The sequence below is a fragment of the Leptotrichia hongkongensis genome, assembly GCF_041538065.1.
Lineage (GTDB): Bacteria > Fusobacteriota > Fusobacteriia > Fusobacteriales > Leptotrichiaceae > Leptotrichia > Leptotrichia hongkongensis.
Genome location: NZ_JBGORW010000004.1, coordinates 1 through 194,578, shown reverse-complemented (window position 1 = coordinate 194,578; position 194,578 = coordinate 1). Strand labels below are relative to the sequence as shown.

Here is a 194,578-nt window from a genome sequence, read left to right as displayed (position 1 = left end):
ATGAAAGGTTTCTCCTTAATGTGGTTTGGTAGATTTACATTATATCAGAAACCTTTCTTTTTTTGTATATGCTTGTCACATATGTATTATCTCACAACATTAGCAGGTATATTGAAATAAAAAATATAATATGTTAGAATGACAAAAGAAAATAAAAATTAGATAAAGGAAAAAAGAAAATGCAGGAAACTAAAAATTTAAATATAGATAATGAAAAAAATTTTTTTTATAAAACTTATGAATACAAAAATACAAAGGCTCTAAAAATATTTTTGGGATTTACAAGGGAAAAAGGAAAAAATTCTTTCAAAATTGCAAAACACTTAAAAAATGATTTTCCAGAACTTAATTTCATGAAGATAACAGAATATAAAGTTATAAAATATACACCCTTTCACATAAAGATAGAAACTGTATCAGAAAATATAAATAAGACATTTAACAGTAACTTTATATCTTATTACAATTATCTAGTCGAAAAAAATGATTTTCGTCTTACGTATAAAACGCTTGATTTATGGCTTAATTTTGAAAAAAATTTTTTTGAAAATGGATATTATCATATGGATTTTAGTTTAGGAAATTTTTTTATAGATAAAGAAAATGGTAAAATTGCCTTTATTGATTTTGACGATATTGTAAGAAAGCCGCCCTTTTTTAGAAAACGTCTCTATTTGACAAAATCTATCAGAAGTTTTGAAGGCTCAATGAAATTCTTTTTATCGGTAAAAAACTTTTCAAAGGAAGAAAATCAAAAGATTATCGATAGACTAGAAGAGATTAAAAAACAGTATGGTGTTGTTTCGAGAAAAAAAGATTTGGAAATGACTAAAAAAATTTTAAATAGATAAATACTAAACCTAGTTTAAAAATGAAAATTATATCTTAACTATTTGAAAATATTAAGTTGGTATCCTTTATTAAAAAAGTTTGTAATAAATTAGTTATTTAAATGGGAAACAGTATGAATCCATAAAATGTAAAAAACTCTAAATCTAACTAACCTATATTAGTTTTTTTTAGAGTTTTTATTTACTTGTTTATTCTAAATTCAATTTATTTTTTAATAAATAATTTACTACAAAAAATAATATAATCGAAAACATTATACTTATAAAAATCAATCCCAGATTGGTATTAAAAATATATTCAAATGTTCTTAAGGTTTCTAAGTCTGTATTATTATAACTATTACTGTAATTCTTAATATCAAATATATATAAAACTGTCAATATCATTCGTTTTATTAAATTTATAACTCCACCAAGAATTATATATGCTCCAACTCCAGTCAAAATTCTGTAAGACTTTACCATATTTGCAATACTTACACAAAGAAATAAAAATAATATTTTTTCAATTGTCATAACTAACAATGAAATAATACCGATAATTAGGGTCGTCCCTACAGAATGACGTAAAAACATCTCTATTTCACGAAAGGCTTCAGGTCGAAATATATTTGCCTTAAATACTTCTTCCAAAGGAATAATGAACCAGAAAGTAAAAAATATTATAATCCCATTTACAACAAACCAGCTAAAAAATGTTAATAATTTTGCCAAAATTATTTCGTATGTTTCAATTGGAAGAGTATTTGTCAAATATCCCTCATTTCCATAAATAGAACGGTAATAACGGATTATTACCGCATAATAAGTCATCAAGATTATCCCAATAATTGCAATCACATAGCCAAAATACGACATAAACTGAAAAACACCTGTAGAAATTCTTACCCTTTCATCAATTTTCTCATTTAATAAAATGAACCAAAACACTCTTATAACAATTCCCATTACTCCCATTCCGATATAAAACGGTATTATCAGCTTGCTCGCATCCATAAAATCATATTTAATTAATTTACCTAAATTTTTCAATATTTAAACACCTCCCTAAAGTATTCATCAACTGTTTTATTATGTTCATTTATTATACTTTTCACATCCTGATAAAGTAAAATTTCACCTTTACTTATGAAAATTGCTTCATCCAGCACCTTTTCCACATCCGCTATTAAATGTGTGGAAATAATAACTGTTGCTTCCCTGTTATAATTTTTTATAACAGTATTTAAAATATAATCCCTTGCTGCAGGATCAACTCCTGCTATTGGCTCATCCAGCAGGTATAGCTTAGCACGTCTACACATAACTAGTATTAACTGAACCTTTTCCTTCATTCCTTTTGAGAGCAACTTAAATCTTCTTGTTATATCAATTCCCAAATCTTTTAACATATTTTGTGCCCTTTCCAAGTCAAAATCATCGTAAAAGTCTGCAAATAGCTGTAAAATCGCCTTTACTGTCTTAGAATTATCCAAATAATTTTTATCAGGCAAATATGCAACAATCTTTTTAGTTTCTACTCCTGGATTTTTTCCATCTATAAAAATTTCTCCTTCGGTAGGTTTCAGAAGTCCATTTAATAGCTTTATAAAAGTTGTTTTTCCACTTCCATTCGGTCCTAATAACCCAATAATTTTACCACTTTCTATTGATAAATTTACATTATTTAATGCGTTATCAAAATCATAAGTTTTGGATAAATTAGTGCATTTTAAAATAACATTACCCATTAAACCATTCCTTTCTTTTTTATTTAGTGTTATATTTATTCATTAACTTTGAAATTATCATATCATCTTTTATATCGTCAATCAAGTTAAATATTTTCTCTCTTGAACTTTTCACAACTTCTTTTTCCTCAGGTGAAAATTTTCCTATCACAAATCCCAATGTTTCTTCCTTTGTTTTCGGCTTTCCAATTCCAAATTTTATTCGCACAAATTCATTTCCAACGTGGGAAATAATGGATTTTATCCCGTTATGTCCACCTGCACTTCCATTTTGCTTAATTTTCAGCTTTCCAAACTGCATATCCATATCGTCATAAATTACAAAAAGCTCCGTTTTCGGATCAATCTTAAAAAATCTGACAGCTTCTCCAACTGCTTCTCCACTCAAATTCATAAATGTAGTTGGTTTCTGATAAAAAACCTTGTCTCCATTGTAAGTAGTCTGTACAAACAATGACTTAAACTTCTCTCTTACATCATTTATATTATTTTCCTTCAAATATTCGTCAATAAATATAAAACCGATATTATGCCTTGTCAATTTATACTGTTCTCCAGGATTTCCAAGTCCCACTATTAATTTCATTAAATTCTTTTCTCCTTTATTTCAATTTATTTAATCTTCTTCATCTTTTTTTGGAATTTTTTTCATTTCTTTTTTCAAAATAACTACCGATACAATAAATGCTACCAAGTCTGCTATTGGAAATGCGAACATAATTCCATCAACTCCCATAAAGTACGGTAAAATTATAAGTAACGGCAATAATGATATAATCTGTCTTACAAGCGATAGAACAGCCCCTTGGAATGCCCTTCCAATTGATGTTAAGAACAATGTAATTGCAGCTTGAATACCGTTTAGGAATATGAAAAATAAAAATACTTTCATATATTTTGTTCCGTATTTAAAGTAAAGTTCGCTTCCACTTCCAAATACAGAAATTATCTGTACAGGAAAAATTTGGAATATCGCAAATGCTACTATTGAAATAACAAAAGCGGCTTTTAATGTCAAATTTAATATTTCACGGACTCTTGTATATTTCCTTGCCCCATAGTTGTATCCTGCAATAGGCTGTGCCCCCTGAGTCAGTCCCAATACAATCGCTATAAATATGACGTTTATTTTCATAACAATTCCAGCAACAGCAATTGGAATTTCACTTCCATAAATGGATTTTGCCCCATATATCTTTAGCAGATTATTTGTTACAATTTGAATAATTAAGGCAGAACATTGAAAAATAAAAGGCGATGTTCCCAATGCAAATAAAATCCCTATTTCCCGTATTCTTATCTTAAAATCCCTTAACTCAAATTTCACGCTTTTAAATCTGAAAAAATACAAAGCTAGCATAACTGCCGACACAAACTGCCCAATTACAGTTGCCCAAGCCGCACCATCCATTCCCATATCAAATCCAAACATAAATAATGGATCTAATATAGTATTTACAAGAGATCCAACAACAATCGCAAGCATAGAATAAAAGGCATTTCCATCAGCTCTTACCAAAGGGTTTGCCCCTATTGAGAATAATAAAAATGGTATTCCTAAAGATGTAATCCGAGTATATTCAATCGCATAGTCAAAAATCTGATTTGTCGCACCGAATGCTGTTAACATAGGCTTTAAAAAGATATTAATCAATATGCATAATATAATCCCGCCTAAAAGAAGCATTGTTACTGCCGTTCCTGCTACACTTTTTGCTCTTTTTGGACGTTTTCTGCCTAATTCCAGATTAAAGTTCGTAGCCGCCCCAACTCCCGTCATAAGTCCAATCGCAAGACAAATTGTCGTAAGCGGAAAAGCCACATTCGTAGCCGCATTTCCCAAAAACCCAATTTTCTGCCCAATAAAAATCTGGTCTACAATATTATAAAGTGCATTTACAAGATTGGCAATAATTGCTGGCACTGCAAGTGATACTAGCAATTTTGGAATTGATTCTGTGCCAAATCTCATTTTTTTATTATCTGCTAAGCTGTTTTTTTCTTTTGTTGTTTTTTCCATTCTTTTTCCTTCCTAAATTTTCAAATATTACAATAAAATTAATCAGAACTGAATTTAAGAATAAAACTCTTCTGTTCAAATTTTAGTACAAACTAATTTTATTAATCCTTCAAAATCGCAATCAAAAGAGAAATATCATTATAAGTAACTCCACTAATTCTGCTAGCCTGTCCAATTGTTTCAGGCTGTCCATATATAAGTCCAGAAATAGCAATATTGCTAAGCCCTTTTACACTTTCGTAGTCAAAATCCTTTGGAATTATCATTTTTTCTAATTTTTTAAATTTCTCAATCTGTGCCTTTTCTCTTTCGATAAACACATTGTATTTCGCATTTATTTCTACTTGTTCCTTCGCTAAATCCGACAATTCCACAGTTTCCACAAATTCACTTAAATTATCATAGTTGATTTCTTTTCTCGCAAGAAATTCAAAGGCTAAAACAGGGCTGTTCATGCTATTTTTACTATTTTTTTCAATTTCCTCACTTTCAGATTGATTTTGTTTTTCTACAATTTCAAGTAATTTTTCATTATTTTCCTTAGTTGGATAAACTGTAATGCTCTTTAGTCTTTCAATTTCATTTTCAATTTCCTGACATGTATTTTCAAGTTCTGTCAATTTTTCAGCATTTAATAACCCAATTTCCTTCGCTTTTCCCAAAAGTCTTATAAAAATGTTGTCTTGACGCAAAGTCAGTCTGTATTCAGCTCTTGAAGGCAGTACACGATAAGGCTCTGGCGTTTTTTTATTTATTATATCATCAATCAAAACCCCAATATATCCTTCACTTCTGTCAATCACAATTTCCTTTTTCCCTAAAATTTTTCTCGCAGCATTTACTCCCGCTACAAATCCTTGACAGGCTGCTTCTTCATATCCACTCGTTCCATTAATAGTTCCTGCTGTGTAAAGTCCATCCAGAACTTTGGTTTCAAGAGTTAATTTTAACTGATACGCAGGTACAAAGTTATATTCCACAGCATATCCGTAACGCACAATTTTAGCATTTTCTAGCCCACTGATTGTTTTTAACATTGCTTCCTGTGCAAATGGTGGCATTGCTGTCGTAAATCCGTTTATGTAGATTTCATCTGATTCTACAGATTCCTGCTCTAGAAATATCTGATGATTTGTTTTTTCTGGAAAGTTCATAATCTTTCTATCAAGTGAAGGACAATGTCGTGGCCCTTTCGTACTTACAATTCCAGTAACAATAGGTGAATATTTAAGCATTTCCTGTCCCACTCTTATTGTTTCAGGTGTTGTGAATGTAAGCCAAGTTGGTAAAGTTGAATTATATTCTTTTTTTGTTTCATAAGAAAAATATCGTGGCTTATCTTCTCCTTTTAATTCTTCCATTTTAGAAAAATCGATTGAAGATTTGGCAATTCTCGGAGGAGTGGCTGTCTGGTATCTATCCAGCTCAAAACCATATTCCACTAGTCTATCAGGCAAATCTACACTTGCAGGCTCTCCTTGCCGCCCTGACGAATATTTTACATCTCCCATCACATATTCTCCGCCTAAAAAAGTTCCAGTACATAGAACAACAGCCTTTGCCCCATATTTTATCCCAAGATTGTCTTCAACTCCCATAACCTTTTTATTTTCCACAATCAAATCTACAACAATTCCCTGCACCAAATCCAGATTTTCCTGCTTTTCGATAATTTCCCTCATCTTAACCCTGTACCAGTATTTATCGGCTTGAGCCCTTGTAATCCGAGAAGCCAGCCCCTTCGTATGATTCAAGTTCTTTAACTGCAAGTTATAATTGTCAATATGTCTTGCCATTTCTCCACCGAGCATTCCAAGTTCCGACACCAGATGGCTTTTTCCAGGACCTCCAACTGACGGATTGCACGACATCATTGCAATATTGTCAAGATATATCGTAAACAAGGCTGTTTTCAGTCCATGTCTTGCCGCAGCAAGTGCTGCTTCCACCCCAGCATGCCCCGCTCCAACAACAATTATGTCATAATTTTTCATTTTTTAACTTTTCCTTTCAATTTATTGTTTTTTTGCTAAACTTATTTAAATTCTAATTCTAAAAGGCTTTTTTATAATCTTAAATTTTTATTTATTAATTTTATTAGTAATTTTTTCCCTTTTATATTTTTTAAATCTTTTTTAACGTAAGGGCATCAGACGCCATGCCCTTTTTCGCAATAACAGTTACTTTAACATATTTAACTGACTACTACTTAGAGATAATAGCGAAATGTTCTACGAATCACCCCGCTTTACACAAAACTTTCTTAATAAAGAAAAAATAAAACTCGATTTTGAATTAAGTTTATTTTAATACAAATAACTTTATATAATTTAAAATTCACTCCAAAATCTCAAACAGTTATTTTTTCTTTAACGAAATTTTGCTTGATATTTATTTTAATTAAATAATCTATTATAGTTAAACTAAAATTGTCGTGATTTTTTTGGAATGAAATTGACTGTCTGAGCTTTTTCAAACTCTTCAAATTTTAATTAGTTTAAAGAGTTGATAATAACTTTTGTTAAAAAGCGAGTTTCAATTTTATTTCAAAAAAATGCTTAGACGAGCCAGGTTTGCAAAGGGGATGGCGACTGTTCCCCTTTGCTTTATAAAAAAAGAAAAAACATAAAAATGAAGTAAAAAATAATTATAAAAAAATATATCTATAATAAAAAATCATTTATAAAAATACTTTGTGATAAACTTTAAATATAAAATATTTTACTTTTTAAAATTATTAAACAAATTTACTTCTTCTTTTTAAAAACATTCCTTACCGGACGAGTAATATCCTTAAAATAAACATAACTTTTGTGTTTTCTAATATAATATCTTAAATATCTAAAAACCAGTTCTTCTCTCTGTTTGCAGTACTTCGCATATTCATTAGCAAAAATTCTGGCTAGTTTTTCATCTTCCATCATTCTTGAAACATTTTTCATTCTTTTATCCAGATTCAATTTCACTCCGAATTTCATTCTATTTAAATCAACCAGATAAAATTCATAATTCTCGCTTTTGTCCTTAATCAACACATTACCCGGCGAATAATCCTCAAATTCCACACCATTTTCGTGCAAGTCAAAAGAAAATTTTGCAAACTGTCTTATGATTTTTTCACGATTTTTTTCTACTTTTGCAAGTATTCTTTCGGTTTCTTCGCTTATCTTGTAGTTTTCTCCCTGCTCAGCCTTGTCCCGCTCAATATCCTCAGGCCAAAAAACTTCCCGACAGGTAAAATCATATTTTAATTCCTCGCTTATATAATAACTGTTCTTTTTATTATTTTCATTTACAAAGTCATCAAAATATGCGATTGGCTCTGGCGTCTTTATTTTATATTCCAATAATTTTTTGGCATATTCATAAGAACGCTTTGCTTTTGAGCCTTTAAACCTGTAGAAAAAGTTTGTAATAAAATCTTTTTGTTTAAATTTTTTTATATTTATCATTTTTTTTGTTTCAAGGTTTTCACTCTTATTATTATGTTTTTCCTTTTTCGAGCTCTCTTTTTCAAAACTATTTTCAATATCTATTTCAAATTTTTTTATTTCATTTCTTCCTGGCTCTACAACATATTCCCCAGTTTTATCAAAATTTTTCAGTACATTTATCAATATTTTCTCATCATATTTTTTGTTAACTTCATAATTTTTTTCTTCCATTTAAAATCCTCATAATTTCTAAATTTTTTCGCTTTTATTTTTTTCAAGCCTTTTCTCATTTTTCCTTTCAAATTTTCTCTTATTTTTCTTTAATCTTTTTTTCAATTCCTTCAAAAACTCTTTGTCTTCTACCAATTTATCCATCTTGACAACATACTCAAGCGCTTCATCATATTTATTCTGCAATTCCAGCACGTATGCTAAATTCATATAATGACGAGAATTTTCAGGTTCTAAAATAATCATCTTATTACAAACTTTTTGTGCATTTTCATAATCTTCCGTTTTCACAAAAAATCTTCCCTGCAAATTTAGCATTTTTATTCTTGAAAGCCCTTTATTCTCATTCGTTGCATTTTCATAATTCAAAAGCAGAAGTTTTATTTCCTCAAACTCCTCCGCTCTGAACAATATCTCAAAATAATCTTCAAATATATAATCTTCCACATTTTCACAATTTATAGCGATATTATAATATTTTACAACTCCTTTTATATCATTTGAATACGCCATTGTGTCGCCCATTCGTGCGTAGAGGGAAAATTCTTCAACTTCGTTAAATTTTGCATTTAAAAGTTTTTTGTATTCAGAAATTGCTTCGTCGTATCTGCCCATCATTGTAAGGCAATCACCTTTTTCCACATATGCTTCTGAACTTTCAGGCTCCATTTCTATCGCCTTGTCAATATTTTCTATCGCCTTTCTATAATACTTTAATAAAGCGTAGGACATTCCCATATTCAGATACACAAAATAATTTTTTTCTATTTCCAGAAATTTTTTATAAAGTGAAATCGCCTTTTTCAATCTTCCAAGCGATTGATAGACAAATCCCAACGTAAAAAGCGTATCCCTGCTATCAGGATACTTTTTCTGCAGTTTTTCCGCATATTCCTTCGCCTGTTCAAACATTCCAAAGTCTGAATAAAGTTTGGAAAGCGTCATCAGTGCCGAATAATTATTTTCATCAATTTCAAGCACTGACTTTAAATATACAAGTGCATCGTCAAACTTGTAATTTTCCATTGATTTATCCGCTTCCTTCAATAACTCTTCTATATACATCTTTTCTCCATCTATATTTTAACTTTTTAAAATCAACTTATAAAAACTAAACAATCGTAAAATCAAATAGTATCAAAATTAATTATTAATCATATTTACCATTTCTATAAATTTAGACGGCTTCTTATCATACGGATTTGGCATAATGTCATCCGTTATCATCAGCCATCCTGCATTTCTTTGTCGAGAAAGCCTCACAATCTCAGCATATTCCTTAGGAGTCGCACTATGCACAATATGCCAGATATGTTTTGCATTTGACTGATTATTTTCAAAATTAGATTTTGGCTTTTCAAATTTGTTAATATACGTATTTGCGCTTACCTCACTTGTCACAAAAATATCTGCATACGGCGAAATTGCATCTGTAATAGATGCTCCAGGATTAGCAATCACAAGGTTATTTTTTGACTTACTTTTTACATATTCAAAAACTTCCTTCATATAGCTTACCTGCTGAGGAGTACTAGTCGCAATTTCATCAAAAAAGAATCCATTTATACTATCCTTTCCATAAAATTCAAAATACTTATCAACTTCCGCCTTTACTTCCTTAATATTTCGCTTCTGATATGTTGTCGGAATATAAGCAATGTTCTTAATTCCAGCCTCTTTATTTTTCTTAATCTGAGCCGCATAATTTACTTCTACCTTTTTTCCTGCACCATTATTTGGATTTATCAGCACATAAGGAACTTTATCTTTCCCAAGTGTCAAGACATCATTCCAAAACGGATTTTTACCATCTGGATACGTATATGTTGTAGCTATCACAGACTGCTTTATTTTCACATTATTTTTATTAATATTTTTTTCTGCAAACCCATTAATTCCCAATAACATTCCAATCATTAAAAATATTTTCTTCATATCCTTTTTACCTTCTTTCAAAATTTTTTATCAAATAGTTAAGATATATTATTTTATCATATTTTTTAGTTTTAATAAACCGACGGAGCTTTTATTTGTTTAACTACGACTGTTTGACGACTAGAAGGAGGAGTTTCGAAGTTGGGCAAATAAAAGTCGGAGTCTAGCCATAGGTGTTGCGTAGCAATCTTACCATACATTTTGATTCTCAGGATAAACTTTTATTGCAAGATAAGGATTTGCGGCAACGAGCAATCCTGTGAAAATAAAAGAAAAAACATAATAAAAATAATAAAAACTGTTATTAAACAAATAATCTAATACTAAATCCAATAAAAAAATAGAAACTATATTGAAAACAAGAAGTTTTAATTCCCTACTAAATAGTGCATAATTCAAAATTTATTAAACATTTATTTTTTAAATGAGTAATAATATTAATCCGAATAAATCATGATATTGAAATATGTTTTAAAAAAATTTTACTATAAAAATCAATATCTCCTATTATTCTCAAGCCTAAATTTCATATCCTTTCTTAATCTTTTCAAAGCCCACTTTCTCTCAATCTTAAAGACTTCCTCATTATCACTCCCAATTTTATAGTCCACATAATTTTTTATAAATTTTTCCACATCTTCCCTCGACTCACTCCGAATTTCAAACTCATAATCTTCATTTAAAGAAATCTCCCTGTTTTTTTCAAGGCAGTAATAAAGCATATCATTGTAAGTCTGCTGTGCCAATATATCTCTTGCTTTATAATATGTAGATTTATCGGTATTTGTCATTCGGACCGCCTGTTTTTCTGAAATATACGGTTTATTTCTTATTAAATCAGCCATTTTCTGAAATTTTCGATTTTTTTCATTCATTCTACACTCAAAGCACATTTTCTCGCTGTTTTCCTGCAAAAATAAAATTTTACAGTTTTCACACTCAATATATCCATTATTCTTTAGGTATTTTTCTCTCTTTTTCAGTTTTATCGCAATTTTTTCCAGCCTTCTGGCAATATCTTCATACTTTTTGTCAATTTTATCAATATTCTCATGAATTTCCTTAACTTCTTCAGGCAAAAGCACAATATCCTTTACTTTTTCTGCAATTTTATTTTCAGAATCAATATTCCTATTTCTTTCTCTAACATTTCCTCTTGGAATTTCCCCAGCCCGAATTGTCCCTCTATTTTCCTCATTTTCAATAAGTTCATCCAGCAAATCACGCTTTATTTTGTAATTTATCTTCGAAAATTCGATACTTTCCAAAAATTTCCCATTCAAAAATGTGTTTATTTTTTCCTTTATATTTTCCGCATACATTATTGTCGTGTGATAAATAACGCCATCATTGATAACCACAACAAGATTTCCATTAAATAGACTTTTCGGATAAGTTTTCTCGCCAATTGGCCCACTCACAATCTGCTTCCAATTTTTCTTGATTTTCCACAAAATATATTTTTCATTTTTCAAAAGCGAACTTCTTTTCTCAATTGCTTCCAGTGCCAAATTCTTTAAATCCTTAATTCCTTCCATTTTTCAACCCCTTTTTACTCATCAATAATCTTCCCCTTTTCCACAATAAATTTTTTCCCCTCTATGCCCAAATCCTCTGTCGAAGTTATAAAACATTGGATTTTTTTATTTTCAAAATAGCTTAAAATACTTTTTTTTCTCACTTCATCAAAATATGAAGCAATATCATCCATCAGAAATATCGGATATTCCTTTTTTTCCTTTATTAAAATATCAATTTCCGAAATTTTTAGCGAGAATATTATAGATTTTTTCTCCCCTTGTGAAGAATATGCCTTTGCATTTTTTCCATTCAGCTCAAAGATAAAATCATCTTTTTGAGGTCCGAGCAAACTGTATCCAAGAAATTTTTCCCTTTCACTTTTCCTTTTACATAGCACTTCAAATTTTTCCTTCAGTTCTTCTCTAGTCTTCTTTTCCACATCCCCAAGAAAACAGTCGTATTTTAATTTCAGCTCTGAATTTTCATCAAATAATTTACGATAATTCAAGTTTAATAAAATTGATATTTTTTTTATAAATTCCTGCCGATTTAAAACAATATTTAGCCCTTCCTCTATAAATTTTTCGTTATATATCTTATAAATTTCCTCGCCAGTCTTTTTTTCCTTTATAAGCTTGTTCCGCACCTTCAATATTTTCTCAAAATTCACAATCGACTGTAAATACTCCTTTTTTGCCTGCGAAATCTCGTAATTAAAAAAGTTTCTCCTAACACCAGGATTCCCAATAATCAGCTCAATATCCTCAGGAATAAATGAAATAATGTTAAGTAACCCCACATAGTTTATATATTTATCTTTTTCCCTATCAATGTAAAAATCTTTCTTATCCTCATTCACATCAATAGCAATAGCATTTTCCGATAAATCCTTATTTTTATATTTCCCAAATACAATCAGCCTGTTCAAATTATACTTGCGAATCTCTTTCACTTTCTTAGTCCTAAAGCTTTTCCCAGTAGCCAAAAAATGAACAGCCTCAATAAGCGATGTCTTCCCCTGTCCATTCTTCCCATATATTAAATTAAAATACCTGTCAAACTTCAACTTCCCATCCGCAAGGCAACGAAAGTTATTAAAACTAATCTGATCCAAATACATCGCTATTTCTTCCCTTTCACACTATAACTATCTGTAACTGACTTTAACTGCTTTTCCCCAAAATTTACATCAATAAATTTCTTCCTAAAAAACTCCTTTACCTCCCTATTAGGCAGTCTCAAGGAATACACATCCTCATAGTCTTCCCCAATTTTTTCATCAATAGTTAAATATCCGCTAAATAAAAGAAGTTCTCAAATTTCCTCTTGTCGCAATAAACTGGATAAATCAACAAACTATTTAATGTCTTGCCCTTACAATAACTTTTTCTCCAGCAAACTCCACAATATCCCCATCATAAATTTTTTTCCCACGTCTAGTTTCCACAGCGTTATTTACCTTTACTTCACCATTCTGAATAAACATTTTTGCTTCCACTCCAGAACCTGTAAAGTTTGCCCACTTCAAAAGCTGATCCAATTTTATAAACTCAGTATTTATAACAACTTCTTCAATTTCATTATCTATATTTTTCATTTATTTCCCTCCATAACTTACTTTTTACCAAATGTATTTTTCATCATATCCATTACCATTATCTACCCAATAACAAAACAGAATTGTAAAATCTTTTTGATTATAGTATGACTTTATTTCATCTCTAATTTTTTCAATTTTTTCTTTCGAAAAATATCCTACATAAATTGATATAATAGGATGAATATTATTAAATTTCATAAATTCATACCAGTCTATCTCCTCAAAATTTCTAGGCTTTGAAAAATATTCCTCTAATTTTTTGCCATACATTTTCAGCCTTTCTACTTTCCCTTCCACTATTTGATTTCCACATTCCTCATCTATTACTGTTAGTACTGTATTTGTTCTTGTCAAACTCTTTTCAGAAATTTTATTATTCCATTCTTTTGGTATTATACCACATACCCATGTTCTTCCAGAAACTCCAACTTGTATTTTTTTATCATATTTTATACCATGTTTTTTTAATATTTTTTCTATCTTTTCAAAGTCATTTCCTTTGGATTTATCGTATATGAGACTGCTCCATAAATACGGCCTTAATCCATAGTAATCAATAATTTCAAGTAATAATCTTGATTTTGTTGTTTTATTAAAAAATGGAATGTCTTTTAAAGCTTCGAATTCAAGAGGCCATATTAACCTATCTCCTCCTTCAAAACGAAATTTTGTTGGAGGAGATTCTACATGTATTACTTCTCTGTTATAAAAGAATTCTGATTTATACTTAGGAATGTTATAGCTGTACAGGACATAGGAGTATGGATTATGTATCAAATCTCCAGCTACAAGCTGTTCTTCCTTTACATAATATGCTCCCTTGTTCATTCTCAAGTTAAATTCTTTTTTGAGCATCTCCATATAGTCATCTAGCATTTTTTCTTCATTCATAGCTGTTACTTCTTCAGGGTCTCTGCAGGAATGAAGACATAGCATGGAAAGTATAATTAATAACATCATCATCATTTTTTTCATCTTACTTCAACACCTTCATACCTAATATTATTATAGCTTAAAATCTATCTATTACTAATTCAACCATTAACCAAATTAATGTTTAATTTTATTGTGGAAAATCCGATTTTTACGTTGAAAACTTTTCCCACAAATATTTCCACATCTTTTCCACAGTTATAATATATTCTTATTTTTAAAGAATTCCTTTGTGAATTTTTTTCCTCCTTAAATTGTGGAATTAATTTTTTCATATGTGGAGAAAATTTATATGTTTTTATTTTTATTATTCTATCACAATTTTTCTTTAATTTAAAATTAATTATTTTTGATTTATCCACAAATGTGGAAAATTTTGTTTATTATTGTGGATATCTAAATTTTAGTTTTACACAATAAAATTTTATTTTTCCACAAAACTTGTTTTAATACAATATTTTTGATTAATTTTTTCCACAATTTTTGTGTATAAATTTTCAACATATAGTGGAAATTAATTTTTGTTTTTACACATTACAATTTTACAATTTATTTTATTAAATATAATTTAATTTTTTTACTAAAATTTTTTTATAAAAACAATCTATGTAGAAAACTTTTTCAACTGTGGATAACTTTTAAAGTGGCTCCTTTATTTTTCCACATCTTTTCAACACTTTCTATAATCCTAAAAATTTACATTTTTTTCAAAATAACTTCCGTATTTTCACCATATCAGACTATCTATTTTTTCCCTATTAATATTTTCTATCTTTTTATAAACTGGCTCTCCTCTTATACAAATACCAAAAAAGTAATAATTTTTACACTTTAAACATTTCAGATATGTGCAAATAGTATAATGTTCTTCTTTTTCGACAGTTTCCATTATTTTTTCTATCGGACAATCAGCGGCATATATTTCCATTTCATTTTGTTCTATTTTCGACACAATGAGTTTACAAACTTCCTTAATCATATTTCCATATTCTTTTTTTGCTTTATATTTTTCAAAAACTAGAATTATTTCTGAACATTTATCACACACTTAATTTCACTTCCTAAAATTAAAATAAGAGTTTTTGTTTAAAAAAACATCTAAGCTCTGAAAATCTTCTTGTTTAAAGCTTCAATTTCTTTTTTAAACGCAACATCTTCCTTCGTTTTCTTATCAATTTTTCTAATACTGCTTATAACCGTGCTGTGATCTTTTCCGCCAAAAAGTCCACCAATTGCTGTCAGGCTTAAATCCAATTCATCATTATTCTTTAACAGATACATTGCAATTTGTCTTGTTTCAACTATTTTTTTCTGACGTTTTTTGGATTTCATGTCGGTTACACTGACACCATACTGTGCAGAAATCATTTCTATTACTTTTTTTGCTGTTACTTTAGACTGTTCTCGTTTTACGTTATGCATAAGCATTTCCTGCACAAGTTCTAACGTTATCTGTTCATCTAGAAGTTTTGCACGGGCATTTAAATTTGTAAGCGTTCCTTCCAGTTCTCTTACGTTTGTATCAAGAGAGTCTGAAATATATTCTAAAATACTGTCGTCTATTTCGATTCCCTGTGCTTTTGCCATGTTTTTTAGAATCATCATACGAGTTTCATATCCTGGACTTTGGATTTCCACTGTTAGGCCTGACAAAAATCTTGATTCTAGACGTTTTGACAGATTTTTTATTTCCTTTGGCGACTTGTCACTTATCATTATTATCTGTTTTCCAAGTTCCTGCAACTTGTTAAATGTGTGGAAAAATTCTTCTTCCACAGTCCCTTCTCCACGTCCAAACACCTTTTCAAAAAATTGTATATCATCTAGAAGAAGTACATCTAAAGCACGGAATGTATCACGAAAATGCTGAATTCGTCCACTGTTCAAAACTTTAAAAAATTCATTTGCAAATTCTTCAGAAGTAGAATAATAAACACGCTTACTTGGGTCATTTTCTAAAATTGCATTTCCTACAGCCTGCATAAGATGGGTTTTTCCAAGCCCTGAACTTCCAAAAATAAAAAGAGGGTTATAAACCGTTGGATTTTTTACAACTGCAAGACAGGCATTATATGCAAGCTTACTGTTTTCCCCAACAACAAAATTATCAAGCCTGTGCTTTGGATTTAGTCCTGTGTGAACAAGTGAAGCTTTTTCCATTGTTTCTTTTGGAAAACTGTGAGTTTCAGGCTTATACGACATCACATCCTGTTTTTTTATCTCAAAGTTTATCGTAACTTCTTCATCTGTCACAATTTCTATAATTTCTTCCATCTGGCTTTTATATTTTTCCATATTTTCCTTTATTAGCTTCGAATTACAAGTAAGAGTAAAGACACTCTCTTCAAGTTTAGTTGCCTCCACATTTTCAAAAAACAGCTCAAATTCCCCTTCATTAACTCTTTTTTTCATAATTTTCTTAATTTTTTCCCACAATTTCACAACATCCATTTATTTTTTCTCTCCTTTTTTAACAGTATTCCTATAAATAAAAATTTTAAATTTCACAATAATTCCAGCCTTTCTATTTGCCTTAACTATAACATATATAAAATAAATAATCAAGATTTTCCACAAAAGTTTTCCACATGCTTTTCCACAAGAAAAAATATTAATTTTTTCAGTATTTACAATGCTTTATAACTTTTGTACAATTTTTTCCACAATAATTATATATAGTGATTTCTATTGCATTCCCACATATTATACACATAGTTTTCATTTTCCCACATAAGCTGTTGACAATCATGTGCGAAACTTTGTTGATAATATTTCTCCACAAAAATCAAATTTTTTTTCCACAGGATATTCTCTTACAACCGCTCTATTTATATATGTTTCCACATTTCCACAGTGCATAATAATAATATATTTAATAATATATATAATATTAAATATTATAGGAGTGTGGATAAAAATAATTAACAAAAACTCTAAAAATCTTTTAATAAGCTAAACTTTAGTATAAAATTTACAAGTAGTTTTTTTTGTTAGCTTTACAGTTAGATATTAAGAGAGTTTTATCATACTTTATGACACAAAGCATTAAACTTGACTTTTTTTTGAATATTGTATATAATGTCTATAAAAGACAATAATTTTTTTAAAATATAATAGAAAGGAAAAAGGATGACTAAAAGAACATATCAACCAAATAAAAGAAAAAGAAAAAAAGATCATGGATTTAGAAAAAGAATGCAAAATAAAAGCGGAAGAAATGTTTTAAAAAGAAGAAGAGCTAAAGGAAGAGCTAAATTATCAGCATAACCCGGTGTTAAATTCAACACTGGGTTTTTAAAAGCATTAATATCTAAACTAGAGAGCTTTTTAAAAGAAAAACGCTCTAAATTTTTTTAGACGTAAATTTATAAGCTCTCACTTATTTTAAATCAAAGAAGAGAAATATGTCTATTAATAAAATTAAGAAAACAAAAGATTTTTCATTAATATATAACAAATCAAAAAAGATGCATACAAAGTATGCTATTATTTTTATAAGTGAAAATAAGAATAACGACCAGCGATTTGGCTTTGTAGCCAGCAAAAAAACTGGAAATGCAGTTCAACGAAATAGAATCAAAAGAATTTTTAAAGAATTTGTAAAAATACATAAGGATAAATTTAGAAAAAATACTGATTATGTATTCGTAGGCAAATCTATTTTGAAAGATAATTTAAAAAATTTAAAGTATGGGGATATCGAAAAGGATATTATCAAGGTGGTAAAATGATGAAAAAAATATTGCTATATTTGTTAAAATTTTATCAAAAGGGCATTTCACCATATTTTGGAAGAAGATGCAGATTTTATCCAACTTGCTCAGAATATTCACGACAGGCAATTACAAAATATGGAGCATTAAAAGGTAGTTATCTGACAATAAAAAGATTACTAAAATGTCATCCTTTTCACAAAGGTGGCTATGATCCGTTAAAATAAAAAAACATAATGGAGGAAAAAATAAATGTTCAGAATAAAAATACTTGAAAATACCGTCGTTTTTCTTTTAGAAAAAATAGCGGATATGGTAGGAAAATTTGGTATAGCAGGTAAGTATGGGATTGCTATAATTATAATAACAATTTTAATGAGAATAATAGTTTTTCCATTAACGTTAAAACAAGAAAAATCAATGAAAAAAATGAGAGAATTACAGCCTGAACTTGAAAAAATAAAAGAAAAATACAAAGATAATCCTGAAGAATATCGACAAAAAACAGCAGAACTTTATCGTGAAAGTGGAGCTAATCCATTAGCAGGATGTCTGCCATTGTTAATTCAGATGCCAGTGTTTGTAGCGCTATATTGGGCTTTTATTGGGAATACAATACCATCAGACGCAAAATTTTTGTGGTTTAATTTAAAAAAACCTGATATGTTTATAAATTTTACAGAAATATTTAAATTAGGGAAGATAATAATACATTTCCCATTAATGAGAAAGCCTATTATAATAAATCCTTTGGCTTTAAATTTATTACCAATCTTAAATGTAGGAGTGACGTATATTCAGCAGAAAATAATGACGAGCGCAACTAGTGGACAGGAAAGCAATCAGCAGATGCAGACAATGCTTTATATGATGCCTCTTATGATGCTGTTCATATTTTATAATATGCCGTCAGGGGTAACCTTGTATTACTTAGTTTCGGGAGCTTTGTCATTAGTTCAGCAGTATTTCATTTTGAAAGGAAGAAGTGATGATGGAAAAGATAGTATTAAAGGCACAAAATGAGGAAGAACTTAAAAATATGGTAAGCCGTTCATTGACTTTAAAAGAAGATGAAACTTATCAGGTAAAAGTTTTGAAACATCCTAAAAAAATATTATTTATCAATATAAAAGGTGAATATGAAATTGAAATTGTTAAAAAATCTGATTTGAAATCAAGTGATGTAAAAACAGAAAAACCAAGAATACAAAATGAAGAGAAAATTTCCAAAAAAGAAAAAAAAGATGTAAAAAATCAAAATAATTATGATTCTAAAAAAAATAACATTAGAAAAAACTATAGAAATGAAAGCCCTGAAAATGAAGAAAAAGTTATTCAAAATAGTCAGGATGATACAAATATAGATAAAATCAGAGGATTTTTCAAGGAATTTATAGTAAATGCAAAATTAGATATAAAGATTATAAATGTAAAAAAAGAAAATAATGGTAAATATCTAGTTATTCTTGATGGAAAAGATATGAGATTTTTAATTGGTGAAAAAGGGAGTGCCTTAAATAACTTGGAATATTTAATCAGTACAACTAAAAAATTTAAAAATCTGAAAATTTCTATAGATTCTAACAATTATAAAGAAAAACGTGAAAAATCATTAAGAGATTTGGCAAGAAAAAAAGGTAAAGCAGTTTTAGCAACTGGAAATGCTGTAAAGCTGAACCCAATGGCTGCGCGTGAACGTAAAATTATTCATGAAGAAATTTCATTTATGGAAGGGCTAAAAACTGAGAGTGTTGGGGAAGAGCCAAAAAGATATTTAGTTATTAGAAAACTTGATGAAAAAAATTAAACTATTGTGTTTAAAATTATAGGTAAAAAATAAAATTGAAAAATGATTTTAGAAAATAGAGGGATAAAATGTTGTTTGATACAATTGCGGCGATTTCCACTCCAAAAGGTGAAGGCGGGATTGCCATAATAAGAATATCCGGCGATAAATCATTTGAAATACTGGACAAAATATTTATTAAAAAAAACCCAAATGCTGATTTGGGTTTTTATAAATTAAATTATGGATTTATCAAGGATGGAGAAAAAATAGTAGATGAAGTAATGGCTGTAAGGCTAAAAGCTCCAAAAAGCTATACCTGTGAAGATATTGTGGAAATAAATTGCCACGGTGGAACACTTGTTTCGGAAAAAGTGCTTGAACTTGTGTTAAGAAATGGAGCAAGACATGCTGAAAGTGGTGAATTTACAAAGCGAGCATTTATGAATGGACGTATAGACTTGTCACAGGCTGAGGCGGTTATGGATATTATTCAGGGAAAAACAGAAAAGAGCGTATCACTGTCGCTCGATCAGTTAAGAGGGGACTTGCGTGATAAAGTTAATGAATTTAAGAAGGCTTTGCTAGATATTACAGCACATGTAAATGTAGTGCTGGATTATCCTGAAGAAGGAATTGACGATCCGTTGCCAGTAGAACTTAGAGATAATCTTGAAAAAGTATATGAAGAAGCAAATCGGTTAATTGATTCATATAATACAGGAAAAAAAATAAAAGAGGGAATAAAGACAGTTATTGTGGGAAAACCAAATGTTGGGAAATCGACATTGCTAAATGCTCTGCTTCATGAAGAGCGTGCCATTGTAACGCATATTGCTGGGACTACGAGAGATGTTATTGAGGAAATAATCAATATAAAAGGAATTCCCTTGGTTCTGGTTGATACAGCAGGAATTAGAAAAACTGATGACATTGTGGAAAATATTGGTGTAGAAAAGTCTAAGCAGTTTATTGAAAAGGCTGATTTGGTGCTTCTTGTACTGGATGCTTCAAAGGAGCTGGAAAATGAGGATATAGAAGTTATAAATCAGATAAAAGAAAATAAAAAGAAAGTTATAGTATTATTGAATAAGATTGATTTAAATAAAAAAATTAATCTTGAAGGGTATAACTTGGAAAATATTGTTGAAATTTCGGCAAAAGACAATATTGGAATTGAAGATATGCAAGAAAAAATCTATTCATATATTGTAGAAGAAGATGTGGAAAACTCATCAGAAAAACTGATAATTACAAATATTCGTCACAAAACAGCACTTGAGAAAACAAAAGACGCAATAAGAAATATTTTTGAAACAATAGATATGGGACTTCCTATGGACTTAATTTCTGTAGATTTGAAAGAAGCTCTGGATTCACTTTCAGAGATTACTGGAGAAATATCGTCCGAAGATATTTTAGATCATGTATTTGGAAATTTTTGTGTTGGAAAATAGATTTTATTATATTTTATAAAAAATATGAAAAGTTTTGGATAAAATGGAGGAAATAAATAATGGATAATAATTATGGAGCAGAGGCGATTACCGTTCTGGAAGGGCTGGAAGCAGTTAGAAAGCGTCCAGGAATGTATATCGGATCAACTTCAGCACGTGGACTTCACCATCTAGTATGGGAAATTGTAGATAACAGTGTAGACGAAGCACTTGCTGGAATTTGTGATAAAATTACTGTAAAGATACTTGAAGGGAATATTATTGAGGTATCTGACAATGGACGTGGAATCCCTGTGGGAATGCATAAAACTGGGAAATCAACATTGGAAGTTGTACTTACTGTGCTTCACGCTGGAGGAAAATTTGACAATGATAATTATAAAGTGTCAGGGGGACTTCACGGAGTTGGTGTATCTGTCGTAAATGCTTTGTCAGAATGGCTTGAGGCAACTGTAACACGTGATGGAAAGATTTTTAGACAGACATATCAGCGTGGTGTGCCAACTTCGCCTGTGGAAGAAATTGGCGTGGCAGATGCTGATGCACACGGAACTGTAATTAGATTTAAGGCTGATGATGAGATATTCGAAACAACAGTTTACGATTATTCTGTACTGGAATCACGTTTAAAGGAATTGGCATATTTGAACAAAGGCTTAAAAATTGAACTGGCTGATGAGAGAAATGCTGAAAATATAAAAGCTGAAGAATTTTTATTTGAAGGTGGAATAAAGGACTTTTTAAATGAAATTATTGATGAGGAAAAAATCGTTGATGATGTGATTTATATGGCTGATACAATGCAAATTGAGGAAGCTAAGGAAGTAGAAACTGAGGATGAAGATGGAAACACGGTGATAAAACAGCGAGGTGCAAAATTTGTGGAAGTGGAAATTGCGATGAATTACACAACTTCACAAAGAGAAACAGTTTATTCATTTGTAAATAATATAAATACTCATGAAGGCGGAACTCATGTCAGCGGATTTAGAACTGCGCTTACAAGAACAATTAATGATATTGCAAAACAGATGAACTTAATCAAGGATAAAAATGGGACATTTCAAGGAACAGATGTAAGAGAAGGTCTTGTCTGTGTAATAAGTGTAAAAATACCCGAACCTCAATTTGAAGGACAGACAAAAACAAAACTTGGAAATAGTGAAGTTACAGGGATTGTATCAAATATTGTTGGAAGCAACTTGAAATTCTATCTAGAAGACCATCCAAAGGCAGCTGAAAAAATTATTGAAAAAATGGCAATGTCAAAAAGAGCAAGAGAAGCAGCGAAAAAAGCAAGAGAGCTTGTACTTAGAAAAAATACATTGGAAGTAGGATCACTGCCTGGTAAACTGGCAGACTGCTCTTCAAAAGACCCAGCTGAATCAGAAATTTTCATAGTCGAAGGAAACTCAGCAGGAGGTTCTGCAAAACAAGGAAGAGACAGAAGATTTCAGGCAATATTGCCACTTCGTGGAAAAATCTTAAACGTAGAAAAATCAGGAGTGCATAAAGCTCTGGAAAATGCAGAAATTAGAGCAATGATTACAGCTTTTGGAGCTGGATTTGGCGAAGAAATGGACTTAAAAAAACTAAGATACCATAAAATCGTAATTATGACAGATGCCGATGTTGACGGAGCTCACATTAGAACATTAATGCTAACTTTCTTCTACAGACATCTGAGAGAATTAATTAACGAAGGCTACATCTACATCGCACAGCCTCCTTTATATAAAATTCAGGCTGGAAAAGCAATCAGATACGCCTATTCAGATGATCAGATGAAACAAGTAACAAGAGTGCTGGAAGGAGAAGGAAGAAAATACACAATCCAGCGTTATAAAGGGCTAGGAGAAATGAACCCGGAACAGCTTTGGGAAACAACACTTGATCCAGAAGTAAGAACATTGTTAAAAGTATCAATGGAAGACGCTTCCTATGCCGATAAGATGTTTAATATTCTGATGGGGGATAAAGTTGAGCCAAGAAGGAAATTTATCGAGGATAATGCAAATTATGTAAGGAATTTGGATATATAAAATTTATGAATTTTAAGAAATATTGGAATTATGGGGGAAAGATGAAAAAAAAAGTTATATCTTTATTTTCAGGTGCTGGTGGAATGGATTTAGGAATTATAAAAGCTGGATTTGAAGTTATTTGGGCTAATGATTTTGAAAAAGATGCAGTTGAAACATACAGAAGAAATATTGGAAATCATATAGTTTTAGGTGATATAACAATGATTTCAAGTAAAGAGATTCCGCTAAAAAAAGGGGAAGTTGACTTGATAATAGGAGGATTTCCATGTCAAGGTTTTTCTATCGCAAATAAAAATCGATCAATGGAAGATAAAAGAAATTTTTTGTATAAAGAAATGTTGAGAATAATAAAAGATAAAAAACCTAAATTTTTTATTGCGGAAAATGTAAAAGGTATCCTTAGCTTACATAACGGGGAAGTTATAAAAATGATTCTAAAAGATTTTGAAGATTTAGGATATAAAGTGGACGTAAAATTATTAAATGCTGCAGATTATGGTGTACCGCAACAAAGAGAAAGAGTTATTATAATGGGTAATCGACTAGGGTTAAAAAATCCTTACCCTAAAAAGACACATGCTGATTTATTTCCTGGCGAAGAGAATTATTTGTTATTCGATGAAAAATTAAAAGGAACAAATTTGAAACCATATATAACGGTAGAGCAGACAATAGGCTTTTTAAGTGAAATTGATGTTCAGAACGACAAATTAAATGACTTTGTTAAAGTTGGTAAAAGAAAAATTTATAATCATATTGCAAACACAAGTGTTAAAGATACATTTTGGGGAAGAAAACATGAAGTTAATCAAGCGGATATATGTGACTACTTGAGGTATTATCGTGACAAATCTGAATGGACAACAAAAAAAATAGATAACTACTTTGGTTACAAACATACGGCAGGACACTGGTTTAGAAAAGATAATAAATCTGGAAGTATACCAAAACCGAGTGACTGGTGGAAGTTGAAAAAAATTTTAAAGTTTGATGATAAATATGACAAAGTTGTTACAGAATTTATAGAAAAGCCCATAAAATTTGAACAATCTTTACGAATAACCAACTGGAACAGGGTTAGCGATACAATAACAGCAACGTCTCCTGAAATTCATGTCAATAAGAAAAGACGGCTATCTGCCAGAGAATGTGCAATGCTTCAAACATTTCCGGACAGTTTCGTATTTTCAGGAAATTTAAGTTCCCAATACAGACAGATAGGAAATGCTGTCCCAGTACTGCTGGCTGAAAAAATTGGTTTAGAAATAATAAAAAAATTAGATGAATATGAAAAAAATTTTGAAAAAGGAAATATTAAATATGAAGAACAAAATATCAGAAAAAGAAATGGAAGAATTGAAGTGGATAGAAGAACTTGAGTTAAAATATCTGAATAAGTACTATTATTTTTTGAAATTTGCTGAAGATGAGATGTTTTTTGGATTCAAAACAAAAGAAAAGATAAAAAAGGATTGGCAGGATTTATACGGAAAAGAAAAAGATAAAAAAGGAAAAAAAATAAGTGATTTTGCTGTAGGTGCCGAAAGGATTGTTTACGCATTATTAAATGGAAAAGGAATAGGACAGCCAAATTCATCGCCTGTTGGTTCAGATTTATTTTTTGAAGTTGAAGATGCCTATATTCATATAGATATGAAAACAGTTCAAAAAAATAATATCAAAGATTTTGATACGAGTATTTTCGTTGGGAAAAATCAGAATAGCTATAAAGGAAAAATAGTAGTGCAAAATAAGGGAGAAAGAAAATATACACCAGCATTACCAACTTTTTATAACAAAGGGAGCGTAAATGAGAAGATATGTCTTTCGTATTTTATAACAATTTTATATGATAGAGACAATTTAGATATTTTAGTTATAACATTAGATTGTATGCCGAATGGTGAATTAGAAAAATATTATAAAAATAGAGTTTTAAAAGCCGGAAAAAATAAAGATATGACAAGATTTAATAGGATAGACGTTAATAAATTTGAATTATTGCCAGATAAACCTTATAGGATTAAAGTAATATATTTTAATGAAAATATGGAACAAGAACTTATAAAAAAATTAGATTTATATAAAAAAATATATATAAGTAGATAAATTAAAAAAATAAAAAAAGAGGTGCAGGATGTCAGACGATTTTAGAGATGACGATGAAAGAGAAGAAGAGATAACAGAAATAGATGAGAACGATGATAGGGAAATCATTGTGGAGGGGTTGCCTAAGGCTACAGATTTATCAAATGAATCTAATGTTTATATTGAGGATGAGATAAAGGCGGCTTATTTGGATTATTCAATGAGTGTAATTGTTAGCCGTGCGTTGCCTGATGTGCGTGATGGATTAAAGCCTGTGCATAGAAGAATTTTGTTTTCCATGAGTGAAATGGGAATGAGCCATAAGACTCCGTTTAAGAAATCGGCAAGAATTGTCGGGGATGTATTGGGGAAATACCATCCGCATGGAGATTCATCAGTTTATGGTGCAATGGTTAGAATGGCACAGGACTTTAATATGAGATACGAACTTATCGACGGACATGGAAACTTTGGTTCGATTGATGGGGATGAAGCGGCGGCAATGCGGTATACAGAAGCTAGAATGGCTAAAATTACTGAAGAGCTGCTTGCGGATATTAACAAGGATACAATAGACTATCGTAAAAACTTTGATGAAAGTTTGGACGAGCCAGTTGTATTGCCTGCTAAACTTCCCAATTTACTACTAAATGGAGCAAATGGTATTGCTGTCGGAATGGCTACAAATATTCCACCACATAATCTAGGAGAGGTCGTTGATGGAATTGTCGCATTGATTGATAATCCTGAAATTTCGATTGATGAACTGATTACGTATATAAAAGGTCCAGATTTTCCAACTGGAGGTATAATTAACGGAAAACAGGGGATTTATGATGCGTATAGAACTGGACGTGGAAAACTTCGAGTTGCAGGACGTGTGGAAGTTGAAACTTCAAAAACTGGAAAAGAGTCGATTATTGTTACAGAATTACCGTATCAGGTAAATAAAGCCAGACTTATTGAAAAAATTGCAGATTTGGTAAGACAGAAGAAAATTACTGGAATATCTGATTTGCGGGATGAAACTGACAGAGATGGTATCAGAATTGTAATTGAGCTGAAAAAAGGTGAGGAAAGTGAATTAATTCTGAACAGCCTTTATAAATTTACTGATTTACAAAATACATTTGGTGTAATTATGCTTGCACTTGTGGATAATGCACCAAGAGTGTTGAATTTGAAGCAGGTTCTTCAGAAATATCTGGAACATAGATTTGAAGTAATTACAAGAAGAACTGAATTTGAGTTGAAAAAGGCTAAAAATAGGGCTCATATTTTGGAAGGATTCAAAATTGCACTTGATAATATTGAGGAAGTAATTAGAATTATACGTGCTTCAAAGGATGCAAATGTTGCACGGACTGAATTAATTGCAAAATTTGGATTTTCAGAAATTCAGGCAAAAGCAATTCTGGATATGAGATTGCAAAGGCTTACTGGACTTGAAAGAGATAAAATTAATCAGGAATATAACGAACTTATGCTATTAATTGAAGAATTAACTGGAATTTTATCTGACGATTCAAAAATATATGGTATAATTAAAGAGGAGGCACTTAAATTAAAAGAAGATTTTGGTGATGAACGTAGAACTGAAATCAGAAATGCAAGAGCCGAAATCAGCATAGAAGACTTAATTAAGGACGAAGAAGTTGTTGTAACACTTACAGAAAAAGGTTACGTAAAACGTGTGGCAATTGACACTTACCGTTCACAAAAACGTGGTGGAATCGGAGTAAATGCTACAAATACAATAGAAGACGATGTTGTAAAAGATATGTACATAGCCAAAACTCTTGATACATTGCTTATTTTCACAACGAAAGGAAAAGTATTCAGCATAAAAGTTTATGAAATTCCTGAAACTGGAAAACAAGCACGTGGAAAACTGATTGGAAACATTATAAATCTGGATGATGATGAAAAAGTCAGCACAATAATAAAAGTTCGTGAATTTGAAAAGGATAAGAATTTATTCTTCGTAACACGAAATGGAGTCGTTAAAAAATCTGAATTGACATTGTTTAGTAATATTATGAAAGCTGGAAAACGAGCGATTAGATTAAATGATGAAGATGAAGTGATGTATATCGGGCTTACAAGCGGAACTGGCGAAGATGAAATCTTTGTTGCTACGAGAAACGGTATTGCCATAAGATTCTCTGAAAAAGATGTAAGAAGTATGGGAACTGGGGCAACCGGAGTAAAAGGTATTACTCTTCGAGATAAGGACAAAATTGTAGGTGCTGCAATTATTAATTCAGAAATGAATAATGATGAAATGAGAATTCTTACAATAACTGAGGAAGGATATGGAAAACGTACAAAACTTTCTGAATATAGATTCCAGTCAAGAGGTGGAAAAGGAATTATCAATGCAAAACTGAATGAAAAAACTGGAAAAATTGTAGATGTGAAAATTGTCAAGGAAAATGATGAAATTATGCTTATTACTTCAGAAGGTACACTAATTAGAACAAGCGTAAATAATATATCTGTAATAGGACGTTCAGCTTCAGGTGTGCGAATAATGAAAGTTAGAAATAATGAAAAAATAGCTTCTGTAGTAAAAATTACAGAAGAGCCTGATTTAACCGAAGAAGAAAAATAAGATAAATATAAATTCTCATATATAAGGAAGTGGTTAAGATGTTACAAAAAAAAGCATTATTTTTAGTTACAGCGGAAAGCGAAATATATCCATTGGTTAGTTTTGCAAAAGTATTTAAGCAAAAATATAACGTTGATGTTGATGTTATCTATATCAAGGATATATTAAAGTATGAAGTATTTCCTGTAAGTATCGAAGGAATGGGACTAAATATTGGAGCAAACTATGCCTTTAAGGAATACAGAGAACTTGAAGAAAAAACTGTAAAAAAATTAAAGGATAAAATAACATCTGATATTTCAAATTTTTACTCAAAAGATGGTGAAACAGCAGAAATTGTTTTAGAAGAACTAAAAAAATACGACTTGCTTGTACTTGTAAAAAATGAAAAAGTAACTCCAGTATTAAAGGAAATATTAAGAAGTATTTTTAAACCATTAATTATATTGCCAAACATAGAAGACTTTAGATTGGACAACTTGATGTTACTTGATGATGGCGCTTATAATGCGAACAAGACATTATTTACTTTCTTCCATATGTTTGGTGAGCAAAAAATAGATGTATTGCGTGTAAATGTTGAAGAAGAAGATGAAAATAGCTTAACAGAAAGATTTGGCGACAATTATAATCTTATTCATAAAAAAGGTGACACTTTCAAGACAATTATGAACGAAGCTCAAAATTATGACTTGGTCTTAATGGGAGATTTGCGATATACAATAATGGTAGAAAGAATTACTGGTAAACTGGGAGTTAGAATACTTGAAAATCTTCAAAAGCCAATCTTTATTGTGTAAATTCTGTATCTTTAATTTTTAAAAATTAAATTAATAATTTAAAATAATTTTCAGATTAAAAAAATAATTATATTACTCAAACAGCTATTATTATGTAACTGTTTGAGTAAATCTGAATTTTATTTTAGAGAAATAACTGTTTCAAGTGTATTTTCAAGATATTATTTATAATATTGAATACAGATTATATTTTAAAAATATACTCGAATTTCTTTAGGTTTAAGTTAATAAATAAAAAATATAGAATTTAATTGATATAATTTAATATTTTAAATCTTTTATAAAAAAATAAGTTTAAAAAAATTTTAATTTTAAATATTTATGTTTTACGAATATAATTATTTTAAATAGATGGATAGATAGAATATAGTGGCATTAATTTACTTTTTAATTTTTATAGAGTTTCAAGATAAAAGAAAATTATAATAAGAATAATATTTTTTATAAATTTTTTTAGATTATAATAAATAATCAAAATTTATTAGTAAAATTAATACTTATTGCATAACACACAAAATTAGTATAAAATTAAAAAATGTGGTATAATATATTTGGGTATTTAAAAAGTTGAATAATAAATTGTTATAAATAGTTATTTTAGATAAAATGTCATAATATTAAAATACAGCTTTAAACTTATAAAGCATAAATAAAATTGTTAGGGAAATGATTATTCGAAGGACTTTATTATTAAATATTTTAGTATGATGCAAAAAGTTTTTCGATGAAGAAATAATAAAGAGCAAAATGGAGAGAGGAGATTTAATGAAAGTATTAATTTGTTCTGACAGTCATGGGAGGCTTGATTATTTTCAGAAGGTAATAGATTTGGAGCAGCCGGAAATCGTAATTTTTGCAGGAGATCATAGCACAGACGCAATTGATATGTCGTTAGTCTATAGAGATGTGCTTTTTGCCATTGTAAAGGGTAATACTGATATGGATGATTATGAGTCTAGAGAAACTAAAATATTTGATTTAATGGGAAAAAAGGTGTTATTAACACATGGACATCTGTATAACGTAAAAACTACACTTGAAGAATTAGAGAAAAAAGTACATTTAGAAAAAGCCGAAATTTGTATTTTTGGACATACACACAAAGAATTTATTTCAGAAAAAGGTGGAGTAATGTATGTAAATCCAGGAGCACTGCAGGATAAAAAATATATGATTTATTATGGTGGTAAAAAATTTGAGCAAAAAATATTAAAATAATTGGAGCCATTGCTGGTACAGTTGGAATAAAGAGGGACATAACTATTGAGTAAAATCAAGGTTGTGTCTTTTTTAATTTATAAATTGCAGTACTAATTGCAAAATAAAGGGAAATAGACTGGTTTTCCTTACTTATATAAAAAGAAAAAACATAGGAATATAAAAAAATATTTACTAATAAAATATTCAAAAAGTAATAAAAGACAATTTAGTTAAACGATTATGAATTAATTGTCAAACAACTAGTTTGTCTTTATTTTTTAATGGGGTTTAGTATAAGCAAAAATATAAATAAATTAATATTATGTACAGATAGATTGAAAGATTTTTTTTAAAAATGTATTGACAATCTAAATTGATGAGGTTATACTAAATTTGTAAAGTAATTATGGAAATTAGAAATTTTAATATTGAAAGGAGAAACTGAGATGATTAACTTAATTGTTGCAACACATGGAAAAATGTCAGAAGAAACTGTTAATCTGACAAAGATGGTTCTAGGAGAAAGCGAACAGCTTGATTTTGTAACATTTGTGCCAGGCGAAGGTCCTGAAGATCTGATTGAAAAATATAATAATATTATTTCAAAATACGATGCCGAAGGAACATTATTTTTAGTAGATCTGTTTGGTGGAAGTCCTTATAATGCAGCCTGCAGAGTTGTTGCCGAAACGAAGAACACCGATGTAATAACAGGTGTTAATGTTCCAATGCTATTGGAAGTTTTAGATGCAAGAGAAGAAACAAGCGATGTTTCTGAATTAGTTCAAGTGGCAAAAAATTCAGGAATCAATGGAATTAAAATTTTTAGTGAATTATTTAGCGCAGATGTTGCTGATGACGATGATGATTCAGATGAACTGGATTTATAAAATAAAATATAGCAGAAAATTTAAAGCTGAAAATACAAAAACATAAACGAAAGGAGAGTTACTGAGAAATTTTTTATATTATACATGAATTTTTTCACAAAATTTTCAGTAGCGGGATAGAATTATGGAATTAGTTTTAACAAGAATAGACTCAAGATTAATACACGGACAGGTGGCAACTTCATGGGTAAAGGCTACAAAGCCTGAAGCAATTTTTGCGGTAAATGACGATGTGGCAGAAGATAAAATAAGAAAATCGCTTTTATTGCAAGTGGCGCCAGAAGGGGTAAAATCATTTGTAATACCTGTTGAAAAAGCAATAGCTGTTTATAAAAACCCAAAATACGATAAAACTAAAGTAATGTTACTTGTTACTTGCCCTGGGGATGTTGTCAGATTGATTGAAGGCGGAGTAGACATTAAAACTGTGAACGTTGGAGGAATGACTTTTAAAGAAGGGGATAAATTAATTTCAAAAGCCGTTGCAATTAATAAAGATGACTTGGAAGCATTTAATAAATTAAGAGCTATGGGTGTAGAGCTTGATATGAGACAATTAGTAACTTCTGCAAAAGAAGACATTAACTCTAAATTAGATTCTATCTCATTTGACTAAAAAAATAAAAATACAGAACAATTAAATATTTAGGAGGACAGAAGCATGAATGTTATTCAGTTAATTTTATTAGCGCTTGTGGCGGCTATAGCCGGAATGGGAAGTGTGCTTGATGAAAGACAGACTCACCGTCCGTTAGTAGCATGTACTTTAGTGGGGTTAGTACTGGGAGATTTAAAAACAGGAATTATATTAGGCGGGTCGCTTGAAATGATAGCACTTGGATGGATGAACGTTGGGGCGGCGATGGCGCCTGATGCAGCGTTAGCAAGTGTAATTTCAGCAATTTTAGTAATTGTAGGTAAACAGTCAATTGCAGAAGGAATAGCAGTTGCAGTACCAATTGCAGCAGCAGGACAAGTTCTTACAATTTTCGTTAGAACAATCACAGTGTTCTTTCAGCATAAAGCAGATGAATATGCAGAACAAGCTAATTTTAGAGGTATTGAAATGTGTCACTTAGCAGGACTGGCTTTGCAGGCGTTAAGAGTAGCAATTCCAGCTGTATTAGTAGGTATGATTGCCGGAACAAGTGCAGTAGAAGGAGCTTTGAACGCAATTCCTGAAGTAATTACAAGAGGGCTTCAAATTGCTGGAGGATTTATAGTAGTTGTTGGGTATGCGATGGTAATAAATATGATGGAAGCAAAAGCATTGATGCCATTCTTCTTCCTAGGATTTGTAATAGCGGCGTTTACAGAATTTAACTTGGTTGGTTTAGGAATATTAGGATTATGTCTTGCAATATTGTATATTCAATTAAATCCCAAATATCACGCATCTATTACTTTACCAAGTGGTGGAAATGGTGGAACCGCGGTTACAGAAGAAGCGGATGATGAACTGGAAGGACTATAGGAGGTAGGAAAAATGGCAGAAAATATAGAAAAAAAATTAACTGACAAAGATTTGAAAAGCATGTACTGGAGATCTACAACTTTACTAGGATCATTCAACTTTGAAAGAATGCAGTCAATGGGATTCTGCGTAACAATGATTCCTGCAATAAAAAGACTATATTCTAAAAAGGAAGATCAGGCAGCGGCTCTTAAAAGACATTTGGAATTTTTTAATACTCAACCATGGATAGGTTCAACTATAATGGGAGTTACAGCCGCAATGGAACAAGAAAAAGCAAATGGTGTAGATATTGACGACGCAACTATAAGCGGAATAAAAGTAGGGCTTATGGGACCACTTGCAGGAGTAGGAGATCCTATTTTCTGGGGAACTTTACGTCCGGTATTGGCAGCACTTGGAGCTTCACTTGCAATAGCTGGAGGAAATCTATTAGGACCGTTTATTTTCTTTTTTGGAATAAATTTGGCAAGAGTGCTTACTAGATGGTATGGATTAAAATATGGATACGAAAAAGGAACTGAAATTGTTGGAGATATGGAAGGTGGAGTAATCCAAAAATTGACTCAGGGAGCTTCTATATTGGGACTTTTCGTAATGGGAGCATTGGTTTCAAAATGGACTTCAATAAATGTGCCGTTGGTATTGTCTAAATACACAGATCAAACTGGAAAAGAAGTTGTAACGACAGTTCAAAGTATATTAGATTCATTATTACCTGGATTACTAGCCTTATTACTTACATTTGCATGTATGTATCTGTTAAAGAGAAAAGTAAATGCTATTTGGATAATTTTTGGATTCTTTATAATAGGAATATTAGGATACTGGTTAGGAATTTTAGCATAGATGTTTAAAAAAATGATTGAAAAAATGGAAAAATATGTGAAAGTTCCACCAAAAGAAGGGTATATAAAAAACAGTTCTATTTTAGTTACAGGACTTATGATTATTGGAATGATTTTATATCCGCTTACTAAAGGATATGGGACGATAATAGCCTTGGCAGCGGCACTAATTGTTATGGTTGGGCAAAAACTATTAATAAAACAGGCTAAAAATGATTTTAAGGATATGTATTATGCCAAGGAAATGTACTTAAAAACTAAAAATACAGAATATCTGGATTTTATTATGGCACGTTCCAAACAGATGATTAACGATGTAAAAGTTTTATCTGATAGAGCAAAAAAAGAAATAGCTGAACTTCAGCAGTTTGCTGAAAAATATAGAAAATAGCTTTGTAATTATTTTGGAAATACAAGTTATAATTCAAAATATTTAAGAGAATACCTTATTGTGGGTATTCTTTTTTTGAATTAGAAATAGAAAATTTAAACTTTTTAATATATTTAAAGTGTGATATAATAAAAACATAAATTTTTATGGTAAAAATAAAGAAAAGTGAAGCAAACAGGAGGAAAAATGTTAGACAAATTGGCACACTTGAAAGAAGAAGTGTTAGCAAAACTTAAAGAGGTGGAAAATCTTGAGGAGCTGAATGACCTGAGAGTTAAGATATTGGGAAAAAAAGGGGAATTTACAGCTATTATGAAGGGAATGGCTGATATTGCGGCTGAAAAGCGGGCTGAATTTGGAAAAGTTACGAATGAAATAAAAAATGTACTGCAAAATAGATTTGAAGAAGTAAATACTGACTTAAAGGAAATTGCAAAACAGCAAAGACTGAAAAACGAAACTATAGATGTGACTTTGCCAGGAAGAAAGGCTAACGTGGGTTCGCTTCATCCGCTTACAAAGACAGTTATGGAAATAAAAGACATTGTTTCTACAATGGGATTTGACATTGTGGATGGACCAGAAGTGGAATATGTGAAATACAATTTTGATGCATTAAACATTCCAAAAACACATCCTTCACGTGAAATTTCAGATACATTTTACATCGAAGAAGAAAATGTTGTGCTAAGAACACAAACTTCTGGTATGCAAATTAGATATATGGAAGATAGAAAACCACCATTTAGAATGATTTCGATTGGGAAAGTTTACCGCCCGGACTACGATGTGTCGCATACGCCAATGTTCCATCAGATGGAAGGGCTTATGGTAGGAGAAGATGTTTCTTTTGCTAATTTTAAGGCGATTTTGGAAAATATCGTGAAAAAAATATTTGGAGAAGACAGAAAAGTAAGATTCCGTCCGCATTTTTTCCCATTCACAGAACCATCGGCTGAAATGGATGTAGAATGTGGAGTTTGTAAAGGAGCTGGATGTAGAGTTTGTAAAGGGACTGGGTGGCTTGAAATTTTAGGAAGCGGAATGGTAAATCCGAAAGTTCTGGAAGGTGTTGGAATCGATCCGAAAAAATATCAAGGTTTTGCATTCGGACTAGGGCTTGAAAGAATTACGATGCTTAAATACGGAATTGATGATTTGAGAGCGTTTTTTGAAAATGATGAGAGGTTTTTGAATCAATTTTAGGATTTAATCAGTGTAATTTAAAAGAAAAATATGAAAATACGTAGATTTCAGAAAAAAGATGCTAAAAAAGTATCTGAATTGATTGTAGAAACATTGCGAAAAACAAATATAAAAGATTATTCTGCTGATTTAATAGAAAATTATGTAAATAATTTCCAGCCTGAAAATGTTCTTAAAAGAGCCTCGTGGACACATTTTTATGTTGCCGAAGAAAAGGACAGTATTATTGGATGTGGAGCAATTGGACCATATTGGGATAAAATTGATGAAAGTTCTTTATTTACTATTTTTATCTCGCCTGAACATCAGGGAAAGGGAATAGGACGAAAAATTATTGAAACATTGGAAAAAGATGAATATTTTTTAAGAGCCAAAAGAATTGAGATACCTGCGTCTATTACAGCTGTTCCGTTTTATAAAAAAATGGGATATAGCTACAAAAATGGAATAAATAAAGCAGATGATGAAGGAATTGTAAGAATGGAAAAATTTAGAAAAGATAAAGAGAGATAATTTTTGAAAATGAAAGAAAAAATATTAGGAAAAACAGTTGGAAAAGCTGGAATTTCACAAGTTTTAATTATAAAAAGCACATTTATTATGGCAATTTGCATTGTTTTGGGATTTTTCCTTGTAATTTCGTCGCTTGTAAACTGGGGAAAAAATTATTTTGAGTTTTTATTCTGGATTGGAATATTCATTATATCACTTGCACCAATTCAGTTTTTATGGCTAAAAATGGAAGAAAGTTCAGTTGGGAAATATATTTTTTATGAAAATGGCTTTGAAGATGTCTTGAAAAAGAAAAAAATATTTTTTGAAGATGTGAAAAATTATTTCTATTTAAATTTGAAAAATGGCTCTGACGATGTAGAATTTCTTGTTATTGAAGTGGAAAATAAAGAAAATTTAATAAATAATAATTTGGAAAAAATTACAATAAATTTGAAATTAAACAGGATGGCTTCAAAATTGTTTGTAAAAAATTATATTGATTTTGTTTTAAAGAATGAATATAATGAAAATCTGAAAAATAAGGATAATTTTGACTTTAAATTCGGAATTATTGAAGAAAATAATTTAATGAAAGACAAAATTTTTAGTTTAAATATGGATAAAAACTTTGAAAAAGTCAATATAAATAAATATATTTTTTTAAATAAAGATGGAATTAGAGTGGAAAATCAAAATAGAAAACTTTTAGAAAATTATTTTTGGAAGGAAATCGGGAAAATTACGGTTTTAGAAAATAAGAACAATAAAAATATACAAATTGAGAAGAAGACTGGAAAAGTAGTTTTTTCAAAAAATATGAAGTATATAGAAAAACCTGAATTATTTATAAAAGTAGTAAAAATATTTTTAAATTTTATAAATAAATAACTATTAATAAATATTTTTTCTATAATTTTATGTTTTTTCTTTTTTATAAAGCAAAGGGGAACAGTCGCTATCCCCTTTTATTTCGCAATATTAGTTATTTCAATTTCTTCAAATTATAACATCTGAAGATTTTGGCGAAAGTGCTACGCACTAATCCCTACTCGTCTAAGCATTTTTTGGAAATAAAATTGAAACTCGCTTTTTAATGAAAGTTATTATAAACTCTCTAAATTTTAGCAATTTAAAAATCTTGAAAAAGCTCAGACAATCAATTTTATTCCAAAAAAATCACGACATTTTAATTCAATTACAATGATTGTTTGATTAAAACAAAAATCAAGCAAAATTTCGTTAAGAGAAAAAGAACTGTTTGAGATTTTTGAATATAATTTAAATTGTAATTATTTAAAGAAATGAAATAATCTTTATTAAAAATCGAGTTTTCTTTTTCTTTTATAAGAAAGTTTTGCGTAAAGCGTAGGTGCAGGGAGATGGCGTTTGATCTCCCTGCTTAGAAAAACTTATGATAAATAAAAAAAATAATTAATAATCAAAAAACTTGGATTACCATTTATTAATAAGATAGATTGTATAATATATTTGAAATAAAAAAAAGAAAAATAAGGAGAAAAAAATGCTGATTTCGTTGAACTGGTTAAAGCAGTATATAGATTTAGATGGAATAGAAATAAATGAAATGGAAAATGCCCTTACTATGATTGGGCAGGAAGTGGAAAAAATCGAGGTGCTGGGGGAAAACTTGGAAAATGTTGTAACAGCACATATTGTTGAAAAGGAGATGCATCCTGATTCGGATCATTTGACGATTTGTAAAGTAGATAATGGGAAGGAAATTTTGCAGGTTGTTTGTGGTGCGTCTAATCATAAGGCTGGAGATAAGGTTGTTTTAGCACAGGTTGGAGCAAAACTAGCTGAAGACTTTGTTATTAAAAAAGGGAAAATAAGAGGTGTGGAATCAAATGGAATGCTTTGTTCAGAAGAAGAACTGAATATTGGTAAGGATTCTGACGGGATTATGATTTTACCTCAAGATACACCTGCTGGAATACCAATGAAGGAATATTTGGGAATTAATGATACTGTGTTCGAGTTGGAAATTACGCCAAATCGTCCTGACTGTTTATCGCATATTGGGATTGCAAGAGAACTGGGGGCTTATTACGGGAAAGAAGTAAAATATCCTAGTTTTGTGATAAATACTGAAAGTAGCGAAAAAACGGCTGACAATATTTCAGTTGAAATTGCAGACAGCAATTTGGCAAAAAGATATGTGGCTAGAATTATTAAAAATGTAACGGTTAAGGAAAGTCCAAAATGGCTTAAGGAAAGAGTAGAATCTATTGGAATTAGAAGTATTAATAATATTGTAGATGCTTCAAATTTTGTTATGATGGAACTTAATCAGCCTAATCATGCTTTTGACCTTGATAAAATTGAAGGTGGAAAGATTGTTGTGAGAGCAGGGCTTGAAAATGAAAAACTGGTTACGCTTGATGAACAGGAAAGAGAATTAAATAGTGATGATATCGTAATTTCGGATGGAGTGAAAGCTGTAGCACTTGGTGGTGTAATGGGCGGAGAAAATTCACAAATTACTGAAAATACAAAAAATATCCTTCTGGAAGTGGCAAACTTTAACTCGCAAAATGTGAGAAAAACTTCAAGAAGATTGACTTTATCAAGTGATTCTTCATATAGATTTGAAAGAAGAGTGGATGAGGAAAATGCGATTAATGTGATAAATAGACTTGCGAATTTGATTCAGGAAGTAGCAGGTGGAGAAATATTGGCTGGAGCTGTTGACAATTATCCTGTTCCTTATGAGAAAAAATCTGCTGAACTTAATTTTGAAAGATTGAACCGTTTCGTTGGGAAAGTAATTCCTCGTGAAACTGTTATTGGAATTTTAACTAGACTTGAAATCGAAGTTGTGGATAATGGAGAAACTTTGACATTGACTGCACCAAGTTACCGTGATGATTTGGAAAATGAGCAGGACTACTTTGAAGAAATTATCAGAATGTATGGTTTTGACAATATCGAAAACATTTTACCAAAACTGGATATTAGTGAACAGCCAGTTATTGACACAACAAAACTTTCTACGCAGGTAAAACTTATTGCGGCAAATGCAGGACTTAAGGAAGTTATCAACTACAGCTTTGTTCCAAAAGATGCGATGGAAAAAATAAAATACACAGTTGCACAGGAAAAACTGATTGACGTGCTAAAACCAATTACAGAGGATTTTGTAACATTGCGTCCGACATTGCTTTACAGCCTTATCAAAAACGCAAAGGACAATATTAACAGAAATGTTTCAAATATCAGATTCTTTGAAGTGAGCAGAACTTTCGAAAAAGCTGAAGAATTAGCGAAGGAAGAAGTGAAATTGGGAATAATTCTGGCTGGAGAAAACGACAAGACATTGTGGAATCCAAAGCCAGTTCCTTACGATTTTTACGATTTGAAGGGAATTGTAGAAGAAATCTTTACACAGCTTAAATTTAATAACTATATGATAAAACGTTCTGAGCAAAGCCAGTTACATCCTGGACGTTCAGTTGATGTATTTGTGGGACGTGAATTAATTGGAAGTTTTGGAGAAATTCATCCAGATGTGCTGGAAAACTTTGACTTAGGGAAAACATCAGTTCTAGTTGGAGAATTTAACATTGACTTGATTCAGAAATATATCGGTAAAGAGGCAAATTATCAAGGTATTGTCAAATATCCAGCTGTTCCAAGAGATTTTGCATTCGTTATGAAGGAAGAAATCCTAGTTGGAGATGTATTAAAAACAATCCAGAAAGTTGACAAGAAAATAGAAAAAGTGGAACTATTCGATATTTATCAGGGTGTCGGAGTACTGCCAGGAATGAAGAGTGTGGCAATCAGCGTAGTTCTAAGAGATAAGAGCAAAACATTGGAAGAAAAAGAAATTGTAGACATTTCCAATAAAATTGTAGCTAAGGTTGAGAAGGATTATGGTGCGGTTTTAAGACAGTAAGAATATAAAAAAGGGGGAAATTGAGGTGTTAAAAATAGTAACATTGCCATTTAATGATAAAATGGAGGAATTTGAGCAGGAAAAACTGGAAAAAGTGTTAAAAGATGTTCAAATTGTGAAATATCAGGCTGAACTGGTGAAAATTGAGGGGAAATATTACTGGACGGCTTTTGTTGAGTGTGAAAAAACAGATAAATTTAATAAAAACTCTGGAAAAGATAATTTTACACAAGATGTAAAAGAATTTAAAGATGCTAACCCAAATTATATGGAGTATTTGACAGAAGATGAAGTGGAACTGTACAAGATATTAAAGGAATGGCGGGCAGGAGAAGCACAGCTGTTGGGCTATCCACCGTATATTATTGCTTCAAACCAGCTTTTGGCGAATATTGCAAAAAACAATCCTAAAAATATGGAAGAACTTTCGCAGTTAAAGGGAATGGGGAAGCGTAAAATCAGGGATTACGGAGAAGAAATTTTACTGATTTTGGAAAATTTTTATGATATAAAAAGTTGAGCTTTTAAGATATTAGAATTTTTTTAATAAAATTGGCTGTTTCATAAAATAAACCTTATGAGACAGCCTTTTTATATAATCAGATTTTTCACTTATAATATAAAATTCAAATATTTTAAATAATATTATACAAAAATTCCTAATTCTTCTAGTGTTTTACTACATAGGCAATAGTATAAATTAAACCTATAACCATCAAAGCTGCAACAACAAGCATAAAAAATCCACTTATTATTATTGAGCAAATATTCATAAAATTACGATTTTTTTGATTTTTTATGCATAAAACAGATAATACAAAAGAACCTAGAATACACAAGGCGTTTACTGCACCAAACATATGTGCTATTACATAATTTACCTTAAATATTGACATAATTTGACTTAAAATAGGTACTAAGCTCATAATTAATGCTATTCTGCTAGCCATTAAATGTTGTTTTTTATCTGCAAAAACATCATCGCTTAATTTTTTTATTAGTTCCATTTTCATAATAACCTTCCTCTCGTCTGTTAATTTTTTTATATTTATTTTATACTCTCCTCCTTTTCTACACTCATATATTATCACATCAACCTTACGATAATATTCTTTCTACTTTACATTTACCTTACTTTTTTGAAAAATAAAAAACTGAAATTAATTTATATGCTATAATTAATTGATAAAATTTTAAATAGCAATAAAAGGAGATTTTGGAATGATTGAAAAATATTTGACAAATAAATGTATTTTAATTGTTGATGATGAGCAGGAAATTTTAGATATGACTATATCAATTTTAGCTGATTACGGGTATAAAAATATACAGACTGCAAAAAGTGTGAAGGAAACTATGAAATGTGTTGAAGAAAAACAGCCTGATTTAGCGATACTGGATGTCATGCTTCCAGATGGAAATGGTTTTGAATTGCTGGAAAAGTTGAGAAAAGCCAGTAATTATCCAATATTATTTCTTACAGCACGTGGAGAAGATGAGGATAAATTCAAGGGCTTTGGTTTAGGGGCGGATGACTACATTGTAAAGCCTTTTTTGCCAAAAGAACTTTTGTTTAGAATTACAGCAATTTTGCGACGAACTTACAAAAAAGAAAGTCCAATTGTAAATTTAAATGGCTGTCAAATTGATTTTTCACGTGGAGAAATTATAAAAGATAATAAAAATATACCGTTAACTGCAAAGGAATATGAATTATTGCAGACTCTTTACCGAAATGCTGGACATATTGTAACCATAGATACATTGTGTGAAGCTGTATGGGGCGAAAATGCCTATGTCTATACAAATTCTCTGATGACACATATAAGACGCATTAGAGAAAAAATTGAAATTAACCCTTCCCATCCTGTGTCATTAATAACAATGAAAGGATTAGGCTACAAACTAATTGTGGAGGGAAAATGATATGAAAAGCATACTAAAACTAATACGGCGTTTTATAATAACCTTAATATTAAGTTTTGTCCTACTTCTATTCTTAAATATTTTTCTATACGGATTATGGATTATTAAATATGTGTCAAAGAATCCTCCCATGAACTATACTTTTAAAGTGGCAAGTATGTTAAAATTTGAAAATGGTAAATACACTTTGCCTAGCGAAATGACTGCTGACTTAAAAAAACAAAATATATGGGCAATCTTGATTGACAACGATTCAAAAAAAGTTATATGGCAAACAGACAATTTACCTAATGATATTCCAAAAGAATACTCAATATCTGATATTGCCATATTTTCACATGCCTATATAAAAAATTATCCTGTTTTCACTTCTAAAGTTGAAAGTAATTTACTTGTGCTAGGCTATCCTAAAAATAGTTATTGGAAATACCCAGTAGCCAGCTGGAAATATGGACTTGTCAAAAAAATTCCAAAATTTTTATTTATACTTTTTTGTCTAAACATAATTTTTATATTTTTGATATACATTATTTCAAACTCTAAACTTCTAAGTTCTGTAAATCCAATAATAAAAGGCATACAAAATTTGGATAAAGATACACCTGTACATGTGAAAGAAAAAGGTGTTTTGTCAGAACTTGCAAAAAGTATAAATAAAACTTCTGAAATTTTGCAAAATCAAAGGGAACAATTGCGAAATAAAGACACAGCACGAGCCAACTGGATTGCAGGAGTTTCTCACGATATTCGTACTCCTCTATCAATGATAATGGGCTATACAAGCCAATTGAAAACATCTTTAAATTTATCAGATGAAACGGATAAAAAGCTTTCCGTCATTTTGAAACAAAGTGAGCGTATAAAAAATTTAATAAATGATTTGAACCTTGCTTCAAAATTAGAATACAATATGCAGCCTTTTGAGCAGAAAAAAGAAAATGTAGTAGCAGTCGTTAGGCAAGTTGTCGTTGATTTTTTGAACATGGATATCGATGAAAAATTTCCGATAGAGTGGAAGACGAAAAATGAACTTGTATCTTGCTTTGCTAATATCGACAGTAATTTGATAAAACGAGCTTTGTCGAACTTAATTCAAAACAGTATTAATCACAACGAAAATGGATGTACAATTTATATATCAGTAAAAGAAGATGAAAAAAATTGCATAATTTGCGTTGAAGACAATGGAACAGGAGTTTCTGACAAAGAGCTGGAAAAACTCAATAATGCCCCACATTATATGGTTTGTGATAAAAATACGACAGAGCAGCGGCACGGTTTGGGACTTCTTATCGTAAAACAAATTATTGATGTCCATAATGGTAAAGTTATGATGAAACATAGTGAATATGGAGGATTTAAAGTTATTTTGAAGATTCCTAAAATTTGAAGGGATTTTTTTATAATCTTGTAAATAATCAGATAAAACAGTATAATAAATATATTGTATGGTAAAACGTATTTAAAACTAAACTCAAAAGCTATGACTATTTTATTCAAACCATAAATTTATATAAATTTAGCAGTTTAATTTAAAATAGGTCTGAGTATATTTCTTGATTTGAAGGGAGAAAAATGGAGAAAAAATATGTGATTTTTTTGAATGGGGAATATAAATATTCGCAGCAATTTATGGATAAACTTGTCTCGGAAAATGCAGTTTGCTTTTGTGCGGATGGGGGAGCGAATTTTGCCTTTAAATATGGGAAAATGCCAGAAGTGATTGTTGGGGATCTGGATTCGATTGAAAAAAAAGTTTTGGAATATTATAAAAGTAAGAATATTTTGATAAAAAAATTCCCAAAAGACAAGGATTTTACAGATTTTGAGTTGATTTTGAAAGAAATTAATAAAATTTCGGAAAATAAGAATTTTGTTGAGAAAATATTTGTTGTTGGTGGACTTGGGAAACGAATTGACATGACTTTGAGCAACCTATTCATAATGGAAAAGTATAAAAATCTTGTTTTTTTGCAGAAAAATGAAGAAATTTTTTATGCAGAAAAATCTTTTGTCCTAAAAAATAAAAAGGAATGTGAATTTTCAATTATTCCAATTAGTGAAAAAGTTGAAAAATTAACCTTGAAAGGCTTTAAGTTTGAAACGAATAAAATTGATGTGAAAAGGGAAAGTTCCAGGCTTGTGAGTAATGTTATTGTTGGAAATGAAGCTAGCGTGGAATTTGAAAATGGGAAACTGATAATTATTTTGAAAAATAATAATAAAAATATTTATTAATAGATTTATTTAGCAACTTATTTTTATTAATAAATATTTTTTCTATAATTAATGTGTTTTTCTTTTTTTTTACAGGATTGCTCATTGCCGCAAATCCTGTACCTATGGCTAGACTCCGACTTTTATTTGCTCAACTCCGAAACTCCTCCTTCCAGTCGTCAAACAGTCGTAGCCGAACAAATAAAAGCTCCGTCGGTTTATTAAAACGATAAATTATATAATAAAATACAACAAATTTAAAATATAAGTTTAAAAAATGGTTTATCGAGATGATTAAAGTAAGAATTAAATATTTTAAAGTTTATTAAAAAAATAAATTTGTAAAAAGGATGTGTATAGATAATGAAAAAATTTAGAATCGAAAAGGAACATCAGAGGATGAAAATCTCGCAGTATTTGCGGGAAGTGCAGAATTATTCGGGGAGAAGTTTGAGAAATGTGGAAGTTTTTTTGAATGGAAAGCAGGTAAGATTGACTAAGAAATTGCCGTCACATGGGAATTTGAGAGTTGTAGAGAAGAAAAAGGGGACGGACATTAAGCCGATTAAACTGCCACTTGATATTATTTTTGAAGATGAGGATATTTTGGTTGTGAATAAAGAGCCATTTTTGCTTACACATCCGACACAGAAAAAAGCTGATTTTACACTTGCAAACGGAATTGTAAATCATTTTTTGGAAAAATATGGTGAAGTTCGAGTGCCACGATTTTACAACAGGCTCGATATGAATACATCTGGGCTGATTATTATTGCCAAAAACAGTTTTGCACAGGCATTTTTACAAAATTTTTCGATTTTTGAGAAAAAATATCTGGCGATTGTGAATGGAATTATTGATGCTAAGGAAATTGCTAGAATCAATGAAGAACTTGCAAAAGATGGGGAAAAACATAAGATTCAGGATTTGGAAAAGGAAAATTTGAAACCTGAAATTGAAAAAGTTAATTTTGGAGAAATGAAAAAATACGATGAAATGGAAAAAATAGAAAACAATTTAACTATTGAAAACGAAGATAGTAAAATTAGCAAAAGTGCAGATTTTGAAAACGAAAGTAAAGAAAATAATTTAAATTTAGAGAATCAAAGTAGTTTTGGAAAGGAAAGTCTGAAAGAAGACGAAACGAAAATAGTTATTGAAAGACGGATTTTTCGGGATGGAGATAATTTGGAAAGAATAATTGATGAGCGAGGGCAATATGCAAAAACGGCTGTAAAAGTCTTGAAAACTTATCCTGAAAAAAATGTGACATTAGTAGAATGTGAACTTTTCACAGGGCGAACTCACCAAATTCGAGTTCACCTAAAATCCATCGGACACACAATCGTAGGAGACGAACTTTACGGAAATGGCTTAAACAAAGAACTTGGAATAAATAGACAATTTTTGCACGCTTATAAGGTAAAATTTATACATCCTGCAAGCAAAAAGGAAGTTGAACTGGAAATACCAATTTTTTCGGATATGAAAGAGTTTTTGGAAAAATAGAAAAATTATATTTTTTACAAAAAATTATTTTTAAAATAAGAATAAAAAACTTACGATTTGAAAAATAAAAAGAAAGGACAGAAAATGAAAAAATTTAATTTTTCGGTTGATTTGATAAATGATAATATTTTGAAGTCGCTTCTGATTTTTTCGATACCGATACTTGTGTCGAATATTTTTCAGCAGCTTTACAATATGGCGGATATTGCTATTGTGGGGCATACTTTGGGAGATAACTCGCTTGCGGCTATTGGGGCTTCGGCGGTTATTTTTGAGCTGATTTTTGGATTTGCGTTAGGAATCGGAAATGGGCTTAGTATGGTTACGGCTAGAAATTATGGGGCGAATAACAAGAATCTTTTGAAAAAGTCTGTGGCTGGCTCGATTGTTATTGGGATTTGGATTACTGTGGGAGTAATGATTTTATCACGATTTATTCTTATGCCACTGCTAAAAATATTGCATACACCTGAAAATATTATAAATGAAGCATTTGAATATATAAACATAATAACAATGTTTATTGGCGTAACTTTTTCCTACAACTTGTCGTCAGGACTTTTACGTGCAATCGGAAACAGCTTTATGTCGCTTGTATTTTTGGTAATCGCCTCAATTTTAAACATTTTCCTTGATATTTATTTCATAACTTCCCTTAAAATGGGAATTGGCGGAGCTGCGATTGCAACAGTTATTGCACAGGCAATTTCAGTTATCTTGAGTATTATCTACATTTATGTAAAAGAGCCGATTTTAATCCCTAGAAAAAAACATTTCAGATTTGATAAAAAATTGTACAAGGAACTGCTTGGACAAGGACTTTCTATGGGGTTTATGATTGCGATTGTACTTATGGGAACGCTTATTTTACAGTATGCGATAAATGGGTTTGGATACTTGATTATCGCTGGACATACTTCGGCAAGAAAACTTATGGGATTTTGCAACATTCCACTAACTACAATAGCACTCGCACTTGCAACTTTCGTTTCCCAAAATAAAGGTGCAAACAAAGTAGACAGAATCCGAAAAGGCGTATTTTACGCAAATATGATGGATATAATTTTCGCAATCGGAATCACAATTTTTGTATATTTATTTTCCAAAAATATGATTCATCTGATGTCAGGCTCCGAATCTGAAATCGTACTTCACAACGGCTCAACCTACCTAAAAATCGCCTCTCCATTTTTCACAATACTAGGAATCCTCTTTAACTTGCGATACGCTTTACAGGCTCTCGGAGAGAAATTGATTCCTCTTGTTTCCAGCGTAATAGAATTTTTTGGTAAAATAATCTTCGTAATTTTTATCGTGCCAAAATTGGGTTATTTTGGAGTAATGATTTGCGAGCCGCTGATTTGGATTGTGATGGTGGGACAATTGGGATGGGCGTTTTATGGGAATTGGTATGTGAAAAATAATAGTAATAAAAAATAATATAATAAGATAGGAGTTATTTATGAAATTAAAAAAATTAATTATAAAAAATTTTAGAAATTTTAAAAATATAGAAATAGAGTTATCTAATAAAAATGTAATTTTTGGAATGAATGATACAGGAAAAACAAATTTACTTTATGCTTTACGATTTTTATTAGATAGAGATATACGAAAAAATGGATTCTTAAATACAGATTTTTATAAAAATGATACTAGTAAAAAAATAGAAATGATACTAGAAATTGATATTAGTGATAGAAATTTAGATGATGAAAATAGTTTTTCAAAAAATTCAAAATTTCTAATTTCTAAAACAAAAGGAGCAAGAAATTCAGATGAAAATCTAGACAGTTTTTTTATAAAATTAGAAGCAAATTATGATGATAACAGTTTATTTGGAAATCCCGATATGTATTGGGGTTCAATTTTAGAAAATTTAGAAAATATACCAAGAATTGGTGAAACATATGAAATTGACAGGATTTTTAAAATAATGTATGTTAATCCAAATACGGAAGATTTACAAAAAATATTTAAAAGAAATCGGAAATTGTTATTTGATGATAAAAATAATAATGAAAATGATGCGAAATTAGAAAAAAAAATTGAAAGAAGTATTTCTGAAATAAACGAAAATGTGAGTCAATTAAGTGTTATAAAAAATATTCAAGATTTATTAACAGAAAATTATAAAAAATATAAGTTAGAAGAGCTGTCAATAGAATTAAAATCAGAAATTGTAGTAAATGGATTTATGGATAACTTAGTACCTTACATAAAATGGAATGATGATGAAAATTATTATCCGACAAGTGGTGATGGAAGAAAAAAAATATTATCGTATGCTTTAAATAAAATAGTAACAGAAAAAAATTATGGAAATCAAATTGTAATTTATTTGATAGAAGAACCTGAAAATAGTTTACATAATTCAATGCAAATGATGCTTTCACAACAATTATTTTTACAGCCTGTTTATAACTATTTTTTTCTTACAACTCATTCTTCAAAAATATTATATGAAATGGATGAAACACAGTTAATTAGAATTACTAATAATTCTAATTCCAAAAGTTTTTCATATTTATATAAAGTACCTAAAGAATATAAAACATTAAAGAAAAAATTGAATAAAGGATTGTCAGAATCACTATTTTATAATGAAGTACTTTTAGTTGAAGGAGCTTCAGAATACGTACTTTTTGAAGCTGTTTTGCTAAAAGTAACTCCTAATTACGAAACATTAGGAAAATTTTTACTACAAACAGATGGAATAAATTTTAAACCTTATGTAGAGTTATATAAAAAATTACAAATAAAATATTTTATAAAAACTGATAATGATTTAAAATCGAAGAAAAATAAACCGTATACGTATGATTTAATAGGATTAAATAGATGTGTTGAATTAATCGATAATGAAAATTTAAATCGCATTGAGAGTATAGAATTTAATGTAGATAAAAAAGACCCCAAATATAAAGAAGAATTAAAAAAGCTAAAAGAAAACATTTACAGAAAATATAATAAATTCGTTAATAAATTCAAAAAAAATAACATATATTTATCAGAAATTGATTTGGAAAATGATTTATATAAAATAATTCCTAAAGAATTAAATGATTATATTAGAAAAATTGAAGGAAAAGAGTATGTTGGAGAAGAAAAAGCAGTAAAATGGCTACAGTCAAGTAAACTATATAATATGATTGAATTCATAAAAAATACCATGAACAAAGATTTAGCAGAAAAAATCAAAGAAAATACCCCAGTATTAAAGGAGTTTGTAGATAATGGAAGATAAAGAGATAAATCCAATTGATAAGGAAGAACGCGATAAAATTATAAAAACAGAAGGAAATATTTGTGTATTAGCAAGTGCAGGTTCTGGAAAAACCTCTATATTAGTAAAAAAATTAGAATTTGATATAGAAAAAGAAAAAGATCACTATAACTTTGTTGCAATAACTTTTACAAATAAAGCAGCTGCAGAATTAAGAGATAAAATAGTGAAAAAAGGAAGAGTATTTATTGGAACAATTGACAGTTTTTTAGAAAAAGAAATAATAGATATTTTTATTAAAAGCATTGAAGATAATATTCCAGAAAAATTTTATTATTCTTACCAAAAAAAAGATAAATTTTATAATTATAACGATGGCCTAAAAAAATTAAAAGAGCACAAAATTTTTGGAACATATGATAATGATATACAAAAATTAGGGAAGAATTTTAAATGTGAATTGGCATTAGAATTACTAAAAAAATCTGTAAGAGTACAAGAATATTTAAAATATAAGTACAAAAAGATTTTTATAGATGAATATCAAGATTCGGATCAAGGAATGCACGAGTTATTTTGCTATTTTGCTAAAGAATTAGGAATAAAATTGTTTATTGTAGGAGATGACAAACAATCAATTTATGGATGGAGAGGAGCTAAGGTTCAAAATTTTAAAAATATAGTAGAAAATAATATAGAAAAAATTAGTTTTAATATTTTTAGATTACATCATAATTTTAGAAGTCATATAAATATTACTTTATTTTCTCAAATATTATCAGAAAAAAATATAGAAAAAATTGAAAAAACAAATGAAAAAGTGATTTTCTATAAAAAAAGTACTGGAAATAAAAAAGAAGATATACAAGATATAATAAAAAGACAAAAGATAGATTTAAAAAAAAGTATATTAGTATTAATAGGAAATAATGAGGATATAAAAAGTATTTCATCTGGATTAATAGAAATAGACAGTGATTTTAAAGTAATAAAAAGAGATATTTTAAATGATTGTCCAAATTTCTTTTTATTGGAACAAATAGCAAAATATTATTTTGATAAAGATTATTCGGAATATGACTTTATGAATACTTTCTTATTTAGAGAATATACCCAAAAAGAAGTTTCAGAAATAGGAGAAAAATTAAGAAAATTATCTGAAAAATTAGATTTACAAATAATTCAAGAGATTTTTGAATATTTTGATATTGAAATACAAACAGTGGAAAACAATAAAAAAATTGTAAAAGAAAATGAAATTTTATTAGAAGTCTTATCAAATGATTCAAATAAAATATTTTATATTAAAGAAGCCAAAAAACCAAAACATATAATGACAACACATTCATCTAAAGGATTAGAATATGATCAAGTTATAATATTTTGTGATTACTATATTAATCGCTATTCTAAAAAGTTAAAAATAGAAGAAAACTATGTTGGCATAACAAGAGCTAAAGAAAAATTATTCTTAATTGGAGAAGATAAAGCTAATACATATAAAAATATAGTAGAAAAAAAAATCCAAGAAAAAGAATATAAATTTGAAGATTTCACAGAATGTTTATAAAAATTTCAAACCTACAAAGAATCTACAATTAAAGCTGAAATCAAAAAAAGAAAGATTTTAGAAGTGCAAATTCAAAAAATAATGGAATTTTTTGAAACTAATAATGAACTTACACGATCGGAATTAGAAAAACTTTTGAATATAAAAGAAAGCCGTGCGAGAGGTTTATTAATATATTTGGTAAAAAATGATATGTTACAAAAAATAGGGGCAACTAGAAATATCAGATATATAAAAACCGTCGGAAAATGATATAAAAAAATTACTTCAAATACTTAAAGATAGCGATTTTTGAGAAAATATTATTAAATTCGATTGGTAAAAAAACGTCGGAAAAAACCAATCGTAAAATCGTCGGAAAAAAATTAAGCAACGAAAATCACTAAAAAATCGTTGCTTAAAAATTATTAATTATTTTTTGTATTTTGATAATTTAATTTGTTATAAGACTGCAAAGTTTCTTGTTATCTGAAATACGATATAAATCCATTTTAGGTCTATTTTTTTTATCAAACGAATAAGATAATTTGTAATTTGAAAAAACTTGTGTTTTGTCATTCAAGTTTGTAAAATAGATAGAATTTTCATCTTCTTTTACTTCATAATCTAATTGTGAAAGTTCAAGGGTAACTTTTCCTGTTTTCAGTGCTGCACGATTATCTAATATACTAATTGAAATAGAAGGTTTACCATCTTCATTTAAAAATTTTACATAGGTAAGTCCTTTAAAGGTTTTATCAACAGAATAAGGACATCTCCAAAGTTCTTTGGATATTATATTGATATCAGAATTAGAAAAACTTAAACTAAAAGTCAGTAAAAACAACGCAAATATAATTTTTTTCATAAAATCACTCCCAAATAATAATTTTTTTATATTTTATAATATTTTTTTATGAAAATCAATAATAAAAACTAATATTTAAAATTTCACATTATTTTTAGAACTAAATGCATTTTGAAAAAATCCATCGGATAAGTCAAATTCAAAAGTTTCACGGCTGATGTAACCGACAGTTTTGTCGCTTTCGTAAAGTTGAATGAGAAAATTTGCCATTTCTTCGGATGTATGATAGTTTGGATAAGATTTATCATAATCAAAATTAGTTTTACCAGTTGCGACATTTCCAAAGTTAGTTTTGGTTGCAGCAGGTGCTAGGACTTTTGCTTTTAATTGTGCGTTATTTTGCTTTAATTCTAGTGCAAGTCCTTCTGTAAAGGCGTTTACGTAAAATTTGGTGGCACAGTAGACAATTGCGTTTGGGACGATTGTGTAGCCTCCTGCTGAGGAGATATTGATTAATTGAGAGCCTTTTTCGTTGTGGTAATCTTGGACGTATAAGGAAGATAACAAAGTTAATGCTTCTACATTGAGATGAAGCATATCTGAAATTTTATTTAAAGGTTGCTCTTTTACATTGCCATACATTCCAAAACCTGCATTGTTTATTAAAGTTTCAATATGATAGTTGTTTAATTTTGAATATAGTTCAGGAATTTTATCAACATCGGTTAAGTCAAAATCTATTACAAGAATGTCCAAATTCGGATTTTTCTTTAAAATTTCGCTTTTTAAGTCTTCTATTAAATTTTTTCGTCGTGCAATCAGAATAAGATTTTTATTTCTTTCTGCGAATTTTAGAGCCACAGCTCTACCTATTCCCGAACTTGCTCCTGTTATAACAGTATATTTTGTTTTCATAGTTATTACCTCCATAAATTTGATAAATAAAGGATAGCAGTTAGAGTATAGTATAAGTCAATAACTTTTTTGAAATATTTTCCAAAATTAAAGTTTTTTAATAATTTTTGCAGGTGTCCCAGCTACAATCACATTATCAGGCACATTTTTTGTAACAGTTGAATTTGCTGCAACGACTGAATTTTCTCCAATAGTTACTCCCGCTAAAACTGTAGATCCAGCTCCAATCCAAGCATTTTTCTTTATAATAATTTCTCCAGTTGTAAGTCCTCTTCTTTTGCTTGGTTCTAAAATATGATTTACAGTGAGCAGTGAAACTTTAGGTCCAATAAGCACATCATCTTCAATTGTAATTCCTCCTAAATCAACAAATATTGCTTCTTTATTCACAAAAATATTTTTTCCAAAAGAAATATGTTTTCCAAAGTCAGTTTGAAATGGTAAAGAAACTGTAACAGATTTATTAATTGATTTACCAGTTATTTTTTCAAGATACTCTAATTTTTCTTCATTTGTTTTATATCCATTATTCATTTCAGCAATCAATTTTTCATTTTCCCCTTTGGCAATATGAATTTCTTTAAAAAGTTCATCATCTTTCAAAATTTCATTTACTTTTTTAATTTTTTCTAATAAAGTTTCCATTTTTTCTTCCAAAATTTTTTCTTTAAGTTGTTTTTATCTTACATATTTAGTATAATATAAAACAATAAAAATATCTAATACTTATAACTAATATTCATCTATTAGTTTTAGTTATAGTAAAAAAGGAGAAAAAATGGAATTAAGAGTTTTAAAATATTTTTTAGTTGTGGCAACAGAAAGAAATATTTCTAATGCGGCTAAAATTCTTTATGTTTCACAGCCAGCACTTTCAAAACAATTAAAAAATTTGGAAGAAGAGTTGGGAGTTATTCTTTTTAAAAGAGGGAATCGGAATATTACTTTAACAGAAGATGGTGTTTATTTTTTAACAAAAACAAAAGAAATTTTAGCATTAGTTGATACGGCAGTTGCCAACTTGACACAAGAAGATATTGTTGGAGGAGAGATAAATATTGGTGCAGGTGAGAGTGCTCAAATGGGACATATTTTTAAGATTATTAATGATATGATGATTGATTATCCAAATATAAAAACAAATGTTACTAGTGGAAATGCAGACGAAATGCTTTTAAAACTGGATAACGGAACTTTAGATTTTGCAATTACATTTGGGTTTGTGGATAAAAGTAAATATGAGCATTTGAGTTTGCCCTGGTGTGATAAATGGGGATTGCTTGTGAGAAAGGATAATTTTCTTGCAAAAAAAGACTATATTTTGTCCAAAGATTTAGAAAATATTCCTTTAATTATTTCAAAACAAACAAATGTGGATAATTTTTTAGCTGGCTGGATAGGAAAAAGTATAGAAAATTTTAATGTTGTAGGTACTTTTAACTTACTTTATAATGCATCATTAATGGCAAAGCAAAATATTGGAAGCGTTCTATGCTTTGATGGAATAATAAATACGAGTGAAAGCAATTTGAAATTTATTCCATTAAAACCAGAGCTTGAAACAGAAATGAGTATTATTTGGAAAAAGAATCAAACTTTATCAAATATTGCGAAAAAATTTTTAGAAAATTTGAAAATATATATTTCTAATTATAACTTAAAATTATAGTTATATATAAATTAGAAATATTTGAAATAGTTAAAAAAATGATATACAATTCACTTGTGAAAAACAAAAGAAATAAAACATCAAAACAAAGGAATGTGATAATAATATTAAGAAAAAGGTTATTAGTAACTGCAATATTAGGAATAATAAGTATAGGAGGAAATATTATGGCAATACCTGCAATTAAACAAGTGAAAGATTCGAGTATAAAATTAGAACAAAAATGGGATAAAATTTTTCCGGAAAGTAACAAAATTGAGCATACGAAAATTATGTTTAAAAATCGTTATGGAATAACTCTGGTTGGGGATTTGTATGTTCCAAAAAATATTGGAAATCAAAAACTATCCGCAATAGCAATTTCAGGTCCATTTGGAGCAGTTAAAGAGCAATCATCAGGACTATATGCTCAGACATTGGCAGAAAGAGGATTTGTAACATTAGCGTTTGATGGTTCATATACTGGGGAAAGTGGAGGACAACCAAGAAATGTTCCATCACCTGAAATTAATACAGAAGATTTTAGTGCGGCAGTTGATTTCTTAGGAACACAATCATTTATTGATAGAGATAAAATCGGAATTTTAGGAATTTGCGGTTGGGGAGGATTTGCTTTAAATGCAGGAATTTCAGATACTCGTATAAAAGCAGTAGCAACTTCTACTATGTACGATATGACAAGAGTTTCTGCAAAAGGTTACAATGATTCGGTTGATGCAGAAGGAAGATATAATTTGAAAAAAGAAATGAATGAAGCTAGATGGAAAGCAGTTGAAGATGGCTATGCTGATTTATTACCGGCAAATAATCTGAGAAAAGAACAAATTACAAAAGATACACCAAAATTTGTTGCAGAATACTCTGATTTCTATACAACAAAAAGAGGATATCATCCTCGTGCAGTAAATTCTAACCCAAATGGTTCTTGGACTACAACTGGAATGTTACCATTAATTAATATGCCTATATTAGAATATGCTTCTGAAATGAGAACACCAACTTTAATAGTTGCTGGTGAAAATGCACATTCAAGATATTTCTCAGAAGATGCCTATAAAGCATTGGGAAATAAAAATAAGGAATTATACATTGTAAAAGGTGCAGTGCATACAGATTTATATGATGGTGGAAAAAATCATGTAATTCCATTTGATAAATTTGAAAGTTTCTTTAAAGATAATTTGAAATAAAATGATAAATTTAGGCTATTGTATTTTGCAGTAGCTTTTTTTTGTTGTATAATAGTTTTATAAATTGATATTGAAAGAGGAAGTAAAAATAATGCAAATAAAGGAGTTTTCAGAAAAAACAGGCTTAACTCCATATACAATAAGGTTTTATGAAAAAAAGGAGCTGTTTCGTGTAAAAAGAGATGAGAAAAATAGAAGAATATACGATGAAACCGATATTGAATGGATAAAAATGTTAAAAAGATTAAAAGATATGGGAATGAAATTGAGTGAAATTAAGAAATATTCAGATTTACGGTATGAAGGGAATGGAACGATAAAAGAAAGAATGAAAATTTTGACAAATCATAAAAAATATGTAAATATAGAAATTGAAAAGTGGCAAAAATATTTACAAAATCTTGACGATAAACTTGAGATTTATGAGAGTTTTTTAAAAAGCATTTCTGAAAAATAAAAGGGTCATAAATATATAGAAATTAAGGAGAAAATATGCTTGCAGATACAAATATAACTTGGGGATTTGTCTTGTTATCCCCTTTTATAATTCCAATATTAATTTTATTAACTTTCTGGTTTTTTGTTTCAAAACGAAAGTTTAATTTTCTTATTGCATTTACAATTTTATCATTATTATTTGTTAGGTATCTTCGTTTTCCTTATGACACAGTTAACCGTAATAGTGAGATTAAAATATCACAAAATTTTTTGATAAAAAGAACTTTGAGTTCGGATTCAGAGCATGAAGTTTATAAACTTGTCGATAAGACAAAGCCTGAAGATTTGATTTTGTATTTAAATGGATTAGCTAAAATTAATAATACTTGGGTTGGTTATATAGAAGAAACAGATTCTTACGAAAGGAAATATGGTGTCAAACCAGAAACATATTTTTTCATTAACGACAATAAAATTGAATATAACTTAGATGAGAAAACTTTAGAAAAAAGATTAGGTTTAAAAGAAATAAAATTACAGGATGCTGAATACTTTGTTGATAAATTTGGGAGTAAAAAAGAAATCTTATATCAATATCAATTAGATAAAACAGGAGATTTAGATGAAAATATTTCTTTAAATTCAGAATTAAGCAAGAAATTGGAAACAAAGTATAAAAAAGATAGAGCATTCTATTTGATGTTTTGGAGTGTAATGTTGCTTATGGAAATTATTTATCTATTTATAAAAAATAGAAAAATTACAAAAAGTAATAAAGATTAGAAGGAGAAAAAAGGATGGAAATAAATGAAAATAAATTTATGTCGAAAGTAAAAAGCTTTTTAGTATAGTTTTATTTACAGTAATTTACTTTTTCTTTCAGAAAACAATATATCCAGCATTGGCATTTTTGTTCTGGCTGGTTTTTGCGATGCCGTTAGCAGGAATTATTATTAATGCTCTGGAATTTTTACATCTTCCGCAAGTGGCAATGACCACTATTGCTGTTGTAATTTCGGGAATTGCTTTAATAACGGTTCTTATGCTTGTGTTTTACTTAGGATATTTGTGCAGTAAATTTTTGAAAAAAATGGATAAAACGATATTAGGCTGTGTAATGACAGCGATTTTAATCTATTTTTTGTATAAAGTTTTTACAGAAACAGATGAAAGTACAGCAATGTTTGCTCCGACAGCACGGGAAATACATATTTTCTGTACAGCATACACAGTTGGAGTATTTTTTAGTGATAAAGTCAAGAAAGTATTAGACAGAATAAAATTTAAAAGAAAAAAATAAAAGAAGGAGAAAAAAGGATGGAAAAAAATGAAAATAAATTTATGTCAAAAGCAAAAAGTTTTTTAGTATTAGTTTTATTTACGATAATTTATATTTTTCTTCAAAAAATTATATCAGCAGCTTTTTTTCTATTTTTAATGGCTTTTATGATTTCTTATGGAAATACAATTGAAATATTGATGATTCCCTTGATAATAGCGCTTGCATTTGTGTGTTATTTTGGATATTTGAGTAAAGATTTTTTTCAAAAAATAAATAAATTATTTATAAGTGGTGTGATGATTATAATTTTACTTTACTTTATATATAAAATTTTTAATAATAATGAATTTGAGGCGGGACAGACAACAGTATATATTTTTTGTACAATCTCACATATCTCATATACAATTGGAGCATTTCATAGCGATAAAGTCAAGAAAATATTAGACAGAATAAAATTTAAAAGAAAATAAAAATTTTTTTACAAATCCAGTTTGCTTATGGCATTTTTATCTGTTATAATTATTTTAATGGGAATAAATAAATTTTTTAGATAAATTTAAAATAGGAGCAGTATTTATGGGAAGAAAACATAGAAATATAATGTTGCTGGGGACAGGTTCTAATGTGGGAAAAAGCATAATCAATGCAGGATTTTGCAGAATATTTTATCAGGACGGATATAGCGTTGTGCCGTTTAAGTCACAGAATATGGCTTTAAATTCGTTTATTACGAAGGATGGAAAAGAGATGGGGAGAGCTCAGGTGGTGCAGGCTGAAGCGGCTAATATCGAGCCTCAGGCATTTATGAATCCAATTTTGCTAAAGCCTACAACAGACAGAAAATCACAGGTTATTGTGAATGGAAAAGTTTACAAAAATATGGATGCAAGGGAATATTTTGCCTATAAGCATAATTTAAAAAAGGACATAATGGCAGCGTACAATCACATAAGGGATAATTTTGATGTTTGCGTGCTGGAAGGGGCAGGAAGCCCTGCGGAAATTAACTTGAAGGAAGACGATATTGTAAATACAGGGATGGCTGAAATGGCTGATTCGCCTGTTATTTTGGTTGCTGATATTGACAGAGGCGGTGTTTTTGCATCAATTTACGGGACAATTATGCTTCTCGAGGAAAGTGAGAAAAAACGTATAAAAGGTGTAATTATAAATAAATTTAGGGGAGATAAGAGCCTTTTGACTCCTGGAATTGAGATGATTGAAGAGTTGACAAATGTGCCTGTTCTGGGAGTAGTGCCGTTTGTGCCACTAGGAATTGAAGAAGAGGACAGTCTGGGAATCGATAAGTATAATGTGAAAAAAGAGGGGAAAATTCGGATTTCGGTTATTAAACTAAAACATATATCGAATTTTACAGATATTGACGCACTTAGCCATTATAACGATGTTTCCTTGAAATACGTTACAAAAAGCTCTGAACTTGGAGATGAGGACATTATTATTATTCCTGGCTCCAAAAATACTGTGGAAGACATGAAGGATTTAATTGATAAAAATATAAGCAGGGAAATTATCAGGCTTGCAAAAAGAGGAACAATAGTATTTGGAATTTGTGGCGGTTTTCAAATAATGGGACAAAAAATAATGGATCCTCAAAATATTGAGTCTAATCTAAAAGAAATTTCAGGCTTAGATTTATTAGACATAGAAACAGTTATGGAAACAGCAAAAACAACAACACAGTATGAAAATAAAATAAAAAATGCAGATGGAATACTAGCTGGAATGGACGGCATTGAAATAAAAGGCTATGAAATACATCAAGGCTACAGTTATCCTGTAAATGAGGAAAAAACCGAAATAAAGTGTATCTTTGACGATGAAAAGCTAAAAGGTGCTGTAAAAGGCAATGTTGTCGGAACTTATATTCACGGAATATTTGACAATTCTGAATTTACAAATCATTTTCTGAACGAAGTAAGAAAACTTAAAGGGCTAGACAAAGTCGATGAAGACTTTAGTTTCAAAGAATATAAAAACAGGGAATACGATAAATTAGCGCAAATTTTGCGAGAAAATGTCGATATTGATAAGGTTTATGAAATAATGGGGATGAAATAAAAGTTCTTATTTGTCAAAATGGAGGAAAAAATGGATTTTCATGGTGGAAATATTTATAAAATATTTAGGGAAAAAAATATAACAGAAATACTGGATTACAGCTCAAATATAAATCCTTACGGAGTGCCTGAGAGCCTAAAGCAGAAGATTGCTGAAAATATTGGGATTCTTGAGAGGTATCCTGACCCTGATTATATAGAATTACGTGAAAAATTGGCTCAACTGAATAAAGTTGAACTGGAAAATATTGTGCTGGGGAATGGTGCAACAGAAGCTATATTTTTGTTCATAAAAGTAATAAAGCCCGAAAAAGTGCTGATTGTATCGCCTACTTTTGGGGAATATGAAAGGGCAGTAAGAGCGTGTAAAAATTCTGAAAGTCAAAAAATTGAAATTGAATATTTTGAATTAGAAGAAAAAGATGAGTTTAGGCTTAATATTGGGAAATTAAAAAAGGAACTTGAGAAAAAATATGATTTGGTAATAATTTGCAATCCGAATAATCCGACTGGAAAATTTTTGAAAATGGCTGAAACAGAGGAAATTTTGAGAGAATGCAATAGATATGATACAAAGTTATTTATTGATGAGGCATTTATCGAATTTTTAGAGGATGGACTAAAGGAAAGCATTGTAAATAGTGGCGAAAATAAAAAAAATTTGTTTGTAACTCGTGCATTTACAAAATTTTTTGCTATTCCAGGACTACGATTGGGATATGGAATTTATTTTGACAAAAATTTGGAAAAAAAAATCGCTGAAAAAAAAGAGCCGTGGAGTGTGAACAATATCGCTGAAATGGCTGGAATAACAGTACTTGATGATACAGAATATATAGAAAAGACATTAAACTGGATAACAGAAGAAAAAAAATACATGTATGAAAGACTGAATGAAATTTCAGGAATAAAGCCTTATAAGACTGAAGTAAACTTTATTTGTGTAAAAATAAAAGATGAAATGATTTCTAAAGGGCTGAATGTGAAAAAATTGCGGGAAAAAATGATGGAAGAAGGAATTTTGATAAGGGATGCCTCCAATTTTAAATTTTTGGATGAAAGATTTTTTAGACTGGCAATTAAGGATAGAAAGAGTAATGATAGGGTTGTTAGGGCTTTGAGAGAAATTTTAGAATAAAAAATTTGAACTTATAGGATTTGATAATGATTCATATAGAAGAAATTCTGGCAACGAGGAAGAATTAGGTATTGATTTTTCGACTAATAAAGTGAAAGTTATAATTGGTGGAAATATGTTTTTTAGTATTTTAAATGGGGATTCTTATGATTTATAAGATATTCCCTATTATTTTATATTAAACGCCATTAAAATAACGAATTTGTTACAAATTTTTCTAATTAAAGGATAAAATTTAATATTTTCAAATGATTAAAACATAATTTTTACTTTTTAAACAAATTTTAGTATTATAGTAAAACTGCTTTAAAACTAAACTCAAAAGGCTATGACTTTTTATTCAAACCCTAAATCTATATAATTTTTAGTAGTTTAATTTTAAATAGATTTGAGTATATTATTATAAATTAAATTGACAAAAAATGGAAAAATTAATAGAATGTAGGTATATAATAATTTATGGAGCATAAGGAGTGAAAAATTTCTGTGAATAATTTGTTTAATCAGAAAATACTGGCTAAAAAGGCTGAAGAAGAAATCGATTTAAGTAAACATAATTTTTCTGAAAGAAGAAAAGCACTAAATAAATGGATAAATAACCTTGAAAATGGTGTTCTGGATAAATCGAAAGAAGAAGAGTTTCAAGGAGAATTTTTATATGATATTTTTACAACTGTGTTGAGAGCTGTGAATAAATCGGATGGAAAAAATGAATGGAATTTGGAAAGAGAAACTAAAACAAAGTTAGATGGTCAGAAGGCTGATGGAGTTTTGGGATTTTTTGATACAGATGGAAAAAAAGATGTCAGGGCTGTAATTGAACTGAAAGGTGCGAAAGTTTCGCTAGATGTAAGGCAGAAAAGAGTTGGAGATACAAGGACTCCTGTAGAGCAGGCTTTTAATTATGCTCCAAAATACGGAAAGAACTGTCAGTGGGTTATAGTTTCAAACTACAAAGAGATAAGACTTTATAGAGCAAATGATATGACAGAATATCAGGTTTTCTTCCTAGAAAAGCTGAAAGATGATTTAGAATTTAAGAAGTTTATTTATATTCTTTCATTTTATGCTTTGGTAGGAACTGAAAAGAAAAAGGCAAAAACAATAGAACTTTCTGAAGAATATCAGAAAAATCAAGCTGAAATCGAGAAGAAATTTTATAACGAGTATAAAAATATTAGATTACATATTTTTGAAAATATGCGAAAAAATAATCCTACAATAAATGAGAATATTATAATTGAAAAAGTCCAAAAATTATTGGATAGATTTCTGTTTATCTGCTTTTGTGAAGACAAGGGCTTGCTTCCAAACGAGATTTTTTACAAGACTTTAGAAAAAGGTAAAAACTTTGGGGATGTTTTTGAAGTTTTTAAAATGCTTTGCAATTGGATAAATTTGGGAAATCCGAGAGAAAATATTTCTCATTTTAATGGAGGTTTATTTAAAAATGACGATGTTTTAGAGAGCCTTTTTGTGGATAATGAAGTTTTTGAAGAAATGAAAAAAATATCTGAATATGATTTTGACTCTGAACTGAATGAAAATATCTTGGGGCATATTTTTGAGCAATCTATAAGCGATATAGAGGATTTAAAAAAAGAATTAAATGGGGAAGAATTTGACAAGAAAAAAGGGAAACGTAAAAAAGACGGTATTTTTTACACACCAAAATATATAACAAAATACATTGTAGAAAATTCGATAAAAAACTGGCTTGATGACAAACGAAAAGAGCTGGGCGAGGATAAACTTCCTGAACTTACAGAAAAAGATTTTGAAATAAAATATAGCAGTAAAAAAAGTAATGAAAGAATTTACAGCAAAAATTATAAAAAACATATAGAATTTTGGACAAAATACAGAGAAGCTGTAAAAAATATAAAAATTGTAGATCCAGCTTGCGGAAGCGGAGCATTCCTAATCAAAGCCTTTGAATATTTATTAAATTACAACGATTATTTAAATGATAAAATTTTTGATTTGACGGGAACAAAAGATTTGTTTTCAGATACGACAAGAGAAATTTTACAAAATAATATTTTTGGAGTGGATTTGAATAAGGAAAGTGTAGAAATTACGAAATTATCATTATGGCTAAAAACAGCCGATAAAAATAAAACACTTGCAACACTTGAAAACAATATAAAATGTGGAAATTCATTGATTGATGATGTTGAGATTGCGGGGGAATTGGCATTTGATTGGGAAAAAGAGTTTCCGCAAGTGTTTAAAAATGGTGGATTTGATGTTGTTGTGGGGAATCCGCCGTATGTTTCTACAAAACAAATACCAGCAAATGACAGAAATTATTACTGGGATAAATACAAAGAAATTTTATTTTCTGAAATGGATTTATATGAAATATTTATATATAAATCAATAAATGAATTGTTGAAAAATAAAGGTTATCTAGGATTTATTACACCTGATTCTTATTTTACAAATACAAGTTTTGAATTATTAAGAAAATATTTACTAGAAAAAACTAAAATTATTGAAATAATTGATTTTCCATATAGATTTTATCCATTTGAAGAAGTTAATACGGAAACAGCTATTCTTATTTTAAATAAAAAAATAGATAAGAATTTTGTAAATTTAAGAGTATCAAATAGAAATGTAAATAATTTATATTTGAAAGAAAGTTTAAAAAATAATATTCAACTCAGTCAAGAAGAGATATTAATGAAGTATAATAATAAAATAATAGTTAATATAAATTCAATTTTAAACAAATTACTAAAAAATAGTTTAAGATTTGGGAATTACCTAGAATTGCATAAGGGATGGATGAGTATTCCTAAAAAAATAAAAATAGGTTTAACAGAAATAGAAAAAGGGATATTTACTAAAGAAGAAGCAATAAAAAATAATATTATTAATAATTGTTCTGAATACTTGGAGGGTAGAGATATTCATAGATATTTTACTGATAAAGTAAATAAATATGTTTATATAAAAAATATTGATAAAACAACGAAAGAGTGGCATTTTTCTCCTAAAATAATACTTCAAAGAATAGTTGGTCAAAATAGAAATAAAATATTTGCAACAATAGACTTGAATCAAAAAATTATATTTCCGAATGCAAATTTAGTTAATTTGAAAAATAAAAAAGATGATGTAAGATTTTATTTAACAATTTTGAATTCTAGATTAATTAGCTATTTTTATAATTTATATTATGGAGAATCAAATACTAATTTAACCAAAATAGCTTTTGAAAATATTCCACTAGTTAATATAGAAAATATAAATCAACAGCCTTTTATCAAAAAAGCTGATAAAATGTTATTTTTAAACAAAAATCTTCAAGAAATTTCACAAAAATTCCAACGAATGATTATGAGAGAACTTGGTTTAGAAAAAATTTCTACTAAATTACAAAATTGGTATTTATTGAATTTTGATGAATTTATAAAAGAGTTATCAAAAGTAAAAGTGAAATTAAGCCTTTCGCAAAAAGCTGATTGGGAGGATTATTTCATTGCAGAAAAATCAAAAGCAGAAACATTAAACAATGAAATTACAAAAACGGATAAAGAGATTGATGGGATGGTTTATGAGCTGTATGGGTTGAGTGAGGAGGAGGTTAGGGTTGTTGAAAGTTAAAAAAGAAGAAAATCTAGTTACAAGAACTATAAATCAATTACATTTTGAAGACTTAGATGCAATAAGATTTGAAGAATTGATACTAGCAATGGCATATAAATGGAGAAGATGGGAATCAATAAATCATTTTGGAAAGTTAGGAAGTGATGATGGAATTGATATAGAAGCAACTGAAAATTTATATGATAGAGAAAGAATGTATATATTTCAATGTAAAAGATACCTAAAAATTTCACAGTCACAATTAAAAAAAATAGTAGATGAGTTTTTATCAAAAAATAATTTGTTACCAGATGTGTATGTTTTAGTAGTAAGTTGCTCAATAAGTAAAAAGAATATTGAATTTATGAGAACTTATTTATCTAGCAAAGGAATAGAAAAATTAATTGTTTGGGACAAATCAATTTTAGAAACAATGTTATATACAGATTATCAAAATTTATTATTTGCATATTTTGGAATTAATTTAATAAAAGAACATAATAATAAAATAAAAACAATTAGACGAAATGTAGCATTGAAAAAAAAGATGCACTTAGATTTTTTGAATAATAATAATATAGGTAATTATAGCGTAACAGAACATCTAAAAAAACCGTTTTTAAAATTTGGATTTACTAAAATGACTATACATTCAATTTATGATAAAAATTATCCTTATGAAAATACGTTGTTAAATAATGATTATACAGGATATTTCAGAGTAGATATATATGATTTTTATTTTAATGGTTTAATAGTAACAGATGGATTTGTTGGAGTAAAATTAACACAATTTAAAAATGGTAAAAAAATGAGCAACAAAATGAAAGCATTACGACTGGGATATATACCTTTTGAAAATATAATAGAATATGATATGGAGGGGGATGAATTTTATGATAATCCTCATCTATATTGTGAATTTATAAATGTATGTGATCCATTTGAAAAAATAGGCTATGCAGTTTTAGTATCAGATGATGAATATCAGATATTTGATGAAAGTGAAATATTAAAAATAGAAGAAATTAAATTTGAGAAAAAGGGGAAATAGGGATGGAAGAATTATATATTTTAGGAAATGGATTTGATTTATATTTGGAATTAGAAACGAGATATGAAGATTATTTTAATTCAAGAAAACTTGATGAAAATTTTTTTAAGAAATTGGAAAATATTTATAAAAAAAATTATCAATATAGAAAAAATAATAAGGGTAAAAAAGTATTAGTAATAGTTGACAATATAGGCTTAAGAACAGAAATAGAAGAACTGTACAATAAATATAAAATTGAGAATTTGTTTTATTTATATTTATCCTTTTTAAAAAAAGAAAATTTGAATTGGAATGAAGTTGAATCCAATATTAAAAAATTTATAATTTATACTAATGAAAGTTTGAAAAAAACAGTTGAAAATATACTTGAAAATGCAGAAATGAATAAATTATATATTTATATTTTAGTTTCTAAAATTATAATTTTAAAAAAAATAGATGAGATAAAGAATGAAAATGAAAATAAAAGAAATGATGAAGAAAAAAGAGAATTTAACTATCTTGATTTTATGATGGAGCAATTAAACTTATTTGAAAAAGATTTTGGGAATTATATAGGAAGTTTAGAATTAAAAGAAGAAAATAAAAATAGACTAATAAATATTTTTAGAACGACTTGTCGGAAAAAAATTATAAATTTTAATTATAGTATATTTTTACAAGATTTAATAGATAAATACAAAGATATAGTTTTTTCAGAAATAGAAATTCTTAGGAGAATAAAGCCAATAGAAAGTATAGTAAATATACATGGTGATTTTAAAAATCCAATTTTTGGAATAGATAGCCATAATTCAGAAGAACAATTTCAAAATTTTACTAAAACATCAAGAATTTTAAATAATGATACAGTAGGAAATTTTGAATTACCAAAGCCTGGAAAGTTAGGAACAATTAATTTTTTTGGACATTCTTTGTCAGAAGCAGATTATTCATATTTTCAAAGTTTATTTGATTATTATGATATTTATTCTTCAAATATAAAATTAAATTTTATGTATTCTGAATACGATAAAAATGATTTAACGAGAGCAAAAAGAGAAACACATAATAATGTTGTAAAATTAATGAAAAATTATGGAGAAAAATTAGAAAATAAAGATAAAGGGAAAAATTTATTACATAAATTATTAATTGAGAATAGAATTAAATTGATAAATGTTGATAAAGAAAATAAAATTATTGATAATTCAAATTATAGTTTTAATTAAAATTTATAAAAATATAAAAAGAAAGGAGTGACCACAAATGAAAATAAAAAATATTCACATAGAAGAATATAACGGACTTGAAAACTTAAATATAAACTTTGAGTCAGAAGGAAAAGTTTTGGATTTGATAGTTCTGGCTGGGATTAATGGGAGTGGAAAAACTAGAGTTTTGGAAAGTATTCGTTATTGGTTTGAAATGTTTAGAAGCAAAGCTGTTAATGTGGAATTATTTTATGAAGAGAATGAAATAGAAGTCTTGGAAAGTCTTATGGATAGTGAAGGATTGACAGAAGTTGAAAAAGAAGCACAAAAAGATATTGAATTTACAGATTGCTTGAGAAATATAAAATTTTATAATTATGATTACAGACACAATAAAACAGAAAATCGAAATTATAATTCAAAAATAATAAGCAGAAGTTTTGAAAAATTAAAAATATTTCCCAAAATAATTTATGTTCCAACTGAAATTAATTTTGAAGAAATTAAGAAAGCTCAAACAAATTTGAAAAAAGAATATAATTTTATTAATATTGTAGATTCATACGAAATAAAGGATATTCCGTCCTATATTGCAACTCAAATTTCAAAGGTTGCAAATGAAGAAGAAAATTTGACAATGGGACAAGTTAGAAAAAAGGTTTTTAAGGAAATTAATGGGATTTTTGAAATTTTGGAGTTGGATGTGAAACTTTCAGAAATATCGAAAGATGAGAATAGTATGCCGATTTTTACTGATTCTAGCGGAAAAAAATTTGGAATAAATGAACTTTCTTCAGGGGAAAAGCAGTTGTTTTTACGGACTTTGGCGATAAAAATGATAGAGCCTGAAAATTCGATAATTATGATTGATGAACCAGAACTTTCATTACATCCAAAATGGCAACAAAAAATTGTTGATGTTTATAAAAAAATTGGTAAAAATAATCAGATAATTTTGGCAACACATTCTCCGCATATTTTAGGAAGTGTTGAGAAAGAAAGTATAATCTTGCTAGTAAAAAATAAGAATGGTGTTGTGGAAGTTAGAACTGGAGAAAATTTTGGAAATTCGTATGGGCAGACTATCGAAAGAATTTTGGAAGATATAATGGGGCTTGAAACAGATAGAAATCCTAGTGTGTACGAACTGCTTAATCAAGTAAAAGAAATGGTTAAAAATGATAATTATGAAAGTTTTGAATTTGAAAGAAAATACAGTAAAATAAAAGATATTTTAGGAGAAGATGATAGAGATTTATTTTTAGTGGATATGGATTTGCAAATAAAAAAGGGGAGAAAAAATGCTGAAAGTAGATAAAAACGATGAGCCAGAGTTTTTTACGGAATTTAAAAAGAAAAGTAATCCGAAAAGCTGGAAAGATTTTGATTTTGAAATAAAGGGCAAACTAAAAGAGTATATGCTTGAAAATGAGCAGAAAATAGATGGAAATTATTTTTGTCCTTATTGTGAAAGACAGATTTCTGTTGAGAAAAGTCAAATTGAGCATATAAAACCTAAAGACAAATTTCCAAGGTTGTTTCATAATTACAGTAATCTTTTGACAGGTTGTCTTGAAAATCAGAGTTGTGGTTCGATAAAAGGAAATAAGTGGGATGATAAATTTATAAATCCAGTTGAAAATAATCCCGAAGATTATTTTGAATACAGCATTAGTACAGGGGAAATAATTCCAAAATATAAAACTGGAATAAAGTATGAAATGGCAATAAGAACAATAGATATATTAAACTTAAATCAGAAAAAATTGTGTGAAAGCAGAAGAATCCTTATTTTAAGAAGTTCTTTTAAAGATAATGGGAAAATCGTTTTGAATACAGAAATTTTAAAATACATAATGAAATTTCCTACACTAAAAAAATTTCTTTTAAAAAATTTATAATTGGAAACTAGAAAATACATTTAAGTTATAAATAAATAAAATAAAAATTGGAGAGAAAAAAATGAAGGAAAATTTAGTAAAAGATTTTTATATTCTAAGTTTTAGTTATAAAAATTTGAGTTTGGAAGAAAGGGAAAAGTTTGTAAAAGAGGGGTACAGACATATTTTAGGGGAGTATTTGGAAAAAAGAATTATAAGGGGGTATGTGGCTGTTGAAACTTGCCTTAGGATAGAGCTTTATTTGGATGTTAGCAAGGAATTTGAAATTGAGAGTTTAAAGAGGGATTTTAGAATTGAGAAGATGAAGGACTATAAAGGGGCTGAAGCTGTGCATTATTTACTGCGGGTAATTTGTGGGCTGGATTCGATAATAAAGGGAGAGGATCAGATTCTTGTACAGCTTAAAAAGGCATATTTTGATGCTCTTGACAAAAATATTACATCTTCATTTTTGAATATAATGTTTAATCAGGCGATAGAAACTGGGAAAAGATTTAGGGCAGAAAGCAAGATAAATGAAAAAAATATTTCACTTGATTCGATAGCCGTAAAATTTATAAGAACAAAATTTGAGAGCCTTGAAAATAAAAAAATATTTGTAATTGGAGTGGGAGATTTGAGCCAGTCAATTCTTGCACTTCTTCACAAAATGAACAATTGCCATTTGACAATGACAAATAGAAGTTTACGACGGTCAATTGAATTGCAGAAAGTGTATCCAGATGTTCAAACTGCAGAATTTAATGAGAAATATAATGTTATAAAAAATATGGACATTGTAATAAGTGCCACTTCTGCACCACATTTGATTCTTGAAACAACAAAAATTCAAAATATTTTGAATGATGGGAAAAAACGATTTTTCCTTGATTTAGCCGTTCCTAGAGATATTGAGGCAAGTATTGGGGAGTTTGAAAATACTTCGCTTTATCATTTAGAGGATATTTGGGATGAATATAATAAAAATGTGGAAAAGCGGGATGAAATTGTAGAAAAATATTCTTACATTATTGAGGAGCAGCTAAAAAAAATAGCGGAAAAACTTGAAAAAAGAAGAAACTATACAAATCAGAAAAATATTGAGATGGGTGAAAATGGATGAAATCAAATAAAATAATTATTGGAACTAGAGGAAGCATTTTGGCACTTGCACAAGCGGAAAAAGTGAAGGAAATGCTTATTAAAAAATATGATAAATTAAGAAGTATGGAGAATTTTTGCGAAATTGAAGGATTTGAGAAAAAAAATCCGTTAGAAATAGAACTGAAAGTTATAGTTACAAAGGGAGATAAGGATTTAAGAGACTTTACAAAAATAAAAGGAACTACGCAAAAGGACTTGTTTGTGAAGGAAATTGAAAAGGAAATGCTGGAAAATAAAATAGATTTGGCAGTGCATTCGTTAAAGGATATGCCACAGAATACTCCAGAAGGGCTTTTGAATGCATGTTTTCCAATGAGAGAAGATAACCGTGATGTGCTTGTTTCAAAAAACGGAAAAAAATTAAAAGAACTTGATGGAAATTCTGTAATTGGAACAGGGAGCATAAGACGGGAAAAGGAGCTTCTAAATTTGCGAAATGATGTAAAAATAAAAGCAATTCGAGGTAATATTCACACAAGGCTCAAAAAACTTGATGATGGGGAATATGATGCGATTGTGCTGGCTGCGGCTGGATTAAAAAGAGTTGGGCTGGAAAACAGAATTACTGAATATTTTGATACAGATTCATTTATACCAGCACCAGGACAAGGGATTTTGTGTATTCAATGCAGGGAAAATGATAATAAAATACGACATCTTCTGAAAATTATAAATGATGATGAAGTTACGATAATGTGTAAAGCTGAAAGAGAATTTTCAAAAATTTTTGATGGAGGATGCCATACTCCAATAGGCTGTTCATCGGTTATTGAAGGAAATACATTAAAATTAAAGGGAATGTTTAATGATAACGGAACCAGAATATTTAAAGAAGTTGAAGGAAATAGGGAAAATCCAAAGGAAACTGCACAAAAATTGGCTGAAGAAATAAAGGAAGAGGAGATGAAAAATGAGAAAAGGTAAAGTTTATATTGCAGGAGCAGGCTGTGGAGATGAGGGACTTATAACTTTAAAATTGAAAAACGTGATAGAAAAAGCGGACTGCATTGTTTACGACAGGCTTGTAAATGAAAATATCTTACAGTATGCAAAGTCTGATGTAGAAATGATTTATATGGGGAAAGAAAATACTGCTGGAGGAAAATTGCAGGCAGAAATAAATAATAAATTAGTGGAAAAAGGTAAAGAAGGACTTGTTGTTCTAAGATTAAAAGGAGGAGATCCTTTTGTATTTGGACGAGGAGGGGAAGAAATAGAGGCTTTAGTTGCTGAAAATATAGATTTTGAGGTAATTCCAGGGATAACTTCTTCAATCGCTGTGCCAGCTTATGCTGGAATTCCTGTTACTCACAGAGGAATTAATACTTCCTTTCATGTATTTACTGGACATACGCAATTTAATGGAATAGAACTTGATTTTCCAGTTATTGCAAAATTGGAAGGAACTTTGGTTTTTTTAATGGGATTAAGCAATCTTGAAAAAATAACAGAAAACTTGATAAATAACGGAAAAAATCCCAAAACCCCTGTCGCAATAATAAAAGATGGAACAACGACAAGACAGAAAACTTACACAGGAACATTGGAAACAATAGTAAATACAGTAAAAGAGCATAATGTAAAATCGCCTGCCATTATTTTGATTGGAGAAGTAGTAAATTTACGGGAAAAAATGAAATGGTTTGAGAATAAGCCGTTATTTGGAAAAAATATTCTTGTTACAAGAAATAGGGAAAAACAACAAAATATATCAAATAAAATAAATGAGCTTGGCGGACAGGCTTTGAGCCTTCCATTTATTAATATAGAGTATGTCGATTTTGAAATGCCTGATTTGAAGGAATATAGTACCCTTCTATTTAACAGCATAAATTCTGTTATTGGATTTATGAGAAAAGTAAAGGATATCCGTGCTTTAGGAAATGTTAAAATAGGTGTAGTAGGAGAAAAAACTGCTGAAGAAATTGAAAAATATAAAATCATTCCAGATTTTTATCCAGAAGAATACACGGTAGAAAGACTGGCAAGTGAAAGTGTGAATTTTACTAAGGAAGAGGAAAAAATACTGTTTATAGTATCTGACATTTCTCCAGTAAATGAAAAAAAATATTCAGATTTATACAACCGAAATTATGAAAAACTTGTAGTTTATAAAACTCAGAAAGTTGAAGTGGAAAAGGAAAAAGCTGAAAAATACGTAAAAGAAAGCGACATTTTAATGTTTTTAAGCTCATCGACCTTTAAAGCCTTTGCTGACAGCATAAACTTGAGTGAAAATGAGGAAATAAAAGAAATTCTGAAAAATAAAGTTATAGCCTCTATTGGTCCTGTTACTACAAAAACTATTGAAAAATATGGATTAAAAGTAGGAATAGAGCCTAAGAAATATACTGAAGAAGGATTGTTTGAAAAAATATTAACAACACTAAAATAAAGATAGTAAAAAAAGTTCTAGTCAATAAAGATTAGAACTTTTTCATTTATAAGGAAAGTAAATTTACCTTTTTTATATTTTTACTTGATAATTATTTTTTTGTTTTTCAATTTTTCTGAGAAATCCAGAATATCATTTACAATTACAGGATTTAACCCTGTTTCTTCAAGTTTTTCTAAACTTTTCACGCCATAGCCTGTTTTTATTAAAACGGGAGTAATCCCTAGTTTTTCTGCTGGAATCAAATCAGTTGGCCTATCGCCTATCATAAAGGAATTTTTAGTATCAATATTAAATTCATTTATCGCCAGTTCAAAATTACCAGTATTCGGCTTTCGGCAATTACATTCAATACCATATTTTCCAGTTCCATTTGGATGGTGTGGGCAAAAATATGATTTTTCAATCTTTATCCCATGTTTTAACAAATCTTTTTCAATAAAATCCTGCAATTTTAAATAATCCTCTTCTGTGTAATAGCCTCTCGCAATTCCAGACTGATTTGTTATAATTGCAAATTTATACCCTAAATCACGTAATTCCTTAAGTCCTTTAATTACATTTTTTTCATATTCAAAATCCTCGATTTTATATAAATATGATTTTTCTACATTTATTACACCATCTCTGTCCAGCAGGATAAATTTATTTTTCATAAAATTATATTCCTTTTTATTAAAGTGTTCACTAATTTACTTTATACTAACCTCCATTTAAATAACAAATTTATTACAAACTTTTCTAATAAAGGGTATAAATTTTTACTGTAAGATAAAGATTTGCAGCAATGAGCAATCCTACGAAAATAAAAAAGTTGAATGATTATGATGAACACCCCTATTATAAAAATTTATTTTCATTTTTAAACTAGGTTTAGTATTAAATTTGTTGAATTTTATTATACAATCTATTTTATAAAATAGGTTATTATTAATTTAATTAAAATAATTACTCAATCAAAATTGTAAGGGCATGTAGTGTGATGCCCTTACGTTAAGTTAATTCATTACAACATCTCTTATAAAGAACTCTCCACCAATTGATACAAATCCTAAATTTTTAACTTTTGGATTTACTAAGTAAAGTTTTTGTTTTTGGAATAAGATTGTAACGGGTTGTTCTTCAGAGATAAGTTTTTCCATTTCTAGCATTGCCGGAACTCTTACTTTTGGATCGGCAGAGCTTTTTACAATTTTAGTTAATTCGTCATATCTTGCGTTTTTAAAATCTCCACGGTTGTTTGCGTTTGTGCTTTCAAATAAATCTAAATATGTGATTGGATCTAGGAAATCTCCAGTCCAGTTCATAAGAGCAACTTGATAATCACGTTTTTTAGTTCTTTCAACACGTTCCTTACCTGTTACAACATCCAATTCGACATTTGCTCCCAAGTTATTTCTCAAGTTTTCTTGAATGTATTCAACAATAGCTTTTCTGCTTCCTGTATCATTAAATAAAATTTCAAATCTTGGAAGTTCTGTTAATCCTTCTTCCCTAAGTCCTTCTGCTAGTAATTTCTTAGCTTCTTCAACATTGAATTTAGGCTGGTCGGTTGTAACTTCCTGTGCAAAATCTTTTGCAATTCCGTTTAGTCCGATTCCAGTTGGAGTGAATGCTTTAGTCGCTTTTTCAGAGCCTTCAAGAACTTTGTTTATAAGTTCATCTCTATTTATTGCCATAGTTATTGCACGTCTTACTTTTGCATTTTTAAATACATTTTCTTTTGTGTTAAATAGCAAGTAGTAAATTCCACCATCATCAGCTTTTACAAGTTCTGGTTTTCCAGCAAATTCTTTTGCTTGTTCAAATGTAACAGATGTTACGTCAACTTCTTTATTTTTGAAGGCATTGACAGCTGAATCTGTAGCGATTATTTTTAATACAACGTTATCTGTTTTTACGTTAGATGCGTCCCAGTAGTTAGGATTTTTCTTGAATTTTAATTCTGAATCGTGAGTCCAGCTTTCCATAGTGTAAGGACCATTTGAAATTGTAAATTCAGCTTCGGAAAAGTATTTATCCTTTACTTCGTTGTAGAATTTTTGGTTTAACGGCATAAATGATTTGAATGTAACTAAATCATCAAAATATGGCGTAGGTGCTTCCAAAGTTACTTGTAATGTTTTATCATCAATAACTTTTATTCCAACTTCATTTTCTGAAGCTTTTTTAGCATTATATTTTTCTCCATTTTTTATTACAAATAACATACTTGCATTACTTCCTGCTGTGTCAGGATTTAATCCACGAAGCCATCCAGCTTTAAAGTCCTTTGCAGTAACAGGATCACCATTGCTCCATTTCACACCATCTCTTAAATGGAACGTCCAAACAAGTCCGTCTTCTGATTTTTCCCATTTTTCAGCAATACCAGCAACAGATTTTCCAGTCTTGTCTTTCCTTAAAAGACCTTCTAAAATTAATTCATCAACAGTTCCACCAGGAACATCTGTTGTTATTTGCGGATCAATTGATGATGGTTCAGTTACTATATTTAATGTAAATGTATTTCCATTACTTCCATTTTTACTTCCGCACGAAAGTACAAACATTAGCAATGTCAATATCAAAAACAGTTTTTTCATTGATTTATTTCCTCCTATTTTTAGATATTTCTGTAAAATTTTAAACTACTAAATAAGGGGTATAACACGATACCCCCTATAATTTAACTTATTTTAATGATAGATTTCCGAAATAGTATTCTCCACTAACTGCGACAAATCCAAGTCCTTGAACTCTTTCATCAACTAAATATTGTTTTTCTCTGTGGAAAAGCACACCAACTGGTAAATCTTCCGCAACCAATCCTTCAAGTTTAACAAGTGCAGGAATTCTGACGTTTTGATCTGCTGTACCTCTGACAGTTTTAACTAAAGCATCATATTGAGGGTTTTTATATGAACCATAGTTAGTTCCACCTGTTGATTCAAATAAATCTAAGTATGTAATTGCATCAGGATAATCTCCAGACCATCCTGCAAGAACTAAGTCAAAGTTTTTTTGTTTCATTCTTGAGAATCTTTCCTGAGCAGTTATTATTTCCAAATTTAATTCAATACCTAAATTTTTTCTTAATTGTTCTTGAATATATTCTGCAATAACTTTATTATTTCCACTTTCATTAATTAGCATTGACATATTAGGGAATTTTGCTGCCCCTGTTTCCTTCAGCCCTTCTGCTAATAATTTTTTAGCTTCCGCAGGATTGTATGCTAATGTTGAAGTAGGAACTTGTTCTGTAAAGTCCTTGCCATTCAATCCTTTTATCCCTATTCCTTTTGGAACAAGAGTTTTTGCAGCTGTTCCATATCCATTTAATACATTTTTTACTAAACCTTCTCTGTCGATTGACATAAGAAGAGCTTTTCTAATTTTTACATTTGCTAGTGTTTTGTTGTTAAAGTTAAATAATAGATACCATACTGATCCATCATTATTTGAAACCATTTTTGGATTATCCTTAAATCCTTTTGCTTGTTCAGCAGTAATTGAAGTTACATCTACTTCCTTGTTATTAAATGCATTTAATGCTGAATTATTATCAGGTATTATTTTATACACAATATTTTCAACTTTTACATTAGGTGCATCCCAATAATTAGGATTTTTTTTGAATACTATTTCTGAGCCATGTGTCCAGCTTTCCATTGTGTAGGCACCTGAAGATATTGTTTTTTCAGATTCTGTAAAATATGAATCTTTTGTTTCATCAAAGAATTTTTGATTTAATGGCATGTAAGTTTTGAATGCCACAAGGCTGTCAAAATATGGAACTGGAGTTCCAAGTTCTACTTCCAAAGTTTTATCGTCGATAACTTTTATTCCAACTTCTTCTGCAGTTCCTTCTTTCTTATTATATTTTTCTGCATTTTTTATTGGATAAAGCATATATGCATATTCAGAAGCTGTTTCAGGTTTTAATGCACGAAGCCATCCATTTTTAAAGTCTTGGGCAGTAATAGGATCACCATTGCTCCATTTTAGATTGTCTCTTAAATGAAATGTCCATTTTAATCCATCAGCTGATTTATCCCAGCTTTTAGCAAGTCCTGGTTCAAATGTTCCATTTTTTCCTTTTCTAGTCAATCCTTCCATTAAAAGATCATTGACAGTTCCTCCACCAATATCTGTTGATATTTGCGGATCAATAGATTTTGGCTCATCCGTCAGATTTAAAGTAAACGTTTTGCTATTTCCGCCACTTTTCCCGCAAGAAATAACGAAAATCAGCATCATTAACATAGCTAATATTTTTTTCATGATAGTTTTCTCCTTCAAAATTTTATATTAAATTTATTGAATAATTTCAAAATTAAACAATTTTATTTATTATTTTATATAAGTATTATCCAAAACGAAGTCTTTTCCTATTGGACTAAATACAATGTTATGAACTCTTGGATTCAATAATTTTGTATTTTGTCTATAGTAAAGTAGTCCCACAGGCATATCTTCTGCAATTATTCTTTCCATTTCAATCATATTCTTAACTCTTTCTTCCTGATTTCCAGAACTTTTAACTTTTTTCACAAGTTCGTCGTAACGAGGATTAGAGTAATCTGAAAAATTATTTCCATCTTTTGTCAAGAATCTATCTAAGTAAGTGATTGCATCGTTATAATCTCCATTGTAACCTGCAAGAGCAATTTCATAGTCTCTGTGTTGCATTTTATCTAGTCTTGATTGGAATGTCATTCCTTCAATTTTAAGGTTTACTCCTAAATTTGTTCTTAAACTTTCTTGAATATATTCAGAAATAACCTTATTATTTCCAGAATCATTGAAAATCATTGTCAAATCAGGCAATTTTTGTAATCCTAGCTCTTTTAATCCTTCTGCTAGCAATTGTTTTGCTTTTTGTGGATTGTAAGCTGGGAAAATTTTTCCTGCTTCTTCAGAGAAATCTTTTGAAATACCGTTGATTCCAACACCTTTTGTTGTATAAGTGTAAGCAGCTTCTCCTGTATTATCAAGTACATCTGTAATTAATTTTTCTCTATCTACAGCAAGTGATAAAGCTTGTCTAATTTTTTTGTTCGCAAGAACTTTATTTTTCATGTTGTATGTCATATACCAGACAGAACCGTCTTTTACAAGCAGTTTACGTTTGTCATTCTTAAATTCCTTAGCCTGCTCAACAGAAATGTTTGTTGAGTCAATTTCTCCATTTTTAAAGGCATTTACGCTGGCATTAGGATCATTTATAAATAATATCTTTATAGATTTTAATTTAATGTTATCTTTATTCCAGTAGTTTTCATTTTTTTCGAATACGATTTCTGAATCTCTTGTCCAAGATTTTATTATATATACACCTGATGAAATTGATGTTTCAGGAGATGTCATATATTTTTCTCCTACTTTATCATAGAATTTTTTGTTTAGAGGAGCATAAGTCTGAATTCTTACAATCGAATCAAAGTAGGTAAGAGGATTGTTCAATGTTACTTCTAGTGTGTAATCATCGATAACCTTTATACCAAGCTGATTTTCATCTTTAATTTTCCCTGCATTAAATTGTTCAGCATTTTTTATGTAAAATAATTTATCTGCATATTCTCCTGCTGTTTCAGGTTTTAATGCTCTAACCCAACCATCTCTAAAGTCTTTTGCCGTAATAGGATCACCATTGCTCCATTTTGCATTTTTTCTCAAGTGGAATGTCCACACTGTTGAATTTTCGTTGTGTTCCCATTTTTCTGCCACACCAGGAATAGATTTTCCATCTTCTGCCTGTCTTGTTAATGTTTCAGCAATAAGTGAATCTACAAATTCTCCCGTTGAATCATTTGCAAGCTGTGGATCATAAGATTTCCCTTCTTCTTTTAAGTTGAGCTTTAATGTTTCAGAATCTCCACCTTTTCCACAGGAAATAACGAAAGCCAGTAATATTGTAAAGATTAGTAATATTTTCTTCATACTTGCACTCACCCTTTCTTTTACTATATTAAATTAGTAAATTAAAATTATTTTGTAATATAAGCACTATAAAAGTCTACAGAATCTCCAACTGAACGTAAAACAACACCTTTTAAGTTAGGATTTATTAAATATACCCCTACTTGATAGTAAAGTGCTGAATATGTAAAGTCGTCTGATAGTAATTTTTCTGCTTTTTTCATCGCATCCATTCTAGTTTTATTATCTTGATTAACTTTAGCCAAGTCAATTAATTTGTCATACTCAGGATTTGAATATTTAGCAAAATTAAGATCTTTTGATTTTGAGTGGAAAATTTCAAGGTAAGTCATAGGATCTGCATAATCAGGTCCCCAACCATATCTTACTATGTCAAATTCTCCAGCTTTTGCACGTGCGATTCTTTCTTTAGTAGTTAGAACTTCCACTTCCACATCAATACCTAATTTTTCTTTCCATTGAGCCTGGTAAAATTCAGCTTCTTTTTTACCAGTTCCTTTTTCGTCAACAGTTAATTTTAACTTAACTTGTGCAGGAGTAATATTTAATTCTTTTAATCCCTCATCAAATAACTGTTTTGGATTAGTGTTTGAGAATTGTGCAAATAAATCTCCAGCTTCTTTTCTAAAGTCACCTTTTTCTCCAGCATTTCCAAGTGCAACAACTCCTGAAGCAGGAAGTCCTACTCCATTTAGAACACTATCAACAAGCTGTTTTCTATCTATTGCAAGAGATAATGCCTGTCTAATTTTTATATTTTTTAATACAGGATTTGAACGATTAAATCCAAAATAGTATACTCTTCCATCAGGAACTGTATGTAATTCAGGTTTTCCTTTGTAACTTGCCATCTTTTCTACAGAAATTCTTGTTAAATCCAACTCTTTATTTTCAAAGAAATTTGTAGCTGCGTCAAAATCTGCTACAATTGTTGCTGTAAGAGTGTCTAATTTTATATTTTGAGCATTCCAGTAATTAGGATTTTTCTTCATTACTATTTTATTGTCGTGTACCCATTCTTTCATAATGAAAGGTCCATTATATATAGATTTATCAGCATCTGAAGCATATCCTTCAGGATTAGCAGCCAATGCTTTTTCATTAACTGGGAAGTAAATTGGCATAATTAATGTCTTTATAAAGTATGGTGCAGGTTTTGATAAAGTAAATTCAAGTGTATAGTCGTCTTTTAATTTTACTCCAACTTGTCCAAAGTCTTTTATAGTTCCATTATTAAAGTTCTCTGCATTTTCAATGTAGAAAGTAAGTATTGAATATTCAGATTGAGTTTTAGGATCGATTCCTCTTTTGATTCCGTTAAAGTAGTCTTTTCCTGTAACAGGATCTCCGTTGCTCCATTTCATTCCTTTTCTGATTTTAAATGTCCATACTTTTCCGTCTTCTGATTTAGTCCAGCTTTCAGCTCCAGCAGGAACAACTTCATTTTTTTCATTTAGCCTTACAAGTGGCTCATAAGTCATATTTGCAACCATAAATCCACTGATATCAGTTAAAACTTGGGGATCTAAAGATGTTGGTTCAGCTTCAATGTTAAATGCTGCTGATTTACCATCATTGCCAGATTTTCCACAAGAGATGATAAACATTGATATAAGTAAACAAAATACTAAAAAACTTTTTTTCATAATTTTGATATTTCCTTTCTAAAATTTTGATTTTTTATAAATAAATTATTTTGAAACATTAAAATATTTTTTAAATAAGTCCTTTTTCCTTTAAGAAAGAAGTTTCCACAAAGTGTCCTGGCTTATATTCTGTTAATTCAGGAGTTTTAGGGATAATACCTATTTCAGAAGCATCTCCCATTGGACTTCTTAAATATGATTCATCCATATCAATTTTTGTTGTCTTCTTGAAATCAGGATCTGCTATTGGTACAGCGGAAATAAGAGACTTTGTGTAGCTATGAACAGGGTCGCTGTAAACAACTTCTGGAGTTCCTAGTTCTACTACTTTTCCACGATACATAACTGCTACTCTGTCTGAAATATATTTTACCATTGACAAATCATGTGCGATAAATAGTAAAGTCAAATTTCTTTCTTTTTGCAAGTCCTTTAATAAATTTACAACTTGTGCCTGAATTGACACATCCAGAGCTGAAATTGGCTCATCACACACTAATACTTCTGGATCAACTGCTAATGCTCTTGCAATTCCAATTCTCTGTCTTTGTCCTCCAGAAAATTCGTGAGGGAAACGGCTCGCATGCTCCCTGTTTAGTCCAACAATTTCCAAAAGGCCATAAACTTTTTCCATTCTTTCCTGTTTTGAAGCTGCTAGTTTGTGAATATCAATCCCTTCAGCAATAATATCTCCAACAGTCATTCTTGGATTAAGGGAAGCCTGCGGATCTTGGAATATCATCTGAACTTTTTTTGTGAATTCTTTTCTTCCATAATCTTCTATAGGTTTTCCATTAAATAAAATATCCCCATTTGTCTTTGTATAAAGTCTGCTGACAGTTCTTCCAAGCGTAGTCTTTCCAGAACCTGATTCTCCTACAAGACTTAGAATTTCACCTTTGTAAATGTCCATTGTAACATTTTCTACAGCCTTTAGTACTTGTCTTTTTTTCATTGGAAAATATTTTTTTAAATTTTTCATTTCTATTAATTTTTCTTTTTTGATTTCATTAGATGACATTATTTCCCCTCCTCTTCTCTGTTATCTGCTTCCTGCTCAAAAGGAGATTTTACTTTTGGAGCACCATCGACATAAAGCCAAGATTTTACAAGGTGCCCATTTCCTAAATCAATCATAGGAGGTTTTCTTTCGTAGTCAATTTTCATTGCATATTCAGAACGTGCTGCAAACGGATCTCCTGCAGGCGGTTTTAATAAATCTGGCGGAGTCCCTGGAATAGAAGCCAGTTTTTCTCCAATTTTCATATCCAGTCTTGGCAATGATTTTAAAAGTCCCCAAGTATAAGGATGCTTTGGATTTTTAAACAGTTCTCTTACAGGAGCTTCCTCTAATTTTTCTCCAGCATACATAACAACTACTCTGTCAGCAGTTTCAGCAACTACTCCTAAATCATGTGTTATAAGTATTACAGCAATGTTCAATTCTTTTTTCAGTTCATTTATCAAATCTAGAATTTGTGCTTGTATTGTAACATCCAAAGCAGTTGTTGGCTCATCACAGATTAATAAGTCTGGCTCGCACGAAAGTGCAATGGCTATAACTGCTCTTTGACGCATTCCCCCAGAAAATTCATGTGGATATTGATGAAATCTTTCTTCTGGTTTAGGAATTCCAACTTTTCTAAGCATTTCAACAGCTTGCTGCTTTGCCTCTTCCTTTGTTACATTCTTATGAATTAAAATCCCTTCCATAATCTGTTTTCCAACTTTAATTGTTGGATTAAGCGATGTCATAGGGTCTTGGAATATCATTCCTATTTTTCCGCCACGAAGTTCTCTCATTCTTTCTGGAGAAGCCTTTACCAAATCTTCCCCATCAAAAAGAATTTCTCCATTTTTTATTTCCCCTGGCGGCATTGGTATCAATCTCATAATCGTTTGCACAGTAACTGATTTCCCTGAACCAGACTCTCCAACGATTGCAAGTGTTTCTCCACGATCCACAGAAAAGTTAATACCTCTAAGAGCCTGAACTTCCCCAGCATATGTATTAAAAGAAACACTCAAGTCTTTTACTTCTAATAATTTTTTTCCCATTCTCTAATCCTCTCTGTATTAATATGGATTGTTATATATTTTAAAATATTAAAAAAACTTAGATAAAAACCTTTTTGATTAATAAATATTTTTTCTTTATTGAATTTATTAATTTAATTTATTTAAGCAAGGGTATCAATCGCCATACCCTTGCATCCCGGCTTGTCTAAGCATTTTTTGAAAACAAAATTGAAACTCGCTACGTAAAACTTCGCTCAAACAGTCAATTTTATTTCCAAAAAATCACGACGCTTTTTATAAAATTTTTAAATTTTTAATCTCTTAATTTTGGATTTAATGCATCATTTAAAGCATCTCCAACTATATTAAATGCCAATGTAATTAATGAAATTACAACTGATGGAATAATGAATAAATACGGATATGAAGTCATATTTACGAAACCATCAAATACCAAGTTTCCAAGTGAAGCCTGTGGAATTGGTACTCCAAGCCCAATGAAACTTAAAAATGCTTCAGTAAAGATAATGTTTGGTATATCTGTTGTAAGTCTTATTATTATTACACTTAATGTATTCGGAATTAAGTGTTTTAGAGTTATCCATAAAAAGTTTCCACCAAGTGATTTTGAAGCTAATACAAACTCATTTTCCTTTATTTTTAGGACTTCTCCACGTACTAACAGTGAATAATTTAACCATCTTGTCAGTGACATTGCGATAATTATTGTTTTTACACTGTTTCCCATTACAACCATTAATAAAATTATGTAAATCATTGATGGAATAATTAATAATATTTCTACAATTCTAGTCATTATCGTGTCAATAATCCCACCAAAATATGCTGATACAGCTCCATAAATTGTTCCGAAAACAACACAGATTGCAGCTGTTATCAAAGATAATTCCATTGAAATTCTTATCCCTTGTGAAAGTCTTGCAAATAAATCACGTCCCAAATTATCAGTTCCTAAATAATGTCCTTTTGCAATCCCTTTCGCTGGACTTAAAAATTTAGCTGATAAATCTTGAGCCCTATAAGAATATTTTGTCAAACTTTGTCCAAATATTGCTAAAAATATGAAAATAAGAGTTATTCCCAAAAATGACAAAGCTAATTTATTTTTCTTGAATCTTCTCCATCCATCCTGCCAGAATGTTAAACTTGGTTTGTAGATTACTTCGCTTTGATTAGTGTCAGGACCTACAATTTGAAAGTCTTCAGGTGTTGGGATATAATCATTTTCAGTTATGATTTTTTTTATGTTTTCTGCCACTATACCTCATCTCCTTTTCCAAGTTTAATTTTAGGATCAACTAAAACATATACAATATCTACAAGTATCATCATAACAATTAGGAATATTGCATAAAATACCGTAACTCCAAGTACCATTGTATAATCCCTGTCATTGATACTGTCAACGAAATATTTTCCTAATCCAGGAATTGAAAACATCTTTTCAATTACAAATGACCCTGTAAGAACTGCCGCAATTGTTGGACCCATTATTGTAATAATTGGTAAAATTGCATTTCTTAAAGCGTGTCTAAATACGATATTTTTTGGTTTTACTCCTTTTGCAATAGCCAGCCTTATATAGTCCTGCCCCATTACTTCTATCATTTTATCTCTTAATAAACGTGCAATTAATGCCACTGTGTAAAGTCCAAGTGCAATAACTGGCAATATTTTTTTCTCAGGTCTGTCCCATCCAGATAACAAAATTCTTACAAGAGGTAGGTTATATTTATCAATCAAAATACCGTTATGCACATCAACAAAATACTTCTGCATAAGTCCCGCCAATACAAAACTTGGAACAGATATTCCAATTATTGCAACAATCATTGAAAGCCTATCTTGAAATTTTCCTCTTTTAAGAGCCGCAATAATTCCAAGCGGAATTCCAAGAGCTAGTGCAAATATAATAGATCTTGCTCCTAAATCTGCAGATGTCAGAAAACTTTTGTTAATAACATCATTAACAGTTCTTCCACGAACTTTCATGGATGCTCCCAAATCTCCTTTTGCTATGTTTTTTAGATATTCAACATATTGTTCCCCAAGTGGACGATCCAAATGGTATTTTGCCATTAGATTTTCCTTTACTTTAGGTGGAATCGCTTTTTCACTTTGAAACGGATCACCAGGTAACATATGTATTAGAAAAAATGTAATAGTAATAACTAGCCACAACGTTACAAGCCCCATTGCGATTCTTTTAATTAAAAACTTTAAAATATTTTTCATACTCGCTTCCTTTCGCTAAAATTTTATATATGTATATTATATCTTATATATAGTAATATTTGCAAGCAAATTTATTTATAAAAATATTTTTTTACTATTAATTTTTTTTATGGATAAATAATGATTCTCTAAATACAATATATTTTACTGAATTTTAAGTAATAAAATACAAATAAAAATAGTCTAAACTTATATTAAAAATTAAATATAAAAATTTAGACTATTTCTTTATTTACTTTCTTTATAAAATATTGTTTTAAAAATTTTCAATTGATTAAACTAATTTTTATAAGTATCACAACGATTTAACCATCCTGCTAGCCATTTTTTCTCATTTTTTTCAGGATCAGAATTTTTTACACGTCTTTCAAGAACAAATTTTGCAGAATTGCTAAATTCTATAAGAGCCGCTTTTCCAGTTTCAGTTCCTTTCATATTTTCAAGGACTTGAAGAAGCCCCCATCCTTCTCCCTTATAAGTTTCTGTTCTTGTAGTTCCTTCTCCCTTGAAATTAACATAGTCAATTAAAGGATAAAGACCATTTGGAGATTTTGCAACACGGTAAAATTGTTTTTTTACATTTTCTGGATTATCAGCAATTTCAAGCATTTTTTCCAAAGAATTTTCAAGACGCTCAAAAATAAATGAAACTTGAATATCCTTCGTATTATAAAGGAAATTTGTCAATTCAATAATATCCTTGTTCAAAATTCTTTTTTGTCTAAAAAGCTCATCTCTGTTTGCCCAAGGCGAATATTCATTTTCTTCCATAATCTTAGGTAACTTTATATTGTGAGCCCTATAATAAGCTACTAGCTGTGGAAAGCTCTCTGCAAATTTTCCTCTTTGCCCTTCTCTGTACCATATAAAATGCCCAATTCCAAGAGAAGGAAAATCTTCTCCAGTATTCCAATATACGATATCCTCCTTTTTTCCTCCAGCTTCATTTTTAAAAATCTTATCAGCTACAACATCTAGTTCTGCCTTCGAAATTGTAAGACCAGCTTTTTTAGATGTTTCTTCAGTATCAGGTTTTGAAGGTGTTTTGGTCATATTTTTGTTAGATAATCCAAATGAAATAATAGAAAAAGCCGTAATACTGGCTAAAATTAATAATTTATATTTGTTTCTTTTCATAAAGTCTCTCCTTTTTTATTAAAATTATCATTTTTATTTAGATTTTTTAGTAAAAATACAAAAATAATTTGTTACATTATAACAATTTTTTAACGAATTTTCACTTTTTTTTATCTTAGGATAAAATTCAACAAAAGTGACATTTATACTTATAATTTACCTATTGTTCCTAATTTACAAAAAATGTTGACAAAATTGTAAACATATACTATTATTAGTTTAATAAAAAAGAAAATATTTCTTTCGAAGTATAAAAAAATAAAAGGCGGAAAAGATACTCTAGTGTTGAACTAGGGTATTTTTTTTCACATAATGTTATTGGGACTTCGCCGTCCCCGATACTACTTCGAAAGGAGGTAGATATAAAATGGGAAAGAAATTTTGTATGTCTATGTTTGTTATTGTAGTGATACTTTTCTTTGTTCTTAGTATACCTGCATATTAAAAAACAAAAACATAGTCAATAAATCTTTCCTTTCTTTTTCCTCCCTAGTTTAAACTGGGGAGGTTTTATTTTGCACTTATTTAAATACGTGGTATAATAACGGTATATATTCCAAGAATTGGGAGGGAAAATGAATAAAATACTCGAAGAAGAAAATGAAAATTATGAAATAAAGGCTATTCATAAGGATATTGTGGAAAGGGTCGAAAAAATGATGCCAGAAGAAGAAGTTGTGTATGATTTGGCGGATTTTTTTAAGATACTAGGAGATACAACTAGAATGAGAATATTAAGTGCCTTATTTCAAGAAGAAATGTGCGTGTACGATATTGCAAATCTTTTGAAAATGACTCAATCTGCTATTTCACATCAGCTAAGAGTCCTAAAGCAGGGAAGATTTGTTAAGTACAGGAAAGAGGGAAAAGTTGTGTATTATTCGCTGGAAGATGATCATATAAAGCATATAGTGGAACAGGGAATGACACACATTTTAGAAAAGAAATAAATTTTAGGCGTATTGTCAAGTCAAGTGCAACAGAAAGTAAAAAATAATATTACATCTAATTCGCAATCAAAAGTTATTATAGAAAATCCTTTTGGATTTTATCCGTTAAATGAAGAAATTCAAAGAATAACCACTGATAATGGATTGGTAAAAATAACAGGTACCCAAACTAATAAATATTTAAAATATTACTTTACTAAATCATGGAACAATACAAGAAATATAGTATGTAGTTTAAGTGTTAAGAAAGAACAACAAGGACTTATTGTCAAAGGAGAACAGATTAAAACAGATAGTATTAGATATTTAGAGTTGATAAAGGATAAAACAAAATAACATTTTTTGAAAGGACATTTATGAAGATAAAATTAAAGTTACAAAATGGTTGGAATAATGAATTAGAAGTATTAGGTGCTTATTGTAGTATTCCATATATATACGATGACAAAAGATTACTCATGTTTAATGGAAAAAATATTGGTATTGAAATTAATAAAAACATATGGATTCAATTACCAGAAAGTTTAAAAAAAGAAATATACAAAACTTCTTTTGAATATTTAGTAGCTAAAAATTTTTTATATTTGAAAAATGCTCTAGTAAAAATAAATGGGATAACAGCATATCAATTAATTAGTTCAGATATACAAATGGAAAAAATTTTTGAAGATTTTAATAGAAATGAAACAATGATGATGTTTGAAACACATGGAATATTTCCAAATGAGGTATTTTCATTATACGTACAAACTAAAGAAGATATTTATATTGAATTTGATATAGATGATATAATAAAGGAAAATTTTTTTCAAAGAAAAGAAAAAATAGAAAAAGAATTAAATGAAAGTTATAAAATCGGTATATTAAAAGATATCTATAATCAAATTGAAAATGATGAAATCAAACTAATAAATACTAATATCACAGAAAATAATATTTCAAGAGAAGAATGGAAAGAAAGAATACTAAAGATTTTATCTTATCAACCTTCAGAAATTGATAATTTTTTTGAAGCATTAACTGAGTTGTGGAACTTAATATGTATTGATAAATATTTATCATGCAATGTAGAAAATTTAAAAGAAAAATTGGGATATTGGATTTTAAATATATCTTATTATTTAAACACAGAAAAAGAAAAAAGTATAATTTTAAATATAAAAAAAAGATTAAATATTAAAAGTTTAGATTATATTAGCGTATAGAGGTATTGAAATTTAAATAGACTGAAAATATATTTTTTGCCTTCATTTTTACACATTCCAAATAATTAATACAAATATTTTGGTTATACAAAATTCATCCGTATAACCCTACAAGTCAAAACCTTTATTTAAGGTATAGGTTTTATCAAAAATTGATTTTTTGAGTTGTATGGATATTATATGGACTTTTTAGATAATATTTTTAAATGAATTTATTTGTAAATCAAATAATTTTTCTATACAAATAATTTTAAATATGTTATAATTACAAAAAGTAGATGGTTGTAAATATAAAAGATGTAGTCAAATTATTTTAAAAGCAAATTCTTCAATGATAATTGTTATATTTAAGTTTTGTTTTTATATGAAGCTATGGTATTTTACTTTTAAAAGTAATGAAAATTATTTACAGATATTTGAAATTAAAAAATTATAATTATTAAAGTAAAGGAGAAGGAATAATGGCAGAAATAAAAAATAAAGTAACATTCAAGGGAAATCCTGTAACTCTTGTGGGAACAGAAGTGAAAGCTGGAGAAGTAGCGCCAGACTTTACAGTTTTATCACCAGAATTAAAGGAAGTAAAATTAAGTGACTATAAAGGAAAGGTTGTTGTAATAGCAGTATTTCCATCAGTTGATACTGGAGTATGTGCTTTACAGCTGGCTAGATTTAATCAGGAAGCTGCAAGTTTTGGAGATGATGTTCAACTGCTTACAATTTCAGCTGATTTACCATTTGCATTAGGAAGATATTGTGCAGATAAAGGAATAAAAAACGCTTTAACGGCTTCAGACCATAAAGAGTTAGATTTTGGAACAAAATATGGATTTGTAATAAAAGAATTAAGATTATTGTCAAGAGGAACGGTTATCGTAGATAAAGACGGAATTATTAAATATGTAGAATATGTAAAAGAAGTTGGAGAACATCCAGATTACGAAAAAGCGTTGGAAGTAATAAAAGAATTAACTAAATAAAAAAATAAATGGAGCTAAACTTATGACAAAGAGTTTTCTCCATTTTTTATTGCTTTAATTTTGTAAAAAAATATCCCAATCAATGACTGGGATACTTCTTTTGCCTTTTTTATTATCTTCCAAGTTGCTGCTGCTGTCTTTGTTGTATAATACGTTGCTGCTCAATAGCGTTTGGAGTTTTTATAAGATTTACTGGTATTTCTATTGACTGTCCATTTCTAAGGACAGTTAATTTTATAGTTTGTCCCACTTTTTTAGCGGCTATTTCTCCAACAAATGCACCTGCAGAGTTCACACTTTTTCCATCAACAGCTGTAATAACATCATTTCTAGTTATTCCTGCAGCTGCGGCTGGGCCATTTGGAACAACATTTCCGATGAATACACCGTTTGATGATTTTAAGTTAAGAGCTTTTACTTTGTTTTCATCTAAATTATCTAAATATACTCCAATATATGGTTTTTCAAACTTACCATTTGCGATGATTGAGTCTTTTACTGTCATTACTAGGTTTGCTGGAATAGCAAATCCGATTCCTACACTTCCTCCGCTTTGTGAATAAATCGCAGTGTTCACTCCAATAACTTTTCCTGTTATGTCAATTAATGGACCTCCACTATTTCCCTGATTGATAGCGGCATCTGTTTGAATAAAGTTTTCTATTTCTTCAATTCCAAGTGAGCTACGTCCTGCAGCACTTACAATTCCAACTGTCATCGAGTCGTTCAATCCCAATGGATTTCCAAAGGCTATTGACCACTGTCCGATTTGGACTTGATCCGAATTTGCAAATTCTAATGGTTTAAAAGTCTCGTTTGAATTAATTTTCAGTACAGCGATGTCAACTTCAGGCGAAGTTCCTACAAGTTTTGTACGATATTCACGTCCATTTGAGAATTTTACATAAATTTCATCTGCACCATCGATAACGTGGTTATTTGTAACAATATATCCATCTTTTGAGACAACGAATCCTGAACCAAGTGATCCTGATTCACGTTTTTCTTGTCCTCCAGAACGTCCATATAATAACTCTTCCAATGGGTTATAAGTATTTACTGTTACTGTTTTTTTAGTTCTGATATTTACAATCGAATCTTTTACGCTGTTATGAACACTTACAAAGGCATCTTGAGTTTGAACCGCATTTTTAGTATATTTTTGCAGTTCTTCCTGAGAAATTGTCTTTTGCTGTTCAACATTTGTTGTATTGCTTTTATTTTCAGAATTATTTTCAGTTTTGTTGGAACAGCTTAAAATTAAGAACAACATTGACAATAATGCAAATTTCTTATTTTCTTTTTTTATAAAATTTATTTTTTTCATATTTATTTACCTCATTTCTAGTTTTATGATAAACTTATTTTTAAAATTATTTTAGAATATAAGCTCAAAATCCCGATTTATTAGTCTTTAATTAGTCTGATTTTAAAGGATTGGATATATTTTAGTGAATAAAAGTTTATTATTCTTATGATTTTTATTTGAATTTCATTTATTAAATCATATTTTTTGTAAATTCATAAATAACCTGCTATGCTTATTGTCTTTTTCCCCATAATATGTTATCCTATACACAGTAAAATTAAAAAAATATACAAAATCAAGGAGAAAAATTAATAATGTTTAATAATTTAGGAGACAGATTTAAGGATATATTTAAAAAAGTCAGCGGACAGGGAAAGTTGACAGAGAGCAATATGAAGGATGCTTTAAGGGAAGTGCGGCTAGCATTGCTTGAAGCGGATGTAAACTATGGAGTGGCTAAGAACTTTGTAGCAAAAATTCGGGAAAAGGCGTTGGGAGAACATGTTATTAGCGGAGTTAATCCTACACAGCAATTTATCAAGATTGTAAATGATGAACTTGTGGAAGTGCTTGGAGGATCAAATGTTTCAATCGCAAAAGCTGATAAAAATCCAACTATTGTAATGCTTTCTGGACTTCAAGGAGCTGGGAAAACTACATTTTCTGGAAAATTGGCAAAACATTTAAAATCGAAAGGGGAAAAACCATTTCTGATTGGGGCAGATGTTTATAGACCTGCTGCGAAAAAGCAATTGAAGGTATTAGGAGAGCAAGTGAAAGTTCCTGTATTTACGATTGATGAAAGTACAGATGCGGTGGAAATTGTAAAACAGGGAATTGAGGCTTCAAAAAATGAGCATGCGACTTATGTTATTATTGATACGGCGGGAAGACTGCACATTGATGAACAGCTTATGAATGAACTGCAAGATATAAAGGACAGTTTTAATCCGAATGAAATTTTGCTTGTAGTTGATGGAATGACTGGACAGGATGCAGTTAACGTGGCAAAAGAGTTTAATGAACAGCTTGATATTACTGGGGTTGTACTTACAAAACTGGATGGAGATACTCGTGGAGGGGCTGCCCTTTCAGTAAAGGAAGTTGCAGGAAAGCCAATTAAATTTATAAGTGAAGGGGAAAAACTGGATGATATCGCACCATTTCACCCAGACAGGCTTGCTTCACGTATTCTTGGAATGGGAGATGTTGTTTCACTTGTAGAAAAGGCACAGGAAGCTATTGATGAAAAAGAAGCCAAGAAAATGGAAGAAAAATTTAGAAAGAACCAGTTTGACTTTGAAGATTTTTTAAAGCAGTTTAAAATGATAAGAAAAATGGGATCAATTGCTGGAATTATGAAAATGATACCAGGAGTTGACACTAGCATGATTGACATGGGAATGGCTGAAAAGGAAATGAAAAAGGTCGAAGCAATCATTTTTTCAATGACAGTTCAGGAAAGACGTGATCCAAAACTTCTAAAAAACGGAAGCCGTAAAATGAGAATTGCCAAAGGAAGCGGAGTTCAGGTAAATGACGTAAATAAATTGATAAAGCAGTTTGAACAAATGAAACAAATGATGAAAATGTTTAACAGTGGCGGTATTCCAGGACTTGGTGGGGGATTTATGAAGGGCAGAAGAAGATAGAAATATAATATCAACTAAAATTTTTTATAAAACTGGAGAAAATAAAAAAGGAGAGACACAAATGAAAAAGTTAATTTTAGCATTATTTATTATTTTTGGAACACTATCGTTTTCAGCTTTTGACAAAGTTGTAATTGGAGTTATTAATGACAATTATGAAAGTCCAATAATATCAGGAACAATAAATAGAGGAGGACTTGCAAATCTTCTTTTTGGAATGAAAAAGGACGGAGATTTTGCAAAACAGATGTATCAAAACCTTTCAGGAGCAGATAAAGTTGAGTTTATTATAGAAAAGCACGATGAATCTGCACTTGTAAGCATTTTGAAATTATTTGAAAAAAACAAATACAAAGGACAGGTAGAAGTTACAGAAGTAGCGGCATCAGAAAATAAAAATATTCGTCAAATTACTACAAAGAATGGATGGACTTACAATGTGTACCCTTTTGCACGGGAAATAGTAGGAACTGTAAAAATTTCTGGAAGTGATACAACTAAAGCAGAATTTGTAGAAGGATTATTTCAAAATGTAAAATCAAAAGTAAAATAAATTTTAAAGATTTAAAATGTGGGTATATATATTTATATACCTTTTTTATTTAATCTAAATTTTACTATAAAAATATAATTTTCAAAGAAAATTGAAAAAGATGACTATAAATAATAGGTTTGAGGGAAAGCAAAAAAATTATATCCAGTAGAAAAAATGTTAAATAAATTTAAAAAAATAGTTGCAAAAGAAGAAAAAAACGATTATAATATAAATATATAGAATAGTTTGATAATCAAATTTAAAAGATTCAGTAAGGTAAATAATTTTAGATGGAAAGGAAGTGTTTATGAGAAAGGCGATTTTAGTAACAAGTTTTGGTACATCGCATAAGGATACAAGAGAAAAATGTCTTGACTCGATTCAAAAAGAAGTGGAAGCAAAATATGGAACTGAAAATGTGGAAAGAGCCTACACTTCAGGAGTTATAAGACGAATAGTGGAAAGAAAAGAAGGTATCCACATATTTGATCAGGAGGAAGGGTTAGAAGCTTTAAAAAATAAAGGATATGATGAGATTATTACAATGTCTTTACATATTCTAGATGGAATTGAGTATTCAAAACTTAATAACAAGTATGGAAAAATTTCAAAACCACTTTTAGCAACTGATGAAGACTTTAAAAAAGTTGTGAGCAATGAAGAATTTAACAATCTTGAAGGAAACGATGCCATTGTATTTATGGGTCATGGATCTGAAAGTGCCGCAGACAGTACATATCAACGGCTTCAAGAGGAATATGAGAAAGCTGGAAAAGATAATATTTTTGTGGCAACTGTTGAAGGAAAAGTGACGATTGAAGATGTTATCCAAAAGTTAAAAGGAAGAGGATTTAAGAAAATACTGTTAAAGCCGTTTATGATTGTGGCAGGAGATCATGCCAAAAATGATATGGCTTCTGATGAGGATGATTCATGGAAAACTGTTCTTGAGAATGAAGGATACGAAGTAACACCTTTATTAAAGGGAATGGGAGAATATCAGTTTATACGTGAAATGTTTATGGATAAATTAGAAGAAGTTTATTAATATAGCAAAAGAATAATTTTAAATTTATAATTTTATAGGTGTTGTAAAACTTAATAAGGAAACTAGTTGGAATCTGGTACAGCCACCTCTACTGTGATACTGACGAAAGTACTGAAAAACCACTGGAATATAATTATATTTTGGGAAGGGTATGAGTAGGATGAAGTTAGTCAGGAGACTTGCCTATATTAAAAAATTTTATTTTTCGGGAAGGGGAAAATTTAATATATAAAAACTGGTGTAAATCTGCATAAATACTATTCATCTGTTTTAATATATAAAATTTAGTTCAACTTTCGAAGTTGAATTTTTTATTTATAAAAATTATAAAATATAATTTAAATTTCTTTATTTAGTAAATTGGTAAATCGAAAAAAGCATAATGATTTTAATAAAAATTCGTATTTTTAAAGGAGAAAGTGATAAATATCACGAGTTTAAAATAATGATGAAAAATAAAAAAATAGTAAAATATGCTATTCAGATATTAATTGTACTTTTTGGAATAAGTTTTTTGACTTTCTGCCTGATTTATATAGCACCAGGAGACCCTGCACAAGTTATGCTGACAGAATCTGGATTTATTCCAACCCCCGAACTTTTGGCTCATACACGAGCTGAACTTGGTGTAGACAAGCCATTTTATATTCAATATTGGAAATGGCTCTTTGGAGTTCTGCAAGGTAATTTTGGGAAATCGTATTCTTTGAGAATACCAGTAATTCAAAAGATAGGACAAGCATTTATACCTACATTATATTTATCCTTTTTATCACTATTTTTAATGTGTATCATTTCTATACCAGTTGGAATACTAGCAGCAGTGAAGGAAAATAAATGGCAGGACTATTTAATAAGAATGATAACTTTTATAGGAATGTCTGTACCAAGTTTCTGGCTAGGACTGATATTTTTGAGTATATTTGGGGTACAGCTTGGACTTGTGTCTGTTTCAGGAGGGCAAACGGATTTTGTTTCTGCAATTTTACCTGCCTTTACACTTGCAATAGCGATGTCTGCTAAGTATATACGGCAAATAAGGCACGTATTTTTGGAAGAACTGGGAAAAAGTTATGTAACGGGGGCAAGAATGAGAGGAATAAGGGAGCGGGATATTTTATGGAAACATGTACTGCCTAATGCAATGTTGCCAATAATAACGCTTTTAGGAATTTCTCTTGGAAGTCTTTTAGGCGGGACTGCAATTGTAGAATATGTTTATAACTGGCCAGGAATGGGCAGAATGGCTATAAAAGCGATAGTAGCCCAAGATTATCCATTAATACAGGCTTATATTCTGATAATAGCATTCTTGTACCTTATAATAAATATAGCAGTGGATATTTCGTATAAGTATTTTGATGTGAGAGTTGGGGAGGTTGACTGATTTTGGAAAAATTGAGATTGAAAAGAAAAAATATTCAGTTGGCAGTATTTTTGACATTAGCGATTATAGTGGTTCTGATAGCAATTTTTGCGCCTGTCATAGTACCAAAAAACCCTTTTAAAATGATAGCTCCAAGTTTACGGCGTCCATCAAGGCAGTATATTTTCGGAACAGATCATCTTGGAAGAGATTTATTTTCAAGAATTATATATGGATCAAGATATTCAATATTTATGACTTTAGTATTAGTTTTTATAGTTTTTTTTATAGGAACTGTGCTTGGAGTGGTAGCAGGATATTTTGGTGGGATAATAGATACTGTGATAATGAGATTTGGAGATATGATGATTGCATTTCCAGGATTAATTTTTGCTATAGCAATAGCGGGGCTTTTAAATCCAAGCCCTAAAAATTCAGTTATTGCAATAGCGGCAGTTACGTGGACTAAATATGCAAGGCTTGCAAGAAGTATGGTTCTTAAAATAAAGCAGGAGCTTTATATAAAGGCTGCAAAATTAACAGGAAGCAAGGATTATTCGGTAATATTCAAATATATAATTCCAAATATGATTACAACGATGATAGTAACGGCAGTTTCGGATATAGGAACATTAATGCTGGAAATAGCGGCACTTTCATTTCTAGGATTTGGGGCACAGCCTCCGATACCAGAATGGGGAGCAATGCTCAATGAAGGTAGAACAACCCTTAGCAGCGCGCCTTGGATGATGATGTATCCAGGATTGGCAATAGTGATAGTTGTAACTATATTTAATATGCTTGGGGATGCGGCAAGAGATTTAATCGATATAAAAAGTGAATAGTTTATAAAAATAAAAATATATAAGGAGAAGACAAATGTTAAAAAATCGTAAAGGAAAATTTTTAGTATTAATTTTAGCTTTATTCACGTTATTAGTAGCGTGTGGAGGGAAAAGTGCAAAAAGTAAAAGCAATCCAGATGAATTGGTGGTAGGAGTTACTACATTTGCAGATACTCTTGAGCCAACAGATCAGTATTTTGGATGGGTTATAACTCGTTATGGTGTAGGAGAAAATTTGACAAAGTTTGATGAAAAAGGGAATTTACAGCCATTGCTTGCTGAAAGCTGGAATTTAAGCAATGATAAGTTAGAATGGACATTTAAAATAAGAGATGGTGTAACTTTCTCAAATGGACATCCATTGACAGCAGAAGCAGTAAAAAAATCAATTGAAAGAGCTTTTAAAAAAAATAAAAGAGCTGAAACATATTTTAAATATGACTCAATAGAAGCTAATGGACAAACTTTGAAAATAAAAACAAAGGAACCTGTGGCAATATTGCCTCAAACATTAGCAGATCCATTATTTCTTGTTGTAGATACATCTGTTAATACAGATGAGTTTGCACAAAAAGGGCCAATAACAACAGGACCGTTTATTGTTCAGGAATTCAAGCCTGGTGAACATACAGTTGTTGTAAGAAATGAAAAGTACTGGAATGGAAAAGCAAAATTAGCAAAAGTAACATTTAAAGATATAAATGATCAAAATACAAGAGCATTATCATTAAAATCAGGAGAAATTGATGTGGCATACAACTTGAAGGTTACTAATAAAGCTGATTTTGAAGGGGATAAAAATATTATAATAAATGAATTGAAATCGCTTAGATCAACTTATGCTTTTATGAACCAAACTAAAGGACTTAAAGATAAAGTATTAAGAGAAGCAATAATAAGAGGTGCAAATAGACAAAACTATACACAAAATTTATTACAAGGTGGAGCAACTCCTGGAAAAGCACCAGTTCCTCCAACTTTGGACTACGGATTTAATGAATTAAAAGATGAAAATGCGTATAATCCAGAAAGTGCTAAAAAAATACTGGCAGATGCTGGATACAAAGATAGAGATGGAGATGGATATTTGGAACGTCCTGACGGATCAAAACTTGACTTGAACTTTGTAATTTATACAAGTAGAGAAGAATTGGGAATTTATGCTCAGGCATTTCAGGCTGATATGAAGGAAATTGGAATAAAAGTGACATTAAAACCTGTAAGTTATGAAACTCTTTTAACTATGAGAGATGATTCTAACTTTGATTTAATGATTTGGAATATACTTGCTGCAAATACAGGAGATCCTGAAAAATATTTGACAGAAAACTGGGATAGTAAAGTAAAAACAAATCAGACAGGGTATGCAAATCCAGAAGTTGATAAACTGTTGAAAGAATTATCAAGAGAATTTGACAAAACTAAGAGAAGAGACCTGATTGTAAAAATACAGCAATTAATAATGAATGATGCAGCCACATTATTCTTTGGATATGAAACAACATTCCTTTATAGTAATAAAGTAGTAACAGGACTTAAAATGTATCCAATGGACTATTATTGGATAACAAAAGATGTTGCAAAAGTTAATTAAGGAGAATTTATGTTGGAGATAAAAGATTTGACAATTCAGTATGGGGATAAACCTCCAGTAGTTGAAAATTTTTCTCTTTCATCGAAAAAAGGTGAAATAATAACAATAGTTGGGGAAAGCGGTAGTGGAAAATCTACCGTTCTTTCTTCTATTTTGGGACTATTGCCAAATGGAGGAAAAATAATATCAGGCGATATAATTTATAATGGAGAGTCAATGCTAAATAAAAGCCTTAATCAATGGAGGGAACTGCGAGGGACTGAAATAACAATGATTTCACAGGATTCAGGAGGAACTCTTAATCCAATAAGAAAAATAGGAAAACAGTTTGTTGAATACATTCAGACACATTCCAAAATATCAACAAAAGAAGCTGAAGAAAAATCAAAAGATATGTTTTCCAAAGTAAACTTAGAAGAGCCTGAAATCATTATGAAAAGCTATCCGCACCAACTGTCAGGTGGAATGAAACAGCGTGTAGGAATAGCAATGGCACTAACTTTCCGTCCAAAAATTATTCTGGCAGATGAGCCTACAAGTGCATTAGATGTTATAACACAGGCTCAAATAGTGAAGGAAATAATGGATCTCAGAAAAAAATTTGACACTTCTATCATAATGGTAACTCATAATCTTGGAGTTGCTGCATATATTTCAGATAAAATAATTGTTATGCAGAATGGAAAAATCGTTGATGCAGGTAATAAAAATGAAGTTATAGAAAATCCAAAAAGTGAATATACTAAAAAATTGCTAGAAGCTGTGCCTGAAATTGGAGGTGAAAGGCTTGTCTAATATTAATGATGTAATTCTTGAAACAAAAAACCTTACAAAAATTTATGAAAAATCAAATGATAAAAAAGTAGTGGCTTGTAACAAGGTAAATTTGAAAATTCATAAAGGAAAAACTTTGGGGATTGTTGGAGAATCAGGATCAGGAAAAACAACACTTGTAAATATGCTTATGGACTTGGAAAAGCCAACTTCTGGAGAGATTTTGTATCATGGAAGGGATATAAGCAAGTTTACAAAACAGAAAGTGTGGGAAAATAGACAAAATATCCAGATAGTATTTCAAGATCCATGGTCAGCTTTTAATCCAAAAATGAACGTTATGCAAATCCTCACAGAGCCATTAATGAACTACGGAAGACTAAAAAGACCGGAAAGAAAGCAAAAAGCTATAGAACTTCTTAAAATGGTTGACTTGCCCGAAGAATTTGTAACAAAGTATCCACAAAATATGAGCGGTGGGCAAAGACAAAGGCTTGGAATCGCAAGAGCAATTTCGCTTGAGCCTGAGATACTTATATGCGATGAGGCAACTTCCGCACTTGATGTTTCCATTCAAAAAAACATAGTGGAACTTCTTGTAAAGCTACAAAAAGAAAAAAACATAACAATGATTTTTATATGCCATGACATTGCATTAATAGAATCTTTTGCACACGAAATCGTAGTAATGTATCACGGAGATGTGGTGGAAGTAATAGAAGGCGGACAAATTTCTGAAAAAGCAAAACATCCATATACAAAGTCGTTATTGAGCGCAATTTTTCCTGTACGTGGAGAAATGGTCGAAGTTAAGTAGTTTTACTGTTATTTATATAACAAAAGTTTTATTTTTTATAATTTTTATGCTATAATTGTTATATATATTTATGTATAGGGGTGATAAAAATGAGTAAAACAACTTATGCATTTAAATTAGACGATAATTTAAAATTTGATTTGGAAAATGTATGCGAAGAACTGGGAATAACACTACCTGTTTTTTTTACAATGGCAGCCAAAAAATTGGTTAGAGAGAGAAAACTGGAAATTGACTTGTCAGAAAAAGACGATTATTTCTACAGTGAAGAAAATATCACAAGACTTCTAAAAGCAAAGGAACAAATTGAAAAAACTGGTGGAACAGTTCACGAGGTGCTGTAATGGTAAAAAGATGGTCTGATGAAGCATGGGAAGATTTTCTTTTCTGGCAGAAAAATGATAAGAAAGTTTTCAAAAAAATATTGGAACTTATAAAAGACATTGATAGAAATGGATATGATGGTATCGGAAAACCTGAAGGCTTGAAGCATGAACTGTCTGGCTACTGGAGCAGGAGAATTAATGAAGGAAATAGAATTGTTTATAATAGAAAATGGTGAAATCTGGTTTTTGCAATGCGGTTCTCATTATAAGAAAAAATAAAAAGGGTGGAAAGACTTTCTACCTTTTTTTGAGTTTGGTTTAAATAAGTTTCATTAAATTATTAAATTTTTTTGACAAGTATTTTTTGATTGAGTGTGTCACAGTAACACGACGAAATTTAAAAATATATGAGGAATTTTTTAAGAAGAAATTGGATTTTGAGCAACTTGGATTTATAAAAAAAATATTAAAATATAGGAGATAGTCAAAATGAAAATAAAATTACAATTTAAAGATCTTAATAATTTTGAGTTAGACTTATTTGAGTCTTTTTGCAGTGTTCCAGTTATTATGTATGATAAAATGATTATAGGAACTTATACTACTAATTTAGATTTATCGGATAGCACATACAATCAATTACCTGAAACTTTAAAAGAAATGTTAAATCGGCATCAAACTAGAAATTTTTATTTAAAGTCTTCTTTATTAACAATAACAGGATTAACAGCATACAATATAGATATAGGATTTGACAAAAAAACAGATGTCTTACATGCAGGAAAAATTTTTGATAACTTTGATAAAGAAAGAGGATACACTCTAATAACTTGTGCCTGCTATTTGCCATCAGGAAGTATGGCAATACATTTTCAGGCATTGGGAGATATTTTTTTAGAATTTGATTTAAAAGATGTTTTTTTTCTAAATGATGTTAAAGAATTTTATGAAATTTCAGAACTGGAATATAAAGAAAGTAACGAGATAAATAATCAAGATTATAATGAAATTACAGCAATTATACGTGGTAAAAAGTAATAAAAAATCTTGAAAAATTAAAAATTATCTTTATTGAAATTTTTTAACTTAATAAATTTGAATAATATAGTAAAACTGCTTTAAAACTAAACTCAAAAGGCTATGACTATTTTACTCAAACCCTAAATTTATATAATTTTTAGTAGTTTAATTTTAAATAGGTTTGAGTATAGTTGTAAAAGACGTTAATTATTTTATATATTGACAAAATAAAACATTGGAAAGTTTTAATAAACTTGAAAATCAACACGGTTCTTTTTTTATCTTATGTATTAAAACTAAGTTATTTTGGTTTTGAATATATTGATAAATCATAAAAAAAAGAAGGACTACAACATTTTGGTGTCAATAATCCTTTTGAATAAAATTCTGTTTTATTTTTTGAATTTTAAATATAATAATAAAAATGGTAATTTTGACATATTTATTAATTATAATATTTCTTATTCTTCATTTAGTCTAACAAGAAAATGTTTAAATTGTTCTTCATCAGTGTCTAACTTTTCGAAAAAAATTTCATCGATTTGCTCAACTAACGGAACGGCTTTTTGTAATATTTCTTCTCCTTTTTTGTTTAAAATAACAGCTTTTGCCCTTGTGTCTCTTGAATGTTCCTTTCTTTTTACAAAATCATTTTTTTCTAATAAATTTAATATTTGAGATACTGTCATAACATCTATTCCTGAGAGTTTTGAAATCATAACTTGCGTGACTTCGTTGCTGTCTTGTGATAAATAAGCAAGGGAAGCTAAAACAACAAATTGAGGGTGTGTTAAGTTCATTTTCTTTAGTTCTTTTTTTATCATAGAATGCCATTTATTGTATACCCTCATAAATAACAATCCTGTTGATTTTTCTGAATTATCTTTATATTTTGATGTAAACAAGTACCAATCACCTTATCTTTCCAAGTAATTTTTTAGAATAAATATAGATTGAGGGACATCTGAAAAAACTTGGCTTAAAAATTCTAAATGCTGTTCATCTTCACTGTCCAAAATTACAGTATGTTTTATATTTATGCTTCCATCGTTGTTATCAATTATTTGATGACCAAAAAGAATATCTCCAAATGGAGTTTCTGTTTTATCCCAAAATTCTTCAAAAGGTTTTACAAGAGTAAGTTTATATTCCATAGGGGGCATTCCTTCAAGTTCCATAGTTCCACATGAACCTGTCTTAAATTCACCTTTTAATGTGATATTTTTTAAATCTTTTTCCCAATCATACCATTTTTCAATATTTGCATAGTATTCCCATGCATCTTCTTTTTTTGCTTTGATTTTTAAAGTAAAACTAAATTCCATTATATTTCCTCCTTATATTATATGTATACTTATTATAAATTATTTTATAATATTTGTCAACAATATTTTGTATACTCCAATATCATATTAATAAATTATTTAAATTTGAAAAAAATATCCTTTTTTAGGGTTGACAAATATAAGAAAGAGAGTATAATAATAGTAAAGAATTATAGGTGTTTTACAAACTTAATAAGGAAATCGGTTAGAATCCGATACAGCCCCCACTACTGTGAAGCTGACGAAAGTACATAAAACCACTGAGATATCTTGGATATTTTGGGAAGGGTACGAGTAGGATGAAGTTAGTCAGGAGACTTGCCTAATAATTTTTTATATAAAATTTTCTGGGAAGGGAAGATTTAATATACATCAATGTAAAAATAAATCAACGGTGATTTGTTCCATAAGCGTACTATACGATGGTGATATAGTTATTGTTGTGGAAGTTTTGACGTGTATTGGCTTCAGCTTTGGCTGATTTTTTTTTGGAACTTGCCGAAGGTTAAATTAAATTTGGAGAAGGAGAGAAAATGAAAAAGAGAACATTATTGTTTTTGGTTTTAACCAGCATGCTGTTAATAGGTGTAAATGGTTATTCAATGCACATTATGGAAGGTTTTTTACCTTTAAATTGGGTTATAGTATGGTTTGCAGTGTGTATTCCGTTTTGGATAATAGGAATAAAGAAGCTTCAATCTGTTTCTAAAGGGAGCGTGCGGGAAAAAATGACGCTTGCATTAGCGGGTGCATTTATATTTGTATTGTCGGCACTAAAAATTCCATCAGTTACAGGAAGTTCATCACATCCTACAGGAGTAGGGCTATCTACTATATTATACGGACCTTTTGTAACTTCCATTCTTGGAACAATCGTATTAATATTTCAAGCAGGATTGCTTGCACACGGAGGATTTACAACTTTGGGAGCAAACGCTGTTTCAATGGCAATTGCAGGACCAATTGTATCATATTTAGTGTATAAAGGATTTGAGAAAAAGAATAAGGCGTTAGCGGTATTTTTGGCAGCAGCATTAGGAGATCTTGCGACTTATGTGGTAACATCAATTCAGCTTGCACTTGCATATCCATCTCCACAAGGTGGAGTAGTTGCTTCATTTATCAAATTTGGAGCGGTATTTGCAGTAACTCAGGTTCCTCTTGCAGTTATCGAAGGGCTACTTACAAACGTGGTGATGAATATACTTGAAAAATATAGCGTAAAAGAGGTGGAAGCTTAATGTCGGAAAATAAAAACAAAAGTGTATTTAAAAAGAATATTATTTTAATAATTGCAATAATTTTAATAGGTGTTATTCCTTTATTTCTCGTAAAATCTGAATTTGGCGGATCTGATGACAAGGGAGAAGAAGTAATAAAAACTATAAAACCTGATTATGAGCCATGGGCTAAAAATTTAATAGAATTACCAGGAGATGAAACTGAAAGTCTGCTGTTTGCATTACAGGCGGCATTTGGTGCAGGAATTGTAGGGTATGTATTAGGCTATTTCAAAGGTGAAAGAAAAAATGCTAATAGATAAAGTATCTTACACAAATCCCATAAAAAATATAAACCCCGGAGTAAAGTTTATATTGTCAATGACGACATTAGTATTTTTACTTTATACTGGAAGTAAAATAGTATTTGTTTTTAATTTTATACTGTTTAATTTACTTCTTTTGTTTGTCGTAAAAGTGAAAATAGGTGACTTGTTAAAGCTGAACTTTATTCCGGCTTTATTTATTTTGACAACTGTAATTTCCTTGCTGTTTATAAAAGCGGATATATGGACATTTTTGCTACGTTCATTTTCCTCGATAGCTGTAGTTTATTTCCTTATTTGTTCTACTCCAATTATAGATTTGGACTATATATTTGCAAAGCTGAAATTTCCTAAAATATTTAGGGAAATGTTTTTATTAATTTATAGATATATATTTTTATTATTTGAAAATAAGGAAAAATTACATAATGCACAGGAAGTAAGGCTAGGATATAGCAGTTTTAAAAATGGGATGAAGTCATTTCCGATGTTAGTAGTTGCTATACTAAAAAAAACATACTACTATAATCTGAATTCTATAAAGGCTGTGGAATCAAGAATGGGAAAGGAGTTTATTTTTTCTCATAGAAAATATAAAAAAATTGGGTTTGAAATAATATTCGTAATAATAATAGTTATAATAAATTTATATTTGGTGGTAAAATACAATGCTTAGACTTGAAAATATAACTTTTTCATACGACGAAGAAACAGAGGCTCTAAAAGATGTGACTTTGAATATTGAAAAAGGGAAAAAAACATTATTTCTTGGGGAAAATGGCTCAGGAAAATCAACATTATTTTTAATAATGAATGGACTTTTGAAAGCACAAAAGGGAAATATTTATTTTGAAGAGAAAAAAATAGAACATAAAAAGAAAAATCTGGAAGAATTGAGAAAAAAAGTCGGAATAATTTTTCAGGATCCTGAAATACAGATTTTTGCCCCTTTAGTATTTCAGGAAGTAGCTTATGGACCTGAAAATCTTGGATATTCTAAAGAGGAAGTAGAAAAAAATGTAAACAGGGCAATGGAAGAAATCAATATAACAGATTTAAAAGATAGACCTTGTCATCATCTGAGCTATGGACAGAAAAAAAGGGTCTCAATAGCTGCAATTACGGCAATGGAGCCAGAACTTCTTATTCTAGATGAGCCAACTGCATGGCTTGATTCTAAAAATACAAAAAGAGTATCAGAAATTCTAGATAATTTTTCCAAAGCAGGAAAAACAATGGTGGTATCAACTCACGATACAGATTTTGCCTATGAATTTGCTGACTATATCTATGTCCTTGAAAAAGGGAGAATTGTACGGCAAGGGAGCAGGGACGAGGTTTTTGAGGATTTTGAATTTTTGAAGAAATTAAATTTGAATATTCCAAATGTACTGAAAATAAAAAGTTATCTCAAGTATAAAAATCTTGATGAAAATGATTATTATAAATTTTTGGAGGAAAAAAACTTGCTATGAAAAAAATACTTATATCGGGAGCAATGAGTGGTGGTGGAAAGACTACAGTAAGCAGCATATTGATGTCAGCTTTTGAAAATGTGGCACCTTTTAAAGTTGGTCCAGACTACATCGACCCTGGTTATCATGAGTTGTTCACGGGAAATAAATCTCGTAATTTAGATGCTTTTATGTTTGATGAAAGTACGTTAAGGCATATATTTGAAACAGGAGCGAAAGGAAGCAATATCGCTATAGTTGAGGGAGTTATGGGGCTTTATGATGGAATTGGGCATGAAAAGGATAATTTTAGTACAGCTCATGTATCAAGAATACTTGATATACCAGTAATTCTTGTAGTTAACGCAAAAGGAATCTCCACAAGCATAGCTGCCGAAGTTTTGGGTTTCAAGCTGTTTGATAAAAATGTTAAAATAAAGGGCATTATTTTAAATAATGTTTCTTCTGAAAAACTATACTTGAACTTGAAGGAAGCGGTAGAAAGATTTACGGGGATAGAATGCGTAGGATATTTGCCGAAAAATGAGAAATTATCGGTGGAAAGCAGACATCTGGGATTAAAACAGGCTTTTGAATTGAAAGGTTCAAAAGAGCTTGAGGAAAAGAAACAGCTGTTTAAGGAAATTGCACAAAATTGCTTAGATTTAGAAAAAATTTACGAAATAGCAGAAGAATTTGAAACAAAAAGCAGTATGGACAGTTTTGAGCCAATAAAGGACTTAAAGAATAAATATAAAGGAAAACGTGTTGGAGTTGCTAAAGATGGTGCATTTTCATTTTACTATGAGTCAAATCTGGAACTGATGAGATTTTCAGGATTAGAAATAGTAGAATTTAGCCCTGTAAAAGACGAAAAAATACCAGAAAATCTTGATATGATTTATCTTGGCGGAGGTTATCCTGAACTTTACTGGAAAGAATTGTCTGAAAATGTATCTATGAAGGAAAGTATAAAGCAGGCTTATGAAAATGGAGTAAAAATCTACGGAGAATGTGGCGGATTTATCTACTTAACAAATAAACTGAATTTGCTAGATGGAAATAGTGGAGATTTCTGTGGACTGATAGATGTGGAAATTTCTATGAAAAATAGGCTGAATATCGGAAGATTTGGATATATAAATATAAAAGCCGAAAATGGAATTTGTACAAAAGGACACGAATTTCATTATTCAGAAATTTCTGTAGATAATGAAAAAGAAAAATTTTATAAAATAGAAAAAAATGATGGAAGAAATTGGGTTTGCGGATATAGAAAAAATAGTCTTCTAGCAGGATACCCGCATATTTCGTTTTATTCAAATATAGAGTTTTTTAAATACTTGATAGAAAAGCTGTAGCTTTTTCAAGTAAGAGTACGTTGTTCATTGCTTTTGCGTGAAAACAAATTAGAAATATAGATGAAAAAATATTATTAAATAAACAAAAGTAAAAAATAAAGTTATTAACATATTCAAATAAATAAAAGGAGAATAAATTATGTCATATATTAAAGATCCAAAATCGATTGAGGTAAGGAGTTTTGAGATGATTACAGAAGGGTTGGCTGGGAAAGCAGACCATTTTAGTGAAGAAGAGCAATTAATCGTAAAAAGATTGATTCATACAACTGGAGATTTTGATTATGTGAACATTGTTGAATTTCATAATAATCCAATTGAATCAGCAAAGGAAGCGTTAGAATCTGGAAATTGCAAAATTTATTGTGATACAAACATGATTGTTAATGGATTGAATAAAAATGGTCTGAAAAAATTTGGAGCAGAGGCATATTGTCTAGTGGCAGATCCAGATGTGGCTAGAGAAGCGAAGGAAAGAGGAATTACACGTTCGATGGTTGGATTGGAAAGAGCGTTAAAAGATTCGCAAACAAAAATTTTTGTAATCGGAAATGCTCCAACAGCATTGTTTACATTACTTGAAAAAATGGAAAAAGAAGGGGAAAATGTACCGAAATTGATAGTTGGAGTTCCAGTTGGATTTGTGGGATGTCCTGAATCTAAAGCAGAACTTTCAAAATATAATGTTCCGTTTATACGAACAAATGGAACAAAAGGTGGAAGTACAGTTGCAGTTGGTGTAATGCACGGAATCCTTTATCAAATGTATGAAAGAGATAAATATTTTAATAATTAATAAATGAATTTGTAAATATCTGAAAATCCAAAATTTATTTTATTTTTAGTATTTTGATTTTATTTAATCAAAAACACTGAAAATTTATTAGTTTTGAGCATTTTCAGATATATTTTAGTATAATTGTGGAGAAATAAAAATGGAAAATTATGTATATTTTAACGGTAGAAAACTGCGATATGGCTATACCACAGGAAGTTCGGCAACAGCAGCGACTAAGGCGGCACTGTTACTTTTACTAGGAAAAGCTGAAAAAGTCGAAGAAGTTGAAATAGATGTTCCAGCAGGTAAAAAGATAAAAATTAAGATTAAGTCTTTTGAAAAGACAGAGGATTATGCAACAGCAACTGTCATAAAAGATGGGGGAGATGACCCTGATGCAACACACGGTCTAGAAATCATATCAAAAGTAAGTTTTAGAGAAGATGATAAAATCAATATTTTTGGAGGAAAAGGAGTCGGAAAAGTCACAAAAATCGGACTTCCTGTCGAAGTTGGAAAATCAGCAATAAATCCAACGCCAATGAAAATGCTGACTGGTATTGTGAAGGAACTTCTTCCGTCTGGAAAAGGAGTAGACGTTGAAATTAGCGTGCCTCTGGGTGAAGAAGCTGCCAAAAAAACAATGAATGGGAAATTAGGAATTATTGGCGGAATTTCTATTCTTGGAACAATGGGAATTGTACGTCCGATGTCTGAAGAGTCATGGAAGGCTTCCCTTGCAATAGAGCTGAAGCAAAATTTAACATATTTTAATACAAAAACAGCGATATTTCTTTTTGGAAATAGAGGAAAAATGTTTTTGAAAAAGGAATTTCCAGAAAAAGCTGAAGAAGGTGTTGTAATCAGTAATTTTGTGGGATATATGTTTGACAAGGCATGTGAATTTGAAGTTAAGAAAATTTATTTTATTGGAGAATTAGGAAAATTTGTAAAAGTGGCAGGAGGAATTTTTCATACACACAGTCGAGTTTCTGATGCAAAAATGGAAATTTTGGCTGCAAACGCATTGTTAGTGGGTGAAAAGCTGGAAAATGTCTATAAAATTCTGGAATCGAATACAACTGAAGAGGCTTCTGGGTACATTGAAAAAAAAGAAGTCTTTAACTTGCTAGCTGAAAAAGCAAAACAAAAATGTGAGGAACATTGCAGAAAAAATGGATGGAATCTAGAAGTAGAAACATTGATTTTATCAGCTGAAAAAGAAGTTATAGGGCAAAGTAAGCACTTTTTTGATAATTTTTAAAAAATAGCTTTAAGGATAGAGAGGTTGTTATAGTTATTGCCAACAGAGCAAAAAATCGGGCTATATACTGTGATGTATATAGTTTATAAAAAAGTTTAATTAAATTTACGAAGAAGTAAAAGTTAGTAAAACCTCATTGATAATTTTTAAATTATAGGATTACATTCCTTAAAAAATTAAAAACTCCAAAATTTATGAAATATATTCCTTAAACTTTAACAATTTATAGAAAAACAGGACTGTATTCCGTAAAAATTGATTTTTAAATAAAAAAGGGGTATAATTTAAAAGGAAATGAGGTGTTAAAATGATAAGGATAGATAGAAAAGAATATTTAGATTTTTTAGTAAAATCAAAAGACAGACAAATAATAAAGGTTGTGTCTGGTGTAAGAAGATGTGGGAAATCGACTCTTTTTGAGATATATAAAGATTTTCTGCTTGAAAATGGAGTTGAAAAAAATCAGATTATATCTATAAATTTTGAAGATATGGATTATGAAGAGCTTACAGATTATAAAAAACTTTACGAATATATAAAATCTAAAATGATTGGAGATAAAAAAAATTACATATTTTTAGATGAAATTCAGCATGTGGATAAATTTGAAAAAGTTGTAGACAGCCTTTTTATAAAAGAAAATACAGATTTATACATAACAGGCTCTAATGCCTATTTTATGTCAAGCGAGCTGGCAACCCTTTTAAGTGGGCGTTATATAGAACTGAAAATGCTACCTTTATCCTTTAAGGAGTATTATCAGGCTAAATTAGAGTATGAAAAACTGGAGCAAAAGGAAAATAGGACGTTAAAAACACTTATACAATATTATAATGAATATATAGTAAACAGTTCATTTCCTTATACTTTACAGTTAGACAGTGATTTGAAAAATATACATGAATATTTAAGTGGGATATATAACTCTGTACTCTTAAAGGATATAGTTGCAAGATTGAAAATTTCAGATGTGATGAGACTTGAAAGTGTTGTTAAATATATATTTGATAATATCGGTAATTTGACTTCGCTTTCAAAAATAGGGAATACTTTAACTTCAATGGGAAGAAAAACAGATGTAAAAACTATTGAAAAATATATTAGAGGGCTTACTGACAGTTTACTTGTGCATGAAGTTAGCAGATATAATATAAAAGGAAAAGAATTTCTATCTACATTATCAAAATATTATGTTACAGATTTAGGGCTTAGACAGATGATTTTAGGTAATAGAAATATAGATATGGGGCATATACTGGAAAATGTAATTTATCTTGAACTGCTTAGAAGAAAAGACAATGTATATGTTGGGCAGTTTGATAAAAATGAAATTGATTTTGTTGTTATTAATTCAAATGAAATTGAGTATTATCAGGTTGCTTTGACTGTCTTAGATGAAAATACTTTAAAAAGGGAATTGGATGCCTTTAAAAATATTAAGGATAATTATCCAAAGTATCTTATAACTTTAGATGATGTAATGGTAAATACTGACTATGACGGAATAAAGGTTGTAAATGCTTTGGAGTGGTTGTTGGGAGAATATCTAGTAAGATAAAGTACTGGATGGAAGAAATAGAAAAAATTAGGAGATTTATTATGAATTTAAAAATATTCTCATTATTTATATTAATTTTGGGTTCATTTACAGCTTATTCAATGGAGAATAGAAAAGTTTTCAATATTAAAAATGAATGGAGCATAAAATTACCTAAAAATTGGCTAGAAAAAAGAGATGAGGTTGATGGACATCATGTATATTATCCACCTGGTAACAATTTAATTATTAGAGCATCGAGTTTTTATATCTTTAGAGATTTAGAAAATGGTTCAAAACTAATTGCACCAGTTCATGATTTATATGAAATTTTTGATAAAAGCATTAAAAATATAGACCTAGGAAATAATAAAAAATTAGAAGAAAAGAAATTGAATTTAAATGATTTTAAAATAGAAAATTTTAAACATAAATGCTATGAATATGATTATTATGAAGATAATGAAAAAACTTATTCTATTTCTTGCGGGATTATGACTGAAGGTTATTTATTAATTATTAATTTTTATTCTGCTTCAAGAGATGAAGTTGAAAATGCAATAAAATATATTTATAGTGTAGAAAAAATAAATTAGAGGAGAAAAAATGGCTAGTAAATTAGGTAAATTCTATGGAATAGGAGTAGGAGTAGGAGATCCTGAAAATATAACAGTTAAAGCAGCAAAAAGACTGCATGAAGTAGATGTGATAGTACTGCCTGAGGCAAAAAGCGGAGAAGGGAGTACAGCCTTTAATATTGTAAAAGAATATGTAAAACCAGAAGTAGAGCAGCTATTTTTGGAGTTTCCAATGATAAGGGATGTGGAAGCGAGAAAAGTTTTTAGAAAAAATAATGCGGATGTAATAAGTGCTGAATTGGAAAAAGGTAAAAATGTAGCATTTTTAACAATAGGTGATCCGATGACTTATAGTACTTATACTTATGTATTGGAACATATTTCAGATGATGTGGAAGTTGAAACTATCGCTGGAATAACTTCGTTTAATAGTATTGCGGCAAGACTTAATATACCGCTTATGGTTGGAGATGAAGATTTAAAAATAGTGTCTGTCAGCAGAAAAACTGATGTTCATAAAGAAATTGAAAATAACGAAAATCTAGTGTTAATGAAAATAAGCCGAGATTTTGAGAGAATAAAAAGAGCGATTATTGAAACAGGAAATAAAGAAAATATAGTTATTGTTTCAAACTGTGGGAAAGAAAATGAAGAAATTATTACAGATATTGAAAATGTTGAAAGTGTACATTATTTTTCTACATTGATTCTTAAAAAACAGGGAATAGATGAATGGAAAAGATTTCTAAAAGCGTAAAAAAGTTAAAACCTAAAATAATAATATTTATAGTTTTACAAATTTTATTATTTATGTATTATTTTTGGATTGGAAAATATGATTGGGATTATGGCTTTGATTTGCCATTTCGGTTATTATTTGGTGGAATATTTTCAGCAATAACAGGAATAATTTTTGGATGGATATTTTATTCAATGGGGAAAAGTAAAAATTATGAAAATGACAAAATTTTGAAATTACCGATATTTTTTATAATTTTATCAATAATATTATTGTTTAGAATAGATATTATTGGAGTTATAAAATTATGTTTTTACAACGGATTATTCATTTTAGGAATATTTAGAAGTAAAATAAAGATTAGAAGTTATCTGTCTAAAGTTTCTAAAATTATATTGTGGTTTGTTACAATGTATTTTTTGATTCCTGGTTTTGCAATTTGCTTTGGAATTCCAATGGAAAGTTATGAAGATGGAATGAAATTTAGTATTTTAATTCCATTTGTTGTTATCAATATTTGTTTTGGATTTTTTATAAAAAAGTATTTTGATAAAGAAGAAATTGAAGTTGTAAGAATATTGACAATAGCAGGTTGTCTAATAATTATGGGAATATTTATTTTTATGGGCTTTAATTGGTATAAAGAAGACTATCATGCAATAATTTATACTTTTCCTTACAAAGTTTTGGTGTATTTTGAAGACGGGGAGAATAGTCTCGAAAAATTTGGGATTATAAAGTCGTTAGAGTCGAGGTACTTTGTTTATGCGATGATTGTTAATATGGGATTTTATTTGGGAACTTTGAAAAAAACAAAATAATAATATTGTTTATGGCAGAGAAGGTTTAAAGCAAAATATATCTTCTACATCAGATTTATCAAGGTTGTTAGGCGAGGACGAATTATGGGAATTACTTCTATTTAGCGGTTATTTAACAGTTAAAGAAAAAATTGGAGATGTTCACGAAAGTATTTACACATTAAGATTACCAAATAAAGAAGTGAAGGATCTTTTTAGAAAAACATTTTTAGAAAGATATTTTGGAAGAGGAAGTAAACTAATAGATTTAATGGAGGCTTTGACTGAAAATAGAATAGATTAAAATAATCAAAAATAAAAGTAAAGCAACTGGAATAAGAAATTGGATTAATTAAAGTAAAAGAGAAATAAACAACATGAAAAGAGAAAAAAGTTGGAAATAAAAAGAAAAGTCTATGATGATAAGGATTGGTATGAAGAATATATTCAAGTTTTAAAAGACGGAAAAGAAATTCATTATGGTGAAAGTTTTGATTTTCCGAAATATGAAAATGGAAATTATGTATTTTATTTAAATTATGGAAATATAGAGTATTACAAATTTTTTAAAATTTATTTGAAAAAATGGGGAGATAAAATTTATTTTATTCCAAAGTATAATTTTTGTAATGAGAAGGTATATGGATATTCACCATTGGAATTTTTGGAAAATGATATAAAAAAAATTTTAGAGAATAAGGAAGAAATTAGTAAAATCAAGAAATTGACAATAAAGGATATTTTGTGTGAATGGGCATGTAATAGTCAGTTTAGAGAATTTTGCAATAGTTTTGAAGATTATCAGAAAAAATTGGTTAATGAAATTTATTTTGTGGATAACGAGATAATTAATAACGATATTTCAGGAAAATTTGAAAAGATTTTCGGAATAAAAAACAAAAAAATAGAAAAAATAAATGTTAAAGAAGTTGAAAAACTTGATAAAATATCTGTTTATTTTGAAAATGGGAAAGTCTGGGAAGCGTTTTTTAAGAAAAATGAAAAAATATATTTGAATACAGAAATATCAGTAAGTTTTCAAATAAATGAAATATTATAAAAACAAAAAATTAAAAAAGAAAGAGGTAATTTTATGAAAAAAGTATACTTCATAGGAGCAGGACCGGGAGATCCTGAATTGATTACAGTAAAAGGGCAAAAAATTGTAAAGGAAGCAGATGTAATAATTTATGCAGGGTCATTGGTTCCAAAAGAGGTTATTGATTGCCATAAGGATGGAGCTGAAATTTATAATTCTGCTTCAATGAACTTGGATGAAGTGATGGAAGTTACTATAAAGGCACAGAAAAAAGGGAAGCTGGTAGCAAGAGTTCATACTGGGGATCCGAGCATTTATGGTGCAATAAGGGAACAAATGGATATTCTGGATGAATATGGAATTGAATATGAAGTAATTCCGGGAGTAAGTTCATTTGTGGCTGCTGCTGCTGCAATAAAAAAAGAATTTACTTTGCCAGATGTGAGTCAGACAATAATTTGTACAAGACTGGAAGGAAGAACATCTGTTCCTGAAGCAGAAAGTCTTGAAAGCCTTGCTTCACATAAATGTTCGATGGCAATATTCCTATCTGTGCAAATGATTGATGAAGTTGTAAAAAGATTATTAAAGCATTATGATAAAACAACGCCAATTGCAATTGTTCAAAGAGCAACTTGGGAAGATCAGAAAATTGTTATGGGAACATTAGAAAACATTGCCGAACTTGTGAAAAAGGAAAAAATTACAAAAACGGCACAAATTCTTGTAGGAAACTTTATGGGGAACGAATATTCTAAGTCTAAACTTTACGATAAGGCATTTTCACATGAGTTTAGGAAAGGAATTAAGGAATAATGAAAAAACTAATAACAATAATTCTATTTATATTTTCCATGCAAATTTTTGCAGGGCAGTATCAAGTAATAAAGCAAAAAAATGTTACTTTGTCAAAAGATCAGATTGATTTGGAGAATAAGAAAATAGAAGAAACAGTCAGTAAATATCCTAAGAAAGTATTACAAGAAATGATTTCATATTATTTTTCTGTAGCAAGTAAAGTAAATAATGAGATGAGCAAAGAAGAAAAAGAGGGTATGCAATTGCTATCAAAAGAACTTCTTAGTTTTTTTTCTGAAATATTTGACAATTCAAAATTTAATGTAAAAACTATAAAATATTTATCAAATACAAAAGTTTCTGTTACTTATGAAGTGGTTATTCCTGATTCGGATAAAATTTTAGATGATAAAGAAATGAAAAAAAGATTTTTTAAAAAATATGGATATGAAATGAAAGACGATGAAGATTTTTTTAGTCCTTCAGAAGTAAAAAAACGGAAAGATATAATAAATGAAATGTTAAGAGAAGGAGTGCGAAATCCTAAAAATTATATGACGGATAAAGTAACGAATGAATTAAATAAAATCGGGAATGAATGGAAATTTAAGGATGCGGAAAAATTTGAAGAAATGTTAAAAAAAATAAAGTGATAAAAAATAACATGATTAAAAAACTAGATAATAGTTTGATAATCGTGTTTTTTATTTAAAAAAATAATAAATTTTAATATTTTTAAAAAATGTGTTATACTTCTTATAAGGTAACTAAAAGATAAAGCGAGGAGATTTTATGAAAAAATTATTATTTGTATTAATGCTGGCAGTAATGGGAAATGTGTTGGCAGCACCAAAGTCACAAAAGACTAAAAGTGCAAGAACTACAGCAACAAGCAGAATATCAGAAAGTGAGAGAAACGAGATTGAAAATGCTGTTCAAATCGGAATGCAGCCATTTGTAGATATGGTTACAAGTGCTATGAAAGCAGAGATGAATAAAGGTGTTTCAAAATTTCCTATAGATAGTCTGTTTGAAAAGGATTATATGTTAAGTAATAGTTTGAAAAAGGAAATTGGGAAAAAATTTACTGATGAAGTGTTGAAGTTAGTGTTTAGCACTGTTAAACCTAGAATTGTGGTAAAAAAAATTAATTATGTTTCTCAAAATCAAGTTGAGGCAGACTATGATATAAAAATTAAAAATGTAGATAAAGTTTGGGATATGGTGGATTTTGATGAAAAGCTGGAAAAGGAATTTTTAGCAAAAGTAGGAGCTAAAAATATGGAAGAAACAGAAAAAATAATGAAAAGTAAAGGGAACGAGGAATTAAAGAAAAAATTTTATTACACATTATTGGATGAAATGATAACTCTTCTTAATAAAGAAATAAAAGAGATAAAAGAAGAAGAAAGTTTATTAGAGGATATATCAGTTACGTTAAAAAAAGTAAATGGCAGATGGCAAGTAGAAAAATAAGCAACTTTTATTAAAAATATGGTATAATTTAACAGAAATAAATTTTAAAAGTTTATAAATAATTTAAAAAATAAAGATTCTATACGAAAAAAATATTATTTTTGATTATGATGGTAATGGCAGGAAATATTTTTGCAGTAAACAATACTACTGAAGACAGAGCAATAGAGAAAATGCTTCGAAGCAGGCTACAGTCGTATTTTTTTACAATTGTAAATTAAGGAATAAGAGATAATGAGAAAAAGCTTGAAAAAGAAACTTATAATAGACTATTTAAAGATTATGTAATAAGCAATTCTTTAAAAAGGGAAATTGTAGAAAAATGTGTAAGAGAAATTTCGAGAATCACAGCAAATGAAACAAGATTAAAATTTGACATAAAACAAATAAATTACATTTCAGATGAAGAAGCAGAAGCAATTTATGATATAAGATCTAAGAGCTTAAGAACAGTTTCAGATATGTTGGATTTGGATGAAGAAACAGAAAGAAAAATTTTAGAAAAATCAAAAATTAGCAGAGATGAATTTGAAGAAATTATGAGAAAAAAAGGAAATGAACCTATAAAACGAAATTATTACAATATTGCAATTCAAGAAAGAATAAATATGTTTGAGCAAGAAGCCAAAAAAGTGACTGAAGAAGAAGTAATAGTGCAAGATTTACCAGTAATACTTAAAAAAGTAAATGATAAATGGAAGGCAGAAAACCTAGAAAAAATAATAAAAGGTGGTAATTAAAAAATATTTTGAAACAATAAAAGTCTGTCTAGGAATAAAATATATTAATAATTAGACAGACTTTTAAAATATTTTTGTAACAAATGTTTGACATCTATACATACTTTAGATAAAAAAGTTTAAAAAATAGTTGACAAAATCAAATTTATTTTGTATAATAGTTCTTGTCTTGTAGAGATATTATTGGGCTGTCGCCAAGCGGTAAGGCACTGGACTTTGACTCCAGCATGCAATGGTTCGAATCCATTCAGCCCAGCCATTTAAAATTAAATAGTGTAAGATATAAATAAGCTACTGTTTCTAGTAGTTTTTTTTTTACAAATTAAATATTTTGATAAAAATTCCAGCTTTTTAAAACATATTTTATGGACTCGTTTTTTATTACAGATAAAAAATAAATCTTTTCATTTTCTATTCTATTGTAATTAATTTTACTATTATTGATAATAAAATCTTATTTATACGTTTTTTTAAATTAATACTAAATCCCGTTTAAAAGTGAGAATAGAGTTGTTCAATTTTTTTAAAAGTTAACTACAGATAGAAAAGCCATAATTTTAAAATAATTTTTAGTGTATTATGATTATTTTTTTAATATATACTCGAATCCATTTAAAATTGAACTGATAGAAATTATATAATTTAGGGTTTGAGTAAAATAGTCATAATTTTTTAGTTTTGTTTTAAACTAGTTTTACTATATTTATTTTATAGAATTAAAGTAAAAATTATTTTCTTTTAAATAAAGCTAAAATATGAGATAATAGAAAAAAATACAAAATGAGGTTATTTTATGGAAAAATTTTTTAAATTTTTAAATTCAGACAGATATCAGTACACAGAAAGTGAGATTTATTTAAAAAATAATATGCAAAATGAAATTGCAACTTTTGATGTATTTTTGCGTACAAAAAAAGAAAATGACTATGCTGTAGTATATGGGATATCTGATGTTCTTGAGCTTATTGAAATACTTAACGAAACTTCTTATGAGGATAAAAAGAAATATTTGTCAAAAATATTTGATAATTCTGATTTTATCGAATATATTGCGAATATGAAATTTACAGGTACGATAAAAGGGGTACGAGATGGAGAAATTGTATTTTCAAATGAGCCAATACTAACGATTACTGCTCCACTTATACAAGGGAAAATCCTTGAAACGCCTATTTTGAATATTCTTCATTTTCAGACACTTGTGGCAACAGTCACGTCTAAAATTGTGCTAGCGGCTGAAGGAAGGGGAGTACTTTCATTTGGAACAAGAAGAACAGCTGGATTTGATGCAGCGATGACAATGACAAAAGCTAGCTATGTAGCTGGCTGCATATCTCACTCAAACCTTGCGGCAGAATATCTTTATGACTTGAAAAGTACAGGAACGATGACACATGGCTTTATCCAGACTTTTGGAATGGGAGAAAGTGCTGAATACAAGGCTTTTGACGCTTTTATAAAAATGTATAGGAACAAAAATCAGGCTCTTATAATGCTAATTGATACTTATGACACTCTTGAGAGTGGAATAATTAGTGCTGTAAAGGCATTTAAAGATAATGGCATAGATGATGAATACGAAGGAATGTATGGAATAAGGATAGATTCAGGAAATTTGGAAAAATTGTCGAAAGAATGTAGGAAAATACTGGATAAAAGTGGACTTTACAAAGCGAAAATTGTATTAACGAGTGGACTTGACGATAAAAAAATAGGAAATCTAATAAAAAATCAGGCAGAAGTTGATGTATTTGGAGTAGGAGATGCCATAGCATTGCCAGAAAGAGAAATAAGCACAGTCTATAAAATGTCTAAAATTAATCAAAATGACGTAATGAAAATTTCTAATGAAAGTGGAAAAACATCATTGCCAGGAAATAAGGAATTATATAGAGTTTATGAAAATCAGAATTTTTATGATGTTGTAGCATTAGAAGAAGAAAAATTGGAAAATATAGAGAATATACAAAAAATAACGATAAATTATATTGAAAATGGTAAAAAAATAGAAAAAAATTATGAGCTTTTAGATTTAAAAAAGGCAAAGGAATATTATGAAAGCAATTTGATTTACTTAAAAAAAATTTATAGCGAAAAGCTGAAAACTAGAAGAGTAAAATTATCAGAAAAATTAGAAAAATTGAAAGACAGGCTATTAAGAATAAAGACAAAATAAAAATAAATTTATATACTTACAAATTATGTTAATAAAAATTATTGGATTATCCCAATTTTTTTAGTATAATTAACTTACAATTTATAATCGAACTCTTTTAATACGAAATTTATGAAGATTTGAAATATAGGAGTTTGAAGATAACAGTCGTAACTTTAAGGAGATTGAGTGCAGATGAAAAAAGGTATTGGGAAATCACATAGTAAAATCATATTAATTGGAGAACATTCTGTCGTTTATGGTTATCCTGCCATTGCTATTCCACTAAAAAAGATTGAAATTGAATGTGTAGTCGAAGAAGCAAAAACTAGCTTTTTTTATAACAAGACAGACACTCTTTCAGTTGCAGTTTTTACTGCATTAAGACATTTAAAAAAAGAAAATGCAAAAATAAAATACAAAGTAGTTTCCCAAATTCCACCCAAACGTGGTATGGGCTCTTCAGCTGCAGTCAGTATTGCCGCAATCAGGGCAGTATTTGACTATTTTGAGGAAAATCTGGATGATGAATTACTGGAAAAACTAGTTCATACGGCGGAAATTGTGGCTCATAAAACTCCGAGCGGGCTAGATGCAAAAACATGCCTAAGCAATAAAGCTATAAAATTCATAAAAAATAAGGGATTTTCTTACATTGACTTAAATCTTGATGCATATCTTGTAATTGCAGATACAGGCATTTATGGAAATACTGGTGAGGCAATTCAGAATGTGAAAAATTTAGGAAGTAAAGCCGATATTTCTTTAAAGAAACTAGGTAAGTTGACAGATGAAATAACTAAAATCTTAACTAAAAATATTGAATCCAAAGAAGAAAAAGTTGATAAAATAGGAAAAATTATGACAAAAGCAAATACAGAACTCGGAAACTTGAATATAACCATTGAAAAAACAGACTTATTTGTAAAAACAGCAATCGAAAATGGAGCAAGTGGGGCAAAAATTTCTGGTGGAGGATTAGGAGGCTGTGTAATCGCACTTGCTAAGAATCTGGAAATTGTAGAAAAAATAAAAGATGAATTGCTAAAATGTGGAGCAGAGAATATTTGGGTGGAGAAAATTTAATAAAAAAATAAAGGAGTAAAAATGGTAAAAGTCAAATCTTATGCTAATATTGCGATTGTAAAATATTGGGGAAAAAAAGATGCAGAAAAAATGATACCTTCCACAAGCAGCATCTCTCTCACCCTTAATGATATGTTTACAGAAACAGAGATGGAATTTATAAATGATGAAGATATTAAAATTGCAGTTGAAAAAGAAATAAAAAATAGAAATTGTGAAGATAAATTTGGGGATATGACAGATTTGTTTTATTTGAATGGAGAGTTACAGGATAGTGTACATACAGAAAAGATTAGCAAAGTTGTGGATTTGTTTAGGGAAAATAGAAGTCAGAAGGTAAAAATTTCTACAACCAATAATATGCCAACAGCTGCCGGACTTTCTTCCAGTTCGAGCGGTTTATCGGCTGTAATAAAGGCTTGTAATGAACTTTTTGGAAAAAACTATACACAATCTGAACTTGCACAAATTTCAAAATTTGGTTCAGGATCTTCTTCGAGAAGCTTTTTTGGACCTATTGCTGCTTGGGACAAGGATACTGGAGAAATTTATGAGGTAAGGACAGATTTAAAACTGGCGATGATTGTGCTGGTGCTGAATGAAAATAAAAAGAAAATTTCAAGCCGAAATGGAATGGAGCTTTGTGCAAAAACTTCAACATATTTTGATGAGTGGATAAAACAATCGGAAATTGACTTTGTAAATATGAAAAAATATCTTGCTGAAAATAATTTTGAAAAAGTTGGAATTTTGACAGAAGAGAATGCTCTTAGAATGCATAAAACAACTGAAACTGCAAATCCTCCGTTTACATATTTTAATGAAAAAACTTATGAAGCAATGGATTTTGTAAAAAAATTGAGAAATAATGGAGAAAAATGTTATTTTACAATGGATGCGGGGCCTAATGTGAAGGTACTTTGTCTAGAAGAGGATTTGGAAAAATTAGCAGAAATTTTTGAAGAAAAGTATAAGATTATTGTGAGCAGGACTGTGAAATTATAATTGTGAAAATCATAGTAAAACTGCTTTAAAACAAAACTCAAAAGTTATGACTATTTTACTCAACCCCCTAAAATTATATAATTTTTAGTAGTTTAATTTTAAGTAGGTTTGAGTATAATTTGAAATTGAAAATAAAAAATTATGATAATTTCTAAAATTGTTTGATTTTATCAGTTTAATATTGAAAGAGTTAAGATATATTTTGGAAAGGATTTTGAATAATGGATAAATCAAGAAAATTTGACATAGCTATAGGCATATTATTTGGAATTACGACAATAATTTTAATTTATTTATTTTTTAGTAATAACATATTTTTTACGTGGGCATTTCAGCGACACCGTAATATACTAAGCTGGTATATTAGACCACTATTTATTATTCCAATAATTTGGAGTGCATACAAAAAGAGGTTTTCAGGAATTTCAATTTCTATTTTTGGTCTATTTACGAGTATGTTCTGGTTTCCAAAGCCAAATATAACTAATCCTGAAATTGTAAAATTTTTAAATTTTGAAGCAAATTATTTGAAAAGTGGATGGACAATGGATAAAATTGTCCTGCTTTTTACTGTTATAATTTTTTTTGTTTTTATAATAGTTTCAACTTGGACAAAAAACTGGAAATTACTTTTATTAATTTTAATAGCAACTGCAATTCTTAAAATATTTAACAGCTACCTTTTAACTGGCAAGAGTGCATTGTCAATGTTAAAGCCTGCAGTTGCTGGATTAATTATCTGTATGATAGCTGTATTTGTATTAAAAAAGAAAAACTAATGAAAAAGGGGGAAGAAGAAACAAATATGAAAAAAATATTCTCAATTATTGTAGGATTAATCTTAATATTTACAATAACAAGTTGTCAAAATGATAAAAAAATTATTGAAAATGATTTAAAAAATTTAATAGAATTCACTCGAAACGGAGGTTATAAATCATTAAATAATGATAAAATGGCTACTATAACATTTGAAGCAATTGATGAAGGATATAAAAAAATGTCCTATAAAATTAATAAAACAAAAAAAGAAAATAAAAATAAAATTATTGTAAATATTACTATAAAATATCCTGATTTATCAGAAGCAATAGAAATATTTAAAAAGAAAATATTGGAAGAAAGACAAAGACTTTTGCAATCACCAAACCCTACTATGAGGTCAGAAGATGAAGTGATAAAATTGACTACGCAATTTTTAAAAGAATCTGTAAATGAAAAATTGAATGATCCTAATCTAAGATATTTTGAAGATACATTTGATATTGTATATGTAAAACATAACGATAATTGGGAAATGCAAGAAAGTCCACAATTCAGCAAAGCAATGTTCTTTAATTTGCAGTTTAACTCACTTACTCAAAATTAAAGATTTTTAAGGCAAAAACTTAAAATTTTACAATAAAAATAAAAAAATAACATAGAAAAAGGAGGAGAAATTGTGGGATATATAAAAATACTAGATGAAAAAGTGTCAAATATTATTGCCGCTGGGGAAGTTGTGGAAAATCCAGCTTCGATGATTAAGGAAATGATTGAGAACTCACTGGATGCGAAGGCTACAATGATAAAAATTGAGGTTTTTAAAGCTGGAACAGATGTTAAAGTGAGTGATAATGGAATTGGGATGGATAAGGACGACACGCTTTTGTCAGTGGAGCGGCATGCTACTTCTAAGATTAAGGAAAAGGAAGATGTTTTTAACTTAAATACTTATGGATTTCGTGGAGAGGCTCTGTCATCTATTGCAGCGGTTTCTAAGCTTACGATTACTACACGTTCTGAAAATAGTCCTGTGGGATATAAGATTGGCTGTTATGGCGGAGTTGTGAGAAAATTTGAGGAAGTTTCGAGAAATGTTGGGACAGAAATGGAAGTCAGGGATTTATTTTACAATACGCCTGCCAGACGGAAATTTTTACGAAAAATGTCAACAGAATATGGTAAAATCAGGGATATTGTGCTAAAGGAAGCACTTTCAAACAGTAATGTGGCATTTTCGCTGGAACTGGATGGAAAAAGTACGATAAAAACAAGTGGAAAAGGTATTGAGAATGCAATTCTTGAATTATTTGGAAAATCAGTTTTGAGAAATTTGAAAAAATTTGAATATGGATATTTAGGTAACGTAGAAATTTTACGAAGTTCAAAGGACTTTATGTTTACTTTTGTAAATAACCGATATGTAAAGTCAGCAACTATTGAACGTGCTGTTATAGATGGCTATTACACTAAATTAATGAAGGGGAAATACCCATTTGCAATTATTTTTTACAATACTGATCCAAAAGAAATAGATGTAAACGTTCACCCATCCAAAAAAATAATAAAATTCTCGAATGATAAGATTGTTTATAATGAAATAAAATCAGCAATTGATGACTTTTTTTACTACAATGACAGGGAAAACTGGCAACCTAATATTGACCTGATAAAGAAAAATATCAATATTAATGAGAATGTCGCTGTGGAAAAGGATGATTTGTTTTCTGATGACGTTTTGAAGGGGGAAAATCAAAAAGTTATAAGTTTGGAAACTTTTGATAGAAAGGTTTTAGAAAATACTAAAAATTCAAATGAGAAAGATAATTTTTCAGTAGATAATTTTAATAAAAATGATAAAAATTCTGAGTTTTTTGATAGTTCTAAAAATATGAGTAATGATAGTTTTTCAAATAGTGAAAACTTTACAAAAAACAAAAACGAAAATGATTTAAGCGTTGATGAAATATGGAATAAAATGAATGATAATTCAAAAATGACTGTGGAAAACAATGTGGAAAATTTTAAGAAAAAGAATGAATATTACACTAAAACAGGGGATAAAAACAGTAATTCTGAGAATTATAAAAATACTGTTGAATATAGAAATTTTGATACTATAAATGAAAATACTGAAAATGAATCTCATTATAAAGTCGGAACGTTTGAAAAACATATCGGAAAGCAGTTTCATTATGATATTTTGGGGCAGATTTTTGATACATATATTCTTGTTCGCAGAGATGACGAATTGGAAATTTATGATCAGCATATTATTCATGAGAGAATTTTGTATGAAGAGCTAAAGGACAAGTTTTATAATAAGAAAATTGAATCACAGCATTTATTATTGCCACTAAAAATGGAAGTTACACAAATTGAAAAAAATATTATTTTTGAAAATATTGACATTTTTAAAGATTTTGGATTTGATATTGATGAGTTTTCAGAAGATGAAATTGTCATTCGTACTGTGCCTGCCTTTGATTTTCGGGATAGCATTGAAAATGTATTTTTACAGTTACTTATGGATTTGAAAAATGAAGTTGAAATAAAGGATTTACGGGAAAATATCATTATTTCGATGTCGTGCAAAGGAGCTGTGAAGGCTGGACAAAAACTTGATACATTTGAAATGCAGAATATGGTTCGAAGGATTCACGAAGTTGGGAAATATACGTGTCCGCATGGACGTCCAATTATTGTAAAACTTTCTAGAAATGATTTGGATAAAATGTTTGGAAGAAGAAAATAAAGGTAAAAATTGAGAAATTTAGTAAAAAAATGAAAAAACTTTTGACAATAAGGAAAAAATATGATAAGAATTAATGTAGTGTGTATTGGAAAAATAAAAGAAAAATATATAAAAGAGGGAATAAATGAATTTTTAAAAAGGTTATCAAAGTACATTAAACTCGAAATTATAGAACTTGCTGAAGAAGATGATAACAAAGGTATTGAAAATGCAATAAATTCTGAGACTGAAAGAATAATAAATGCAATCTCAAAAAAAAGTTATTCATACAATATTTTACTTGATTTAAAAGGAAAAATGCTTGATTCAGAAGAAATGGCACAAAAAATTGAAGAAATTTCTATGACAAGTAGTGAAATTAATTTTATAATAGGCGGTTCAAATGGTGTAAATGATAATTTACGAAAAATTGTGGATTTCAGATTATGTTTTTCGCCAATGACTTTTCCACATCAACTTATGCGATTAATTTTAACAGAGCAACTATACAGATGGGTTTCAATTAATAATAATATAAAATATCATAAATAACGGAGGGAGATTATGTATTCTGCTGGGGAAGAATTTGAAAAAATCAATAATGAGGGTGACGTTGAAGGATATACGTGCCTTTCAAATATTACGGTAGGAGATAAGGAATATTTAGTTTGCGATGATGAAACTGGGGAAAAAAAGGTTTTTTACTATGACAGTATCGAAGAGGAACTGTATGATTTGGATGAAGATGAGGAAGATCAAGTTCTTGAAATATGGAATGATGAATATTATGGATCTGACAAGGATTACATGTATTGGAACGAAGATTTTGGAGAATATGACAAAAATGAAAATGTGGATGGAGAATTTGATGAAAGAAATTATGATTCACTAAATGATGATAATAATGATGAAAACGGATTTTTTGACAATGAAGACGAAGATGATGAGGATTTATCTGAATTTTTAGATGATTTCTTTGATGATGAAGACTAAAATGAATAAAAACTAATATTTAAGGAAAAAAATGAAAATAAAAATAAAAAGTTTGGATAAATTTAAAGAAAATTATGAAAAGTTATTTGAACTGGAAAAAATAATAATTGTTGATGAAAAAAAAGAATATCATTACAAAGATGAATATGGAAACTGTAAGATTGTTGATAAAATTGATTCCATTGAAATTTATCGACACGGTGAAATCAATTTCAAGCAGATATTCAAAAAAGATAAAAATACTTCGTTTACTTTTATTACAACAAAATTTCGTGGGAAATATGAAATTTTTACAAAAAAATTTGAAAAAGAAAATGGAAAAATAATGCTGGAATATGATATAATAGATGGTAATGAAGTGATAAATAGTATAAATTTAGAAATACAAATGTTAGATAATTAAAAAGCAGAAAGGAAAAATAGATGAGCAATCAAAACCACAATGATAATGGTATTATAAAAGAAAAATTAAAAAAAGTAGAAGAACTGAAAGAAATAGGAATTGAACCGTATGGACGAAAATATGAAAAATTAAATGATATTGCAGAAATAAATCAATATGATGAAACTTGTGATAAAGTATTTAAAACAGCGGGAAGAATCGTTGCCTTTAGAAGAATGGGAAAAAATGGATTTGGACAAATTCAGGATCCAACTGGGAAAATTCAATACTATGTAAAAAAAGATGAAGTTGGAGAAGAACAGTACGAAATTTATAAAAAAATGGGACTTGGAGATTTTATTGGACTTGAAGGGAAACTTTTTAGAACGAATACTGGAGAATTGACTTTAAGAGTAGATTCTTTTGAGGTGTTATCTAAAAATGTACGTCCGCTTCCAGAAAAATTTCATGGGTTAACTAATATCGAAACTCGTTACAGACAAAGATACGTGGATCTTGTAATGAACAGGGAAGTTATGGATACTATGAAAAAAAGATTCCAAATTATAAGATTTTTTAGAAGCTATCTTGAAAAACATGGATTTACAGAAGTGGAAACGCCAATGATGCATCCAGTTGCTGGAGGAGCTACAGCCAGACCATTTGTAACACACCATAATGCACTTGATATGGAGCTGTTTTTGAGAATAGCACCTGAATTATACTTAAAAAGACTGCTTGTAGGTGGATTTGAAAAAGTGTTCGAAATAAACAGAAGTTTTAGAAACGAAGGAATTTCAATAAAACATAATCCAGAATTTACAATGATGGAACTATACCAGGCTTATGCTGATTTTAATGATATGATGGACTTGACAGAAGATTTGATTTCAAGCTTGACATTTGAGCTTCATGGTAAATATGAGATTGAATATGAAGATAAGACTATTAATATGGCAAAGCCTTGGAGACGTGTTACAATGAAGGACATTGTAAAAGAAACAACTGGATTTGATTTTGATACAGTTAGTAGCGATGAAGATGCTATAAATAAAGCGAAAGAAATGAATATTCCGCTAGAAAAAGACAAAACTTATACAAAATATGGAATTTTAAACTTGATATTTGAAGAAAAAGTCGAGGGAACTTTATTAAACCCAACATTTATTACAGAATATCCAAAAGAAATTTCTCCGCTTTCAAAAAACCAAAAAGGTGAAACTGAATGGGTAGACAGATTTGAATTATTTATTTCAGGAAGAGAGTTTGCCAATGCTTATTCAGAATTAAATGATCCAAGAGATCAGAAGGAAAGATTTGAAGAACAGGTGAAATTGAAGGAAGCTGGAGATGATGAAGCTCAAGGAATGGATTTAGACTATATCCGTGCCTTAGAATATGGAATGCCACCAGCAGGAGGGCTTGGAATAGGAATTGACAGACTAGTTATGTTACAGACGAATTCTGCTTCAATTAGAGATGTTATTTTATTCCCAACTTTAAGAAAAGAAGATATTGAATTATAATTTAAATAAAGCAAACAAAAAAACTCTAGGTTTAAAAAACTTAGAGTCTTTTTATTATAATCTATTAAAGAGATAATTAATTAGTCATCTCCCTCAGAATCATCGTAATCTGAAGAATCGTCAGAAGAAACAAGAGTAGCCTTAGTTAGACGTAACCCTTTGTATCCATTTCCCTCAAAATAAATTTTGTAAGTAGATCCTTTTGAAATTGAAGATAATTTACCGCTTGTAAATTGGAAAGTTTTTCCAGATTCCAAACTTTCACAAGTTGCTCTTCCTTTTGCTTTACTAGTAACTTGACACTCATTTACAAATCTTGAGAATCCTAATGCTCCAAATGCTAAAAATCCTACTAGAATTAATTTTTTCATGCTAATCAGCTCCTTTTTTTGATTTTTATATTACCGTTTACAATTACAGTATACCATATAATATAAAAAAATCAAGTATTTTTTTGATTTTTTTTCAAAATTTTTAAAATTGGAGTGAAAATGTATAAAAAGATAAATTTTTAATTTTAGTATTAAACCTCGTCTAAATAGCGAATTTATTGAAAACTTTTCTAAATAAAGGATATAAAATTAATGTTTTCAAGTAATTTTGAGATATATACTCGAACCCATTTAAAATTGAACTAATAGAAATTATATAATTTAGGGTTTGAATAAAATAGTCATAATTTTTGAGTTCTGTTTTAAACTAGTTTTACTATAATTTTGATTTTTTTAACAAGACCTGGTATAAAATAATCTGTTGTAGCATTTTTTGATGGGAAACTATTTGTTTTTGTTAGTTTAGAAAAACATTATAGATTAGTCATAGGTTAATCTTGTCACAATTTTAATTATTAGGATAAACCTTTACTGCAAAATAAGGATTTATATCAATGAGCAATCCTACGAAAATAAAAAAGTTGAATGATCATGAATTAGCTGTCAAATACCTCTATTATAAAAATTTATTCAAGATTTAGTATAAGTTAGAAACATTTAAAAAAATCAAAAAAAGACGCTCTTATGAACGTCTTCTTTATTTTTGGAGAGAAAATCAACTTGTGAAAATTGATTTATCTTAGTTATATATAAATATATAGCTAAAATTATATTTATGTTTGTCTTTTGTGAAAATAATTAATTTATTTGAAAAAATATTTTTCACAGACATAGTTAGTTATTAAAATTCTTTTTTGATTTGTTCAACCCATGCGTCAATTCTTTCATCTGTTAATTCAGATTGATTGACTTCATCTAAAGCAAGTCCTAAAAATTCCTTATTTTTTGCTGCTCTTGATTCATTGAATTCATATCCTTCAGTTGAAGTTTTTCCAATAATTGTTGCACCAGTTTTTTGGATTTCTTCATCAATGATAGCAATTCCATCCATAAATGTGTCAGAGAAAGTACCTTGATCTCCACTTCCAAAGTATCCTACTTTTTTTCCGCTAAAGTCTTTGCTTGCTAAGTCATCAACAACCGCCGCCCAGTCATCCTGCAAGTCTCCAAATCCCCATGTAGAAGCTCCTAAAAGCAGTACATCATAATCTTCTAATTTATCCTCATTTCCATCAATATTAAAAACTTCTGCTCCGTCTATTTTTTCTGCAATTTTGTGAGCAATATCTTCAGTTACTCCTGTTGTTGATCCGAAAAAAATTCCTACTTTTGCCATTTTATCCCTCCATATTTGTAGTTTAGTTTTAAATATTGTTTTCATGTGGTTATCTATTTTTTAGATAATACATTTTGATTTTCTTTTAAATTAAAGAAATGAAATAAATTGTTTTATTTAAAACTCTCACTTTACTTATTAAAATTTTTATATAAAAAATATATCATATTTTACTTTGATTGTCAAATTTTTTTGATATTTGAATTTAAGTTGCTATTTTTTGAAATTTTAGTTAAATATGCCACATATAATAGTCTTCTTCTGTTTTTGGAATAATTCTGGCGGGAATTCCGACTGCTACAGCTTCATCAGGTATATCTTTTAAAACAACTGAATTTGCTCCAATTCTTACGTTGTTTCCGATTACTATGTTTCCAAGCAATTTTGCTCCAGCTCCTACAGAAACGTTATTTTTTAGTGTAGGATGCCGTTTGACTTTGGATGTGCTTACACCGCCGAGAGTTACACCATGATATATAACACAATTATCTCCTATTTCAGCAGTCTCTCCAACTACAATTCCCATTCCGTGATCAAAGAATATTTTATTTCCTAGTTTTGCGGCTGGATGAATTTCTATTCCTGTAAAAAAACGAGAAATTTGAGAAATAAGTCTTGCGAAAAAATATAATTTCCGTTTTTGAAAAAAATGAGCAATTTTATGATTAATAATAGCATGTAATGATGGATAAAGAAAAACTTCTATTTTATATTTTACAGCTGGATCTTTTTCTGCAATATTATTTATTTCACTTATTAACCATTTAAAAATAATAATCACACTCCTTAAAATTTATATGTTAAGATTATATAATAAAACTGTTTTAAAAACAACTTTTTATTGTATAATTTTTTTAAAAAGTATGAAAATAGGCAATTCATCTCATAATTAGAGAATCCTTGCCCAAATTTAGATAAACTGTCTTAATTTTATAGACTCTTTCTGAATATTTCTACTGATAGATATTTTTCTCCGCCATCAGGTAAAACGGCTAATACTTTTTTACCTTTTCCTAATTTTTTAGCTACTTCGTAAGCCGCTGCAATTGCACTTCCAGAAGAAATTCCTACAAATAATCCATTTTCTTTTGAAGCTCTTGTTGCAAATTCTATTGCTTGTTCATTAGTTATTTTTATAATTCCATCTACAAGATTAGCATCATAGTTTCCAGGAATAAAGCCTGCTCCAAGGCCTTGTTGAGAATGTTTTCCAGGCTGTTCTCCTGATAATACTGCAGAAGTTGAAGGTTCTACAGCAAATACTTGCACTCCAGGTCTTTCTTCTTTTAATCTTTTTCCAACTCCTGATAAAGTTCCAGCAGTTCCAACTCCTGAAATAAAGGCATCAATTTGTGGAAAATCATCCAAAATTTCTTTTGCTGTAGTTTCATAGTGTTTTGCAGGATTTGCAGGATTTTCAAATTGTTGAGGCAAAAAATATCCATTTTCAGATGCTAATTTTTCAGCTTCAGCAATCGCACCTTTCATACCTTTTGCACCTTCAGTCAGGATTAATTCAGCTCCATAAGCTGCCAAAATACTTCTTCTTTCCACACTCATCGAATCTGGCATTATGATTATAACTCTATATCCTTTTGCTTTCCCTATTAATGCCAATGCAATTCCAGTATTCCCCGAAGTAGGCTCGACAATTGTACCACCTGGTTTTAATTTTCCCTCTTTTTCAGCTGCTTCTATCATTCCAAGCGCAGCTCTATCCTTTACACTTCCACCAATATTATATTTTTCGAGTTTTACATAAATATCAGCAATATTTTCTTCATTTAAAAATTTCAATTTTACTACAGGCGTATTTCCAATTAAATCTAAAATATTTTCATAAATCATTAAAATTACCTCCATATTTAATATATTATTTACTAAATTTGTATCTACAATTATTATAGCACTAAAATTTATTAAAATCAATAGTTAAATTTGAAAATATTTTTAAATTTTGGTTTTTACATGGATTAAATTACAAATTCATATCATCAACACTATCCAAATATTCCTTAATTTTGGGAATTACAGCTGCTAATGTTCCTTCCTCAAACGGATTTTTCAGATTAGCAGATTTCATAAGTTCAAAGAATGATTTGCTTCCTCCAAGTTTACACAGATTTAGATAATCCTGCCATGCTTTTTCCCTGTCTTCTCTTGATTTTATCCAGAATTGGAAAGCACAGACTTGGGCTAAAGTGTAGTCGATGTAGTAAAATGGCGAGCTAAAAATATGCCCTTGTCTAAACCAGAAAATTCCATTTTTCAATTCGTCGACTTCCCCGTAATCTCTAGTTGGTAAATATTTTTTTTCAATTTCAAGCCATTTTTCACGACGCTCTTGTGGCGTAACTTCTGGATTTTCATAAACCCAGTGCTGAAATTCATCGACTGTTACCCCATAAGGAATGAATAAAAGAGCTTCTGACAAATGAATAAATTTATATTTTTCTGTATCATTTTCAAAGAATAGTTTCATCCACGGCCAAGTCAAAAATTCCATACTCATTGAATGAATTTCGCAAGCCTCGTAAGTTGGCCATAAATATTCAGGTACCTCAAAACCTCGGCTTTGGTAAACTTGAAAAGCATGTCCGGCTTCATGCGTCAAGACATCAATATCATGTGCAGTCCCATTAAAATTGGCAAAAATAAATGGAGCCTTGTATTCTGGGATATAAGTGCAGTATCCTCCACTCATTTTTCCTTTTTTAGAAAGTAAGTCAAGTAAATTATTTTCAGTCATAAATGTAAAAAACTCATCAGTTTCCTTCGACAATTCCTTATACATTGTTTTACCGTGATTTAAAATCCATTCAGGTGAACCGTGTGGATCAGCATTTCCAGAATTAAATTTTATAGCCTCATCATAAAATCTAAGTTTTTCCAATCCCAGTCTTTTTTCCTGTCTTTTACGAAGCTCAGTATGTAGTGGTACAATGTTTTCAAGTACTTGATTTCTGTAACCTTCCACCATTTTTGCATCATATTCAAGTCTTGAAAGTTGTTTATATCCAAATTCTACATAGTTTTTGTATCCCATTTTCTGTGCCATTTTAGTTCTCACTTTTACAAGCGAATCATAAATATTGTCAAATTCTTCTTGATTTTCAGCAAAAAATTGAGCTACTTTCTTTGCAGCTTCAATTCTCACATTTCTGTCCTTAGATTGAGTGTAAGGAACCATTTGCGATAAATTAAGCTCTTTTCCATCAAAATCAATTTTCGCACTGGCAATTAATTTTGAATATTTGCTAGATAATCTATTTTCTTCCTGTGCATCTGGAATAATCTCGTTCGAGAAAACTTTCAATGTGTTTTCTGCCAAGTCAAACAATAATTTTCCATATTTCTTAATAAGTTCATCCTTAAATTTTGAATTGACAAGCGCTTTATAAAAATCATTAGTAAATCCAAATAAAATTGGACTAATTTCATCCATATATTCATTTTCCTTGTCATAAAATTCATCATTTGTATCAATGCTATGACGAATAGAAACAAGTGTCTGCATAGTTTCAATATGATTTCTCAGCTTTATAATTTTATCAAATGCTTCAATTTGTCCCTCCACATTTTCTGCCCTTTCAAAACTATCTATTAATTCTGAAAATTGTCCTTTTATTTTTTCCAAGTCCAAATGTTCGTATTTGTAATCGTTGAAATTCATAATTTTCTCCTTCTGTATTTTTTAATTTTTATAATTTCAGTATATCAAATTTTGAGTGAAATAACAATTTTTAAAGATAAGATTTTTTTATTTAAAGTTATTACAATCCAAAAATTAAAATTTAATAAAACCAGCAATTTGAAATTATCATTGTATTTTAAATTTCATATAAAAAATAATTTTAGTTGAGACATTTTTAGTTAGGAATATGAAAGTTTATTTTATCAAATGGACATTTTTATTTTTTATTAAAACAAGGCGGTTTACTTGAATTTAGTATTAAAATATGGTATACTTGTTAATATAATTATTTAATAAATTAACACTAAAATACTCTAATTGGTATTTTTTAAGTGAGGATGAATTATGAAATTAAATAAAGATATTCGGATACGTATATTATATATATTTGTTTTATATATAATATATAGTTTTTTACTGGATAAATATGATTATGTAGCAAAATATCTAACTAATTTTATATTTATCCTGTTTATATTTGTAAAATTTATATTTGGACAGTTGGATTTTTATGCAGAACGTTTTAGATATAAAGATGTTTTTATAACTTTAGGAATTGATTTGATATTTTCAGGGATGCTTTATGCTTTTTGGAAAAGAATTGATATTATTTATATATATGTATTAATATTTGTATTTCAAGTGATTTTTAGAAAAATTATATGTTCCATTTATATGAAAAAGCAAAATGTATTAATATTTGGTTCAAATCACATAGAAAACAACATTCAGGAAGATATTATAAATACATTAGACTACAATTATATTGGTTATATTTCAAATAATAAAAGCAAAGCAACAAAATATCTTATTGGAAATTACAACGAAATGGAAAAAATCATTGCTAAAAATAATGTTGATATTCTAGTAATTGTAAAAGATATAAAAAGTTCTGATTTCAAAAAATATTTAAAACGCATATTTGATTTAAAAATCAACGGACTAAAAATAATGACTTATGAAGAATTTAACGAAGATATTCAAAAAAAAATTGATATAAATCAAATAAATGAAGAATGGCTTTTGGAATCAAACGGATTTGATATTCTAAATAATGAAATGCAAAAAAATATAAAACGAGGGATGGATTTAATACTGGCATTAATTTTGATGGTTATTCTTTCCCCACTTGCATTAATTACAGCAATAATTATTAAATTTGAATCTAAAGGGCCAGTTATATTCAAACAGACAAGAATAGGTGAAAATATGAAACCTTTCAGAGTTTATAAGTTTAGAAGTATGAGATTACATGATCCTGATAAATATTCAAAATATACTCTAGATAATGATACAAGAGTTACAAAATTTGGTAAGTTTATGAGAAAAACAAGGATTGACGAGTTGCCACAACTTTGGAATATCTTAAAAGGTACAATGAGTTTTATTGGTCCACGTCCAGAGTGGGACATACTTGCAAAAGATTATGCAAAACAGATAAATTATTATAATCTAAGACATCTTATAAAACCTGGAATAACAGGTTGGGCACAAGTAATGTTCCCGTATGGTGAAAGTTTAGATGACGCAAAAAAAAAGCTTGAATATGATTTATATTACTTAAAACATCAAGATTTAGTGCTGGATGTATTAATTGTTGCAAAAACAGTTAAGGCTGTTTTGTTTGGGAAAGGTAAATGAAATTACACTTATAATACTTTTAAGGAGGTATTTTTAAATGAAAGGAATTATTTTAGCTGGAGGTAGTGGAACTAGACTCTATCCATTAACAAAATCAATTTCAAAACAAATCATACCAATTTATGATAAACCTATGATTTATTATCCTTTATCTGTACTTATGCTTGCAAATATAAAGGATATTTTGATTATTTCTACACCAAGGGATTTGCCTTTATTTAAAGAACTTTTAGGAGATGGAAGTGATTTGGGGATATCTTTAAAATATCAAGTGCAAGAAAAGCCTAATGGACTTGCAGAAGCTTTTTTAATTGGTGAAGAATTTATTGGTAATGATAACGTAGCTTTAATTTTAGGAGATAACATATTTTACGGTAGCGGATTTTCTGGGTTAGTTGAACAGGCCGCTAATTTAACAAAAGGAGCTACAATATTTGGATATCCTGTAAAAGATCCCAGAGCTTATGGAGTTGTAGAATTTGATGAAAATGGAAAAGCCATTTCATTAGAAGAAAAACCAAAAGAACCTAAATCAAATTATGCGATTCCAGGTTTATATTTCTATGACAATACAGTTATCGAAAAAGCAAAAAATGTAAAACCATCCGCAAGAGGTGAACTAGAAATAACAGCTATGAACGAAATGTATCTTTCTGAAGGAACATTGAATGTTAAAAATCTTGGAAGAGGTACAGCTTGGCTAGATACAGGTACTCATGAATCTTTGCTAGAAGCAGCTAATTATGTGGAAGCTATACAAAAGAGGCAGGGATTATTTATTGCTTGTGTTGAAGAAATTGCTTATCAAAAGGGATGGATTACAAAAGAGAAATTAAAAAATTTAGCAGAATATCTCATTAAAACAGAATATGGGAAATATCTGTTAAATTTAATTAACAAATAAAATAAATGCACAAGGAGTCTAAAGTTGAAAATATTTAAATATAAATATCGATTATATCTTTTTTTATTTTTCATGTTTTATTTTATCTTTTTATTTTTTAATAATTCAATTTATGTACAATTAAATAAATTTTATGAAAAAATTCCTTTTCAAAAAAAAGGGTATGAATTTAGTGTTGATGAACCAATTGGTTCGATTGATAAAAATACTAAAGTAGAAGTATTTTATAAACTACAATCTAAAAATAATGTTAGAGGATTAGAACTTTTATCTGCTACTTATGGAAGAATTAATAAAGGTGATTTGAATATTAATATTCTAAATGCTAAAAACAATAAGCTAATAGTTAATAAAACTATTAATCAAACTCAGATAAAAGATAATGATTATATAGAGGTTATTTTTCCTCGTGTAGAAAATAACTTAGAAAACATAAAAATTTTAATTACTTCATCATCTGAAAAAGATACATCAGTAACAATGTGGAAATCTAATGTGTTAAAAAATAATCCAAATATATTGTTAATAAATGGCAAAAAGACAAGTGGAAATTTAATAGTAAAAGAGCTCCATAAACCTTTATTTATTAAAAATATTATGTATTTTTTTGTAAGTGGTATTGTAATTGCAATAATTTCTTTTGTGCTATTTAAAATAATTGTTAACTTAAATAACATTGTAATTTTTTTAACAAGCTATAAGATTTTAATAAATGATTTAAAAAAATATTATAATTTACTTTTTGAAATGGTAATTAGAGATATAAAAGTAAAATATAAAAAATCTATATTAGGATTATTATGGAGTGTATTAAATCCTTTATTGATGATGATTGTAATGACAATTGTTTTTTCAACATTATTTAAAAGCGATATTAAAAACTTTCCGATATATCTTTTAATAGGGCAGATAACTTTTTCTTTCTTTTCAGATGCAACGAATATGTCAATGATGTCTATAATAACAAATGGCTCATTATTAAAAAAAGTATATATTCCAAAATATATATTTCCAGCATCTAAAACGATATTTGCATTAGTAAACTTTTTGTTTTCATTAATAGCGATAGCAATTGTAGCAATATTTACTAGACAACCAATTTCTATTCATATCATTGGGTTACCGTTATTGATAATTTATATGTTTATATTTTCGTTAGGAATAGGATTGGTTTTATCAAGTTTTGCAGTTTTTTTCCGGGATCTTGTACATTTATATGGTATATTATTATTAGTTTGGATGTATCTTACTCCAATTTTTTATCCAGTACGAATTATTCCAGAAAAATTTTTAATTTTTATAAAATTAAACCCAATGTATCATTATATAAGTTATTTTAGAGAAATTTTGTTATACAATAGATGGCCTTCATTTAAAATGAATATTATTTGCTTGACATTCGCAATTTTATCATTAATTTTAGGATCTATTGTATTTTATAGAAAACAGAATGAATTAGTATTAAACGTTTAATTTTTAAATGGGAAGGGAAATAATGAAAAAAACAATAATAAAGTTAGATAATTTATCAATGTGTTTTAATTTAAATAGTGAAAAAATATACTCTTTAAAAGAATATCTGATAAAATTTCTAAAACGTGACTTGAATTTTGAAAAAATGTGGGCATTAAAAAATATAAGTTTTGAATTAAATGAAGGAGATATACTTGGAATTGTCGGATATAACGGAGCTGGCAAAAGCACATTATTAAAAGTTATTTCAGGAATTATAAAACAAACTGAAGGAAGCATAGAAGTTCATGGAAATATATCTCCTTTAATCGAACTTGGTTCTGGATTTGACATGGATTTAACTGCTAGAGAAAATATTTTTTTAAATGGATACATTTTAGGTTATAGTAAGAAATTTTTAAAAGAAAATTTTGATAGAATTATTGAGTTTGCAGAGCTAGAAGATTTTGTTGATGTCCCATTAAAAAATTTTTCTTCAGGTATGATTGCAAGATTGGGATTTTCAATAGCAACTATTATTAATCCTGACATATTAATTGTAGATGAAATACTATCTGTTGGAGATTTTAAATTTCAAAAAAAAAGTGAACAAAAAATCAAAAGTATGATGAAAGAAGGAACAACAGTAATTTTTGTTTCCCATTCAATTGATCAAATAGAAGAAATATGTACAAAGGTTTTATGGTTAGAAAAAGGAGTAGTGAAAAAAATGGGGAACTCCAAAGAAATTTGCGAAGAATATAGGAATAGCTAGTGATAGGAAAGGAAATAAAAATGATTACAAAAAGTAAAAAAGCTTTAGAACTATTAAAAAAAACGGTAATAACAATGCAAAAAGAAGGAGTAAATGGAGTTACTGAAAAAACAAAAAAATATTTTAAAAGAAGAAGAAACCTTAAGTATAGAAATCATTATAGAGATTTTTTATTTATAAATGGATGTTCTTTAGAACATCCTAGTAGATATAGGGTAACTCATCAAATAGAACAACTTAATTATGTAGGATATTCATGTGAAGAAGTATGGTATGAGAAATTAACAATGGATATGGTTAAATTCTATAGAGGATTTATATTTTATAGATGTCCGAGCACACCATTAATATTAGAATTTATAGATAAAGCAAAGAGTTATAATAAAACAACTTTTTTTGATATAGATGATTTAGTTATAGATGAAAAATATGTAAAAACCATAAAATATCTAGATGAAATGTCAAAAGAAGACTATGCCATTTATATGGACGGAGTTAATAGAATGCAGGAAACTCTTAAAAAATGTGATTATGGAATAACTACGACCAAAACATTAGCTAGAGAATTAGAAAATTATGTTCCTGAAGTTTATATTAATCGTAATGTTTCATCTGAAAAAATGTTGGAAATTTCCGAGAGTATTATAAAACAAAATGAAAAAAATGGAAAAGATGATGATAAAATTTATCTTGGATACATGAGTGGAAGTATAACACATAATCCAGATTTTGAATTAATATCTCCTGTAATAAAAAAATTATTGAAAAAATATGACAATGTGTATCTATCAGTTGTTGGTTTTTTGGATGTTCCCGAAAATTTAAAAGAGGTAGAGCATAAAATTGTAAAAAAAGATTTTGTGGATTGGAAAAAGCTACCAAAATTAATTTCAGATCTTGATATAAATTTAGTTCCTTTAGAAGAGTCAGTTTTTAATGAAGCGAAGTCAGAAAATAAATGGGTAGAAGCAGGGCTTGTAAAAACTGTAACAGTAGCAAGTGCTGTTGGTCCGTTTAAAGATTTTATAAAAAATGGAGAGACAGGATATTTATGTACAAATGAAAATGAATGGGAAGAAGTTCTCGAAAAATTAATACAGGATAAGAATTTGAGATATAAAATAGCCGAAAAAACATATAATATAGTTAGAAAAGAAAATGTTACTGCTTACACAGGAATGGGACTAGCTAGATTTTTGGAATCAAAATTGAAAGAAAATATATTATTTGTATTACCTTCTACCAATATTAGTGGAGGGGTAAATGTTGTAAAGAAACATTGTAATATATTGAGAGATTATGGATATGATGTGACAGTTTTATCAATGGATTTCGATGATGATAATATATTATATGAGGGTAAAGAGATAAATACAGTGTGTATAAATAAAACTTTTTTACATGCTTACTTTAAAAAAGCAGTTGGAACATTGTGGAGTACAATGGATTTTATAAAAGGGTATCATAAAATTAAAGAGAAAAAATACTTGGTTCAAAATTTTGAAACGGATTTTTATGAAACAGGGGATTATTTTAAGAATATGGCTAATTTGACATATAATTTTTTTAATAATACTCAATATCTGACAATTTCAAAATGGTGTGAAGATTGGTTAAAAAATAAATATTTTAAGGAAGTCAAATTCGCACCAAATGGAATAAATCTTTCTCTATTTCCGTTTAAAATAAGAAATTTTGAGGAAGGTAAAATAAAAATATTAGTAGAAGGAAATTCGGAAGATTATTATAAAAATGTGGATGAAAGTTTCAAAATAATAGAAAAACTAAATCCTGAAAAATATGAGATAATATACTTGTCTTATAAAGGTAAACCAAAAAATTGGTATAAAGTGGATAAGTTCTATAATAAGATTCCTCATGAAGAAGTAAGCAAAATATATAGCGAAGCACATATTTTATTAAAATCCAGTATTTTAGAAAGTTTTTCTTATCCTCCACTGGAAATGATGGCAACAGGAGGAGTGTCTGTTGTAGTTCCAAATGGTGGAAATATTGAATATTTGAAAAATGAAAATAATTGTTTATTCTATGAACAGGGAAATATAGAAGAAGCAGTGAAATGCATAGAAAGAATAGTTAATGATAAAGAATTAAGAGATAAATTAATAAAAAATGGTTTGACAACTGCTAAAGAAAGGGATTGGAAAAACATAGAAAAGGAAATAGTAGAATTATATCAATAATAAAATTTGTTAGAGGTGAATTTATGAAAAGAAAATTATTGATAATTTTTATTTTAATTGTTGCAATAATAATTCCTTGTTTTAGTTATATATATATAAATATCATAATAAAAAATTCAACACAATTATATAATATAGAAGCAGTTGGAGGTATAAAAAAAGGAACTAAGTTGACTCAAGAAATAGAAATTCCTGGTAAACTAAAAAGATATGGAATCAAATTTGCAACTTATTTACGAGATAATAATGGGAAAATAAAAATATCTTTAGAACAAAATAATAAAAAAGTCGAGGAAATAATAGATGTTTCTACAATAAAAAATGATGAGTTTAGATATTTAAAAATGAATTTTTCAAAAATAAAAAAAGGGAAAGCAATTTTAGTAATAGAAGGAATTGATGGGACTGAAAAAAATTCTGTGACATTATACATGTCAGATGATATTTCGTTGGGAACTTTAAGTAAAAATAGCGAAAATTTAAAAAAGGGAATAGTCTATGATTCAGAATATTATAGCTTTGATAAAATTGCGGGAGTACAATTGATATATTTATTTTTAGCTATAGCGAGTTATTTATGTTTGATAAAATTTTCTAAAAAAGAAGAAGAAAATAATCTAAAAATTTATGCTTCTATGGTTGCAATAACTTTTTTTGTTATAAATGTAAAAGCTCCGACACTTTCATTTTATACAGAACCTTATGCAGAAATAGTCACTAATTTTTTTATCAATGGAATAAATAAAAGTTTTATTAGTAATCTTTTTATACAAGATGCAGGTTATTTACCATTATTTCAACGAGTAGTATCGTTAATTATAATAAAAATTTTTGGTTTTTTGGGATTTAAAATAGTTGTCATTATAATGCAAAATACAGGAATATTAATTATTTCCATTATAACTTCTCTATTTGTTTTAAAAATCTATAAAAAATATGGTAATTTATATTTTAGATTTTTAATATCTATTTTACTTGGAACTCTTAGAATAGGATCATTTTTAGATTCTCATGTTTTTATTAATTTTTCTTATTATAGTTTAGTGGCTTTAATTTTAATATCTTTCTTAGATTTTAATAAATTAAAAAGAAAAAATTATATAATGTTAATGATAATGGTAGTATTTTTAAGCATTTCAAAATCTCATTTTGTTGTAATGTTTCCATTAGTATTTTTTTCTTTTCTAATTTTTAGAAAAAAAATATCAAGAAGATACAATATATTTTTATTAATAATAGGGATTTCAAATATAATTCAGATATTATATATGAAAAACAATATTGGACTTTGGGTTGGAAATAAAGAAAAAATAACTATTTTAGAAATTTTTAATAATTCATTTCATCAGATGATACAGCAATTGATATTTTTGTTTTTTCCAGAGTTATCAACAGCTTTTAATAGTATAAATTTGAATATAACTTTTTTAATAATTTTCTTTTTTTTGTTTGGATACAGCCTTTATTTAGTATACAGAAATAGAAATAAAGAAAGTATATTATTGTTTAGCTTAATATTACTAATAGTAGGAGTTTCAATATTTAATGTTTTAGCAAGAGTATGGTATAAAGATATTGATTGGATGGAAACTATAGGTGCTATAAGTAATAGACATTCATTTTTTATAATAGTTTCTATGATATTTATTATAGTATTGTTATTGTATAATGTAAAAAAGCAAATAGAAATTAAAAAAAATTCAGAAATATTGAAATATTTTAATTTATTTAGTCTACTTATAGTATTTTCTCTATTCATAAGATTTTTAGTTCTTGATAATAATCAATCTATAAATTATAAAGAATCCTATTCTGATTGGCGAAGATATTATAAATTTTTAGAAAAGGATACATATTTAATCCCATTAGATCCTTATCCTTGGTCTATTTCAAAAAATGTCGAAAATTATCATATTGGAGATACGAGTTATAATAGTTTTTTTAAAAAAAATGAAAATATAGATTCGAATAGTATAAATCAATTACATGAAATAAACTTAAAGGAACCAAGAGAAATTTCATATTTGTATGCCAAGAGATTGAGAACAGATAATAATGGAATGTTAAAGGTTATTTTATATGGAGAAAAAGATGATGTAATAGCAGAAATTATACAGATGAATTCTAGTAAAAGACAATTTGTAGGATTTATGAATACAAAAAAAGAAAAAATATATAAAATAAAATTTTTTAATTTAGATAATACAGAAGCATATATTCAACCTGAATTAGTTATCTCAACACCTTTAAATAATATTGAAAGGAGAAATGTAATAAAAGTAAACAATTGATTTTATTACAGAAAAATATGAAAATAATAATACCAATGACAGGATACGGTTCAAGATTTGTAGCTGCTGGATATAAGGATTTAAAACCATTTATAAAAGTTCAAGGAAAACCAATGATAGAATGGATTATAAAAGGAATGTATCCAAATGAAAAAAATTTTTTATTTGTTTGTAGAAAAGAACATTTAGATAAAGATCCAGAGATGAGAAAAAGACTTCTAGAGTTAGCACCTGAAGGAGAGATTTTTGAAGTGGATAATTGGGTAAAAAAAGGCCCTGTATATGATGTATTACGAGCATCAGAGAAAATAGACAATAATGAACAATGTATAATAAATTATTGTGATTTTTATATGTCTTGGGATTTTGAAAAATTTAAGCACGAAGTAACAAGTAGAGGGAGTGAAGGTGCAGTTCCTTGTTATACAGGATTTCATCCTAATTTATTACCTGAAAAGAATTATTATGCATCATGTTTGACGGATGAAAATAATAATTTGATAGAAATTAGAGAAAAATATTCTTTTCAAGAGGATAAGCAGAAAGCTAAACACTCTCCTGGGGTTTATTATTTTAAAACAGGAGAAATATTAAAAAAATATTGTCAAAAATTGGTTGAAAGTAAAGATCAGGCTATAAATGGAGAATTTTACGCAAGTCTTCCATATAACTTTATGGTAAAGGATGGTTTAAAAGTTTGGGTTCCTACAAATGTAAACAAATTTTGTCAATGGGGAACCCCTGAAGATTTAAAAGAATATCTTTTTTGGACTGAAACTGTGAAAGGAATGGTGAAATAAATGAAAATATTAATCCCGATGGCAGGAGAAGGAAAAAGATTTTCAGATGCAGGATATAAATTAAGTAAACCTGTTATCCCCACAATAGACAGAAGAACTGGGAAAGAATATCCTATGGTAGTTTGTGCTACATTGGATTTGCCTGGATTAGAAACTAATGGAAATAATCTCATATATGTAGATAGGGATTTTCATAAAAAAGATGGCATTGAAGAAAAAATAAAAGAATTTTTCCCTAAAGCAAATTTTATAACAGTAGATAAATTAACAGAAGGACAGGCATGTACCTGCCTGTTGGCAAAAGAAAAAATAAATAATAATGAAGAGTTGCTAATCGCTGGTTGTGACAACGGAATGATTATTAATCAGAATAAATTTGAAAAAATGAAAAAAGAATGCGATGCATTGGTTTTTACATATAGAAATAACGAAGCGGTTTTAAAAAATCCAAATGCTTATGGGTGGGTTAAAGTAAATGATAAAGATGAAATAACAGGATTGTCAATAAAAAAAGCTATATCAGATACTCCAATGAATGATCACGCAATAGTGGCAACTTTTTGGTTTAAAGAAGGAAGTATATTTGTGAAAAGTGCTGAAAAAATGATACAGGAAAATGACAGAATAAACAATGAATTTTATGTTGATAGCGTAATTTCACACTTATTAGATTTAGGGTATAGTGCAAAAGTTTTTGAAATAGATAGATATATTGGTTGGGGAACTCCGAAAGATTATGAAGAATACCAGAATACAATAAAATATTGGAAAGAGTTTGTAAAAGAGGATAAAAATTACTTGGGAGACTAAAAATATAATGAAAAGAATTATATGGATTTTATTTTTTATTATTGGAATTCTTATTCCCTGTTTTACTTATATTTATGATAATTTAAATAAAACAATGGTTACAAATTCTTATAATCTTGAAGTTACAAATGAAATAATAAAAGGTAATAAAATTTCACAAGAAATATATGTACCTGGAAAAATAAATAAATTTGGTTTGATGTTTGGAACGTATATGAGAAAAAATTCTGGGAAAGTAAAAATTTCTTTTGAACAAAATCATGAAATAAAAACAGAGAAGACTTTAGATGTCTCTGAAATAGAAAATGATAAAATAAATTATATAAAAATGAATTTTTCAAAAATAAAAAAAGGAAAAGCCACTTTAATCATTGAAGGAATAGATGGGAAAGAAAACAACTCAATAGTGCTGTATAAATCTTCTGATGTTTCTCTTGGTAAAATTGATAAAGAACCAAATAATAAAGGACTTGTTTTTGAAATGAGTTATTATTTAATAACAAAAACAGTTATTATACAAATATTTTATTTATTTTTGACTGGTATGTGTTATACATTAATATATAAAATGTCAAGAAATAATAAAAAATATAATAAGAGATTGTATTTCTTAACATCAGTTATGATATTTTTTATAATTAATGTAAAAGTTCCTATTGTTTCATTTAATTCTGAACCATATGTTGAAACATTATCAAATTTTTTATTTTTTGGAAGAAATGAAAATTTTTTGAATAATTTATTTATTTCAGATTCAGGCTATTGGCCATTATTTCAAAGATTAATAGGACTAGTTATAATAAAATTGTTTCATTTTAATTTAAAATGGATAATCTTTATAATGCAAAATACAGGAGTTATATTTATTACATTATTTTCTTCTTTGTTTGTGTTAGAGAAATTTCAAAAATATGGAACCTTTCTTTTTAGATTATGTATTGCAATAATTTTAGGTGGTGGGGTAACGTTAACCTCTTCAATTGAAGGCTATTATTTTTTTAATTTTACTTATTATGGAATTGTAGCTTTGATATTTATATCGTTATTAGATTTTAATAAATTATCCAAAAAGATATATATTTTTATACTAATCTTTTCTTTTTTTATAAATATTTCAAAACTATATTTTATAATTTTATTTCCAATAACAATTTTTATTTTATTATTTTTTTGGAAAAAAATTACAAATAGAGAAAAACTTTATCTAATAATAATTAGTTTTTCAAATTTTATACAAATATTGTATATAAAATTTAATAATTCAGGTAATGGATTATTAGAATCAAAGATTAATATTCCTGATATTAATAATTTACTGTATAGAATTACTCAACAGTTTATTTTTTTATTTTTCCCTGAAGTAAATAATTCGTATAACATAGCTTTTTTAAATATAACTTTTCTAATAATTTGGTTTTTATTTATAGGGTTGAATATATATTTTTTTGTATCATTAAAAAATAAAGAAATTGTAATATCATTAATATTAATTTTAATAATAATAGGAACAACATTTTTAAATATATTAACAACAGGAAAAATGTTTGGATGGAATTCTGGGTTTGAATGGATGAAAACTTCTAATATTATAAATATGAGACATTCTTTATTTATTAATATTTCTTATATCACGTTACTAGTATTGACATTATATAACATTAATATATTATTTCTTAAGAATAATTCTAATTTTATGTTTTATGAAAAATTTAAAAACTTTTTTTATTTAATTATGATATTCGTTTTAATAATTAGATTTTCTGCATTTGATAATAATGTAATAAACTCAGATTATCCTGTATCATTAAAGAAAGAAGAAGTTATATCAGATTGGAATAATTATAATGTTTTTTTTAAAGAGTCTGATTATATAATACCTTTTAATCACACTCTTGCATTATCTAAAGGGAATATTAATATATATAGTGTTACGCATAATAAATTGGAAAAGTTAATGCCTGTACTAGTGTCTCCCGAGCAAAAAAAACTTATAAAATACAAATCAGGGGTGTTTTGGTTAGGAAAAACGGATGAAAATATAAATCAAACATCTGAAATCTCTTTTGAAAAAGAAATAAGCGTAAGTTATATATATGCCGAAAGATTAAGAGCGAATAATCTAAATAAAATAAAAGCTATAGGATTTAATAAAAATAATGAAATTGTTTGGAATTCAGAACAATTAAATAATCCAGAAAAGCAATTTGTTGGATTTAAAATAAACAACTATGAAAAAATTAAAAGAATTAAATTTTATACTTTTAATAACAATATAACATTTGTGAAAGATAGAATTTTTATAGGAACTTTTGATGAATATTAATACAGTATTCTCATTACAATGGAAGGAAAGAGCTATCATGAATGAACTAAAAGATTTAATAAAATTATCTAAATATGCAGGAATGCGAGAGGATATTATACAAGCAGGTGGAGGAAATACCTCTGTAAAAATTGATGATGAAACAATGTTTATAAAATCTTCTGGATATCAACTTTCGGAAATGGAAGAAAATGTAGGTTATTCTAAAGTAAATTATAAAAAAATTGTAGATTATTTTAAAACAAATCTAGAAATAGAACGTAGTGATGAAAAAAACTTGTTAGAAGATACTCTAATTGAAGGAAAAAGGCCCTCAATTGAAACTTTTTTACATTCAATAACAGAGAAATATACTTTGCATACTCATCCAGTATTAATTAATGTGTTTACTTCGAGGACAAATGGGATGGAAGAGTTGAAATATATGTTTCCCAATAGTCTAATCATAGGATATCAAACACCTGGAATATTTTTAGCTAAAGAATTTTTTGATAAATTTTCAAAATTAGATAATCCTCAAAAAGCCAATATAGTTTTTTTGAAAAATCATGGATTAATAGTAAGTGGGAAAAATGCTGATAAGGTTATTGAATTACATGAAAGTGTTTTAAAGATACTGGAAGGCAAATTAAAGATTAATATGCAAGCATATAGAAATTCAACATATTTATACCAAAAACTAGAAGAAATTATAGAAAATAATATTGTATATTTATGTGAAAATAGTAAAATTAAAAATTTTAAAGAAAATAATAATATTAATAAAATAAATTATTGTTTTTCTCCTGATAGTTTGATTTATTGCAATAAAAAAATATTAGTGTTAAATAAAAACGATGATGTGTTAGAAGCTACTAAAAAACATATTCTAGAATATGGTAATGCTAATGTAATATTTTTTGAAAATGAATTTTATATAATTGCATCAAATATAAAGAAAGCCAAAGAAATTGAAAGTGTCTTGAGTTTTAATTTACAAGTGCTTGAATTAAATAGAAATGATGAAATGGATTTTTTAACTGAAGAAGAACAGAATTTTCTTTTAAATTGGGATTCTGAAAAATATAGAAAAAATCTTTGAATAAGGAGATAATTGTGAAAAAAATTAAGAAATTTGAGATATTTATTATTGTTGTATTGATTTTAAAAATAATAGCAATGGGACTTTTTTCATCAGATTATCAAAATAATTTATTTATGAAATTTATATATGGTTTTATTAATGAATCTACGAATGGAAGATTCGTAAATCCATACTCTATTTTTAAAAATGAAACAACTTTATTTCCTTATCCTCCAGTTATGTTTTTTATAGAACTGGCAGGAGGAATTATGTCTATAGGAATAAAAAATATTTTTATAAAAAATATTTTATTTAAAATACCCATTCTCATATTTGATTTATTAGGATTATATTTTTTTATAAAAATGTTTCCAAATAGAAAAAAATATATAGGAGTGTTATATTTTGCTTCACCGATTATATTTTATGCTTCGTATATGCATAGCCAGTTGGATATAATTCCGACAGTATTTTTATTAGGTTCTTTATATTTTTTAATAAATAGACGAAATAATACTATTTTTTCTATAATGCTGGCTTTAGCATTGTCTTCAAAACTTCATATATTAGCAATTATTCCACTACTATATCTCTATATATACAAAAAAGACGGTTTTATTGAGGCAACAAAATCTATAGGTGTATCTTTTCTATTAACGGTATTAATAATTTTACCATTTTTTGATACAGAGAATAATTTTATGAAAATGGTTATAATGAATAAAGAACAAAAAGGTGTAACTAGTATATTTTTGCAATACCAAAATAATAGAATATACTTATCGATATTAGCAATTATGTGCGTTTATTTAAAAGCTTTCAGTTTAAAAAAGATAAATAAAAATTTATTGTATAGTTTTTGTGGAGTATTATTTTCTATATTTTTGATATTGGTTCTTCCTATGCCAGGATGGTATATATGGATTGTGCCTTTTATTACAATATTTTTTGTAAATATCAGTATGGATAAATATGTAAATATCTATATTTATTTATTTTTAAATATATTATATGGAATATATTTTATATTTGCACATAGAACAATGCACACAGATTTATATTTTTTGAATTATAATTTAAATTTTTTAAAAATAAATAATACTCTAATTATAAATATTATATTTACAATGTTAACTGCTGTATTGACATATGTAAGCTATATGATGTATCAATTGGGAATTGCAGAAAGTTTGTTTTATAGAAGAAAAAATAAATCATTTTCTATTGGTATATCAGGGGATAGCGGGGCAGGTAAAAGTACATTAATTGAAATGATAAAAAATATATTTGGAGAAAAAAATATTCTTTTTCTTGAAGGTGATGGTGATCATAAATGGGAAAGAGGAAATGAAATGTGGAAGCAGATAACAGCATTAAATCCAAAAGCCAACTATATTCATAAACAAGCAGATGATTTAAATAATTTAAGAAGAAGCCAAAATGTATTTAGGGTAGAATATGATCATGATACAGGAAAATTTACTGAAAGTTCTAAAGTAAAGTCCAAACCTTATATTGTATTATGCGGTCTTCATGCTTTATACCTTCCTAAAATGCGAAAAAATCTTGATTTAAAAATATATATGGATGTTGATGAAAAATTAAGAAGATATTGGAAAATCCAAAGAGATACTTATCATAGAGGATACAGTAAGGAAAAAGTTTTAGAATCTATTGAACAAAGAATGCCTGATGCAATAAAATATATTTATCCTCAAAAAAAATATGCAGATATATTAATAAAATATTTCGATAAAACATTAACAGATTATACTGTAAAAAATCATAATGTCAAATTAGATTTAGAAATTACATTAAATGCAGATATAAATTTAGATAATTTTATTTTTGAACTTAGACAATTAGATATAGTTGTTAACCATGATTATAAAGATGATTTAACGAAGCAAGTTGTCATTTTTAGTAGTGAAAATTTAAATGATAAAATAATTAATTTTAGCAACATTGCTGAAAGAATAATCCCAAATTTAGATGAAATTTTAAATAAAGATTTGAGTTATGTAAATAACCTTAATGGAATAATAGAAATGATAATATTAATTTCAATAAGCTATAAAATGAGAGAGGAAGGGATTAATTAATGGTAAAGGCAGTTATATTTGATTTAGATGATACTCTTTATAATTACAATGAGTTAAATGAACAAGGGATAAATGAAATATGTAAATACACTTGTCAAAATCTAAAGATATCAAAAGAACATTTTTATAAAGCGTTTGATAAGGCAAAAAAAGATGTAAAGAGTACATTAGGCAATGTAGCCTCTTCGCATAATAGACTTTTGTATTGTCAGAAAACTCTTGAAAATTTAAATGAAAATCCTTTTTCTATAGCTCTTGAAATGTATGAAGTATATTGGCAGCATATTTTAAAAAATATGAAGTTGAATGATAATGTATTAGAAGTTTTAGAGTTTAGTAAGCAAAAAAAGATAAAAATAGGGATATGTACTGATTTGACGGTTCACATACAGCACAGAAAAATAAGAAAATTAGGTATAGATAAGTATATTGATGCGATAGTTACAAGTGAGGAAGTGGGGGTTGAAAAACCAGATTTTAAAATGTATAATAAGATATTAGAAAAATTAGATGTAACTCCTGAAGAGTCTTTATTTGTAGGAGATAGTTTGAAAAAAGATGTATTAGGATCTATTGAATATGGCATGAAAGCTTTATGGTATTCTAAAACAGGTAGTGATAAATGTCGGTCAATACAAGATTTTAATGAATTATTGGAGATATTAAAAAATGATAGATTTAAATAAATTTGATAAAAAAGAAATTTTCAAGTTTCTTGTAGGTGGAGGAACTGCTGTTATCATAGATTTTTTAGTATATAAAATATTAATGATAATGGGTATAGAAAGAACAATTGCAAAAACTATTTCATTTATTTGTGGCTCAATAGTGGGATTTATAATTAATAAATACTGGACATTTAAAAGTCCAAAGTTTCAGATAAAGGAAATATTAAAATATACAATTTTATATATAATAACAGCCTTTATTAATTCACAAGTGAATAAGTACACTTTATTATTGTTCGGAAGTGAATTTTTTGCATTTTTATGTGCAACAGGAGTTAGTACCATATTAAATTTTTTAGGACAGAAATTTTTAATTTTTAGATAAAAAAGGAGGAAATATAGAATGAAATTTTCAATAATAGTTCCATGTTATAACGAAGAAAAAAATATACCTTTAATTCTTGAAAAATTTAATAATGTTATTAAAAATGAAGAAATAGAAGTAATTCTTGTAAATAATGGTTCAACAGATAATTCAGCAAAAATATTTGAAGATCTCTTACCCAAATTCTCATTTGCAAGAACAGTTTTAGTACCTGTAAATCAAGGATATGGATATGGAATATTACAGGGATTAAAAGAAGCAAAAGGAGATTTTTTAGGATGGACACATGCAGATATGCAGACGGATCCTAAGGATGTGATAAAAGCTTATAAAATTTTAGAAAAAGAAAATTGGAATAAAAAAGTTTATGTTAAAGGAAATAGAAAAGGAAGACCCTTTTTCGATCAATTTTTTACATTTGGAATGTCTGTATTTGAGACAATTTTTATGGGTAAGGTTTTATATGATGTAAATGCACAGCCTAATATTTTTTCAAAAGAATTCTTTTCCAAATGGGAGAATCCTCCTAAAGATTTTTCTCTTGACTTGTATGCATTATATATGGCTAAAAAAAATAAGTTAAAAATTATAAGATTTGATGTCTTATTTCCTGAAAGAATACACGGACAATCTACTTGGAATACTGGATTAGCATCTAAATGGAAATTTATAAAAAGAACTATGGCATTTAGTTTAGAATTGAAAAAAAGAGGTGTGAAGTAATGGAATTTATAGCACATAGAATAAATAAATTAGAAGAATTAGAAACATTACCTAAAGAATATGGAGTTGAAATAGATTTAAGGGATAATGTTGATGGAAAAATCTATATAAATCATGATCCTTTTATTTTAGGTGAAGATTTTGAAGAGTATCTAAAAAAATATAGCCATGGAACTATGATATTAAATATAAAAAGTGAGAGAATAGAACTTAAAATTTTAGAACTGCTAAAAAAATATAGCATAAATAATTATTTTTTTCTTGATTCTTCTTTTCCAATGATAAAATTGTTGTCAGATAAGGGTGAAAAAAATATTGCTTTAAGATATTCTGAATACGAAGGATTAGATACATTAGAGAAAATGCAAGGAAGAGTTAATTGGGTATGGGTAGATTGTTTTACAAAATTACCAATAAATAATGAAATTTATAGAAAAATAAAAAATATGGGGTATAAATTGTGTCTAGTATCACCAGAGTTGCAAAATCAGAAGGAAAAGCTAGAATTATATGCTAAGCAGATAAAAGATGAAAAACTAGAATTTGATGCAATTTGTACAAAGGAATATAATGTAGAAAAATGGAAAGAATTACTACAAATTTAACAAATAAAAGAACAAAAATTATGAAAATACCTGCAACTGTAATCTGGTATAATCCAGACGATGAAAATATAAAAAATATAAGGACATACATTGATTATGTGGAAAAATTATACATAATTGATAATTCTAAAGAAAATAATAAAAAGTTAGCTGATAGTTTAAATAATTTAAAAACGGAGTATATTTATAACGATAAAAATTTAGGAATTGCAAAAGCTTTGAATTTGGCTTGTGAAAAGGCAGTTAATGATAATTTTGAATGGATATTGACTATGGATCAGGACAGTTCATTTGATTCTAATAGTATAAAATCTTATTTTAGAACTTTTGAGAAGATGACAAAAAATAATGTTGGTATTATTTCTCCTAGGCATATTTTAAAAAATGATATAGATAAATCTAGCGATGATAACGAATCTGTTGAGATTGATCATGTGATGACTTCAGGAAATTTATTAAATTTAAAAATATGGGAAGAAATTGGAAAATTTGATGAAAACCTTTTTATTGATGAGGTTGATAGTGAAATATGCTTTAGAATAATAGAAAGTGGATATAAGGTCATTCAATTAAATAAAATACGAATGTTTCACGAATTGGGAAATCTCGAGAAAAGAAACTTTTTTACAAGAAAAATTTCTGTTTTAAACCATAATCATATAAGAAAATATTATATTATGAGAAACAAATTTTACATGTTAAAAAAATATAAAAAATATAGATTAAGATATATTTACTATATTTTGAATGATTTTTTTAAAGTTATTTTTTATGAAAAAGATAAGTTGAGAAAATTGAAATATATGTTTAAGGGAATTACTGATTTTATGAAGAATAAGATGGGTGAACTGGATGATAGAAAATAAAAAAATTGATATTCTTATGGCAACCTATAATGGCGAGAAATATTTAGTTGAACAGCTTGATTCCATTATTAATCAGACATATCGTAATTGGAATCTACTGATACGTGATGATAATTCGACAGATAAAACATTGGAAATTATACAAAATTATCATAAAAAGGATAAAAGAATAAAAATTTTAAAGGATAATAAAGGAAATCTTGGAATAGTGCGGAATTTTGAAGAGCTATTAAAAAGTTCGGAATCTGAATTTATAATGTTTTCTGATCAAGATGATATTTGGGTTAAAAATAAACTAGATATGTATTTAAAAATGATAGAAAAAATTAAAAATAAGGGATTTATGATTCATTCTGATGCTATCTTGTTTGATAAAAATAAATCCAATATTTTAAAAGATACTTTTATTTCTAAAAAAGCGATAAATAGAGGACTGGAAAATGTATTTTTTAACTATTTTGTACAAGGTGCTACTATTCTAATTTCAAAAGAAATAAAGAATTTTATTTTACCTTTTCCTAAAGAAGTTTATTTGCATGATAGATATATTCATCTTATCTCAGAATTATTTTTTGAGAGAATATTCGTTAATAAGGCATTAATATATTATAGACAACATGGAGATAATCAGATTGGAGCTAAAAATACTGTAAGAGAGCTTTTGTCAAAAAGATACTTTGATGAGAGGGACAGACAGCTGATAAAAGTTATTTATAATAAATATGGCAGTTTGTTGACAGAAGATAAGAAAAAATTAATTGAAGAATATTTTAAAATAACAGATATAAAAAAGAATAGATTCAATAGATTTTTTGTGTTAAAAAAGTTTAAAATTGATATACCATTAAAGAAACAAATATCCTTTTTAGTAAAAGGATAAAATAAAAAACTAGATTTTATTTATTATTTTTTATATAATATAAATAAATATATATATATGGAGTAGTAATTTTATTTTTATTATCACCAATTCTAATTAATAGCTACTCCATTTATCTAAATATATGAGAAGGGGTTTTATATGAAAATATTATTAACTGGCTCTAATGGTCAATTAGGACATGATTTGAAAAAACTATTTGATAATCTGAATATAAAATATGTAGCAACTGATTATCAGGAACTAGATATAACAAGTGAAGAAAATTTAGAAAAGTTTTTTGAAAAAAACAATGATTTTACACACATAATAAATTGTGCTGCATATAATGATGTAGATAAAGCAGAAACTGATGACAAAGTTTTTTTACTAAATGAACAAGCACCAAAAAAATTAGCAAAATTTTCTAAAAAAATAGGTGCAATTTTTGTAACTTATTCAACTGATTTTGTCTTTGATGGAAAAAAAGGGGGAAATTATACAGAAAATGATATTCCTACTCCTATATCTAATTATGGACTTTCAAAAGCAAATGGTGAAAAATTAACTTTAGATACTTATGAAAAATCTTTTGTAATACGAACATCATGGGTATTTGGAAAAGCTAACAATAATTTTAATACACAGGTCATCAACTGGAGCAAGACTCGTGATAAATTAAGTATTGTTGATGATCAGATTTCCGCACCTACTTATTCAAAAGATTTGGCAGAATTTTCATGGAAATTGATACAAACTGAACAGTTTGGATTGTATCATATTACAAATAATGGAATTGCCAGTAAATATGAACAGGCAAAATATGTGCTTGAAAAAATAGGTTGGAAAGGAACTCTTGAAACTGCGAAAACAGAAGATTTCAATCTTCCTGCCAAAAGGCCACATTTTTCAAAATTATCTTCCGAGAAAGTGGAAAGACTTCTTGGAGAAAGGATTCCAGACTGGAAAAATGGAATTGACAGATATTTAGAGGAAATGGAAATAATTAAAAAGTAATATAAAAAGGAATATTTTTCTATATGTTGATTAGAAAGATATTCCTTTATTTTTTATATAACTTTAAATTCCAGCGAGGCAAATTTTAATTCATCACTATCTCCTTTGGAAATTATAGAGATCTTTCCTCTTCTGTCTACACGAAGGAATTTATATTCTTTATCTAAAAATTTCCCATTTTTCTTGATTAATATTTTCTTATTTTTTAGGTAACTATTTTCATTTACAACCATTAATATATTTTCCCATTTTTTGTTGAGATTATGAAATTCATTTTCAAAGGCTGATACTACATCTTCTATTATATTTTGTACTGAATGAGTTTTTCCAGTAATTTCTACAAGTGAAACGGCTTTTTCACGGAATATTCCAAAATCGGTGTTATTAACATTTATTCCAATTCCTACTATTATATATCCTCTTACTTTTTCGCATAGAATTCCACATATTTTTTTATTTTCATAATAAATATCATTTGGCCATTTAAAAGTCAGTTTTTCGCTATTTTTTATATAGTTTTTAAGAACTTTGTAAACAATGTAGCCAGCAAAAATTGTTATTTTTTCATCTAATTCAGAATTATTATCTGCAACAGCAAAGGAGAAGAGTGCGGCTCCTTCATTTGAAATCCACACGCTTTCTCTTTTTCCTTTACCATCTGTTTGCTTCTTTGCTACGATGACTTCAAATTCTTCTATTCTTAATTGTCGCCTTAAATAAGTATTTGTTGAATTTATTTCATCAAAAAATTTAAATTTCAAAGATTTACCTCTTTCTGCTTATCTGATTTTAAAATTTAATTTTATAACCACTAACTTAATCTTGGGAATATAAATATTCCGTAAACTGGGCCTGCATGGGCTCCAATTACTGCTCCAATTTCTCTATTTAATATTAATGAACTTACTTTTGGATTATTTTCCACTTCTGAATAAATTCTTACTACATTTTCAAGTTCTGTTGGAGTTCCTCCCCATCCACTCATAAGAACGACACTTTGTTTTTTACTTTCACGCTCAATGTATTTTTCAATGTATTTTTGTGCATTGCGTTCACCTAGGACTTTTTTCTCAACAGTAACTTCTCCTTGATTTATTGTAAGAATAGGCTTCATATTTAATGCACCTGCGATTGTTGAACTTGCCTTTCCGATTCTTCCACCTTTTTCAAGATATTTCAAGTCTGGAATAATCATAAGAAGTTTTCCTTTGTTTCTAAAGTTATTTACCCAATTGATGATTTCAGTAAAGCTTTCACCTCTTATAGATTTTCCTGCAGCACCTAATACAAGGAATCCCTGTAGTAATGAAGCTCCTAAACTGTCAATCAGTTCGATGTCATTTTCTCTATTTGTCAAGCTTCTTCCAACTTTAGCGGCTTGTATTGTCCCGCTTAGTTTTGAAGACGGATGAATTGAGATGATTTTTTTGTATCCTTTTTCAAATAGTTTGTTGTAGGCGTTTAAAAAGTCCTGTGGCGATGGCTGTGATGTTTTTATTGTTGCATCATTGTTAAGCATTTCGTGCCAAAATTCAGATTTTGTAATTTCTATTCCGTCTCTATAAAGTTCACCATTTATATCAATTTTCAAAGGTACAATTTTTATTGGCAGCCCTTCAATATCTTCATATGTCAAGTCTGATACAGAATCTGTCAAAATAGCTATTTCAGGCATATTAGGGTCTTTATTTTCAATGTATAGGTAATAATAGTAATTTTCTTGATTTCCATTAATAATAGCAGTCTTTATTCTAGATAATTTTTCTTCAATATTTTTTTGTGATTCTTCATCTTTTTCATTTCCACTTACTACAACAGCTGTTATTGTATTTTTAGTTACTAAATCAGCTAATATTGTGTCTGTAATATCTTTTAATGATTTTTTTGCATATTTTATTTTTCCATTTACAAGTGCTATAAAATCATCTTTTGTTATTGTCAAGTTTTCTACTTTTGTATCTCTTACAGCTTTTGTGATTTCCACAGAATAGTTTCTTGCGGCAGATTCTTTTACTTCATCGATGTCATTTTCCTTGTTTTTTAAGAAATAATATCCATCAAGCATTGTCTTGGTATCTAGAACCATTACCGTTTTTTGAGATTTTTCGGCTGCCATTTTAGCTGTTGTAATGACATTTTTATTATTTGGCAAGACATAAACGTTTTCTTTTTCAGTTTTGTCAATTGCATTTAGTATTTCCTGAACACTTGGATTTTTACTTTGCCCTCCAAGAATTACAACATCTGCACCGATTTTTAAAAATTCATCCTTTAAGTTTTCAGAATCAGCCAAAATTACAAACGCAGATTTTGTTTTATCAATTTTTGGATTTACAAAGATTTTAGCTTCATCTCGTTCGCTAAAAATTTGAAGATTATCGTGCTGCAGTTTCATATTTTCTATCTTCATTTTTTCAAGAGGCCCATATTCAAGCGCTATTTCCATTGCTTTTCCAGGATGGTTGGTATGAATGTGAGTCTTGAATTTTTTGGAAGTTTGTGCAAATACTGCAGAATCCCCTAATTCAAGCACACGCTTTTTATATTCTTCCGTGTCAAAGTCTCCATTTAGGATAATGTATTCTGTACAATATTGAAAATGTATGCTTTCAGGATCGTGATTAATATTTGCTATTGTTTTATCAAATTCATTTTCTTTAACTTGAGCCTTTTGTAATTCAACTAGCAGATTCAGTTCTGTTGCAACTTTATAGAATCCTTCAAAAAAGAAGAACAGTCCCTTTCCTCCAGCATCAACTACTCCAGCCTCTTTTAATTTTGGCAGTAGTTCAGGCGTTTCTTCTACTGCTTTTTCTCCAGCCACAACAATTTCTCTTAGAAATTCTACTAAATCTTCAAATTTATCTGCACATTCCATAGCTTTTTCAGAAATTTTTCTAATAACTGTCAAAATTGTTCCTTCTATCGGTTCGCTTACAGCACTATAAGCAGTTTCCTTAGCACTCAAAAGAGCTTCAGCGACATCTTTTGGAAGTAATTTAACTTTATCTCCAATACCTTTTAAAAATCCTGTAATTACTTGTGATAAAATTGTTCCAGAATTTCCTCTAGCTCCCATTAATACAGCCTCTTCAACTACTTCTATTAATTCAGGCATTTTTATTTTATCATCTGTTTTTTCTTCCAGATCATTTATCATTGAATTCAATGTCATTGACATATTGCTTCCTGTATCTCCGTCAGGCACAGGATAAACATTTAGTTCGTTTAATAGCTCCTCATGTTTTGTAACCCATTTTCCTCCGCCAATGAATACTAGTTTTAGTCTCTTGGCATCTAGATATTTTATTGCCATTATTTCCTCCTAAAAAATAATTTTTTGATTAAATTTTTCTTTTATATTATTTGACATTTGCCAAAAATTTTTGAAATAAATTTTCTCTTTTTAAAATAGTTTCTATGAACTCCCTTACAGCTCCTTCTCCACCATTTTTTGTTGAAACAAAGTCAGCGATTATTTTTGCTTCATTTACTCCATCTAACGGTGTCCCTGAAAAACCAGATTTTTTCATAATTTTTATATCATTGAGATCATCACCCATATAGGCGATTTCTTCTTTTTGAAGACCTGATATTTGCATTATTTCATCTAAAATAACAGTTTTTTCTGAAATACCTTGATATAAGTATTTTATGTTTAATTTTTCGGCACGCTTTTTTAATAGTTCTGATTCTGCACCTGTAATAATTCCAAATTCAATGCCTAATTTTTGTGCATTTAAAATAGCGTAACCATCTTTTACATTGAATTTCTTTAATTCTTCTCCGCTATTTCCAAGGTAGATACCACCATCAGTAAGTGTTCCGTCTACATCAAGTAAAATTAATTTTATCATTTTCTCTCCATTTTTTATTTTACAGTTTACTAGTATTATACCATAATATATGCTTATTGTTCAAATTTATTTTGTAAAAATCAAGCTGAAAATTATTAAACCAAAGGTGTTAATGAATTATTTTGGAGTATAGCTGTAAATTTTGACTATTAAGCTGATTTGAAGAATGATGCAATTTTTACTTCACAATAGTATTATTTCTTTATAACAAATTTAATCTTTCGTAGAATATTCTTTTAATTATTTTTTTATGAAGGTCATTGACTTTCGCCAAAAATGTGGGATAATATTAATGTAGGGAGAAAATAATGTTGAATATTATAGACGATTATTATATAGAAAAATAAAAAAATCAATTATAAAGTTGCGATTTTTTAAAGTTAAGATTAGATTTTTTATGTTAACTATTCTAAGTAAAATTATTATAAATTTAATGTTACCCTCCAAAATTCAAAATCAAGATATTTAAAATTAATATTATTTTGTCTTTCCCTACTTAATTGTAGGGATTTTTTGTTTTTGAGTCTATAAAGAATCAAGTGTTTTTTAATAACGTAATATGCCTTCTAGTCATTTATTTTAAGATTATACTTAAATGTCTTTATATTAAACTAAAGTAATAAAATATTAATCATTAAACCTGAAAATATAAGATGCCAAATAAATTTAATCAATAAAATAAAAAAATATTAAAATTTTCTGGAATATGGAGGAAGCGATATGAAAAAATTGACAAAGGATCTTGAGAAATTAGGAATTGTAAATGTGGCGAAAATCTACAGGAATTTAACGCCTTCTGAACTTATTGAGCATGCATTAAGCCGTAAGGAAGGTACATTGTCTGAAACAGGAGCTTTAGTTGTAACAACAGGGAAATATACAGGGCGTTCACCTAAAGACAAATATATTGTTGATACAGCTGGTATTCATGATAAGATTGCATGGGGGAATGTAAATAAGCCTATTGAAAAAGAAAAATTTGATTCTATTTATAACAAGCTGATTGCATATTTGCAAAATCGTGAAATTTTCATATTTGATGGAATGGCAGGAGCAGATCCAACTTGCAGACGAAAATTTAGAATAATAAATGAACGGGCAAGCCAGAACTTATTTATCCATCAATTGCTAATACGCCCAACAGAAGAAGAATTAAACGATTATGGACACGCTGATTTTACAATAATCGCAGCTCCAGGCTTTAAATGCAATGCTAAAATCGATGGAATAAATTCATCTGCTGCAATAATTATTGATTATGAAGCAAGAATTGGTATTATTTGTGGAACAGAGTATTCTGGAGAAATTAAGAAAAGCGTATTTTCCATAATGAACTTTGTAATGCCGGAAATTGATGTACTTCCTATGCACTGTTCTGCTAATATGGATCCAAGAACTGGACATACTGCGGTATTCTTTGGACTTTCTGGAACTGGGAAGACTACACTTTCAACAGACCCTAACCGTAAGTTAATTGGAGATGATGAACACGGATGGTCTGACCACAGCATTTTCAACTTTGAAGGTGGATGCTATGCAAAATGTATAAATCTTGATTCAGAACATGAGCCTGATATTTACAATGCAATAAAATTTGGAAGCCTTGTGGAAAATGTTGTAATGAATCCTAAAACACGTGAATTTGACTTTTATGACAAGAGCTTGACAGAAAATACGAGAGTTGGTTACCCGATTAATCATATAAAAAATGCACAAATTCCAGGGATTGGAGGAATTCCAAGCGTTGTAATATTTTTGACAGCAGATGCGTTTGGAGTTTTACCGCCTGTTTCAAGACTTTCAAAAGATGCGGCAATTTACCATTTTGTGACAGGATTTACTTCTAAGCTTGCTGGGACAGAACGTGGAATTACAGAACCTCAACCTACATTCTCAACTTGCTTTGGAGAACCGTTTATGCCATTAGATCCGTTAGTTTATGCAGAAATGCTAGGTAAAAAAATAGAACTTCACAATACAAAAGTATTTTTAATAAACACAGGATGGTCTGGCGGACCTTATGGTGTTGGAAACCGTATGAACTTAAAATATACAAGGGCAATGGTAACTGCAGCGTTAAATGGAGAACTGGATGAAGTTGAATACAGACACGATGATATTTTCAATCTAGAAATTCCACAATATTGTCCAAATGTTCCAAGTGAACTTTTAAATCCAGTAGATACATGGGCAAATAAAGAAGCATATGGAGCAGCTGCAAGAAAACTGGCAAAAATGTTTAGAGAAAATTTTGCAGCAAAATATCCGAATATGCCAGAACATATTGTAAATGCGGGTCCAATGTATTTTGAATAAATACGTTGATAGACAGTTCAGTAATATTCCAGCAGTTAATATTAACTACTTAATTTTCAGTCAATTTTAAAAGTTTTGGGAGATGCTTAACTGTCTATTTTATAACAATTTTTAAATGTTTACTAAAATATGGAGGTTTTTATGGGAAAGGTAAAAATAACGGAAACATCGTTAAGGGACGGACATCAGTCACTTATGGCGACAAGAATGACTACTGCCGAAATGCTTCCAATAATAGAAACTATGGATAAAGTCGGGTATTATGCAATGGAAGTCTGGGGTGGAGCAACTTATGATGCAGCAATCAGATTTTTGCATGAAGATCCGTGGGAAAGATTAAGAGAAATCAGAAAAAGAGCTAAAAATACAAAGCTTCAGATGCTGCTAAGAGGACAGAATTTGCTTGGTTATCGGCATTATGCAGATGATATTGTAGATAAATTTGTAGAACTTTCAATAAAAAATGGAATTGATATAATTCGTACATTTGATGCTTTAAATGACACAAGAAATATAAGGCAGGCATCAGAAAGTACAAAAAAATATGGAGGACATAGCCAGCTTGCTATCTGTTATACAATTAGTCCTGTTCATACAATAGAATACTATAAAAAACTGGCTTTAGAAATGCAGAGCATGGGGGCAGATTCTATTGCAATAAAGGATATGTCGGGAATTCTACTTCCAAATGTGGCTTATGAACTTGTAAGTGAATTGAAAGAGATTTTGAATATACCACTTGAACTGCATACTCACGCAACAGCAGGACTAGCCGGAATGAGTACATTAAAAGCTATTGAAGCTGGAGTGGATATTGTGGATACAGCAATTTCACCTTTTGGAAGCGGAACTTCACAGCCACCTACAGAATCGCTTGTTAGAACCTTGCAAGGCTCAAAATATGATACAGGGTTAAATCTTGAATTTTTAAAGGAAGTCGCAGAGTATTTTAAACCTATAAGAAAAAAATATATTGATAACGGAACAATGAATCCAAAGGCTCTTGCTGTAGAGCCAAGCATTGTGGAATATCAGCTTCCTGGCGGAATGCTCTCCAACCTTTTGTCACAGCTGAAGGCACAAGGAGCGGAAGATAAATATGAAGATGTGCTTCGTGAAATTCCAAAAGTCCGAAAAGACCTAGGTTATCCGCCTTTAGTAACGCCGATGAGCCAGATGGTTGGAACACAGTCAGTATTTAATGTCTTGACAGGGCAGAGATACAAGATGATTCCAAAGGAAATTAAAGATTATGTAAAAGGAATGTATGGAAAATCACCTGTAAAAATTTCGGATGAAATTAAGGCGGTTATAATTGGAAATGATGAAATATTTACTGGAAGACCTGCCGATTTGCTACAAAATGAATACGACACAATGAAGAATGAAATAGGGAGTCTGGCAAAATCTGATGAAGATGTTCTAACTTACGCATGTTTTCCACAGATTGCAAAAGATTACCTGAAAGAAAAGTACGAGGAAAAAAACTTGGAAGAGAAAATTAGTATTCAGAATATTGATGTTGTTTTTTAAAAGTTTTTAGAAATAAAAATCGAAATATAATAGAATAGGCAGTTTAAAAAGAGAGGTGAAAAAAATGAACTTAGATATAGATTACTTCAAGACAAAATTAAAGGAAATAACGGAATGGTACGAAAATACAAGATGGAACAAAAAAACATTACTTGAAAAAATATCGGAACTTGATATGGAAATAAATAAGACACGTGATGCAGAAAATCTTATAGATTGGGACAATTTAAGCCATATAGAAGAAAGAATTGTAAGTGATATGGTTCATTTGAGAAATAAAATGAAACTCTCGCAAAAGGAAAAATTTGATAGTTATTACGAAGTAAAGTAATATACAGAAACTGTTTAAATTTAGCAATTCAAAAAATTGAAAGGAATAATTTAAAATATGAAAAGTATTTTATTTGGAAATTCGGCTGTAACTTTTTCAGATGCCATTTATATAACTGTTGTCAGTATGCTGATTGTATTTTTTATATTATTTTTGATTTCATTTGTATTGTCATTTTTTAAATACTTTTCAGCTTATGAAGAAAAAAATGCAGATATTGAGAATAAAAAAAGAAATGACGGTAAAATTCTGGAAAAGCACCAAAAGCAAGATAGCGAACAAAAATTTAATATGGAAAAAATAAAAGATGAAACTATGCTGGCGGCAATGATGGCAGCTTTGATTGAAGCGGCTGGAGATAACAAGAATAGTCGTATAAGAATAAAAAATATTAGGGAAATAAAATAAAATCTGAAATACAAAGGAGTACAGAAAAAATGATTAAACTGTATAAAATTAGAATCGGAGAAAAAGTTTACGAAGTAGAAGTGGAAGATGTTTCAGAAAAAGAAGGAACTATTGAAACTTCAGCCAATTCAGACAGCAAGCAAGAAGTAAGCAAGAATGAAAATCCGCCTTTACAAAAGGAAACTGAAGGAAGCGAAGTAATAAAAGCCCCTATGCAAGGACTTATAGTAGATGTGAAAGTAAAATCTGGACAAAAGGTAAAAGCTGGAGATGAAGTTGTGGTATTAGAAGCTATGAAAATGGAAAATCCAATTGTAGCACCTTGCGATGGAACTATAAGTGAAATTAGAGTGGCAAAGGGTGATACAGTAAATACTGATGATATTTTAGTGGTATTGTCTTAAAATATAAAAATCTAATAAATTACTAAAAACCTTAAAGAAAGGAATGGTTTTCAAATGGAATTACTAAAAATTCTTTATGGAACAACAGGAATATCAATGATAACTGGAAGACAGATTATAATGATAATAATTTCGCTAATTTTGTTGTATCTGGCGATAAAAAAACAATATGAACCTTATCTATTGCTTCCAATTTCCTTTGGGATGCTGCTCGCAAATTTGCCTACTGTTGCAAATGAAGGGCTTATGGAAAAAGGTGGACTTTTATACTATTTATATCAAGGAGTAAAATTAGGTATTTATCCACCGCTAATATTTTTGGCAATAGGAGCAAGTACTGATTTTGGACCGCTTATTGCAAATCCAAAAAGTTTGCTGCTAGGAGCGGCTGCACAGCTGGGGATTTTTATAGCGTTTATTGGAGCCATTTTGCTAGGACTGACTGGAAAAGAGGCTGCTTCAATTGGAATTATTGGAGGAGCTGACGGACCTACAGCCATTTACTTGACAACAAAACTGGCACCACATTTACTAGGGTCAATCGCTATCGCAGCCTATTCGTATATGGCTTTAGTTCCTGTAATTCAACCTCCAATTATAAAACTTTTGACAACAAAAAAGGAAAGAATGGTGGAAATGACACAGCTCAGATTTGTAAGTCAAAGGGAAAAAATAATTTTTCCAATTGCAGTAACAATTATTGTTATTCTTCTAGTTCCGTCATCAGCTCCGTTAATCGGAATGTTAATGCTTGGAAATCTTATAAAGGAGGCTGGAGTTGTTTCAAATTTAGTTGAACATGCAAGAGGAGCCTTGTTATACTGTATTACAATAGTGCTTGGAATAACTGTTGGAGCAACTGCTGACGGAAAGGATTTTTTGAGTCTGGTAACAATAAAAATTATTATTCTTGGGTTAATTGCATTTTCTTTTGGGACAGTAGGAGGGGTACTGTTTGGAAAAATAATGTACAAACTGACTAAAGGAAAAGTAAATCCTATGATTGGAGCAGCAGGAGTTTCAGCAGTTCCAATGGCAGCAAGAGTTGTACAGAAACTAGGGCAGGAAGAAAATCCAAAAAACTTTCTGTTAATGCATGCAATGGGACCAAATATAGCAGGTGTAATTGGATCAGCCGTTGCCGCTGGAGTTCTTTTAATAATATTCAGATAAAAAATTGTTACTCTCATTAATCTAAAATTTTATACTTAGTGAGAGTGATTTTTTATATGTATTTTAAAATAATTAAAATATAATTTTCGTCAAAAAAAGCCTAGTATAAATAATCCGTCGGAGCATTTTTCTGTGCTGACAAAACTGTTTGAGTGTAGCGAGTTTTTTGTCAGTGCAGAGAAATGTCGTAGACTAGCCATAGGTTATTGCGTAGCAATCTTGCTACAATTTTAATTATTGAGATGAATCTTTGCTGCAAGATAAGGATTTGCGGCAATGAGCAATCCTACGAAAATAAAAATGAAAAAATATTTATTAATCAAGATATATAAAAAATAATAAAAAATAATTTAATTGAATGATTATGAATTAGCTATTAAACAACTATATTATAAAAAATTATTCCTATTTTAAATCGAATTTATGATAAATGGGAAATAGTATTAGAATAAATTTAGGAGAAAATAATGAAAGAAAATATAAATCTATATAAATTTGATGAACTTGATTCGACAAACGATTATTTACGAAGAAATCATAAAAGTCATGAAGAATTTGATGTTATTTCTGCTAGAACACAGACTCATGGGAAGGCACGCAGACAGAATGACTGGGTATCTATGGATGGAATGGCTATCTTTAGCTTTTTCTTGAAGGAAAGGGATGACTGGGAGATCGAGAATTATTTAAAATTACCTTTGATTGCAGGTCTTGCAACAATAAATGGATTAAAGAAAATTGAAAATTTAGAATATAAATTTAAATGGACAAATGATGTTTATTTGGAAAACAAGAAATTATGCGGTATTTTGCTGGAAAAAACAGAAAATGTCTATATTGTTGGAATTGGGATAAATGTGAATAACATATTGCCAGAAAACTTACAAAATAAGGCAATTTCACTGACACAATTAACAAATAAGAAATATCAAATTGATGAAGTTATAAAAAATATTGTTTCAGAGTTTCAAATATTATGTAAACAGCTGGAAAATGGATTATGGGAAAATATTTTGGATAAAATAAATAAAATAAACTATCTGAAAGGCAAAAGAATTGAATTAAAATTTGGAAATGAAGTTGTTTCAGGAATTGCACATAATATTAATAAAGATGGAGAAATCGAAGTTTTAATGGAACAAAATGAGGCTGGAGAAAGGGAAGTTAGGAGTTTTTCGGTTGGGGAGATTTTTGAAAAGATAGTTTATTATTAGAATAAATTATTAAACTTATTTTTATAGAGAATTGACTATGCAAATGACAAATGTTATAATAAACCATATTTTATTTGTACTATTTAGGAGGTATTTATGAAAAAAAATATTTTAAGAAGTTTATTGTTATTGGCAATCTTGCTATTTACTATTAGTTGTGGCAAGAAAAATGATACAATCAAAATTGTATTTTTACCAAATGAAACTAATGATTCACTGAAAAAATCACGTGAAGAGTTTGCACGGGTTGTGCAGGAAGCAACTGGGAAAAAAGTCGAAATTGTTACAACGACTGACTATAATATTACAGTTGAGAATATTGTTTCTGGACAGTCTCAAATTGCATATATAGGAGCCGAAGCATATTTGAATGCTAGACAGAGAACAAAGGATATTGAGGCTGTGCTTACAAATGCTGGAGAAAGTGGGACATTAGAAGATGCACGTTATTACAGCTTTATTGCAGTTAGAGCAGAAGATGCTAATCAATACCGTTCTGGAGATGGATTTGACTTGAAGAAGTTAAAAGGTAAGTCTATGGGATTTGTTACAAACAGCTCTACATCTGGATTTAAAATACCAGCTAATTTCATTGTAAAAGAATTTGGATTAAAAAATACGGATGAAGTGCTTGGAAATAAAGTGTTTTCAAAAGTTATGTTTGGAAATTCGCATCCTGGAGCACAAGTTCTATTATTTAAAGGAGATGTTGATGTTGCAACATTTGCTATTCCAAAATCATTCACAATTTATGAGCTGACTGCTGGAAAAGACTTTAATTCAGGAGCCACATATAAAGTGAGAAAAGGGGCAGTTGCACCATTTGGAGATTATGCTGGAAAAAGCTTTACAGTTATAAAATCAATTCCAGTTTATAATGGTCCAATCGTATTTAATACAAAAACTTTGGCAAAAGAGGATCAGGAAAAAATCAAAAAGGCCCTTTTAGCTAAATCAACAACTGATAATCCACATATTTTCAGTGACAAGAAGAGTAAAGTAAGAGGACTTTTCTTAAAAGAAAACCCAAATGTTGGATTTGTGGAAACAAATACAGCGTGGTACGAAGGAATGAAAAATATAAAGTAATAAAATAGAGGGGGAAAAATGCGTTTAGATAAATTTTTAAAAGTAACGAGAATTATAAAAAGAAGAACAGTGGCAAAGGAATTGGCAGATAATGGAAACATTGCTGTAAACGGAGAGCAGAAAAAATCTTCTTATGATGTAAAAAAAGGCGATATTTTTGACATAAAGTATTTTAACAAGAATATAAAGGTAAAAGTTTTGGATTTACCGCCTGAAAGCCTTAAAAAAGAACTTATTGACGAATATATTGAAATAATTGGATAATTATGAGGAAATATTGTTTTATCTCTTGTTTTTTAGGATAAATAGGGTATAATTATAGTGGTAGATAAATTTATACAAACAAGGAGAAGACTTATGAAAGTAACTGATATTCGTATTAGAATTGGAAAACAAACAGAAAACAATGAGAGATTAAGAGCTTATGCTGACATCACATTTGATGAAAGTTTTGTAATTCATGGATTAAAAATAATCGATGGACAAAACGGATTGTTTGTGGCAATGCCATCAAGAAGAATGCCAAATGGAGAATTTAAGGACATAGTTCATCCAATTAAACCTGAACTTCGTGCTGAAATAACAAAAGTTATTTTGGAAAAATTTGAGCAGGAAAGTGCAGCTCAATCTGAAACTGAATAAAATTTTTAATAAAAAAGTACACCTAAAATACTAAAATTATAGATACATAATAATACTAATATCAGTGGTGTACTTTTCTTTCTTCTTATTTTTTTTTAAAACTTTTCTAAAGATTCATATTAAACTTTTCTTTTCATAACTGGCAAATATAACAAAAATTCTAAAAAAATCATTGTAGAAATCAGAACAATATCATATAACCAGATAGGATTTATAAACTTCACTTGTGGGATAATGTGGCTTTTTAAAAACATTGCATTTATTTCCTTAAAGATAAAGTTGTAGATAAACGCATAAAGAAATATAAGAAGTAATGCGATTATTGATTGAATAAATCCTTTTTTTGTAGGTCTTTCACCTAGATACTCATATCCAAAAAAAGCTGTAAATACAATAAGTGCATGCATTATCATAAAAATATAGACATAATAGTTGTCATGATAGTAAATTATCCCAGGCAAGATTAACGCCAATACCGGTCCAAAAGTTAAATAATAAACTACATTATATAAAAATTTTGTTCTAAAAATTAAATACAATCCTGCGAAAATTGCTGCAAAATTACAAAGATGCACAGGTGTAACATTGGTTATAGGTTCATTCTGATACATCAGCCTATAAATCGAATCAACTATTTTAAATATTAACAAAAAATATCCTAAAAATGTTGAATATTTTTTTATATCTATATTCTTAAAAAATTTTGGAATATAGAATAAAAATACGCAAAATAAAATTGAAACAATAAAAGTTTCTATATGAATAGGGCTAAAATAACTAAAAGTCAATAGCGCCTCCTTTCTAAATTTTTCATTTGATTTATTGATTATCTTCTACATTTAAGAAAATTATACTTGCTAAAATTTTTCTGTAAAATTCATTTATTCCATCTGCCAGTTTAAACAGAACTAAAATGACTATTACCATCAGCTCTGAACTAGCATCTGTTGAATAGTTTCCGATTATTACAGCAAATACAAGAAAAATGAAAGATAAAATATGAAAAATTATATTAACAACAATAAAAGGTAGAATAATCCTTTTTCTATTTCCATCTAGAAGTTTAAAATTTTCTTCAATAGATTCAAAAAAATTAAGGTCTCTAGATAGATAAACTTGTCTGAAATATGAAAAACAGAGTGCAAGCACAATTGTAATTACAGAGGATGCCAAGTTGTTGCTCATCATAAGAATACTAAAATTTATTGAAGTCATTATTATACTTAGAACAATGGACCTAAATATTAAATTAGTTTTATCCAGTTCATTTTTCCCTCTAATTTTACTTATAACACTATTTTGAAATAAACTTAGTATAAACTCAATTGCCACTGTAATTAAAAAACTTGTAATTAGTTCTTCTTTGCTGATTGTGTGAAACACAATAAAGTTTTTTAATACATATCCATTAATTCCAAACAATACAAAAGCTGGAAATAAAAACTTTTTATGTGTTTTAAATGATTTTATTAATACTTCAAAAGTTCTGCCTTGATATTCAGTTTGTGTCAAATCTTCAGTTTTCAATACTTCTCTTAATTCTTCCACTTTTTATTTCTCGCTTTCAAATTTTTATTTAAAATTCTTTAACGCTGTTCACTGCTTAGCTTGAGAAAACATCCAGTCTTTAATGCCAGGTATACTATAAGCTACTTTCCAAGTTCCTGAATGTTCAGAACCTGGATTGGCATCTTTTGGCAAGTATGGATTTGTACCTTTTTCAAGTGTTACGTATTTTATGTTTGTTTTTTGAGAAATAACTTTTCTTGCTCCTTCTAAAAACTGTGTATCTGAGTAATCAGCTCTCCAGCTGTCTCTTGCTACAGTTCCACCTCTTTTTATAAGTTCACTTGTAATTGCGTTCATTCCTGGATAAGCTTTTGAATCTCCAGTTGAAACGGTAATCCATAAATTGTTTTTTGCCATAGGGGCAATTTCTTTTTCATTCCATTGACAAGCAACTAGATATGAAGCGGCAAATAATTCTGGATATTTGTAATTCATAACAATAGCCATCATTCCACCCATTGATTGTCCAGTCGCATAAATTCTTTTATCATCAATACTATATTTTAAAAGTAAATGTTCTCTTATTAAATTGACAGTTGCATCCAAGTCGCTTGTAATATCTCCGTTGTCATTTACCACTTGTCTTGAGTACTGTGGTGCTAGCACAAATGCTTCGTGCTTTGCCTGTTCTTCAGGTGTTGCAAATGAGATGGCACCATTTCCTTGTAATAGTGTAGTTTTCGTATCTTCACTTAAAACTCCCATATCGTGCATAAATAATACAAGCGGGTATTTTTTATTTCTGTCGTAATTTTTTGGAATATACAGATTATACTTTACACTTGTTCCAGTTTTTGGATCTTTATACACAAACTGTTTAAAGTTTTCCACAACTAAATTTTTTGTTTTGTTGTTTTCAAGTATTGCAATGCTTTTTTCCAATTTTTTACCATTTGTAAACAAGATGTCTTCTTTTTGTGTTATCTTGGAAGTCGCCTTTTTCATTTGAAATCCAACTTCATTGTTCCCTTCTATACGTAAAGAAGCTCCATTATCTTTTGTATTCAGTTCGATAATGACATATTTTCCATCTTTTACGATATTAGTTCTTTCTGGCTGAGTATTTGAATAAACTTTTTCAACAGTTCTGTCAGATACGGCAAAAGTATCTTTAGTCAGCTGTGAGTTTACTACCTTTTCGTTAAATTCCAGAATAATATGTGTAACTTGCTGTCCAGTTCCAAAAACTTCAGTTACAGATGTGATACCTCTAATTCCTTTAGGATATTTTATTTTCTCAGTTTTGAACGCAGTAGTTGTTTCTGCTGAAATAAATATCGTTGATAATAACATTCCGAATACTGTACAAAATAATACTACTTTTTTCATAAACAATTTCTCCTTTTCCTTATTGAATAAATAAAAACCTTTTATAAATTTTACCATAATTTTTTCATATTTCAAAATGTTTAATAATAAAAAATAAATTTAATCAAATATTTATTCCAACATTTAGCAAGTTTCTTTGATTTTTTGAAATTTAATACTGATGTGGTATACTAAAAATGGAAAATTGTATTTTTGATTAGAAAGATGTGAAATGGATTTAAAATGTTCGATTAATATAAAAAGATATTTAGGAGGATGTGTATGAAAATTACTAAAATTGATGGTATTTCTCATAAGAAATATAAGGAAAAAGGAAAGTTGATAAAAAGTAATGAGATAGAAAAAGATGTTACTGAGGAAAGATTTTATGATATAAAAACAAAAACGACAGAATTATTTCTAAAAACATTAGATTTTTATGTAAAAAATTATGAGCAATGTAAAGAGCAAAATAAAGAAAGAAGAGAAAAAGCTAAAAATTATTTTTCTAAAGTAAAACTAATAATCGACAATAAGAAAATAACAATATTTAATGAAAATACTGAAAAAATAGAAATTGAAGGGTTTAATGAATATGATGTTAGAAATGAAAAATATTTTAATGTTTTGAATAAAATATTGAAGGAAGAAAATTGTACTGAAGAAGATTTAGAAGTTTTTGAAAATGATTTGCAAAAAAAACTAAATCAAATACAATCAATAAAAAATTCATTGGAAGAGAACAAGGCACATTTTAAAAAAGAAAGCGTAAATAATACTGCTGATAGAGTTAAAGGGAATAATAAAAAAAGTTTATTTTATGAATATTACAGAATTTCTTCAAAACATCAGGAATACGTGAATAATATTTTTGAAGCATTTGACAAATTATATAGTAATAGTCATGAAGCTATGAATAATCTGTTTTCTGAAATAACAAAAGACTCTAAGGATAGGAATATAAGAAAGATTAGAGAAGCATATCATGAAATATTGAATAAAAATAAGACTGAGTTTGGAGAAGAATTATATAAAAAAATACAAGACAATAGAAATAATTTCGATAAATTATTAGAAATAGAACCTGAAATAAAAGAATTAACAAAATCTCAGATATTTTATAAATACTATATAGATAAAGTGAATTTGGATGAAACAAGTATAAAACATTGTTTTTGTCATTTGGTAGAAATTGAAGTAAACCAATTATTGAAAAATTATGTGTATTCCAAAAGGAATATAAATAAAAAAAAATTAGAAAATATATTTGAATATTGTAAATTAAGAAATTTAGTAAAAAATAAATTAGTAAACAAGTTGAATAATTATATAAGAAATTGTGGGAAATATAATGCCTATATAAGTAATAATGATGTTGTAGTAAACAGTGAAAAAATTTCTGAAATAAGAACAAAAGAAGCCTTTTTAAGAAGTATTATAGGAGTGTCTTCTTCTGCATACTTTTCTTTGAGAAATATTTTAAATACTGATAATACGCAAGATATAACGAATAAAGTAGATAAAGAAGTAGATAAATTATATCAAGAAAATAAAAAAATTGAGTTAGAAGAAAGATTAAAGTTATTTTTTGGTAATTATTTTGATATAAATAATCAACAAGAAATAAAAGTTTTTCTAATGAATATTGATAAAATTATTAGCAGTATAAGACATGAAATTATCCATTTTAAAATGGAAACAAATGCACAAAATATATTTGAATTTAATAATGTTAATTTAGGAAATACAGCAAAAAATATTTTTAGTAATGAAATTAATGAAGAAAAAATAAAGTTTAAGATTTTTAAACAGTTAAATAGTGCAAATGTTTTTGACTATTTGAGTAATAAAGATATAACAGAATATATGGATAAAGTTATCTTTTCATTTACTAATAGAAAAGTTTCTTTTGTACCTTCTTTTACAAAAATATACAATAGAGTACAAGATTTAGCTAATAGTTTAGAAATAAAAGAATGGAAAATTCCAGATGAAAGCGAAGGAAAGGATGCTCAAATATATTTATTAAAAAATATTTATTATGGAAAATTTTTAGATAAATTTTTAAATGAAGAAAATGGAATATTTATTAGTATAAAAGATAAAATAATAGAATTAAATAAAAATCAAAATGAAGACAAACATTGTAAATTTAAAAAATTTAAAAGCGTTAACGAAAAAAATCCTAAGAAGTATTTAGAAATTATACAAAGTTTATATATGATAAATATAGAAGAAATAGATAGTGAGAGAAAAAATGTATTTTTAGATTTTATTCAAAGAATATTTTTGAAAGGTTTTTTTGAGTTTATAAAAAATGACTATAATTATTTATTAGAATTAAAGAAAGTTCAAGATAAGAAAAATATATTTGATAGTGAGATGTCAGAATATATAGCAGGAGAAAAAACTTTAGAAGACATAGGAGAAATAAACGAGATTATACAGAAGATAGAAATAACAAAAATAGACAAAATATTAAATCAAACAGATAGAATTAATTGTTTTTACTTACTTCTAAAATTATTAAATTATAAAGAAATTACAGAATTAAAAGGGAATCTTGAAAAATATCAAATTTTTAGTAAGACTAATATATATGAAAAAGAATTGATGCTTTTAAATATAGTTAATCTTGATAATAATAAAGTAAAAATAGAAAATTTTAAAATTTCAGCAGAAGAAATTGGGAAATTTATAGAAAAAATAAGTAAAAAAAGGAAAAATCAAACTTTTGGAGAACTGAGAAATTTTGAAAAAATAGAAAATACTGGTGAATACTACAATATTTATTCTGATGATAACAATATAAAGAATATGAGAAATTTGTACAATATTAAAAAATATGGTATGTTAGATTTGCTTGAAAGAATTTCAGAGAAAGCAAATTATTGTATCAAGAAAGAAGACTTAAAAGAATATGATAGGTTAAAAAAGAAATTAGAAGATAAAAAAACAGATTTTTATAAAATTCAAAAAGATTTACATTATAAATATCAAAAAAAATATGAAAATTTTTCAGAAAAGAATAATACAGAAGATTATGAAAAATATAAAAAATCTATAGAAAATATAGAAAAATATGTACATTTAAAAAATAAAATTGAGTTTAATGAGCTAAATTTACTTCAAAGCCTGTTATTAAAAATACTTCATAGATTGGTTGGATTTACTTCAATTTGGGAAAGAGATTTAAGATTTAGATTAACAGGAGAATTTCCAGATGAATTAGATATTATTGAAATATTTAGTCATGATAATAAAAATAATAGTGTCTATAAATCAGGACAAATTTGTCCTAAATACGAACAGTTTATTAGTACACATGTTGAATACCAGAATAATAATAAAATGAAAAATGTAAAATTTGATGACAATACTCCTGTTAGAAACTATATTGCACACTTTAATTATTTACCAAATCCTAAATATTCGATATTAAAAATGATGGAGAAATTAAGAAAATTATTGGATTATGACAGAAAATTAAAAAATGCTGTGATGAAATCTATAAAAGATATTCTAGAGGAATATGGATTTAAAGCAGAGTTTATTATAAATTCTGATAAAGAAATAATTCTAAATTCAGTGAAGTCTGTTGAAATTATACATTTAGGAAAAGAAGATTTAAAATCTCATAGAAATTCAGAAGATTTATGTAAATTGGTAAAAGCAATGCTTGAATATTCAAAATAAGGAGTATGGTTAAAATGCCCAATATAATTCACATAACAAAGGCTGACGATTTGTCAATATCGAATAATCAGCTTGTAATGATTGATGAAGACAATAATGATGAGAAAAATAAGATTTCTTTGAATGATATATCTGCGATAGTTATTGAAAATTGTCATTGTAAGATTAGTGCGATTTTGCAGCTGAGGCTGGTGGAAAATAACATTCCGATTATTATTTGCAACGAGAAACATCAGCCTGAAATTCATTCGCTGGGATTATTTAATCATTTTCAAGTGACTTTACGAATAAATGAACAGATTGAGTGGGAAAAGGAGAAAAAGGAAAAATTGTGGAGCAGGATAGTGGAGAATAAGATTGAAAATCAAAGAGCATTGTTAGAGTATCTTGAAAAAAGTGATGTTTCCATTGAAAGACTGAAAACATATAAGAAAAACTTGAAAAAAGATGATGTGAGCGCAGAACATCAGGAAGCAATAGCTTCAAGGATATATTTTCAGGAATTATATAGCAATAGTTTTAAAAGATTTGATGAAGATGGTGTAAATTCGGCACTTAATTATGGATATATGATTTTAAGAGCTATAATATCATCAAAGATTGTAGCCAAAGGATTTCATCCAAGTCTGGGATTACATCATAAGTCACAGTTTAATGCCTATAATTTTTCTGATGATATAATAGAAGTTTTTCGTCCTATGGTGGATTATCTTGTTTATATGTACAAGGATATTTTGAATGAAGTGAAATTAAGTAAGGAGATAAGGCAAAAAATACTTCTTGTGGCACAGCAGAAGGTATTATTTAACGATAAGAAATATGATTTTTTCCAAGCGGTAGACTATTATTTGGATAGCATACGAAATTATTTTGTAAAAGATGAAGAAGTGATAATTCCGAAATTGAGCGTGATGGACTATGAGTATTGAGTATTTTGGTCTACTTATGTATGATTTTCCTATGCAGACAGATGTTGAGATATTTGAATACAGGACTTTTAGGAAAAAATTGATAGAAAAAGGATATTATCAGCTTCAAAAATCGGTATATATAATGAAGTCAAAAACAAAAGAAAAAATCGAACTGGCAGAAAAACAGTTATCAATGCTCGCTCCAGAAAATTCCTCAATCCGTTCTATTATCCTGACAGAAGATCAATTTCAAAAAATGAAGGTACTCGCAGGAGAAGTGACAATGGGAGAAAAAATTTCACAAAATAAAATATTAGAATTTTGAAAAATCAAAAAATATGGTATAATGTGAGTGGTGGTTTATATCATTTATTAAGGAACAATATCAAGATGAAAATATGGAAAATACAGATAAATAGCAAAAATATCAATCAAAATATCCAATCACTAAAAACAAATGATGGGATATAGACTACCCCAATATCGAAGGGGACTAAAACTGAGGAAAAGATTGGAGTAAGAGTTTACTTGGATATAGACTACCCTAATATCGAAGGGGACTAAAACTAATAAGTTAGCTTGTTGTTCTTTGTCCAAGAGATATAGACTACCCCAATATCGAAGGGGACTAAAACTTAATTCTAAGTTATCTAAATCAAGTAAATGATATAGACTACCCCAATATCGAAGGGGACTAAAACTTCTATATTAGATAGAGTATTATTTTATAGTGGATATAGACTACCCCAATATCGAAGGGGACTAAAACAAAATTGTAAGTTTACTGAAAGCATTTATTGATATAGACTACCCCAATATCGAAGGGGACTAAAACAAATACAGTTTGACTATCTATCTGTAATTTTCGATATAGACTACCCCAATATCGAAGGGGACTAAAACAGTTTCTAAGACTGACACGTATACCAATTCCGATATAGACCACCCCAATATCGAAAAGTGATATTTAATAGAAATAACTTTTGAGTGAGAATAAAATTTCAATTCTTGCTCATTTTTTATTGTTTTTTGAATATAGTTGCTTGGTTGTTCTGAAATGCAAATTTTTGGAGATGTTTTAAATTTTTAGGTTGAAAAAAAATAAGAATTATACTATAATAAATAATTATGCGATTAGGCTAACTAGAGCCTAATTTTATTTGACAAAAGAGAGAAAGAAGGAATCGAAATGATAGAAATGATTTTGCCTGATGGTAGTAAAAGACAGTTGGAAAATCCGATGACTGTTGTAGAATTTGCAAAAAGTATTGGGAGCAGTCTTGGGAAGGCAACCGTTGGGGCGATAATTGACGGTGTGCAAGTTGATCCATCTCATATTATTGACAAATCTGGAACAATTGAAATAATTACTAATACAAGTGAAAAAGGGATAGAAATTATAAGACATAGTGCGGCACATATTATGGCTCAGGCTGTGCAAAGACTTTTCCCGAATACAAAGGTTACGATAGGGCCTGTTATTGAAAATGGATTTTTTTATGATTTTGACCCTGAAAAACCGTTTACTGAGGAAGATTTAGCAAAAATTGAAGAGGAAATGACAAAAATTGTAAAAGAGAATTATGAATTTAAAAGAAGTGAAATGACTGCCGAAGAAGCAAAAAAATTCTTTGCTGAAAAAGGTGAAACTTACAAAGTTGAGATAATTGAAGACCTGGGTGCAGATAAAGTTAGCATTTATCAGCAAGGTGAATTTATAGACTTATGCCGTGGAACACACATTCCATCGACTGGCTACCTAAAAGCATTTAAGCTAATGTCAACAGCAGGAGCTTACTGGCGTGGAGATTCAAACAATAAAATGCTTCAAAGAATTTACGGAGTAGCTTTTGCAACAAAAAAAGAGCTGGATGATTATTTGACAATGATGGAAGAAGCTGAAAAGAGAGACCACAGAAAATTAGGAAAACAGCTTGACTTGTTCTTTGTAGACGAGCATGGACCTGGATTCCCTTTCTTTATGCCAAAAGGTGTGGAATTATTCAATAAATTGCAGGAAATCTGGAGAGTTGAGCATAAAAAAAGAGGTTATCAGGAAATAAAAACTCCTATTATGCTAGATAAGGAATTGTGGGAAATTTCTGGACATTGGTTCAATTACCGTGAAAATATGTATACATCAACAATTGATGAAAAAGAGTATGCAATAAAGCCTATGAACTGTCCAGGTTCAATAATTGCCTACAAGAATAACTTGCATTCATACAAGGATTTGCCATTGAAATATGGAGAAATGGGGCTTGTTCACAGACACGAATTTAGTGGAGCTTTACATGGGCTTATGAGAGTTAGAGCATTTACACAGGATGATGCCCACGTTTTCTGTACGAAAGAGCAAATTGAGGAACAAATTATCGAAATTATTGATTTATATGATAAATTTTATACTGTATTCGGATTTGAATACCACATTGAATTATCAACAAAACCTGATAAAGCAATAGGTTCAGACGAAATATGGGAAATGGCTGAAGCAAACTTGAAATCAGCTTTGGAACATAAAGGAATTAATTACAAGCTAAATCCTGGAGATGGAGCATTCTACGGACCAAAAATCGACTTTAAGATGAAAGATTCAATCGGAAGAATTTGGCAATGTGGAACAATCCAGTTAGACTTTAACCTTCCAGCAAGATTTGAAATGAGCTATATAGGTGCAGATGGTGAAAAACACGAGCCAGTAATGATTCACAGGGCAATGTACGGAAGTTTGGAAAGATTTATTGGAATCTTGATTGAACATTACGCAGGAGCGTTCCCAACTTGGCTAGCGCCAGTACAAGCAAGAATCCTGACAATTTCTGACGAACAGGTGCCTTTCGCAAAAGAATTGTTTACAAAACTTCAAGATGCAGGAATCAGAGTAGAACTTGACACAAGATTAGAAAAAATTGGATACAAAATCAGAGAAGCAAACGGAGACCAAAAAATACCAGTTCAACTAATAATTGGTAAAAATGAAGTTGCAAACAACGAAGTAAATGTAAGAAGATTTGGTTCACAAGACAGTAAAAACGTATCAGTTGATGAAATTATCCAAACTTTGAAACAGGAATCTTTTGTTCCGTTTTCAAAATAAAAAATAAGATTAAGTAATTTAACTGATAAATAAAAGTCTTTTTAAAAGTAAAAAAGTTATAATATTATAATAGATGATAGCTTGGATATAGAATTTTGGATTAAGATGTTCAAGTTATTAAAATGGTTGAAGAAATGAAAAATACTAAACTAATGAGGTGATTTTTATGAGAAATGATTATGATGAATTAGAAACTTACAATCATAATAACGATGATTACAACGAATATAACGGACAAATGTCAATGACTTATGACGATTTAAACAGACTTATAATTTCAAAAGTTCGTGGAAGTATGATATGGATGGTAATAGGGCTTCTTATAACTGGCGGTATTGGTTTTATGGTTTATAATGGAGCAATAAAAGAAAATCCTATTGCATATATGATAATAGAGAAATACTGGATATTTCTTATTTTAGAAGTTGTTGCAGTTTTAGTCTTTTCAGCTTTAGTTTATACAGCAAATTCAAGTGTTCTAAAACTTATATTTTTAATATATTCAGCATTAAGCGGATTGACATTTTCAGCTATTGGACTTATTTATGCTCCAGATGTAATTGGTTCAGCATTTTTAGGAACATTGTCAATCTTTGTAGTTTTAGCAATTTATGGATATTTTACTAAGGAAAATTTGACTAGATTTGTGCCATTGCTTACAGCTGGAATAATAGCAATGATATTAGTAAGTGTAGTAAATATGTTTCTAGGAAATAGTGCAATTGATTTGTTTGTGTCAGTATTAGGTGTAATCATTTTTACAGTTTATATTGCAGTTGATGTAAACAGAATAAAAAATAATGTTATCGCCTATGCAGTTCATGAAGATTCTGATATTCTTAATAAAATTGAAATTGTTGGTGCTTTGGAATTATATTTGGATTTTGTAAACTTATTCTTGAGCCTTGTAAGAATTTTAGGAAGAAAAAGATAAAAAATAATTTAATAAAAAATATAAAGGGTTATCTTGGGATTATTAATATTAAAATTGTTAATGCAATCTCGAAATAACTCTTATTCTATTTATTAAAGGGGAAAAATTTGAAAAGTAACAGAAAAATAGAAAATAAAATAGATGTCGAAACAGTCAAGGAAGTAAAAAAATTTATAAATGAAGAAATTTTAGCAAGCAGAATATGGGTATTTTCAGGAATTGCTATTTCAATTTTGCTGTGTATGATACTAAAAAACTATATGATTTTTGAATTGGATAACATAATTCAGTCATTAAGAAAATTAAAGGTGCCTGATGTAAAAGGAATATTCTTTATAATTTTATTTATTTTAGAAATTCTGTTTTTATTCATTTTACCAAAAATATTAATAAATAAACAAAAAAAGAATATGAAATCCGCCTTAACAGTCCTGTCGTTAATAATGGGCTTAATTCTTGCAATTTTTTATAGTGAATTTACATTTTTTTTCAAGCAAAAAGCCATTGTTGCAGGAATAATGTTTTTACTAACACTGATATTGGCAGTTTTGTTAATAAAAAAAGACATAAAAAATATACAAACTAAGATATTAGAAAAAGTAGAAGAAGGCAATACTGAAATTTTGGAAAAAACAAGATTCTTTTCAGCAATTATGCTGTATTCAGATATTGTAAAAGCTTTAACTATGTATTTTTTGATAATGTTAATAATAAAATAGGCTAATAATTTATTAATAGATATTTTTATGTTTTATATTTTTTCTTTATAAGAAAGATTTATGTAAATCTGGAGCAGTTCATAGAACTTTCGATACACTTATTAAGTGATAATCAGTTAAATATGTTATAATAGGTATTATTGCGAAACAATAGTTATTGTATTTGATACCTTTGTGTCAAAAAGTTAAAAATTATAAAAAAGAATATGTAAGAAAAATAATTTAGAATTTAAGAATAAAAAATTTAAATATTTAGAAATAAATTTTAAGAAAGGATATAATAATGAAAAGAAAAATAGAATGTGTTGAAGAATTTCACAGAATTTATAAACTTGGAAATTCTGACAAGCCAATTGGGAAATTAGAAAATGGACTAGAAAAATTGAGATTTGACTTGATGAAGGAAGAGAATGAGGAATATTTAGAAGCAGCTAAAAGAGGAGATATTGTGGAAGTTGCAGATGCTCTTGGAGATATGCTTTATATTCTTTGTGGGACAATAATTGAGCATGGGATGCAGGATGTTATTGAGGATGTATTTGAGGAGATTCATCGAAGTAACCTTAGCAAGCTGGATGAAAACGGGAATCCAATTTATCGTGAAGACGGGAAAGTAATAAAAGGACCGAATTATTTTCCGCCAAATCTAAAGCAATTTTTTCAAAAATAAGGAAAATTTGTGAAATAAAGTAAAAAATATGGATAATAACTTGTAAAAATTCCTAAAATATGATAAAATAAATTCCGATATGTAAAAATAATTTTAACTGAATAACGATTTTTTTTAAAAGAGTTAAGTTAATATATTATAATAAAAAACAGTAAATGACTGTAAAAAAAAATAAAGATGAAAGGAGAACTACTAAAATATTTTAGTAGAGGTGAATAAAGATGCAAAGATGTGAAGTTTTTGGAAAAACAGTAAGCCATGGAAATAGAGTAAGTCACTCTCACAGAGCTACAAAAAGAATTTGGAGGCCAAATTTACAAACAATGCTTTTAACTATTAACAATGAAGAAGTTAGAGTAAGAGTTTGTACAAAAGCAATGAAAACATTAAAAGGGAAAAATAACGACCAAGTTAAAAAAATCTTGTTAAAAAACAAAGAAACATTAAGCCCTAAAATATTAAAAATCTTAGCAAAGTAAGTTTTTATAACTTACTTTTTTCTGTGTATCCGTAGCTCAACTGGATAGAGCGTCTGACTTCGGATCAGAAGGCTTGGGGTTCGATTCCTCACGGGTACGCCATTTTATGTAAAGAATTATTTAATGGAATATAAAATTCAAGGACATCGTAATGATGCCCTTTTTATTTTATTTCTATTCAAATTTATAGTAAAACTAGTTTAAAACAAAACTCAAAAATTATGACTATTTTACTCAAACCCTAAATTATATAATTTCTATCAGTTCAATTTTAAATGGGTTCGAGTATATTTTGAAGAATATATAAAAAATACTTTACAAAACATAAGAAAGGTTTTAAAATGTAATATCTTTATTTTCTTATTTTCTTCTGCTTAATCTTTGAAGCTCTGCTTTTGCTTTGGCTAGTTGAGCGTTAAATTCACTGTTTGAATGCAGTGTTGCAACAACTGTACTTGCTACTACACGAGCTGCATCAACATCACTTTGCCAGTGATATCCACAAATTACACGGCTTTGTCCCATTTCATAACCACGTTTTATAATTTCATTTTGTCTTGCTGGATTTACTTCAGCCAGAACCAATGCAGTAGCCCACCCAATTGAAGTATGTCCTGAAGGATAAGAACCATTTGTTGAAAGGCTTGCTTCATCTTCTGGACGGCAAGTTGATTCCTTAAAATATGCAAATGGACGGATTCTCATATATGTCTGTTTTGCAGATCTTGTAGCTAAATCTCCTGCATCTTCACGCAATTTTGTAACTAATTTGAAAATTTCTGGAGTTGTTTGAGCTGAGATTGTGTATCCGAAAGCTTCTGAAAAAGCACGAGGGACTCCATCTCCTTCTACACGTGCATCGTTATATGCCTGTTTTCCTCTTTCAGTATTTCTAAGCAATTTTCCTTTTTCGTACTGAGCCTTATCATTTAAAAATCCAATGCTGTCTACTGCCGGCGGAGGTGGCAATAAATCATAACTGCTTACAACTTGTGAACTTTTTAAAAAATAAACATCTGGTTTTGTTGTTACGTCATTTTCTTTCCCTGCAGAAAATGAAATCAAATTTGTAACTAAAAGTGCACCAACTAATAGTAATTTTTTCATACTTTAACCATCCTTTTCTTATAGAATTTCTTAATTAAGTTATACCGTATTTTTAATAAATGTCAATAGTAAATTTAAAATTTTATTTCATTGAAATTTATATTAAAAAGTGTTAACATATTCGTATTAATAAAGTAAAATTAATATACGGAGGTATAAAAGGATGAAATTAAAAAAAGAAAATCTAATTTTTAGATTTGCAACTGAAGAAGATGCTGAAAAAATTTTGAAAATTTATAAACCATATGTTGAAAATACTACTATTACATTTGAGTATGAAGTGCCTTCAATTGATGAATTTAAAGGAAGAATAAGAAAAATTTCAGAGAAATACCCATATATTGTTTGTGAATGTGGAAATGAGATTGCTGGTTATGCCTACGCTTATAAAATTTGGAGTAGGGCAGCTTATCAGTGATGCGGAGCTTTCTGTCTATACTGATGAAAAATTTTATGGAAATGGAATTGGGAAGAAGTTATATAAAATTTTGATCGAAATATTGAAGTTGCAGAATGTTGTAAATATTTATGGACTTGTAATTTATCCTAATAAAAACAGCGAGAAATTACACAATTACTTTGGATTTAAAAAGGCTGCATATTTTGAAAATTCAGGGTATAAATTTGGAAAATGGATTGGTGTTACCTGGTTTGAAAAGGCTATTAACCAGCATTTTGATAATCCTAATCCAGTTAGAAAAATATCAGAAATTGATGAAATTAAGTTACAAAAAATTTTGAAGCTTGAATAAAGTGTAAAAAATTATAAAAAATCACTTTAGAATATAGATTTTTAGGCTTAAAAATGAATGGTTTCATTATATACCAAAAATGTTTTGAGTTTATGTCTTAAATTACTTGAAAATAGAATTAAAGAGTGGTATAATTCAATTAGGAAGAAAAGATATTATGATAAATTTTAGGAGGATATAACCGAATGGCTAAAAAAACTTTAAAAGATTTAGATGTAAAAGGTAAAAAAGTATTAGTAAGAGTTGATTTCAATGTACCAATAAAAGATGGAGTTATTACAAATGATAATAGAATTACAGCAGCACTTCCAACTTTGAAATACATTTTGGAAAATGGTGGAAAAGTAATCGCATTTTCTCACTTAGGGAAAGTAAAAGAAGAAGCTGATAAAGCATCAAAAACTTTAGCACCAGTTGCAAAAAGATTAGAAGAACTTTTAGGAAAACCAGTTAAATTTGTTCCAGAAACAAGAGGAGCAGCTTTAGAAAAAGCAGTTGCTGAGTTAAAAGATGGAGAAATCCTAATGTTTGAAAATACTAGATTTGAAGACTTAGACGGTAAAAAAGAATCTAAAAATGATCCTGAATTAGGAAAATACTGGGCATCACTTGGAGATGTATTTGTAAATGATGCATTCGGAACTGTACATAGAGCACACGCTTCAAATGTAGGAATTGCTTCAAATATCAAAGAATCAGCAGTAGGATTCCTTGTAGAAAAAGAAATCGAGTTTATTGGTGGAGCAGTTGACAATCCTGAAAGACCTTTAGTTGCTATTTTAGGTGGAGCAAAAGTTTCTGATAAAATTGGTGTAATCGAAAACTTATTGGATAAAGCTGATAAAGTAATCATTGGTGGAGGAATGATGTTCACTTTCTTAAAAGCTGAAGGTAAAAACACAGGTTCTTCATTATTAGAAGCTGATAAAGTGGAATTAGCCGCTTCATTAATCAAAAAAGCTAAAGAAAAAAATGTTGAATTGTTATTGCCAATTGATACAGTTGTAGCAAAAGAATTTAAAAATGATACAGAATTTAAAACAGTTTCTGTAGACGCTATTGAAGATGGATGGATGGGATTAGATATAGGAGAAGCATCTATTAAATTATTCTCAGACGCTCTAGTTGGTGCAAAAACAGTAGTATGGAACGGACCAATGGGAGTATTTGAAATGGAAAACTTCGCAAAAGGGACAATCGGTGTATGTAAAGCAATCGCAGAATTATCTGGAGCTAAAACAATCATCGGTGGTGGAGATTCAGCAGCGGCAGCTATCCAATTAGGATTTGCTGACAAATTCTCACATATTTCAACTGGAGGAGGAGCATCGCTTGAATACTTGGAAGGAAAAGTATTGCCAGGAGTAGATGCAATTTCAGAGAAATAATAACTTTAATAACTAACTTAATTGACTAATTAATTTAGTTAACTAAAAATAATTTTTTCATTTTAATCACGAAATGGCTGTCTTGAAAATAATTTTTTGAGATAGTCATTTTTATTTTTAAGTAAATTTGGTATAAGTAAGATTAATAGTAAATATTTTATACAAATGAAGGAAAAATACATATAATACTATTTTTCATTTAAATATTAGGTTTATATCTTTTATTAAAAAAGTTTGTAATAAATTTACTATTTAAATAAAGTTTAGTATAAAAAAAATAATTTTTAAAAAAATTGAAACATATCTTAAATTATGTTATAATTAAAATTGATTTTAAAATAAAAGAAGGAGGAAAGTATAAGTTTAATTATACAAAGTAAAAATGGATAAAAATTCAATTGGAGTAATATTAATTTATGTAGCATTTATGGCGATATTAATTTTACCAACATATTTTGCGAATAAGAAAAAGAAAAAACAAAAAGCTGAATTGCTGGAAAGCTTGAAAGTCGGAGATAAAATAACGACAGTTGGAGGTATACAAGGAACGATTGTAAATATTTTAACAGAAACTGTAGAAATGAAAATAGATAAGAATGCTAGAATGACAGTTCTAAAGTCTGCAGTAGACAAAATCGAAAAAAAATAAAATTGGTATTAGATATTATAATAAAAAAATAGGAGGAAAAAAATGAAAAGAATATTGTTATTACTATTACTTTTTGTGAGTGCGATTACATTTTCTGATACTTTGAAAAATATATCATACAATAATGGAAAAGTTATAGGAACATTTAGAGAAAATAAGCAAATTATGCCAAATGCATCAGTTACAAAACTAGGAAATGAAGATATTTTAATGCTAAGTTTTCCAAACAGTGAAATGGAAAGCAATGCTCAGGCATTTATTAATCAAAATGACCAGTATATAAGCAAAGTTTATACAACTCAAAGAAATGGAATGGTTATTGTTTACGTTTACTTAAAACCATCTGTAACTTATCAGGTTGTAAGTAGAACTGGACAATTTCAAGTAACGTTAGATGGTGGAAAAACAGCATCAAGAAATAATAATTCACAAACATCAAGATATAATACAACAACACAAAGTCAATCAACTGCTAATACACAAACAGCACAAACGCAAACACAAAGACAGTCAAATACTTATACTCCCACTGGAAATAAAAAGTATACGATTGTTGTAGATCCAGGACATGGTGGACATGATTCAGGAGCAAGAGGGAATGGTTACAATGAAAAAGATATAGCGTTACAAGTAGCAACAAGACTAGCTAATAATCTAAGACAAGATTTTAATGTTATTATAACAAGAAATGCAGACTTTTTTGTACCATTAGATACAAGAGCAAAAATCGGAAATGATGCAAATGCAGACTTTTTTGTAAGTATCCACTTGAACTCAAGTTCAAGTTCGTCAGCAAATGGAACAGAAGTATTCTACTATAGCAAAAAAGATCAAGGAAGCTATGCCGCACAAGTAGCAAAATTTGAAAATAGAGTTGATGGAAGTTATGGAGATGTGCCATTTTCAGACTTTATCTTAAATGATATTTTTTATAGAAAAAATCAAAAAACAAGTCAAGCTATAGCTGAAACTGTACTAGATAATCTTATCAATACAACAGGGTTAAGAAGAAGAGGAGTAATTGGAGCAAACTTTGCAGTACTTCGTGGAAGTAACTCACCATCAATACTTGTGGAATTAGGATTTATGAATAATTATTCTGATTTATCACACTACTTGACACCAGAAGGTCAAGAAAGTGCAGCAAGTGCTATTGGTAATGCAATAAGAAAATACTTTAGATAACAGGGATATTATCCAAATTAGGAGAAATTTATGCCGAAAAAAGAAAAATTGAAAGAAAAGCCTAAAAAGAAAAAAGGTCTTTTAAACAGTAATTTTTTAGTAACATTGTTTTTTTTAATAACAGTTGCAGTAGTTGCAACAAACCGTTATGATAGAAGACATAGAAGTAAGATTCATGTAGAAGTGGATAAAAATTTGGTGCAGGAAACAACACAGGAAGAAGAGATTCAGAATAAAATCTCAATATTCGTATATGACCCTGCTACAAAGACTGTCAACGAAAGAGAAATTGCAGTTCCGCGGCAAATGAACCTTATAGAAGGAGATTTTATAAACGGGATTATTAGAAATTCAAATTATATTTCTGAAGATATGAAATTTAGAAGTGCATATAATTTAAGAATTGATAATGTAAATACGACAGTTGTAAAATTAAATGCAGCATTTGCAAATTTAAAAAAAGATACTGAATTGTTTAATGGATTTTCTCAGGCAGTAACAAATACAATTTTAAAAAATTTTCCAAATATTCAAAGTGTTGTAATTCAGATAGACGGTGAAACAAGCACTAGATAAATTATAATCTAGTTGATAAATTTGATATAAAACTTGTATAATAAAGGATATGATTTAAAATAAATTTGTGTAAAATAATAAATTTAAGTTGTTTTGATATTACTTAATATTAGAACAACTTTTATTTTTGGGATAAGTATTTATTTAAAAAATAATAGAAAAATAAAGTATTATGTGATATAATATTTAAATGACTAAAAAGACAGAAAGGAAGATAAATAATGGGATTGAGAAATCATAAGAAGGCAATTCAAATCACCTCAGCAATTATGATAGCGATATTTGGAATATCGATGCTTGTTACTGGAATATTATTTTTGAAAAATAATGTTTTTGGAGCAGCAAATCATAGAGAAGTAATTGCAACAGTGAATGGAACAAAAATTTATCGTGATGATTTTGAAAGGGAAGTATACTCTCTAAAAAATCAATTAAAAGAAATAAATCAGCAAAAGATACAGCAGTTATCACAAGTAGGAGTAAGTGCTGACAATATAAAAAATGTTCCAGATAATATTATAAATGAATATGTATTACAACTTATAATTAATAAGGAAGTGTTGCTTTCATCGGCTAAAGAACTTGGAATAAAGATAAGTAATGCAACTGTAAATCAAGATTTTGAGACTTACCAAAAACAGTCAAAACTTGGAAGAAAAGAATTTGCTCAATATTTAACATCAGTAGGATATAATATTTCATCATTTAAAAAATCAATAAAAGATCAAAAAACTATTGAAAAAATGAGAGAAAAATTATTTTCAAATGATAAAATTACAGATGAAGAAATTAAAAAAGCTTATGAGAGAAATAAATATACACAAGCTTTTGCAAATCAAGATTTTGAAGATGTAAAAGATCAGATTAAAGAAAATATGACGCAAGATAAAGATATTATGATTTTAAATTCATACCTTGCAAAAGCTAAGCAAAAAGCAAAAATTCAATTTAAAGACAAAGAATTTGAAAAAATGTATGCTAGAATGACAACTGTTGTAGCACAAAATGGAGAATATAAATATACAAATGAAGCAGTAAATGAACAGATTGTAAATTCTGTTTCACAAACACAGCAAGGATATTCAGAAAAATTAGTAAATGACTTGAAGTCAACATTAAAGACAAATTTAGATAAATTTGTAAAAATTTCAAATAAAGCTAAAGCAGCTGGGATAAAAGCAGATCCTGATTTAGTGGGTGTAGATCAGCTAAGAGATTATTCTCAAAAATATTACAATTATTTGATAGACACATATAAACCTGATGATGCCACATTACAAGCCAGATTTAATTCTAAGAAAGAAAGCTATAATATTCCGAACAGTATAAGTGGTTATGTAATTGGAGAAGAATATCAAGCTGGACAAAGTGATTTTGATGCAGCTAAAAAACAGGCTGAAGATATTATGAAAACAACAACTAAAGATAATTTTGCAGCAAAAGCCAAAGAGTTTTCGAAAGATCCAGGTTCAGCAAATAATGGTGGAAGTTTAGGAGAGACAGCTGATTTATCACAACTTGTTCCAGAATTTTCAAATGCAGTAAGAAGCGGTAAGGCTGGAGATATTGTAGGACCAATAAAAACACAATTTGGTTATCATATTATCTATATTCAAAGCAAAGATCCTAAAAATGAAAATGTTGCAAAAGTTAGTCACATTTTGATAACACCAACTATTTCTGAAGCTTCAAAACAAAAAGTTATCAAAAAAGTTCAAGACTTAAAAGCTGAAATTGAAAGCAAAAAAGTTGCATGGAGCACAGTTGAAAAACAAGATAAATATAAATTTAGCGTAAAAGAAAGATTTAAAAAAATGGTTAAATCTGATGCAATTCCTGGAATTGGAAAAAATGACGAGTTAATGAATCAAATATTTGGACTACAATTAAATGGAATTCTTGAAAGAAATGATACGACAGGATATTACTTAATTACAAAAACATCAGAAGTACCATTTACACCAGCAACATTTGAAAATTCAAAAGAACGTGTAAGATTAGAACTTGCACATGAATATGCAGATAAGCAATTAGAAATTATCTAATAAAGTTACTTTAAATTCGAATCGAAAAATTATCATTATCTTCAAATTTTAAAAATGTTTAATTTTATCAGTTCGATGTTAAAGAGATTTAGATGTAAATAAAGATACTATAATAAACTGTTTTAAATACTAAAAATATTTGAAACAGTTTTTATTTTTGGAATTTGATAAAGATTAGGAGCTATAATGAGTTATATTGAAAATCTTGAAAGTGTAAATAAAAAAATGGTTGTGGAAGAAAAAGGTTTAAAAATAACAGATGATGCTATTTTACTTTCAAAATTTATAAAAGGATATTTTGATACAAATTACAAAAATGCGAGGGAGAAAAAGACCTTTTTAGAAATTGGTGCAGGGCAGGGTGTAATTTCGCTACTGCTTTCTGAAACGGCTATTGTTTCAAAAATTTTTGCAGTAGAAATACAAGAGAAAATTTTTAAAATACTAAAAAAAAATGTAGAAATAAATAAGTTAAATGACAAAATAATTCCTATTAACAAAGATATAAAGAGCGTTGAAGGAGAATACGATTTTATTTTTTCAAACCCTCCGTATAAAAAAATAAATTCTGGAAAAATGCCAATAAATGAAGCAGAAAGAGTTAGTAAATATGAAGTTTTGCTGACATTGGAAGAATTAATTCTGGAAATAAAAAGGCTTTTAAAAAATCATGGAGAATTTTTTGTAATTGTGCCAAATGATAGATTGAATGATGTATTTAAAAATATTTATGTAAATAAGATGAATATATTGACAATGGATATAAATAAATATAAAAAAATGGATTTAGTAGTTGTACATGGGAAAAAGGGTGGAAAATCTAATTCAAAAATTATGATTAGTTTATAAAAAATATTTAACTGTAACTTAAAGAACAAAAACATTATTTTTCATAGAATGAGAAATAACTTTTTTAAAATATTGTTATATTATGAAGATTTTTATAAAGAATCAAGAACGAGTAGAAAAAGTTCGGAAATAGATAGTATAAATTAAAAGAGAAAAAATAAAGCAAGGAAAGAGTATGTAAATCTTCTTATTCCCTGCTTTTTTCTTTATAAAGAAGTTAAGTAGTCAACTAGTTCTTTTTCAATTTGTGCATTAAACTTTCCAATTCTAAAATTGTACTTAATGTCTTCAAAATTTTCTGGATTTTTATCCATTTCCTTTTTTACTACAGCTGGAAATTCATTCCAGAAAATATTGTATTTTCCATCAACATATGAAATCAATGTAGGTATTTTAATTCTTTCATCTGTATCTGGAAAAAATTCTTTGGCAGTTTCTCTTGAACGATAGTCAATTTTTATTTTGTTGTTCAAGTCACTGAATTTTTTTAAGAAAGGGATAGTTGCACGGCAGTCTGGGCAGTAAACCTGTGCTACTGCAATAATTGTAATGTCTTTGTCTATATTTTTGATAGCTTTTTCAGTTTCTTCAGATAAAGAAATTTTTTCTATAATTCTTAATTGCTTTTTATCTTCTTCTGCCTCAGTTACTTCAAATTTTAAATAATCTTCAAATGTTCCCATATTTTTCACCTCACAAATTTATTTTTATTCCTTTTAGTATTGTATCATTATTGTATGAATTTTTGCAAGTTTTTAAAATTTTAATTCAAATTTTTGGTGGAATGTGTTAAAATCAATATAGGAGGAAATTTTATTATGTATAAAGCTGTTGTAAGTGATTTAGATGGAACACTTTTAAATGAAGAGCATAAGGTTAGTTCATTTACGAAAGAAACAATTGAATTATTGCTAAGAAAAGGAATAAAATTCTATATTGCAACTGGACGTGGGTACACTGGTGCAAAAGAGATAATGGATGAAATTGGCTTTAAAATACCACTAATTACATCAAATGGCGCTAGAATCATAGATGAAGATGGTTTAGAAATTTACATCAACAATATTGAGCAAAAATACGTGGATAAAATTTTTTCAATTGACTATAAATCATTTGACAAGGGAATAATTTTAAATGGATTCTCAGGTAATCATTGGTACGTAACAGAAGATGCCAGGGACTATTTTTATGCTCAAAAGCCGAATAGAAAGCAATATCCGGAGCAGATTGAATGGGAGGACTTTGAAAAACTTGCTTTTACAAAAATATTTTTTTTAGGTAAACACGAAAAACTGCTAGAAATAGAAAAGGAAGTCCGGAGGATAACAAACGGAGAAGTCAATATAGTATTTGTAAATGAAAAAAGTCTGGAAATTTTTTCAAAAGACTGTGATAAAGCTGTTGCAGCAGAATTTTTATTAAAAAGAGACGGATTGACATTGCAAGAAGCTGTTTCATTTGGAGATGGATTTAATGACTATGATTTAATAACACAAACTGGATTAGGGTTTGCAATGAAAAATTCGATTTATTTATTGCTTGAGAAATTGACAGATACAGAAGTTATCGAAAGTAATGCAAATGATGGAATGGCTAAGAAAGTAAGGGAAATTTTTAATCTTTAAAAAAGTATTTTATGAATAAATAAGAGAGGGAAGGTAAATAATGAACAAAGTAGCATTAGTTGTAGATGATACATCTTATATTAGGGAAGATATAAAAGATATTTTAGAGGAACAAGGATACAAGGTATTTGAAGCAGGCGATGGACTGGAAGCTGTGGAAATGTATAAAAAAGTAAATCCTGCAATCGTAACAATGGATATAAATATGCCAAGAATGCATGGATTAAAAGCCACACAAGTCATCACGGATTTTGACAAGGATGCCAAAATTATGATTTGCAGCACAATGGTTATGTTTCCAAATTATATGAAAATGGGAAAAGAAGCTGGAGCAAAGGCATTTTTATCAAAGCCTTTTGATGAAGATGAATTTATGAATGAATTTTCAAAATTATTTTTATAGTTTGTTTTTTTGTCTTTATAAATTTTTAAATATAATGATTTTTTATTTGTTTTAGTATCTATAGAAAATGGTTTAGTAAAATAAAATATGTAAACTTAGAAAAGGAGAAAAAATCAAATGTTTAAGGCTGTTGTAACTGATTTGGACGGAACACTTTTAAATGCAGAGCATAAAGTAAGTGAATTTACTAAAGAAACAGTAAAACTGCTTATAAAAAAAGGAATTAAGTTTTATATTGCAACTGGAAGAAATTATTTAGGAGCAAAGGAAGCTATGGATGAGCTTGGTGTACAAGTTCCTTTGATTACTTCACATGGATCTGTTGCTTTTGATGAAAACGGAAATGAGATTTTTTCAAATAAACTAAAAAGAGAATATTTAGATAAAGTTCTGAATATTGATTATAAGTCATTTGGAAAAGATATTATTATAACTGGGTATGCCGGACCAAACTGGTTTGTTACAGAAAATTTGAGGGAATATTTTTATAACAAGAAGCCTGATAGAACTAGATACCCACAACAGATTAATCCTGAAGAATTTAAAAAACAAGACTTTACAAAAATCTTTTTCCTTGGAGAAGATCATGACGAATTACTGGAACTGGAAAATGAAATAAAAAGAGTAATTGGTGAGGAAAATATAAGTCTTTTATTTGCAAATGAAGGAAGTCTGGAGGTTTTTCCTGCAGATTGTAACAAAGCCAAAGCGGCAGAAGTGCTGCTGGAAAGAGATGGATTGACATTGAAGGATGCTGTTTCATTTGGGGACGGACTGAATGACTATGACTTGATAACTCAAACAGGGCTTGGATTTGCAATGGAAAATTCAATTTATTTATTGCTTGAAAAATTAACGGACACAGAGGTTATTGGAAGCAATGCAAATGATGGAATGGCAAAAAAAGTTCGAGAAATATTTGATTTATAAGATTGAAGAAAGAAGGAAAACTTATGTATAAAGCAGTTATTAGTGATTTGGATGGAACTTTGCTAAGCAGAGGTCATCATGTTACTAAATTTACTAAAAATGTAATAAAAGAAATAATAAAAAAAGGAATAAATTTTTATATTGCCTCAGGCAGAAGCTATGATCAGATAGGATATGTGACTGAACAGCTTGAAGTAAAGATTCCAGTTATAGCAGCAAATGGTGCAAGAATTTTTGATGCAGATGGAAATATGATATATGAAAAAGGATTGTCAAGCAAAGCAGCAAAAGCAATATTGGAACTTGATTATGAAAATATTGCCGAAGGTTCACACCTAAACATTTTTTCAGGAAATGACTGGATTATCACAAAAGGAACGGCTCAAAAAGTGTATGACAGAATTCCAAGAGATGTAAAAGTTGATTTTAAAGAAGTTCCAAAAGATGAACTAAAAAATTTGGATATATTAAAAATATTCTACATTGGAGATCATGAGCAGCTTACAAACTTGGAAAAAGCCATCTTGAAAATAACAGATGATGTAAATGTTATCTTTGTAAGTGATTACTGTATGGAAGTTATGGCAAAAGGTGCAAACAAAGGAGCAGCGGCAAAATTCCTATTAGAAAGGCAAGGCTTGGAACTAAAGGATGCAGTAGCCTTTGGTGATGGTGAAAATGACTTTGAAATGCTTACAATGGTTGGAAAAGGTTATGCAATGGGAAATTCTATTGACAGGCTAAGAAAACTGTTACCAAAAGATTTTGAATTTGTTGGAGAAAATACGGAAGATGGAGAAGCTGTGAAATTACAGGAATTGTTTTTGGAAAGAGCAAAAAACCTTTAATTTTACAGAAAAAAGATTAAATTAGTATCGCAATAGTATTTGTTTGATAAAAAAGTTCTAAACAAATTTCGAAATAATCGTTATTATAGTAAATAGTAGCGATTATTTTTTTATTATTTTGGCACAACCAAAATGATAATTCCTATTGACTGTGCCATTAGTATTTTTCTAATTTTTAGTAGAAATCGCATCTACATCATATTGTTTTTCTAGCTCAATTTGAGAATTATTCTTCAAGTCATAATAAGCTGCAACACCTATCATAGCTGCATTATCAGTGCAATATTCCATTTTTGGAAAATGAACTTCTATTTGATTCCCTTCATTAGTTTGAATATTCTTAAATTCTAAAAATTTCTCACGAAGCCTTCTGTTTGCTGAAACACCACCTGCGACAAGAATCGTTTTCACGTTTTTTTCCTTTACAGCTATCAATATTTTATCATATAAGACATTTACAATAATTTCCTGAAGAGATTTTGCAATATCTTCATTTGAAATGGGATTACCTTTCATCTTTTGATTATTTACATAATTAGTTATGAAAGTTTTTATTCCACTAAAACTGAAGTTGTAGCCGTCAACTTTTGGTTTTTTTATTTTTAAAATATCTTCTCCGTTTACTGATAGTCTATCAATATGTGGCCCTCCTGGATATTCTAATCCCAATATTCTTGCAATTTTATCATAAGTTTCTCCAACGGCATCGTCCAATGTTTCACCAAGCAAATCAGTAATTATTTTTCCATTTTCTTCGAAAATATAATACAAGTTTGTATGCCCGCCTGATACAACTAGTGATATTGCAGGTAATTTTACATCGTTATCAATAAAACTTGAGAAAATATGCCCATTAATGTGATTTACTGGAAGTAGTGGAATGTTGTTGGCATAACTCAAGGATTTTGCGAACATCAAGCCAACAAGCAGGGAACCGATAAGCCCGGGAGTATTTGTTACAGCGATGTAATCAATATCGCTTAATTGACAATTTGCTTTTTCCAGAGCTTCAGTAAATACTGGTAAAATATTCTCAATGTGATGCCGTGAGGCAATTTCAGGAACTACTCCTCCAAATTCCTTATGAATATCAATCTGAGTGGAAATAATATTGCTTAAAATCTTTTTTCCATCCTCTACAACTGCAACAGAAGTTTCATCACAGGATGTTTCAAATGCAAGTATTTTCATCGTTTTCTCTCTTTCTTTTTTTCGTTTTTCTCTTTAATTTTTAATTTTTGTATTCCTTAACAATTTTGTCAAATACGGTTTCTACAGAAATCCCAGTCATACAATCTGCATATTTCTTAGGAAATTTATCATCTCCATAAAGTGAATGTGGCGGACAGCTTGGATTATTCAGTAAAAATGTACTTTTTTCAAAGGAAAATAATTTCGGGTCAGTCGGCCCAAAAAATACAAAAGTTTTGGCTTTTACAGCTCTTGCTATATGGAAAGGGCCTGAATCGTTTACAATTGCTGCTTTGGCATATTTCAGCAATATTCCGCTTTCCTTAAAAGAAATTTTTCCACACAAATCAATCACTCGTTTATCTCCATCAGATTTTACAACATTCGCATCTTCTTTTCCGCCAATCACAAAAATTCTCAACTTTTCATTATTTTTTACAAATTTACTTTCATTTTCGAGAATCTTTTTTGCCAGTTCATCATAATAAGGCCATTTTTTCGTAAATTTGGAGGCTCCTGGAGCTAGCACAAAATAATTTCCATCTTTCAAATCATATTTTTGTATAAATTCTTCTTCCATTTTTTTGTCAATATAAAATTCCAGATTATCTCCAAATCCATTTTTCATATTTTTGTCAGAAAAACTTATCCCCAATTTTTTTAATGCTGTAAAATAACTCTCAACAATGGTACAATCTGCATTATATGTAATAAGTTTCGCTTTTACAAGTATAGTTTTCCACCATTTTCTCTTTTTATATCGGCAATACTGAGTATTCTTGTTTTCAAGGCTTTTTCCAATAATTCTAGAAAGAAATTTGGAATGTAAATCAATAACATAGTCATAATTCTCTATTTTTAGTTTATTTACAATATTTTTTATATAATTTCTATCCTTGCTTTTCTTTTTATCAAAAATTATCAAATTTCTAATTTCAGGATTCAATGAAATTGCCTCAGAAAAAGTATTATAAACTATAAAATCTATTACAGCCTCTGGATACTTCTCTTTAATTGCCCTTATCACTGGAGTTGTAAGAACCACATCTCCGAATGAACTAAATCTTATTATTAATATTTTCATATTTTTCCTCATCTAATTAATCTAGTATTTCACTCAATTCATTTAACAAAACAAACACAAGATTCGAGTAAAATAACTTTATATTTTAAGTTTGATTTTATTCATATTTTATAATTTAAACCTATTATTAGTCAAGTATTTTTCAACATATTTTTATGTTAAACAATTAATTTTTGAACAATAAAGCTGATAACATCGCAAATCTAAGTTTCAAAATGATATAATTGTAAAACAAAAAAATACAGTCAATAAATCAACTGTATTTCAAAAATTTTTAAACTAATTTATTAAAAGTCTGAATAATTGGAGCATTTTCACACATTTCTACTAATAATGGTACAATTCTAGTAAAATGTCCGCTTGCATTATGCTGTTCAATAGCTTCATTAGATTCCCATTCCTCAACAAATACTAAATGATTTTCTTTTTCGGTATTTTGTTGTAGATGGTATGAAATACATCCTTTTTCCTTACGGCTTTTCTCTATAAGTTCATTACAAAGAATTATAAAATCAGATAATTTATCATTTTTCACTTCAAAACTTGCTAATATATGAATCATAAATTGATTTCCTTTCCAGATATATTTTATAAAAAAAAATACCTACATCAATTGTAAGCATAACATAATTAATTTAATGGTGCCTAGAAGAAGATTCGAACTTCCGACCCTACGGGTATGAACCGTATGCTCTAGCCAACTGAGCTATCTAGGCATTTGGTGGCGGGAGCTGGATTTGAACCAACGACCTTCGGGTTATGAGCCCGACGAGCTACCATGCTGCTCTATCCCGCGACAATGAAAGTTTGTTATTAAGTGGTGCCTCGGGCCGGACTTGAACCGGCACGGGATAAATTCCCACAGGATTTTAAGTCCTGTGCGTCTACCGATTTCGCCACCAAGGCTAATTTTACTTAAAAAGTAAACTTACGAATAGTATTATATAGTATTTTTCTATATTTGTCAACAACTTTTTTTCTAGATTTTTTTTACTTAAAGTGGTAAAATATATTTATGAAAATAAATTCAAGAATTTTAAGATTCTTTGAAAAGGGAGAGAAGTATAAATGAATGAAATATTTAGAGATGTAGAATATGAAATTCTTAAGGAAGGTAAAAAGTTTGAAATAAAAGGTATTGAATACGATTCTAGAAAAATTAAAGAAGATTTTATATTCGTGGCTATGGCTGGAAATACTGTAGACGGACATAATTTTATTCAAAAAGCAATTGACAGTGGAGCTAAGATAATAATAACTGAAAAAAATATAAATATTTTGGAATATAAAAATGCTGATGATGTAAGTTTTGTTTTAGTAAAAAATATACGGAAAAAATTAGGGATAATAGCTTCTAATTATTATGGTTATCCACAAAATAAAATAAAAATTATTGGAATTACAGGAACGAATGGAAAGACTACATCAAGTTTTATCTTGGAAAATATTTTAGAAAAAACAGCTAGAATCGGTACAACTGGAAATCGAATTTTAGATGAAGAATTTGAAACAGTAAATACTACTCCTGAATCACTTGAGTTAATTAAGTTGATTGATAAAAGTGTAAAAAAAGGTGCAGATTACTTTATAATGGAAGTGAGTTCACATGCTTTAGAAATAGGACGTGTAGACATGTTGAAATTTGATTCTGCAATATTTACAAATTTAACACAAGATCATTTGGATTTTCATAAAACGATGGAAAATTATTTTAATGCCAAGAAAAAAATATTTTCAATGTTGAGAAATGATAAAAATAATGGTAAAGGTATAATTAATATTGACGATGAACATGGTGCTAAAATTTATTCTGAAAAAAATAAAGATAATTATATTTCAGTAAGTATAAAAAATGAAGAGGCTGATATTTTAGGAGATATTCTAAATTACACAAATAATGGAATGAAAGTAAAGATAAATTTGAAAAACTATTTTAAAAAAATAAATTCGCATTTTAAAGATAAGGATGAAGAATACGAAGAAGAGTATAAATTTGAAATAGGATTGGTTGGCGAATACAATTTATATAATGTTCTTGGGTGTGTGGCTTCAGCATTATCTTTTGGTATTAAAATGAACGATATTATTAAAAAATTAGAAACAATGCCAGCTGTACCAGGAAGATTTGAAACAATAAAAAACAATATGGAAGCAAGAATTGTAGTAGATTTTGCACATACAGATGATGGATTGTTAAATGTTGGAAAAACACTAAAACAAATTACAGATAACCAAGTAATAACAATATTTGGGGCAGGAGGAGACAGAGATCACGAGAAACGTCCCAAAATGGCAAAAGCAGCTATTCAATTTAGCGACTATATTATTCTTACGTCAGATAATCCTAGAACAGAAAATCCAATAAATATTTTAGCAAATATAGAAAAAGGGCTTATAGATGAAAAATATCCGTTTGATAAATATTTAATTATTTCAGATAGAGAAAGAGCAATAAAACATGGAATAAAATTACTAAAAAAAGGAGACAGTTTATTAATTGCAGGAAAAGGTCATGAAAATTATCAAATAATTGGAACCCAAAAAATTCATTTTGATGATAGAGAAACAGTAAGAAAAATTTTAGAAGAGGAAAACAATATTTAATCTAATAATTAGATTATTATAATAAGCATAGTAAGAATTGCACTTTTTTGAGTATATTCAGAGGCATTGGAGTATCATTTTTACTATGCTTTTTTAATATGTTATAGGTGTCGTATTTGACTGTATGACACATGTATGAAAAAAATTTAAAAAAATGGAAAAAAGTAGTTGACAAAGGGGAGGGGATATGATAATATATATCTTGTCGATACGAAAAAGTATCGCAGGACAATAGAAGATAA

183 protein-coding genes, 5 tRNA genes, 3 pseudogenes, 1 CRISPR repeat array and 2 riboswitches are annotated in these 194,578 nt (G+C 28.7%); of the genes and pseudogenes, 140 read left to right on the top strand and 51 right to left on the bottom strand.

Annotated features, from left to right (window positions below; all coding sequences use genetic code 11):
* The first annotated feature begins 179 nt into the window (after positions 1 to 179).
* Positions 180 to 851 carry a hypothetical protein gene (locus ACEG17_RS04665; protein WP_372582749.1) on the top strand — a complete coding sequence of 224 codons (672 nt, stop codon included), beginning with the start codon at positions 180 to 182 and terminating at the stop codon, positions 849 to 851.
* Between the two features lie 189 nt (positions 852 to 1,040).
* Here the strand turns inward: ACEG17_RS04665 and ACEG17_RS04660 are convergent, their stop codons facing one another.
* From ACEG17_RS04660 to dnaA, 15 genes and pseudogenes are all read right to left on the bottom strand, one after another.
* On the bottom strand, positions 1,041 to 1,883 hold the full coding sequence (locus tag ACEG17_RS04660; protein WP_372582748.1) for a hypothetical protein: 843 nt from the start codon (positions 1,881 to 1,883) through the stop codon (positions 1,041 to 1,043).
* On the bottom strand, positions 1,880 to 2,581 hold the full coding sequence (locus ACEG17_RS04655; protein WP_372582747.1) for an ABC transporter ATP-binding protein: 702 nt from the start codon (positions 2,579 to 2,581) through the stop codon (positions 1,880 to 1,882). The genes ACEG17_RS04660 and ACEG17_RS04655 overlap by 4 nt, the downstream gene beginning before the upstream one ends.
* A 19-nt stretch (positions 2,582 to 2,600) precedes the next feature.
* Positions 2,601 to 3,167, bottom strand: a complete 567-nt coding sequence (gene pth / locus ACEG17_RS04650; RefSeq protein ID WP_372582746.1) for an aminoacyl-tRNA hydrolase — start codon at positions 3,165 to 3,167, stop codon at positions 2,601 to 2,603.
* A gap of 30 nt (positions 3,168 to 3,197) precedes the next feature.
* Positions 3,198 to 4,601 carry an MATE family efflux transporter gene (locus ACEG17_RS04645; protein WP_372582745.1) on the bottom strand — a complete coding sequence of 468 codons (1,404 nt, stop codon included), beginning with the start codon at positions 4,599 to 4,601 and terminating at the stop codon, positions 3,198 to 3,200.
* Positions 4,602 to 4,702: 101 nt separating this feature from the next.
* Positions 4,703 to 6,595 (bottom strand): tRNA uridine-5-carboxymethylaminomethyl(34) synthesis enzyme MnmG, encoded by a 1,893-nt coding sequence (mnmG, locus tag ACEG17_RS04640; protein WP_372582744.1) that lies wholly within the window; start codon positions 6,593 to 6,595, stop codon positions 4,703 to 4,705.
* A gap of 753 nt (positions 6,596 to 7,348) precedes the next feature.
* Positions 7,349 to 8,266, bottom strand: a complete 918-nt coding sequence (locus tag ACEG17_RS04635; protein WP_372582743.1) for a hypothetical protein — start codon at positions 8,264 to 8,266, stop codon at positions 7,349 to 7,351.
* A gap of 18 nt (positions 8,267 to 8,284) precedes the next feature.
* Positions 8,285 to 9,331: a tetratricopeptide repeat protein gene (locus ACEG17_RS04630; RefSeq protein WP_372582742.1), complete on the bottom strand. Its 1,047-nt coding sequence runs from the start codon at positions 9,329 to 9,331 to the stop codon at positions 8,285 to 8,287.
* Between the two features lie 78 nt (positions 9,332 to 9,409).
* The gene (locus ACEG17_RS04625; protein ID WP_372582741.1) at positions 9,410 to 10,201 is read right to left on the bottom strand and encodes a spherulation-specific family 4 protein; all 792 of its coding nucleotides are present in this window, start codon (positions 10,199 to 10,201) and stop codon (positions 9,410 to 9,412) included.
* A 494-nt stretch (positions 10,202 to 10,695) separates the two neighbouring features.
* Positions 10,696 to 11,739, bottom strand: coding sequence for a DciA family protein (locus ACEG17_RS04620; RefSeq protein WP_372582740.1), 1,044 nt, complete (start codon positions 11,737 to 11,739; stop codon positions 10,696 to 10,698).
* Positions 11,740 to 11,753: 14 nt separating this feature from the next.
* Entirely contained in the window at positions 11,754 to 12,842 is a 1,089-nt protein-coding gene (gene recF / locus ACEG17_RS04615) for a DNA replication/repair protein RecF (RefSeq protein WP_026745526.1), read from the bottom strand.
* Positions 12,843 to 12,868: 26 nt separating this feature from the next.
* Positions 12,869 to 13,072, bottom strand: a pseudogene (locus ACEG17_RS04610) (AAA family ATPase); the annotation flags it as partial.
* Between the two features lie 10 nt (positions 13,073 to 13,082).
* On the bottom strand, positions 13,083 to 13,319 hold the full coding sequence (gene yaaA, locus ACEG17_RS04605) for a S4 domain-containing protein YaaA (protein WP_372582738.1): 237 nt from the start codon (positions 13,317 to 13,319) through the stop codon (positions 13,083 to 13,085).
* A 24-nt stretch (positions 13,320 to 13,343) separates the two neighbouring features.
* On the bottom strand, positions 13,344 to 14,297 hold the full coding sequence (locus tag ACEG17_RS04600; RefSeq protein WP_372582737.1) for a hypothetical protein: 954 nt from the start codon (positions 14,295 to 14,297) through the stop codon (positions 13,344 to 13,346).
* A gap of 685 nt (positions 14,298 to 14,982) precedes the next feature.
* A complete protein-coding gene (locus ACEG17_RS04595) occupies positions 14,983 to 15,303 on the bottom strand; it encodes a hypothetical protein (RefSeq protein WP_372582736.1) in 321 nt (106 codons plus the stop codon).
* 50 nt (positions 15,304 to 15,353) lie between these two features.
* Positions 15,354 to 16,706 carry a chromosomal replication initiator protein DnaA gene (dnaA, locus tag ACEG17_RS04590; protein ID WP_372582735.1) on the bottom strand — a complete coding sequence of 451 codons (1,353 nt, stop codon included), beginning with the start codon at positions 16,704 to 16,706 and terminating at the stop codon, positions 15,354 to 15,356.
* A 678-nt stretch (positions 16,707 to 17,384) separates the two neighbouring features.
* On the opposite strand from dnaA, the gene rpmH reads away from it, so the two are divergent.
* The 22 genes from rpmH (at position 17,385) to ACEG17_RS04480 (ending at position 39,701) form a co-directional block, all read left to right on the top strand.
* Positions 17,385 to 17,522 (top strand): 50S ribosomal protein L34, encoded by a 138-nt coding sequence (rpmH, locus tag ACEG17_RS04585; protein WP_006805377.1) that lies wholly within the window; start codon positions 17,385 to 17,387, stop codon positions 17,520 to 17,522.
* Positions 17,523 to 17,659: 137 nt separating this feature from the next.
* Positions 17,660 to 17,986 carry a ribonuclease P protein component gene (rnpA, locus tag ACEG17_RS04580; protein ID WP_021743397.1) on the top strand — a complete coding sequence of 109 codons (327 nt, stop codon included), beginning with the start codon at positions 17,660 to 17,662 and terminating at the stop codon, positions 17,984 to 17,986.
* Complete coding sequence (gene yidD, locus ACEG17_RS04575; RefSeq protein WP_039900976.1) at positions 17,986 to 18,195, top strand: membrane protein insertion efficiency factor YidD; 210 nt, start codon at positions 17,986 to 17,988, stop codon at positions 18,193 to 18,195. Before rnpA ends, yidD begins: the two co-directional genes overlap by 1 nt.
* Before the next feature lie 25 nt (positions 18,196 to 18,220).
* Positions 18,221 to 18,991 (top strand): YidC/Oxa1 family membrane protein insertase, encoded by a 771-nt coding sequence (locus ACEG17_RS04570; protein WP_372582734.1) that lies wholly within the window; start codon positions 18,221 to 18,223, stop codon positions 18,989 to 18,991.
* On the top strand, positions 18,960 to 19,775 hold the full coding sequence (locus tag ACEG17_RS04565; protein WP_372582733.1) for a Jag family protein: 816 nt from the start codon (positions 18,960 to 18,962) through the stop codon (positions 19,773 to 19,775). Before ACEG17_RS04570 ends, ACEG17_RS04565 begins: the two co-directional genes overlap by 32 nt.
* Before the next feature lie 68 nt (positions 19,776 to 19,843).
* Positions 19,844 to 21,211, top strand: coding sequence for a tRNA uridine-5-carboxymethylaminomethyl(34) synthesis GTPase MnmE (gene mnmE / locus ACEG17_RS04560; protein WP_372582732.1), 1,368 nt, complete (start codon positions 19,844 to 19,846; stop codon positions 21,209 to 21,211).
* 59 nt (positions 21,212 to 21,270) lie between these two features.
* Positions 21,271 to 23,253 (top strand): DNA topoisomerase (ATP-hydrolyzing) subunit B, encoded by a 1,983-nt coding sequence (gene gyrB / locus ACEG17_RS04555; protein ID WP_372582731.1) that lies wholly within the window; start codon positions 21,271 to 21,273, stop codon positions 23,251 to 23,253.
* Positions 23,254 to 23,294: 41 nt separating this feature from the next.
* Positions 23,295 to 24,635, top strand: coding sequence for a DNA cytosine methyltransferase (locus ACEG17_RS04550; protein WP_314392623.1), 1,341 nt, complete (start codon positions 23,295 to 23,297; stop codon positions 24,633 to 24,635).
* Entirely contained in the window at positions 24,577 to 25,365 is a 789-nt protein-coding gene (locus ACEG17_RS04545) for a PDDEXK family nuclease (protein WP_314392621.1), read from the top strand. Before ACEG17_RS04550 ends, ACEG17_RS04545 begins: the two co-directional genes overlap by 59 nt.
* Before the next feature lie 28 nt (positions 25,366 to 25,393).
* Complete coding sequence (gene gyrA, locus ACEG17_RS04540) at positions 25,394 to 27,958, top strand: DNA gyrase subunit A (RefSeq protein ID WP_372582730.1); 2,565 nt, start codon at positions 25,394 to 25,396, stop codon at positions 27,956 to 27,958.
* Positions 27,959 to 27,996: 38 nt separating this feature from the next.
* Positions 27,997 to 28,758, top strand: a complete 762-nt coding sequence (locus tag ACEG17_RS04535) for a GntR family transcriptional regulator (RefSeq protein ID WP_372582729.1) — start codon at positions 27,997 to 27,999, stop codon at positions 28,756 to 28,758.
* Positions 28,759 to 29,523: 765 nt separating this feature from the next.
* A complete protein-coding gene (locus ACEG17_RS04530; RefSeq protein WP_372582728.1) occupies positions 29,524 to 29,976 on the top strand; it encodes a YfcE family phosphodiesterase in 453 nt (150 codons plus the stop codon).
* Positions 29,977 to 30,404: 428 nt separating this feature from the next.
* Entirely contained in the window at positions 30,405 to 30,848 is a 444-nt protein-coding gene (locus ACEG17_RS04525) for a PTS sugar transporter subunit IIA (protein ID WP_299575158.1), read from the top strand.
* A 124-nt stretch (positions 30,849 to 30,972) separates the two neighbouring features.
* Complete coding sequence (locus tag ACEG17_RS04520) at positions 30,973 to 31,464, top strand: PTS sugar transporter subunit IIB (protein ID WP_299575156.1); 492 nt, start codon at positions 30,973 to 30,975, stop codon at positions 31,462 to 31,464.
* Positions 31,465 to 31,509: 45 nt separating this feature from the next.
* A complete protein-coding gene (locus ACEG17_RS04515) occupies positions 31,510 to 32,322 on the top strand; it encodes a PTS mannose/fructose/sorbose transporter subunit IIC (RefSeq protein WP_299575154.1) in 813 nt (270 codons plus the stop codon).
* Between the two features lie 12 nt (positions 32,323 to 32,334).
* Positions 32,335 to 33,171 (top strand): PTS mannose transporter subunit IID, encoded by an 837-nt coding sequence (manZ, locus tag ACEG17_RS04510; protein WP_299575152.1) that lies wholly within the window; start codon positions 32,335 to 32,337, stop codon positions 33,169 to 33,171.
* On the top strand, positions 33,172 to 33,561 hold the full coding sequence (locus ACEG17_RS04505) for a hypothetical protein (RefSeq protein ID WP_299575150.1): 390 nt from the start codon (positions 33,172 to 33,174) through the stop codon (positions 33,559 to 33,561).
* A 186-nt stretch (positions 33,562 to 33,747) separates the two neighbouring features.
* Positions 33,748 to 34,767 carry a phenylalanine--tRNA ligase subunit alpha gene (pheS, locus tag ACEG17_RS04500; RefSeq protein ID WP_071124211.1) on the top strand — a complete coding sequence of 340 codons (1,020 nt, stop codon included), beginning with the start codon at positions 33,748 to 33,750 and terminating at the stop codon, positions 34,765 to 34,767.
* Positions 34,768 to 34,797: 30 nt separating this feature from the next.
* Entirely contained in the window at positions 34,798 to 35,280 is a 483-nt protein-coding gene (locus ACEG17_RS04495; protein WP_372582727.1) for a GNAT family N-acetyltransferase, read from the top strand.
* Between the two features lie 9 nt (positions 35,281 to 35,289).
* Positions 35,290 to 36,150 carry a hypothetical protein gene (locus ACEG17_RS04490; protein ID WP_372582726.1) on the top strand — a complete coding sequence of 287 codons (861 nt, stop codon included), beginning with the start codon at positions 35,290 to 35,292 and terminating at the stop codon, positions 36,148 to 36,150.
* A gap of 634 nt (positions 36,151 to 36,784) precedes the next feature.
* A complete protein-coding gene (gene pheT / locus ACEG17_RS04485; RefSeq protein WP_372582725.1) occupies positions 36,785 to 39,181 on the top strand; it encodes a phenylalanine--tRNA ligase subunit beta in 2,397 nt (798 codons plus the stop codon).
* Positions 39,182 to 39,206: 25 nt separating this feature from the next.
* Positions 39,207 to 39,701: an HRDC domain-containing protein gene (locus ACEG17_RS04480; RefSeq protein ID WP_372582724.1), complete on the top strand. Its 495-nt coding sequence runs from the start codon at positions 39,207 to 39,209 to the stop codon at positions 39,699 to 39,701.
* A gap of 148 nt (positions 39,702 to 39,849) precedes the next feature.
* Here ACEG17_RS04480 and ACEG17_RS04475 read toward each other — a convergent pair whose 3' ends face one another.
* On the bottom strand, positions 39,850 to 40,194 hold the full coding sequence (locus ACEG17_RS04475; RefSeq protein ID WP_039888955.1) for a hypothetical protein: 345 nt from the start codon (positions 40,192 to 40,194) through the stop codon (positions 39,850 to 39,852).
* 208 nt (positions 40,195 to 40,402) lie between these two features.
* On the opposite strand from ACEG17_RS04475, the gene ACEG17_RS04470 reads away from it, so the two are divergent.
* The 8 genes from ACEG17_RS04470 (at position 40,403) to ACEG17_RS04435 (ending at position 49,881) form a co-directional block, all read left to right on the top strand.
* Positions 40,403 to 41,107, top strand: coding sequence for a response regulator transcription factor (locus ACEG17_RS04470; protein WP_372582722.1), 705 nt, complete (start codon positions 40,403 to 40,405; stop codon positions 41,105 to 41,107).
* Positions 41,108 to 41,264: 157 nt separating this feature from the next.
* Positions 41,265 to 42,497 (top strand): sensor histidine kinase, encoded by a 1,233-nt coding sequence (locus ACEG17_RS04465; RefSeq protein WP_372582721.1) that lies wholly within the window; start codon positions 41,265 to 41,267, stop codon positions 42,495 to 42,497.
* A gap of 185 nt (positions 42,498 to 42,682) precedes the next feature.
* Complete coding sequence (locus ACEG17_RS04460) at positions 42,683 to 43,345, top strand: thiamine diphosphokinase (RefSeq protein ID WP_372582720.1); 663 nt, start codon at positions 42,683 to 42,685, stop codon at positions 43,343 to 43,345.
* A gap of 342 nt (positions 43,346 to 43,687) precedes the next feature.
* Complete coding sequence (locus tag ACEG17_RS04455; RefSeq protein WP_372582719.1) at positions 43,688 to 44,833, top strand: RluA family pseudouridine synthase; 1,146 nt, start codon at positions 43,688 to 43,690, stop codon at positions 44,831 to 44,833.
* 84 nt (positions 44,834 to 44,917) lie between these two features.
* Entirely contained in the window at positions 44,918 to 46,273 is a 1,356-nt protein-coding gene (locus ACEG17_RS04450) for an MATE family efflux transporter (protein WP_372582718.1), read from the top strand.
* Positions 46,274 to 46,295: 22 nt separating this feature from the next.
* On the top strand, positions 46,296 to 48,080 hold the full coding sequence (locus ACEG17_RS04445) for an ATP-dependent nuclease (protein ID WP_372582717.1): 1,785 nt from the start codon (positions 46,296 to 46,298) through the stop codon (positions 48,078 to 48,080).
* On the top strand, positions 48,070 to 49,629 hold the full coding sequence (locus ACEG17_RS04440; protein WP_372582716.1) for a UvrD-helicase domain-containing protein: 1,560 nt from the start codon (positions 48,070 to 48,072) through the stop codon (positions 49,627 to 49,629). The genes ACEG17_RS04445 and ACEG17_RS04440 overlap by 11 nt, the downstream gene beginning before the upstream one ends.
* Positions 49,630 to 49,692: 63 nt before the next feature.
* On the top strand, positions 49,693 to 49,881 hold the full coding sequence (locus ACEG17_RS04435; protein WP_372582715.1) for a hypothetical protein: 189 nt from the start codon (positions 49,693 to 49,695) through the stop codon (positions 49,879 to 49,881).
* A gap of 181 nt (positions 49,882 to 50,062) precedes the next feature.
* On the opposite strand, the gene ACEG17_RS04430 is transcribed toward ACEG17_RS04435, so the two are convergent.
* The 3 genes from ACEG17_RS04430 to ACEG17_RS04420 all read right to left on the bottom strand — a co-directional run bounded on the left by ACEG17_RS04430 (position 50,063) and on the right by ACEG17_RS04420 (position 51,976).
* Positions 50,063 to 50,476 carry a hypothetical protein gene (locus ACEG17_RS04430; protein ID WP_372582714.1) on the bottom strand — a complete coding sequence of 138 codons (414 nt, stop codon included), beginning with the start codon at positions 50,474 to 50,476 and terminating at the stop codon, positions 50,063 to 50,065.
* A gap of 75 nt (positions 50,477 to 50,551) precedes the next feature.
* Complete coding sequence (locus ACEG17_RS04425) at positions 50,552 to 51,331, bottom strand: SDR family NAD(P)-dependent oxidoreductase (RefSeq protein WP_372582713.1); 780 nt, start codon at positions 51,329 to 51,331, stop codon at positions 50,552 to 50,554.
* A gap of 87 nt (positions 51,332 to 51,418) precedes the next feature.
* A complete protein-coding gene (locus ACEG17_RS04420) occupies positions 51,419 to 51,976 on the bottom strand; it encodes a DapH/DapD/GlmU-related protein (protein ID WP_178935704.1) in 558 nt (185 codons plus the stop codon).
* 133 nt (positions 51,977 to 52,109) lie between these two features.
* Between ACEG17_RS04420 and ACEG17_RS04415 the strand changes: the two genes are divergently transcribed.
* The 16 genes from ACEG17_RS04415 to cobA all read left to right on the top strand — a co-directional run bounded on the left by ACEG17_RS04415 (position 52,110) and on the right by cobA (position 70,418).
* Complete coding sequence (locus ACEG17_RS04415; RefSeq protein WP_372582712.1) at positions 52,110 to 53,000, top strand: LysR family transcriptional regulator; 891 nt, start codon at positions 52,110 to 52,112, stop codon at positions 52,998 to 53,000.
* Between the two features lie 167 nt (positions 53,001 to 53,167).
* A complete protein-coding gene (locus ACEG17_RS04410) occupies positions 53,168 to 54,190 on the top strand; it encodes an alpha/beta hydrolase (RefSeq protein WP_372582711.1) in 1,023 nt (340 codons plus the stop codon).
* Positions 54,191 to 54,281: 91 nt separating this feature from the next.
* A complete protein-coding gene (locus ACEG17_RS04405) occupies positions 54,282 to 54,647 on the top strand; it encodes a MerR family transcriptional regulator (RefSeq protein WP_036060432.1) in 366 nt (121 codons plus the stop codon).
* 35 nt (positions 54,648 to 54,682) lie between these two features.
* Positions 54,683 to 55,411 carry an endonuclease gene (locus ACEG17_RS04400; RefSeq protein WP_372582710.1) on the top strand — a complete coding sequence of 243 codons (729 nt, stop codon included), beginning with the start codon at positions 54,683 to 54,685 and terminating at the stop codon, positions 55,409 to 55,411.
* A gap of 148 nt (positions 55,412 to 55,559) precedes the next feature.
* Positions 55,560 to 55,928, top strand: coding sequence for a MerT protein (locus ACEG17_RS04395; protein ID WP_372582709.1), 369 nt, complete (start codon positions 55,560 to 55,562; stop codon positions 55,926 to 55,928).
* Between the two features lie 17 nt (positions 55,929 to 55,945).
* Positions 55,946 to 56,383 carry a MerT protein gene (locus tag ACEG17_RS04390; protein WP_372582708.1) on the top strand — a complete coding sequence of 146 codons (438 nt, stop codon included), beginning with the start codon at positions 55,946 to 55,948 and terminating at the stop codon, positions 56,381 to 56,383.
* Between the two features lie 106 nt (positions 56,384 to 56,489).
* Positions 56,490 to 57,995: a cobyric acid synthase gene (locus tag ACEG17_RS04385; RefSeq protein ID WP_372582707.1), complete on the top strand. Its 1,506-nt coding sequence runs from the start codon at positions 56,490 to 56,492 to the stop codon at positions 57,993 to 57,995.
* A 30-nt stretch (positions 57,996 to 58,025) separates the two neighbouring features.
* A complete protein-coding gene (cobD, locus tag ACEG17_RS04380; protein WP_372582706.1) occupies positions 58,026 to 59,132 on the top strand; it encodes a threonine-phosphate decarboxylase CobD in 1,107 nt (368 codons plus the stop codon).
* Between the two features lie 486 nt (positions 59,133 to 59,618).
* Entirely contained in the window at positions 59,619 to 62,747 is a 3,129-nt protein-coding gene (locus ACEG17_RS04375; RefSeq protein ID WP_372582705.1) for an Eco57I restriction-modification methylase domain-containing protein, read from the top strand.
* A complete protein-coding gene (locus tag ACEG17_RS04370) occupies positions 62,737 to 63,783 on the top strand; it encodes a PDDEXK family nuclease (RefSeq protein WP_299575198.1) in 1,047 nt (348 codons plus the stop codon). The genes ACEG17_RS04375 and ACEG17_RS04370 overlap by 11 nt, the downstream gene beginning before the upstream one ends.
* A gap of 2 nt (positions 63,784 to 63,785) precedes the next feature.
* Positions 63,786 to 64,997, top strand: a complete 1,212-nt coding sequence (locus tag ACEG17_RS04365; RefSeq protein ID WP_372582704.1) for an AbiH family protein — start codon at positions 63,786 to 63,788, stop codon at positions 64,995 to 64,997.
* A gap of 37 nt (positions 64,998 to 65,034) precedes the next feature.
* Positions 65,035 to 66,297: an AAA family ATPase gene (locus tag ACEG17_RS04360; protein WP_372582703.1), complete on the top strand. Its 1,263-nt coding sequence runs from the start codon at positions 65,035 to 65,037 to the stop codon at positions 66,295 to 66,297.
* The gene (locus tag ACEG17_RS04355) at positions 66,281 to 66,880 is read left to right on the top strand and encodes a retron system putative HNH endonuclease (RefSeq protein ID WP_372582702.1); all 600 of its coding nucleotides are present in this window, start codon (positions 66,281 to 66,283) and stop codon (positions 66,878 to 66,880) included. Before ACEG17_RS04360 ends, ACEG17_RS04355 begins: the two co-directional genes overlap by 17 nt.
* A gap of 61 nt (positions 66,881 to 66,941) precedes the next feature.
* Entirely contained in the window at positions 66,942 to 67,982 is a 1,041-nt protein-coding gene (hemA, locus tag ACEG17_RS04350) for a glutamyl-tRNA reductase (protein WP_372582701.1), read from the top strand.
* Positions 67,979 to 68,947, top strand: coding sequence for a hydroxymethylbilane synthase (gene hemC, locus ACEG17_RS04345; RefSeq protein ID WP_372582700.1), 969 nt, complete (start codon positions 67,979 to 67,981; stop codon positions 68,945 to 68,947). Before hemA ends, hemC begins: the two co-directional genes overlap by 4 nt.
* The gene (cobA, locus tag ACEG17_RS04340; RefSeq protein WP_372582699.1) at positions 68,934 to 70,418 is read left to right on the top strand and encodes a uroporphyrinogen-III C-methyltransferase; all 1,485 of its coding nucleotides are present in this window, start codon (positions 68,934 to 68,936) and stop codon (positions 70,416 to 70,418) included. Before hemC ends, cobA begins: the two co-directional genes overlap by 14 nt.
* A gap of 80 nt (positions 70,419 to 70,498) precedes the next feature.
* Here the strand turns inward: cobA and ACEG17_RS04335 are convergent, their stop codons facing one another.
* The 10 genes from ACEG17_RS04335 to ACEG17_RS04290 form a co-directional block, all read right to left on the bottom strand.
* Complete coding sequence (locus ACEG17_RS04335; RefSeq protein WP_372582698.1) at positions 70,499 to 71,074, bottom strand: D-glycero-alpha-D-manno-heptose-1,7-bisphosphate 7-phosphatase; 576 nt, start codon at positions 71,072 to 71,074, stop codon at positions 70,499 to 70,501.
* A 342-nt stretch (positions 71,075 to 71,416) separates the two neighbouring features.
* The gene (locus tag ACEG17_RS04330; protein ID WP_372582697.1) at positions 71,417 to 73,003 is read right to left on the bottom strand and encodes a peptide ABC transporter substrate-binding protein; all 1,587 of its coding nucleotides are present in this window, start codon (positions 73,001 to 73,003) and stop codon (positions 71,417 to 71,419) included.
* 88 nt (positions 73,004 to 73,091) lie between these two features.
* Positions 73,092 to 74,681: a peptide ABC transporter substrate-binding protein gene (locus tag ACEG17_RS04325; RefSeq protein ID WP_372582696.1), complete on the bottom strand. Its 1,590-nt coding sequence runs from the start codon at positions 74,679 to 74,681 to the stop codon at positions 73,092 to 73,094.
* A 69-nt stretch (positions 74,682 to 74,750) separates the two neighbouring features.
* Positions 74,751 to 76,340, bottom strand: coding sequence for a peptide ABC transporter substrate-binding protein (locus tag ACEG17_RS04320; RefSeq protein ID WP_299572019.1), 1,590 nt, complete (start codon positions 76,338 to 76,340; stop codon positions 74,751 to 74,753).
* A 47-nt stretch (positions 76,341 to 76,387) separates the two neighbouring features.
* Entirely contained in the window at positions 76,388 to 77,986 is a 1,599-nt protein-coding gene (locus ACEG17_RS04315) for a peptide ABC transporter substrate-binding protein (protein WP_299572022.1), read from the bottom strand.
* Positions 77,987 to 78,056: 70 nt separating this feature from the next.
* A complete protein-coding gene (locus ACEG17_RS04310; protein ID WP_372582695.1) occupies positions 78,057 to 79,007 on the bottom strand; it encodes an ABC transporter ATP-binding protein in 951 nt (316 codons plus the stop codon).
* Positions 79,007 to 80,044, bottom strand: a complete 1,038-nt coding sequence (locus ACEG17_RS04305) for an ABC transporter ATP-binding protein (protein WP_299572027.1) — start codon at positions 80,042 to 80,044, stop codon at positions 79,007 to 79,009. Before ACEG17_RS04305 ends, ACEG17_RS04310 begins: the two co-directional genes overlap by 1 nt.
* A gap of 274 nt (positions 80,045 to 80,318) precedes the next feature.
* Entirely contained in the window at positions 80,319 to 81,284 is a 966-nt protein-coding gene (locus ACEG17_RS04300; RefSeq protein ID WP_372582694.1) for an ABC transporter permease, read from the bottom strand.
* On the bottom strand, positions 81,284 to 82,261 hold the full coding sequence (locus ACEG17_RS04295) for an ABC transporter permease (protein WP_299574550.1): 978 nt from the start codon (positions 82,259 to 82,261) through the stop codon (positions 81,284 to 81,286). The genes ACEG17_RS04300 and ACEG17_RS04295 overlap by 1 nt, the downstream gene beginning before the upstream one ends.
* Before the next feature lie 279 nt (positions 82,262 to 82,540).
* A complete protein-coding gene (locus ACEG17_RS04290; RefSeq protein WP_372582693.1) occupies positions 82,541 to 83,398 on the bottom strand; it encodes a hypothetical protein in 858 nt (285 codons plus the stop codon).
* 575 nt (positions 83,399 to 83,973) lie between these two features.
* On the opposite strand from ACEG17_RS04290, the gene ACEG17_RS04285 reads away from it, so the two are divergent.
* The 4 genes from ACEG17_RS04285 to tpx all read left to right on the top strand — a co-directional run bounded on the left by ACEG17_RS04285 (position 83,974) and on the right by tpx (position 86,533).
* Complete coding sequence (locus tag ACEG17_RS04285; protein WP_372582692.1) at positions 83,974 to 84,348, top strand: ArsR/SmtB family transcription factor; 375 nt, start codon at positions 83,974 to 83,976, stop codon at positions 84,346 to 84,348.
* A 24-nt stretch (positions 84,349 to 84,372) separates the two neighbouring features.
* Positions 84,373 to 84,684 (top strand): hypothetical protein, encoded by a 312-nt coding sequence (locus tag ACEG17_RS04280; protein WP_372582691.1) that lies wholly within the window; start codon positions 84,373 to 84,375, stop codon positions 84,682 to 84,684.
* 20 nt (positions 84,685 to 84,704) lie between these two features.
* Positions 84,705 to 85,553 (top strand): hypothetical protein, encoded by an 849-nt coding sequence (locus tag ACEG17_RS04275; protein ID WP_372582690.1) that lies wholly within the window; start codon positions 84,705 to 84,707, stop codon positions 85,551 to 85,553.
* A gap of 461 nt (positions 85,554 to 86,014) precedes the next feature.
* A complete protein-coding gene (gene tpx / locus ACEG17_RS04270; protein ID WP_372582689.1) occupies positions 86,015 to 86,533 on the top strand; it encodes a thiol peroxidase in 519 nt (172 codons plus the stop codon).
* Positions 86,534 to 86,645: 112 nt separating this feature from the next.
* On the opposite strand, the gene ACEG17_RS04265 is transcribed toward tpx, so the two are convergent.
* Entirely contained in the window at positions 86,646 to 87,860 is a 1,215-nt protein-coding gene (locus tag ACEG17_RS04265; protein WP_372582688.1) for a S1C family serine protease, read from the bottom strand.
* Positions 87,861 to 88,156: 296 nt separating this feature from the next.
* On the opposite strand from ACEG17_RS04265, the gene ffh reads away from it, so the two are divergent.
* The 11 genes and pseudogenes from ffh to ACEG17_RS04210 all read left to right on the top strand — a co-directional run bounded on the left by ffh (position 88,157) and on the right by ACEG17_RS04210 (position 97,837).
* Positions 88,157 to 89,494, top strand: a complete 1,338-nt coding sequence (gene ffh, locus ACEG17_RS04260; protein WP_147006378.1) for a signal recognition particle protein — start codon at positions 88,157 to 88,159, stop codon at positions 89,492 to 89,494.
* Positions 89,495 to 89,555: 61 nt separating this feature from the next.
* Entirely contained in the window at positions 89,556 to 90,047 is a 492-nt protein-coding gene (locus ACEG17_RS04255; RefSeq protein ID WP_147006377.1) for a hypothetical protein, read from the top strand.
* A gap of 289 nt (positions 90,048 to 90,336) precedes the next feature.
* The gene (locus ACEG17_RS04250; RefSeq protein ID WP_372582687.1) at positions 90,337 to 91,077 is read left to right on the top strand and encodes a sirohydrochlorin cobaltochelatase; all 741 of its coding nucleotides are present in this window, start codon (positions 90,337 to 90,339) and stop codon (positions 91,075 to 91,077) included.
* Positions 91,078 to 91,096: 19 nt separating this feature from the next.
* A riboswitch (cobalamin riboswitch) is annotated at positions 91,097 to 91,278 on the top strand.
* Between the two features lie 244 nt (positions 91,279 to 91,522).
* On the top strand, positions 91,523 to 92,464 hold the full coding sequence (gene nikB, locus ACEG17_RS04245) for a nickel ABC transporter permease (protein WP_372582751.1): 942 nt from the start codon (positions 91,523 to 91,525) through the stop codon (positions 92,462 to 92,464).
* A 2-nt stretch (positions 92,465 to 92,466) separates the two neighbouring features.
* On the top strand, positions 92,467 to 93,288 hold the full coding sequence (gene nikC / locus ACEG17_RS04240) for a nickel transporter permease (RefSeq protein ID WP_372582686.1): 822 nt from the start codon (positions 92,467 to 92,469) through the stop codon (positions 93,286 to 93,288).
* A 34-nt stretch (positions 93,289 to 93,322) separates the two neighbouring features.
* Positions 93,323 to 94,882 (top strand): ABC transporter substrate-binding protein, encoded by a 1,560-nt coding sequence (locus ACEG17_RS04235; protein ID WP_372582684.1) that lies wholly within the window; start codon positions 93,323 to 93,325, stop codon positions 94,880 to 94,882.
* A gap of 9 nt (positions 94,883 to 94,891) precedes the next feature.
* Positions 94,892 to 95,677: an ABC transporter ATP-binding protein gene (locus ACEG17_RS04230; RefSeq protein ID WP_372582683.1), complete on the top strand. Its 786-nt coding sequence runs from the start codon at positions 94,892 to 94,894 to the stop codon at positions 95,675 to 95,677.
* Entirely contained in the window at positions 95,670 to 96,473 is an 804-nt protein-coding gene (locus ACEG17_RS04225) for an ABC transporter ATP-binding protein (RefSeq protein WP_372582682.1), read from the top strand. The genes ACEG17_RS04230 and ACEG17_RS04225 overlap by 8 nt, the downstream gene beginning before the upstream one ends.
* An 89-nt stretch (positions 96,474 to 96,562) precedes the next feature.
* On the top strand, positions 96,563 to 96,817 hold the full coding sequence (locus ACEG17_RS04220; RefSeq protein ID WP_012806209.1) for a type II toxin-antitoxin system RelB/DinJ family antitoxin: 255 nt from the start codon (positions 96,563 to 96,565) through the stop codon (positions 96,815 to 96,817).
* A pseudogene (locus ACEG17_RS04215) lies at positions 96,817 to 97,078 on the top strand (Txe/YoeB family addiction module toxin). Before ACEG17_RS04220 ends, ACEG17_RS04215 begins: the two are co-directional and overlap by 1 nt.
* A 210-nt stretch (positions 97,079 to 97,288) precedes the next feature.
* Complete coding sequence (locus ACEG17_RS04210) at positions 97,289 to 97,837, top strand: hypothetical protein (RefSeq protein ID WP_372582680.1); 549 nt, start codon at positions 97,289 to 97,291, stop codon at positions 97,835 to 97,837.
* Between the two features lie 443 nt (positions 97,838 to 98,280).
* Here the strand turns inward: ACEG17_RS04210 and ACEG17_RS04205 are convergent, their stop codons facing one another.
* Both ACEG17_RS04205 and ACEG17_RS04200 read right to left on the bottom strand, forming a co-directional pair.
* Positions 98,281 to 98,724 (bottom strand): MarR family winged helix-turn-helix transcriptional regulator, encoded by a 444-nt coding sequence (locus tag ACEG17_RS04205; RefSeq protein ID WP_315289629.1) that lies wholly within the window; start codon positions 98,722 to 98,724, stop codon positions 98,281 to 98,283.
* Positions 98,725 to 98,736: 12 nt separating this feature from the next.
* Positions 98,737 to 99,144: an SRPBCC family protein gene (locus ACEG17_RS04200; protein ID WP_021743472.1), complete on the bottom strand. Its 408-nt coding sequence runs from the start codon at positions 99,142 to 99,144 to the stop codon at positions 98,737 to 98,739.
* Positions 99,145 to 99,301: 157 nt separating this feature from the next.
* A riboswitch (cobalamin riboswitch) is annotated at positions 99,302 to 99,484 on the top strand.
* Positions 99,485 to 99,677: 193 nt separating this feature from the next.
* Between ACEG17_RS04200 and ACEG17_RS04195 the strand changes: the two genes are divergently transcribed.
* From ACEG17_RS04195 to lysS, 28 genes and pseudogenes are all read left to right on the top strand, one after another.
* Positions 99,678 to 100,385, top strand: a complete 708-nt coding sequence (locus tag ACEG17_RS04195) for an energy-coupling factor ABC transporter permease (RefSeq protein WP_036070035.1) — start codon at positions 99,678 to 99,680, stop codon at positions 100,383 to 100,385.
* Complete coding sequence (locus tag ACEG17_RS04190; protein WP_314113589.1) at positions 100,385 to 100,687, top strand: energy-coupling factor ABC transporter substrate-binding protein; 303 nt, start codon at positions 100,385 to 100,387, stop codon at positions 100,685 to 100,687. Before ACEG17_RS04195 ends, ACEG17_RS04190 begins: the two co-directional genes overlap by 1 nt.
* Positions 100,674 to 101,366, top strand: a complete 693-nt coding sequence (locus ACEG17_RS04185) for a CbiQ family ECF transporter T component (protein ID WP_012806218.1) — start codon at positions 100,674 to 100,676, stop codon at positions 101,364 to 101,366. Before ACEG17_RS04190 ends, ACEG17_RS04185 begins: the two co-directional genes overlap by 14 nt.
* Positions 101,359 to 102,165, top strand: a complete 807-nt coding sequence (locus ACEG17_RS04180) for an energy-coupling factor ABC transporter ATP-binding protein (RefSeq protein WP_314113586.1) — start codon at positions 101,359 to 101,361, stop codon at positions 102,163 to 102,165. The genes ACEG17_RS04185 and ACEG17_RS04180 overlap by 8 nt, the downstream gene beginning before the upstream one ends.
* Positions 102,162 to 103,505, top strand: coding sequence for a cobyrinic acid a,c-diamide synthase CobB (locus tag ACEG17_RS04175; protein WP_147006366.1), 1,344 nt, complete (start codon positions 102,162 to 102,164; stop codon positions 103,503 to 103,505). The genes ACEG17_RS04180 and ACEG17_RS04175 overlap by 4 nt, the downstream gene beginning before the upstream one ends.
* A 139-nt stretch (positions 103,506 to 103,644) precedes the next feature.
* Complete coding sequence (locus tag ACEG17_RS04170; RefSeq protein ID WP_372582679.1) at positions 103,645 to 104,301, top strand: precorrin-8X methylmutase; 657 nt, start codon at positions 103,645 to 103,647, stop codon at positions 104,299 to 104,301.
* Positions 104,302 to 104,440: 139 nt separating this feature from the next.
* The gene (cbiD, locus tag ACEG17_RS04165; RefSeq protein ID WP_372582678.1) at positions 104,441 to 105,547 is read left to right on the top strand and encodes a cobalt-precorrin-5B (C(1))-methyltransferase CbiD; all 1,107 of its coding nucleotides are present in this window, start codon (positions 104,441 to 104,443) and stop codon (positions 105,545 to 105,547) included.
* Positions 105,548 to 105,854: 307 nt separating this feature from the next.
* On the top strand, positions 105,855 to 107,105 hold the full coding sequence (locus tag ACEG17_RS04160; protein ID WP_372582677.1) for an ATP-binding protein: 1,251 nt from the start codon (positions 105,855 to 105,857) through the stop codon (positions 107,103 to 107,105).
* A gap of 101 nt (positions 107,106 to 107,206) precedes the next feature.
* On the top strand, positions 107,207 to 107,680 hold the full coding sequence (locus ACEG17_RS04155; RefSeq protein ID WP_372582750.1) for a hypothetical protein: 474 nt from the start codon (positions 107,207 to 107,209) through the stop codon (positions 107,678 to 107,680).
* A 10-nt stretch (positions 107,681 to 107,690) separates the two neighbouring features.
* Positions 107,691 to 108,419: a precorrin-2 C(20)-methyltransferase gene (gene cobI / locus ACEG17_RS04150; protein WP_147006363.1), complete on the top strand. Its 729-nt coding sequence runs from the start codon at positions 107,691 to 107,693 to the stop codon at positions 108,417 to 108,419.
* Positions 108,395 to 109,222, top strand: coding sequence for a hypothetical protein (locus ACEG17_RS04145; protein ID WP_372582676.1), 828 nt, complete (start codon positions 108,395 to 108,397; stop codon positions 109,220 to 109,222). Before cobI ends, ACEG17_RS04145 begins: the two co-directional genes overlap by 25 nt.
* Positions 109,223 to 109,229: 7 nt before the next feature.
* Positions 109,230 to 109,502, top strand: a pseudogene (locus ACEG17_RS04140) (AAA family ATPase); the annotation flags it as partial.
* Positions 109,503 to 109,595: 93 nt separating this feature from the next.
* A complete protein-coding gene (locus tag ACEG17_RS04135) occupies positions 109,596 to 110,261 on the top strand; it encodes a hypothetical protein (protein ID WP_372582675.1) in 666 nt (221 codons plus the stop codon).
* 33 nt (positions 110,262 to 110,294) lie between these two features.
* On the top strand, positions 110,295 to 111,056 hold the full coding sequence (gene cobM / locus ACEG17_RS04130; RefSeq protein ID WP_372582674.1) for a precorrin-4 C(11)-methyltransferase: 762 nt from the start codon (positions 110,295 to 110,297) through the stop codon (positions 111,054 to 111,056).
* Positions 111,056 to 111,691, top strand: a complete 636-nt coding sequence (locus ACEG17_RS04125; RefSeq protein ID WP_372582673.1) for a hypothetical protein — start codon at positions 111,056 to 111,058, stop codon at positions 111,689 to 111,691. Before cobM ends, ACEG17_RS04125 begins: the two co-directional genes overlap by 1 nt.
* A gap of 139 nt (positions 111,692 to 111,830) precedes the next feature.
* A complete protein-coding gene (locus ACEG17_RS04120; protein ID WP_372582672.1) occupies positions 111,831 to 112,514 on the top strand; it encodes a hypothetical protein in 684 nt (227 codons plus the stop codon).
* A 461-nt stretch (positions 112,515 to 112,975) separates the two neighbouring features.
* Positions 112,976 to 113,254 carry a hypothetical protein gene (locus tag ACEG17_RS04115; protein ID WP_372582671.1) on the top strand — a complete coding sequence of 93 codons (279 nt, stop codon included), beginning with the start codon at positions 112,976 to 112,978 and terminating at the stop codon, positions 113,252 to 113,254.
* 184 nt (positions 113,255 to 113,438) lie between these two features.
* A tRNA-Gln gene (locus ACEG17_RS04110) sits at positions 113,439 to 113,513 on the top strand.
* Between the two features lie 534 nt (positions 113,514 to 114,047).
* Complete coding sequence (gene pncB, locus ACEG17_RS04105; RefSeq protein ID WP_372582670.1) at positions 114,048 to 115,430, top strand: nicotinate phosphoribosyltransferase; 1,383 nt, start codon at positions 114,048 to 114,050, stop codon at positions 115,428 to 115,430.
* Positions 115,431 to 115,604: 174 nt separating this feature from the next.
* Positions 115,605 to 116,495 (top strand): mevalonate kinase, encoded by an 891-nt coding sequence (mvk, locus tag ACEG17_RS04100; protein ID WP_372582669.1) that lies wholly within the window; start codon positions 115,605 to 115,607, stop codon positions 116,493 to 116,495.
* Between the two features lie 21 nt (positions 116,496 to 116,516).
* Positions 116,517 to 117,500, top strand: coding sequence for a diphosphomevalonate decarboxylase (mvaD, locus tag ACEG17_RS04095; RefSeq protein ID WP_372582668.1), 984 nt, complete (start codon positions 116,517 to 116,519; stop codon positions 117,498 to 117,500).
* A 221-nt stretch (positions 117,501 to 117,721) separates the two neighbouring features.
* Positions 117,722 to 118,279 (top strand): hypothetical protein, encoded by a 558-nt coding sequence (locus ACEG17_RS04090; protein WP_372582667.1) that lies wholly within the window; start codon positions 117,722 to 117,724, stop codon positions 118,277 to 118,279.
* On the top strand, positions 118,279 to 118,869 hold the full coding sequence (locus tag ACEG17_RS04085; RefSeq protein ID WP_372582666.1) for a hypothetical protein: 591 nt from the start codon (positions 118,279 to 118,281) through the stop codon (positions 118,867 to 118,869). Before ACEG17_RS04090 ends, ACEG17_RS04085 begins: the two co-directional genes overlap by 1 nt.
* Positions 118,870 to 118,941: 72 nt before the next feature.
* On the top strand, positions 118,942 to 121,017 hold the full coding sequence (mutL, locus tag ACEG17_RS04080) for a DNA mismatch repair endonuclease MutL (protein ID WP_372582665.1): 2,076 nt from the start codon (positions 118,942 to 118,944) through the stop codon (positions 121,015 to 121,017).
* 60 nt (positions 121,018 to 121,077) lie between these two features.
* Complete coding sequence (locus ACEG17_RS04075; protein WP_372582664.1) at positions 121,078 to 121,548, top strand: 23S rRNA (pseudouridine(1915)-N(3))-methyltransferase RlmH; 471 nt, start codon at positions 121,078 to 121,080, stop codon at positions 121,546 to 121,548.
* Positions 121,549 to 121,560: 12 nt separating this feature from the next.
* On the top strand, positions 121,561 to 121,989 hold the full coding sequence (locus ACEG17_RS04070; RefSeq protein ID WP_372582663.1) for a hypothetical protein: 429 nt from the start codon (positions 121,561 to 121,563) through the stop codon (positions 121,987 to 121,989).
* Positions 121,990 to 122,020: 31 nt separating this feature from the next.
* The gene (locus tag ACEG17_RS04065) at positions 122,021 to 122,392 is read left to right on the top strand and encodes a DUF1934 family protein (protein WP_372582662.1); all 372 of its coding nucleotides are present in this window, start codon (positions 122,021 to 122,023) and stop codon (positions 122,390 to 122,392) included.
* Between the two features lie 20 nt (positions 122,393 to 122,412).
* A complete protein-coding gene (gene lysS, locus ACEG17_RS04060; protein WP_372582661.1) occupies positions 122,413 to 123,897 on the top strand; it encodes a lysine--tRNA ligase in 1,485 nt (494 codons plus the stop codon).
* Between the two features lie 80 nt (positions 123,898 to 123,977).
* Here the strand turns inward: lysS and ACEG17_RS04055 are convergent, their stop codons facing one another.
* From ACEG17_RS04055 to ACEG17_RS04035, 5 genes are all read right to left on the bottom strand, one after another.
* Positions 123,978 to 124,268, bottom strand: coding sequence for a hypothetical protein (locus ACEG17_RS04055; RefSeq protein WP_147006350.1), 291 nt, complete (start codon positions 124,266 to 124,268; stop codon positions 123,978 to 123,980).
* Positions 124,269 to 125,070: 802 nt separating this feature from the next.
* On the bottom strand, positions 125,071 to 125,565 hold the full coding sequence (locus tag ACEG17_RS04050) for a flavodoxin (RefSeq protein WP_314113551.1): 495 nt from the start codon (positions 125,563 to 125,565) through the stop codon (positions 125,071 to 125,073).
* A gap of 232 nt (positions 125,566 to 125,797) precedes the next feature.
* Entirely contained in the window at positions 125,798 to 126,346 is a 549-nt protein-coding gene (epsC, locus tag ACEG17_RS04045) for a serine O-acetyltransferase EpsC (RefSeq protein ID WP_372582660.1), read from the bottom strand.
* 149 nt (positions 126,347 to 126,495) lie between these two features.
* A complete protein-coding gene (gene cysK / locus ACEG17_RS04040) occupies positions 126,496 to 127,413 on the bottom strand; it encodes a cysteine synthase A (RefSeq protein WP_372582659.1) in 918 nt (305 codons plus the stop codon).
* Positions 127,414 to 127,543: 130 nt separating this feature from the next.
* Positions 127,544 to 129,238, bottom strand: a complete 1,695-nt coding sequence (locus tag ACEG17_RS04035) for a M3 family oligoendopeptidase (RefSeq protein WP_372582658.1) — start codon at positions 129,236 to 129,238, stop codon at positions 127,544 to 127,546.
* A gap of 366 nt (positions 129,239 to 129,604) precedes the next feature.
* On the opposite strand from ACEG17_RS04035, the gene ACEG17_RS04030 reads away from it, so the two are divergent.
* The 18 genes from ACEG17_RS04030 to rfbD all read left to right on the top strand — a co-directional run bounded on the left by ACEG17_RS04030 (position 129,605) and on the right by rfbD (position 150,747).
* A complete protein-coding gene (locus tag ACEG17_RS04030) occupies positions 129,605 to 130,900 on the top strand; it encodes a sugar transferase (protein WP_372582657.1) in 1,296 nt (431 codons plus the stop codon).
* A 37-nt stretch (positions 130,901 to 130,937) separates the two neighbouring features.
* Entirely contained in the window at positions 130,938 to 131,804 is an 867-nt protein-coding gene (gene rfbA / locus ACEG17_RS04025) for a glucose-1-phosphate thymidylyltransferase RfbA (RefSeq protein ID WP_372582656.1), read from the top strand.
* Positions 131,805 to 131,828: 24 nt separating this feature from the next.
* Positions 131,829 to 133,277: an ABC transporter permease gene (locus tag ACEG17_RS04020; RefSeq protein ID WP_372582655.1), complete on the top strand. Its 1,449-nt coding sequence runs from the start codon at positions 131,829 to 131,831 to the stop codon at positions 133,275 to 133,277.
* 22 nt (positions 133,278 to 133,299) lie between these two features.
* A complete protein-coding gene (locus ACEG17_RS04015; RefSeq protein WP_372582654.1) occupies positions 133,300 to 134,031 on the top strand; it encodes an ABC transporter ATP-binding protein in 732 nt (243 codons plus the stop codon).
* Between the two features lie 20 nt (positions 134,032 to 134,051).
* Positions 134,052 to 136,235 carry a glycosyltransferase gene (locus ACEG17_RS04010; protein WP_372582653.1) on the top strand — a complete coding sequence of 728 codons (2,184 nt, stop codon included), beginning with the start codon at positions 134,052 to 134,054 and terminating at the stop codon, positions 136,233 to 136,235.
* A 23-nt stretch (positions 136,236 to 136,258) separates the two neighbouring features.
* Positions 136,259 to 138,526, top strand: coding sequence for a hypothetical protein (locus tag ACEG17_RS04005; protein ID WP_372582652.1), 2,268 nt, complete (start codon positions 136,259 to 136,261; stop codon positions 138,524 to 138,526).
* A 17-nt stretch (positions 138,527 to 138,543) separates the two neighbouring features.
* On the top strand, positions 138,544 to 139,326 hold the full coding sequence (locus ACEG17_RS04000) for a glycosyltransferase family protein (RefSeq protein ID WP_372582651.1): 783 nt from the start codon (positions 138,544 to 138,546) through the stop codon (positions 139,324 to 139,326).
* Positions 139,327 to 140,136: a glycosyltransferase family protein gene (locus ACEG17_RS03995; protein WP_372582650.1), complete on the top strand. Its 810-nt coding sequence runs from the start codon at positions 139,327 to 139,329 to the stop codon at positions 140,134 to 140,136.
* Between the two features lie 841 nt (positions 140,137 to 140,977).
* Positions 140,978 to 142,459, top strand: a complete 1,482-nt coding sequence (locus ACEG17_RS03990) for a hypothetical protein (RefSeq protein ID WP_372582649.1) — start codon at positions 140,978 to 140,980, stop codon at positions 142,457 to 142,459.
* Positions 142,449 to 143,540 carry a class II aldolase/adducin family protein gene (locus ACEG17_RS03985; protein ID WP_372582648.1) on the top strand — a complete coding sequence of 364 codons (1,092 nt, stop codon included), beginning with the start codon at positions 142,449 to 142,451 and terminating at the stop codon, positions 143,538 to 143,540. Before ACEG17_RS03990 ends, ACEG17_RS03985 begins: the two co-directional genes overlap by 11 nt.
* 14 nt (positions 143,541 to 143,554) lie before the next feature.
* Positions 143,555 to 145,624: a uridine kinase gene (locus tag ACEG17_RS03980; protein ID WP_372582647.1), complete on the top strand. Its 2,070-nt coding sequence runs from the start codon at positions 143,555 to 143,557 to the stop codon at positions 145,622 to 145,624.
* The gene (locus ACEG17_RS03975; protein ID WP_372582646.1) at positions 145,624 to 146,310 is read left to right on the top strand and encodes an HAD family hydrolase; all 687 of its coding nucleotides are present in this window, start codon (positions 145,624 to 145,626) and stop codon (positions 146,308 to 146,310) included. Before ACEG17_RS03980 ends, ACEG17_RS03975 begins: the two co-directional genes overlap by 1 nt.
* Positions 146,294 to 146,677: a GtrA family protein gene (locus ACEG17_RS03970; protein ID WP_372582645.1), complete on the top strand. Its 384-nt coding sequence runs from the start codon at positions 146,294 to 146,296 to the stop codon at positions 146,675 to 146,677. Before ACEG17_RS03975 ends, ACEG17_RS03970 begins: the two co-directional genes overlap by 17 nt.
* Before the next feature lie 18 nt (positions 146,678 to 146,695).
* Positions 146,696 to 147,400: a glycosyltransferase family 2 protein gene (locus ACEG17_RS03965; RefSeq protein ID WP_372582644.1), complete on the top strand. Its 705-nt coding sequence runs from the start codon at positions 146,696 to 146,698 to the stop codon at positions 147,398 to 147,400.
* A complete protein-coding gene (locus ACEG17_RS03960) occupies positions 147,400 to 148,005 on the top strand; it encodes a PI-PLC domain-containing protein (protein ID WP_372582643.1) in 606 nt (201 codons plus the stop codon). Before ACEG17_RS03965 ends, ACEG17_RS03960 begins: the two co-directional genes overlap by 1 nt.
* A complete protein-coding gene (locus tag ACEG17_RS03955) occupies positions 147,981 to 148,871 on the top strand; it encodes a glycosyltransferase family 2 protein (protein ID WP_372582642.1) in 891 nt (296 codons plus the stop codon). The genes ACEG17_RS03960 and ACEG17_RS03955 overlap by 25 nt, the downstream gene beginning before the upstream one ends.
* Entirely contained in the window at positions 148,858 to 149,751 is an 894-nt protein-coding gene (locus ACEG17_RS03950; RefSeq protein WP_372582641.1) for a glycosyltransferase family 2 protein, read from the top strand. Before ACEG17_RS03955 ends, ACEG17_RS03950 begins: the two co-directional genes overlap by 14 nt.
* A 141-nt stretch (positions 149,752 to 149,892) precedes the next feature.
* Positions 149,893 to 150,747: a dTDP-4-dehydrorhamnose reductase gene (rfbD, locus tag ACEG17_RS03945; RefSeq protein WP_372582640.1), complete on the top strand. Its 855-nt coding sequence runs from the start codon at positions 149,893 to 149,895 to the stop codon at positions 150,745 to 150,747.
* A 53-nt stretch (positions 150,748 to 150,800) separates the two neighbouring features.
* Here the strand turns inward: rfbD and ACEG17_RS03940 are convergent, their stop codons facing one another.
* The 3 genes from ACEG17_RS03940 to ACEG17_RS03930 are packed head-to-tail and all read right to left on the bottom strand — an operon-like array spanning position 150,801 to position 154,604.
* Entirely contained in the window at positions 150,801 to 151,508 is a 708-nt protein-coding gene (locus ACEG17_RS03940; RefSeq protein ID WP_372582639.1) for a biotin--[acetyl-CoA-carboxylase] ligase, read from the bottom strand.
* Between the two features lie 50 nt (positions 151,509 to 151,558).
* Complete coding sequence (locus ACEG17_RS03935; RefSeq protein WP_372582638.1) at positions 151,559 to 154,063, bottom strand: DegV family protein; 2,505 nt, start codon at positions 154,061 to 154,063, stop codon at positions 151,559 to 151,561.
* Between the two features lie 46 nt (positions 154,064 to 154,109).
* Positions 154,110 to 154,604: a KdsC family phosphatase gene (locus tag ACEG17_RS03930; RefSeq protein WP_299571078.1), complete on the bottom strand. Its 495-nt coding sequence runs from the start codon at positions 154,602 to 154,604 to the stop codon at positions 154,110 to 154,112.
* Between the two features lie 720 nt (positions 154,605 to 155,324).
* On the opposite strand from ACEG17_RS03930, the gene pckA reads away from it, so the two are divergent.
* From pckA to spoVG, 10 genes are all read left to right on the top strand, one after another.
* Positions 155,325 to 156,920: a phosphoenolpyruvate carboxykinase (ATP) gene (gene pckA / locus ACEG17_RS03925; protein ID WP_372582637.1), complete on the top strand. Its 1,596-nt coding sequence runs from the start codon at positions 155,325 to 155,327 to the stop codon at positions 156,918 to 156,920.
* Positions 156,921 to 157,061: 141 nt separating this feature from the next.
* Positions 157,062 to 158,453 carry an oxaloacetate decarboxylase subunit alpha gene (locus ACEG17_RS03920; RefSeq protein WP_372582636.1) on the top strand — a complete coding sequence of 464 codons (1,392 nt, stop codon included), beginning with the start codon at positions 157,062 to 157,064 and terminating at the stop codon, positions 158,451 to 158,453.
* Between the two features lie 64 nt (positions 158,454 to 158,517).
* The gene (locus tag ACEG17_RS03915; protein ID WP_372582635.1) at positions 158,518 to 158,784 is read left to right on the top strand and encodes a hypothetical protein; all 267 of its coding nucleotides are present in this window, start codon (positions 158,518 to 158,520) and stop codon (positions 158,782 to 158,784) included.
* A 57-nt stretch (positions 158,785 to 158,841) separates the two neighbouring features.
* Positions 158,842 to 159,192 (top strand): OadG family protein, encoded by a 351-nt coding sequence (locus tag ACEG17_RS03910; protein ID WP_372582634.1) that lies wholly within the window; start codon positions 158,842 to 158,844, stop codon positions 159,190 to 159,192.
* Between the two features lie 29 nt (positions 159,193 to 159,221).
* Positions 159,222 to 159,596, top strand: coding sequence for a biotin/lipoyl-containing protein (locus tag ACEG17_RS03905; protein WP_372582633.1), 375 nt, complete (start codon positions 159,222 to 159,224; stop codon positions 159,594 to 159,596).
* Between the two features lie 54 nt (positions 159,597 to 159,650).
* Complete coding sequence (locus ACEG17_RS03900; protein ID WP_372582632.1) at positions 159,651 to 160,769, top strand: sodium ion-translocating decarboxylase subunit beta; 1,119 nt, start codon at positions 159,651 to 159,653, stop codon at positions 160,767 to 160,769.
* Between the two features lie 467 nt (positions 160,770 to 161,236).
* On the top strand, positions 161,237 to 161,983 hold the full coding sequence (locus ACEG17_RS03890) for a biotin--[acetyl-CoA-carboxylase] ligase (protein ID WP_372582631.1): 747 nt from the start codon (positions 161,237 to 161,239) through the stop codon (positions 161,981 to 161,983).
* Positions 161,984 to 162,079: 96 nt separating this feature from the next.
* Positions 162,080 to 163,072, top strand: a complete 993-nt coding sequence (locus tag ACEG17_RS03885; protein ID WP_372582630.1) for a phosphate/phosphite/phosphonate ABC transporter substrate-binding protein — start codon at positions 162,080 to 162,082, stop codon at positions 163,070 to 163,072.
* Between the two features lie 18 nt (positions 163,073 to 163,090).
* On the top strand, positions 163,091 to 163,336 hold the full coding sequence (locus tag ACEG17_RS03880; protein WP_021743376.1) for an RNA-binding S4 domain-containing protein: 246 nt from the start codon (positions 163,091 to 163,093) through the stop codon (positions 163,334 to 163,336).
* Positions 163,337 to 163,429: 93 nt separating this feature from the next.
* Positions 163,430 to 163,714, top strand: a complete 285-nt coding sequence (spoVG, locus tag ACEG17_RS03875) for a septation regulator SpoVG (protein WP_147006314.1) — start codon at positions 163,430 to 163,432, stop codon at positions 163,712 to 163,714.
* A gap of 119 nt (positions 163,715 to 163,833) precedes the next feature.
* Here spoVG and ACEG17_RS03870 read toward each other — a convergent pair whose 3' ends face one another.
* The 3 genes from ACEG17_RS03870 to ACEG17_RS03860 are packed head-to-tail and all read right to left on the bottom strand — an operon-like array spanning position 163,834 to position 166,612.
* Positions 163,834 to 164,502 (bottom strand): TMEM164-related integral membrane acyltransferase, encoded by a 669-nt coding sequence (locus ACEG17_RS03870; RefSeq protein WP_372582629.1) that lies wholly within the window; start codon positions 164,500 to 164,502, stop codon positions 163,834 to 163,836.
* Between the two features lie 31 nt (positions 164,503 to 164,533).
* Entirely contained in the window at positions 164,534 to 165,262 is a 729-nt protein-coding gene (locus ACEG17_RS03865) for a hypothetical protein (protein ID WP_372582628.1), read from the bottom strand.
* 48 nt (positions 165,263 to 165,310) lie between these two features.
* On the bottom strand, positions 165,311 to 166,612 hold the full coding sequence (locus tag ACEG17_RS03860; RefSeq protein ID WP_372582627.1) for an alpha/beta hydrolase-fold protein: 1,302 nt from the start codon (positions 166,610 to 166,612) through the stop codon (positions 165,311 to 165,313).
* A gap of 261 nt (positions 166,613 to 166,873) precedes the next feature.
* Between ACEG17_RS03860 and cas13a the strand changes: the two genes are divergently transcribed.
* From cas13a to ACEG17_RS03815, 9 genes are all read left to right on the top strand, one after another.
* Complete coding sequence (cas13a, locus tag ACEG17_RS03855; protein ID WP_372582626.1) at positions 166,874 to 170,287, top strand: type VI-A CRISPR-associated RNA-guided ribonuclease Cas13a; 3,414 nt, start codon at positions 166,874 to 166,876, stop codon at positions 170,285 to 170,287.
* Between the two features lie 14 nt (positions 170,288 to 170,301).
* A complete protein-coding gene (cas1, locus tag ACEG17_RS03850) occupies positions 170,302 to 171,216 on the top strand; it encodes a type II CRISPR-associated endonuclease Cas1 (RefSeq protein WP_372582625.1) in 915 nt (304 codons plus the stop codon).
* Complete coding sequence (gene cas2 / locus ACEG17_RS03845) at positions 171,206 to 171,523, top strand: CRISPR-associated endonuclease Cas2 (protein ID WP_372582624.1); 318 nt, start codon at positions 171,206 to 171,208, stop codon at positions 171,521 to 171,523. Before cas1 ends, cas2 begins: the two co-directional genes overlap by 11 nt.
* A 139-nt stretch (positions 171,524 to 171,662) precedes the next feature.
* Positions 171,663 to 172,101: a CRISPR direct-repeat array (repeat unit 36 nt; unit sequence GATATAGACTACCCCAATATCGAAGGGGACTAAAAC).
* 286 nt (positions 172,102 to 172,387) lie between these two features.
* Positions 172,388 to 174,298, top strand: coding sequence for a threonine--tRNA ligase (gene thrS / locus ACEG17_RS03840; protein WP_372582623.1), 1,911 nt, complete (start codon positions 172,388 to 172,390; stop codon positions 174,296 to 174,298).
* Positions 174,299 to 174,464: 166 nt separating this feature from the next.
* Positions 174,465 to 175,232 carry a Bax inhibitor-1/YccA family protein gene (locus ACEG17_RS03835; RefSeq protein ID WP_372582622.1) on the top strand — a complete coding sequence of 256 codons (768 nt, stop codon included), beginning with the start codon at positions 174,465 to 174,467 and terminating at the stop codon, positions 175,230 to 175,232.
* 107 nt (positions 175,233 to 175,339) lie between these two features.
* Positions 175,340 to 175,951 carry a hypothetical protein gene (locus ACEG17_RS03830; protein ID WP_372582621.1) on the top strand — a complete coding sequence of 204 codons (612 nt, stop codon included), beginning with the start codon at positions 175,340 to 175,342 and terminating at the stop codon, positions 175,949 to 175,951.
* Positions 175,952 to 176,234: 283 nt separating this feature from the next.
* Positions 176,235 to 176,621, top strand: coding sequence for a pyrophosphohydrolase domain-containing protein (locus ACEG17_RS03825; protein ID WP_314113501.1), 387 nt, complete (start codon positions 176,235 to 176,237; stop codon positions 176,619 to 176,621).
* A 221-nt stretch (positions 176,622 to 176,842) separates the two neighbouring features.
* Entirely contained in the window at positions 176,843 to 177,100 is a 258-nt protein-coding gene (rpmB, locus tag ACEG17_RS03820) for a 50S ribosomal protein L28 (protein WP_018451587.1), read from the top strand.
* A 25-nt stretch (positions 177,101 to 177,125) separates the two neighbouring features.
* Positions 177,126 to 177,202: transfer RNA gene (locus ACEG17_RS03815), tRNA-Arg, on the top strand.
* Between the two features lie 258 nt (positions 177,203 to 177,460).
* Here ACEG17_RS03815 and ACEG17_RS03810 read toward each other — a convergent pair.
* Complete coding sequence (locus ACEG17_RS03810) at positions 177,461 to 178,207, bottom strand: acid phosphatase (RefSeq protein WP_372582620.1); 747 nt, start codon at positions 178,205 to 178,207, stop codon at positions 177,461 to 177,463.
* A gap of 163 nt (positions 178,208 to 178,370) precedes the next feature.
* On the opposite strand from ACEG17_RS03810, the gene ACEG17_RS03805 reads away from it, so the two are divergent.
* The 8 genes from ACEG17_RS03805 (at position 178,371) to ACEG17_RS03770 (ending at position 185,651) form a co-directional block, all read left to right on the top strand.
* Positions 178,371 to 178,625 carry a GNAT family N-acetyltransferase gene (locus ACEG17_RS03805; RefSeq protein ID WP_372582619.1) on the top strand — a complete coding sequence of 85 codons (255 nt, stop codon included), beginning with the start codon at positions 178,371 to 178,373 and terminating at the stop codon, positions 178,623 to 178,625.
* Positions 178,582 to 178,959 carry a GNAT family N-acetyltransferase gene (locus ACEG17_RS03800; protein ID WP_372582618.1) on the top strand — a complete coding sequence of 126 codons (378 nt, stop codon included), beginning with the start codon at positions 178,582 to 178,584 and terminating at the stop codon, positions 178,957 to 178,959. The genes ACEG17_RS03805 and ACEG17_RS03800 overlap by 44 nt, the downstream gene beginning before the upstream one ends.
* Before the next feature lie 185 nt (positions 178,960 to 179,144).
* Positions 179,145 to 180,347, top strand: a complete 1,203-nt coding sequence (locus tag ACEG17_RS03795) for a phosphoglycerate kinase (protein ID WP_372582617.1) — start codon at positions 179,145 to 179,147, stop codon at positions 180,345 to 180,347.
* Positions 180,348 to 180,729: 382 nt separating this feature from the next.
* Positions 180,730 to 180,996 carry a preprotein translocase subunit YajC gene (yajC, locus tag ACEG17_RS03790; protein WP_147006295.1) on the top strand — a complete coding sequence of 89 codons (267 nt, stop codon included), beginning with the start codon at positions 180,730 to 180,732 and terminating at the stop codon, positions 180,994 to 180,996.
* 42 nt (positions 180,997 to 181,038) lie between these two features.
* Entirely contained in the window at positions 181,039 to 182,181 is a 1,143-nt protein-coding gene (locus ACEG17_RS03785) for an N-acetylmuramoyl-L-alanine amidase family protein (RefSeq protein WP_372582616.1), read from the top strand.
* A gap of 30 nt (positions 182,182 to 182,211) precedes the next feature.
* On the top strand, positions 182,212 to 182,757 hold the full coding sequence (locus ACEG17_RS03780) for a GerMN domain-containing protein (RefSeq protein ID WP_372582615.1): 546 nt from the start codon (positions 182,212 to 182,214) through the stop codon (positions 182,755 to 182,757).
* 221 nt (positions 182,758 to 182,978) lie between these two features.
* Positions 182,979 to 184,802 carry a peptidylprolyl isomerase gene (locus ACEG17_RS03775; protein WP_372582614.1) on the top strand — a complete coding sequence of 608 codons (1,824 nt, stop codon included), beginning with the start codon at positions 182,979 to 182,981 and terminating at the stop codon, positions 184,800 to 184,802.
* Positions 184,803 to 184,988: 186 nt separating this feature from the next.
* Positions 184,989 to 185,651: a methyltransferase gene (locus ACEG17_RS03770; protein ID WP_372582613.1), complete on the top strand. Its 663-nt coding sequence runs from the start codon at positions 184,989 to 184,991 to the stop codon at positions 185,649 to 185,651.
* A gap of 206 nt (positions 185,652 to 185,857) precedes the next feature.
* Here the strand turns inward: ACEG17_RS03770 and ACEG17_RS03765 are convergent, their stop codons facing one another.
* The gene (locus tag ACEG17_RS03765) at positions 185,858 to 186,334 is read right to left on the bottom strand and encodes a thioredoxin family protein (RefSeq protein WP_372582612.1); all 477 of its coding nucleotides are present in this window, start codon (positions 186,332 to 186,334) and stop codon (positions 185,858 to 185,860) included.
* Positions 186,335 to 186,469: 135 nt separating this feature from the next.
* Between ACEG17_RS03765 and ACEG17_RS03760 the strand changes: the two genes are divergently transcribed.
* The 4 genes from ACEG17_RS03760 (at position 186,470) to ACEG17_RS03745 (ending at position 189,457) form a co-directional block, all read left to right on the top strand.
* A complete protein-coding gene (locus tag ACEG17_RS03760; protein WP_372582611.1) occupies positions 186,470 to 187,276 on the top strand; it encodes an HAD family hydrolase in 807 nt (268 codons plus the stop codon).
* Between the two features lie 40 nt (positions 187,277 to 187,316).
* On the top strand, positions 187,317 to 187,679 hold the full coding sequence (locus ACEG17_RS03755; protein WP_021744196.1) for a response regulator: 363 nt from the start codon (positions 187,317 to 187,319) through the stop codon (positions 187,677 to 187,679).
* A 117-nt stretch (positions 187,680 to 187,796) separates the two neighbouring features.
* Entirely contained in the window at positions 187,797 to 188,609 is an 813-nt protein-coding gene (locus tag ACEG17_RS03750; protein ID WP_372582610.1) for an HAD family hydrolase, read from the top strand.
* A gap of 23 nt (positions 188,610 to 188,632) precedes the next feature.
* A complete protein-coding gene (locus tag ACEG17_RS03745; protein ID WP_372582609.1) occupies positions 188,633 to 189,457 on the top strand; it encodes an HAD family hydrolase in 825 nt (274 codons plus the stop codon).
* Positions 189,458 to 189,625: 168 nt separating this feature from the next.
* On the opposite strand, the gene tsaD is transcribed toward ACEG17_RS03745, so the two are convergent.
* The 6 genes from tsaD to ACEG17_RS03715 form a co-directional block, all read right to left on the bottom strand.
* Positions 189,626 to 190,648 (bottom strand): tRNA (adenosine(37)-N6)-threonylcarbamoyltransferase complex transferase subunit TsaD, encoded by a 1,023-nt coding sequence (gene tsaD, locus ACEG17_RS03740; protein WP_372582608.1) that lies wholly within the window; start codon positions 190,646 to 190,648, stop codon positions 189,626 to 189,628.
* Between the two features lie 40 nt (positions 190,649 to 190,688).
* The gene (locus ACEG17_RS03735; RefSeq protein WP_372582607.1) at positions 190,689 to 191,732 is read right to left on the bottom strand and encodes a glycosyltransferase family 9 protein; all 1,044 of its coding nucleotides are present in this window, start codon (positions 191,730 to 191,732) and stop codon (positions 190,689 to 190,691) included.
* 274 nt (positions 191,733 to 192,006) lie between these two features.
* Positions 192,007 to 192,294 carry a putative quinol monooxygenase gene (locus ACEG17_RS03730; RefSeq protein ID WP_372582606.1) on the bottom strand — a complete coding sequence of 96 codons (288 nt, stop codon included), beginning with the start codon at positions 192,292 to 192,294 and terminating at the stop codon, positions 192,007 to 192,009.
* 77 nt (positions 192,295 to 192,371) lie between these two features.
* A tRNA-Met gene (locus ACEG17_RS03725) sits at positions 192,372 to 192,448 on the bottom strand.
* Between the two features lie 3 nt (positions 192,449 to 192,451).
* Positions 192,452 to 192,528 (bottom strand) — tRNA-Met (locus ACEG17_RS03720).
* 22 nt (positions 192,529 to 192,550) lie between these two features.
* A tRNA-Leu gene (locus ACEG17_RS03715) sits at positions 192,551 to 192,638 on the bottom strand.
* A 162-nt stretch (positions 192,639 to 192,800) separates the two neighbouring features.
* On the opposite strand from ACEG17_RS03715, the gene ACEG17_RS03710 reads away from it, so the two are divergent.
* Complete coding sequence (locus ACEG17_RS03710; RefSeq protein ID WP_372582605.1) at positions 192,801 to 194,336, top strand: UDP-N-acetylmuramoyl-L-alanyl-D-glutamate--2,6-diaminopimelate ligase; 1,536 nt, start codon at positions 192,801 to 192,803, stop codon at positions 194,334 to 194,336.
* The last annotated feature ends 242 nt before the right edge of the window (positions 194,337 to 194,578 follow it).

Excerpts from the sequence above, each read along its gene's own strand:
- ACEG17_RS04665 (WP_372582749.1), top strand. The coding sequence starts at position 180 with ATGCAGGAAACTAAAAATTTAAATATAGATAATGAAAAAAATTTTTTT.
- ACEG17_RS04655 (WP_372582747.1), bottom strand. The coding sequence starts at position 2,581 with ATGGGTAATGTTATTTTAAAATGCACTAATTTATCCAAAACTTATGAT.
- pth (WP_372582746.1), bottom strand. The coding sequence starts at position 3,167 with ATGAAATTAATAGTGGGACTTGGAAATCCTGGAGAACAGTATAAATTG.
- ACEG17_RS04645 (WP_372582745.1), bottom strand. The coding sequence starts at position 4,601 with ATGGAAAAAACAACAAAAGAAAAAAACAGCTTAGCAGATAATAAAAAA.
- mnmG (WP_372582744.1), bottom strand. The coding sequence starts at position 6,595 with ATGAAAAATTATGACATAATTGTTGTTGGAGCGGGGCATGCTGGGGTG.
- ACEG17_RS04635 (WP_372582743.1), bottom strand. The coding sequence starts at position 8,266 with ATGGAAGAAAAAAATTATGAAGTTAACAAAAAATATGATGAGAAAATA.
- ACEG17_RS04630 (WP_372582742.1), bottom strand. The coding sequence starts at position 9,331 with ATGTATATAGAAGAGTTATTGAAGGAAGCGGATAAATCAATGGAAAAT.
- ACEG17_RS04625 (WP_372582741.1), bottom strand. The coding sequence starts at position 10,201 with ATGAAGAAAATATTTTTAATGATTGGAATGTTATTGGGAATTAATGGG.
- ACEG17_RS04620 (WP_372582740.1), bottom strand. The coding sequence starts at position 11,739 with ATGGAAGGAATTAAGGATTTAAAGAATTTGGCACTGGAAGCAATTGAG.
- recF (WP_026745526.1), bottom strand. The coding sequence starts at position 12,842 with ATGTATTTGGATCAGATTAGTTTTAATAACTTTCGTTGCCTTGCGGAT.
- yaaA (WP_372582738.1), bottom strand. The coding sequence starts at position 13,319 with ATGAAAAATATAGATAATGAAATTGAAGAAGTTGTTATAAATACTGAG.
- ACEG17_RS04600 (WP_372582737.1), bottom strand. The coding sequence starts at position 14,297 with ATGAAAAAAATGATGATGATGTTATTAATTATACTTTCCATGCTATGT.
- dnaA (WP_372582735.1), bottom strand. The coding sequence starts at position 16,706 with ATGGATGTTGTGAAATTGTGGGAAAAAATTAAGAAAATTATGAAAAAA.
- rpmH (WP_006805377.1), top strand. The coding sequence starts at position 17,385 with ATGACTAAAAGAACATATCAACCAAATAAAAGAAAAAGAAAAAAAGAT.
- rnpA (WP_021743397.1), top strand. The coding sequence starts at position 17,660 with ATGTCTATTAATAAAATTAAGAAAACAAAAGATTTTTCATTAATATAT.
- yidD (WP_039900976.1), top strand. The coding sequence starts at position 17,986 with ATGAAAAAAATATTGCTATATTTGTTAAAATTTTATCAAAAGGGCATT.
- ACEG17_RS04570 (WP_372582734.1), top strand. The coding sequence starts at position 18,221 with ATGTTCAGAATAAAAATACTTGAAAATACCGTCGTTTTTCTTTTAGAA.
- ACEG17_RS04565 (WP_372582733.1), top strand. The coding sequence starts at position 18,960 with ATGGAAAAGATAGTATTAAAGGCACAAAATGAGGAAGAACTTAAAAAT.
- mnmE (WP_372582732.1), top strand. The coding sequence starts at position 19,844 with ATGTTGTTTGATACAATTGCGGCGATTTCCACTCCAAAAGGTGAAGGC.
- gyrB (WP_372582731.1), top strand. The coding sequence starts at position 21,271 with ATGGATAATAATTATGGAGCAGAGGCGATTACCGTTCTGGAAGGGCTG.
- ACEG17_RS04550 (WP_314392623.1), top strand. The coding sequence starts at position 23,295 with ATGAAAAAAAAAGTTATATCTTTATTTTCAGGTGCTGGTGGAATGGAT.
- ACEG17_RS04545 (WP_314392621.1), top strand. The coding sequence starts at position 24,577 with ATGAAGAACAAAATATCAGAAAAAGAAATGGAAGAATTGAAGTGGATA.
- gyrA (WP_372582730.1), top strand. The coding sequence starts at position 25,394 with ATGTCAGACGATTTTAGAGATGACGATGAAAGAGAAGAAGAGATAACA.
- ACEG17_RS04535 (WP_372582729.1), top strand. The coding sequence starts at position 27,997 with ATGTTACAAAAAAAAGCATTATTTTTAGTTACAGCGGAAAGCGAAATA.
- ACEG17_RS04530 (WP_372582728.1), top strand. The coding sequence starts at position 29,524 with ATGAAAGTATTAATTTGTTCTGACAGTCATGGGAGGCTTGATTATTTT.
- ACEG17_RS04525 (WP_299575158.1), top strand. The coding sequence starts at position 30,405 with ATGATTAACTTAATTGTTGCAACACATGGAAAAATGTCAGAAGAAACT.
- ACEG17_RS04520 (WP_299575156.1), top strand. The coding sequence starts at position 30,973 with ATGGAATTAGTTTTAACAAGAATAGACTCAAGATTAATACACGGACAG.
- ACEG17_RS04515 (WP_299575154.1), top strand. The coding sequence starts at position 31,510 with ATGAATGTTATTCAGTTAATTTTATTAGCGCTTGTGGCGGCTATAGCC.
- manZ (WP_299575152.1), top strand. The coding sequence starts at position 32,335 with ATGGCAGAAAATATAGAAAAAAAATTAACTGACAAAGATTTGAAAAGC.
- ACEG17_RS04505 (WP_299575150.1), top strand. The coding sequence starts at position 33,172 with ATGTTTAAAAAAATGATTGAAAAAATGGAAAAATATGTGAAAGTTCCA.
- pheS (WP_071124211.1), top strand. The coding sequence starts at position 33,748 with ATGTTAGACAAATTGGCACACTTGAAAGAAGAAGTGTTAGCAAAACTT.
- ACEG17_RS04495 (WP_372582727.1), top strand. The coding sequence starts at position 34,798 with ATGAAAATACGTAGATTTCAGAAAAAAGATGCTAAAAAAGTATCTGAA.
- ACEG17_RS04490 (WP_372582726.1), top strand. The coding sequence starts at position 35,290 with ATGAAAGAAAAAATATTAGGAAAAACAGTTGGAAAAGCTGGAATTTCA.
- pheT (WP_372582725.1), top strand. The coding sequence starts at position 36,785 with ATGCTGATTTCGTTGAACTGGTTAAAGCAGTATATAGATTTAGATGGA.
- ACEG17_RS04475 (WP_039888955.1), bottom strand. The coding sequence starts at position 40,194 with ATGAAAATGGAACTAATAAAAAAATTAAGCGATGATGTTTTTGCAGAT.
- ACEG17_RS04470 (WP_372582722.1), top strand. The coding sequence starts at position 40,403 with ATGATTGAAAAATATTTGACAAATAAATGTATTTTAATTGTTGATGAT.
- ACEG17_RS04465 (WP_372582721.1), top strand. The coding sequence starts at position 41,265 with ATGTTAAAATTTGAAAATGGTAAATACACTTTGCCTAGCGAAATGACT.
- ACEG17_RS04460 (WP_372582720.1), top strand. The coding sequence starts at position 42,683 with ATGGAGAAAAAATATGTGATTTTTTTGAATGGGGAATATAAATATTCG.
- ACEG17_RS04455 (WP_372582719.1), top strand. The coding sequence starts at position 43,688 with ATGAAAAAATTTAGAATCGAAAAGGAACATCAGAGGATGAAAATCTCG.
- ACEG17_RS04450 (WP_372582718.1), top strand. The coding sequence starts at position 44,918 with ATGAAAAAATTTAATTTTTCGGTTGATTTGATAAATGATAATATTTTG.
- ACEG17_RS04445 (WP_372582717.1), top strand. The coding sequence starts at position 46,296 with ATGAAATTAAAAAAATTAATTATAAAAAATTTTAGAAATTTTAAAAAT.
- ACEG17_RS04440 (WP_372582716.1), top strand. The coding sequence starts at position 48,070 with ATGGAAGATAAAGAGATAAATCCAATTGATAAGGAAGAACGCGATAAA.
- ACEG17_RS04430 (WP_372582714.1), bottom strand. The coding sequence starts at position 50,476 with ATGAAAAAAATTATATTTGCGTTGTTTTTACTGACTTTTAGTTTAAGT.
- ACEG17_RS04425 (WP_372582713.1), bottom strand. The coding sequence starts at position 51,331 with ATGAAAACAAAATATACTGTTATAACAGGAGCAAGTTCGGGAATAGGT.
- ACEG17_RS04420 (WP_178935704.1), bottom strand. The coding sequence starts at position 51,976 with ATGGAAACTTTATTAGAAAAAATTAAAAAAGTAAATGAAATTTTGAAA.
- ACEG17_RS04415 (WP_372582712.1), top strand. The coding sequence starts at position 52,110 with ATGGAATTAAGAGTTTTAAAATATTTTTTAGTTGTGGCAACAGAAAGA.
- ACEG17_RS04410 (WP_372582711.1), top strand. The coding sequence starts at position 53,168 with ATGGCAATACCTGCAATTAAACAAGTGAAAGATTCGAGTATAAAATTA.
- ACEG17_RS04405 (WP_036060432.1), top strand. The coding sequence starts at position 54,282 with ATGCAAATAAAGGAGTTTTCAGAAAAAACAGGCTTAACTCCATATACA.
- ACEG17_RS04400 (WP_372582710.1), top strand. The coding sequence starts at position 54,683 with ATGCTTGCAGATACAAATATAACTTGGGGATTTGTCTTGTTATCCCCT.
- ACEG17_RS04395 (WP_372582709.1), top strand. The coding sequence starts at position 55,560 with ATGCCGTTAGCAGGAATTATTATTAATGCTCTGGAATTTTTACATCTT.
- ACEG17_RS04390 (WP_372582708.1), top strand. The coding sequence starts at position 55,946 with ATGGAAAAAAATGAAAATAAATTTATGTCAAAAGCAAAAAGTTTTTTA.
- ACEG17_RS04385 (WP_372582707.1), top strand. The coding sequence starts at position 56,490 with ATGGGAAGAAAACATAGAAATATAATGTTGCTGGGGACAGGTTCTAAT.
- cobD (WP_372582706.1), top strand. The coding sequence starts at position 58,026 with ATGGATTTTCATGGTGGAAATATTTATAAAATATTTAGGGAAAAAAAT.
- ACEG17_RS04365 (WP_372582704.1), top strand. The coding sequence starts at position 63,786 with ATGGAAGAATTATATATTTTAGGAAATGGATTTGATTTATATTTGGAA.
- ACEG17_RS04360 (WP_372582703.1), top strand. The coding sequence starts at position 65,035 with ATGAAAATAAAAAATATTCACATAGAAGAATATAACGGACTTGAAAAC.
- ACEG17_RS04355 (WP_372582702.1), top strand. The coding sequence starts at position 66,281 with ATGCTGAAAGTAGATAAAAACGATGAGCCAGAGTTTTTTACGGAATTT.
- hemA (WP_372582701.1), top strand. The coding sequence starts at position 66,942 with ATGAAGGAAAATTTAGTAAAAGATTTTTATATTCTAAGTTTTAGTTAT.
- hemC (WP_372582700.1), top strand. The coding sequence starts at position 67,979 with ATGAAATCAAATAAAATAATTATTGGAACTAGAGGAAGCATTTTGGCA.
- cobA (WP_372582699.1), top strand. The coding sequence starts at position 68,934 with ATGAGAAAAGGTAAAGTTTATATTGCAGGAGCAGGCTGTGGAGATGAG.
- ACEG17_RS04335 (WP_372582698.1), bottom strand. The coding sequence starts at position 71,074 with ATGAAAAATAAATTTATCCTGCTGGACAGAGATGGTGTAATAAATGTA.
- ACEG17_RS04330 (WP_372582697.1), bottom strand. The coding sequence starts at position 73,003 with ATGAAAAAACTGTTTTTGATATTGACATTGCTAATGTTTGTACTTTCG.
- ACEG17_RS04325 (WP_372582696.1), bottom strand. The coding sequence starts at position 74,681 with ATGAAAAAAATATTAGCTATGTTAATGATGCTGATTTTCGTTATTTCT.
- ACEG17_RS04320 (WP_299572019.1), bottom strand. The coding sequence starts at position 76,340 with ATGAAGAAAATATTACTAATCTTTACAATATTACTGGCTTTCGTTATT.
- ACEG17_RS04315 (WP_299572022.1), bottom strand. The coding sequence starts at position 77,986 with ATGAAAAAAAGTTTTTTAGTATTTTGTTTACTTATATCAATGTTTATC.
- ACEG17_RS04310 (WP_372582695.1), bottom strand. The coding sequence starts at position 79,007 with ATGTCATCTAATGAAATCAAAAAAGAAAAATTAATAGAAATGAAAAAT.
- ACEG17_RS04305 (WP_299572027.1), bottom strand. The coding sequence starts at position 80,044 with ATGGGAAAAAAATTATTAGAAGTAAAAGACTTGAGTGTTTCTTTTAAT.
- ACEG17_RS04295 (WP_299574550.1), bottom strand. The coding sequence starts at position 82,261 with ATGAAAAATATTTTAAAGTTTTTAATTAAAAGAATCGCAATGGGGCTT.
- ACEG17_RS04290 (WP_372582693.1), bottom strand. The coding sequence starts at position 83,398 with ATGAAAAGAAACAAATATAAATTATTAATTTTAGCCAGTATTACGGCT.
- ACEG17_RS04285 (WP_372582692.1), top strand. The coding sequence starts at position 83,974 with ATGAATAAAATACTCGAAGAAGAAAATGAAAATTATGAAATAAAGGCT.
- ACEG17_RS04275 (WP_372582690.1), top strand. The coding sequence starts at position 84,705 with ATGAAGATAAAATTAAAGTTACAAAATGGTTGGAATAATGAATTAGAA.
- tpx (WP_372582689.1), top strand. The coding sequence starts at position 86,015 with ATGGCAGAAATAAAAAATAAAGTAACATTCAAGGGAAATCCTGTAACT.
- ACEG17_RS04265 (WP_372582688.1), bottom strand. The coding sequence starts at position 87,860 with ATGAAAAAAATAAATTTTATAAAAAAAGAAAATAAGAAATTTGCATTA.
- ffh (WP_147006378.1), top strand. The coding sequence starts at position 88,157 with ATGTTTAATAATTTAGGAGACAGATTTAAGGATATATTTAAAAAAGTC.
- ACEG17_RS04255 (WP_147006377.1), top strand. The coding sequence starts at position 89,556 with ATGAAAAAGTTAATTTTAGCATTATTTATTATTTTTGGAACACTATCG.
- ACEG17_RS04250 (WP_372582687.1), top strand. The coding sequence starts at position 90,337 with ATGAGAAAGGCGATTTTAGTAACAAGTTTTGGTACATCGCATAAGGAT.
- nikB (WP_372582751.1), top strand. The coding sequence starts at position 91,523 with ATGATGAAAAATAAAAAAATAGTAAAATATGCTATTCAGATATTAATT.
- ACEG17_RS04235 (WP_372582684.1), top strand. The coding sequence starts at position 93,323 with ATGTTAAAAAATCGTAAAGGAAAATTTTTAGTATTAATTTTAGCTTTA.
- ACEG17_RS04230 (WP_372582683.1), top strand. The coding sequence starts at position 94,892 with ATGTTGGAGATAAAAGATTTGACAATTCAGTATGGGGATAAACCTCCA.
- ACEG17_RS04220 (WP_012806209.1), top strand. The coding sequence starts at position 96,563 with ATGAGTAAAACAACTTATGCATTTAAATTAGACGATAATTTAAAATTT.
- ACEG17_RS04210 (WP_372582680.1), top strand. The coding sequence starts at position 97,289 with ATGAAAATAAAATTACAATTTAAAGATCTTAATAATTTTGAGTTAGAC.
- ACEG17_RS04200 (WP_021743472.1), bottom strand. The coding sequence starts at position 99,144 with ATGGAATTTAGTTTTACTTTAAAAATCAAAGCAAAAAAAGAAGATGCA.
- ACEG17_RS04195 (WP_036070035.1), top strand. The coding sequence starts at position 99,678 with ATGAAAAAGAGAACATTATTGTTTTTGGTTTTAACCAGCATGCTGTTA.
- ACEG17_RS04190 (WP_314113589.1), top strand. The coding sequence starts at position 100,385 with ATGTCGGAAAATAAAAACAAAAGTGTATTTAAAAAGAATATTATTTTA.
- ACEG17_RS04185 (WP_012806218.1), top strand. The coding sequence starts at position 100,674 with ATGCTAATAGATAAAGTATCTTACACAAATCCCATAAAAAATATAAAC.
- ACEG17_RS04180 (WP_314113586.1), top strand. The coding sequence starts at position 101,359 with ATGCTTAGACTTGAAAATATAACTTTTTCATACGACGAAGAAACAGAG.
- ACEG17_RS04175 (WP_147006366.1), top strand. The coding sequence starts at position 102,162 with ATGAAAAAAATACTTATATCGGGAGCAATGAGTGGTGGTGGAAAGACT.
- ACEG17_RS04170 (WP_372582679.1), top strand. The coding sequence starts at position 103,645 with ATGTCATATATTAAAGATCCAAAATCGATTGAGGTAAGGAGTTTTGAG.
- cbiD (WP_372582678.1), top strand. The coding sequence starts at position 104,441 with ATGGAAAATTATGTATATTTTAACGGTAGAAAACTGCGATATGGCTAT.
- ACEG17_RS04160 (WP_372582677.1), top strand. The coding sequence starts at position 105,855 with ATGATAAGGATAGATAGAAAAGAATATTTAGATTTTTTAGTAAAATCA.
- ACEG17_RS04155 (WP_372582750.1), top strand. The coding sequence starts at position 107,207 with ATGGAGAATAGAAAAGTTTTCAATATTAAAAATGAATGGAGCATAAAA.
- cobI (WP_147006363.1), top strand. The coding sequence starts at position 107,691 with ATGGCTAGTAAATTAGGTAAATTCTATGGAATAGGAGTAGGAGTAGGA.
- ACEG17_RS04145 (WP_372582676.1), top strand. The coding sequence starts at position 108,395 with ATGGAAAAGATTTCTAAAAGCGTAAAAAAGTTAAAACCTAAAATAATA.
- cobM (WP_372582674.1), top strand. The coding sequence starts at position 110,295 with ATGAAAAAAGTATACTTCATAGGAGCAGGACCGGGAGATCCTGAATTG.
- ACEG17_RS04125 (WP_372582673.1), top strand. The coding sequence starts at position 111,056 with ATGAAAAAACTAATAACAATAATTCTATTTATATTTTCCATGCAAATT.
- ACEG17_RS04120 (WP_372582672.1), top strand. The coding sequence starts at position 111,831 with ATGAAAAAATTATTATTTGTATTAATGCTGGCAGTAATGGGAAATGTG.
- ACEG17_RS04115 (WP_372582671.1), top strand. The coding sequence starts at position 112,976 with ATGTTGGATTTGGATGAAGAAACAGAAAGAAAAATTTTAGAAAAATCA.
- pncB (WP_372582670.1), top strand. The coding sequence starts at position 114,048 with ATGGAAAAATTTTTTAAATTTTTAAATTCAGACAGATATCAGTACACA.
- mvk (WP_372582669.1), top strand. The coding sequence starts at position 115,605 with ATGAAAAAAGGTATTGGGAAATCACATAGTAAAATCATATTAATTGGA.
- mvaD (WP_372582668.1), top strand. The coding sequence starts at position 116,517 with ATGGTAAAAGTCAAATCTTATGCTAATATTGCGATTGTAAAATATTGG.
- ACEG17_RS04090 (WP_372582667.1), top strand. The coding sequence starts at position 117,722 with ATGGATAAATCAAGAAAATTTGACATAGCTATAGGCATATTATTTGGA.
- ACEG17_RS04085 (WP_372582666.1), top strand. The coding sequence starts at position 118,279 with ATGAAAAAGGGGGAAGAAGAAACAAATATGAAAAAAATATTCTCAATT.
- ACEG17_RS04075 (WP_372582664.1), top strand. The coding sequence starts at position 121,078 with ATGATAAGAATTAATGTAGTGTGTATTGGAAAAATAAAAGAAAAATAT.
- ACEG17_RS04070 (WP_372582663.1), top strand. The coding sequence starts at position 121,561 with ATGTATTCTGCTGGGGAAGAATTTGAAAAAATCAATAATGAGGGTGAC.
- ACEG17_RS04065 (WP_372582662.1), top strand. The coding sequence starts at position 122,021 with ATGAAAATAAAAATAAAAAGTTTGGATAAATTTAAAGAAAATTATGAA.
- lysS (WP_372582661.1), top strand. The coding sequence starts at position 122,413 with ATGAGCAATCAAAACCACAATGATAATGGTATTATAAAAGAAAAATTA.
- ACEG17_RS04055 (WP_147006350.1), bottom strand. The coding sequence starts at position 124,268 with ATGAAAAAATTAATTCTAGTAGGATTTTTAGCATTTGGAGCATTAGGA.
- ACEG17_RS04050 (WP_314113551.1), bottom strand. The coding sequence starts at position 125,565 with ATGGCAAAAGTAGGAATTTTTTTCGGATCAACAACAGGAGTAACTGAA.
- cysK (WP_372582659.1), bottom strand. The coding sequence starts at position 127,413 with ATGATTTATGAAAATATTTTAGATTTAATTGGAAATACGCCTGTAGTA.
- ACEG17_RS04035 (WP_372582658.1), bottom strand. The coding sequence starts at position 129,238 with ATGAATTTCAACGATTACAAATACGAACATTTGGACTTGGAAAAAATA.
- ACEG17_RS04030 (WP_372582657.1), top strand. The coding sequence starts at position 129,605 with ATGAAATTAAATAAAGATATTCGGATACGTATATTATATATATTTGTT.
- rfbA (WP_372582656.1), top strand. The coding sequence starts at position 130,938 with ATGAAAGGAATTATTTTAGCTGGAGGTAGTGGAACTAGACTCTATCCA.
- ACEG17_RS04015 (WP_372582654.1), top strand. The coding sequence starts at position 133,300 with ATGAAAAAAACAATAATAAAGTTAGATAATTTATCAATGTGTTTTAAT.
- ACEG17_RS04010 (WP_372582653.1), top strand. The coding sequence starts at position 134,052 with ATGATTACAAAAAGTAAAAAAGCTTTAGAACTATTAAAAAAAACGGTA.
- ACEG17_RS04005 (WP_372582652.1), top strand. The coding sequence starts at position 136,259 with ATGAAAAGAAAATTATTGATAATTTTTATTTTAATTGTTGCAATAATA.
- ACEG17_RS04000 (WP_372582651.1), top strand. The coding sequence starts at position 138,544 with ATGAAAATAATAATACCAATGACAGGATACGGTTCAAGATTTGTAGCT.
- ACEG17_RS03995 (WP_372582650.1), top strand. The coding sequence starts at position 139,327 with ATGAAAATATTAATCCCGATGGCAGGAGAAGGAAAAAGATTTTCAGAT.
- ACEG17_RS03990 (WP_372582649.1), top strand. The coding sequence starts at position 140,978 with ATGCAAAATACAGGAGTTATATTTATTACATTATTTTCTTCTTTGTTT.
- ACEG17_RS03985 (WP_372582648.1), top strand. The coding sequence starts at position 142,449 with ATGAATATTAATACAGTATTCTCATTACAATGGAAGGAAAGAGCTATC.
- ACEG17_RS03975 (WP_372582646.1), top strand. The coding sequence starts at position 145,624 with ATGGTAAAGGCAGTTATATTTGATTTAGATGATACTCTTTATAATTAC.
- ACEG17_RS03970 (WP_372582645.1), top strand. The coding sequence starts at position 146,294 with ATGATAGATTTAAATAAATTTGATAAAAAAGAAATTTTCAAGTTTCTT.
- ACEG17_RS03965 (WP_372582644.1), top strand. The coding sequence starts at position 146,696 with ATGAAATTTTCAATAATAGTTCCATGTTATAACGAAGAAAAAAATATA.
- ACEG17_RS03960 (WP_372582643.1), top strand. The coding sequence starts at position 147,400 with ATGGAATTTATAGCACATAGAATAAATAAATTAGAAGAATTAGAAACA.
- ACEG17_RS03955 (WP_372582642.1), top strand. The coding sequence starts at position 147,981 with ATGGAAAGAATTACTACAAATTTAACAAATAAAAGAACAAAAATTATG.
- ACEG17_RS03950 (WP_372582641.1), top strand. The coding sequence starts at position 148,858 with ATGATAGAAAATAAAAAAATTGATATTCTTATGGCAACCTATAATGGC.
- rfbD (WP_372582640.1), top strand. The coding sequence starts at position 149,893 with ATGAAAATATTATTAACTGGCTCTAATGGTCAATTAGGACATGATTTG.
- ACEG17_RS03935 (WP_372582638.1), bottom strand. The coding sequence starts at position 154,063 with ATGGCAATAAAATATCTAGATGCCAAGAGACTAAAACTAGTATTCATT.
- ACEG17_RS03930 (WP_299571078.1), bottom strand. The coding sequence starts at position 154,604 with ATGATAAAATTAATTTTACTTGATGTAGACGGAACACTTACTGATGGT.
- pckA (WP_372582637.1), top strand. The coding sequence starts at position 155,325 with ATGAAAAAATTGACAAAGGATCTTGAGAAATTAGGAATTGTAAATGTG.
- ACEG17_RS03920 (WP_372582636.1), top strand. The coding sequence starts at position 157,062 with ATGGGAAAGGTAAAAATAACGGAAACATCGTTAAGGGACGGACATCAG.
- ACEG17_RS03915 (WP_372582635.1), top strand. The coding sequence starts at position 158,518 with ATGAACTTAGATATAGATTACTTCAAGACAAAATTAAAGGAAATAACG.
- ACEG17_RS03910 (WP_372582634.1), top strand. The coding sequence starts at position 158,842 with ATGAAAAGTATTTTATTTGGAAATTCGGCTGTAACTTTTTCAGATGCC.
- ACEG17_RS03905 (WP_372582633.1), top strand. The coding sequence starts at position 159,222 with ATGATTAAACTGTATAAAATTAGAATCGGAGAAAAAGTTTACGAAGTA.
- ACEG17_RS03900 (WP_372582632.1), top strand. The coding sequence starts at position 159,651 with ATGGAATTACTAAAAATTCTTTATGGAACAACAGGAATATCAATGATA.
- ACEG17_RS03890 (WP_372582631.1), top strand. The coding sequence starts at position 161,237 with ATGAAAGAAAATATAAATCTATATAAATTTGATGAACTTGATTCGACA.
- ACEG17_RS03885 (WP_372582630.1), top strand. The coding sequence starts at position 162,080 with ATGAAAAAAAATATTTTAAGAAGTTTATTGTTATTGGCAATCTTGCTA.
- ACEG17_RS03880 (WP_021743376.1), top strand. The coding sequence starts at position 163,091 with ATGCGTTTAGATAAATTTTTAAAAGTAACGAGAATTATAAAAAGAAGA.
- spoVG (WP_147006314.1), top strand. The coding sequence starts at position 163,430 with ATGAAAGTAACTGATATTCGTATTAGAATTGGAAAACAAACAGAAAAC.
- ACEG17_RS03860 (WP_372582627.1), bottom strand. The coding sequence starts at position 166,612 with ATGAAAAAAGTAGTATTATTTTGTACAGTATTCGGAATGTTATTATCA.
- cas13a (WP_372582626.1), top strand. The coding sequence starts at position 166,874 with ATGAAAATTACTAAAATTGATGGTATTTCTCATAAGAAATATAAGGAA.
- cas1 (WP_372582625.1), top strand. The coding sequence starts at position 170,302 with ATGCCCAATATAATTCACATAACAAAGGCTGACGATTTGTCAATATCG.
- cas2 (WP_372582624.1), top strand. The coding sequence starts at position 171,206 with ATGAGTATTGAGTATTTTGGTCTACTTATGTATGATTTTCCTATGCAG.
- thrS (WP_372582623.1), top strand. The coding sequence starts at position 172,388 with ATGATAGAAATGATTTTGCCTGATGGTAGTAAAAGACAGTTGGAAAAT.
- ACEG17_RS03835 (WP_372582622.1), top strand. The coding sequence starts at position 174,465 with ATGAGAAATGATTATGATGAATTAGAAACTTACAATCATAATAACGAT.
- ACEG17_RS03825 (WP_314113501.1), top strand. The coding sequence starts at position 176,235 with ATGAAAAGAAAAATAGAATGTGTTGAAGAATTTCACAGAATTTATAAA.
- rpmB (WP_018451587.1), top strand. The coding sequence starts at position 176,843 with ATGCAAAGATGTGAAGTTTTTGGAAAAACAGTAAGCCATGGAAATAGA.
- ACEG17_RS03810 (WP_372582620.1), bottom strand. The coding sequence starts at position 178,207 with ATGAAAAAATTACTATTAGTTGGTGCACTTTTAGTTACAAATTTGATT.
- ACEG17_RS03805 (WP_372582619.1), top strand. The coding sequence starts at position 178,371 with ATGAAATTAAAAAAAGAAAATCTAATTTTTAGATTTGCAACTGAAGAA.
- ACEG17_RS03800 (WP_372582618.1), top strand. The coding sequence starts at position 178,582 with ATGCCTACGCTTATAAAATTTGGAGTAGGGCAGCTTATCAGTGATGCG.
- ACEG17_RS03795 (WP_372582617.1), top strand. The coding sequence starts at position 179,145 with ATGGCTAAAAAAACTTTAAAAGATTTAGATGTAAAAGGTAAAAAAGTA.
- yajC (WP_147006295.1), top strand. The coding sequence starts at position 180,730 with ATGGATAAAAATTCAATTGGAGTAATATTAATTTATGTAGCATTTATG.
- ACEG17_RS03785 (WP_372582616.1), top strand. The coding sequence starts at position 181,039 with ATGAAAAGAATATTGTTATTACTATTACTTTTTGTGAGTGCGATTACA.
- ACEG17_RS03780 (WP_372582615.1), top strand. The coding sequence starts at position 182,212 with ATGCCGAAAAAAGAAAAATTGAAAGAAAAGCCTAAAAAGAAAAAAGGT.
- ACEG17_RS03775 (WP_372582614.1), top strand. The coding sequence starts at position 182,979 with ATGGGATTGAGAAATCATAAGAAGGCAATTCAAATCACCTCAGCAATT.
- ACEG17_RS03770 (WP_372582613.1), top strand. The coding sequence starts at position 184,989 with ATGAGTTATATTGAAAATCTTGAAAGTGTAAATAAAAAAATGGTTGTG.
- ACEG17_RS03765 (WP_372582612.1), bottom strand. The coding sequence starts at position 186,334 with ATGGGAACATTTGAAGATTATTTAAAATTTGAAGTAACTGAGGCAGAA.
- ACEG17_RS03760 (WP_372582611.1), top strand. The coding sequence starts at position 186,470 with ATGTATAAAGCTGTTGTAAGTGATTTAGATGGAACACTTTTAAATGAA.
- ACEG17_RS03755 (WP_021744196.1), top strand. The coding sequence starts at position 187,317 with ATGAACAAAGTAGCATTAGTTGTAGATGATACATCTTATATTAGGGAA.
- ACEG17_RS03750 (WP_372582610.1), top strand. The coding sequence starts at position 187,797 with ATGTTTAAGGCTGTTGTAACTGATTTGGACGGAACACTTTTAAATGCA.
- ACEG17_RS03745 (WP_372582609.1), top strand. The coding sequence starts at position 188,633 with ATGTATAAAGCAGTTATTAGTGATTTGGATGGAACTTTGCTAAGCAGA.
- tsaD (WP_372582608.1), bottom strand. The coding sequence starts at position 190,648 with ATGAAAATACTTGCATTTGAAACATCCTGTGATGAAACTTCTGTTGCA.
- ACEG17_RS03735 (WP_372582607.1), bottom strand. The coding sequence starts at position 191,732 with ATGAAAATATTAATAATAAGATTTAGTTCATTCGGAGATGTGGTTCTT.
- ACEG17_RS03730 (WP_372582606.1), bottom strand. The coding sequence starts at position 192,294 with ATGATTCATATATTAGCAAGTTTTGAAGTGAAAAATGATAAATTATCT.
- ACEG17_RS03710 (WP_372582605.1), top strand. The coding sequence starts at position 192,801 with ATGAATGAAATATTTAGAGATGTAGAATATGAAATTCTTAAGGAAGGT.